This is a genomic window from Advenella incenata, assembly GCF_004217095.1.
Taxonomy (GTDB): Bacteria; Pseudomonadota; Gammaproteobacteria; order Burkholderiales; family Burkholderiaceae_B; genus Advenella; species Advenella incenata.
In genome coordinates this window covers 1-230,007 of record NZ_SHKO01000005.1, presented here as the reverse complement: position 1 = coordinate 230,007, position 230,007 = coordinate 1, and the positions used below count along the sequence as shown (strand labels likewise).

General features: G+C 55.7%; 216 protein-coding genes, 1 other RNA gene and 2 pseudogenes (1 of these 219 only partly in view). 108 read left to right on the top strand and 111 right to left on the bottom strand.

Translation table 11 applies throughout. The features are described 5' to 3' along the window. From EV681_RS21560 to EV681_RS21550, 3 genes are all read left to right on the top strand, one after another. Positions 1-925, top strand: the 3' portion of a protein-coding gene (locus tag EV681_RS21560) for an amidohydrolase (RefSeq protein ID WP_423191230.1). The gene continues 911 nt to the left of window position 1, outside the view; 925 of the gene's 1,836 nt are visible here — the last part of the coding sequence; the start codon falls outside the window, past its left edge; its stop codon occupies positions 923-925. Positions 926-986: 61 nt separating this feature from the next. Next, positions 987-2,573: an MFS transporter gene (locus EV681_RS21555; protein WP_130305199.1), complete on the top strand. Its 1,587-nt coding sequence runs from the start codon at positions 987-989 to the stop codon at positions 2,571-2,573. 152 nt (positions 2,574-2,725) lie between these two features. Further along, complete coding sequence (locus tag EV681_RS21550) at positions 2,726-3,625, top strand: pirin family protein (protein WP_128396555.1); 900 nt, start codon at positions 2,726-2,728, stop codon at positions 3,623-3,625. On the opposite strand, the gene EV681_RS21545 is transcribed toward EV681_RS21550, so the two are convergent. Then, positions 3,619-4,677: an asparaginase gene (locus tag EV681_RS21545; RefSeq protein ID WP_128396554.1), complete on the bottom strand. Its 1,059-nt coding sequence runs from the start codon at positions 4,675-4,677 to the stop codon at positions 3,619-3,621. The two genes, EV681_RS21550 and EV681_RS21545, sit on opposite strands and share 7 nt — an antisense overlap. 332 nt (positions 4,678-5,009) lie before the next feature. Here EV681_RS21545 and EV681_RS21540 point away from each other — a divergent pair, with 332 nt between their 5' ends. Continuing rightward, positions 5,010-6,200, top strand: coding sequence for a glycosyltransferase family 9 protein (locus tag EV681_RS21540; RefSeq protein ID WP_128396553.1), 1,191 nt, complete (start codon positions 5,010-5,012; stop codon positions 6,198-6,200). Between the two features lie 123 nt (positions 6,201-6,323). On the opposite strand, the gene EV681_RS21535 is transcribed toward EV681_RS21540, so the two are convergent. After that, positions 6,324-7,292: a tripartite tricarboxylate transporter substrate binding protein gene (locus tag EV681_RS21535; RefSeq protein WP_130305198.1), complete on the bottom strand. Its 969-nt coding sequence runs from the start codon at positions 7,290-7,292 to the stop codon at positions 6,324-6,326. Positions 7,293-7,415: 123 nt separating this feature from the next. Beyond that, positions 7,416-8,873 (bottom strand): short-chain fatty acyl-CoA regulator family protein, encoded by a 1,458-nt coding sequence (locus EV681_RS21530; protein ID WP_128396551.1) that lies wholly within the window; start codon positions 8,871-8,873, stop codon positions 7,416-7,418. 173 nt (positions 8,874-9,046) lie between these two features. Here EV681_RS21530 and prpC point away from each other — a divergent pair, with 173 nt between their 5' ends. Genes prpC through EV681_RS21510 form a run of 4 tightly spaced genes read left to right on the top strand, consistent with a single transcriptional unit; the run spans position 9,047 to position 14,935 of the window. After that, a complete protein-coding gene (gene prpC, locus EV681_RS21525; RefSeq protein ID WP_128396550.1) occupies positions 9,047-10,201 on the top strand; it encodes a bifunctional 2-methylcitrate synthase/citrate synthase in 1,155 nt (384 codons plus the stop codon). Positions 10,202-10,206: 5 nt separating this feature from the next. Continuing rightward, positions 10,207-12,810 carry a Fe/S-dependent 2-methylisocitrate dehydratase AcnD gene (gene acnD, locus EV681_RS21520; protein WP_128396549.1) on the top strand — a complete coding sequence of 868 codons (2,604 nt, stop codon included), beginning with the start codon at positions 10,207-10,209 and terminating at the stop codon, positions 12,808-12,810. A 17-nt stretch (positions 12,811-12,827) separates the two neighbouring features. Next, complete coding sequence (gene prpF, locus EV681_RS21515) at positions 12,828-14,018, top strand: 2-methylaconitate cis-trans isomerase PrpF (RefSeq protein WP_130305197.1); 1,191 nt, start codon at positions 12,828-12,830, stop codon at positions 14,016-14,018. A 56-nt stretch (positions 14,019-14,074) separates the two neighbouring features. Then, positions 14,075-14,935 (top strand): isocitrate lyase/PEP mutase family protein, encoded by an 861-nt coding sequence (locus EV681_RS21510; RefSeq protein ID WP_128396547.1) that lies wholly within the window; start codon positions 14,075-14,077, stop codon positions 14,933-14,935. Positions 14,936-15,165: 230 nt separating this feature from the next. Here EV681_RS21510 and EV681_RS21505 read toward each other — a convergent pair whose 3' ends face one another. Further along, positions 15,166-15,966 (bottom strand): helix-turn-helix transcriptional regulator, encoded by an 801-nt coding sequence (locus tag EV681_RS21505; RefSeq protein ID WP_130305196.1) that lies wholly within the window; start codon positions 15,964-15,966, stop codon positions 15,166-15,168. A gap of 103 nt (positions 15,967-16,069) precedes the next feature. Here EV681_RS21505 and EV681_RS21500 point away from each other — a divergent pair, with 103 nt between their 5' ends. From EV681_RS21500 to EV681_RS21490, 3 genes are all read left to right on the top strand, one after another. After that, positions 16,070-17,599 (top strand): MFS transporter, encoded by a 1,530-nt coding sequence (locus EV681_RS21500; RefSeq protein ID WP_242612355.1) that lies wholly within the window; start codon positions 16,070-16,072, stop codon positions 17,597-17,599. A 245-nt stretch (positions 17,600-17,844) separates the two neighbouring features. Then, the gene (locus EV681_RS21495) at positions 17,845-18,285 is read left to right on the top strand and encodes a DUF2231 domain-containing protein (RefSeq protein ID WP_128396544.1); all 441 of its coding nucleotides are present in this window, start codon (positions 17,845-17,847) and stop codon (positions 18,283-18,285) included. Next, positions 18,278-19,594, top strand: coding sequence for a PQQ-dependent sugar dehydrogenase (locus EV681_RS21490; RefSeq protein WP_130305194.1), 1,317 nt, complete (start codon positions 18,278-18,280; stop codon positions 19,592-19,594). Before EV681_RS21495 ends, EV681_RS21490 begins: the two co-directional genes overlap by 8 nt. Positions 19,595-19,668: 74 nt before the next feature. Here EV681_RS21490 and EV681_RS21485 read toward each other — a convergent pair whose 3' ends face one another. Further along, positions 19,669-20,073, bottom strand: coding sequence for a hypothetical protein (locus EV681_RS21485; protein WP_128396542.1), 405 nt, complete (start codon positions 20,071-20,073; stop codon positions 19,669-19,671). A 746-nt stretch (positions 20,074-20,819) separates the two neighbouring features. On the opposite strand from EV681_RS21485, the gene EV681_RS21475 reads away from it, so the two are divergent. The 7 genes from EV681_RS21475 to EV681_RS21445 are packed head-to-tail and all read left to right on the top strand — an operon-like array spanning position 20,820 to position 25,243. After that, on the top strand, positions 20,820-21,131 hold the full coding sequence (locus EV681_RS21475) for a BufA1 family periplasmic bufferin-type metallophore (protein ID WP_128396541.1): 312 nt from the start codon (positions 20,820-20,822) through the stop codon (positions 21,129-21,131). A gap of 24 nt (positions 21,132-21,155) precedes the next feature. After that, the gene (bufB, locus tag EV681_RS21470) at positions 21,156-22,097 is read left to right on the top strand and encodes an MNIO family bufferin maturase (RefSeq protein ID WP_130305193.1); all 942 of its coding nucleotides are present in this window, start codon (positions 21,156-21,158) and stop codon (positions 22,095-22,097) included. Then, positions 22,072-22,851, top strand: a complete 780-nt coding sequence (locus tag EV681_RS21465; protein ID WP_130305250.1) for an HvfC/BufC N-terminal domain-containing protein — start codon at positions 22,072-22,074, stop codon at positions 22,849-22,851. The genes bufB and EV681_RS21465 overlap by 26 nt, the downstream gene beginning before the upstream one ends. Before the next feature lie 41 nt (positions 22,852-22,892). After that, a complete protein-coding gene (locus EV681_RS21460) occupies positions 22,893-23,363 on the top strand; it encodes a DoxX family protein (protein ID WP_242612359.1) in 471 nt (156 codons plus the stop codon). A 13-nt stretch (positions 23,364-23,376) separates the two neighbouring features. Then, positions 23,377-24,021, top strand: a complete 645-nt coding sequence (locus EV681_RS21455; RefSeq protein ID WP_130305191.1) for a DUF1109 domain-containing protein — start codon at positions 23,377-23,379, stop codon at positions 24,019-24,021. Further along, complete coding sequence (locus tag EV681_RS21450) at positions 24,015-24,605, top strand: sigma-70 family RNA polymerase sigma factor (protein WP_128396538.1); 591 nt, start codon at positions 24,015-24,017, stop codon at positions 24,603-24,605. Before EV681_RS21455 ends, EV681_RS21450 begins: the two co-directional genes overlap by 7 nt. Then, positions 24,602-25,243, top strand: coding sequence for a DUF1109 domain-containing protein (locus tag EV681_RS21445; RefSeq protein ID WP_130305190.1), 642 nt, complete (start codon positions 24,602-24,604; stop codon positions 25,241-25,243). The genes EV681_RS21450 and EV681_RS21445 overlap by 4 nt, the downstream gene beginning before the upstream one ends. 171 nt (positions 25,244-25,414) lie before the next feature. Here EV681_RS21445 and EV681_RS21440 read toward each other — a convergent pair whose 3' ends face one another. The 3 genes from EV681_RS21440 to EV681_RS21430 form a co-directional block, all read right to left on the bottom strand. Further along, on the bottom strand, positions 25,415-26,608 hold the full coding sequence (locus EV681_RS21440) for an MFS transporter (RefSeq protein ID WP_165393169.1): 1,194 nt from the start codon (positions 26,606-26,608) through the stop codon (positions 25,415-25,417). A 290-nt stretch (positions 26,609-26,898) separates the two neighbouring features. After that, entirely contained in the window at positions 26,899-27,234 is a 336-nt protein-coding gene (locus EV681_RS21435; RefSeq protein ID WP_128396535.1) for a DMT family transporter, read from the bottom strand. A 112-nt stretch (positions 27,235-27,346) separates the two neighbouring features. Continuing rightward, on the bottom strand, positions 27,347-28,243 hold the full coding sequence (locus EV681_RS21430) for a LysR family transcriptional regulator (RefSeq protein WP_130305188.1): 897 nt from the start codon (positions 28,241-28,243) through the stop codon (positions 27,347-27,349). Positions 28,244-28,332: 89 nt separating this feature from the next. On the opposite strand from EV681_RS21430, the gene EV681_RS21425 reads away from it, so the two are divergent. From EV681_RS21425 to EV681_RS21400, 6 genes are all read left to right on the top strand, one after another. Next, entirely contained in the window at positions 28,333-29,196 is an 864-nt protein-coding gene (locus EV681_RS21425) for an NAD(P)H-dependent oxidoreductase (RefSeq protein WP_128396533.1), read from the top strand. Between the two features lie 229 nt (positions 29,197-29,425). After that, positions 29,426-29,656: a hypothetical protein gene (locus EV681_RS21420; protein WP_014751851.1), complete on the top strand. Its 231-nt coding sequence runs from the start codon at positions 29,426-29,428 to the stop codon at positions 29,654-29,656. A 585-nt stretch (positions 29,657-30,241) separates the two neighbouring features. Further along, positions 30,242-31,927 (top strand): dihydroxy-acid dehydratase, encoded by a 1,686-nt coding sequence (ilvD, locus tag EV681_RS21415; RefSeq protein WP_130305187.1) that lies wholly within the window; start codon positions 30,242-30,244, stop codon positions 31,925-31,927. 275 nt (positions 31,928-32,202) lie between these two features. Then, entirely contained in the window at positions 32,203-33,093 is an 891-nt protein-coding gene (locus EV681_RS21410; protein WP_128396531.1) for an AraC family transcriptional regulator, read from the top strand. A 500-nt stretch (positions 33,094-33,593) separates the two neighbouring features. Continuing rightward, positions 33,594-34,067, top strand: a complete 474-nt coding sequence (locus tag EV681_RS21405) for a (2Fe-2S)-binding protein (protein ID WP_128396530.1) — start codon at positions 33,594-33,596, stop codon at positions 34,065-34,067. Between the two features lie 12 nt (positions 34,068-34,079). Further along, positions 34,080-36,326 carry a xanthine dehydrogenase family protein molybdopterin-binding subunit gene (locus tag EV681_RS21400; RefSeq protein WP_130305186.1) on the top strand — a complete coding sequence of 749 codons (2,247 nt, stop codon included), beginning with the start codon at positions 34,080-34,082 and terminating at the stop codon, positions 36,324-36,326. Between the two features lie 355 nt (positions 36,327-36,681). On the opposite strand, the gene EV681_RS21395 is transcribed toward EV681_RS21400, so the two are convergent. The 3 genes from EV681_RS21395 to EV681_RS21385 all read right to left on the bottom strand — a co-directional run bounded on the left by EV681_RS21395 (position 36,682) and on the right by EV681_RS21385 (position 39,481). Next, positions 36,682-37,731, bottom strand: a complete 1,050-nt coding sequence (locus EV681_RS21395) for an NAD(P)-dependent alcohol dehydrogenase (RefSeq protein ID WP_130305185.1) — start codon at positions 37,729-37,731, stop codon at positions 36,682-36,684. A 27-nt stretch (positions 37,732-37,758) separates the two neighbouring features. Further along, a complete protein-coding gene (locus EV681_RS21390; protein WP_423191229.1) occupies positions 37,759-38,982 on the bottom strand; it encodes an MFS transporter in 1,224 nt (407 codons plus the stop codon). 145 nt (positions 38,983-39,127) lie between these two features. Continuing rightward, positions 39,128-39,481: a cyclophilin-like fold protein gene (locus EV681_RS21385; protein ID WP_165393168.1), complete on the bottom strand. Its 354-nt coding sequence runs from the start codon at positions 39,479-39,481 to the stop codon at positions 39,128-39,130. 256 nt (positions 39,482-39,737) lie between these two features. Here EV681_RS21385 and EV681_RS21380 point away from each other — a divergent pair, with 256 nt between their 5' ends. Continuing rightward, entirely contained in the window at positions 39,738-40,640 is a 903-nt protein-coding gene (locus EV681_RS21380; RefSeq protein WP_128396526.1) for a LysR family transcriptional regulator, read from the top strand. A 126-nt stretch (positions 40,641-40,766) separates the two neighbouring features. Here the strand turns inward: EV681_RS21380 and EV681_RS21375 are convergent, their stop codons facing one another. Then, entirely contained in the window at positions 40,767-42,083 is a 1,317-nt protein-coding gene (locus tag EV681_RS21375) for an MFS transporter (RefSeq protein WP_242612352.1), read from the bottom strand. Positions 42,084-42,174: 91 nt separating this feature from the next. After that, positions 42,175-43,332 carry an FAD-dependent monooxygenase gene (locus EV681_RS21370; protein WP_128396524.1) on the bottom strand — a complete coding sequence of 386 codons (1,158 nt, stop codon included), beginning with the start codon at positions 43,330-43,332 and terminating at the stop codon, positions 42,175-42,177. 211 nt (positions 43,333-43,543) lie between these two features. On the opposite strand from EV681_RS21370, the gene EV681_RS22610 reads away from it, so the two are divergent. Both EV681_RS22610 and EV681_RS21365 read left to right on the top strand, forming a co-directional pair. After that, a complete protein-coding gene (locus EV681_RS22610; RefSeq protein ID WP_165393167.1) occupies positions 43,544-43,702 on the top strand; it encodes a hypothetical protein in 159 nt (52 codons plus the stop codon). Between the two features lie 220 nt (positions 43,703-43,922). Beyond that, positions 43,923-44,405 (top strand): MarR family winged helix-turn-helix transcriptional regulator, encoded by a 483-nt coding sequence (locus tag EV681_RS21365; RefSeq protein WP_128396523.1) that lies wholly within the window; start codon positions 43,923-43,925, stop codon positions 44,403-44,405. Between the two features lie 186 nt (positions 44,406-44,591). On the opposite strand, the gene EV681_RS21360 is transcribed toward EV681_RS21365, so the two are convergent. Both EV681_RS21360 and EV681_RS21355 read right to left on the bottom strand, forming a co-directional pair. Beyond that, a complete protein-coding gene (locus EV681_RS21360) occupies positions 44,592-47,465 on the bottom strand; it encodes a cytochrome c (RefSeq protein ID WP_165393166.1) in 2,874 nt (957 codons plus the stop codon). Beyond that, positions 47,462-47,941 carry a (2Fe-2S)-binding protein gene (locus EV681_RS21355; protein WP_128396522.1) on the bottom strand — a complete coding sequence of 160 codons (480 nt, stop codon included), beginning with the start codon at positions 47,939-47,941 and terminating at the stop codon, positions 47,462-47,464. The genes EV681_RS21360 and EV681_RS21355 overlap by 4 nt, the downstream gene beginning before the upstream one ends. Positions 47,942-48,216: 275 nt before the next feature. On the opposite strand from EV681_RS21355, the gene EV681_RS21350 reads away from it, so the two are divergent. From EV681_RS21350 to EV681_RS21335, 4 genes are read left to right on the top strand one after another with little or no spacing between them, the layout of a single operon-like run. Beyond that, positions 48,217-50,499 (top strand): xanthine dehydrogenase family protein molybdopterin-binding subunit, encoded by a 2,283-nt coding sequence (locus EV681_RS21350; protein ID WP_128396521.1) that lies wholly within the window; start codon positions 48,217-48,219, stop codon positions 50,497-50,499. A gap of 21 nt (positions 50,500-50,520) precedes the next feature. Next, a complete protein-coding gene (locus EV681_RS21345) occupies positions 50,521-51,345 on the top strand; it encodes an alpha/beta fold hydrolase (protein WP_128396520.1) in 825 nt (274 codons plus the stop codon). Between the two features lie 60 nt (positions 51,346-51,405). Then, complete coding sequence (locus EV681_RS21340; protein ID WP_130305184.1) at positions 51,406-52,452, top strand: 2,5-dihydroxypyridine 5,6-dioxygenase NicX family protein; 1,047 nt, start codon at positions 51,406-51,408, stop codon at positions 52,450-52,452. Next, positions 52,445-53,068, top strand: coding sequence for an isochorismatase family protein (locus tag EV681_RS21335; protein ID WP_130305183.1), 624 nt, complete (start codon positions 52,445-52,447; stop codon positions 53,066-53,068). Before EV681_RS21340 ends, EV681_RS21335 begins: the two co-directional genes overlap by 8 nt. 131 nt (positions 53,069-53,199) lie before the next feature. Here EV681_RS21335 and EV681_RS21330 read toward each other — a convergent pair whose 3' ends face one another. Genes EV681_RS21330 through EV681_RS21300 form a run of 7 tightly spaced genes read right to left on the bottom strand, consistent with a single transcriptional unit; the run spans position 53,200 to position 59,825 of the window. After that, positions 53,200-54,066 (bottom strand): alpha/beta fold hydrolase, encoded by an 867-nt coding sequence (locus EV681_RS21330; RefSeq protein WP_128396517.1) that lies wholly within the window; start codon positions 54,064-54,066, stop codon positions 53,200-53,202. Positions 54,067-54,068: 2 nt separating this feature from the next. After that, positions 54,069-54,449: a hypothetical protein gene (locus EV681_RS21325; RefSeq protein ID WP_128396516.1), complete on the bottom strand. Its 381-nt coding sequence runs from the start codon at positions 54,447-54,449 to the stop codon at positions 54,069-54,071. A 9-nt stretch (positions 54,450-54,458) separates the two neighbouring features. Continuing rightward, positions 54,459-55,244, bottom strand: a complete 786-nt coding sequence (locus tag EV681_RS21320) for an N-acyl homoserine lactonase family protein (protein ID WP_242612351.1) — start codon at positions 55,242-55,244, stop codon at positions 54,459-54,461. Between the two features lie 2 nt (positions 55,245-55,246). After that, positions 55,247-56,461, bottom strand: coding sequence for an ABC transporter substrate-binding protein (locus tag EV681_RS21315; protein WP_128396515.1), 1,215 nt, complete (start codon positions 56,459-56,461; stop codon positions 55,247-55,249). 26 nt (positions 56,462-56,487) lie between these two features. Beyond that, a complete protein-coding gene (locus EV681_RS21310) occupies positions 56,488-57,918 on the bottom strand; it encodes an NAD-dependent succinate-semialdehyde dehydrogenase (protein ID WP_130305182.1) in 1,431 nt (476 codons plus the stop codon). Positions 57,919-57,922: 4 nt separating this feature from the next. Continuing rightward, positions 57,923-58,900 carry a Bug family tripartite tricarboxylate transporter substrate binding protein gene (locus tag EV681_RS21305; RefSeq protein WP_130305181.1) on the bottom strand — a complete coding sequence of 326 codons (978 nt, stop codon included), beginning with the start codon at positions 58,898-58,900 and terminating at the stop codon, positions 57,923-57,925. Positions 58,901-58,928: 28 nt separating this feature from the next. Next, complete coding sequence (locus tag EV681_RS21300; protein ID WP_128396512.1) at positions 58,929-59,825, bottom strand: NAD(P)-dependent oxidoreductase; 897 nt, start codon at positions 59,823-59,825, stop codon at positions 58,929-58,931. Between the two features lie 195 nt (positions 59,826-60,020). Here EV681_RS21300 and puuE point away from each other — a divergent pair, with 195 nt between their 5' ends. Continuing rightward, positions 60,021-60,962 (top strand): allantoinase PuuE, encoded by a 942-nt coding sequence (gene puuE, locus EV681_RS21295; RefSeq protein ID WP_128396511.1) that lies wholly within the window; start codon positions 60,021-60,023, stop codon positions 60,960-60,962. Positions 60,963-61,063: 101 nt separating this feature from the next. Here puuE and maiA read toward each other — a convergent pair whose 3' ends face one another. The 5 genes from maiA to EV681_RS21270 all read right to left on the bottom strand — a co-directional run bounded on the left by maiA (position 61,064) and on the right by EV681_RS21270 (position 65,926). Next, positions 61,064-61,702, bottom strand: coding sequence for a maleylacetoacetate isomerase (gene maiA / locus EV681_RS21290; protein WP_128396510.1), 639 nt, complete (start codon positions 61,700-61,702; stop codon positions 61,064-61,066). Positions 61,703-61,739: 37 nt separating this feature from the next. Beyond that, positions 61,740-62,447 carry a fumarylacetoacetate hydrolase family protein gene (locus EV681_RS21285; protein WP_128396509.1) on the bottom strand — a complete coding sequence of 236 codons (708 nt, stop codon included), beginning with the start codon at positions 62,445-62,447 and terminating at the stop codon, positions 61,740-61,742. A 92-nt stretch (positions 62,448-62,539) separates the two neighbouring features. Then, a complete protein-coding gene (locus EV681_RS21280) occupies positions 62,540-63,673 on the bottom strand; it encodes a cupin domain-containing protein (protein ID WP_128396508.1) in 1,134 nt (377 codons plus the stop codon). A gap of 19 nt (positions 63,674-63,692) precedes the next feature. After that, entirely contained in the window at positions 63,693-64,679 is a 987-nt protein-coding gene (locus EV681_RS21275) for a Bug family tripartite tricarboxylate transporter substrate binding protein (RefSeq protein WP_128396507.1), read from the bottom strand. Between the two features lie 41 nt (positions 64,680-64,720). Beyond that, entirely contained in the window at positions 64,721-65,926 is a 1,206-nt protein-coding gene (locus tag EV681_RS21270) for a 3-hydroxybenzoate 6-monooxygenase (protein WP_128396506.1), read from the bottom strand. A gap of 138 nt (positions 65,927-66,064) precedes the next feature. Between EV681_RS21270 and EV681_RS21265 the strand changes: the two genes are divergently transcribed. Beyond that, the gene (locus EV681_RS21265; RefSeq protein WP_128396505.1) at positions 66,065-66,997 is read left to right on the top strand and encodes a LysR substrate-binding domain-containing protein; all 933 of its coding nucleotides are present in this window, start codon (positions 66,065-66,067) and stop codon (positions 66,995-66,997) included. Positions 66,998-67,108: 111 nt separating this feature from the next. Here the strand turns inward: EV681_RS21265 and EV681_RS21260 are convergent, their stop codons facing one another. Together EV681_RS21260 and EV681_RS21255 are read right to left on the bottom strand one after the other, a co-directional pair. Continuing rightward, positions 67,109-68,464 (bottom strand): FAD-dependent oxidoreductase, encoded by a 1,356-nt coding sequence (locus EV681_RS21260; RefSeq protein ID WP_130305180.1) that lies wholly within the window; start codon positions 68,462-68,464, stop codon positions 67,109-67,111. Between the two features lie 22 nt (positions 68,465-68,486). Then, the gene (locus EV681_RS21255) at positions 68,487-69,455 is read right to left on the bottom strand and encodes a Bug family tripartite tricarboxylate transporter substrate binding protein (protein ID WP_130305179.1); all 969 of its coding nucleotides are present in this window, start codon (positions 69,453-69,455) and stop codon (positions 68,487-68,489) included. A gap of 121 nt (positions 69,456-69,576) precedes the next feature. Here EV681_RS21255 and EV681_RS21250 point away from each other — a divergent pair, with 121 nt between their 5' ends. Both EV681_RS21250 and EV681_RS22605 read left to right on the top strand, forming a co-directional pair. Further along, a complete protein-coding gene (locus tag EV681_RS21250) occupies positions 69,577-70,464 on the top strand; it encodes a LysR family transcriptional regulator (protein ID WP_128396502.1) in 888 nt (295 codons plus the stop codon). Positions 70,465-70,726: 262 nt separating this feature from the next. Then, the gene (locus EV681_RS22605) at positions 70,727-70,915 is read left to right on the top strand and encodes a hypothetical protein (protein WP_128396501.1); all 189 of its coding nucleotides are present in this window, start codon (positions 70,727-70,729) and stop codon (positions 70,913-70,915) included. A gap of 96 nt (positions 70,916-71,011) precedes the next feature. Here the strand turns inward: EV681_RS22605 and EV681_RS21245 are convergent, their stop codons facing one another. From EV681_RS21245 to EV681_RS21235, 3 genes are read right to left on the bottom strand one after another with little or no spacing between them, the layout of a single operon-like run. After that, positions 71,012-72,397: a saccharopine dehydrogenase family protein gene (locus tag EV681_RS21245; RefSeq protein ID WP_130305178.1), complete on the bottom strand. Its 1,386-nt coding sequence runs from the start codon at positions 72,395-72,397 to the stop codon at positions 71,012-71,014. 41 nt (positions 72,398-72,438) lie between these two features. Continuing rightward, positions 72,439-73,542 carry a carboxynorspermidine decarboxylase gene (locus EV681_RS21240; protein ID WP_130305177.1) on the bottom strand — a complete coding sequence of 368 codons (1,104 nt, stop codon included), beginning with the start codon at positions 73,540-73,542 and terminating at the stop codon, positions 72,439-72,441. Positions 73,543-73,548: 6 nt separating this feature from the next. After that, on the bottom strand, positions 73,549-73,935 hold the full coding sequence (locus tag EV681_RS21235; protein WP_130305176.1) for a helix-turn-helix domain-containing protein: 387 nt from the start codon (positions 73,933-73,935) through the stop codon (positions 73,549-73,551). Between the two features lie 379 nt (positions 73,936-74,314). On the opposite strand from EV681_RS21235, the gene EV681_RS21230 reads away from it, so the two are divergent. Next, positions 74,315-74,746: a carboxymuconolactone decarboxylase family protein gene (locus tag EV681_RS21230; RefSeq protein WP_130305175.1), complete on the top strand. Its 432-nt coding sequence runs from the start codon at positions 74,315-74,317 to the stop codon at positions 74,744-74,746. A 226-nt stretch (positions 74,747-74,972) separates the two neighbouring features. On the opposite strand, the gene EV681_RS21225 is transcribed toward EV681_RS21230, so the two are convergent. Together EV681_RS21225 and EV681_RS21220 are read right to left on the bottom strand one after the other, a co-directional pair. Next, positions 74,973-75,686 carry a TerC family protein gene (locus tag EV681_RS21225; protein ID WP_128396496.1) on the bottom strand — a complete coding sequence of 238 codons (714 nt, stop codon included), beginning with the start codon at positions 75,684-75,686 and terminating at the stop codon, positions 74,973-74,975. Continuing rightward, positions 75,679-76,038, bottom strand: a complete 360-nt coding sequence (locus EV681_RS21220) for a hypothetical protein (RefSeq protein WP_128396495.1) — start codon at positions 76,036-76,038, stop codon at positions 75,679-75,681. The genes EV681_RS21225 and EV681_RS21220 overlap by 8 nt, the downstream gene beginning before the upstream one ends. Positions 76,039-76,163: 125 nt before the next feature. Between EV681_RS21220 and EV681_RS21215 the strand changes: the two genes are divergently transcribed. Beyond that, positions 76,164-76,799, top strand: coding sequence for a carbonic anhydrase (locus EV681_RS21215; protein WP_128396494.1), 636 nt, complete (start codon positions 76,164-76,166; stop codon positions 76,797-76,799). Positions 76,800-76,837: 38 nt separating this feature from the next. Here the strand turns inward: EV681_RS21215 and EV681_RS21210 are convergent, their stop codons facing one another. Further along, the gene (locus tag EV681_RS21210) at positions 76,838-77,968 is read right to left on the bottom strand and encodes a transporter substrate-binding domain-containing protein (RefSeq protein WP_242612350.1); all 1,131 of its coding nucleotides are present in this window, start codon (positions 77,966-77,968) and stop codon (positions 76,838-76,840) included. A gap of 578 nt (positions 77,969-78,546) precedes the next feature. On the opposite strand from EV681_RS21210, the gene EV681_RS21205 reads away from it, so the two are divergent. From EV681_RS21205 to EV681_RS21180, 6 genes are all read left to right on the top strand, one after another. After that, complete coding sequence (locus tag EV681_RS21205; protein WP_242612349.1) at positions 78,547-78,642, top strand: potassium-transporting ATPase subunit F; 96 nt, start codon at positions 78,547-78,549, stop codon at positions 78,640-78,642. Between the two features lies 1 nt (position 78,643). Then, positions 78,644-80,377 carry a potassium-transporting ATPase subunit KdpA gene (gene kdpA, locus EV681_RS21200; RefSeq protein ID WP_130305174.1) on the top strand — a complete coding sequence of 578 codons (1,734 nt, stop codon included), beginning with the start codon at positions 78,644-78,646 and terminating at the stop codon, positions 80,375-80,377. Positions 80,378-80,380: 3 nt separating this feature from the next. After that, entirely contained in the window at positions 80,381-82,441 is a 2,061-nt protein-coding gene (gene kdpB, locus EV681_RS21195) for a potassium-transporting ATPase subunit KdpB (protein WP_130305173.1), read from the top strand. A 14-nt stretch (positions 82,442-82,455) separates the two neighbouring features. Continuing rightward, positions 82,456-83,025 (top strand): potassium-transporting ATPase subunit KdpC, encoded by a 570-nt coding sequence (gene kdpC / locus EV681_RS21190; protein ID WP_321196704.1) that lies wholly within the window; start codon positions 82,456-82,458, stop codon positions 83,023-83,025. 148 nt (positions 83,026-83,173) lie between these two features. Then, entirely contained in the window at positions 83,174-85,873 is a 2,700-nt protein-coding gene (locus EV681_RS21185; protein WP_130305172.1) for a sensor histidine kinase, read from the top strand. 2 nt (positions 85,874-85,875) lie between these two features. Further along, positions 85,876-86,565, top strand: a complete 690-nt coding sequence (locus EV681_RS21180) for a response regulator (protein ID WP_128396490.1) — start codon at positions 85,876-85,878, stop codon at positions 86,563-86,565. A gap of 133 nt (positions 86,566-86,698) precedes the next feature. Here EV681_RS21180 and EV681_RS21175 read toward each other — a convergent pair whose 3' ends face one another. Further along, entirely contained in the window at positions 86,699-87,580 is an 882-nt protein-coding gene (locus tag EV681_RS21175; RefSeq protein ID WP_128396489.1) for a LysR family transcriptional regulator, read from the bottom strand. A gap of 153 nt (positions 87,581-87,733) precedes the next feature. On the opposite strand from EV681_RS21175, the gene EV681_RS21170 reads away from it, so the two are divergent. Together EV681_RS21170 and catC are read left to right on the top strand one after the other, a co-directional pair. Next, positions 87,734-88,732: a Bug family tripartite tricarboxylate transporter substrate binding protein gene (locus EV681_RS21170; protein WP_165393165.1), complete on the top strand. Its 999-nt coding sequence runs from the start codon at positions 87,734-87,736 to the stop codon at positions 88,730-88,732. 95 nt (positions 88,733-88,827) lie between these two features. Next, the gene (gene catC / locus EV681_RS21165; protein ID WP_130305171.1) at positions 88,828-89,103 is read left to right on the top strand and encodes a muconolactone Delta-isomerase; all 276 of its coding nucleotides are present in this window, start codon (positions 88,828-88,830) and stop codon (positions 89,101-89,103) included. Positions 89,104-89,214: 111 nt separating this feature from the next. Here the strand turns inward: catC and EV681_RS21160 are convergent, their stop codons facing one another. Continuing rightward, positions 89,215-90,333 (bottom strand): muconate/chloromuconate family cycloisomerase, encoded by a 1,119-nt coding sequence (locus EV681_RS21160; protein ID WP_130305170.1) that lies wholly within the window; start codon positions 90,331-90,333, stop codon positions 89,215-89,217. 369 nt (positions 90,334-90,702) lie between these two features. Between EV681_RS21160 and EV681_RS21155 the strand changes: the two genes are divergently transcribed. The 8 genes from EV681_RS21155 (at position 90,703) to EV681_RS21120 (ending at position 98,303) form a co-directional block, all read left to right on the top strand. Next, entirely contained in the window at positions 90,703-91,836 is a 1,134-nt protein-coding gene (locus EV681_RS21155; RefSeq protein WP_130305169.1) for an ABC transporter substrate-binding protein, read from the top strand. A gap of 15 nt (positions 91,837-91,851) precedes the next feature. Continuing rightward, positions 91,852-92,724, top strand: a complete 873-nt coding sequence (locus EV681_RS21150) for a branched-chain amino acid ABC transporter permease (protein WP_130305168.1) — start codon at positions 91,852-91,854, stop codon at positions 92,722-92,724. Positions 92,725-92,737: 13 nt separating this feature from the next. After that, entirely contained in the window at positions 92,738-93,622 is an 885-nt protein-coding gene (locus EV681_RS21145; protein WP_128396484.1) for a branched-chain amino acid ABC transporter permease, read from the top strand. Beyond that, entirely contained in the window at positions 93,619-94,374 is a 756-nt protein-coding gene (locus EV681_RS21140) for an ABC transporter ATP-binding protein (RefSeq protein ID WP_130305167.1), read from the top strand. The genes EV681_RS21145 and EV681_RS21140 overlap by 4 nt, the downstream gene beginning before the upstream one ends. Further along, a complete protein-coding gene (locus EV681_RS21135; RefSeq protein ID WP_242612348.1) occupies positions 94,371-95,084 on the top strand; it encodes an ABC transporter ATP-binding protein in 714 nt (237 codons plus the stop codon). Before EV681_RS21140 ends, EV681_RS21135 begins: the two co-directional genes overlap by 4 nt. 1 nt (position 95,085) lies before the next feature. Continuing rightward, positions 95,086-96,672, top strand: coding sequence for an AMP-binding protein (locus tag EV681_RS21130; protein WP_130305166.1), 1,587 nt, complete (start codon positions 95,086-95,088; stop codon positions 96,670-96,672). A 4-nt stretch (positions 96,673-96,676) separates the two neighbouring features. Then, positions 96,677-97,150: a MaoC/PaaZ C-terminal domain-containing protein gene (locus EV681_RS21125; protein ID WP_130305165.1), complete on the top strand. Its 474-nt coding sequence runs from the start codon at positions 96,677-96,679 to the stop codon at positions 97,148-97,150. 187 nt (positions 97,151-97,337) lie between these two features. Continuing rightward, a complete protein-coding gene (locus EV681_RS21120; RefSeq protein ID WP_128396480.1) occupies positions 97,338-98,303 on the top strand; it encodes a Bug family tripartite tricarboxylate transporter substrate binding protein in 966 nt (321 codons plus the stop codon). A gap of 26 nt (positions 98,304-98,329) precedes the next feature. On the opposite strand, the gene EV681_RS21115 is transcribed toward EV681_RS21120, so the two are convergent. The 9 genes from EV681_RS21115 to EV681_RS21075 form a co-directional block, all read right to left on the bottom strand. Then, positions 98,330-98,596, bottom strand: coding sequence for a metal-binding protein (locus tag EV681_RS21115; protein ID WP_128396479.1), 267 nt, complete (start codon positions 98,594-98,596; stop codon positions 98,330-98,332). After that, positions 98,559-99,344 carry a 2OG-Fe(II) oxygenase gene (locus EV681_RS21110; RefSeq protein WP_130305164.1) on the bottom strand — a complete coding sequence of 262 codons (786 nt, stop codon included), beginning with the start codon at positions 99,342-99,344 and terminating at the stop codon, positions 98,559-98,561. The genes EV681_RS21115 and EV681_RS21110 overlap by 38 nt, the downstream gene beginning before the upstream one ends. A gap of 21 nt (positions 99,345-99,365) precedes the next feature. Continuing rightward, positions 99,366-100,103 carry a 2OG-Fe(II) oxygenase gene (locus tag EV681_RS21105; RefSeq protein ID WP_128396578.1) on the bottom strand — a complete coding sequence of 246 codons (738 nt, stop codon included), beginning with the start codon at positions 100,101-100,103 and terminating at the stop codon, positions 99,366-99,368. Positions 100,104-100,432: 329 nt separating this feature from the next. Continuing rightward, positions 100,433-101,221 (bottom strand): IucA/IucC family C-terminal-domain containing protein, encoded by a 789-nt coding sequence (locus EV681_RS21100; protein WP_207227123.1) that lies wholly within the window; start codon positions 101,219-101,221, stop codon positions 100,433-100,435. Then, positions 101,199-102,008: an ABC transporter ATP-binding protein gene (locus tag EV681_RS21095; RefSeq protein WP_128396477.1), complete on the bottom strand. Its 810-nt coding sequence runs from the start codon at positions 102,006-102,008 to the stop codon at positions 101,199-101,201. The genes EV681_RS21100 and EV681_RS21095 overlap by 23 nt, the downstream gene beginning before the upstream one ends. 37 nt (positions 102,009-102,045) lie before the next feature. Next, positions 102,046-103,077 carry a FecCD family ABC transporter permease gene (locus tag EV681_RS21090; RefSeq protein WP_130305163.1) on the bottom strand — a complete coding sequence of 344 codons (1,032 nt, stop codon included), beginning with the start codon at positions 103,075-103,077 and terminating at the stop codon, positions 102,046-102,048. After that, positions 103,070-104,074: a FecCD family ABC transporter permease gene (locus EV681_RS21085; protein ID WP_130305162.1), complete on the bottom strand. Its 1,005-nt coding sequence runs from the start codon at positions 104,072-104,074 to the stop codon at positions 103,070-103,072. Before EV681_RS21085 ends, EV681_RS21090 begins: the two co-directional genes overlap by 8 nt. Continuing rightward, positions 104,071-105,105 carry an ABC transporter substrate-binding protein gene (locus EV681_RS21080; RefSeq protein ID WP_242612347.1) on the bottom strand — a complete coding sequence of 345 codons (1,035 nt, stop codon included), beginning with the start codon at positions 105,103-105,105 and terminating at the stop codon, positions 104,071-104,073. The genes EV681_RS21085 and EV681_RS21080 overlap by 4 nt, the downstream gene beginning before the upstream one ends. After that, positions 105,105-107,207 (bottom strand): TonB-dependent receptor, encoded by a 2,103-nt coding sequence (locus EV681_RS21075; protein ID WP_130305161.1) that lies wholly within the window; start codon positions 107,205-107,207, stop codon positions 105,105-105,107. Before EV681_RS21075 ends, EV681_RS21080 begins: the two co-directional genes overlap by 1 nt. 222 nt (positions 107,208-107,429) lie before the next feature. Here EV681_RS21075 and EV681_RS21070 point away from each other — a divergent pair, with 222 nt between their 5' ends. Together EV681_RS21070 and EV681_RS21065 are read left to right on the top strand one after the other, a co-directional pair. Next, complete coding sequence (locus tag EV681_RS21070) at positions 107,430-108,440, top strand: Bug family tripartite tricarboxylate transporter substrate binding protein (RefSeq protein WP_130305160.1); 1,011 nt, start codon at positions 107,430-107,432, stop codon at positions 108,438-108,440. Between the two features lie 29 nt (positions 108,441-108,469). Continuing rightward, complete coding sequence (locus tag EV681_RS21065) at positions 108,470-108,862, top strand: EthD family reductase (protein WP_128396472.1); 393 nt, start codon at positions 108,470-108,472, stop codon at positions 108,860-108,862. A gap of 7 nt (positions 108,863-108,869) precedes the next feature. On the opposite strand, the gene EV681_RS21060 is transcribed toward EV681_RS21065, so the two are convergent. Further along, positions 108,870-109,805, bottom strand: coding sequence for a LysR family transcriptional regulator (locus EV681_RS21060; RefSeq protein ID WP_128396471.1), 936 nt, complete (start codon positions 109,803-109,805; stop codon positions 108,870-108,872). Positions 109,806-109,913: 108 nt separating this feature from the next. On the opposite strand from EV681_RS21060, the gene EV681_RS21055 reads away from it, so the two are divergent. The 4 genes from EV681_RS21055 (at position 109,914) to EV681_RS21040 (ending at position 113,777) form a co-directional block, all read left to right on the top strand. After that, on the top strand, positions 109,914-110,450 hold the full coding sequence (locus EV681_RS21055) for a phosphonopyruvate decarboxylase (RefSeq protein WP_128396470.1): 537 nt from the start codon (positions 109,914-109,916) through the stop codon (positions 110,448-110,450). Continuing rightward, positions 110,450-111,049 (top strand): thiamine pyrophosphate-dependent enzyme, encoded by a 600-nt coding sequence (locus EV681_RS21050; protein WP_130305245.1) that lies wholly within the window; start codon positions 110,450-110,452, stop codon positions 111,047-111,049. The genes EV681_RS21055 and EV681_RS21050 overlap by 1 nt, the downstream gene beginning before the upstream one ends. Positions 111,050-111,070: 21 nt before the next feature. Further along, on the top strand, positions 111,071-112,549 hold the full coding sequence (locus EV681_RS21045) for an aldehyde dehydrogenase (RefSeq protein ID WP_130305159.1): 1,479 nt from the start codon (positions 111,071-111,073) through the stop codon (positions 112,547-112,549). Positions 112,550-112,787: 238 nt separating this feature from the next. Beyond that, a complete protein-coding gene (locus EV681_RS21040) occupies positions 112,788-113,777 on the top strand; it encodes a Bug family tripartite tricarboxylate transporter substrate binding protein (RefSeq protein ID WP_130305158.1) in 990 nt (329 codons plus the stop codon). 185 nt (positions 113,778-113,962) lie between these two features. Here the strand turns inward: EV681_RS21040 and EV681_RS21035 are convergent, their stop codons facing one another. The 4 genes from EV681_RS21035 to EV681_RS21020 form a co-directional block, all read right to left on the bottom strand. Continuing rightward, entirely contained in the window at positions 113,963-115,024 is a 1,062-nt protein-coding gene (locus EV681_RS21035) for an endonuclease/exonuclease/phosphatase family protein (protein ID WP_130305157.1), read from the bottom strand. Between the two features lie 190 nt (positions 115,025-115,214). Next, positions 115,215-115,994 carry an SDR family oxidoreductase gene (locus EV681_RS21030; protein WP_128396465.1) on the bottom strand — a complete coding sequence of 260 codons (780 nt, stop codon included), beginning with the start codon at positions 115,992-115,994 and terminating at the stop codon, positions 115,215-115,217. Positions 115,995-115,999: 5 nt separating this feature from the next. Beyond that, a complete protein-coding gene (locus EV681_RS21025) occupies positions 116,000-116,743 on the bottom strand; it encodes a class II aldolase/adducin family protein (protein ID WP_128396464.1) in 744 nt (247 codons plus the stop codon). Continuing rightward, positions 116,740-117,723 carry a Bug family tripartite tricarboxylate transporter substrate binding protein gene (locus EV681_RS21020; RefSeq protein ID WP_242612346.1) on the bottom strand — a complete coding sequence of 328 codons (984 nt, stop codon included), beginning with the start codon at positions 117,721-117,723 and terminating at the stop codon, positions 116,740-116,742. The genes EV681_RS21025 and EV681_RS21020 overlap by 4 nt, the downstream gene beginning before the upstream one ends. Positions 117,724-117,947: 224 nt before the next feature. Between EV681_RS21020 and EV681_RS21015 the strand changes: the two genes are divergently transcribed. Then, complete coding sequence (locus tag EV681_RS21015) at positions 117,948-118,526, top strand: flavin reductase family protein (protein ID WP_128396463.1); 579 nt, start codon at positions 117,948-117,950, stop codon at positions 118,524-118,526. A 99-nt stretch (positions 118,527-118,625) separates the two neighbouring features. Next, a pseudogene (locus tag EV681_RS21010) lies at positions 118,626-118,745 on the top strand (SDR family oxidoreductase); the annotation flags it as partial. A 148-nt stretch (positions 118,746-118,893) separates the two neighbouring features. Here EV681_RS21010 and EV681_RS21005 read toward each other — a convergent pair. The 3 genes from EV681_RS21005 to EV681_RS20995 form a co-directional block, all read right to left on the bottom strand. Next, on the bottom strand, positions 118,894-120,072 hold the full coding sequence (locus EV681_RS21005) for an NAD(P)/FAD-dependent oxidoreductase (RefSeq protein ID WP_128396462.1): 1,179 nt from the start codon (positions 120,070-120,072) through the stop codon (positions 118,894-118,896). Positions 120,073-120,148: 76 nt separating this feature from the next. Further along, positions 120,149-120,775 (bottom strand): GntR family transcriptional regulator, encoded by a 627-nt coding sequence (locus EV681_RS21000; RefSeq protein ID WP_278044100.1) that lies wholly within the window; start codon positions 120,773-120,775, stop codon positions 120,149-120,151. Between the two features lie 266 nt (positions 120,776-121,041). Continuing rightward, complete coding sequence (locus EV681_RS20995) at positions 121,042-121,263, bottom strand: hypothetical protein (RefSeq protein ID WP_130305155.1); 222 nt, start codon at positions 121,261-121,263, stop codon at positions 121,042-121,044. Positions 121,264-121,403: 140 nt separating this feature from the next. On the opposite strand from EV681_RS20995, the gene EV681_RS20990 reads away from it, so the two are divergent. Further along, positions 121,404-122,558 carry a TRAP transporter substrate-binding protein gene (locus tag EV681_RS20990; RefSeq protein WP_128396459.1) on the top strand — a complete coding sequence of 385 codons (1,155 nt, stop codon included), beginning with the start codon at positions 121,404-121,406 and terminating at the stop codon, positions 122,556-122,558. Here the strand turns inward: EV681_RS20990 and EV681_RS22600 are convergent. Then, positions 122,555-122,719, bottom strand: coding sequence for a hypothetical protein (locus EV681_RS22600; RefSeq protein ID WP_165393164.1), 165 nt, complete (start codon positions 122,717-122,719; stop codon positions 122,555-122,557). The two genes, EV681_RS20990 and EV681_RS22600, sit on opposite strands and share 4 nt — an antisense overlap. A 44-nt stretch (positions 122,720-122,763) precedes the next feature. On the opposite strand from EV681_RS22600, the gene EV681_RS20985 reads away from it, so the two are divergent. Together EV681_RS20985 and EV681_RS20980 are read left to right on the top strand one after the other, a co-directional pair. Next, a complete protein-coding gene (locus EV681_RS20985) occupies positions 122,764-123,387 on the top strand; it encodes a TRAP transporter small permease subunit (RefSeq protein WP_128396458.1) in 624 nt (207 codons plus the stop codon). Beyond that, positions 123,384-125,330: a TRAP transporter large permease gene (locus EV681_RS20980; RefSeq protein ID WP_130305154.1), complete on the top strand. Its 1,947-nt coding sequence runs from the start codon at positions 123,384-123,386 to the stop codon at positions 125,328-125,330. The genes EV681_RS20985 and EV681_RS20980 overlap by 4 nt, the downstream gene beginning before the upstream one ends. A gap of 59 nt (positions 125,331-125,389) precedes the next feature. Here the strand turns inward: EV681_RS20980 and EV681_RS20975 are convergent, their stop codons facing one another. Genes EV681_RS20975 through EV681_RS20965 form a run of 3 tightly spaced genes read right to left on the bottom strand, consistent with a single transcriptional unit; the run spans position 125,390 to position 128,507 of the window. Beyond that, positions 125,390-125,797 (bottom strand): TfoX/Sxy family protein, encoded by a 408-nt coding sequence (locus tag EV681_RS20975; protein ID WP_130305153.1) that lies wholly within the window; start codon positions 125,795-125,797, stop codon positions 125,390-125,392. Continuing rightward, on the bottom strand, positions 125,794-126,678 hold the full coding sequence (locus tag EV681_RS20970; protein WP_242612344.1) for an ATP-binding cassette domain-containing protein: 885 nt from the start codon (positions 126,676-126,678) through the stop codon (positions 125,794-125,796). Before EV681_RS20970 ends, EV681_RS20975 begins: the two co-directional genes overlap by 4 nt. Beyond that, positions 126,675-128,507 (bottom strand): glycine betaine ABC transporter substrate-binding protein, encoded by a 1,833-nt coding sequence (locus EV681_RS20965; RefSeq protein ID WP_130305152.1) that lies wholly within the window; start codon positions 128,505-128,507, stop codon positions 126,675-126,677. The genes EV681_RS20970 and EV681_RS20965 overlap by 4 nt, the downstream gene beginning before the upstream one ends. Positions 128,508-128,913: 406 nt before the next feature. On the opposite strand from EV681_RS20965, the gene EV681_RS20960 reads away from it, so the two are divergent. The 9 genes from EV681_RS20960 to EV681_RS20920 all read left to right on the top strand — a co-directional run bounded on the left by EV681_RS20960 (position 128,914) and on the right by EV681_RS20920 (position 140,179). Further along, on the top strand, positions 128,914-129,843 hold the full coding sequence (locus EV681_RS20960) for a DUF6963 family protein (RefSeq protein WP_130305151.1): 930 nt from the start codon (positions 128,914-128,916) through the stop codon (positions 129,841-129,843). After that, on the top strand, positions 129,830-130,492 hold the full coding sequence (locus tag EV681_RS20955; protein ID WP_128396453.1) for a TetR/AcrR family transcriptional regulator: 663 nt from the start codon (positions 129,830-129,832) through the stop codon (positions 130,490-130,492). Before EV681_RS20960 ends, EV681_RS20955 begins: the two co-directional genes overlap by 14 nt. Beyond that, on the top strand, positions 130,489-132,165 hold the full coding sequence (locus EV681_RS20950; RefSeq protein ID WP_130305150.1) for a thiamine pyrophosphate-dependent enzyme: 1,677 nt from the start codon (positions 130,489-130,491) through the stop codon (positions 132,163-132,165). Before EV681_RS20955 ends, EV681_RS20950 begins: the two co-directional genes overlap by 4 nt. Positions 132,166-132,178: 13 nt before the next feature. Next, positions 132,179-133,426, top strand: a complete 1,248-nt coding sequence (locus tag EV681_RS20945) for a D-amino acid dehydrogenase (RefSeq protein ID WP_130305149.1) — start codon at positions 132,179-132,181, stop codon at positions 133,424-133,426. An 86-nt stretch (positions 133,427-133,512) separates the two neighbouring features. Further along, positions 133,513-135,108 carry an ABC transporter substrate-binding protein gene (locus tag EV681_RS20940; RefSeq protein ID WP_128396450.1) on the top strand — a complete coding sequence of 532 codons (1,596 nt, stop codon included), beginning with the start codon at positions 133,513-133,515 and terminating at the stop codon, positions 135,106-135,108. Positions 135,109-135,115: 7 nt separating this feature from the next. Next, entirely contained in the window at positions 135,116-136,057 is a 942-nt protein-coding gene (locus tag EV681_RS20935; RefSeq protein ID WP_130305148.1) for an ABC transporter permease, read from the top strand. Positions 136,058-136,066: 9 nt separating this feature from the next. After that, positions 136,067-136,975, top strand: coding sequence for an ABC transporter permease (locus EV681_RS20930; RefSeq protein WP_128396448.1), 909 nt, complete (start codon positions 136,067-136,069; stop codon positions 136,973-136,975). Then, positions 136,972-138,660 carry an ABC transporter ATP-binding protein gene (locus EV681_RS20925; protein ID WP_130305147.1) on the top strand — a complete coding sequence of 563 codons (1,689 nt, stop codon included), beginning with the start codon at positions 136,972-136,974 and terminating at the stop codon, positions 138,658-138,660. Before EV681_RS20930 ends, EV681_RS20925 begins: the two co-directional genes overlap by 4 nt. 46 nt (positions 138,661-138,706) lie before the next feature. Next, positions 138,707-140,179 (top strand): N-acyl-D-amino-acid deacylase family protein, encoded by a 1,473-nt coding sequence (locus EV681_RS20920; protein WP_130305146.1) that lies wholly within the window; start codon positions 138,707-138,709, stop codon positions 140,177-140,179. 182 nt (positions 140,180-140,361) lie between these two features. On the opposite strand, the gene EV681_RS20915 is transcribed toward EV681_RS20920, so the two are convergent. From EV681_RS20915 to EV681_RS20900, 4 genes are all read right to left on the bottom strand, one after another. Continuing rightward, positions 140,362-141,180, bottom strand: coding sequence for a sterol desaturase family protein (locus EV681_RS20915; protein WP_128396445.1), 819 nt, complete (start codon positions 141,178-141,180; stop codon positions 140,362-140,364). Positions 141,181-141,229: 49 nt separating this feature from the next. Further along, positions 141,230-142,603: an MFS transporter gene (locus EV681_RS20910; RefSeq protein WP_130305145.1), complete on the bottom strand. Its 1,374-nt coding sequence runs from the start codon at positions 142,601-142,603 to the stop codon at positions 141,230-141,232. 426 nt (positions 142,604-143,029) lie between these two features. Continuing rightward, the gene (locus EV681_RS20905; protein WP_130305144.1) at positions 143,030-144,319 is read right to left on the bottom strand and encodes an iron-containing alcohol dehydrogenase; all 1,290 of its coding nucleotides are present in this window, start codon (positions 144,317-144,319) and stop codon (positions 143,030-143,032) included. Between the two features lie 3 nt (positions 144,320-144,322). Beyond that, the gene (locus EV681_RS20900) at positions 144,323-145,024 is read right to left on the bottom strand and encodes an alpha/beta fold hydrolase (protein ID WP_130305143.1); all 702 of its coding nucleotides are present in this window, start codon (positions 145,022-145,024) and stop codon (positions 144,323-144,325) included. Between the two features lie 149 nt (positions 145,025-145,173). Between EV681_RS20900 and EV681_RS20895 the strand changes: the two genes are divergently transcribed. Further along, positions 145,174-145,887, top strand: coding sequence for a GntR family transcriptional regulator (locus EV681_RS20895; RefSeq protein WP_130305142.1), 714 nt, complete (start codon positions 145,174-145,176; stop codon positions 145,885-145,887). 202 nt (positions 145,888-146,089) lie between these two features. Here the strand turns inward: EV681_RS20895 and EV681_RS20890 are convergent, their stop codons facing one another. Beyond that, entirely contained in the window at positions 146,090-147,097 is a 1,008-nt protein-coding gene (locus tag EV681_RS20890) for a tripartite tricarboxylate transporter substrate binding protein (protein ID WP_242612343.1), read from the bottom strand. 147 nt (positions 147,098-147,244) lie between these two features. After that, positions 147,245-148,114, bottom strand: a complete 870-nt coding sequence (locus EV681_RS20885) for a fumarylacetoacetate hydrolase family protein (protein ID WP_130305141.1) — start codon at positions 148,112-148,114, stop codon at positions 147,245-147,247. 125 nt (positions 148,115-148,239) lie between these two features. Between EV681_RS20885 and EV681_RS20880 the strand changes: the two genes are divergently transcribed. Next, a complete protein-coding gene (locus tag EV681_RS20880) occupies positions 148,240-148,956 on the top strand; it encodes a FadR/GntR family transcriptional regulator (protein WP_130305140.1) in 717 nt (238 codons plus the stop codon). A 145-nt stretch (positions 148,957-149,101) separates the two neighbouring features. Here the strand turns inward: EV681_RS20880 and EV681_RS20875 are convergent, their stop codons facing one another. From EV681_RS20875 to EV681_RS20845, 7 genes are all read right to left on the bottom strand, one after another. Continuing rightward, positions 149,102-149,710 carry a sarcosine oxidase subunit gamma gene (locus EV681_RS20875; RefSeq protein WP_130305139.1) on the bottom strand — a complete coding sequence of 203 codons (609 nt, stop codon included), beginning with the start codon at positions 149,708-149,710 and terminating at the stop codon, positions 149,102-149,104. Then, entirely contained in the window at positions 149,700-152,702 is a 3,003-nt protein-coding gene (locus EV681_RS20870) for a sarcosine oxidase subunit alpha family protein (RefSeq protein ID WP_130305138.1), read from the bottom strand. The genes EV681_RS20875 and EV681_RS20870 overlap by 11 nt, the downstream gene beginning before the upstream one ends. Next, complete coding sequence (locus EV681_RS20865) at positions 152,699-152,977, bottom strand: sarcosine oxidase subunit delta (protein ID WP_130305137.1); 279 nt, start codon at positions 152,975-152,977, stop codon at positions 152,699-152,701. Before EV681_RS20865 ends, EV681_RS20870 begins: the two co-directional genes overlap by 4 nt. A 10-nt stretch (positions 152,978-152,987) precedes the next feature. Beyond that, positions 152,988-154,235: a sarcosine oxidase subunit beta family protein gene (locus EV681_RS20860; RefSeq protein WP_130305136.1), complete on the bottom strand. Its 1,248-nt coding sequence runs from the start codon at positions 154,233-154,235 to the stop codon at positions 152,988-152,990. Positions 154,236-154,386: 151 nt separating this feature from the next. Next, complete coding sequence (locus EV681_RS20855) at positions 154,387-155,460, bottom strand: GlxA family transcriptional regulator (RefSeq protein ID WP_423191232.1); 1,074 nt, start codon at positions 155,458-155,460, stop codon at positions 154,387-154,389. A gap of 166 nt (positions 155,461-155,626) precedes the next feature. Further along, on the bottom strand, positions 155,627-156,238 hold the full coding sequence (locus tag EV681_RS20850; RefSeq protein ID WP_130305134.1) for a LysE family translocator: 612 nt from the start codon (positions 156,236-156,238) through the stop codon (positions 155,627-155,629). An 85-nt stretch (positions 156,239-156,323) separates the two neighbouring features. Then, complete coding sequence (locus EV681_RS20845; RefSeq protein WP_128396426.1) at positions 156,324-157,262, bottom strand: DMT family transporter; 939 nt, start codon at positions 157,260-157,262, stop codon at positions 156,324-156,326. A gap of 293 nt (positions 157,263-157,555) precedes the next feature. Between EV681_RS20845 and EV681_RS20840 the strand changes: the two genes are divergently transcribed. The 5 genes from EV681_RS20840 to ligD all read left to right on the top strand — a co-directional run bounded on the left by EV681_RS20840 (position 157,556) and on the right by ligD (position 164,341). Next, positions 157,556-158,431, top strand: a complete 876-nt coding sequence (locus EV681_RS20840) for an AraC family transcriptional regulator (protein WP_130305133.1) — start codon at positions 157,556-157,558, stop codon at positions 158,429-158,431. Between the two features lie 145 nt (positions 158,432-158,576). After that, entirely contained in the window at positions 158,577-159,854 is a 1,278-nt protein-coding gene (locus EV681_RS20835) for a bifunctional O-acetylhomoserine aminocarboxypropyltransferase/cysteine synthase (protein ID WP_130305132.1), read from the top strand. Positions 159,855-160,067: 213 nt separating this feature from the next. After that, on the top strand, positions 160,068-160,496 hold the full coding sequence (gene arsC / locus EV681_RS20830) for an arsenate reductase (glutaredoxin) (RefSeq protein WP_130305131.1): 429 nt from the start codon (positions 160,068-160,070) through the stop codon (positions 160,494-160,496). A 122-nt stretch (positions 160,497-160,618) separates the two neighbouring features. Then, complete coding sequence (ku, locus tag EV681_RS20825; RefSeq protein ID WP_130305130.1) at positions 160,619-161,716, top strand: non-homologous end joining protein Ku; 1,098 nt, start codon at positions 160,619-160,621, stop codon at positions 161,714-161,716. 36 nt (positions 161,717-161,752) lie between these two features. Next, positions 161,753-164,341 carry a DNA ligase D gene (ligD, locus tag EV681_RS20820; RefSeq protein ID WP_130305129.1) on the top strand — a complete coding sequence of 863 codons (2,589 nt, stop codon included), beginning with the start codon at positions 161,753-161,755 and terminating at the stop codon, positions 164,339-164,341. Between the two features lie 135 nt (positions 164,342-164,476). On the opposite strand, the gene EV681_RS20815 is transcribed toward ligD, so the two are convergent. The 5 genes from EV681_RS20815 to EV681_RS20795 form a co-directional block, all read right to left on the bottom strand. Then, the gene (locus EV681_RS20815; RefSeq protein WP_130305244.1) at positions 164,477-165,898 is read right to left on the bottom strand and encodes an efflux transporter outer membrane subunit; all 1,422 of its coding nucleotides are present in this window, start codon (positions 165,896-165,898) and stop codon (positions 164,477-164,479) included. 136 nt (positions 165,899-166,034) lie between these two features. Then, positions 166,035-166,928, bottom strand: a complete 894-nt coding sequence (locus EV681_RS20810) for an efflux RND transporter periplasmic adaptor subunit (protein ID WP_128396420.1) — start codon at positions 166,926-166,928, stop codon at positions 166,035-166,037. 3 nt (positions 166,929-166,931) lie between these two features. After that, positions 166,932-167,153 carry a DUF1656 domain-containing protein gene (locus tag EV681_RS20805; RefSeq protein WP_128396419.1) on the bottom strand — a complete coding sequence of 74 codons (222 nt, stop codon included), beginning with the start codon at positions 167,151-167,153 and terminating at the stop codon, positions 166,932-166,934. Next, the gene (locus EV681_RS20800) at positions 167,150-169,183 is read right to left on the bottom strand and encodes an FUSC family protein (protein ID WP_128396418.1); all 2,034 of its coding nucleotides are present in this window, start codon (positions 169,181-169,183) and stop codon (positions 167,150-167,152) included. The genes EV681_RS20805 and EV681_RS20800 overlap by 4 nt, the downstream gene beginning before the upstream one ends. After that, entirely contained in the window at positions 169,180-169,671 is a 492-nt protein-coding gene (locus EV681_RS20795; protein ID WP_321196699.1) for a MarR family winged helix-turn-helix transcriptional regulator, read from the bottom strand. The genes EV681_RS20800 and EV681_RS20795 overlap by 4 nt, the downstream gene beginning before the upstream one ends. A gap of 360 nt (positions 169,672-170,031) precedes the next feature. On the opposite strand from EV681_RS20795, the gene EV681_RS20790 reads away from it, so the two are divergent. Together EV681_RS20790 and EV681_RS20785 are read left to right on the top strand one after the other, a co-directional pair. Continuing rightward, positions 170,032-170,646 carry a nitroreductase family protein gene (locus EV681_RS20790; RefSeq protein WP_130305128.1) on the top strand — a complete coding sequence of 205 codons (615 nt, stop codon included), beginning with the start codon at positions 170,032-170,034 and terminating at the stop codon, positions 170,644-170,646. A gap of 31 nt (positions 170,647-170,677) precedes the next feature. Next, complete coding sequence (locus EV681_RS20785; RefSeq protein WP_130305127.1) at positions 170,678-171,328, top strand: NADPH-dependent FMN reductase; 651 nt, start codon at positions 170,678-170,680, stop codon at positions 171,326-171,328. On the opposite strand, the gene EV681_RS20780 is transcribed toward EV681_RS20785, so the two are convergent. The 3 genes from EV681_RS20780 to EV681_RS20770 form a co-directional block, all read right to left on the bottom strand. Then, positions 171,318-171,893: a phosphonate degradation HD-domain oxygenase gene (locus EV681_RS20780; protein WP_130305126.1), complete on the bottom strand. Its 576-nt coding sequence runs from the start codon at positions 171,891-171,893 to the stop codon at positions 171,318-171,320. The genes EV681_RS20785 and EV681_RS20780 overlap by 11 nt on opposite strands. A 141-nt stretch (positions 171,894-172,034) precedes the next feature. Next, complete coding sequence (locus tag EV681_RS20775; protein ID WP_207227130.1) at positions 172,035-172,367, bottom strand: SMR family transporter; 333 nt, start codon at positions 172,365-172,367, stop codon at positions 172,035-172,037. A gap of 5 nt (positions 172,368-172,372) precedes the next feature. Beyond that, complete coding sequence (locus EV681_RS20770) at positions 172,373-173,035, bottom strand: DsbA family protein (protein ID WP_130305125.1); 663 nt, start codon at positions 173,033-173,035, stop codon at positions 172,373-172,375. A gap of 190 nt (positions 173,036-173,225) precedes the next feature. On the opposite strand from EV681_RS20770, the gene EV681_RS20765 reads away from it, so the two are divergent. Then, positions 173,226-173,963, top strand: a complete 738-nt coding sequence (locus tag EV681_RS20765; RefSeq protein WP_128396413.1) for an aldolase — start codon at positions 173,226-173,228, stop codon at positions 173,961-173,963. A gap of 110 nt (positions 173,964-174,073) precedes the next feature. Here EV681_RS20765 and EV681_RS20760 read toward each other — a convergent pair whose 3' ends face one another. Beyond that, on the bottom strand, positions 174,074-175,039 hold the full coding sequence (locus tag EV681_RS20760) for an alpha/beta hydrolase (RefSeq protein ID WP_130305124.1): 966 nt from the start codon (positions 175,037-175,039) through the stop codon (positions 174,074-174,076). A 52-nt stretch (positions 175,040-175,091) separates the two neighbouring features. After that, entirely contained in the window at positions 175,092-176,078 is a 987-nt protein-coding gene (locus tag EV681_RS20755; RefSeq protein ID WP_130305123.1) for a Bug family tripartite tricarboxylate transporter substrate binding protein, read from the bottom strand. Positions 176,079-176,274: 196 nt separating this feature from the next. Between EV681_RS20755 and EV681_RS20750 the strand changes: the two genes are divergently transcribed. Next, positions 176,275-177,228: a LysR substrate-binding domain-containing protein gene (locus tag EV681_RS20750; protein WP_130305122.1), complete on the top strand. Its 954-nt coding sequence runs from the start codon at positions 176,275-176,277 to the stop codon at positions 177,226-177,228. An 84-nt stretch (positions 177,229-177,312) separates the two neighbouring features. Here the strand turns inward: EV681_RS20750 and EV681_RS20745 are convergent, their stop codons facing one another. Both EV681_RS20745 and EV681_RS20740 read right to left on the bottom strand, forming a co-directional pair. After that, positions 177,313-178,491 carry an MFS transporter gene (locus EV681_RS20745; RefSeq protein ID WP_128396409.1) on the bottom strand — a complete coding sequence of 393 codons (1,179 nt, stop codon included), beginning with the start codon at positions 178,489-178,491 and terminating at the stop codon, positions 177,313-177,315. A 147-nt stretch (positions 178,492-178,638) separates the two neighbouring features. After that, positions 178,639-179,547 carry a LysR family transcriptional regulator gene (locus EV681_RS20740; RefSeq protein ID WP_165393163.1) on the bottom strand — a complete coding sequence of 303 codons (909 nt, stop codon included), beginning with the start codon at positions 179,545-179,547 and terminating at the stop codon, positions 178,639-178,641. Between the two features lie 155 nt (positions 179,548-179,702). Between EV681_RS20740 and EV681_RS20735 the strand changes: the two genes are divergently transcribed. The 5 genes from EV681_RS20735 (at position 179,703) to EV681_RS20715 (ending at position 184,929) form a co-directional block, all read left to right on the top strand. After that, positions 179,703-180,941 carry a GDSL-type esterase/lipase family protein gene (locus tag EV681_RS20735; protein ID WP_242612342.1) on the top strand — a complete coding sequence of 413 codons (1,239 nt, stop codon included), beginning with the start codon at positions 179,703-179,705 and terminating at the stop codon, positions 180,939-180,941. Between the two features lie 215 nt (positions 180,942-181,156). Continuing rightward, positions 181,157-182,602 carry a cytochrome ubiquinol oxidase subunit I gene (locus EV681_RS20730; RefSeq protein WP_128396407.1) on the top strand — a complete coding sequence of 482 codons (1,446 nt, stop codon included), beginning with the start codon at positions 181,157-181,159 and terminating at the stop codon, positions 182,600-182,602. Then, positions 182,592-183,599 carry a cytochrome d ubiquinol oxidase subunit II gene (gene cydB, locus EV681_RS20725; protein WP_128396406.1) on the top strand — a complete coding sequence of 336 codons (1,008 nt, stop codon included), beginning with the start codon at positions 182,592-182,594 and terminating at the stop codon, positions 183,597-183,599. The genes EV681_RS20730 and cydB overlap by 11 nt, the downstream gene beginning before the upstream one ends. 93 nt (positions 183,600-183,692) lie before the next feature. After that, the gene (locus EV681_RS20720; RefSeq protein WP_128396405.1) at positions 183,693-183,851 is read left to right on the top strand and encodes a DUF2474 family protein; all 159 of its coding nucleotides are present in this window, start codon (positions 183,693-183,695) and stop codon (positions 183,849-183,851) included. Positions 183,852-183,945: 94 nt separating this feature from the next. Then, positions 183,946-184,929, top strand: coding sequence for an adenosine deaminase (locus tag EV681_RS20715; RefSeq protein WP_130305120.1), 984 nt, complete (start codon positions 183,946-183,948; stop codon positions 184,927-184,929). Positions 184,930-185,123: 194 nt separating this feature from the next. Here EV681_RS20715 and EV681_RS20710 read toward each other — a convergent pair whose 3' ends face one another. The 7 genes from EV681_RS20710 to EV681_RS20680 form a co-directional block, all read right to left on the bottom strand. Further along, positions 185,124-186,218, bottom strand: a complete 1,095-nt coding sequence (locus EV681_RS20710) for an extracellular catalytic domain type 1 short-chain-length polyhydroxyalkanoate depolymerase (protein WP_165393162.1) — start codon at positions 186,216-186,218, stop codon at positions 185,124-185,126. Positions 186,219-186,451: 233 nt separating this feature from the next. Further along, a complete protein-coding gene (locus EV681_RS20705; RefSeq protein WP_130305117.1) occupies positions 186,452-188,359 on the bottom strand; it encodes a chorismate-binding protein in 1,908 nt (635 codons plus the stop codon). Then, positions 188,329-190,302, bottom strand: a complete 1,974-nt coding sequence (locus tag EV681_RS20700; protein ID WP_130305115.1) for an iron ABC transporter permease — start codon at positions 190,300-190,302, stop codon at positions 188,329-188,331. Before EV681_RS20700 ends, EV681_RS20705 begins: the two co-directional genes overlap by 31 nt. Then, a complete protein-coding gene (locus tag EV681_RS20695; protein WP_165393161.1) occupies positions 190,299-191,288 on the bottom strand; it encodes an iron-siderophore ABC transporter substrate-binding protein in 990 nt (329 codons plus the stop codon). Before EV681_RS20695 ends, EV681_RS20700 begins: the two co-directional genes overlap by 4 nt. A gap of 14 nt (positions 191,289-191,302) precedes the next feature. Continuing rightward, on the bottom strand, positions 191,303-192,070 hold the full coding sequence (locus EV681_RS20690; protein ID WP_130305111.1) for an ABC transporter ATP-binding protein: 768 nt from the start codon (positions 192,068-192,070) through the stop codon (positions 191,303-191,305). A gap of 237 nt (positions 192,071-192,307) precedes the next feature. Continuing rightward, positions 192,308-193,330 carry an amino acid ABC transporter substrate-binding protein gene (locus EV681_RS20685; protein ID WP_128396398.1) on the bottom strand — a complete coding sequence of 341 codons (1,023 nt, stop codon included), beginning with the start codon at positions 193,328-193,330 and terminating at the stop codon, positions 192,308-192,310. Positions 193,331-193,526: 196 nt separating this feature from the next. Further along, the gene (locus EV681_RS20680) at positions 193,527-194,177 is read right to left on the bottom strand and encodes a VTT domain-containing protein (RefSeq protein WP_128396397.1); all 651 of its coding nucleotides are present in this window, start codon (positions 194,175-194,177) and stop codon (positions 193,527-193,529) included. Positions 194,178-194,350: 173 nt separating this feature from the next. Between EV681_RS20680 and EV681_RS20675 the strand changes: the two genes are divergently transcribed. The 3 genes from EV681_RS20675 (at position 194,351) to EV681_RS20665 (ending at position 196,437) form a co-directional block, all read left to right on the top strand. After that, a complete protein-coding gene (locus tag EV681_RS20675; protein WP_128396396.1) occupies positions 194,351-194,929 on the top strand; it encodes a DJ-1/PfpI family protein in 579 nt (192 codons plus the stop codon). Positions 194,930-195,055: 126 nt separating this feature from the next. Continuing rightward, complete coding sequence (locus EV681_RS20670) at positions 195,056-195,745, top strand: glutathione S-transferase family protein (protein ID WP_130305109.1); 690 nt, start codon at positions 195,056-195,058, stop codon at positions 195,743-195,745. 140 nt (positions 195,746-195,885) lie between these two features. Beyond that, positions 195,886-196,437 (top strand): copper chaperone PCu(A)C, encoded by a 552-nt coding sequence (locus tag EV681_RS20665; protein WP_165393160.1) that lies wholly within the window; start codon positions 195,886-195,888, stop codon positions 196,435-196,437. Here the strand turns inward: EV681_RS20665 and EV681_RS20660 are convergent. The 10 genes from EV681_RS20660 to EV681_RS20615 form a co-directional block, all read right to left on the bottom strand. Then, positions 196,431-197,819, bottom strand: a complete 1,389-nt coding sequence (locus EV681_RS20660; protein WP_242612341.1) for a chloride channel protein — start codon at positions 197,817-197,819, stop codon at positions 196,431-196,433. The genes EV681_RS20665 and EV681_RS20660 overlap by 7 nt on opposite strands. A gap of 4 nt (positions 197,820-197,823) precedes the next feature. Then, entirely contained in the window at positions 197,824-198,663 is an 840-nt protein-coding gene (locus tag EV681_RS20655; RefSeq protein WP_130305105.1) for an alpha/beta fold hydrolase, read from the bottom strand. 66 nt (positions 198,664-198,729) lie between these two features. Then, the gene (gene ybgF, locus EV681_RS20650; protein ID WP_128396391.1) at positions 198,730-199,410 is read right to left on the bottom strand and encodes a tol-pal system protein YbgF; all 681 of its coding nucleotides are present in this window, start codon (positions 199,408-199,410) and stop codon (positions 198,730-198,732) included. 76 nt (positions 199,411-199,486) lie between these two features. Further along, positions 199,487-199,969 (bottom strand): peptidoglycan-associated lipoprotein Pal, encoded by a 483-nt coding sequence (gene pal, locus EV681_RS20645; RefSeq protein ID WP_128396390.1) that lies wholly within the window; start codon positions 199,967-199,969, stop codon positions 199,487-199,489. 32 nt (positions 199,970-200,001) lie between these two features. After that, on the bottom strand, positions 200,002-201,282 hold the full coding sequence (tolB, locus tag EV681_RS20640) for a Tol-Pal system beta propeller repeat protein TolB (RefSeq protein ID WP_128396389.1): 1,281 nt from the start codon (positions 201,280-201,282) through the stop codon (positions 200,002-200,004). A gap of 121 nt (positions 201,283-201,403) precedes the next feature. Continuing rightward, entirely contained in the window at positions 201,404-202,609 is a 1,206-nt protein-coding gene (tolA, locus tag EV681_RS20635) for a cell envelope integrity protein TolA (protein ID WP_128396388.1), read from the bottom strand. A 35-nt stretch (positions 202,610-202,644) separates the two neighbouring features. Next, positions 202,645-203,085, bottom strand: coding sequence for an ExbD/TolR family protein (locus EV681_RS20630; protein WP_128396387.1), 441 nt, complete (start codon positions 203,083-203,085; stop codon positions 202,645-202,647). Then, positions 203,085-203,768 carry a protein TolQ gene (gene tolQ / locus EV681_RS20625; protein WP_128396386.1) on the bottom strand — a complete coding sequence of 228 codons (684 nt, stop codon included), beginning with the start codon at positions 203,766-203,768 and terminating at the stop codon, positions 203,085-203,087. The genes EV681_RS20630 and tolQ overlap by 1 nt, the downstream gene beginning before the upstream one ends. Positions 203,769-203,773: 5 nt before the next feature. Beyond that, positions 203,774-204,184 (bottom strand): tol-pal system-associated acyl-CoA thioesterase, encoded by a 411-nt coding sequence (gene ybgC, locus EV681_RS20620; RefSeq protein ID WP_014751718.1) that lies wholly within the window; start codon positions 204,182-204,184, stop codon positions 203,774-203,776. A gap of 56 nt (positions 204,185-204,240) precedes the next feature. Beyond that, positions 204,241-205,983 carry a proline--tRNA ligase gene (locus EV681_RS20615; protein ID WP_130305103.1) on the bottom strand — a complete coding sequence of 581 codons (1,743 nt, stop codon included), beginning with the start codon at positions 205,981-205,983 and terminating at the stop codon, positions 204,241-204,243. Positions 205,984-206,046: 63 nt separating this feature from the next. Between EV681_RS20615 and EV681_RS20610 the strand changes: the two are divergent. Further along, positions 206,047-206,551: pseudogene (locus EV681_RS20610) on the top strand (RNA pyrophosphohydrolase); the annotation flags it as partial. A gap of 604 nt (positions 206,552-207,155) precedes the next feature. On the opposite strand, the gene EV681_RS20605 reads toward EV681_RS20610, so the two are convergent. Next, the gene (locus EV681_RS20605; protein WP_130305101.1) at positions 207,156-208,067 is read right to left on the bottom strand and encodes an NAD(P)-dependent oxidoreductase; all 912 of its coding nucleotides are present in this window, start codon (positions 208,065-208,067) and stop codon (positions 207,156-207,158) included. Positions 208,068-208,238: 171 nt separating this feature from the next. On the opposite strand from EV681_RS20605, the gene EV681_RS20600 reads away from it, so the two are divergent. The 4 genes from EV681_RS20600 (at position 208,239) to EV681_RS20585 (ending at position 210,060) form a co-directional block, all read left to right on the top strand. After that, entirely contained in the window at positions 208,239-208,652 is a 414-nt protein-coding gene (locus EV681_RS20600) for a hypothetical protein (RefSeq protein WP_128396383.1), read from the top strand. Then, positions 208,652-208,966, top strand: a complete 315-nt coding sequence (locus EV681_RS20595) for a cell division protein ZapA (protein WP_014751713.1) — start codon at positions 208,652-208,654, stop codon at positions 208,964-208,966. Before EV681_RS20600 ends, EV681_RS20595 begins: the two co-directional genes overlap by 1 nt. Positions 208,967-209,019: 53 nt before the next feature. Further along, positions 209,020-209,201: non-coding RNA, 6S RNA (gene ssrS, locus EV681_RS20590), on the top strand. 49 nt (positions 209,202-209,250) lie between these two features. Next, positions 209,251-210,060 (top strand): SIMPL domain-containing protein, encoded by an 810-nt coding sequence (locus EV681_RS20585; RefSeq protein ID WP_128396382.1) that lies wholly within the window; start codon positions 209,251-209,253, stop codon positions 210,058-210,060. Here EV681_RS20585 and lgt read toward each other — a convergent pair. Continuing rightward, entirely contained in the window at positions 210,017-210,811 is a 795-nt protein-coding gene (lgt, locus tag EV681_RS20580) for a prolipoprotein diacylglyceryl transferase (RefSeq protein ID WP_128396381.1), read from the bottom strand. The genes EV681_RS20585 and lgt overlap by 44 nt on opposite strands. A 140-nt stretch (positions 210,812-210,951) precedes the next feature. Here lgt and EV681_RS20575 point away from each other — a divergent pair, with 140 nt between their 5' ends. Together EV681_RS20575 and msrA are read left to right on the top strand one after the other, a co-directional pair. Beyond that, positions 210,952-211,266, top strand: a complete 315-nt coding sequence (locus tag EV681_RS20575; RefSeq protein WP_423191231.1) for a c-type cytochrome — start codon at positions 210,952-210,954, stop codon at positions 211,264-211,266. A 204-nt stretch (positions 211,267-211,470) separates the two neighbouring features. Next, positions 211,471-212,007 (top strand): peptide-methionine (S)-S-oxide reductase MsrA, encoded by a 537-nt coding sequence (gene msrA, locus EV681_RS20570; RefSeq protein ID WP_242612340.1) that lies wholly within the window; start codon positions 211,471-211,473, stop codon positions 212,005-212,007. Positions 212,008-212,346: 339 nt separating this feature from the next. Here the strand turns inward: msrA and hppD are convergent, their stop codons facing one another. Beyond that, the gene (hppD, locus tag EV681_RS20565; protein ID WP_128396378.1) at positions 212,347-213,462 is read right to left on the bottom strand and encodes a 4-hydroxyphenylpyruvate dioxygenase; all 1,116 of its coding nucleotides are present in this window, start codon (positions 213,460-213,462) and stop codon (positions 212,347-212,349) included. Positions 213,463-213,600: 138 nt separating this feature from the next. On the opposite strand from hppD, the gene EV681_RS20560 reads away from it, so the two are divergent. Both EV681_RS20560 and azu read left to right on the top strand, forming a co-directional pair. Beyond that, positions 213,601-214,077, top strand: coding sequence for an Lrp/AsnC family transcriptional regulator (locus EV681_RS20560; RefSeq protein WP_128396377.1), 477 nt, complete (start codon positions 213,601-213,603; stop codon positions 214,075-214,077). Between the two features lie 346 nt (positions 214,078-214,423). Beyond that, positions 214,424-214,873: an azurin gene (azu, locus tag EV681_RS20555; RefSeq protein WP_128396376.1), complete on the top strand. Its 450-nt coding sequence runs from the start codon at positions 214,424-214,426 to the stop codon at positions 214,871-214,873. Positions 214,874-215,000: 127 nt separating this feature from the next. Here azu and napH read toward each other — a convergent pair whose 3' ends face one another. The 3 genes from napH to EV681_RS20540 are packed head-to-tail and all read right to left on the bottom strand — an operon-like array spanning position 215,001 to position 217,603. Continuing rightward, positions 215,001-215,861, bottom strand: a complete 861-nt coding sequence (napH, locus tag EV681_RS20550; RefSeq protein WP_242612339.1) for a quinol dehydrogenase ferredoxin subunit NapH — start codon at positions 215,859-215,861, stop codon at positions 215,001-215,003. 29 nt (positions 215,862-215,890) lie between these two features. Beyond that, positions 215,891-216,571 carry a ferredoxin-type protein NapG gene (gene napG, locus EV681_RS20545; protein ID WP_130305098.1) on the bottom strand — a complete coding sequence of 227 codons (681 nt, stop codon included), beginning with the start codon at positions 216,569-216,571 and terminating at the stop codon, positions 215,891-215,893. A 24-nt stretch (positions 216,572-216,595) separates the two neighbouring features. Continuing rightward, the gene (locus EV681_RS20540; protein ID WP_207227122.1) at positions 216,596-217,603 is read right to left on the bottom strand and encodes a helix-turn-helix domain-containing protein; all 1,008 of its coding nucleotides are present in this window, start codon (positions 217,601-217,603) and stop codon (positions 216,596-216,598) included. 278 nt (positions 217,604-217,881) lie between these two features. Between EV681_RS20540 and EV681_RS20535 the strand changes: the two genes are divergently transcribed. From EV681_RS20535 to EV681_RS20505, 7 genes are read left to right on the top strand one after another with little or no spacing between them, the layout of a single operon-like run. Beyond that, positions 217,882-218,739 carry a methylamine utilization protein MauF gene (locus EV681_RS20535; protein WP_130305096.1) on the top strand — a complete coding sequence of 286 codons (858 nt, stop codon included), beginning with the start codon at positions 217,882-217,884 and terminating at the stop codon, positions 218,737-218,739. Positions 218,740-218,792: 53 nt separating this feature from the next. Beyond that, on the top strand, positions 218,793-220,022 hold the full coding sequence (mauB, locus tag EV681_RS20530; protein ID WP_128396372.1) for a methylamine dehydrogenase (amicyanin) large subunit: 1,230 nt from the start codon (positions 218,793-218,795) through the stop codon (positions 220,020-220,022). Positions 220,023-220,029: 7 nt separating this feature from the next. After that, complete coding sequence (locus EV681_RS20525) at positions 220,030-220,575, top strand: MauE/DoxX family redox-associated membrane protein (RefSeq protein WP_165393159.1); 546 nt, start codon at positions 220,030-220,032, stop codon at positions 220,573-220,575. A gap of 17 nt (positions 220,576-220,592) precedes the next feature. After that, on the top strand, positions 220,593-221,219 hold the full coding sequence (gene mauD, locus EV681_RS20520) for a methylamine dehydrogenase accessory protein MauD (RefSeq protein ID WP_128396370.1): 627 nt from the start codon (positions 220,593-220,595) through the stop codon (positions 221,217-221,219). Positions 221,220-221,268: 49 nt separating this feature from the next. Continuing rightward, positions 221,269-221,829 (top strand): methylamine dehydrogenase (amicyanin) small subunit, encoded by a 561-nt coding sequence (mauA, locus tag EV681_RS20515; RefSeq protein ID WP_128396369.1) that lies wholly within the window; start codon positions 221,269-221,271, stop codon positions 221,827-221,829. 25 nt (positions 221,830-221,854) lie between these two features. After that, positions 221,855-222,922 (top strand): cytochrome c peroxidase, encoded by a 1,068-nt coding sequence (locus tag EV681_RS20510; protein WP_130305094.1) that lies wholly within the window; start codon positions 221,855-221,857, stop codon positions 222,920-222,922. A gap of 3 nt (positions 222,923-222,925) precedes the next feature. Next, positions 222,926-223,297, top strand: coding sequence for a cupredoxin domain-containing protein (locus tag EV681_RS20505; protein ID WP_207227121.1), 372 nt, complete (start codon positions 222,926-222,928; stop codon positions 223,295-223,297). A 199-nt stretch (positions 223,298-223,496) separates the two neighbouring features. Here the strand turns inward: EV681_RS20505 and EV681_RS20500 are convergent, their stop codons facing one another. From EV681_RS20500 to EV681_RS20480, 5 genes are all read right to left on the bottom strand, one after another. Continuing rightward, positions 223,497-224,060 carry a putative glycolipid-binding domain-containing protein gene (locus EV681_RS20500; RefSeq protein ID WP_130305092.1) on the bottom strand — a complete coding sequence of 188 codons (564 nt, stop codon included), beginning with the start codon at positions 224,058-224,060 and terminating at the stop codon, positions 223,497-223,499. A gap of 88 nt (positions 224,061-224,148) precedes the next feature. Continuing rightward, on the bottom strand, positions 224,149-225,504 hold the full coding sequence (locus EV681_RS20495) for an amidase (protein ID WP_130305090.1): 1,356 nt from the start codon (positions 225,502-225,504) through the stop codon (positions 224,149-224,151). A 57-nt stretch (positions 225,505-225,561) separates the two neighbouring features. Further along, a complete protein-coding gene (locus EV681_RS20490) occupies positions 225,562-226,245 on the bottom strand; it encodes a DUF2848 domain-containing protein (RefSeq protein WP_130305088.1) in 684 nt (227 codons plus the stop codon). Positions 226,246-226,327: 82 nt separating this feature from the next. Further along, positions 226,328-227,638: an MFS transporter gene (locus EV681_RS20485; protein ID WP_128396364.1), complete on the bottom strand. Its 1,311-nt coding sequence runs from the start codon at positions 227,636-227,638 to the stop codon at positions 226,328-226,330. 455 nt (positions 227,639-228,093) lie between these two features. After that, entirely contained in the window at positions 228,094-229,020 is a 927-nt protein-coding gene (locus EV681_RS20480) for a LysR family transcriptional regulator (protein WP_128396363.1), read from the bottom strand. Positions 229,021-230,007 lie beyond the last annotated feature (987 nt).

The following is a 230,007-nucleotide window of genomic DNA, read 5'->3' as shown; positions in this document are numbered from 1 at the left end:
TCGCGTTGACCGCCCCGAGATGCCGCCGAACATGGAGGCTGATCTGGAGCCAGTGATCCGCCTGTTGGCCGAGAACCGCTGGCCGTGGCGAATGCATGCCACCTATGACGAGACGATCTCCCGTGCGCTCGACGTCTTCGAGAAGGTGAACCGGGACGTACCCTTGCAGGGCATCAACTGGTTCTTTGATCATGCCGAGACGATCAGCGATCGTTCGATCGACCGGATCGCCGCGCTAGGCGGCGGCATCGCGGTGCAGCACCGGATGATGTATCAGGGCGAGTATTTCATTGAGCGCTACGGCGCGAAGGCTGCCGAGTCCACCCCGCCAATCAGGAAGATGCTGGAGGCGGGGCTGCCTGTTGGGGCCGGCACCGATGCGACCCGGGTGGCCAGCTATAATCCTTGGGTGTCGCTGTCCTGGCTGGTGACCTCGCAGACGTTGGGCGGTACACGGCTTTACCCTGCCGCCAACCGGCTTGATCGTGAAACCGCGCTCAGGCTCTGGACCGAGGCAAATACCTGGTTTTCCAACGAACAGGGCAAGAAGGGCCAGATCAAGGCCGGGCAATTGGCCGATTTTGCCCTGCTGTCGGACGATTATTTCTCTGTGCCCGAGGCCGAGATTGTGCATCTGCGCTCGGTCCTGACGGTATTGGGCGGCAAGGTCGTGCATGGCGAGGGCGATTATGGTCCGCTTGCCCCCGCGCTACCCATGCCAATGCCCGATTGGTCGCCCGTCGCCACCTTCGGTGGCTATTACAAAACGCCTGAAGCGCAAGCCAAACTGGCGCTGCATTGCGGCTGCAGCAGTGCTTGCGCCGTGCATGGGCACGATCATGTCGCTGCGCTTGGGGCGCATGTTCCCGCCACCAACGCCGGGACATTCTGGGGTGCTTTCGGCTGCGGATGCTGGGCGGTATAGCGCATCTATCCATGTTTTCAACATACCGACCAAGTCTGTTTCTCGCTCTAAAGGAGCCACTATGACCGCCACTGACACGTCCACCCCGGCGAGAAATCCACTGAGCTTCCCGATCTTTCGGGCGCTGTGGATCGCCACGATTATTTCCAATATCGGCACCTGGATGCATGATGTCGGTGCGGGATGGCTGATGACTTCGCTTTCGCCCAGCCCACTGCTGGTGGCGCTGGTGCAGGCCGCCACGACCCTGCCAATGTTCTTGCTGGCGCTGCCGGCCGGGGCGCTGGCCGACATCGTCGATCGCCGCAAGATGCTATTGGCCGCACAGGTCTTGGGGCTAGCTTCCGCAGCCATTCTGGCCTTCCTGACGATTCAAGGGTTGACCACCCCGTGGGTGCTGCTGGCCGCCACCTGTGTTCTGGGCGTGGCGGCGGCGTTCAGCGCGCCGGTGTTTCAGGCCATCGTCCCAGAACTGGTCGACAAGGCCGCCTTACCCGATGCGGTAGCGCTCAACAGTCTCGGCGTTAACATCTCACGTGCGATAGGGCCGGCGCTTGGCGGGGTGATTGTTGCGATGGCCGGCGTACCAGCGGTCTTCGCGCTCAATGCCGTGTCGGTTTTGGCGGTACTGATCGTGCTTGTCACATGGAAACGTGCCACAACCGTACAGAGCTTGCCATCCGAACATTTCTTCGGCGCGCTTCGGGCCGGCTATCGTTATGCGCGGCGGTCCCCCGCGATGCGGCTGGTGCTGATCCGCACCTTGGGCTTCTTCCTGTTCAGCAGTGCTCTTTGGGCGATGCTGCCGCTTGTGGGCCGTCGCGAACTGGGACTTGATGCGGCGGGATATGGTGGCCTTCTTGCCTGCATGGGTGCCGGTGCTGTTGTCGGTGCATTGTTGCTCAAGCGACTGCGCAAGAAGGTAGCGTCAAACCTAATCTCGATTTGGGCGACACTGCTGTTCGCGGCAGCGACCCTCGCACTGGCGCTGGCGCCCAATGCCTGGGTGGCCGGGGCAGTGATGGTGGTTGCGGGCCTTGCCTGGATCGGCATGCTCACCTCGCTCAACGTCGCGGCGCAAATGGCCTCGCCCGGCTGGGTCAAGGCACGGGCGCTCGCGGTTTATCTGCTGGTGTTTCAAGGGGCCATGACTGGCGGCAGTATCCTGTGGGGTACGCTTGCCAGCAGCGTGGGCGTTACCGGCGCCCTGACCATCGCTGCCGTCGGCCAGACGCTGGCGATCCTGCTGGCCCTGCGCTGGCGGCTGCCAAAGGATTCCACCACCGATCTGGCGCCCTCGAATCATTGGGCTGAACCTGTCGTGGCCATCCCGCTTGCTGCTGACCGCGGCCCCGTCCTGATCGAGATCGAATACCGCGTCGCTGCTGAACAACAGGCTGCGTTCATCGCCGCCCTGCGTGATTTTCGCGTGACGCGCTATCGCGATGGCGCAATCCGCTGGGATGTCTGGGAGGATGTCGCAGAGCCAGGCCGGGTGGTCGAGGCATTCATCGTCGAAAGCTGGGTTGAGCATCAGCGCCAGCATGCGAGGGTGACCCATAGCGATGCACTGGATCAGGAACTGTTGAATGCGTTTCACATCGGCAATCAACCGCCTGTCGTGCGCCATCTGTTGAGACCACTCTGATACTATTTGAATGAAAGAGAGAAATTTGAACGGGAACCCCACACAGAACCCAGATTGCCCGGAAGCGGTCGAGCCTGAAGGCCTCGGGGCATTGATTTTGAACACGGAGGTCGCACGGATGGTCCGGGCGACGAGCAAGCAGGAGACACAACATGATTGAAATGGTCATTGAACAGCGACGTCGCAACCTTGGCGGCGGATTGGAAGTTGGCCGCGTATTGCCGTTTGCAAAGCAGCGCATGGTGGGGCCCTTTATCTTCTTCGACCACATGGGGCCGCTCGATCTGGCGCCAGGCATAGATCGCAGCCTTGACGTGCGTCCCCATCCGCATATCGGTCTTGCGACGGTCACTTACCTGTTTGCCGGCGAAGTGATGCATCGTGACAGCCTGGGCTATGAGCAGGTGGTCCGGCCGCAAGAAGTAAACTGGATGACCGCGGGCCGTGGCATCACGCATAGCGAGCGGTTCGAGCGTGCACGGGCGCAGGGCGATCACCTGCATGGCATCCAGGCCTGGGTTGCGCTGCCGACCGAGTTGGAAGAGATCGCCCCGACCTTTTCCCATCATTCCGGCAGCGATTTGCCGCAATGGAACGATGCGGGCGTGGTCGGACAGCTCATTGCCGGCAGTGCTTATGGCCTGACTGCCAGCGCCGAGACGCATTCGCCGCTGTTCTACGCTCATCTGGACATGGTGCCGGGCGCGACCGCCGAGATACCAGGCGGACACAAGGAACGGGCGATCTACATTGCGACCGGAGCGGTGGAGATGGATGGTACTCGCTACGAGGCCGGCAGAATGCTGGTGCTAGGGGCGGCAGCCTCCAGCGTGCGAGCCGTGGAGCAGTCTGCAGTGATGGTGCTGGGCGGGGAGCCGCTAGGCGAGCGGTTCCTTTACTGGAATTTCGTGTCCTCCTCAAAGGAGCGGCTGGCGCAGGCGGCATCGGACTGGAAGGCTGGAAGGATGAAGCTGCCGGACGCAGACGATAAAGAATTCACGCCGCTACCGGAGGACCCGGCGCCGCCGGGGGTAGGGCCGGCTTCTTACTGATCAAAGAGCGTGCGTAATTGCTCCGTTGATGTTTTGCCGTCCTGGATAGCAAGCATCAACAAAATTCGCGCTTTTTGAGGGCTGCGGCCACCGGCCATGACCGCGCCCGCATCATAGGTCGTTTTGCCTCCCCCATCAAAGCCGTAGACGGGCAACGTTCGACCGTTGGGAACGCGCGTGGAAATGACAACGGGGACCTGCTTTGCCAGCGCATACTTGACGCCTTCGAACATGGAAACGTTCATATTTCCCATGCCTACTGCCTGGATCACGATCCCTTTTGCCCCGGTGTCCACGGCATATTTAATGTATTTTCCATCGGCTTCGGCGTACATCTGGAAAATATCGACCTTGGGGAAGTCTTCTGCCTTGGCGCTGATATCAATATGTTGGCGGCGTAATGGTGCATTCGAAAAAATAACACGATCATCCCAGACTTCGCCAAGAAAACCGAAATCACCCGATTTGAACGTTTCCACATTGGCAGTGTGCGTTTTTGTGACATGTCGGGCCGCGTTGATCTGATTGTTCATCGCAACCATGACTCCTTTGTCTTTGGCTTGCTCATCAACGGCAATGCGCACCGCGTTCAGCAAATTGCGGGGTCCATCAAAGTCAGACGAAGATGCGTTGCGCTGAGCACCGATCATCACTACCGGCTTATTCGATTTGACCGTCAAATCAAGCCAGTAGGCGGTTTCGTCCATGGTATCAGTACCCTGTGCTATCACGACACCGGCCACGTCAGGGCGAGCCAGTGCATTGTCAACAGCCTGGGTTAAACGAATCCACCAATCCACCGTAATGTAGTTGGCAGACATCTTGGAAAAATTATTGACTTCAATTCGAGCGTATTTGGACACGTCCGGAACGGTCTGCAGCAAATCATCGCCGGTAATGACGGGCACTACCCCTTTGGTAACCGGATCCACTTTCATGGCGATGGTGCCGCCAGTCGCTATAAATTGAACAATAGGTTTGTCCTGGGCGTTGGCCGCACTCATTGGTGCAACGCAGCACATTCCCAATAACAATGATGGAAATAATTTCATGTCTACTCCTTGCTTATTTTAGTTGTGTCTGTTTGGATTATTCTGGTTCTGAACAATAAAAGCAACAGTGAGCGATCATGTCGTGTCCAATCTGTACCCATCCTCTTGCGGCAATCTTGCCCAATGTGGTTCGGAATGCAACATACATTTGTTGGCCTGTCAGCAAAGACCTGGTAGCCGTCTATCTTAAAAGTGCAATAAACCAAGCGTATATTGTCCCCAATTCAAGACACAAATGAAGTTTCGGGGGGCAACGCCGATGCCATCACTGCGATCCATGTACCAGCAAGGGCGTGACACGCCCGGTTCGCCTATGAAGTGAGGGATGTGCTATGGTCGACAAGCAGCAGGAAGCCATCGAAATGGCCCGAGGGTGGTTCGATGTGAAAGCCCTGGTTGCGGCACCGAAAATCGCACTGAAGCGGATTGCTAAAAAAACAGAGAAAATCGTCAGGAAATCCATTTTTTCGGTGCTGGATAGCTCTTCGGGGGTCAGGCAAGAAACACCGGTTACAGCGTTGCGCGCTGTTTCCAGGATTATTGTTGTTCGCCCTAACTATCGTATTGGCAATGCGATCCTGAGCACTGCCGTTATCGCACCGCTAAAAGAGCGGTTTCCGGACGCGGAAATAGACTTTCTCGTTACAAACAAGACAGCGGCGCTGTTTGCGAATCTGCCGGTCGATCATGTCATTGCACTGACCAGGTCTGCGATCCTGCAGCCTTGGCGTGCCATGGCCATTTTGCGCTACCTGCGGACGAGACGCTACGATCTGGCGGTGCAACTGGCGCCCAGCTCTTTGAGTGGCGTGCTGGTCTCGACGCTACTGGGCGCCCGCTACGTGATGGGAAAGCCAAAGAGCGATGCCGCTTGGTATGACATCAAGGTCAAGGATCCCATTATCCAAGCTTACGACGCAGGCACTGCATTCTCGCGCGCGTTGGGAGCGGTTGGCCCGGTCAGTACCCAGCTCATTGTATCGGACCAGGAACAGGCAGTGGCGCTCAGCCAATTGCAGGCCCTGGGCTTGGTGGTAAGCGGTGAAAGTCAGGTAGCATCGTTCGTTGCTGTTTTTGTGGGTGGTCATGCAGACAAGGTCTGCCCCCTGTTATTCTGGCTGGCGTTGATAAGAGAACTGGATCAAGCAGGCAAGCGGTTCGTGGTTTTTGTTGGTCCCGAAGAAAAGGCGATGATTCCCCACTTGCAGCAGGCGCTCCAGGCATTGCCGCTAGGCACGCTTTGCCCACCCAAGTCGCTGAGGATATTTGCCGCGATGTTGGCTCAGGCGCGTGTCATGGTGACGCCCGATTCCGGACCGATGCATATGGCTGCGGCTCTGGGCATACCGGTGGTGGCGATGGTGCAGACCCAGAAATCATTGGCGTTCATTCCACCTGTTGCAAGCTCGCAGGTAGTTTTGGATCTTAATGTATCCGAGGCGCTCGTTGCAGTGGATCGGTACTATTATGGGAATCACAGTTGTGCATTCCCCGATGCAGACCAGTATGCGCAGGCAGCCTGAACCAATAGGGGGCGAGCAGCTTATCTGGTTCAATACCCCGCCCATTCTCATGACGGGCAGGGCGACACAACGCTACCGATTGAAGTCGGCGTCAGCGCCGATAGTCAATCAGGTTCATGGCGTTCACTTATTGTCCTCGTTCATTTTGCCCACAATATCTTTTTCCTCGGCGAACGTTTTGACAGCAAACTCGGCGTACTGCGTGTGATTCATGTAATAAGTCTGAATCCCGTAGGCGCCGATGGCTTTCAAAAATACCGGATCCTTGACTGCTGCAGCAACCGCTGCATCCAGTTTTTCCACGATCTCGGCAGGCAAGCCTTTTGGCCCGGCCAGCCCCAGAGGGGAGGGGATGACGACAGGATAGCCGGCTTCAGTGAATGTGGGGACGCCGTCGAATGCTTTGAGCCGCTCCTTGGAAGCGACCCCCAGAACACGGACGGTTCCCGCTTCCATATAGGGCAGGATGCTATTGGTGGTGATGGCCGCTTTGATATGGCCGCCCAGCAGTGCGGTGATCGCCTCGGCATCGCCCTTGTATGGGACGTGCGTTAATTTGGCGCCGGTGGCATTGCCCAGCTCTACCATGACCATCTGGTTGCCGGTAAAGCGCCCGGGTGTGCCAACGCTGATCTCGTCGGGATGCTGCTTGGCATAGTCGACAAATTCCTTGACGGTTTTCAAGGGTGATTTGGCATCCACCACAAGAGCAAAGTCATAGGTTGAAAACGATGCAATATAGGTCAGGTCCTTGATTGGATCATAGCGGGTCTTTTGCAGATAGGGTTGCCTGAAAATACCATGGGGCGCCAGTGTCAATTTGTAGCCATCGGGTCGGGTCCGCACCATTTCCTGCGCGCCCATGGAGCCTGCCGCACCCGGTTTGTTTTCGATAACGATTGTTTGTTTCAGATATCGCCCCATGCTTTCGCCCAGCGCGCGCCCGATCAGGTCTGTAGAGCCGCCTGCTGCATAAGGGACCACAATGCTAATGGGTTTGTCTGGATAATTACTGGCTGCATGAGCAAGGCATGGTGCGACTGCCAGGAGTGCGATGCTTATAAATTTTATCGGTTTGAACGTGTTCTTCATTCGTTGCCCTTAGTCATTAACGCCGGCAGATACTGCCCGCGGGTGCTGGTCGATTGGCAATTATAAACGTAATAATTTCAAACACATAACGGGCTTTAACGCGTTCTGCGTACCGGAATTTTTTTAGCTGTTCATGGGGTAGGGAGACATGCTGCTGACGTTCTCATTGACGTCCAGTTCCCTGCCAATATAGGGAAATGCTCGTTGCGCGCATTGGGGCCGCTCGCACACCCGGCATCCCATGCCGATGGGTGTCGGAATATCTGGATTGCTGAAATCCAGCCCTTTTGCGTAAACTAGTCGATGTGCATGTTTTACATCGCACCCCAGCGCTACAGCGAAGTCCTTTGTTGGTTGCCCGAATCCGCCGGTCTGGTGACATACCGTACGCGCAATCCACAGGTAAACGCGTCCGTCCGGCATGCGGGCCAGTTGCCTGAGAATTCTGCCGGGACTTGAGAAGGCCTCATATACGTTCCATAAAGGACAGGCCCCGCCGACCCGGGAGAAATGAAAGTGAGCCGCAGACTGGCGTTTTGATATGTTGCCCGCGCGGTCGACCCGGATGAAGAAAAACGGCACGCCTGTTGCATCGGGCCGCTGCATGGTACTCAAGCGATGGCAGACTGTCTCGAAGCTGACGCCAAAGCGTTGCCCTAACAGGTCAATGTCGTATTGCAATTGTTCGGCAGACGCCAGGAACTGTCTGTAGGGCAGAATAAGCGCTGCCGCAAAATAGTTAGCCAGACCCAGGCGTACTAATTTGCGTACAGCCTGACTGGAAAATCGGGGCGCGTCCACCATGCGTTCAAGCATGTTGTTCAGTTCCAGAAATGCCAGTTGTGTTCCCATTTGAAAGGCCCGCTGCCCAGGCGTGATATGTGACGGCAGGCTAAGCCGCCGCAATGCCGGGTTGTAAGCGCGCTGCAAGCCCTTTTCTGCCGGTAGCGTGTCCACAATAACGTTGTGGTGTTCGCGCAAACGCTGTTCCAGTCGGTCTGCCAGGCCTGGCGGGGCCATATCGGAAAGCCCCCAGGAGGTATGGCACTGCTCGGCGTGGGCGTCGAGCTCCGAGAAATGGTTGTGATGGGTAAAGAAAAAATCGCGCGCTTCCTCGTAAGGTTGTGTCTGTATCATCAGCGTGTCTGCAGGATCTTCGGGATCCATGTAGGTCATCTTTTCCGCCATGGCTTCCAGCCGGTCCACCGCTTCGCGGTGACGCCGATGCAGATCGATCAACACCCGGCCCACGGCGGGCATGTTCGTTGCGATCTCCTGCATTTCAGCATGTGATATTCGCGCCGCTTCGTGTCCGCCAAGCGCAGACGCCGGCAGGGTAGCGGCAACCTCACGCAGCGCCGCTACCATGCGCGTCTGCTCGTCGTCTGAAAAAGTGTTTACGTCCATATTGAACACTTCGCTCAAACGTAACAGGACCGACATGGTCAGCGGTCTTTGATTTTGTTCGATCTGATTCAGGTAGCTGGCTGACAGCCCCAGCATGCGAGCCAACCCGATCTGGGTTAGTTTTCGCTCTTCGCGCAAGCGGCGTAACCGTACTCCCATGAATATTTTTCGCATTGTGGCTCATCCTGGAACAGTCGGATTCGAAAGGAATTCGCAAAATTCGCAAATATACACTCTGGAGTTTACCAAGATTCGCCTTCTTGTTGATGCAATTGCCGGTGGTTTTGCGTAAACTGCAAATCTTGATTGTTACACGATATTTGTATTGCATAGAAGAGGGGGATACCATGACACAAGCATCCGAAGTAAAGGGCTTCAAGCCAAAGAAATCAGTCGCGCTGTCCGGCGTGGTCGCCGGCAATACTGCGCTATGTACCGTTGGCCGCAGCGGTAACGATCTGCACTACCGCGGTTACGATATTCTGGATATTGCGCAGGCCTGTGAATTTGAGGAAGTAGCCCACCTGCTCATCCACGGGAAACTTCCCAACAAGGCAGAACTGGCATCCTATAAATTGAAGCTGCGTCGCTTGCGTGGCCTGCCGGCTCAATTGCAGCATGCGCTCGAAGCCTTGCCGGCGTCCAGTCATCCAATGGATGTCATGCGCACGGCGGTATCGGTATTGGGATGCGTGCTGCCTGAAAAGGACGATCACAACCTGCCGGATGCACGCGACATTGCAGATCGCCTGATGGCCAGCCTGGGCTCGGCCCTGCTGTACTGGTACCACTACAGTCATAACGGCCGGTGCATCGACGTAGAGACCAGCGATGACAGTATTGGCGGGCATTTCCTGCACTTGCTGCATGGCGAGAAACCCTCCGATGAGTGGGTGCATGCCATGCACACCTCGCTAAATTTATATGCTGAACACGAGTTCAATGCGTCCACGTTTACCTGCCGCGTGATTGCCGGTACGGGATCGGATATATATTCGGCGATTACCGGCGGGATTGGCGCGCTGCGCGGCCCCAAGCACGGTGGTGCCAATGAAGTCGCTTTTGAAGTGCAAAAACGCTATGAAACACCGGATGATGCCGAAGCCGATATTCGCCGCCGGGTGGAAAACAAAGAGGTGATCATCGGTTTTGGACACCCCGTGTATACTATTTCCGACCCGCGCAACAAGGTGATCAAGGACGTTGCGCGCAAACTGTCAGCAACGCAGCAGAACATGAAGATGTTCGACATTGCCGAACGCCTGGAAAGCGTCATGTGGGACATCAAGAAAATGTTCCCTAACCTGGATTGGTTCTCCGCTGTGTCGTATCACATGATGGGTGTGCCTACCGCCATGTTCACGCCGCTGTTTGTGATTGCACGCACTGCAGGCTGGGCTGCTCACATTATCGAACAACGTATCGACAACAAGATTATTCGTCCGACGGCCAACTATAATGGTCCGGAAGATCAGACATTTATCCCGCTGGACAAACGCTAATACCTATGAACACTGAAAACCGCAAGCCTCTGCCCGGCACCGGCCTGGATTACTTCGACGCGCGTTCTGCGGTCGATGCGATCAAGCCCAATGCCTACGATACCTTACCGTATACCTCCCGTGTCTTTGCCGAAAACCTGGTGCGTCGTTGCGATCCTGCGACGCTGACCGATTCACTGCGGCAACTGATTGAACGAAAGCGTGACCTGGATTTTCCGTGGTTTCCTGCGCGCGTGGTGTGCCACGATATCCTGGGCCAGACCGCGCTCGTGGACCTGGCAGGGTTGCGCGAGGCCATTGCCAAACAAGGGGGCGATCCGGCCCAGATCAACCCGGTGGTCCCCACCCAGTTGATCGTGGACCATTCATTGGCTGTCGAATATGCCGGTTTTGAGAAGGACGCATTTGAAAAAAATCGGGCCGTCGAAGATCGCCGCAATGATGACCGCTTTCATTTTATTAATTGGACCAAGAAAGCATTCAAGAATGTCGACGTTATTCCGCCGGGCAACGGTATCATGCACCAGATCAATCTGGAGCGGATGTCGCCGGTCGTTCACAATCGTGATGGGATTGCTTTCCCTGATACCCTGGTCGGTACTGACAGCCATACGCCGCACGTAGATGCGCTGGGCGTGATCGCCATTGGCGTGGGTGGCCTGGAGGCCGAAAGCGTGATGCTGGGGCGCGCGTCCTGGATGCGTTTGCCGGACATTATCGGCGTTGAACTTACCGGGCAACTGCAGCCCGGCATCACCGCTACTGACCTGGTCCTGGCGTTGACCGAGTTTCTGCGCAGCCAGAAAGTGGTATCGTCGTACCTGGAATTTTATGGCGAAGGTGCGGCCCGCCTGACGCTGGGTGATCGCGCTACGATTTCGAATATGACGCCGGAGTATGGCGCCACCGCGGCGTTGTTTTACATCGACCAGCAAACGATTGATTACCTGAAGCTGACCGGTCGGGAGGATGCGCAGGTCAAGCTGGTGGAAACTTACGCCAAACAGGCTGGCCTGTGGGCCGATAGTTTGAAAACAGCGCAGTATGAGCGCGTACTGACATTCGATTTGTCATCCGTGGTGCGCAATATTGCCGGTCCATCCAATCCACACCGCCGCGTGTCTACCTCTGATCTGGCCAGCGCTGGTATTTCAGGTGTGGTTGAAAATGAGCCCGGCCTCATGCCCGATGGGGCGGTCATTATTGCGGCGATCACCAGTTGCACCAACACTAGCAACCCACGGAACGTGATCGCGGCCGGGCTGTTGGCGCGTAACGCCAACGCGCGAGGCCTGGTGCGCAAACCATGGGTCAAGTCATCGCTGGCGCCGGGTTCCAAGGCGGTCCAACTCTATCTGGAAGAAGCGAATCTGCTGACCGAACTGGAGAGGCTGGGCTTTGGCATTGTGGGCTTTGCCTGTACCACCTGTAATGGCATGAGTGGTGCCCTGGATCCTGTCATACAGCAGGAAATTATCGATCGCGATCTGTATGCGACTGCTGTTTTATCTGGCAACCGCAATTTCGACGGCCGTATCCATCCATACGCCAAGCAGGCTTTCCTGGCATCGCCCCCGCTGGTGGTGGCGTACGCCATTGCCGGTACCATCCGCTTTGACATTGAGAAAGACGTGCTGGGCACCGACCAGAACGGTCAGCCCGTTACGCTGAAGGATATCTGGCCCAGCGACGAGGAAATCGACGCTATTGTCGCCAGCAGTGTTAAACCCGAGCAATTTCGCAGCGTATACGAACCGATGTTTGCGCTTAGCGTGCGTGATGGCGAAGCGGTCAGTCCTTTGTATGACTGGCGCCCGCAGAGCACCTACATTCGCAGCCCGCCATACTGGGAAGGCGCGCTGGCAGGCGAGCGTGCACTCAAGGGCATGCGTCCGCTGGCGGTGCTGGGTGATAACATCACCACAGACCACCTGTCGCCGTCCAACGCCATCCTGCTCAACAGCGCTGCAGGCGAATACCTGGATAAGATGGGCCTGCCGCAAGAGGACTTCAACTCTTACGCAACGCATCGGGGCGATCATCTGACGGCGCAACGGGCCACCTTTGCCAATCCCAAGCTGCTCAATGAAATGGTGCAGGAAAACGGCGCTATCAAACAAGGCTCCCTGGCTCGCATTGAACCGGAAGGCAAGGTTGTGCGCATGTGGGAGGCCATCGAAACGTATATGGAACGCAAGCAGCCACTGATTATCGTGGCGGGGGCAGATTATGGCCAGGGTTCTTCGCGAGACTGGGCAGCCAAGGGTGTACGTCTTGCTGGTGTAGAGGCCATTGTTGCAGAAGGCTTTGAGCGCATCCACCGTACCAATCTTGTCGGTATGGGCGTATTGCCGCTGGAATTTAAACCCGGCGTTAATCGCCAGACGCTTAACATTGATGGTACGGAAACCTACGATGTGGTTGGAACGCCCGAACCAAGATCAACGCTCACACTTGTGATACTTCGCAAAAATGGTGAACGCCTGGAAGTGCCGGTTACCTGCCGTCTGGACACGGCCGAAGAAGTGTCCATCTATGAGGCCGGAGGCGTCTTGCAACGCTTTGCGCAGGACTTTATTGAATCGCCAGCGGCCAGCCAGGCACTATGACAGACATGGAACAAGCAATGACTCACGCACCACAGATGAAAATTGCCGCGACCTATATGCGCGGCGGCACCAGCAAAGGGGTTTTCTTTCGTTTGAATGATCTGCCCGAAGTTGCTCAGGCGCCCGGCGCCGCGCGCGACGCGATCTTGTTGCGCGTGATTGGCAGCCCGGATCCTTACGGCAAGCATACCGACGGTATGGGCGGGGCCACATCCAGCACCAGCAAGGTGGTCATCCTGTCCAAAAGCGAGCGCGCAGATCACGATGTAGACTACCTGTTCGGTCAGGTCTCCATTGACAAGCCGTTCATCGACTGGAGCGGCAACTGCGGTAACCTGTCGGCCGCCGTGGGACCGTATGCCATCAGCAATGGATTGATCGATGCCGACCGTATCCCGCAAAATGGCGTTGCCACTGTGCGCATATGGCAGGCCAATATCGGCAAGACCATCGTGTCGCATGTGCCTATCACCAATGCCCAGGTGCAGGAGACGGGCGATTTTGAGCTGGACGGGGTTACCTTTCCCGCAGCCGAAGTGCAGCTTGAGTTCCTGGATCCTGCTGCCGAAGAAGACGGTGCAGCAGGCGCCATGTTTCCAACCGGCAATCTGGTCGATGAACTGGACGTGCCCGGTGTCGGTAAGTTGCAGGCCACCATGATCAACGCAGGTATTCCTACTGTGTTTGTGAATGCCCTGGATATCGGCTTTACCGGCACAGAGCTGCAGGACGCGATTAATAGCGATGCCAAGGTGCTGGCCATGTTTGAGGCGATACGTGCTCATGGCGCACTGCGCATGGGGCTCATCGCAAATATCGAGGAAGCTGAACGCCGGCAGCACACGCCCAAGGTGGCTTTTGTGGGTCAGCCTGTCGACTACATCGCATCCAGCGGCAAGCAGGTTTCAGCCGGCAATATCGATCTTGTCGTACGCGCGCTTTCCATGGGGAAATTGCACCATGCGATGATGGGCACCGCCGCCGTGGCTATTGGTACGGCAGCGGCCATTCCCGGCACCCTGGTCAATCTGGCTGCCGGCGGGAGCGAGCGCCAGTCCGTGACTTTCGGCCATCTATCGGGCACGCTGCGGGTCGGTGCGCAAGCGATTGAAGAAGCCGGGCAGTGGACTGTGAAAAAAGTGATCATGAGCCGCAGCGCCCGCGTATTGATGGAAGGCTATGTCCGGATTCCTGTAGATACACTTTGAAAAGTGTACGAGAAAATTTAACTTTTAATACCCTCAAATAAAAAAGGATTTACTGCATGTCGACAAGAAAGCAACTCAGGTCACTCGTCGAAGCTCGCCGTGGCATTATCGTTCCAGGCGCATTCAATGCCTTGTCTGCCAAAGTCATTGCCGATCTTGGCTTTGAAGCCATCTACGTGACTGGCGCAGGCGTGACAAATATGTGGTTTGGCATGCCGGACCAGGGGTTCATGGGTTTGCACGAGATTGCCGAACACACGGCAAGGATTCGCGATGCGGTAGACGTGCCCTTGATTGTCGACGCCGATACGGGCTTTGGCAATGCGTTGAACGTTCGCCATACCGTGCGGGTTCTGGAGCGTGCGGGCGCCGATTGTATCCAGTTGGAAGATCAAGTTGCGCCCAAGCGCTGCGGTCATTTTTCAGGCAAAGAGGTGATATCTACCGAAGAAGCGGTCAGCAAGATCAAGGCTGCGGTCGATGCACGCCGCGATCCGGATTTTTTGATCATGGCACGCACCGATGCGGCAGCCACGCTCGGGTTTGAGGCGGCAATCGAGCGCGCCCAGAAGTTCGCCGAGGCCGGCGCCGACATTCTGTTTGTGGAAGCGGTAACAGAAGCCGAACAAGTACGTGCGCTCCCTCAGCGCCTTGCCAAACCCCAGCTTATGAACATGGTCATTGGCGGGCGCACGCCCATTTTCAATGCCGATCAACTTGCGGAACTTGGCTATGGCATCGTGCTGTATGCGAATGCTGCCCTGCAGGGTGCAGTAGCGGGCATGCAGAAAACACTGACGGTGCTGCGCGATGAGAAGGAAGTGCAAGAGTCCAGCGGGCTGGTGGCCTCTTTTGCAGAACGTCAACGGCTGGTTGGTAAACCGGAATGGGACGAGCTGGAAAGTCGCTACAGCTGAACTAGTCAGTTGGTATTGATTTGCGCAACGTTGTTTCAAGGCTCACGTGCGCTATCGGGTTGACGCCCCTGGCCGATATGGGGGCGCAACACCAACATAGTCCTTGAGTCATTGGCCCGGGTTGCGCTAAGCATATCCGGGCGTTTGCCATAACTCGGTATGTCGCCGCTTGCTATTGTCACAAGGCGACCAGCGCCATTATTTCAGCATCTGCGTGGATTTGCTTTTCTTCATCGTTGCGCTTGATCGGCAAAATACACCACCATTTTGAGATGCCGGTGTTCATCCACCACAAGCGTTTCATGACGGAAATACAGCCGTGTGTTATTGGTCGCCACGATAGATCGCATGGCACTGGCCGGCTTATCGTCCGGCTTTTGCCACCAGCGCCGAAAATCCGGCGACAACGCCTTTAATGCCTCGACCAAAGCGAGCATGGAGGGATCGTCTGGCGCCATGGCAAAATCGTAGCGAAATTGCGCCAGCAACTTTGGCGCGTCTTCACGCCAGGCGTAAAAGCGCCATCGCATGTCGGGATTGGCGAACACGATACGCAATATATTTCTCCGCTCATGTTCCTGCGAGCTGAAACCAAACAACTTATCGGCCGCGGCGTTCCAGGCAATGACATCCCAGCGCAGATTGATCACATAGGCGGGCCTTGTGACCAGATCATCCATTAATTGCTGGATGAGGGGGGAGACTGTGAGCAGATGATGCGCCTCGGGTGGGGGCGGTCGCTTGTGAGCCAAGAGAAACAGATGGCTGCATTCGGTGTCGTCAAGCTTGAGGGTATAGGCAACATTCAGCAGGAATTTTTCCGATACCTGGATGTCCCGTCCCTGTTCAAACCAGGTGTACCAAGTGAGTCCGACGCCGGCCAGTGCAGCGACTTCTTCTCGTCGCAGACCTGGCGTGCGGCGTCGTCCGTTATCGGGCAGACCAACGTCGGCCGGCGTCAGCTTATTGCGGTGTCGGATCAGGAACTCGGATAACTCGGTTTTGGTGCGATGCAGGCTTCGCTCGATCATGGCTATTGTCACCAGTAATAGGATAATTACTTAAATTGTAATGGGATTATTTTGCGCTGAAAATGTAGTTTCTGCAACAAACGCGGTAAACCTGGAGCTACTTGTGATTGCATTTGAAGATTCATCCCCCTTTTCTGAAAGACGTGCTGGTGTTCGAGAGTGGGTCGGACTCGCGTTGCTGGCCCTGCCGACCGTCTTGCTCGGCCTTGACCTGACGCTATTGCATTTGGTGTTGCCGGCACTGGCGATAGACCTGCGTCCGACAAGTACACAGGCACTTTGGATTATCGATGCCTATGGTTTCATGATTGCCGGTCTTCTTGTTTCAATGGGCACGCTGGGCGATCGCATCGGACGGCGTAAGCTTCTTATGGTGGGCGCAGCCGCCTTCGGCGCGGCTTCAGTCATGGCTGCCTGCTCAACGAGCGCTTCCATGTTGATTGTCGCGCGCGCATTGCTTGGCGTTGCAGGTGCGACCCTGATGCCCTCAACACTGGCGCTCATCAGCAATATGTTTACTCATCCACAGCAGCGCGCGCTGGCCATAGGCGTGTGGGCTACCATGTTTGCACTGGGCATGGCGGCCGGACCTGTGGTCGGTGGCGTGTTGCTGGAGCACTATGGGTGGGGAGCCGCCTTTCTGGTTGCACTGCCGTTTGTTGGGCTGTTGTTCATTGCTGCTCCGTTTCTCCTTCCTGAGTACAGTTCTCCGCAACAAGGGCGTCTGGACATACTCAGCGTGATTTTGTCCTTGCTCGCCTTGTTGCCCATTGTTTACGGCATCAAGCACATGTCCAAGGACGGGATCGATAGCATTGCCACGTTAGCGATGGCCAGTGGGCTATTGTTCGCGGCGCTTTTTGTCCGTCGCCAGCGCCGACTGGCCAGCCCCTTAGTTGACCTTGGTTTGTTCTCCAGCCAGGCATTCAATGTCGCCTTGGTCGTGCTTCTTGTCGGTCTGACCGGTGTCGGCGGGACCATGTTACTGGTTACCCAGTACTTGCAATTAGTGGTGGGGTTATCACCGTTGTCGGCAGGGCTATGGATGGGGCCGCCAGCGCTTGCCATGCTGGCGGCAGGCATTGCCGCACCCTTGTTTGCAAGGCGGATTCGCCCGGGGTATGTGATTACGGGGGCGTTGGGTTTGTCGGTCATTGGTTATCTGATGCTGACGCAACTGGATCATTCGCCGCACGGCGTTGCTGTGGTCACCGCGGCATTTTCGCTGGTCTATCTGGGTTTAGGCACCATCGCCGCGCTGGGAACAGAAATGGTAGTGGGTGCTGCGCCGGTTGAAAAGGCAGGTTCGGCCTCGGCCATGTCCGAAACGGTACAGGAACTTGGCCTGGCTGTGGGTATCGCCATACTAGGCAGCATGACGACTACCGTCTATCGCACCCGGATGGCCGATCAAGTGCCTGAAATGCTGTCCAGCGGTATTCGGGACGCGGTGTCAGATAGTCTTGCCGGAAGTATCGCTGTCTCGCGCCAATTGCCCGCTGGCTTGTTGGAACAGGCGCAGACGGCGTTCATGGCGGGGTTCAATGTGTCCGCTACAGTAAGCGCTGTCAGCATTGCCTGCCTGGCTGTGCTGGCGGCGATTAAGCTACGGCATATAACTGCAAGTTGTTGATGCAGATGTCTGAATCAAGGCTGAATGCGCGACTGAACCTCAATCGAAAGACCTATGTCAGTGGATGCTGCTATGGCGACACGGGTTGGGTTTGGTAACCAGATATATTCAACACCGCTTTTGTTGATTAACTCGGGCAAATGTGTTCGAATGACAACTGTGATTACGAAGTGTGGTCGCGTCAGTTCCTGTTTCTGTTTGCCGCCGGAGCATTGGCGGCACGTACCTGCAAAGAGGAGGTGTTTATGACTGCCCCTACACAGCGGCGACAGTCGTCATTGGCTAATGGCATTTATCAGTTATTCAATCCCATTCCATTCGGATTTTTCGTTGCGGCATTGATCTTTGACGTCGTGTATTTCCAGACTGCCGAAATGATGTGGAGTAAAAGCGCAGCATGGCTCATTACTATCGGCCTGTTCTTTGCCATCATTCCGCGCCTGATCAACCTGGTGCATGTGTGGATCCCGCGAGGCAGGGTTGTTCTTCCCGCTGAAAAGCTTGATTTTGGCCTCAATTTCATCGGCATCGTGGCTGCCATCATCAACGCTTTTATCCATAGCAGGGACGCGTATGCCGTCATGCCTTCAGGACTGATCCTGTCTGTCGTAACGGTCGCCTGCTTTGCCGTGGCTGCGATCGTTGCGTCCACCTTTTACGCAATCGGGAGGACGCACAATGTCTAAGGTCAAATGGGGCCTGCCCCTTGTTTTCGCGACCGGCTTCTTTCTGGCCGGGTGTAATGATAACGCGACAATGAAGCCCGATGAACAGCTCGGCGCCAACCCTACACTGCCCGAGCCGCGACATTTTTTCTCGCCGCCCATTCAAGTGCCTGACGGTGTAGGCTGGTCAGCAGATAAGCAGCCCGTTGTTGCCAGCGGTTTGGAAATTGAAAAAATCGCCAGTGATCTGCTGCATCCCCGACAACTTTATACGCTGCCCAACGGCGATGTCCTGGTTGTCGAAGCCAATTCGCCTGGTACAGCGCCTGTTACAACCCCAAAACAGTTTTTTAGCGGTATCGTCAAGGGACAATCCGGTAAGGGGGGCAAAGGCGGAAACCGAATCACCTTGCTGCGACAGACTGCTGGAACCGGTGAATGGGAAAAACATGTTTTTCTGGAGAATCTGGATTCCCCCTTTGGCGTTCAGCTAATCGGTAATGACTTGTATGTTGCCAATACCGGAAATATCATGAAATACCGCTATGAACCGGGGCAGACGCGCCTCACGGATCCCGGCACGGAGTTTACCGATTTGCCGGATACCGTCAACCACCATTGGACAAAGGCGCTGCTTGCCAGCGCCGATGGATCAAAACTTTACGTGGGTGTGGGCTCCAACAGCAATATCGGTGAGAATGGGCTGGCCATTGAGTATCGCCGCGCAACAGTGCTAGAGGTGGATGTCAATAGCGGCGCCTGCAGGATTTTTGCTTCCGGTCTGCGCAATCCCACGGGACTGGCCTTGGAGCCACAATCCGGAACACTCTGGGCAATCGTGAATGAACGGGACGAGATCGGGCCGGACCTGGTTCCGGACTATCTCACTTCAGTCAAGGAAGGCGGTTTTTACGGCTGGCCCTATAGCTACTTCGGCCAGCATCTTGATCCTAGAGTCAAGGCTCAGCGTCCCGACCTGGTCAGTAAGGCGATCGTGCCCGACTATTCCCTGGGCTCGCATGTCGCACCGCTGGGCGTGCATTTTTACACTGGTCAGGGTCTTCCGGAGAAATATCAGGGCGGTGCCTTTATCAGTGAACATGGAAGCTGGAACCGCTCGCCATTAAGCGGCTATCGGATCAGCTATGTGCCGTTCAGTGATGGCAAGCCGGCAGGCAAGGCAGAGGCGGTGGTCTCGGGCTTTTTGTCTGAAGACCAGAAGAACCTTTTTGGTTCACCGGTGGGCCTGACCCAGGCGAAGGACGGGGCGCTGCTCTTTGCCGATGACGTGGGCAATACTGTCTGGCGCGTTACGGCAGCCGGCCAGTAGGGTTTGTTCTTTGGGATTCGTGAGGGTCAATGGGCCCGGGTTACGCCTTGCGTACCCGGGCCTTTGCTCTCTATCTATCTTTTACAGTGGCCGGGTGCCAAGGTAATTTCAGTAATCGGTGTGGCATCGGCGCTGACGTACCGGTAAGTGATCTTGTTGCCAAGCCCCAGCAGGAATAAATAGGCCGTTTGGCTGCATAAGGTCTTGTCGATTTGCTGGCGTAGATAGCTTTCGTAATACACTTTTTCACCTGGCTGCCCTTGATAGCCGGCGAGCGTGATGTCATAGAGGATGTTGTGATCCGCGTAACTGATGTCGTCTATCCGAGTGGCCGGGTCCAGCATGATGGGTAGTTGCTGTTTTTGTGTGGCAATGACACTTGTGAGGACTTGCTCACTGTCTTGGGCATAAAGCGGACTTGTAAAAAAAGCTGCCAAATAGCAGCTAATCAAAAGCGTGCGCAGTGGGGATGTTTTCAATATAGCTCTCCTTTCTTTGCTGGGGCGACATCGCTTGTTTTCATTTGCGATGACGCCTGCGCAAGCCTAAGCTTGCTCTCTTTGGAACTGAAACTATTTCCAGCTGCGCCCATCAGGTGCGCCACATCCATAGGGTGGCAACTGGCCGGCAAATCTCGATTGCATTTTGCGACAGCCCCAGCTGCGCAACGGTGCTGGCATATAGCCATTTAACGCGATGCCGACCTCGTCATATGGGCTGTCGCTATGGGCGACGTACATGTACCAGCGTCCGCCAAACATAACGACGGCCCCGACAAGGACAACAATAAGAAGTTGAAGTATTTTTGTAATTTTGAGCATCCTAAGTAATGATGAGAGGGCGCTTGGCGCCTGATCCGTTTTTAAATTTCTGATGTCAGCAGGTTAAGCAACGATGCGAAGACAATCAGCATTGAGAACTAACGAAACAGTTGTAAAACCAGAGTTTTTCTGGGAGCCGAATTCTACCTTGTTCTACGCCGTGTTATGAGGTGTTTACTCAAATTGACCGAATTTGTTCAATCGCACTGGCTGTTGCATTTTATTCAATTGTGATCTTTCGCCAGTCAGTAATCTTGGGCTTGGTTGTCGGGCACTCATGATGAGAGGGCATCCGAGTCATAGAAAAAAATATTTTTCCTGCGGTGTAACCGAATCATCAACGCGGCCGAACTAACTAATGTGTCCGCTCAGGATGCACCTTATTTCAACCACAGGAGAAATTCATGTCCGCCAAATTTACGGTTACTTCGACCTTGCTTGCCAGCGCCGTTGCCGGCATCCTTGCTTCCACCGCCCATGCTGCGCCGCTGAGCAAGGCTGAAGCCGATGCAGCGGTCTCTGCAAAAAAGGAAAAATGCTACGGTGTTGCCCTGAAGGGCCAGAACGACTGCGCCGCCGGTCCTGGCACCACCTGCCAGGGCACCTCTACCAAGGATTTTCAGGGTAACGCCTGGAAGTTTGTTCAGGCAGGTACCTGCAGTAGCATCCAAATCCCAGGCGGTGGCCACGGTTCGACGATGCCCGGCAAGGCCTGATTTTAGCGGGCAGAGAGGGTGAACGTGTACCACTCCCCTATAGTCACGCCGGACGGCGCGCACCGCCATTCCCTTTTTGCTGGCGCGGCGCGCTTGCTGGCAGGTGTCAGTTTCAAGCATGAACATCTTGGCGCGATACAGGACGATGGCCTGGTCGATGCGTTCTTCGAAGTTCATGCGGAAAACTATATGGGAGCGGGCGGACCACCGCAGCGGGCATTAGCGGCCATAGGCCGGGATTATCCACTGTCCATTCATGGCGTTTGCATGTCGATTGGTGGCCCGCAAGCACTTGACCCTGTGCATCTGCGCCGGTTTGCCGACCTCGTTCGGCGCTGTGAGCCGGCATTGGTGTCAGAGCATCTGGCCTGGTCCTCTTATGGCAATACGTTCTACAACGATCTGCTGCCTTTGCCTTACACAACGCAAACGTTGCAAACGGTATGCGCGCACGTCGATCAGGTCCAGAGTGCGATTAACCGTCAGCTATTGATCGAGAACCCGGCGACGTACATTCGGTTCGCCTGCTCAGACATGAGCGAGACCCGTTTTTTGCACGAGGTTGCACGCCGCACCGGTTGTGGTCTTCTGCTGGATATCAACAACGTCTATGTTTCTGCGACCAACCACGGCTTTAGTGCACAGGCGTATCTTGCTGATTTTCCGCTAGATCGGGTGGGGCAAATCCATTTGGCCGGCCATAGCGTGCAGGAGGATGATGAAGGGCAGCCACTGCTTATTGATAGCCATGACGGTGAAGTGAGCCCTGCGGTATGGGACCTGTATGCGAATGTGATTGCCAGGACAGGACCCATTCCCACGCTGATCGAGTGGGACAGCAAGTTGCCGGCCTGGCCTGTGCTGAAAGCGCAAGGGCTGCGGGTCCGGGATTTCCTGATGGAATGCGCTACGCCGACGGCGCTCGAATCGCGTGAGCGGCATGACGGGGCCGGCCATGGTGTATGAATATGCACAAGCGTTCAGCCCCGGCTTGTTAAGGCCCGACTATCCCGTCCCTGAAACGATCACGGCAGGGGCAGGCAAGGGCGTGCAGAAGCGCTACAACGTTTATCGCAACAATGTGACGGTGAGTTTGATTGACTCACTGGCGGCCATCTACCCTGCAGTGCAGCGCATTACCGGTGCTGAGTTTTTCCGGGCGATGGCGCGCTTTTATGTGCGGGCTACGCCGCCAGGGTCACCGTTGTTATTCGAGTACGGACGCGATTTTCCTGCCTTTATCGAAGCCTATGAGTATGCCCAGGACATGCCCTGGCTGGCCGATACGGCACGCATCGAACGCGCCTGGCTTGATGCTTATCACGCGGCCGACAGGCCGGTGCTGACCGCGCAGGAACTGGCCGCGGTGCCCCCCAATGCACTGGCGCAGTTACGCTTTTGCGCGCATCCGGCCACCCGGGTTGTGCGTTCGATGTACCCGGCGGTAGCGATTTTTGTGATGAACAAGCGCGATGGACCGGTGTCTCCATTGAGATCGGGCGCGGCCGAAGATGCGCTGATCACGCGCCCCGAACAGGAGGTCATGGTCTCGCGCCTGCCCGCCGGCGGGGCTGTATTTCTCCTGGCATTGCTCGAAGGCATGCCGCTGGGCATGGCCGCAGACACCGCATTCGAACACGCTCGTGACTTTGATCTGCAGGCCAGCCTGGCCCAAATGATCACCACCGGCGTGTTCACCACCATTGAAATGGAGATTTGATCGCAATGTCAGAGCATCAACATGAGCCTGTTACTTTGCCGATGCGGCGTGCAGGTTTGTTCGCCAGGGCCGTCAGGCCGGTGCAATGGCTCGCGCAACCATGGCTGGTTCAGCTGCTGCTGCGCCTGGCCATTGCCGTGCCGTTTCTGAAGTCTGGGCTGCTTAAGTGGCAAGGGTTCTTGCAACTGAACGAGACGGCCGTTTATCTTTTCACCGATGAGTTCCGATTGCATCTGCCCGGCGGGCCGTATCCGTTTCCTGCGCCGGCATCAATTGCATTTCTGGCCGCGTGTGGCGAAGTTCTGTTGCCAGCATTGCTGATCCTGGGCCTTGGCACCCGATTGGCCGCGCTGGGTATTGTATTGATGACAATCGTAATTCAGTTAACTGTGCCGGAAGGCTGGCCCGTTCATCTGACCTGGGTGGCAATCGCCCTGGCCATTGCGGCCTGGGGGCCTGGGCGGGTTGCCATCGATTATTGGCTGGGTGACCGCAATCCCCGGTCTCGATGAGCATGCTGCGAACATGAGAACCCACGATCTGATCGCTGTGCTGGTGCAGAACCTTTCGCCGGTACAGGCAAATGCGGTAGGCAAGCGCTTGAGCCGGGCGCAACTGCAGGGGCTGACCGCAGGCTCCGTCGTGCTGGTCGGGGTGTTCGGCGTCAGCAGTGATATGCCGGAACAGATGCTGACGTCTGGGTTCTGGCTGCGGCTGGCGTTTCCCCTGGCCGTCATCGCCGCCGCTGTCAAACTGGTCGAGCGCCTGGTGCGGCCAGGAATGGCAGTGGCCTGGGCGTGGCTGATGACGATGTTGCCCATCGTCACAATGATGCTGGGGACGATTCTGTTCATTCTGACGGCACCGCCGGAATTCCGGTTGAAGCTGGTTTCCAGCACAAGCTTGTGGAGCACCACAATAGGCAATACTATGTTACTTTCCTTACCCTCCTTTATTGCCATGATCCATGCCATGAAAGGGCTTGCGCCGACCCGCCTTGCACTGTCCGGCGCTGCCGCGGGCTTGCTGGCCGGTGCGCAGGGCGTACTCATCTATGCATTGTATTGCCCGGACATGCCTGTGCCATACTGGAGCGCTTTGCAGATCGCGGCCATGTTTATGACAACTACTATCGGCGCTGCACTCGGCCCGATCTGCATAAGATGGTGAGGCCCGGCGTGCAAAGTGCAGCCCAAAGCACGAAAGCGCAGGAAACCGAACGCCAGCTCAAGGCGTTGTTTCTGGCCGGGCTCGACGGGGATACGCAGTGCTATCACGCTTTTCTGCAAGCCCTGGGAGGGAATCTGCGCGCTTTTCTGCGCAGGCGATTGAGCGATATCCCTGACGAAATTGAAGATATCGTGCAGGAAATTTTGATCGCGGTGCACAATGCTCGCCATACTTATTTGCCCGATCAGCCACTGACTGCCTGGACGTATGCCATCGCCCGCTACAAAATGGCCGACTATCTGCGCGGGCGCTATCGCTACGAGGCATGGAATGAGCCGCTGGACAGCCAACAGCAGGAACTCTTTGCAGAGTCCGATCAGGAGGCGGCGCAAGCGCGACGCGACGTGGACAAGCTGCTGTCCCAATTGCCGGATCGCTATCGCCTGCCTATTGTGCATGTCAAGCTAAAGGGCCTGACCGTGGCAGAGACTGCGCAATTGACCGGCCTGTCCGAATCGGCCGTTAAAGTCGGAATTCACAGGGGCCTGAAAGCACTGGCCGCCATAATACGAGGTACAACATGAAAACAGACGATCTGGTCGCACTGTTAACCAATAACGCGCAACCCGCGGACCAAACCATGGTGGCTCGCCGCTACAGCTGGGCGCTGGTGATTAGCGCTGTCGGCGCCGTTGTGCTGCTGTTGACCGGGTTTGGCGTCAGGCCGGACCTGCCGGTCATGCTGGGTACACCGCTGTTCTGGGCCAAGCTGGCATTTCCGGCTGTGATGGCCGTGGGCGCATTCCTGGTGATGGCGCGTCTTGCACGGCCGGGCGCACTCGTTGGCCGACGCTGGACGGCCATGGCGATACCCGTTGTTGCCGTGGTGGTCGCCGCTGTGCTGACGCTGGGGTTTGCACCGGCCTCGGAACGTCTGACGATGGTGCTGGGCGTCTCCTGGCGCAGTTGCCCATTTAACATTGCCTACCTGGCCGTCCCTGGCTTTATTGCCACCTTCTGGGCCATGAAAGGCATGGCGCCCACCCGCTTGCGTACTGCAGGCGCTGCCGCCGGGCTGCTATCGGGTGCCGTGGCAACGCTGATCTATTGTCTGCATTGCCCGGAAATGGAAGTGGCTTTCTGGGCTGTCTGGTACATCGCCGGCATGCTGATTCCGACTGTTATTGGCGCGCTGCTTGCTCCCAGGCTGCTGCGCTGGTAAATGGCACGGTATTTTGCCAAAGCGCCGTGGTGGTTAGGGTACAGGGGGATCTCACCATGGTTGATCGTCTCACAAACGACAGTGGGCTTACACTGCGTTCAGTCAGCTGTGTTCAGGTGTCGCCCTGGCCTCGGTCTCACGGCGGTGGTTCTTTGCGCGATGCTACTGTAATTACGCCTTCAATGACTGAAGGCTTGTCAGGATAAGGATTGCACTGAGCACCGCTGCGATGCTCAGAAAGCCAAATGCAGCCGCAAATCCTGTCGTTGCTGCAATAATGCCGGTTAACATTGCGCCGAGCCCAGTTCCCAAATCGAAGGTGACGTTCCACAAAACAGAGACCTGGGCCAAGCGGCTGTTGCCGGCGAGCCGGTAGGCGCATACCAGGGTTGCGCTTTGCATGCCTCCGTAGGAAACGCCCAGCAGGGTACTGCCAAGATAAAGCAAGGCCAGGTCCCAGGCCGCGCTTGATTCCAGTACCGACGCGCCAAGCACAGCCATGCCCAGGCAGCACGCCAAAGCCAGTCCGAAGATCAGGTACCGGGCAGGGTAGCGATCACTTAACGAGCCAAAGGCCCAGCGGGTAGGAGTTGCAAAGCCGGTCAGGCAGAGCAGCGCAATCGTGGCCGAGGCTGCATCAGCGGTAATCTGGCTGGCGAACGTCAGGATGGCGCCGCCGCTACTGGTCACAATCACGAGCGATAACAAGACAGGGGAGATGACCCGGAGGGTGGATTTGCCGTGCGTGATCGCGTGTGCGGCGGACGAATTTTGCGGGCTGGTGTGTTCATTAAGCAGACGGCCAAGGGAATGCGTCCAGTACAGGCCCAGTACGGGCAGGGTAGCGAACAGCGTAACTACGAGTTTGCCCAAATGCTGTTCAAGTATAGGCGCCGATGAGACAAGTACAAGTTGTGGCCCCGCCACCGCCAGGCCATAGATGCCAACGGCTGCGCCACGACGTGCCGCAGGCACAAGCAGTGCGATAGCGGTTGCGCCTCCTACGGTCAATATGCCAAAGCCGATGCCGCGCACCGCGCTTGAAAGCAGAATGACAGGCAGCTCAGAAGATGTCGCTTGCAATATGGCGGGGGCGCCCAGTGATAGTAACCCAGTGGCCAACACCGGGCCCCAGCCGAATCGCTTGAGCGCGCGGTTGACGGACAGTTGGGTCAGGATGGTGAAGGCCATCAGGATGGCCGTCACGCTGCCTGCAGCGGCTTCGCTGGCGCCGCCCCTGATTGCCCAGTCTGGGGACAGTGGCAGCAGGAGGCTGAAACTGCCGATCCCAAGTCCCACGACCAGCAGCAGCGAGGCAACCCCTGGGATTTGGAGTAGCTTTACGTTTTTATCGGTTTCTATCAAGTCGTTGCTCCATGCATGACCCGGTATTATAGCGAAGGGGTAGACATAACCGTGATTGCAAATGAATCAGTATTGGCCTGGCATCCATCGGCGTTCTGCATGCCATCACAAACGACATAGGATTCCAGGCAATGCAGACAGGGCGATATTGGGCGGTCAGAATGCGTAAACAGCTTGGCTCCGCTCACGCCGGCTTCCAAAACCAAAACCTATGCCTGGACTACCTTAAGTCAGGCACGGCACATGGCCGCTTGCCACACGAGCGTTCGAACCAGCCTGTCCACCAAATATTAATGTGTGACAGACTTGGAAAAAAGCTGAATGATCACAATGCCAAGTGCAATAAACAGCATGCCCACAATTGCCGGCAGATCAAGCCGCTGCTTGTAAAACAGGAACGACATAATCGAAACAAGAAAGATGCCCATGCCGCCCCAGATTGCATAGGCTATGCCGATGTTCATGGTTTTTACGACCTGCGACAGGCCATAGAAGGAAATAGCGTAGCCGATAACGACAACTATGCTCGGGCCTAATTGGGTGAATCCGTGAGATGCTTTCATCATCGTGGTGGCAAGGGTCTCGGCACAGATCGAGATGGCAAGAATAAGATAGATATTGAACATAAATCCTCAGGGAAAAGTGGGTCTGCAAATTATATAGTTTCACAATGACAGCAAATAGCATTGCTGCGATCTGTGCCAGGCCCGGGCCAATCCCTACCTGGCTGTGCGCGGGTTACAAAAAACGGACGATATGTTCGCGCAACCATTGATGAGAAGGGTCGCGATGGACGCGGTCGTGCCAGAGCATGAGCATTTCAAAGCCCGGTATCTCCAACGGAGGCGCAACAACCTGCAGCGCCGTGTTGTGCTTGATCAGCCGCGATGGGACCATTGCCACCAGATCGGTGTTGGCCAGGACTGCCTCAAGAAACAAAAAATGCGGCACCGACAGCGCAACGCGTCGTGTCAGGCCTTTCGCTGCCAGGGCCGTATCGGTCACGCCATGAAAGCCGCCATTGTCAGGTGACACAATCACATGGTCCAGCTTACAGAACTGCGTTACGGTGAGTGTGCGTTGTAGTGCTGGATGGCCAGTGCGCGCTGCCAGTACATAGCTTTCATTAAACAATGAACGGCGTCGCAGTTGCAACGGTGCTTCCGAGCTGATGTGAAACGCCAGATCAATGTGCGCCTGTTCTGCCTGGCTGGCCAGCGCCTGAGGATTGAGTGCCAGAATCGCCATGCGCGCATTGGGCGCCGCTGATCGCAACCCTGCCAGCGCCGGAAGCAAAATACTGGTTTCGCCATAGTCTGACGCTGCAACACGCCAGGTTTGGTGGCTCTGGGCCGGGTCAAACGGGCCGGACGGCGTCACCGCCTGCGTCAAGGCTTCGAGCGCCTGTCTTAGCGGCTGTCGCAGTTCGTCGGCGCGGGCGGTGGGTCGCATACCCCGTGGCCCGGGTAGTAATAACGGGTCGCCAAAGGCTTCCCGCAATCGGGCCAGCTGCAGGCTGACGGTGGGCTGGGCCAGGTGCAGGCGCTCGGCTGCCCGCGTGACATTATGTTCGGCCAGCAGGGCGTCCAGCGTAACCAGTAGATTAAGATCCAGACGCCGCAAGCAATTGTCCATGGAAATACCTGAAATTTTAAAAATTCATTTCTAATATACTGCATAAAAACGTATCGTAAGCGTATTCATTTACCAGAAAGGACTGCATCATGAATGTGCTTGTCGTTTATGCGCACCCCGAGCCCCGTTCGCTGAACGGGTCAATAAAAAATTTCATTGTCCAGCGGCTGGAGCATGCTGGTCATACGGTTAAGGTTTCGGATCTGTATGCAATGCAGTGGAAGAGCGCATTGGATCCCCAGGATAATCGCTCACCGACACCGGGCGCGCGCTTTGATCCTTCTTTAGATTCCCAGCAGGCGTTCGTGAACGGTACGCAGAGCCTCGACATCGAACAGGAGCAAAACAAGTTGCTGTGGGCCGATACGGTTATTCTGCAATTTCCGCTTTGGTGGTATTCCATGCCGGCGATTCTCAAGGGCTGGGTCGACCGCGTCTATGCCTACGGTTTTGCCTACGGAGTGGGGGAGCACTCGGACACGCATTGGGGGGACCGCTTCGGAGAAGGGCTGCTGGCCGGCAAACGCGCCATGCTGGTGGTAACGGCGGGTGGTTGGGCATCGCACTACGAGCCGCGCGGCATTAACGGGCCGATCAATGACATCCTGTTTCCCATCCAGCACGGTATCCTGTTTTATCCAGGCTTTGACGTGCTGCCGCCGCATGTGATCTACCGCACGGGCAAGATCGATACCGGGGCGTTTGCCAAGGTGTGCAATGAACTCGGACAGCGGCTGGATACGCTTTGGACAACAGCGCCCATTGCGTTTCGCAAGCAGAACGCCGGAGACTATCATATCCCGCAATTGACGCTGCGCCCAGAGCTGGCCCAGGGACAAGCCGGTTTCGCTGTTCACGTTTCACCTCCGGATGAAAAGGCCTTGCCGCAACAACGGGCAGTGATTGATCAACATGATCTTTTGCCCGCCGAGCAAAACGCGCTAGACGCTTAATGTTACGCATATTCGCTCTTAAATCGTTAAAGAGTAAGACACCCGGATTCAGGTGTCTTGCTGGTTTTTTTTGTTGCGAATCATCCATGTAGAAAATAAAAGTGGCCAAAACCGGGGCGTTCTACGATTACAAAATCACGTATTTAATGATGCTCTGTAATGACCTTCCCTTTGAAAGCGCGAAGAATGAAGGCGCTAGACTTGTAAACCCATCTTCAAAGGAAGGTATATGACGAAAAGATTGACTCGCTCGCTGTTTCTGGTTGCCACTTTTTCCGGCGTCGCCGCACTGGCTGGCTGCGCAGGCAGCGGCTATGATTCCGGAGCTTCAACCGCAGCGGACACCAGTGCGCAAGCGCCCATGACATCCGGTTCGCCAACAACTGATTCTATGCAAACTGCGCCAGCGCCAACGACTCAGTCCACGCCAACCGCACCCGCGCCCACGGCACAACCCTGAAATGTCTCGCGCAAGACCAATCGCAGCGTCTGACGATAGTAATATCCGTTAGTGCTCAACGCGTTATTGCGCATGATATTTGATCGAGATATGGCGCCCTGTGCCATATCTCGTGACCTCCGAATGCCCGGCTCACGTGAGCTCTCGAGACATCCCTGTGCTCAGTTCAGTCTCTCGGTTCGGTCTGTTAGTGCAATCGACCAATACTCATCGTTCAAAGCAAAATAATCATCAGCCAACACCGGGCAATCGGCTCCGGCAAAAGGGCGTTGCACTCGTTGTTCCTTACTTTTAGCTATTTGCGTGCGATTGTGCCAGATGCCATTGCTGCCGGCCTGTTGCAGACCGCATCGCTGTTTGGCGTGTTTTCTGGTTTGTCATTTCCCCTTTTTGACTATTCCCATGGTTTTTACAGCATCTCTTTGACGAGAATTCAAAAATTTCAATCGTAATTGCTGCCTGACGCTCGGCGGACTGATGCGCTGGGGCCACGCGAAGCCGGTAAGGATGTAAACTTGACCCCACGCTACTGATTTGCACCGGTTATGCCGGTCCCTGTCCACTTCGTCCGATTCAAGGAAGGCTATGAACTCGCCCAAACGTCTGCGCTCAGCAAACATCACACAAGGCCCGGCGCGTGCGCCAAACCGCTCCATGTATTACGCTCTGGGATACAAGGAAGAAGACTTCGTCAAGCCCATGGTTGGCGTAGCCAATGGTTATAGCACCATCACACCCTGTAACAGCGGCTTGCAGAAACTGGCCGATGCGGCGATTGAGGCCATCGAGTCCTCGGGGGGCAATGCTCAGGTATTTGGCACGCCCACCATTTCCGATGGCATGGCCATGGGGACCGAAGGAATGAAATATTCGCTGGTTTCGCGCGAAGTCATTGCCGACTGCGTGGAAACTTGCGTGCAAGGCCAGTGGATGGACGGTGTAGTGGTTATTGGTGGCTGCGACAAGAACATGCCCGGCGGCATGATGGGCATGCTGCGGGCCAACGTGCCTTCCATTTATGTGTACGGCGGCACGATTTTGCCAGGGCGCCTGAACAATAAAGATTTGAATATTGTCAGCGTTTTCGAGGCCGTAGGCGAGAACGCAGCGGGCCGCATGAGCGACGAGCAACTGCGGCAGATTGAGTTGCATGCCATTCCGGGCCCGGGATCTTGCGGCGGCATGTATACCGCCAATACCATGAGCTCCGCGTTCGAAGCCATGGGCATGAGTCTGCCATATTCGTCGACCATGGCCAATGTGCACGATGAAAAAACCAATTCCGCCAGCGAATCGGCCCGGGTGCTGCTCAAGGCGATTGAGCAGGATCTGAAGCCGCGCGATATCGTCACCCGCCAGTCGATCGAAAATGCGGTCAGCGTCATCATGGCGACCGGCGGGTCTACCAATGCCGTACTGCATATGCTGGCCATTGCCCATGCCGCCGATGTTGACTGGACCATTGACGACTTCGAGCGCGTGCGTCAGCGGGTCCCCGTCATTTGCGATCTGAAGCCCAGCGGGCACTTCCTGGCAGTGGATTTTCACAAGGCGGGTGGGGTGCAGCAAGTCATGAAGATTCTGCTCAATGCAGGGCTGATCAACGGCGACTGCATCACGATTACCGGTCAGACGATTGCTCAGACGCTTGAAAACGTGCCGGATACGCCCGCAGCAGACCAACAGGTGATCAAGACCATCGAGCAGGCTTTGTACAAGCAGGGACATCTGGCCATCCTCAAAGGTAATCTGTCGCCTGATGGTGCAGTGGCCAAAATAACCGGCCTGAAGAACCCGGTCATTACTGGCCCGGCGCGCGTGTTCGATGATGAACAATCTGCACTGCAAGCCATTCTGGATGGCAAGATCAAGGCAGGCGACGTGATGGTGCTGCGTTACCTTGGCCCCAAGGGCGGCCCGGGTATGCCGGAAATGCTGGCTCCCACGGGGGCATTGATTGGTGCGGGCCTGGGCGATTCGGTCGGCCTGATCACCGACGGCCGATTCTCGGGCGGGACCTGGGGAATGGTGGTGGGCCACGTGACGCCGGAAGCTGCCGTTGGCGGGACTATTGCCCTGGTTCAGGAAGGCGACGCCATCACGATCGATGCGCACCAACTGTTATTACAGTTGAATGTACCCGAGACAGATATTGATGCTCGGCGGGCAAAGTGGACAGCGCCCAAACCCCGTTACCTGCGCGGCGTTCAGGCCAAGTTTGCGTTCAATGCGTCGCCTGCAAGCACGGGCGCGGTGCTGGACAAGTTCTGAGCAGGCACTGAGTGTAGCCAGGGCTTGCGACCCTGGCTGGTTTGGCGTGGCGATGTGGTGCTGTTGGGACGGGCGCGGCCAATGTGGTCGGGCAGCGGCAAAGCTTCTTTAGCAAAGCATTTGTCGCCAACCCACCTGTAGCCAAGGCTCGGTCTTGTGCCAGGATCCATGCATGCCCCATGCTTGAGCAGTGGACGGGTGTATATTGAGCATTCGTGAGGACACATTTTCCTCGTGTACACTTCCAAAACATCAACAATTTCAGAGGTCACACCATGAGTGCCCTGGCACATGCGATCAATGCCTTTGCCCCCACGGATGGGGATCACATCACGCCTATTCCATCGCTCACGTTCCATCGCCGCCATTCGCCTACTGAGCCGCTGCATTGCATCTATGGCTTTGGCCTGGGTGTGGTCGCGCAAGGCGCCAAGCAGGTCACGCTTGTAGACAGGGTGGTTGAGTATGGGCCCAGCCAGTGCCTGCTGGCGACCATCGATCTGCCGGTGCTGTCACGCGTAACTCAGGCCAGCTCGCGAGAGCCCTATCTTGGTTTGATGCTGGCGCTGGATGCGCATTCAATTGTGCAAATTGCAGCTGAAATGCAATTGCTTCGGCCGGCCAAGGACACTGCGTGCCAACCCGTGACGGTACAAAAGCTGGATAATGCGCTGGCCGATGCCCTGATCCGCATGGTCAACCTGCTGAACGAGCCTGCGCTGGCGCCGCGCCTGGCGCCTTTAATTCAACAGGAAATCACGATCCGGCTGCTGACCGGCCCGCATGGCCCGCAGTTGCTGCATTTGGTGGCGGCCGGCTCGCCCAGCCAGAAAATCGCCAAGGCCGTGGCCTGGCTCAAACAGAATTACACGCAACCGATGAATGCCGATGAGCTGGCGGCCCGTGCGGGAATGAGTTCGTCGACATTCCGACACCATTTTCGCGCCATTACCGGCATGAGCCCGTTGCAATTTCAAAAGCAATTGCGCCTGCAGCAAGCCCGGCAATTGATGCTCAACCAGAATCTGGATGCCGGCCATGTCGGTGGACTGGTCGGGTATGAAAGCGCATCGCAATTTAATCGCGAATACAGTCGCCTTTTTGGCGCGCCGCCCCAGCGCGACGTCAGGCGTATGAGAGTAAGCACAAGCCAGTCTTCACAGTAAGGCGGCTGCATCCGGCTCGGGTGAATTCTATGGCAATTGTCATTGCAGACGAGGCCCGGGTTGTATGTCATATGCGATTGTCAAATGTCTGCATTCAATTTCGGGCAATAAAGGCAATAAGGGCATTATCGACGACACCCCGCCATGCCTTTGCAGGGCAACCCAAGGGGCTGCGAACTCAACGATGCCTGGCCGGTTCAGCGAATTAGGCAAACATTACGGAGAATTGGGCAATTTGCCGGGTTCTTCCGAACTTATAATGGCCTGACATCATAGGCAGTTTGCCTGTTCTGGCACTGGATCCAGGTGCGAGCCAACGCCTGACGCATCGCTTGTTACGCCGATCCTGGAGCAAAGGCGGCCGGGCACCGATGGTCTGTTCGGCACGTGAGGATCAGCGATGTGCCCAATCCTGTTGTATTCCCTTCTCAATTCTTCCTCCTTCGATGCAAGTCGTTGCGAATTCCTGATGCAGTTTAATTACGGAGAGCTATCTCATCATGAGTATCCTCAATATCAATGGCAGTGACCATACAGTTGATGTCGATCCTGGTACGCCGGTTCTTTGGGCGTTGCGCGATGCGCTGGATATGACCGGAACGAAATTCGGCTGCGGCGCGGCGCTGTGCGGCGCCTGTACCGTGCATCTGGACGGCCAGGCCATCCGTTCCTGTGTCACGCCCATCTCGGCCGTCCAGGGGAAAAAAATCACAACCATCGAAGCGATCACTGACGGCAGCGACCCGGTTGGCGCCGCTGTACATGCAGCGTGGGTCAAGCATGATGTGGCGCAATGCGGCTATTGCCAAAGTGGCCAGATTATGAGCGCGACCGCTTTTCTCAAAAGCAGACCAAAGGGCAGCCAGCCTACTGTCGATGAAATTGACGCAGCTATGGCCGGCAATATCTGCCGCTGCGGCACCTATACACGCATTCGCGCTGCCATTGCCGATGCTGCCCAAACCCTTGCCTGAACGGAGTCCTGCATGTCGAACAATACTTTTTATAGTGAATTGCCCCGCGCACTGCAACACATTCTTGAGCAAGGGCAGGCAGCCAGCCGTCCTCCTCTCGCCCGTCGCAGTTTTCTGAAGATGGTGGGTGCAGGCGGCCTGGCAATAGGCGCATTTCCTCACGTACTCATGGCGCAAGACGCCAAAGGGGCTGCGGCTGCAGCGCCAGCGCTCAAGCCTGGCCAGCAGCCATCCGCATTCGTGCACATCGCCCCCAGTGGCGAGGTGACGGTGACGATCAATCGCCTGGAATTTGGCCAGGGTGTGCAAACGGGCCTGCCGATGATTCTGGCAGAGGAGCTGGATGCTGATTGGAGCCTTGTGCGCAGCCGCAACGGCAGCAACGATATTGCATACCAGGATCCGCTGTTTGGCATGCACTTGACCGGTGGATCAACGTCAATCAAGCACAGCTATACCCAGTACCGCGAACTTGGCGCCCGTGCGCGGGCCATGCTGATGTCCGCCGCGGCCCAGCGCTGGAAAGTGGATGTCGCCAGTGTGCACACGCAAGCGGGCACCGTACTGGGCCCCGAGGGCCAAAAGGCAACTTATGGTGAGTTGGCTGAGGCCGCCATGGCGCTTCCGGTGCCCGAGAAGGTGCAGCTCAAGGACCCGAAAGCGTTTCGCATCATTGGCCAGGCTACGACACGCATCGATGCCAAAGCCAAAAGCAGCGGGCAGCAGGATTTCGGTATCGATATGAATCTGCCGGGACAACTCACTGCGGTGGTGGCGCATCCGCCGGTATTCGGCGGCAAGCTCGCGTCCATGGATGACGCTGCCGCGCGTGCCGTCAAAGGCGTCAAGGCCGTGTTGCGGGTCCCTGTCGATGGCGGTGGACAGGGCGTAACGGTGATTGCGGATGGCTACTGGCAAGCCAAGCAGGGGCGCGATGCGCTCAAGCTGCAGTGGGATACGGCCAGCGTAGAGAAAGTAGACAGTGAAAAGCAACTGGCTCAGTACCGGGAGCTGGCAGACAAGCCCGGTCCTCGTCTGTATGAAGCAGATATGTCGCCGCTGGCCTCGGCGCCCCACAAGTTGGATGCGGAATTTTTCTTCCCGTATCTGGCTCACGCTCCCATGGAGCCATTGAACTGTACCGTCCAGGTGACAGAGAATGGCGCACAATTGTGGGTTGGCACGCAAATGCCCGGCTTCGATGGAGCGGCGGCGGCCCGTGTGCTGGGCCTCAAGCCCGAGCAGATTCAGGTGAACGTGCAAACTGCCGGCGGCGGATTTGGCCGACGTGGCGTAGGCACCAGCGACTTTGTCGTGCTCGCTTGCGAGGTGACCAAGGCCGCAAAAACGGCTGGCCTGAACGCCCCGATCCGCACGCTATGGAGCCGTGAGGACGACATCAAGGGTGGCTACTACCGACCCGTGCATCTGCACCGCGCGCGTATTGGCTTTGATGAAAAGGGCAAGGTGCTGGCCTGGGAGCACGTGCTGGTGGGGCAATCCATCGTCGCAGGCACCCCAATGGAGTCGATGATCAAAAACGGCATTGATGCTACCGCCACCGAAGGGATGCGCGACCCGTACCCAGTGCCGATGCAACTGACGGTGCATCACCCGAAAGTAAATGTTCCCGTATTATGGTGGCGCAGTGTCGGCTCCACGCACACGGCCTTTGTTATGGAAACGCTGATCGACGAGATTGCGCGAGCGACCAAGCAGGACCCGGTGGCTTACCGCATGGGGCTATTTGGCGACAAAAGCCCGCGCCACAAGGCTGCCCTGCAATTGGCGGTAGAGCGTAGCGGCTATGGCAAGACTACCTTGCCCGAGGGGCATGCCTGGGGCGTAGCGGTACATGAATCCTTCAGCTCAGTGGTCGCGTACGTGGTCGAAGCCTCGGTTCAGGATGGAAAACCCGTGCTGCACCGAGCGACCGTTGGCGTGCATTGCAATCTTGCCGTCAACCCGCTTAGCGTGGAAGCGCAGGTGCAGGGCGCGGCCATCATGGGCCTGTCGATGTGTCTGCCGGGTGGTGCGATCACATTGAAGGATGGCCAGGTGCAGCAGAACAATTTTGGCGACTTCAGCGTACCGCGCATTACCGACGCGCCTGAAATCGCCGTGCATATTGTGCCTAGTGCCGAACCGCCTACCGGTATGGGAGAGCCGGGCCTGCCGCCTTTGGCACCTGCTTTTGCGAATGCCATTGCCAGCATTACCGGAAAACCATTGCGCAATCTTCCTTTCAAGCTGGGATAAGCGCAGGCAACTAGATCAGTTCCTTGCGGTTGGCGAAAACGCCATTGGCTACATTAAATGAGTAAGCCAATGGCCGCCAGGCCAACGCTTGTCATTCAAAAAAATGATGGATACGTCCTGATGTCGGTTTTTTTTGCGCAGAAGGCTCATGTGCAGAACACGTAAAACGGCGAGATCGGCAGGGATGCGTTTGGTACACATAACAGCCCCGGACGGCAGATCGCCATCCGGGGCTATTCGTTTCGCTCGAAGAGGAGAGGCAAGAGCGTTGGCTGCGACTACCGCAAGTTTATTGCGATGATGCAGGTTACTTGTCGTGTGAATCTCTCTTTTATCGATACCCAATGAGGCAGGATTACCCGGCCAGCGTGGCGTTGTCGATCACGAAGCGATACTTGACATCGCTCTTGAGCATACGCTCGTACGCGTCGTTGATCTGATCCGCTCCTATAAGTTCAATGTCTGCGACGATTCCATGTTCGGCGCAAAAATCCAGCATCTCCTGCGTCTCGGGAATACCTCCGATCATGGAACCGGCCAACGAGCGGCGCTTGGAGATCAGATTGAACACCTCGGGCGAGGGATGTGGCGAAGCCGGCGCCCCGACCAGTGTTAACACCCCATCCCGTTTCAACAAGGTGAGAAAATCATCAAGATTATGCGGAGCCGCTACGGTGTTGAGGATCAGATCAAAGCTGTTGATATGAGCTTGCATTTGATTGGCATCGCGCGATACCACGACTTGGTCCGCACCCAGGGCCTTGGCGTCTTGGCGTTTGGACTCAGACGTAGTAAAGGCCACCACGTGCGCGCCCATCGCATGCGCAAGTTTGATACCCATATGGCCCAGCCCACCGATACCGACCACGCCCACTTTCTTGCCTGGACCTGCATTCCAGTGGCGCAGCGGTGAATAAGTGGTGATGCCGGCACACAGCAGCGGCGCGACAGCGGCCAGTTGCGTTTCGGGATGGCGGACACGCAGCACGTAGCGCTCATGCACCACGATCTGTTGTGAATAGCCGCCCAAGGTGTGGCCGGGAGCATCGGCAGTCGGGAAGTTGTAGGTGCCGACCATATTGTCGCAGTAATTCTCCAGCCCATCGGCACAATCGTCGCAGTGCTGGCAACTGTCTACGATGCAGCCGACGCCAACCAGGTCTCCGACCTTGAACTTGGAGACATGAGCGCCTGCTGCGGACACGCGACCGACAATCTCGTGTCCTGGCACGCAAGGATAAAGCGTACCGGCCCATTCAGAGCGCACCTGGTGAATATCCGAGTGGCACACGCCACAATAGGCGATGTCGATCTGCACGTCATGTGCACCCGGCACTCGGCGGGCAATGTCCATGGATTCGAGAGGCTGGTCACCCGCATGGGCGCCATAAGCTTTGACTGTCATAGTATTCGTCCTTCAAGTAGATGAGGTTTAGACGTTTTGCATGGTGTCCGAGCGTGACGTCTGGAAAATCAGCAAGGCCGCGATCAACAGAAGGGCAGCGCTTGCGATAAAGGTGCTTTGGTAGCCGCTGTGGTCCAATAGCAAGCCACCTACGGTGGAGCCTAGTGCGATGGACAACTGAATCATTGCCACCATCAATCCGCCTCCCGCCTCGGCGTTCTGCGGTAGTGTCCGGGATACCCAGGACCACCAGCCCACAGGCGCTGCGGTCGAAATGAAACCCCAGAATCCGAGCAAGGCAAATGTGGCAACGACCCCGCTACCGAAGGCAATCAAGGCAAGGGCGGTGGCGGCCATCAGTACGGGAATGACAATGAGGGTCAGATAAACTCCCCGTTTTAGCACCACACCGATCAGCATGGTGCCGACAAATCCTGCCACTCCCATCACCAGTAGCACGAGCGTGATTACCGGTGCTTGAACCTGTGTGATACTCTCCAGAAATGGTCGTACATAGGTGAACAGCGCAAACTGCCCCATAAAAAAGAAACCGACCCCCAACATGCCAAGCTTGACAACCCGGTTGCGAAACAACGTGATGATACTTCGGGAACCCGTGCTGCGCAGTTTTGCCGGCATGGAAGGCAGGCTGACCCATTGCCAGGCAAATGCAATCAGGGCCACGGGCACCAGGCAAAAGAAAGCGCCGCGCCAGCCGATGGTTGCACCCAGATAGCTCCCCAGTGGGGCGGCCACCACCGTGGCTAGCGCATTGCCGCTATTGAAGATGGCCAATGCGCGCGGCACTTGGGAAGCCGGAACCAGTCGCATGGCAGTTGCCGCTGACATAGACCAGAAACCGCCGACGACGATACCAATGAGCGCTCGCCCTGCCATATAAATGGCGTAGTTTGGTGCCATCGCGACGATGGCGCCGGATACGGCCATCAGCCCCGTTAATACGAGCAACAGTGTTTTTCTGTTCATGGCGCCGGCCAGCGACGAGATCAGAAGGCTTGTGATGACGGCGAAGGCGCCTGATATGGCAATGCCTTGTCCGGCCATCCCCTCGGAAACATGCAGATCGGCAGCGATGGGCGACAAAAGGCTGACGGGCATGAATTCAGAAGCGATCAGCGCGAAGACGCACAGGGTCATGGCGAAAACGCCGCCCCAGTGGGTGGCAGGTGTGTCTGCCGCGCGTGCACTGTCCGTGTCGGCGCGGGGAAGGTTGCATATTTCAGTTGTCATTGTGTCTTCGGTGATGATTATTCAATTGAACAGGTTCAGGATGCCGCATTGCGCCCCTGCCTAAGGGTGTTTGTCTGCACAGTTGCGGCACACCCGCCAGCCTTGCGGGCGGCTTATAGATACGGATTGAAGAACGTTTCTGGTATTAGTTCTCAATACGCTCGATGCGTATTTTGTATGGCGCCGGTCGCGCTAAAACAGACAAGCCTTCGGTTATCTTGCCTAGTGGCAACAGATTTTTTGAATAGGGCCCGTTGCCCACAAAAATGGCCAGATTGCCCCAGGGCGCATAATGCGCAATGTCACCGGCCTGGGGTGTCATGCTGTCGGGTGCATCTTGCGTGGACAATGTGCGAGGCAGGTCAGCAACGCGTTCGATCCCTGCGAAATCTTCCAGCGTCAGCGATAGTGGCAGTAAAGTAGCAAAGTCTCTGGCAGTGGCGTTGTCATAGAGCGTCGCCGTTACGATCTGATCATCAACGTGGATGCGAATTTTCATGGGCGACGCCTGTGAGGTTAAGGGTGTTATATCAGCGCCCGGCGCAACTGCCGCGTGAACCGAACTGAAAACAAGCAAGCCTGCAATTGAGGCGCCAAGTAGCGCAAAAGTGGGGTGCCGCAAGCGCCTCATGGAGGCACAGATCAACTTTTTCATAGCACATATTGTGGCAAAAACAGGCTGCCTTGACTAGCTAATGAATGCTTAAAGGGCTTATAAGATATACTAATAAATAAACTCTGCGGGGATCTTGCTCATGGTCAGGCGTAATCTGAACGACCTTGTTTCTTTTGTGACGGTGGCGCGCGAAGGTAGCTTTACGCGTGCAGCGGCGCTGCTCGGCGTAACGCAATCGGCGCTAAGCCAGGCGATCAGCGGTCTGGAGGCCCGGCTGCAGATTCGCCTGCTTACCCGTACGACACGCAGTGTGTCGGCCACCCCCGCCGGCGAGCGTCTGTTGCTGGCCATTGGCCACCGTTTCGATGAAATCGAGGCCGAACTGGATGAATTGACGGCGTTGCGTGACAAGCCGGCCGGCACCGTGCGAATTACTTGTGGTGATCATGTATTGCATGCCATCCTGCTGCCCAGACTTGAGCCGGTCTTGCGTGAGTATCCGGACATCAAGCTGGAGTTTGATGTGAATTATGGCTTTCGTGATATTGTGGCAGACCGCTACGATGCCGGTGTGCGATTGGGCAACACGATAGACAAGGATATGATTGCGGTGCCTATCGGCCCGTCGCTACGTCTGGCCGTGGTGGCGTCGCCCGCATATTTTGCTTCCCATCCGGTGCCACGCAAGCCGCAGGATCTCATGGGGCATCGCTGCATCAACCAGCGTATGCAATCGTCCGGTGGGCTGTATGTATGGAACTTCGAGCGTCGTGGTAAACAGGTTAATGTGCGAGTGGACGGCCCGCTCATATTCAACACCACACAGCCGCAGGTGGATGCTGCGCTGGCCGGGCTGGGTGTCGCCTTGCTACCCGAGGACGAACTGATGCCGCATATTGAATCGGGGCGCCTGGTTTCGGTGCTGCAGGACTGGTGCCCAAAATTTACCGGATACCATCTCTATTATCCCAGTCGCCGCCAGCCTTCTACTGCATTTTCCCTGGTGCTCAACGCCCTGCGTTATGGCGGCGCGGGCAGTTAAGGCGTTTGCGAAACTGACATGCATACAGTATCTGCATCAATGCACTGTGCCCTTATGTAAAAAGCCTCTGCGATCACGTCCGGATCGCAGAGGCTGTCATGACGGCGCCACAGGTTTATCGTTGGATCAGCGATTGACCAGTTTGGCCGGAAAGGCTGCCATGACGAGCACGGCATTGAGCAACAAGCACACGGCAAAGAACCATAAGGCGGCATGTGCGGTGCCGGTCAAATCGGTTGCCCAGCCAATAAGCGAGTTGCTGACCAGACCGGCAATATTGGCAATCGAGCAGGCCAGGGCAAAACCGGTTGCTGCTGCAGTCCCTTTAAGGAAGGTCGCAGGCAGGCTGAAGAAGACCGGTACTGCACCCAGCAATGCGCAGGAGGCAATGGTAAAGGTCACAACAGTCAGGATCAGGTTGCTTGAAACAAAAGTGCTGCAGGTCAGGGCGATCGCGCCCACGGTAAGCGGGATTGATAAATGCCAGCGGCGCTCACGATGGTGATCGGAGCTGGCGCCGATGGCCAGCATGCCAACCACACCCGCAATACTGGGAATGGCTGTGAGTAAACCGATGTCAAAGGTATCTGCGACCCCGGCATTACGGATGAACGTCGGCATCCAGAAGCCGATGGCATAGGCGCCCAGCAGAATCGAAAAATCAATACTGCCCAGCATCCACACTTTGATATTGAAAAAACCGTCTTTGAATGAATGCTTGCTGTGTTTTCCTTCGGCGTTGTCGTGATCCAGATCGCGCTGCAGCAGCGCCCGCTCTTCATTATTCAGCCATTTGGCTTTGTGATGATTATCCGGTAAGGCCCAGAACGTCAGTATGCCCAGCAGCACACTTGGAATGGATTCGAGCAAAAACAGCCACTGCCAGCCGCGCAGGCCATGCAACTGATCAAAGTGGTTCATGATCCAGCCTGAAATAGGGCCGCCAATCACGCTCGATAGCGGTAGGCCAATCATGAACAGGGCAATGATTTTTCCGCGGCGATAGGTGGGATACCAGGTTGTCAGGTAATACAGGACGCCAGGTAAAAAGCCCGCCTCGGCGGCGCCAAGAAAAAAGCGCAGGGTGTAGAACTGCGTGGGCGTGGTAACGAACATGGTCAGGCCTGACAGAATGCCCCAGGTGATCATGATCCTCGCGATCCACATGCGTGCCCCGACTTTTTCCAGGATCAGATTGCTGGGCACTTCGAAAATAATGTAGCCGACAAAAAACAGACCTGCGCCAAGGCCGTAGGCGGTGACGCTAAATTGCAGATCTTCCACCATTTGCAATTTGGCAAAACCGACATTGATCCTGTCCAGGTATGCGGCAAGATAACAGAAACACAGAAAGGGAATAAGACGCCAGGTAATTTTTGTATAGAGATCCCGGTTTGTTTCGCCGGTTTGGAGCAATGGTGGGTTTGAAGTGGTCGAGTTCACGTCAAATGTCTCCTGGAGGTAGGGGTCCGCACGAGGGACAATAGAGCCGGATGAGCTGGTCAACGCCATTCATCCGGTTCCGGGTAGTGTGTTATGGATTGGTACTGGCGCTTTGTTTAGTCAGGTCCTGCTCATAGAGGTCGTAACCGTAAACCCAACCGGGGTCTTCCTGCTTGAGCAGGAAGGTGTTTGCATTCGAGACCGACTGGACCTTGGAAGCGCGCTCTTTGCGATTGGCTTCATAGAGCTCGAAGGCTGTCCGATAATCGCCAAGCCCGGTCTCTTCAAGGCAGCGGGTCAGCATGGCGGCATCTTCAATAGCCATGCACGCGCCCTGAGCCATGTGTGGCTTCATGGGGTGGCAGGCGTCGCCCAGCATGACCAGGCGGCCCTGGCTCCAGATGGGCAGGGGGTTGCGATTAAGCAGGGGCCATTTGGTAATGTTTTCTGTAGAGCGAATCAGGTTTTGTACGGTCGAGTTATAGCCATCGAATGCAGCGAGCATTTCTTCCTGTGAGCTGTCCACAAATGAGCCCTGGAAGTCCCACGCTTCGTGCGGGACGCCGGTCACGAAGTAGTATTCGTCACGCTTGCCGGTCGTGTAATAAACCATCATGTGCCGATCTTCGGTCCACCACTTGACGCAGTCTTCGAATTCATCGGCAAACTTGACAAGATTCTCGCCGCGAATCAGTGCACGATGTGCGACCCAGCCGCTATACGTAGGCGCTTCAACGCCCAGCAGGGTTTCACGAATTTTTGAATAAATGCCGTCGGCGCCAATCACAATGTCGGCGGTGACGCGCGTGCCGTCAGCAAAGCCCAGCTGAACTTTATCGCCATCGTCTTCAAGCGTTTCCAGTTTCTTGCCAAAGTGAACGGTACCCGGTTTGATGCTGGACATCTGCAGGGCATGCATATCGCCGCGATGGATGGTGATATAGGATGCGCCGTATTCTTTTTTGGCCCACGCACCCAAGGGGATACGGGACAAATACTCGCCTGAATTGCCATCCCGGCTGAACCAGAAGTCCGGATGCGAGCCCATTTGTTCCAGCTCTTTTTCCAGCCCCATGCGGCGGAAAACCTTCATGGCATTAGGGCCGACATGAATGCCCGCGCCCAGTCGTGAAAACTCTGGCGCCTGTTCATATACTTCGACTTCAAAGCCCGCTTTCTGCAGCAGGGTCGCCGCTGCAGCACCACCCAGGCCGGCGCCGACGATTGCGATTTTGACTGTCTCTTTCATAACTTATCTCCTGACTATCCAATTCAAGTTCATTTCAATTAAATAAGAGTGTACACACTTATTTTGTGAATTAAAATAAAAACGAATTGGGGTTTACGAGCAGGTGGGCTGTTTTGATGTAAGAAAAATAAACAGATAATGTCGATTGTGATTCGCGCAGACTGGCTACTTTATACGGCACTGCCCCATGTTGGTTCACAAATGAAATTTCGTGATGATTATCAACGGTATTGGCGCATTGGTCAGCGCCATCAATAGTGGTTTTTCGAACGAGCATGCTGTGTCTGGACCGTCTGCACCAGAAGGGTGTGAATTGGCAAGGGCGCACCAAATAATGTCATTATTAACGTTGTTTATGTCCGATGAATGATGATTGTTATATACTATTAAATAGTGTGTAGGCTATAAATGTGCGTTGGCTGCATGCCACAAACGGGGAGGTTTTCAGCGCCATTGCTTCATACGCCAGTACAAGTGCTGCAAGGATTGCGCATTGCCAGCGGGTATACTTATAGCCAAAATATCGGGTAAAAGTTATAGATGCGTCATCATTACAGCTTAATCACGTCAAAAGAACGAGCAGCCTAACTATGTCCAGAAAACACGAGCAACCTGAAACAGAAGCAGGGCCTTGCCGCGCGCCGTATGATGTCACCCAGCAGGTTGGACACTTATTGCGCAAGGCGGTACAGCGTCATACGGCCATTTTTCAGCAGAATGTGGGCGATGACCAGTTGACGGCCATTCAGTTTGTTACCTTGTGCGCCTTGCGTGATCGTGGGCGCAGTTCCCAGGCCGAGTTGGTAGAGGCCACGGCGATCGATCAGGCAACCATTCGCGGGATTATCAATCGTTTGAAGGCGCGCGGCCTGATTGCGCTCTCGCCAGGAAAGCTGGACAAGCGCAAGGTGATTGCCAGCCTGACCACCGAAGGGCAGGCGCTGCTGTCTCGCACGATTCCTCGCGCACAGGAAATCAGCCGGCTCACCATGGGGCAGCTAAACCCGGCCGAACAGGTCGCTATTTTGTATCTATTGCAAAAAATGAACGCCAGCGGCCTTGAGGGCGAATAGGCGCTTTTGCCAGCGCAGCCTGCTTGCCCAAGCGTTCCGGCACGTAACAAACGCAACATCAGATCTGCTGCCAGAGCGGCTGCACCGCAAACCGCCGCGCAACTGCGTCATGTCTTGTTTTTCAATGGGCCATCTCTCGCTACGTTGCTGACTGTAGCGACGAATTTGGGTGCATTTTTCCCGCGATTATGGATGCCCCTGTTGCTGCCTGATCTCGGCGATTTTTTTACGCAGATTGTTCCAGGCGGGCTTGTCCGGTGCAAAGCGCGTGCGCATGTACTGCAATAGTGATTCCATTTGCGCGTCATTCATGCTGTTTTTGAAGCCAGGCATCGTGCTCAGGTTTGCCTGGGCCGGGCGGGTTATGCCGTGCATCAAAACCTGAATGACGTTATCAGGATGGTCGCTATGTAGATTGCTATTGAGTGCCAGCGAGGGGCGTGCGCCGAACAGAACCGGGCCGCTGCCCGAATCGTGGCACACCGCACAGGCGCCATTAAATAAGGTCTCGCCGGGCAGCAGTCGTGCCTCCTGGTTCGCCTGGCTGTCTGCCTCCAGTCTGGCTGCCAACACGGCCGGGTTGTGCGTCGATTCGGCTGCTGCTGGATTCAGGCTGGCCAGGTAATGAGCCATGGCCTGGACATCGGATTCTGGCAGTTGCGCCAGCCCTGCAACAACGGGCCCCATCGGGCCGGCGGCAACGCCATGCAAGGGGGAGTAGCCCGTGCGCAAATACTGGAATAGCTCCTGCTCGGTCCAGGCAATGGGCGAGGACGACAGTTTGTTGAGCGCCGGGGCTTCCCAGTTGTCGGCGAAACCCCCAGCCAGAAAGTTGTTTTCTCCGGATTTTTCAGCGCCCAGTGCATTGCGAGGTGAATGACAGGCAGCGCAGTGTCCGCTACTATTTACCAGGTAGGCGCCACGGTTCCAAAGCGGGCTCTTTTCCGGATTTGGCGCGTAGGCTTGCCGGTCCCGATGAAACAGGGCATTCCATCCCGCTACCAGGGGGCGCAGGTTCATTGGAAAGGGCAGGCGGGTTTCCTGATTGGGCGCCGAGACAGCAGGGCGGGTCATCAGGTAGGCATAAAGCGATTGCAAATCCTCGTCGGACATTTTTGCGTAGGCGGTGTAGGGAAATGCCGGGTATAAATGCTTGCCGTCGCGATGGATGCCTTCGCGCATGGCGCGCTCGAACGCTTTATATGACCAGGCGCCAATGCCGGTTTCCCGGTCGGGTGTAATATTGGTGGTGAAGATGGTGCCAAAAGGCGTATCCAGCCCCAGGCCGCCGGCATTGGTCTGGCCGCCCGGCGCCGTGTGGCAGACCATGCAATCTCCGGTAAGCGCGACAAGCCGGCCACGCTCAATCGCCTGCGCGGAAAAAATAGAAGTATCGACCCGGGCAACGGGTGGAATGCTGGTGCGCCAGGGGGCGGCAACCACCAGGGCGCCGGTCGCGGCAGCCATCAGCCCGCCCAGCCAGCTGTTGCGCCAGCGTCGGCTGCGTTTTGCTGTCGGCGGCGGCTCCAGCGACAGGGTGGGCAATGCAAATGGCGTTTCGCGAATACGCAGTCCGGTTGCGCTGTATATCGCATTGGCAATGGCAGCCGCTGCTGGCAGCTCAACGCCCGGACCCCAGGCCAGCGGTTGATCCAGCGAGCGGGCGCTATTGATGACCTGTACCTCGGGCAGCGCCAACGGGCGCTGTTTGTCTTGTTCAGAATGGCTATTGGCGCCTTGTTGGGTCTGTTGCCCCAACAGGGATTGCGTCCACTTGCCCAGGCGGTCTTTCAGCAGGCGCTGGGTTTCCGGGGTGCTGGGCGGTGCGCTCTCGTTATGGCTTGCATCATGTCCCACTGTCAGCTTGCTAACGGCCAGGCTGCCGCTGCGCGCATCCACGGCCAGCTCTACCGACCAGACCGACCATACTTCCTGCGGAGGATTCCTGTCGTTATCAATAATATGACTATAGGCAATGCCACGGCCAAGCCCGGCAGCCTTGGCCGCCGGGCCGGATGCTGCCTGATCCCAGCCGCTTTGTTGGGCAACGCTTTTTAACAGTTGGTGCCCGCGCTCGCTGTTGATTTGTGCCAGACGGGTCTGTACCGGATCCAGTTGACGGTTTTCGCAATATTCATCGAAATGCGATTCCTGTGCAAACACCGTGGCGGCTGTATAGCTGTAGGGGTCCGTGGCCACCAGGCTGCTGCCGCTTTTTTGAACGGGGGCGCTGGCATATTCCGTAAGCAGTGCCATCCCTGTGGCCGAGGTCGAGTCCAGTCCGCATAAGCGGCCGGCGATGGACGCACGGCGTGGGTCAAGCGCGTTGATGCTCCATTGCTCCCGGTCTGTAAGGTGTTGGCTTGCCGCCTGGGCGTTCTGCTCGACTTTGACCGCTAATGCGGCAGGTGCGTAGGCTGCTTGTACGCGTACCGGTTGGTGTAAATCCCAGGCCAACAGCGCGGCTTCGACGGCGGTCTCCAGCCCGTCCTGTGTGTGCTGGCCATGTTGCACAATCTGGACCGCTTCGGGTACCAGCCCCAGTAGTGCGCTCAGTTCCTGCCTGAGGGCCGGCTGACGATTGGTATTGACCCACACTGTGAGTTGATCGTCCCGGTGCCATGCGATAGCCCAATCCGGTGCGTCGGCGGCCAGGTGGTTATTCCATTCATACCCGGTTGCCGAATGGATCGTGCCTGGCGTGGCTGTCTGGTGTGTTAAGGGTTGCACATCGGCGCCTGCAGCAACAGGCGTCACCCAGGTGGCGTGCAGCAAGGCACAAGCCTGCTGCGCCTGCGTGCGCTGTACGGCGACAACGCCGACAAAGCTGCCGCGTGCGATGCAATTGACTACGCCTGGCACGTTGGCTGCCCGATCGCTGTCGAGCGACTGCAACTGCGCAATCCGGTTTGTTTGTATGCCCAGTTCCCAATGGGGCGGACGCAATACAACGCCATGCAGCAATTGGCTGTCGGTTGGTATGGACAGGTCAACGCCGGCGCTGTCCTCTGGCGTGTGACTTATGTCGGTAGCGGTGGGAGCGGTCAGGTCCATGGTCATGGTCGCCCCCGGGCCGCTGCGATTGCGGCCGCCATGATTTCTACATGGGTGCCGCAACGGCACAAGTTGTGACGCAGTTCGTTACGAATTTGTGCTTCCGAGGGATTGGGATTGCGGTTCAATAGTGCCTGTACTGTCATGATCATGCCGTTGAGGCAATAGCCGCATTGCGCAGCCTGGTTATCAATAAAGGCCTGCTGGACCTTATTGGGCTGGCCATTTTCGGTGAGCCCTTCAAGGGTCGTGACCTTGCGATTTTCTATAACGCTGACTGGTATGACGCAGGCGCGCGCCGCTACGCCATCCACCAATACCGTACAGGCGCCGCATTCGCCGAGCCCGCAACCGAACTTCGGGCCATTTAAGGCCAGGTCATTGCGCAATACGTAAAGCAGCGGGGTATCGGACTCAACGGTCACGTTGTGTTGTTCGTTATTGACCGATAGGGCGAATGGGCGGGGGGCAATAGGATTCATGTTCAGGGCGTACAGTGTGTCAACTAATAATAAGTTTACACACTTTAATTTTTTCAGCAAACAAAGAATTTCATGAAAATGAACAAGAGTGTATCAACTCGTCATTCTGCGGGTTTTTACTAGTATTTTCTTAGCATAACCAGAGTTTACACTGCAAACTGCAGATCTATTTTCATTTTTTAGAAGATGTGCTTTTGGTGTTTGATCATTTTAATATAGCGTGTACACTTTAGTTAATCTTCTTGTCCAACACACGCCTGAACCGGATACCGTTAATGACGTATATGGCACCTCGTACCGAGCAACAATCGCTCCTGGAGTCTACTGGCACCCTGCTGGTGCTGCGTGCGCCGGTTGTGCCGCCTGCGCCTGCCCCGGGGCAGCCCGGGGTGGTGTCTGTGTATCTGCAGGATTATGACGATGTGTTCGTTGCTGTATCCGAGCAGGGTTGGGTCCGGGCCTTTTGCGGCCACGTTGACCTGGGTACCGGCATTCAGACCGCGCTGGCGCAAATTGTGGCCGATGAGCTGGATGTGCCGATGTCTGCCGTGCAGATGGTGCTGGGCCACACAGATGCTTCGCCCAATCAGGGTCCCACCATTGCCAGTGCATCCATCCAGATCACAGCCCGGCCCTTGCGCCAGGCCGCTGCCCAGGCCCGTCATATTCTAGTGGATTTGGCTGCCGGCATGTGGAATGTTGATGCGGCGCATTTGTTTGTTCAGGACGGCCGGATATCTTCTGCGCAAGGTCACGCCATTGATTATTGGACGTTGCTGGCGGGAAAGCAATATCGCCAATACCTGCAGGACGACGTTCAGACCAAGGCAGCCAAAGACCTGAAAATTGTGGGTCACTCCCAGCCCCGCGTGGATATCCCCGCCAAGGCACTGGGCCAGTTTGTCTATGTCCATGATATGCGGGTTCCAGGCATGTGGCATGGCCGGGTCGTACGGCCTCCCTATGTCGGACGAGATACGGGCGCCTTTATCGGCCACAGCCTGGTTTGTGTGGATACCGCTAGCGTAGATCATATCTGTCCTGACATCAAAGTGATCGTGCAGGGCGATTTTGTCGGTGTGGCGGCGCGCCGCGAAGAGCATGCGATCCGCGCGGCACGTGAGCTCAAGGTGACCTGGAAGCCTGTTGCACCGCTGGAAGACCTTCAGGATCTGGAAGCGGCCATTCGACGTCAGGCCATGAGCGAACGTATTCTGCAGGATAACCGTAGCGACCACTCCGATCTGCCTGACGCCAGGGTCGATATCAAACGAACCTATGTCTGGCCTTACCAGATGCATGCCTCCATCGGGCCTTCATGCGCGGTCGCAGATTACCAGCCTGGACATGTCAGAGTCTGGTCCGGTTCGCAAAACCCCCATATGTTGAGAGTGCATCTTAGCCAGCTCAGTGGCCTTGATGAAGAACACATAGAAATAATTCGTCTGCAGGCGGCCGGCTGCTATGGCCGCAATTGTGCCGATGACGTTTGTGCCGACGCGCTCCTTCTTTCACAGCATGCCGGTGTGCCGGTTCGTGTGCAATTGAGCCGCGAGCAGGAACATGGCTGGGAACCCAAGGGCGCTGCGCAGTTGATGGATGTGCAGGGCTCGATTGATGCACAAGGCAATTTGCGGCATTACGACTTCACCACGCATTACCCGTCAAACGATGGGCCGCTCCTGGCGTTGTTGCTTACCGGCAAAGAGCCGGCGTTGCCGCGCAGCCTGCAAATGGGTGATCGCACTGCGGTGCCGCCTTATGGCTATCCAAGCCAGAAAATCGTCTGCAACGATATGGCGACCATTGTGCGCGCCTCCTGGCTTCGCGGGGTCTCGGCGCTACCCAATTCATTTGCCCATGACTGCTTTATAGATGAGCTGGCGTTCGAAGCACAAGTCGATCCGCTGGCGTTTCGGGTAAAAAACCTGGCGGCCGACGAGCGCGCCCAGCAATTGCTGCTGGCTGTGGGCGAGCGGGCGCACTGGCAACCCGGCAAGCCCGGTAGCCGCGGGGCGCCCGATGCGCAAGGGTGGCTGCACGGGCGGGGCGTCTCTTACGCCCGCTATATACATTCCAAATTTCCCGGCTTTGGCGCGGCCTGGTCGGCATGGATTGCAGATATCAGCGTCAATGCACGTACGGGCGAGATCCGGTTGAACCATATCGTGGTTGGCCAGGACACCGGACAAATGGTCAATCCTGCGGGGGTACGCCACCAATTGCATGGCAATGTGATCCAGGCGCTCAGCCGCGCCCTGTATGAACAGGTCAGTTTCGATGCCAACGGCACCGTACAGGCAGAGTGGGGCGCATACAAGATTATTGACTTTACGGCCATTCCACCTATTGATGTCGTATTGATGGACAGGCAGGATGAACCGCCCATGGGCGCAGGCGAGTCGGCCTCGGTGCCCTGTGCATCGGCCGTGGCCAATGCCTTGTTTGATGCCTGCGGCTTGCGCTTTTACCAGGCGCCGTTTACACCACAGGCAGTGCGCGAGGCGCTGCAACTGGCCAGCATTAATGGCGCAACGCCTGTGCTGGCCGGGATGTAATTTTTATTTAAGGGAGTTTGAATGAGTCACTATCTATATGGCGCCAATATATCGGCCAACGGCATCCGGCAGCATTATTTGCGCTATGGCGGTAACGAAGGTGAACGGGCGAATCGTCCTGCGGTCATCATTATTCCGGGCATTACCAGCCCGGCGGTGACCTGGGGGTTTGTTGGCGAGCGCTTTGCACGCCAGTTTGATACATACATCCTGGATGTCCGGGGCCGGGGTCTGAGCGAGGCGTCCGATACGCTGGACTATGGTCTGGATGCGCAGGCTGCCGATGTGGTTGCGTTTGCCAAAGCCCTGGGCCTGAGTCGTTATATCCTGGTTGGTCACTCCATGGGCGGGCGTATCGGCGCACGTGCGGCGAGCACCGCCCCTGCAGGCCTTGAAGCGCTGGTCATGGTAGACCCGCCGGTCTCGGGTCCGGGCCGTCGCGCCTATCCCGCCAAACTGCCCTGGTATGTTGATTCCATGGCCATGGCACGCAAGGGGTGCGATGCCGAAGCAATGCGCGCCTTTTGCCCGACCTGGACGCAGGAACAACTGCAGCTTCGTGCGCAGTGGCTGCACACATGCGATGAACGCGCCATTATCCAGAGCTTTAATGATTTTCAGAATGACGACGTCCATGCCAATTTTCCGCAAATCAAGGTGCCGGTCATGTTGATGACGGCCGAGCGCGGCGATGTGGTTCTTGATCAAGACGTTCAGGAAATCACGACACTGATTCCCGGTCTGACCGTGACCAGAGTCAGCGATGCGGGACACATGATTCCCTGGGACAACGAAGCGGGATTTTATGTCGCCTTTGGCGACTTTCTTGGCGCCCGGCTCGATTAAGACTGTCGTACCGGCGCTGCGGGTGGCTGCCCGCAGCAGAGCACTTTCATGAGGACTATTATGGCTGTAAGCGATTATCAACTTATCGAGGCATGGCAGAAGGTATTGACGCTGTCCAATCTTGAGGCCGGGCAGACTGTTACGATCCTGACCAGTATGTCAACGCATCCGCAAACGCTGTTATGCGCAACCATTGCAGCGCAATCCAAAGGCGCCATTGTCAACCGGCTGGATCTGCCGCCGGTCAATGCTGAAAAGGCATTAAGCAGGGATGCGCTGGCGTATCTGGGCACCACTCCACTGACCGGGAACAAGGCGGCCATTGCCGCGCTCAAGGCCAGTGATCTTGTGCTGGATCTGATGACATTGCTGTTTTCACCGGAACAACATGAAATTCTTGAAAGCGGCACCAAAATCCTGCTGGCCGTGGAACCGCCGGAAATTCTGGTTCGTACAGTGCCTATCGAAGCGGACCGAAAGCGGGTCAAAGCGGCCTCTGCGCTGATTGCCAAATCAAAACAAATGCATATCACTTCTGAGGCCGGCACCGATTTGCGCTGCCCCCTGGGTGAATTTCCGGCCATCAGCGAGTATGGTTATGTGGACGAGCCCGGGCGCTGGGACCACTGGCCCAGCGGCTTTACCCTGACCTGGCCCAACGAAGGCGGGGCGACAGGACGTATCGTGATTGATAAAGGCGATATCTTATTGCCGCAGAAAAAATATGTTGCCGAACCCATTACCCTGACAGTCGAAAATGGTTATGCCACCCGTATAGATGGCGGCATTGATGCTCAGTTGCTGGACGAGTACATGAAGTCATTCAACGACCCGGAAGGCTATGCCATTTCCCATATCGGCTGGGGGCTGCAACCACGTGCCTATTGGTCCACGCTGGGTCTGTACGACAGGGAAAACACAATAGGCATGGATGCACGCGCGTTCGAAGGCAATTTCCTGTTTTCTCTGGGGCCCAATAATGAAGCAGGCGGCAGCCGAACCACGGCATGTCATATTGATATTCCCTTGCGTCACTGCACGGTCAAACTGGATGGCGTGGATGTCGTGCGTGATGGCAAGGTTCTGGACGGGGGCGCACATGAGTAAGGCAGACGCAGTCTATGAGCAGCAGGGCTTTGGCGCCGAGCTGGAGCCGGTGGCGCCCTATGGCCTGTTGATTATCGACCTGGTCAACGGCTTTGCCGATCCCAAGGTCTTTGGCGGCGGCAATATTGCCCAGGCGATAGACAATACGGAAAAACTGCTGCAAACGGCACGCGAACAGGGCTGGCCCGTGGCGCACACACGCATTGTGTACGCGGACGATGGTGCTGACAATAATATTTTCAGTATCAAGGTTCCCGGCATGCTGGGCTTACTGGAAAACGAACCCAATAGCCAGATTGTGCCGCAACTGACGCCGGTTCAGGGAGAGCTGATCGTACGCAAGAATGTGCCATCGGCCTTTTTCGGTACGTCGCTGGCAGCCTGGCTGACGCAGCGCGGTGTCAAAACCCTGCTGGTCGCCGGCGCAGTCACCAGCGGTTGCGTACGCGCCTCGGTGGTCGATGCCATGCAACTGGGCTTTCGCCCGTTGGTCGTTGCCGATTGTGTCGGCGACAGGGCACTGGCGCCGCACGAGGCAAACCTGTTCGATATGAAACAGAAGTACGCGACAGTGGCCGATCGCGAGCAGGCCATGCGTCTGCTTGGCCTGGGCTAGGGCGCATGCGCGTGCGGCATTAAGGACAGATCCTGTCTTGCCGTGTCGTAAGGAGAAAGGCTGAACTTCAGCCTTTTTCTTTTTGTGCGGTGCATTTGGTCTGACAGTGGGCCAGCAGCGTGACTAGTCGTTCAACTGTTTGTGTTCTGATGGCCTGCATAAATTTCGTCAAGGACGGGATATAAATAGCTTGCGAACGTCGCTGGGTCCTCGCTCATTGGGAAATGGCCCAGTCCATCCATGATGCGCCATTTAACGCCGGCAATGGTGTTGCCCAGCAAGGCTGTATCAGCGGGCGTGCAGGAATAATCATAAGAGCCCGACAAGAGCCAGAGCGGGCATTGGCGCGTGTTGATCTGGCTGACCTGGCCGCGAATATCGCCGTCCATCGTATAAAAATGCAAATCGCCCTTGAATACGCCAGGGCCGCTTTGCATATAGTGCCACAAGGTTTCCCAGCGCTCGCGATCCGGGCTGCAGGGGCCCACCAGTCCGGAGACAATGCCGGCGCACACCTCGCCGCCATGCGCATCGGAACGGTGCAGCCAGTCCAGGTCGTAATAAGGATCGACATGGGCGCCGGACTGCAGACCGATCAGGCCGGAAAACTTTTCCGGATGATGCAGGGCAAGATGCAGGACGATTCGTCCACCGATAGAGCAGCCCATGACATAAGGTTGCTCAAGCGCCAGTGCGTCCATCACGGTCAGAATCGTATCGATATACTGAGACGAGGTCAGCTGGTAGCGTTCGTCCTGCCAGCCTGGTGGTGGAGACGATTTGCCGTGCCATGGCAAATCGAAGGCAATAACCTGAAAGCGATCGGTCACTTGCTTATCATTTTGCAAAGCCCGGTATTGTCGCGTGTCGGCGCCTGCCGTGTGCAGACACAGCAGCGGAATGCCCTGGCCTGCGGTTTCAATGTAGATGCGATGCGGCTTGCCATGGAGCTGGACATTGAGATATCTGCCAGTTACTGCGTCAAAGGTTGCCGTCATCGTCATTTCTCCGTGGAACGCAACAGCGCAAATAGTGCCTTGAAAAACAGCAAATGCGACATGAACGCATAAAGATTGCCTTCTATGATCAGCCGACGAAATTTCATCATCGCCAGCAGATCGTGATACTCCGGCCGGGGTATAGGTTGGAAAAATTCATTCCACACATTTTCGTCGGCGCGCAGTGCAAAGTCCCATTGGGGCATTGTCATTGCCGAGGCGTTGCGCACACGCATCCGGCCTTCCTGAATGGCGATCAGATAGCGGCGCTCGCCCAGGGCAAACAGGAATGATGTGTTCAGGTGGCGGCCTTTCCAGGCCAGATGTTCCCTGTCTGCCAGTTGGGCAGGCCAGGTCGCGATAATATCTTCATCGGATAACATGAGTCTTCCTTAACCTGGCGTGACATCCAGGCGAAATATGGATGAGTGCATTTGCACACACGGGTAACGTGCAGCCACCAGCGGGTCGTGACCGGGAATCAGGTGATCGTCGGACGACACAAGGCTGCGTAGCGTACGGTAGCCCTGCAACATCTCTGTGACGTCGACAATAGCAGGGAAGGGATTGTCCTTCGTAAAGTTGCGATAGTAATGCATGGCATCCGAGGCCAGCACGATCGGTCCCCTGGCGGTATTGACCCTCACTGCCTGCAGACCGGGCGTGTGGCCACCAATACGGATGAGCTGGATGCCGCCAGGCAGCGTGGCATTGCCATCGTGAAACTGTACTTTATCGGCATATACCTTACGAATTACTTGTGTAATATCATCTGCGGAAAAGAAATGGCGGAAGTTTTCAAAGCACATCCATTTGCCGGTGGCAAAGTGCATTTCAGCTTCCTGCAGATGAATGGTCGCGTTGGGAAACTGCGCCACGTTGCCGGCATGATCGTAGTGCAGGTGCGTCAGGACAATATGGTCGATATGCTCCGGCTCGATGCCAAGCGATGCCAGCAATGCAACGGGCTCGTGCAGGAACTGCCGGTTACGCTCAAGCGCAGAACAACGGCTAAATCCCGTGTCCACCAGAACGATCTGTTGCTCATCTCGAATGACCCAAAAATAAAAATCAAGCGGCATCGGGCCATCGTGCGCATCTTTGTGCAAAAAGTTGTCTGCGGCATTGCGCAAGACGGTCGCATATTTCAGGGCATATACCTGATACTGCCTGTCCACGGTTATTTACTCCCCTTGACCAGCGGACATTCGCTTTCGGACAGCGGATTGAAAGCGTCGGCGCCCGCAACCGTTTTTTCTATGTTGTAGTAATCCCAAGGTTCTTTTGACTCTTCTGGTTTCTTCACGGACACCAGATACACGTCGTGTATCAGCTTGCCATCTTCGCGCAAAGAGGCGTTTCTGGCAAAAGCATCGTGTATTTTCATGTTTTTCAGGGCTTTGATAACGTCAGCCACATCATCGCTTTTTGCCTGTTCGACGGCACGCAGGTAGTTCAGCACCGCAGAATATTGGCCAGCCTGCAATGCAGTTGGCATTTTTTTCATTTCCTTATAGAACCTGCTGGAAAATTTTCTGGTCTCATCGTCCATATTCCAGTAGAAGGTCTCGGCAAAGTTCATGCCTTGTGCCGCCTGCAGGCCTACGCCGTGCACATCAGTAATGCTCATGAGCATGGCAACGATTTTCTGGCTGGCAGTTAGCCCAAATTCATTGGCCTGTTTGATTTCATTTTGCAAATCGGCACCGGCGCTGGCAAAGGCCACTGCATCTGCCTGGCTTTGCTGTGCTGTCAGCAGAAACGAAGAAAAATCATTGCCGGGGAAAGGATACCGGGTGCTGCCAATGACCTGGCCGCCGCTCTCCTTGATAAAGCGCTGACCATCGCTTTCCAGCGCATGGCCAAATGAGTAGTCCGCGGTCAGGAAATACCATTTTTTTGCGCCATCCTGCACCAGTGGCACGGTGCCGACCTTGGCCAGCGCGTAAGTATCGTAGACCCACATCAGGTTAGTCGGTGAACAGTCTTTGCCCGTGATGCGTGATGCACCGGCGCCTGTCACAATGGTCATTTTGTTTTTGATTTTTGCCAGATTCATGACCGAGAGTGCGACTGCGCTGTTGCCCAGCTCAGTAATCACGTCGACATTCTCGCGGTCCAGCCACTCCCTCGCTTTGGCCGAGCCCACATCTGCCTTGTTCAGATGATCGGCGGTAATCACTTCGACAGGTTTGCCCAGAACCTTGCCGCCAAATTCTTCGACAGCGATTTTGGTGGCAAGAATGGATCCTGGGCCAACGTTACCGGAATAGGTGCCGGATACGTCGGTCAATACGCCTATTTTTACAACGTCATCGGATATGGCGCCGCTAGCAACGCTTGCATAGCCACCGCAGAGCGCGGCCATGCTGATTGCCAATTTTCTCATTTTCATAATTGTCTCCTGGCTGATATTGTTATTTATAGCTGGCTGATGTACTTGGTATTGATAAATTGCTCCAGACCTTCGATGCCGCCTTCCTTACCAAGGCCGCTGTCTTTGAGCCCGCCGAACGGCGTTTCCGGCAAGGAGGCCTGACAATGATTAATACATACCACACCGCTTTGGATCCTGTCGGAGGCCCGTTTGGCTGTCCGGCTGTTGAGGGTGAACACATAAGAGGCCAGCCCAAAGGGCAGGCGATTTGCTTCACTGATTGCTTGGTCAAACGTTGAAAACGACCGGATCAGCGCCAGGGGGCCGAAAGGTTCTGTATTGGCGGCGATACACTGGTTGTTGAAATCCCGGATTACCGTGGGCTGCACAAACCAGCCTTTGCCTTTGATGACCTGGCCGCCGGCAACAATTTTGGCTCCGTTGGCTACCGCATCTTCAATGAGTTGTGACATGGCGGCATGTCGCCGCGGGTTTGCCATGGGGCCCATTTTTACGTCGTTGTCAAAGCCATTGCCGATCGTGATTTTGCTGACGGCGTCGGCCATTTTTTCGATGAAGGCTTCATAAATCGAATCCTGCACATAGATGCGTGTGGGCGATGTGCAGATCTGGCCGGAATTTCTGAATTTGGCAGCGGTGATATTTTTGACTGCTTCGTCAATATCACAATCGTCAAAAACCAGGACAGGGGCGTGTCCGCCCAGCTCCAGCGTGAGTCTCTTGAGGGTAGGCGCCGCCAGGGCCGCCAAATGTTTACCGATCGCAGTGGATCCGGTAAAGGTCACCATTTTTATTTCCGGTGCCGCCATCAATTGTTCCGAAATACTGCCCGGTTCGCCGAATACGACATTGAGCACACCGGCCGGCAACCCGGCATCCACCACGGCGCGGGCGATCTGAAGCGCGACGCCGGCCGTCTCTTCGGATGGTTTGATCACTATCGTGCATCCGGCAGCCAGCGCGCCCGCAATCTTGCGCGAGGGTGTGATGGCCGGCGCGTTCCAGCCCGCGAATGCCGCGACCGGCCCTACCGGCTCCTGGATGACCATCTGGCGAATGTCACGGTTGCGGCTGGGAATAATTCGACCATAAAGACGGCGGGCTTCTTCTGCTGCCCACTCAAACATTTCCGCAGCGACAATCACTTCGCCCATGGCTTCGGCCAGGGGTTTGCCCAGCTCATAGGTGATGGTTCGGGCAACCTGCTCCTGCCGTTGTCGCAGCAGGGCGCCGGTCTGCCGCAGGATGTCCGAGCGGGCGAGGGCAGAGGTGTCTCGCCATTGGGCAAATGCCTTATCGGCGGCCGCAATGGCGCTGGCCACGTCATGCTGCGTTGCCATCGGCAGTTTTCCCAACACCTGTTCTGTTGCCGGGTCTATCACCTCAATTGTTTCCCTGCCGGTTGCGTCGATCCACTGCCCGTCAATCAACAGGGCCAGTTGCGTGTATTGCATAGGTCTACTCCACTTGTTCTATGTTGGCTTTCTTTATTACACCGGACCAGCGCGTCATCTCGGACCGGATATGAGCAGCGAATTCATCGGCAGTGCCGACAAAGGGAGACTGCCCCAGCGTTGCCAGTTTTTCTTTGGCCTGATCGGTTGACATGACCTCGGTGATGGCAGCATTGAGCTTGGCGACAATTTCCGGGGGCATATCTGCCGGTCCGAGTACGCCATTCCAGGGCTCTGCACTAAAGCCGTTGATGCCGCTTTCGCTGGCAACGGTTGGCATGCCCGGCTTCAGTTGGGACGCGCCGGTACTGGCAATGCCCAGGGCCTTCATTTTTCCTGCGGCAATTTGGGGGTCTGCTGCGATAATGCTCAGAAAGGCCATATCAACGCGCCCCGCCACCAGATCGGATACCGCGGCAGAATCACCCTTATAAGGTATATGGGTAATATCGATACCCGACTGGCTTTTGAACCATTCTCCGGCCAAGTGGTTGACTGCGCCATTACCTGCAGAGGCAAATGTCAGGGTGCCCGGTTGTTTCTTTGCACCCTGCACCAGGCTATTGATGGACGTGTAAGGCGAGGAGGCGGGCACGACCAGCAGATACGGATAACTGGCAACCGGGGCAATCGGGGTCAACTCCTTGAATACGTCGAATTTCACATTTTTCTTGAATACCGGTTCGATCGACAAGGTGCTGCTGCTTCCCAGCATGAGGGTATAACCATCCGGCTTTTCCTTTTTTACCGATTGCAGGGCCAGAACGCCCGTAGCGCCCGGCCGGTTCTCCACGACGATGGTTTGCCCGAGTTTTTCGGACAGGCCCTGCGCAAGATACCGTCCCACGATATCGGTAGGCCCGCCAGCTGAGAATCCGATGACCAGCTTCACCGGCTTTTCGGGATAGGCTGCAGCGGCCGATAGCGGCAGGGCCAGCACACACGCAGCCAGTAGCCCGGCTCCGACTGTTTTTCTATACATGATATTTCCTTTGAGGGACCGCCGTTGGCTATGCGTAACCTTTTTCGATCAGTTTGACCATGACCGGGTAGTACTCCTTGACGAACCCTGCATCGCGAGTCTGCTCAAGCAGCGAATGGGTCAGTTTGGCGGCTTTGGCATCGACCTTCCCATCTTCAGCCAGCGTCAGCGCCAGCCTGATATCCTTGATGGCATATTCGGTAGGGAAGGTTTTTTCAGGGAAAGTATCTTTCGATAATGCCTTCAGGCCGGGATTGCGCAATACAAAGCTATCGGCAGAGCCTTTGGTCAGGGCATCGAACATCAGGGCCGGGTCTACGCCGGCACGCTTGCCGATAACCAGTGACTCGGCAAGCGCCTGTACCGTCATGAAGACAATCATGTTATTCATTATCTTGACGACCTGACCGCATCCTGTCTGTCCGCAAAGGACAATATCGCTGCCCATGGTTTCCAGATAGGGCTTGATCATCTCGAAGATATTCGGCTCGGCGCCAACGGTAATCAGCAACGTGCCGTTTTTTGCGGCCTCCCGCATGCGGGCAACCGGCGCATCAATCAGTGTGACGCCCTGTTTTTGCAATGCCAGAGCCAGTTCACGCGTGCGGGCGACGTCGCTGGTGCTCATATCCACGACAAATTTAATGCGGCTGTTGCCCTCCGAGAATAGCCCGTCATCGCCCAGGCAGACCTCTTCGACCTGACTGATGCTTGGCAGGGAGAGAAACACGATGTCGCTGTCCTGTGCTAGTTGTTTCAGCGATCCTGATGCTATAGCGCCCATTGCTTCAAGGCGCCCGACTGGCTCGGGCTGGACATCATAAACGTGGACCTTGCCCTTGCCACTGCGAATCAGATTGGCACACATGAACTCGCCCATTACGCCAACCCCGATAAAACCCAATACGTTGCTGCTATCTTTCATTTACTGTCTCCTGATCGAATCTATTTTTATGTATCTTAGGAGACTGGATCATGGCCGTTATGAAAAGAAATCAATGGAGCGTTCTGCTTTTGTGTAAGCTTAAGGCCTGTTCAAGAGGCTGGCCGGGTGGCATTCGTCTGGCGGCACGTGCAGATCGCCTTATCCCGATGTATTTCGTTCTATGGAGTTATACCTGTGACCTTATCTACCGCATATCCCCGTGATTTGATTGGCTATGGCCGCAAGCCGCCCCAGGCAAACTGGCCGGGAAAAGCGCAGATTGCCTTGCAGTTTGTCCTGAATTATGAAGAAGGGGGCGAAAACTGCGTGCTTCATGGAGATGCGGGATCCGAACAGTTTTTGTCGGAAATCATTGGCGCTGCATCGTATGCCGACCGTCATCTTTCCATGGAGTCCATATACGAGTATGGTTCCCGCGCGGGCGTCTGGCGCATTCTGCGCGAGTTTGAGCGGCGTGGCCTGCCGCTTACCGTCTTTGCGGTAGGCATGGCGCTGGAGCGCAACCCTGAGGTTGCGCGGGCTTTCGTGGAGCTGGGGCACGAGGTGGCATGTCATGGTTATCGCTGGATTCATTATCAGAATACGCCTGAGCATATTGAGCGTGAACATATGCGACAGTGCGTCGAGGTAGTGTCAGCCTTGTTGGGCCATCATCCCGAGGGTTGGTACACCGGCCGTGACAGCCCCAATACCCGTCGATTAGTCGTGCAAGAGGGTGGTTTCCTTTACGACTCGGACTACTACGGTGATGACTTGCCCTTTTGGACAGAAGTTCAATTGGACAACAATCAAAAAAAGCCGCAGTTGATTGTTCCTTATACCCTTGATACGAACGACATGCGCTTTGCATCGCCACAGGGTTTCAACAGCGGCGAGCAGTTTTTCAATTATCTAAAAGACGCATTTGATGTGTTGTATGCAGAAGGGCAGGATACGCCCAAAATGATGTCGGTCGGGCTGCATTGCCGTATCATCGGCCGACCAGGTCGTTTTGCCGCCCTGCAGCGGTTTCTTGACTATGTGCAGCAGCGTGATCTTGTGTGGATAACGACCCGTGCTGCGATTGCGCGGCATTGGATGAAGGCGCATCCGTGGTCTCAAGCACAAGGTAGATAACATTTCATTTATAGTTACGCCAGCCAGACAGTAAGATAAGTCATTACCAATGCAGCCGGATAGCTCGCACAACGCATCGTGCAGACTATCCGAATCTGTTTTCAGGCATCAGGCTGCGCCATGGGTTCTGCCTTTGCAAAAGCGGGCAGTGCACTGCAGGCTTTTTCAACAGCACAGATCAATGGCCATTGAGTCATATCGACATTAAAACGACGGGCGCTTTCTATCTGAGGAATCAAATAAACATCGGCAATGGAGGGTGCGTTGCCGAAGCAAAATCCCTGGCGATTCCGATCCTTTGCCAATAACGTCTCTATGGCATCAAAGCCAGCGCTTATCCAATGGCCGCACCAGGCGTCTATGGCCGTGTCGTCGCCGCTGAAATTTTTGCGCAGATACTGCAGGATACGGCGGTTATTGATAGGGTGTACGTCGCAGCCGACAATGGCAGCCAGCGCACGCACATGGGCGCGTGCCTCAGGGTCTTTTGGCAACAGCGCCGGCTCGGGGTAACGCTCCTCCAGCCATTCGATAATGGCGGTAGACTGAATCAGCGTTCTGCCGTCATCCATGGTAAGGGCGGGGACCAGTCCCTGCGGGTTGATGGCCTTGTACGGGCCTTCGGATTGTTCGTCCACGCGGAGATCCACCGGTATATAGTCCGGCGCGAGTCCCTTGAGGTTGAGCGCAATGCGCAAGCGATGAGATGTTCCGCTGCGGAAAAAGCTGTAAAGTTTCATGTTTATTCCTGCTTTTCTTTACCGATCCTGCAACGCGTTATGCGGGCTGGCCTACGTTCAATTCAATATCACCCACGCCTTGCACGCGGCCGGTTATCTTGTCGCCGGGCACGACGGCACCGACGCCTTCCGGGGTGCCTGTGTAAATCAGGTCGCCCGGCTGCAAGTGGTAGAACAGGGACAGATCTGCAATGATTTCACGGATATTCCAGATCAGCTTGTCGATATTGGAACGTTGCTTGACTGCGCCGTTTACCGATAGCTCAATGGCGCCTTGCTCTATTACCTTGCCCGGCATTGGCAGAATTGGTGATGCAATGGCTGAATTTTCCACGTCTTTACCCAGGTCCCAAGGTCGTCCCTTATCGCGCGCGACCAGTTGCAGGTCCCGGCGGGTCATGTCCAGGCCGCAGGCATAGCCATAGATGCTCTCATGTGCCTGGTCCGCAGAAATACGGAACCCTGCTTTGCCAATGGCGACGACCAGTTCCATTTCAAAATGGTAGTTGCTGGTTTCCGGTGGATATGGGACGGTAGCGCCTGACAGTGTCAGGGTTTGCGCACTTTTGGTAAAGTAGAAAGGGCGCTCTGTGCTCTTGTCTACGGGTTTGCCCATCTCAGCGGCATGGGCGTGATAGTTTCGCCCCACAAAAAACAGACGGTTGATCGGCAAGTGCTGTTCAGTGCCCACTATGGGCAGGGTTTGTGCGGGACGGGGTGTCCAAAGATAATTGACTGTAGTCATGGTGTTTCCGATTTGAAATAAGCATACAGCCCAGAAGTCTGGGATGGTGAAAGCGAAAGTGAGCAGGACATGAGGGCTTCGAGCCCGGCACGTCAGGGCGTATCGAACTGTTCACGATAGGCATGGACGGCTTCAACAATAGGGGTATCGCTGAAGCGGAAAAGGTCCAGCGATGCATGGTCTGCAGCACAGATGGCGGTGAAAGGCTGCCACGAGGGTATAACAAACATGTCGCCACGCTTTACCTCCCATTGGTGCTCGCCGACGGTGACACTTCCCTGCCCATCAAATACCTGGATCACAGATGAGCCGACTTCGCGTTTGGTTCGAGTATGTGCGCCGCTGCGTATGCGATGCATCTCACAGCGAATGGTGGGAAGCACGTCACGGCCATTCATTGGATTGGTGTAGCGCACGGCTGCATGGCCTGGGCTTAGCGTGGCGCTGTAGCCCTCATCTTCCAGTGCGAGCTGTTCGCTCAGTGCGCGGTCCGTGTCCTCCCAGCGGTAGGCCAGCAATGGGGTGGCGGCCTGATCTGCCTGTTGCGATACAGGGCGCAAGCCCGGATGGGCCCAAAGGCGTTCGGAGCGCGACCTGGCTGGCTTGATATACTCCTGAGGATCGAGCTTGTCGCGCCCGACTTCGAAGAACTGCGATTCCGTGTAGGAGGAAAAAGGGATGTCCAAACCGTCAATCCAGGCCATTGGCTCGATCGACGCGTTATGGTGGGCGTGCCAGTTCCAGCCGCCTTGCGGCAGAAAGTCGCCACGCGACATACGCACAGAATCGCCATTGACCACGGTCCAGACGCCTTCGCCTTCTACGATGAACCGAAAGGCGTGCTGGGTATGGCGATGTTCGGGCGCATCTTCGCCAGGCATCAGGTACTGGATGGCCGCCCAAAGCGTGGGTGTGGCAAAGGGGCGCCCGCCAAGCGCGGGGTTGGCCAGCGCAATGGCACGGCGTTCTCCGCCTCGGCCTACCGGTACGATACGGCCTGCTTCGTTGGCCAGTTGCACCAGCCGATCCCAACGCCAAACGTGGGCGCTGGCCTTGCTTTTCGGATGCATCGGCATCAGGTCACCAATTTCTGTCCACAATGGCACCAGCATCTCGCGCTCAAAACCGCGGTATAGCTGTTCCAGTTCTGGGGTTGGCTCCGGTTGGCCGGGGGAGGCGATGGCAGTTAACCGGACAGGCGAGGGAATGGCATTAATCACGCTCATGGCAATGGTTCCTATATGTTTAATCCAAACTGATGTTGGCACTGTCTATCAGGTCTTTGTACGTGGCCGATTTTTGGTCAAGGCGTTCGCGCAATTGGGTCAGCGTCCAGCTCAACGGCTCGAAGGCAAAGGAATCAAAGCGCTTGCGCACCTCGGGGTCACGCAGGATCTCTGAAATATCGGCGTGGATCTTGTCACGTATTTCTACCGGCAGACCCTTGGGTGCGACAAGCGATACGATCGAATTGACGTCCAGTTGTGCAGGTCCACCGGCCTGCGCGACGGTGGGCACATTGGGATACAGGCTGTGGCGTTGGGGGGCGGCAATGGCGAGGTAGCGAAGTTTGCCGCTGTCGTATACCGGTCGGGTGGACGGGATGGTGCCAAACGCCCAGTCCACTTCTGCGTTGGCTACCGCTGTGTACAATTGGCTTACTTCCTTGTAGGGAATGTGCAGCATCTTGCTGTTTGTCAGCGAGCTCAGCCATTCCCCACCCAAATGACCAGGACTGCCGACAAACCAGGACCCATAAGTGACGCTGTCGGGGCGCTTTTTAGCCGCGTCGATCAGCTCGGTCAGGTTTTTCCAGGGGGATTTTTCACTGACGGCTATCATGAATGGTGTGTAAAACAAGGGTGCGACCAGATCAAATTTCTCCAGCGGGAAATAGTGGCGGGCCTTGTATAAATGCGGGAGCGCCGAAATATGTTCGCTATCGAGCTGTAGCAGGGAATAGCCATCAGGCTTACGTTTGCTGACTGCCTCCAATGCAATGAAGCCACCGCCGCCAGGGCGGTTTTCAACTACCACTGGCTGTTTCCACTTCTTGCCAAGCTCTTGGCTCAGGATACGTAGCACCACGTCAGGACCGCTGCCGATGGAAAATGCGGTGTACAGCGTGACGGTTTTTTGAGGGTAATCGGAGGCCTGCGCCCATGCAGTGCTGGTCAGGCAACTGATGGCAAGCGCGCCTGCCATCAGGGTACGGCGTTTGCGAAAAAACATGGTTTGTCTCCTGGAGTATTTTTATTTTTTGACGGTAGCCGTCAAAGCCGATAGCCCTGCATGCAGTTTTGTGCATTCCATCCGTATAACCACTGCAGGTTGTCATAGAAACGAGATTGCGGCGTGTCTTTCCAAAGCGAGTTTCGAACGGCCCGCTCTACACCTGCTGCATGATAGATTCGCCCCATCTCGCGCGTGGACCAGACGACACGGGCACTGCGTGGTATGCGCAACGACTCGTATAGCCTGAAGGCTGCAGGCAGGTCCCCGTGGCATTGCTCAATGGACAAGCCAAGTGTGACGGCGTCTTCAAGTGCCATGCACGCGCCCTGAGCCATGTACTGCGACATGGGGTGTGCCGCGTCGCCCAAAAGGGTTGCCCGCCCAACGCTCCAGTGCTGGACCGGCTCGCGGTCCGCAGTAGCCCAGCGACGCCAGGAGTTTGGCAGATCGAGTAATTGCCTGGGGCGTTCATGTATGCCTTCGAAATAGGAAAGCACTTCTTCCTGGCTGCCATCACGCGCGCCCCATTCTTCCTGTTGTCGACTGTGAAAGGTGACCACCAGATTGTATTGCTCGCCGCCACGCAACGGGTAGTGCACGAGGTGGCAGCGGGGTCCTGCCCAGAGTACCGGCGCATTGATACGCAGGTCGTCAGGCATGTTCTCTTTGTCTACTACAGCACGGTAAACCACATGTCCGGTCACACGCGTGGTGTCACCGATAAGGTGATCACGCAGCACGGATTTAACGCCGTCACAGCCTATAACGACATCAGCCTGGAAAACGTGGCCCGCTGCGTCCGTCACCTGGGCGTATTCGTCTGTCTGGGTGAAGGTCTTGATTTGCGTGGATGTTTGAAACGAGATCAGCGGGTCGTTCCGGACCCCGTTTAGAATGGCGCCGTGGATGTCGGCCCGGTGAATCACCGCATAAGGGCCGTTGAAACGCTCGCGGAACGCCTGACCCGTCTGGACACGCAAAATCTCGGTGTTGTCGACTGCGTCCATCATAATGATGTGATCGGTAAATACGGCGCATTGCCTGGCTGTTTCGCCCACACCCAGTGCATCAAGTGCGGAAAAGGCATTGGGCCCCAATTGGATGCCGGCGCCGATTTCACCAATCTGTGAAGCCTGCTCCAGCAATTGCACTTGAATGCCTTGACGGGTCAGAGCCAAAGCGGCCGCAAGGCCACCGATGCCACCACCTACAATAATGGCGCTCTGCGGTTGTTTTGTCGTCATGGTTGTCTCCTTCTATTGCCACATTTTCATTCATTATGGATCCATAGACATATAATTTAAAATGAAATATTATTATCATCCATATGAAAAACAATATACCTAGTCCTTATAATCTGAACCTTATCATCTGAGCCCACCATGGATTGGACCCACCGGCTGCGACTGCGCCACGTAAAAATGCTGCTTAGCCTGGCGCAAACGCACAACATAAGTCATTCCGCAGCAAAACTGCATACGACTCAGCCAGGACTGTCCAAATGGTTGAAAGACCTTGAGGACGATATTGGCTTGCCCTTATTCGAGCGTCATGCACGTGGTCTGATTCCGACACCCTATGGAGAAATGCTGATTGCTCACGCCAGGCAAATCGACATTCAGCTGGATCGCGCCAGCAGTGATATGGAAATGCTCCGTGAAGGCGGCAGCGGGCGGGTCATGATCGGCGCCAGCGGTGTTGCCGCCTCTGACACTGTACCGCTGGCCATCATGCGGCTGCTGACGCATATGCCAAAGGCTCGGGTGAATCTTGTTGAAGGAACCACTGACCGGTTGATTTCTCAGCTCGAGCAGGGGGCGCTGGACATCGTGTTGGGTCGTGCCGATACGGATCTGGGCAGCCCCAGTCTGGAGACCGAGAACCTGTTCTTTGATGGTATTCACTTTGTCGTGCGTCCTGGTCACCCGCTTTTGCAAGTCAACCCCCTGCGCTGGTCGGATTTGCATGCTTATCGCTGGTTAGTCTGGCCAAAAGGCACACCGGTGCGCAACGCACTGGATGTTGCACTGGCAGCGGCTGGGCAGAACCTGGCGCAGGATACGATAGAGACCAATTCGGTCACAGCCAATCTCATGTTCCTGAACAATAGTGACATGATCGGCGTGGCCTCGGTTCGAGCCTCCCTGCGTCTGGCGCAACTGAATGTACTGAGTATCCTGCCAATGCGCTTGTCCGGATCAGGGGCCGTCGCTATGTACTGGAGCAAGGAAGCGTTCATGTCGCATGCCTTGCGCCTGGCAATGAACTGCTTGCGCGAAGTCGCGCATGAGTATGATACTGAATCTGAGATATAGTCTCCGGTTTTCAATACCCGATCTTGTTGCCTGTGCGCAAGCGCATTGCCCGAATCTGCCGCGTATTGGTCGAGGTCCGGGCATGGACCTCGGGGCAGGTCCATCTTGGCTTCATGGCTCCAGCAGGCATCCGTCCGCGCGCAAGGTTTGCTGCAAATGTACGGGATCGAACGTTTGCAACGGAGCTGTGCCAGCCATTGCGGCGGCGGTGCCGGCCGCCTGACCCATAACGAAACAGGCGCCGCTGGCCCTGGCTGCAGACTGCCCCTCGTGAGTCATTGAGGCACAGCGCCCGGCAACCAGCAGATTTTGCACCTGCGCCGGCACCAGCATCCGCCACGGCAGATCGTTGTACGCCCGGTCTGGATCGGAAGGGAATCCCCATGAAATACCGCCGGATTGATGCAATTCCATCGGCCAGGCGTTAAGGCCGATCCTGTCTTCAAAGCGGGCAGAGCCGATGATGTCGTCACCCGTCAGCGCATAACATCCCTGAATGCGACGTGTTTCACGAATGCCGATCTGTGGCGCAATTTCAACGATGCGCGCTTCAGAGAAACCCGGAATCTGTTCGCGAAGAAACTGAAAGTATTCAAGTACCTGGCGTCTGCCTTCTATCTCTCCGGCGCTCAGCTCATTGGCATCCACTGCGTTCAAGGCGCGACCATCGGCGTTGGCAATTTGCGTGACATTGGCTCGCCATTCGGAAGAATGGATTTGCGGTCTGAGGATGGCGCCCTCTCGCGGGAAGCGATATCGTCCCGGGTATTCCCGCTGCACACGCTCCATAAAGTCGTTGATGGCTTTGAATTCACCCACTGCAGGCAATGCTTGCGAGGCGTCCACATGGCCGACACGAAACATCGTCGTCGGAAAGAGTCCGCTGCCGTGCCCGTCACCGATTTCATGGGGTACCCCTGCAAATACTGCCACGTCTGCATCGCCTGAGCAGTCAACGAAAACGTTGGCCCGGATCGCCTGCCTGCCTGATTTGGTCTCGACCACCAGGGCATTGATGCGGGTACCGTCCATAAGCACAGCGCAGGCATTGGCATGAAATAATAAGTTCACCCCTGATGCCAGCATCCATTGGTCGGCTGCGCATTTATATATGGACGTATCGTACGAGCGAACCCTGATGCGACCTTGCATTCCATCCTGAGGCCGGTTCAGTCCGCCCAGCGCTTCAATGCGCGACAGCAGATCATCTACTGCACCGCGCACCAGTTGCTGCATTTGACCGTTGTGGCGACCGTAAAGGCCAGCGAAATTGGTTACGCCGCCTGCGGTACCCATGCCCCCAAGAAAACCATAGGATTCCACCAGCAGCGTCTGAGCGCCATGGCGCGCGGCACTGGCTGCAGCGGCAAGTCCAGCGGGACCACCGCCGATGACAACAACGTCATACTCGCCAAAAATCGTAAGATTTCGCGATGGCTCCAATAAGGTAGATGGTAAAGTTGTCATGAATGTTGCCCTTGTCAGAATGTTAATCAAGTTTGATATTGTTTTGTTCGACCACCTGTTTCCAGCGTGCTAAATCGTCCTGCAGCAGCTTGCTGAAATCTGCTTGCGAGTTGCCCACCGGGTCCATGTACTGGGTTCGAAGTCTGCTCTGGACCGCCGGTTCAGCCAGGATCTGCACCAGATTTTCATGCAAGGTATTGACAATGGAGGCGGGGGTCTTGGCCGGCGCAATGAAGCCGATCCAGGCGTCTCCCTTTATGTTGGGCAGACCGCTTTCAGCCAACGTGGGTATGTCGGGAAGTGAAGGCGATCTGGCAGGCGAGGCGACAGCCAATGCCCGTAGCTTGCCTGCTTTAACATGAGGCATTACGGCGGCTGCGGGCAGTAGCGCCATGTCGACATCACCCGATAAAACTGCAGTGACCGCCGCACCCGATCCACGGTAGGGCACATGGACGGCATCTCCGCCTGTCTGGGCCACCAGGGCCGCCATTGCCAGATGCGAAATAGATCCAGCGCCGATAGACGCAAAACTGAGTTTTGAGTTGGCTTTCATCAAAGCGGCCAACTGCTTGGTATCGGCAGTGGCCAGTTTGGATCCGACCACCAGTACAGACGGTTGCGAGACCGCCACGGTGATCAATTCGATGTCCCGGGCGACGTCGTACGGCATGTTTCTGAACAATAGGGCATTGACGCCCAGCGCACCAGCAATGCTGACCCCGATCGTTTGCCCATCGGCATGTGCTTTGGCAACGACGTTGGTCCCGATATTGCCTGCTGCCCCGCTCTTGTTCTCTACGACAAAGGGTTGATGTAGTCTTGCCGCCAGGCGTTCACCAATCAGGCGAGCGGTAAAGTCCGGGGTAGAGCCGGCATCAAAAGGGACGATAATACTCACAGGCCCGGCAGGCCAATTGTTTGCAAGTGCACCTGTGCCAGAGATCGTGAGCGTGGCAAGAAAAAAAAGTCGAAGGGCGATCGATTTCATATGATGTCTCCTGGAAATGGCGGGTTGTGCCAGATATATCTGGTTCTTGTGTGCATTTTAGGGACCGGGTATCATTGCGTCGATCGAGGAGAGCTAATACACGCTAGCAGGAAATTAAATAATGGATATGAAGCTACTCGCTGTTTTTGATGAAATATATAAGACCCGCAGCGTCAGCCGGGCCGGCGAAAATCTCGGCATTCCGCAAACGTCGGTCAGCCTGGCGCTTGCGCGGTTACGGCGTCGCTTCAATGATCCGTTGTTCGTACGTACCGGTAATGGCATGATGCCAACCCCGCGGGCTGCTACGCTCGTACCGCAATTGCGTCAGGCTTTGCAATTGCTGCAGTCGGCCACTGAGCAGCAGGCTGAATTTGATCCGGCATCGTCGTTCAGGACGTTCAGAATATCCATGACGGACATCAGTCATCTTGAATTTATGCCGGCAATGATGAATAAATTGGCCAGGGTCGCGCCCAATGTCCAGATTGAAGTTCTGCGTATCCAGGCGGACACGGGAAAACTGCTGGAATCGGGGGATGCGGACCTGGCCATCGGTTATATGCCCGAGCTTGAGGCTGGTTTCTACCAACAGAAGCTGTTCAAGGACGGATTTGCTTGCGTGGTGCGACGCGACCATCCGCGTATTGACGCCAAACTGACCCTAAGCCGGTTCAAAAGTGAAAGACATGTTGTCCTGATTGCGGCAGGTACCGGAAACGAGATTGTTGAACGGGAGCTGAAACGTCAGGGAACACAGCGTAAAGTGGCCCTGTCGTTGCCTACCCTTCCGGGTGTCGGCAATTTGCTGGCGAACACCGATCTGATGGCCACGCTCCCCGGGCGGGTCGCCAAGATATTGGTCAAAATTGCGCATGTCAAGGCGCTCGCTCCGCCGTACAGATTTCCGGATTTTTCCATCAAGCAACACTGGCACGAGCGCTATCACCAGGATCCGGGGAACCGCTGGCTTCGCTCTACGGTAGCCGAGTTGTTTCTGGAGATTTGATCGGGTTCCTGAAAGCAAAACGCATCAACGATCGAATATCAAAATGGAAATACCAGATTCAATAACGTGATTTTCCCGGGATGCCCATCGTTGCCGAGTATGGTTATTTTTGAAGATCTATACTTTTTGTCGGCAAGAGGGCAGTGGTGTATGACGACAGGTTGTCTACAGGTGTACAAAGCGCTGGCCTTGTAATAAATATGACTTGTCTATGCAATAGACTCTGTGCTCGGTATCAATATATATCGCGGAGAGTAAACAGGTGAACGCTGAAATGGCATTCGATCCAGATGTGCTGAGAAATCAGATTGACATCTACAAAAGGCTAAAGCAGAACGGGTATTTGGAATCGGCTCAAAAGGAATTGGAGTCTATCGAGCATCAATTGGCGCTCGTGCAGCAATCAGATACTGCCCAATACGAAGAACTGAAGGCCGAGCTCGCGCTTTAAGCCAATCGGCAATGTGCTGTGGCATGGCGGCGTCAACCCCGGCAAGCGCGGTAGGGGTTGACGCTTTCACTATTTACGGCGAATGCCGGGTAACAATCAGCCGGTCAGGCGTTGCCGCGCTGCCATCATGTCGCGTTGATGGGATGGCGGGCTCTTTGCAAGCACGGCCTGATCATGGGCGAAATAGTCGAATGCCACTGTGCTGTCCGGTTCCTCGGTAGAGGTCAGGACCAGCAGTTCATTTTGCGGCTTCAGTACCCGATCGCCTTTGCTGTCACGCACGCGCGTAACCAGTCCCATCCGGTTCATGAGTTCGATAAACGGCGCGGGATCGAGTTCTTCTACATTGACCATATGCCCGACATCCCATGTGCCATCTGCAATCAGCATGGCGGCTGCGACAACGGGTACACCGGCAGTGTATGAAATGGCCTGGCTGCCCACTTCTTCGTAGCTCTCTTCATGATCACAAATGTTATAGATAAGCACTTCCTGCGGCACGCCATTCTTCATGCCCTTTACCAGATCGCCAATGCAGGTTTTGCCGGTGTATCCCGGGGCAAGTGACGCGGGATCGGGCAGCACAGCCTTGACAACCTTGAGCGGCACGATTTCATCACCTTCTGCCGTACGCACAGGTTTTTCAGAGAGCAGGCCCAGGCTGTTCAGGACGTTGAATACATTGATGTAATGGTCGCCAAAACCCATCCAGAACCGGATGTTGGGAACGCCCAGGTTTTTCGACATGGAATGCAGCTCATCATGGCCGGTCAGGTAGGTCGTGTGATTGCCAACCACGGGCATTTCCCATTGCTGGCGATGCTCGAACATCTTGCTGGCTTTCCAGCGGTTATGTTCCCAGGACCATACGGTAGAGGTGAACTCACGGAAGTTGATTTCAGGGTCGAAGTTGGTGGCAAAGTAGCGGCCATGGCTGCCGGCGTTGATGTCGATGATGTCAATGGAGTCGACCTGGTCAAAATAGGCATCCAGGGCAAAACGGCCATAGGCATTGACCACGCCAGGATCGAAACCGACGCCCAGCAGGGCTGTTACGCCGGCTTTTTTGCAGTCATCGCGTCGTTTCCATTCATGATTACCGTACCACGGTGGCTGCTCACATACCTTGTCCGGATCTTCGTGAATGGCGGTATCCAGATAGGCTGCACCGGTTTCTATGCAGGCAGTCATGACTGACATATTCAAAAAAGGCGAGCCAACATTGATGACAATCTGGCTGTCAGTTTCACGAATCAGCGTTTTTGTGGCCTCAATATCGAGCGCGTCCAGCTCGTGCGCCTGCAGGCGGCCAGGGCCGTGTTTATTGCCCTTGTCCTTGATAGAGGCAATAATGGCTTTGCATTTGGCCACAGTGCGTGATGCAATATGTATGTCGCCAAGCAAAATATTGTTCTGTGCGCATTTGTGTGCTGCCACGTGTGCGACGCCGCCGGCGCCGATGATCAGAACGTTGCGTTTCATTGGATAATCCCCCAAATTATTAAATACAAGCAGCCTTGGTCCTAGGACAGGCTGTTGACGTAGTCGTCAAAGGAAAAGTCGCGCACGACGCGCACGGAGCCATCCTCGTTTTTGATGGCGATGGAAGGCATATGAATGCCGTTGAACCAGTTTTTCTTCACCATGGTGTAGCCGCCGGCATCGCCAATGGCAATCTGGTCACCGATTTGCAGCGGCCGGGTAAAGCGGCCTTCGCCGAAAATATCGCCCGCAAGACAGGTTTTGCCGCAAACCATGTAGGCGTGCTCGCCGGTGTCGTCGCCAACCGGCGCGGTTTCACGGTAAATCAACAGGTCCAGCATATGAGCTTCGGTGGAGCTGTCTACAATCGCCAACTGCTTCTCGTTGACGACAATGTCCAGGACGCTGACCTGCAGCGTTGTGCTGTGGCGTACAGCAGCCTCTCCCGGCTCCAGATACACCTGCACGTTGTATTGCTTTGCGAATTGCCGCAGGCGCTCGCAAAAAGCATCCAGCGGATAGTCTTGTGCGGTAAAACTGATGCCGCCGCCAAGGCTGACCCACTTAAGGTGAGGCAGGATCGCGGCGTAGTCTTTTTCAACCTGGGTAAGCAACTGATCAAAACGTGCAAAGTCGCCATTCTCACAATTGTTATGAATCATGACGCCATCGAGCTTGTCCAGTACGGACAGAATGCGTGCCGGATCGCTTTCGCCCAGTCTGCTGTACTGGCGGGCAGGGTCGGCCAGATCAAAGCCGGCGCAACTGATGCCCGGGTTGACACGCAGGCCGACCGGTTTGTCGCCTGCTGCCGGGGCAAAGCGCGTGAGCTGACCGATGGAATTGAAGATGATCTTGTCGCAGTTGGCAATCACTTCGTCGATTTCATGGTCGGCAAAGGCCACGCTGTATGCATGCGTTTCACCGCCGAATTTCTGGAATCCGAGCTTGACTTCATACAGGGATGAAGAGGTTGTGCCATCCATATGTTGGCGCATCAGATCAAAAACCGACCAGGTCGCAAAGCACTTGAGCGCCAATAATACTTTGGCGCCAGACTGCTGGCGGATGTAGTCGATGACGTGCAGGTTGCGCAACAGCGCAGATTTATCGATCAGGTAGTAAGGGGTAGAAGGCGTTTGCATGGTGTATCAGGTGTCAACAGATGTCATAGCTTGTGGAGAACTCATGGAAGTATTTTTTTGATGAGGCGGTATTTTCTTGCCCAGGCGCTCCACCACAATGGATGGACGATCGCTAAATGCGGCAACGATTTGCAACTTGCCGCCCAGGCTTTCAATGTAATGCTGCAACGTAGACACCAGCATGTCGCTGCGCTTTTCTATGCGCGAGATGGTGCCCTGGCCAATATCCAGCGCAATGGCCAGATCTTCCTGGGTGTGGCCGGTGGCTTTGCGCAGCTCTTTGAGCGTTGCCACTTTCAATACCTGGCTGGCAGCGGAGCGTGCGCGCTTGCCGCCTTTGTCGGCATCACGATCAGTACCGGGCGTCGTCTCTTTGCTGGGTTTTTTGGGCATGATTCTGGCCTCTGCGTGAATGAAATGCGTAAATTGGATGCGAATTTTGGATGCGAATTCGCTAGCAGGTCTGTCATGTTGACAGCCGTACACCGGTGATGGCGTCAAAAGATGAATGTGATCTGCATTTTATGGGCTCAATAATATATGCTTTCAAGTGAATATGCAATCAAAGGCATAACTTCAGAAAAATTACATACCCATGATGGTTTTATGGACCATATCATTAGCCGTTTCTTGTACCTGTGCACTGGGCCATTATTACTCTACTATTGCGTACATGATTTGCCGGCCAGAACAAGAACAGATGCACTCTTTACCCTGGCGTTCAATGTGATGGTCGTCCGATCCAACCCGTCTTTTACCGGAGATTTTTTATATGAGTACCATTCGCTTACCTTACTGGACCTTGTCGCCCGAGGCCTATCAGGGCTTGGGCGCAACCAAGAAGGCGCTGGAAAAGAGCAGTCTTGGCAAGCAATTGATCGGACTGGTATGGTTGCGCATGTCGCAGATTAACGGCTGCGCTTTCTGCCTGGAAATGCATAGCAGGGAACTGCGTGCCGGCGATATTGCCACTGCCAAGCTGGACGCGCTGGCCGGATGGCGTGCCAGTGAACGATTTGACGAGCGCGAACGCGCCGCACTTGCCTGGACCGAAGCACTTACCCATGTGGACAAGACCAGTGCACCGGATGAAGACTTTGAGCCGCTCAAGCTGCATTTTAGCGATGCGCAAGTGTCCGACCTGACCTTTGCCATTGCCTTGATGAGCGCATTCAATCGCCTGGCAATTGGCATGCGCCAATAATTTTGGCAGTTGTTCAATAATCGCTGGCCGCGAGGGGCCGCTGTTTGCAAAGGCTTCAGGCAAAAAAAATTACACATGCATTAGTGCATATGTAATTTTCAGGTAGTGGCCGCGATTGGCCGGGTTCTCGCCTGTTGGCACTCCGGTGTTCAATCGCGGCAGATATACGCCGTTCTGTTGCGTCGTGCGCCAGCATCAGTCAGACCGGTGCGCGCACGACGTTCCATTATGCGTTGCGCAGGGCAGCTGCGGCTTTTTTGCGCTGCGCGATCGTGCGTCCTACCACGACGATCAGCAGGGCGCCGACAATCTCAGCGGTCAGCTTGATCATGGTAGAAGGCTCGCCAAATCGTTCCACAATGAAGATGTCCGTGATCAGCATGCCGCCGGCGATCCAGCCCAGCAGTGCAGCGCCAAACAACACTACGCTCGGGAAGCGGTCAATCAGCTTGAGTACAAGCGTACTGCCCCAGATAATAATCGGAACGCTGACGACAAGGCCGAAGATCACAAGACCAAGCTGGTGCTCCGGATTTGCGCCCTGGGCCGCTCCGGCGATGGCAATCACGTTATCCAGGCTCATGACAAAGTCAGCAATGAGGATGGTTTTGAACGCCGAGAAAACTGTTGTCCCGCCCTGTATGTTGCCATGAGCATCATCTTCGGGAATCAGCAATTTGATGCCGATCCAAAGTAGCAGCAGTGCGCCCACGATCTTCAGGAAAGGCACTGTCAGCAGAGTCAGCGCGAAAGCGATCAATGCAACCCGCAGGATAATGGCACCGGCGGTGCCCCATAGAATGCCCTGCATCCGTTGCTTTTTCGGCAGGTTGCGGCAGGCCAGCGCAATGACAACTGCATTGTCGCCGCCCAGCAGAATATCAATCAGGATAATTTGAAATACCGCTGCCCAGCTTAGTGTCTGTAAAAGTTCAAGCATAATTCACCATGAATCCGTCTAATTGAATGTTGGAATGAAACGGATCGGGACGCTTGTCTGGTTCGTGAACCCCGAAAGGGCGCACGAAGAGTCTGAGAGGAGCATCAGACAAAACAAAACGGCCTGATCCGCAAGGACACAGGCCATCATTTATTTGAGGATGAACCTTGCCCTTGGTGGCAAGGTCTTGCTGCAACATGGATGTGTTGCCCGGGCACCGGGCGTCTGCAGATAACTGCATGACAGCCGTAATGACGATGCGGCGGAAGAAAGCTACTCCCCTTGATGGTTGAAGTATAGCGGCGATTGGCGCGCTGTCAAGATATTTTTGGCGATATTTGCGATTTTTCATGTAATTTTCGCCGCTAATGACGGTGTTTTATGCGCAGGATCGCTTATGGACAGTCCTGGGCCTGGGTCGAAAAAAAATAAGAGTAAAATAACCGGCTTAAATTTTGAATAATTCAGGACCCGAATATGTTCCCCCAACGGTTGACCGATGGCTACGCTTCTTTTCTTCATGGCCGGCTCGAGCGCGAGCGCGCACGCTACGAACAACTTGGCCAAAGTGGCCAGCACCCGGAAATCATGGTCATTGGCTGCGGGGATTCCCGCGTGGCGCCCGAGGCCATCTTTGATGCGGGCCCGGGCGAAATGTTTGTGGTGCGCAATATCGCAAACCTGGTGCCGCCCTGTGAGCCGGACGTCGATTCATCGTATCACGGCACCAGTGCCGCCATCGAGTTCGGTGTCAATGCACTGCAGGTCAAGCACATAGTGGTATTGGGCCATGCCAGTTGCGGGGGCGTAGCGGCGTTTGCCAATAAGGCGGCGCCGTTATCCAAGCGCGATTTCATTGGTAAATGGATGTCGCAGATCGCGCCGGTTGTCGAGCGTCTTGGGCCGCCAACACAAGATCGCCAGGGCTGGATCCGGCAACTGGAGTGGGCCGTTGTCGAGTATAGCCTGGCCAATCTGATGACCTTTCCTACCGTGCGCGAACGTGTGGAAGCGGGTCTGCTCAAACTGCATGGCGCTTATTTTGGTGTGGCCACCGGCGTGCTGTTTGTGCGCGACGAGCAATCGGGTGAATTCAAGGCGTATTCGGAATAAGCACAAGATAGCGCAAACGTGCGCGCGGGGGCATCTGCCTACTGGCGCGTGTTGCCGAAATACTTCATGCGCAGTTTGTGTATGTCGCCGCGCTCATGCAAACCTAGCAATTCCAGGGTGACGGGCCGCAACAGCTCGCTTTGCAGGGGAAAACCAAACCCGTACTTGTCCGGATGAAACACGGCGCCAACCAGGCGAACGGGTTGCCCGGGCTGGGAATGGGCAAAGTATTCCAGAACGGGCGCATCTCCTACAAGTGCATCAACCTCGCCAGCTATCAGTCCCTGGATCGATGCATCCAGGCTGTCATAATTCCTTGTTTGAATTCCCAGGTTCTGAACATAATCCTCTCCCACGCTGCCTCCCAGTACACCAACGGTCTTGCCCGACAGATCCGACAGCGAATGGATCTGGCTGGTCAGCGATGTGGTCGTCATGACGCTTGTGATCGATGAGGTGACATAGGCAATGATGGCTACGCCCAGCACCATCCATAATGCCGACCATATGCGGCCAATCCAGCCAAACAGGTTTTTGTGCGTCGTCTTGCCTGTGGTCAGGATTGACATGGTATGGAAAAAATTATCAGCAAGGCCTTCGCGCCATCTGCGCGGGAATTCGCTGTCCAGCCTGCGATCCAGCAATGTAATGATGACTGTCGCAAACAGGGCGAGAATCAGCAGCCAGGCAAAGGTGGTCAAATGCCCGCTGTCAGACAGCCCGTCGATAATATTCTGAAATGAGCCCGACCCCTTGCTTGGTGTCATGATTCTCAGGCCCGAGTCATACCATGGCTGCGTAAACGCAATCGATTGCGCCCGTTGCCTGGTTATGGTGAGGTTCGTTACTGCCGCGTCTATCTCGCCGTTGCCAACCGCTTCTATCAGTTTATGGTAGGAGGGATAGCTCCGGTATGTTGAAGTGAGCCCCAGCTTGTCCTCCAGGGACTCCCAAAGCTCGATTGCCATGCCGGCATATTGCCCGTTTTCCGGTATGACAAAAGGCGGGCTTTCATAGACGCCGACTGTCACCTGCCTGGATGCTGCACCTTGATCTTGTGCCCGGCCTGCTTCAGGAAACAGGCCGATGAGCAGCGCTACGCCGACAATCCCAAATGTTCTTATTACCCATCGCAGGCAGCCAGATTCAAATACACCGTAATTTTTCATGTCTCATCAATATTCGTTCATAACACTATGAGCGTCGGCATGAGCACAGATCATGCCTGGCGCAAAGCGGCCCTGGCTTTGCAACGCTCATAACAAGATACTGCAATGGCAGCGCATATGCGCAACAGACGGCATCTGCAGCGCCCACATGCTCCTTTATAAACCATATTCGGTCGCCAGGCCTGCTATCGGCGGCCCGCAGCGGTGACTGACCCATTCGCAAGGGCTAATCTGGCGGCGCTGCAGCAGGTTGATGCGCGCCAAAATGGGCACAAACCCTATGAGCCCGATGCCGGTTGCGGATTGCACTGGCTCATTCAATTGCGTCTGTCATATAAGAATTGTCATAAAAGGTTTGTTATAGAAGGTTTGTCATATTGGCTCTGTCAAGAATAAGCAGGCCGCGGTTTGCCGCAAGCGCCAGGCCAATACAGTTGCAATTGACAGGAAAAGAACAGCCTGTCGCTGCACAGTTCCGATCCAATATCTTGATTCTGCAGATAAAAATAATCTTTACCTTATTTTTACACCAATGTTCGTACGATCTGCCGTATCCCTTACTTTCGGATTGATCGTTCATGATGGAAACAATGCTTCTCTTTCTGTGCTCATTTGTTGCCCTGCTGGTGCTTGTCTATCTGGTCTACGCACTGTTGAATGCGGAGAAATTCTGATATGAGTACTCAGGCCTGGCTTAACCTCGTCCTTTTTATGGCTGTCCTGACAGCGCTGGCACCCCCGATTGGCCGGCTGCTGGCCCGGATAGCACGTCCTGCAGCCACGTTGCGCCCGCAGCTGTTTAATCGGCTGGAGCGCGGTATTTATCAACTCTCCGGTGTGGATCCCACGGCGCAAATGGGATGGAAGCGCTATCTGCTGTCGCTGATGCTGTTTAATATTGCTGGCGTGCTCGCCGTCTTTCTGTTGCAAACGGTTCAACAGTGGTTGCCGCTGAACCCGCAGCATATGGGCGCTGTATCGGCAGATTCAGCTTTCAATACGGCGGTCAGTTTTGTGACCAATACCAACTGGCAGGGCTATGGCGGGGAAACCACCATGAGTTACCTGGTCCAGATGGCCGGATTGGCCGTACAAAATTTCCTGTCAGCGGCCACCGGGATTGCCGTGGTTTTTGCATTGATCCGCGGATTCGCAAGCAAAAGCCAGAAACACATCGGCAATTTCTGGGTGGATATAACCAGAGTAACGTTATATGCGCTGATACCGCTGTCGATCATTCTGGCGCTGGTGTTTGTCAGCCAGGGCGTGATCCAGAATTTTTCGCCATCGCTGGCCATCGATACGCTCGACGGCGGGCAGCAGACCCTGGCCATGGGACCAGTGGCCTCGCAGGAAGCCATCAAGTTGCTGGGAACCAATGGTGGCGGCTTTTTTAACGTCAATTCTGCCCACCCCTTTGAGAATCCGGGCGCATTCAGCAATTTCGCACAAATGATCGCGATCCTGCTGATTCCTGCCGGCCTGTGTTTCTGTTTTGGGCGCATGGTGGGAGATCGCCGGCAGGGCTGGACAATCTACGCGGCCATGTCGGTTATTTTCGTGGTGCTTACCGTATGCGTGCTGCTGGCAGAGCAGCAGGCCAATCCTGCATTGTCTGGCCTTTCTGTTGACCAGGCAGCGCATGCCTTGTTGCAGTCGGGCGGCAATATGGAAGGCAAGGAAGTGCGCTTCGGAATTGTGGGTTCGGCGCTGTTTGCCGCAGTTACAACGGCAGCCTCCTGCGGTGCAGTGGTGGCGATGCACGATTCGTTCATGCCGTTGGGCGGCATGGTGCCATTGCTGCTGATGCAACTGGGCGAAGTTGTATTCGGTGGCGTCGGTTCTGGCTTGTATGGCATGTTGATATTCGTCATCCTGGCTGTGTTCATTGCCGGATTGATGACTGGACGAACACCGGAATACCTGGGCAAGAAGATTGAAATGCAGGAAATGAAAATGATTGCGCTGGCATTGCTGGTGCCGCCGTTTCTGATCCTGGGTGGCACTGGTCTGTCTGTTGTGCTTGAGGTCGGCGTCGCCTCGTTGGGCAACCCAGGCGCACACGGCCTGTCGGAGGTGCTGTATGCCTTTACCTCGGCTGCCAATAACAATGGCAGCGCGTTCGCCGGCCTGTCTGCCAACAACCTTTATTACAACCTGATGCTGGCGCTGGCGATGTTTGCGGGGCGGTTCGCGGTCATCGGCGCCGTGCTTGCCGTCGCCGGCTATCTGGCAGCCAAACAGCGGGTGCCTGTTAATGTGGGCACCATGCCCACCCACGGCGCCCTGTTTGGCGTTCTGCTTATTGGTGTTGTGCTGATCATGGGGGCGCTGACCTATATTCCGTCGCTGGCCCTGGGTCCCATTGCCGAGCATGTGCAGTTGTTTTCAGTTCAGTCAGCGGAGTAACGCATGAGTAAAGTCTTATCAATGACAGACGGCATCAAACCGGCGCAGGTATTGCGCGACACGTTTCTGAAGCTGGACCCACGAGTCCAGATGCGTAACCCTGTCATGTTTGTCGTTTATGTCGGCAGTCTGCTGACGGCGCTGTACAGTATCGCCGGGTTCTGGTTCAGCGACCGGAGCAACCACGGGTTTACGATTGCCATTACATTATGGTTGTGGTTTACGGTCATTTTCGCCAACTTTGCCGAAGCACTGGCAGAAGGGCGCAGCAGGGCGCAGGCGCAAAGCCTCAAGGGGCTGAAAAAAAGCATGATGGCGCGCAAATATGTCGATCCGGTACGGCGCGATGCCATCATTGAAGTGCCTTCTGAGACGCTGCGCAAGGGTGATGTCATTCGCACTGATGCGGGCCAGTTGATTGCTGCCGACGGCGAAGTGATCGAAGGCGTGGCCACCGTGGACGAATCGGCCATTACCGGTGAGTCCGCGCCGGTCCTGCGTGAGTCGGGCGGCGATCTGTGCTCGGTGACCGGCAGTACGAAAGTGCTGTCCGACTATCTGATCATCCGGGTAGTGAGTGATCCGGGGGAGTCTTTTCTGGATCAGATGATCCGCATGGTAGAGGGCGCCAAGCGCCAGAAGACGCCCAATGAAATTGCCCTGACGATTCTGCTGGTGTCGCTGACCCTGATTTTCCTGCTGTGCGTGACGACCCTGTACCCGATGTCGGTCTATAGCGTTGTCGCGTCGGGCGTCGGTCAGCCGATCAGCGTCATCGTGCTCATCGCGCTCCTGGTGTGCCTGATCCCGACCACGATCAGCGGCTTGTTGTCGGCCATCGGTGTCGCCGGCATGAGCCGCATGATGAAGGAAAATGTGATTGCACGCTCTGGCAAGGCGGTGGAGGCCGCGGGTGATATCGACGTATTGCTGCTGGACAAGACCGGCACGATTACTTACGGCAATCGGCAGGCCAGCGCCTTTATTCCAAGCCAGGGCGTGCCGCTGCAACATCTGGCATGGCTGGCGCATGAAGCGTCGACAGCAGATGAAACACCCGAAGGCAGAAGTATTGTGGCGCTGGCTCGCGATATGCAGGTATCGCTTGCCGATCCTGCCGGCGAGCGGCAGGTGATCCCTTTTACTGCGCAGACACGCATGAGCGGCGTGGACATCGCGAACAATGGCGCCGTGCTGCACATCCGCAAGGGGGCCGTGCAGGCGATCGAACAGTATTGCCTGGCCCAGGGCAACGCCATTCCTCAGGATATTGCCGAACAGGTCAGGCAGATTGCGCAACGCGGTTCGACCCCGCTGGCCATTGCGGAAAACGCCAAGATTGTGGGGTGCATCGAATTGAAGGATGTGGTCAAGCCGGACATCCGCGAGCGGTTTGCCCAGCTACGCACTATGGGAATCAAGACGGTGATGATCACCGGCGACAACCCTCTGACCGCGGCGGCGATTGCAGCCGAAGCCGGGGTGGATGATTATGTCGCACAGGCTACGCCGCAAACCAAGCTGGATATCATTCGGGACTATCAGCAAAAAGGCCATCTGGTTGCCATGACCGGCGACGGAACCAATGATGCACCGGCCCTGGCCCAGGCCGACGTGGCCGTGGCCATGAATTGCGGCACGCAGGCGGCGCGCGAAGCCAGCAATATGGTAGACCTGGATTCGGATCCCACCAAATTGCTGGAGGTCGTCAAAACCGGCAAGCAGATGTTGATGACCCGCGGCGCGCTGACCACGTTTTCCATCGCCAACGATGTGGCCAAGTACTTTGCCATTATCCCTGCCGCGTTTGTTTCCGTTTATCCCCAACTGGGCGTGCTTAACGTCATGCAATTGCACTCGCCCGAGTCGGCCGTGTTGTCAGCGGTGATCTTCAATGCTCTGATCATTATCGGGCTGATTCCGCTGGCCTTGCGCGGTGTAACCTTTCGCGCGCAAAGCGCCGCAGCGCTGCTGCGCAGAAATCTGCTGATCTATGCCGCCGGCGGGCTGCTGGTGCCTTTTGCGGGCATCAAGCTTATCGATTTGATGCTATCGGTGCTTTGACACCAGGAAATTTCATGATGAAAATATTACGTTCAACGCTTGTTCTGTTTTTACTATTGACTGTTATCACTGGCTTTGTCTATCCCCTGGTCGTTACCGGTTTGTCTTACGCCTTTTTCCCCTGGCAGGCGCGCGGCAGCCTGATCGAAAAAGAGGGAAAACAGATTGGCTCTACCCTGATCGGCCAGACCTTCACGAGCCAGCGCTACTTCTGGGGACGGCCATCGGCCACGGCTGACCAGCCCTATAACGGCGCTTCGTCCGGCGCCAGTAATCTGGCGGTGTCGGGACAGGCCTACCAGCAACAACTGGCTACCCGCGTCCAGCAATGGCGTGCCTCTCATGGCGATGCGCCGGTTCCGATTGATCTTGTCACCAGTTCCGGTAGTGGGCTGGATCCGGAAATCAGTATTGCTGCGGCAAACTATCAGGCGGCCAGAGTGGCCGGCGCACGGTCCCTGACGCTGCAACAGGTCCAGGAGGTGATCGGGAAAGTTCAGCACAAGCCGGTCATGCTGTTCTTCGGTGAGCCGCGTATTAATGTGCTGGCATTGAACCTGGCGCTCGATCGCCAGTATCCATGAGTGGCCGATGGCAGATCAACCTCAGGCGCTGGTCTGGCGCCATGAGCAACGATCATGCCGTCGGCGGGCAAACGGCACCGCTCGCTACCGGTAATTGCATACAATACAGATGTCATAGCCGATTCATTCCATTGCATAACCATGAACTATGGTGACCCCATACCGCAAAGACCCTGACCAATTGCTTGAGGAGCTTGCCCGCGAAGAATCCCGGCAGGCCCGGGGAAAATTGCGTATTTATTTCGGGGCCAGTGCCGGGGTGGGCAAAACTTTTTCCATGCTGACGGCAGCCCATCAGGAATTGGCAGCAGGCCACGATGTCGTTATCGGCGTTATTGAGACGCACGACAGGGAAGATACCCGGCAATTGGTCCTGTCGGTGCCGGCCATTCCCCTTGCAACCATCCATTATCGCGAGCGTGATATCCGCGAGCTTGATCTGGACGCCATGCTGGCCCGGGCGCCGCAGATTGCGCTTATCGATGAGCTTGCCCATACCAATGCGCCGGGGCTGCGCCACAGCAAACGCTGGCAGGATATCGATGAATTGCTGGGCGCCGGGATCGATGTATGGACGACGCTGAACGTGCAGCATCTGGAAAGCCTGAACGATATCATCAGCGGCATTACAGGTATTCGGGTGACCGAGACCGTGCCGGACCAGGTCTTTGATGACGCAGACGAAGTTATTCTGGTGGACATCACGACCGAAGCGCTGCTGGCGCGGTTGCAGGCTGGCAAAGTTTACATGTCCGAACAGGTGCCGTTGGCACGACAGCATTTTTTCCGCAAGGGCAACCTGATTGCGTTGCGCGAAATCGCCTTGCGCCGGACTGCTGAGCGTATCCACAAGGATGTCAGGCAGTATCGCCATGAAACCTATGTAGAGGCAATCTGGCGCACCGCCGAGGGCATTCTTGTGGTGGTGGACACGACCCTCACGCCAAACGCAGCCCAGGCCCTGATTCGTCATGGCAGCCGCCTGTCGGGCCAGATGTCCTGCCCGATGCACGTGATGTTTCTGCGAGAGGCAGCAAACAGCAGGGCGCCGGCCCGCTCCAATGGCGACTGGCAACTGCTGTTGCAGCAGGCCGAGCAACTGCAGGCCACAACCACCGAGCATTATTGCAATGGTGATGTCATGCCCGATATCGCCGCCTATTGCCGCAGTCAGAATCTATCCCGCCTGTTGCTGGATCGATCGGTTCTGCGCCGATATTGGTGGCGTCCTTCGCCGCTGCTGCGGGACAGGCAACTGGGACCGGATATCGATATTATTATTTACGGAGGTGTTTCCAACCGGCAGCGGCAGGCAGCGGCGCGCGCTCAGGATCGTGCCTTTGCCGGGCGCGAACCGGTCGACTGGGGCAAGGTGGGGCTCGCGCTGATGTTTGCCTGCGCGACCACCGCTTTATTGTGGCCGTTTTCCTCGAGGCTGGCGATTACCAATATCGCGATGTTGTACCTGGCGCTGACCATGGTGGTTGCCCTGCGCCTGGGACGCTGGCCAGGGCTGGTCTGTGCAGTGAGCAGCGTTGCACTGTTTGACTTCTCTTTCATACCACCGCTGTGGTCCTTTTCCGTTGCCGATATTCAATATTTGATTACCCTGCTGGTCATGCTTGCCGTCACTACGTTGGTCAGCCAATTGGCCGCGCAGCAACGGTTCCAGGGCAGGCTGGCATTGCAGCAGACGCAGCGGGTTCACAGCCTGTTCGAACTGGCCAAGCGGCTGTCGGGATCCCTGCAGAAGGAACAGATCGTGCAGGAAAGCCAGAAGCTGTTGCTCAGCGATTTGGGCGAAGATGTCTTTGTCATTCTGCCCGACGCGCACGAGTCGCTGTTGTTGCCGGAAGCGGGCGCCGGCCATGAGGTGGCCGGGCTGGATATGGTGGCGGCGCAGTGGGCATTCGACAATGAAGAAAAAGCCGGTTTTGGCGCCGATACGCTGGCTGCGAACGCCTTTCGATATTTTCCCCTGCATGCGCCGGTGCGGATTCGTGGCGTGCTGGCCGTTCGCATGCAAGGTGCTCCCCATTTGCTGTCTCCTGAATGGCAACAGCAACTGGAGATTTACGCGCATGTGATAGCTATTGCGCTGGAGCGAGTCCATTTCGTGGAGGTGGCCAATGAATTTCTGCGCCAGGTCGAATCGGAGAAACTGCGCGTGACCATGCTAAATGTCATTTCGCATGACCTGCGCACACCCTTGACGGTGCTTATCGGCGAGGCCGAGGTGCTGGCCGGCGAATCGGACGACAATCATGTCAGGCAAAAAGCCGCGATTATTCTGGATCGTGCCCGCTGTATGCACGACATGATGAGCAAATTGCTGGATATGGCAAAGATAGACTCAGGCCAGCAACACATCAGCAAAAGCTGGCAGTCTATTGAAGAACTGGTGGGAGGTGCCATCCGGCATCTGGATGTGTCCGCCCGGGGCCATGTGCTGGATATTCGCATTGCGCCGACGCTGCCGCTGGTCGAGTGCGACCCGGTGCTGATCGAACGGGTCATAGCCAATTTGGTTGAAAATGCGCTGCGATATAGTCAGCCGGGTACCCAAATAGATATATCGGCCCGTCACCAGGACGATTCGATTCAGTTGATTGTCGCTGACAGAGGTGTCGGGCTGCCCGACGCAGAAGCGCAGCGTGAGCGTCTGTTTGAAAAATTTGTGCGTGCCCATCCCGAGTCCGACGCCACGGGTGCCGGGCTGGGCCTGGCCATTGCCCGGCAGCTGGTGCAGTTACATGGCGGAACGCTTACGGCGGCCAATCGTGCTGGCGGCGGCAGTGTATTTACGGTGCAACTGCCTGCGCTGCCCATGCCGCCCGTGCTGGAGTAAACATGCAACTGAAAAGAAAACTGCTGCTGCTCGAAGACGATGCGCATATCAGGAAAATGATTCGCCAGTGCCTGCCGGACCAGGAATGGGAAATCGCCGAGGTGGTCACCGTGGCCGAGGCGATTGCGGTGGCAGCGGCGTTCGAACCGGATCTGGTTATCATGGACCTGGGCCTGCCCGATGGTGATGGCAAGAAATTTCTGCGCAGCTTTCGAACCGGCTCCAACGCAACGGTCATGGTGCTGACCGCGCGCGGCCAGGAGCAGGAAAAAGTGTTTGCCCTGGATGCCGGCGCCGACGATTATCTGACCAAACCGTTTAGCGTAGTCGAATTGCAGGCACGTATACGTGCTCATCTGAGACGCAGCACGGCCGCGTTGCAGCAGACGCCCAGCCATTATCAGTTTGGCGATATTGATGTGGATCTGCAAGCTCGCCGGGTCAGCCGAGCCGGCCAGTTGCTGCACCTGACGCCCAAAGAGTTCGACCTGCTCAGCCTGTTGCTGGTCAATGCAGGCAAGGTGGTGACACAACGCCGAATGATGGTTGAAATATGGGGGCCGGCTTTTCTGGACCAGACACACTATCTGCGCATTTACATGGGCCATCTGCGTCACAAGCTGGAGCAGGATCCGGCCCGGCCCCGCTATATTCTGACCGAAACAGGCGTCGGATATCGGCTTGAACTATGAACGCGGCCTGAACGAACTATGGACGGACACAGCTATTGGCCGACAGCCGGTTCCAGGGCGGTCGCTACTGCACTTGCCGGCGTACCTGAAATTGCGATCGTGATTGCTTGCAGTTGAGTCGCAAGCGTCATGTTCATATGGCGGTGCGCTTGAACAGGTCTATCGTTTGCTCAAGGAATGCCGAGTGATCGTTTTTGCGCCAACTGAGCATGATGGGTGAGGTGAACTCCGGTTCGTCCAGGTTCACATACACCACATCATCGCGATGCAGTCGACGCACCGATTCGGGCACAATCGCAATGCCGATTGTCGCCGTCACCAGGCCAATGGCCGTTTGCAACTCATTGACTTCCTGAATGATCTGCGGTGAATATCCTTTCTGCCTGAACAGATCCAGCACGTGGTCTGCATAGCTTGGCCGCGGCTTGGCTGGGTACAGAATGAGCGGTTCTTCCATAATGTCGGTAAGCCGGACCGATACTCTACCGGCCAGGCGGTGCGTGATGGGAAGCGCCACAACCAGCGGTTCATCGGTCAACACCAGGCGCTCGATCTCCTCGTCTTTGATCAGGATGCGTCCGACACCGATATCGATCCGGCCCGATTTGAGCGCTTCAAATTGCTGCAGGGTGGTCATTTCCACCAGCCCGATCTCCACTAGGGTGTTCAGCTGACGCAATTGGCGGATCAGGGCCGGCATGTGTCCATATAGCGTAGACGGAACAAAGCCGACACCAAACCAGATGCGGTCGTTTTTGCCGATCCGGCGGGTGGCATTGATGGTTTCCTCTAGCCGTTGCGTCATTTTTTCGGTCTGATCCAGGAAATAGCGACCGGCATCGGTCAGCGCGATACCGCGACCCAGGCGCTCGAATACCGCCACACCCAGTTCTTCTTCAAGCATTTTAATTTGCCGACTCAGGGGCGGCTGGGCAATATGCAGAATCCGCGCTGCCTTTGTAAAGCTCAGTTCCCGGGCTACGCACTGAAAGTAGCGGATTTGTCTTAACTCCATATTCATACCTTAAAAGTATCGATTACGCCAAATATAGTCTTAGACACGGACAAAAACAATACGGATAATAAAGAAAACGATATAACGGCCAGCTGCGCCGGGCGCGTCAAAGCGGTCTTGCGGCAGTAGCACAGCCACTCAACGCGTATGGAGATGCAATTGAAACACAATACTCGTCGATCACTCGGCATCAAAGCGGCGTGCGCAGCGACCGCCATTGCAGGTCTGTTTGCCGCGGGAGCCGCGGCTGCTGCCTATCCGGAACGTCCCATTACCTGGATCGTGCCGTTCCCGCCAGGGGGCGCAATGGATGTGATTGCGCGCACGCTGGGTGAGTCGCTTGCCAAAGACCTGGGCCAGCCAATTGTCGTGGAAAACAAGCCGGGCGCCGGCGGCAATATTGGCGCGGCCCAGGTGGCCAATGCCAAGCCGGACGGATACACAATCATGATCGTTGCCAATGGCATGGCCGTCAACCCATCGCTTTACAAGAAACTGAGCTACGATCCGATTGCAGACTTCGAACCGATCTCGCTGCTGGCAGATGTGCCCAATATTCTGGTGACGCAGGCCACGCGCAAGGATGTCAACTCGGTTAAAGACGTGATCGAGCAGGCCAAAGCCAATCCGGGCAAATACACGTATGCGTCCGCCGGCGTGGGCACCTCTATTCACCTGGCCGGGGCGCTGTTTACCTATCTGGGAAAACTGGATATGCTGCATGTGCCCTATAAAGGCAGTGGCCCGGCAGTGTCGGACCTGCTGGGCGGGCAGGTGGACTATATGTTTGACAGCATCACTTCCTCCAAACCGCATATTGACGCAGGCAAGCTCAAGGCGTTGGCGATTACCACGACCAAACGCTCGGCCTCATTGCCCGATGTCCCGACCATTGCCGAAAGCGGCCTGCCCGGGTATGAGCTGCGACCCTGGTTTGCGACTTTTGCTCCTGCCGGCACACCTGCCGAGGTTATTCAGACGCTGCAAAAAGCCATGCTCAAGGCGATGGAAACGGATAAGGTGAAAACCACGTTCAAGACTATCGGCGCCGAAAAAATCGGCAGCACGCCAGAGGAACTCAAGGCATATCTGCAGTCCGAAACAGGAAAATGGAAGAAAATTCTGTCCGAGACGGGCATTTCGGCGCAGTGAGTGTGACGGTCCAGGCGAGCGTGGCAGCATGAACTGTTGCGCTTAATGGTTGTATTAAGCCGTTGCATTTATCCCAATAATATCAAGGATCAAATATGTTATTCATGGTAGAAATGGCAGTAAATATCCCTCATGACATGCCAGCAGAAGTGGCTGCGGACATCAAGGCCAGGGAAAAGCAATACTCGCAGGATTTGCAGCGCGCCGGCAAATGGCCGCATATCTGGCGCGTTGTGGGCCAGTATCGCAATGTCAGTATTTTCGATGTGCAGGACAATGAAGAATTGCACAATCTGCTGTCCGGCTTGCCGCTGTTTCCTTATATGGATATTCAGGTAACGGCATTGTGCCGGCACCCGTCGGCAATCTGACGCTGCTGTTATCTGGCACCTGGCACGACTGTCTCCTATCGTGCCGGGAACGCCAGCAGTATTTTTTCTACTTGAGCCGGCCGTGTTCTTTCTATTTGAACCGGCCGTCGTCTATTTGCGGGTATAGAACGCAATCTTGTCTTCATCCAGCACGATGCCCAGGCCAGGCCCGTCAGGGATCTGCAAGGTGTAGTCGCTGTAGTCCAGCGGCGTAGCCAGAATTTCATCTTTGAGCAACAACGGGCCGAACATTTCGGTGCCCCACTCAAGCCGGTTCAGCGTAGAAAATAGATGCGCGGCGGCAATGGTGGCAATGGATCCCTCCAGCATGGTACCGCCGTACAAGGCGATATCGGCTGCCTGCGCAATGCCGATCAGGTCACGCGCGTTTTGCAGGCCGCCTGCCTGTTCTATCTTGATCGCAAATACATTGGCGCAATGCGCACTTGCCAGTGCAAACCCGTCCTGCACGCCTTTGAGGGATTCATCGGCCATAATCGGCACAATGCCCAGCGCCGTCAGGCGTTGCATGCCGGCCAGGTTTTTTTCATGGATGGGTTGCTCCACCAGTTCGACCCCGGCATCCGCCAGCGCACGCAGATGCTGTGTTGCCTCGGTTTCCGACCATCCCTGGTTCACGTCGATGCGAATGCTGGCCGACTCGCTCAGCGCGCCCCGGATGGCACGAATGTGTTTCAGATCTTCTTTGGGTGCTCGCATGCCCACCTTGAGCTTGAAAATTCGGTGACGGCGTGTATCGAGCATCTGCTGCGCTTCGTCGATATCTTTCTGGGTGTCGCCACTGGCCAGGGTCCAGGCAACACTGATCCGGTCATGAACGGCACCACCGAAAAGCGCATTCAGTGGCACTCCCAGGCGTTTTGCATAGGCATCGTAGAGCGCGGTCTCGATTGCACATTTGGCAAAACGATTATCCTTGATGGCCTTGTCGATGCGCTGGCGCAGGGCGGCCAGCCCTGATGCCGGCTGCCCGATGAGCAATGGCGCAAAATAGCGATCGATGTTGGTCTTCATGCTTTCGGGGCTTTCGCCACCGTAATTGAGTCCGCCAATGGTGGTCGCCTCGCCGATGCCTTCGATGCCGTCGGAGGTTTTGATACGGACCAGCACCAGGCATTGATTATGCATGGTGGCCACGGACATTTTGTGCGGGCGAATGGTAGGGATATCAAGAATTTGCGTACTTACTTCTACTATGGTTGCATCCATATCCATTTCCTGTGATAGCGGATTTATATTCGTCTTCCGAGTATATAAGTGAGGCGGCGTCCGGTCTAATATGGAATTTGTTCATAGGTATACCAAAAAGGTATCGAAGCCAGGCACGCCGGGCGGAACCGACGCCTTTGCCGGGCTGACCACACAAAAGAATAAGACCGGGTTTGGGTCTGGCGTCCATCAATGTTGAAACCAGAAAACGGGGCGCTAGGGTAAACGCTCGTTAACCGAGATCAAAGGGTATCTTCCAAAAAGACTAATTGTCCCTTGAATCTATACCGTGCGAATATCAGCAATAGACTCCCGGTGCAGCCGTCAGGATGCAACTGAGAAGAGTATAAAAACGATCAGGAGACAACAATGGCATGGATCTTAAAATTGGTTCCGCGGCTGGTGCTCGGTGCGGCCGGTATTTCGTTTGCAACGGCGGTTCTGGCGGCAGATATCACAATTGGGGCAGCGTTTCCCCTAAGCGGCCCTAACGCCAGCTATGGCGACATTTTCGGGTCCGGAGCCAACCTGGCCCGGGATCATATCAACGAGGATAATCTGCTGGGTGACAAGCTGCGGATTCAGTACGAAGATACGCAGGCATTGCCCCAGCAGGGCGTGATCAGCATGAACAAGCTGGTCAATGTGGCACGGGTACCCTATGTACTGTCGGCATTTACCGGTGTTTCCAAAGCGATTTCCACAACAGCGGCACGAACCAAAACGGTTGCCGTCAATGGGGGCGGCGTCGGGCCGGATCTGGCCAGTCTTGGCGCCTATTTCTGGAATGTGATCCCGTTGGCCACAGACGAAGTCAAGGCCATTCTGCCTTATCTGATCAAAGAGAAAAATCTGAAAAAATTTGTTCTGGTCTATGTCGATGATCCATTGGGAGAAGGCATCAGAAAAGAACTGGAAACCAGTCTTGCACAGGCTGGTGGCGAACTGGCAGAATCGCTGTCTGTCCCGGCAACAATGCAGCAGTTTGCAGGTATTGCTGCCCGGGTACGCGCCGCCAATCCTGATGTTATCTATATAGCTTCTTACGGATCCCAGCAGTCTCAGATGATCAAGCAATTTAGAGACAATGGCGTCAAGCAGCAGATTGCCAGCTACAGCGCCTTTTCCATTCCCGAGACCAATGCGTTGCCGCAAGCCAAGGGGGCGGTATATACCACGCAGAATATCGACTGGAAGTCTGCAGATCCAGTAACGAAACGTTTTGTAGATGATTATCAGTCCAAGTACAAAAAACTGCCATCTGCGTATATAGCCAACTATTACAACGCTGTCCGACTGTTTGGTCTGCTGGCCAGTGAACTGAAGAAAAAAGGCGAACCCATTACCGGCGAAAATCTTTTGCGTCAGCGTAACGAAACCAAGACCTTCGATCTTGTGGGTGGCAAGGTTACCTTTGCCGAGAACGGCACAGTGCTCAGCCCCATGCAGGTCAATGAAATAGACGGGGCTGGCGGAAAAGTTGTATCGGTATTCGGAAAATAGACGGGAAGTATGCCCATGCTGGTCGTTCAACTTTTGATCAATGGAATACAAAGCGGAGCTTTATACGCGCTTATCGCGGTAGGGTTTTCGCTGATTTTCGGGTGCACCAGAATATTCCATTTTGCCCATGGTGCAACCTTTACGATTGCTGCCTACATCTTCTATTACCTATATTCAATGGCCCAATTTCACTGGGCATTGGCGGTGTTGGCATCAACAATCGGGGCGATCATCTTTGGGGTTGTGCTCGATAAGTGGATCTATGCGCCCATACAGAGACACGAAGGTTCATTTTTTACTGTATTTGTAGCCTCCCTTGGCATTGGTATTATCGTCCAGAATCTGATCGGCATGATCTTTGGCAGGGGGTTTGTGTCCGTTGCAACACCGCTTTCCGAAAGTATTGAGCTCATGCCAGGATTGTTCATCGCGCCGCTTTCGGGGCTTGCCGTCATTTGCATGCTGGTATTTTTCTTTGCCCTGCAGGTATTTCTTAACAGAACGCATATTGGTATTGCCATGCGGGCGCTGTCAGAGAATCCGGCTCTGGTCCGCATCTACGGACTTAATCCCCGGCATCTTTCTACCATGGTGTTTGCTATCGGCTCTGTCCTGGTTGTCCCTGCGGCCATCCTGACTGGAGCAAGTTCGGGCCTGAACCCGGCCATCGCGCATCATGTCATGCTTATCAGTCTGGCGGCAACCATTGTGGGCGGCGTCGGGAGTATGAAGGGCGCCGCGCTTGCCGGAATGCTGCTGGGCATAACAGAAAATTTTGCCCTCATCTATCTTGGGCCCCAGTGGAGTGAAGCAGTAACGTTTGTGATGTTGTTCCTGTTCATCCTGTTGCGGCCATCGGGCTTTTTCGGCCGTGAGATAGCCACCTAGCTGCGATTCAATTATGCTTGCCTACATTCTGAACCTTGCCACGCTCATTTGCATTAATGCCGTGCTCGCGCTCACCCTGAACTTCATCATGGGCTATGCGGGAATTTTCTCCATGGCACATGCGATTTTCTTCGGATTGGGCGCTTATACTGCGGCATACGTTGCCATGCACCTGAGCGTGTCCATTTTCCTCACTATTCCAATCGCAATGTGCGTCTGCGCACTGGTGTCGCTCGTCCTGGCCTTGCCTGCTTTGCGCGTACGTGGTGAATATTTTGTAGCTGCCTCGCTTGGCCTGCAGGTCATCGGCGTCACTGTGTTCTCGGAATGGAAGTCTTTTACAGGCGGAATTGGCGGTGTAATTGGCATTCCGCCCGCCAGCGTTTTTGGTTTTGATGTGATTGACCCGGCACAATTTCTACTACTGGCGTTTGTTTCGCTAATTGTTGTTGCCACCATTATCACTATTCTGTCGCGTTCCAGCTTTGGTCGCAATCTTCAGGCAATTCGCGATAGCGAATCTGCTGCCTATGCGATGGGCAAGAATGTTGCCGTCATAAAAACACTATCAGTGGTGATCTCTTCTGCATTATCTGCCATTGCCGGGGCGCTTTACGCGTTTTACAACGGTTTCATCAATGTCGAGAGTTTTACTCTTGATACGTCGGTGCTGCTGATGGCAATGGTGATTATCGGCGGGACCGGAACCCTGATGGGACCTTTGGCGGGGGCCGTTATCCTGATGGCGCTTCCCAGCGTATTCAGCTATATGTGGTTCCTGCCACAGACAGAAATCGGCGCGATTCAGCAAATTGCATATGGCATAGCCATGGTGCTGTTGATGATTTTTCGCCCAGGCGGCCTTATCGGATCGTCGGGCAAACAGGCTAAATCATGACTGAAAATCCAGTGCTCTTGCGTATTTCAAACCTTCAGAAAAATTTCGGTGGTTTGAAAGTCACGCAGAATGTGTCGCTTGATCTGCGGGCAGGTATTGTGACTACCCTGGTGGGGCCCAACGGCGCCGGCAAAACGACGTTATTCAATCTGATCACGGGACATCTTGCCCCGACTGGCGGCGATATTCTTTGGCAGGGAGAGTCCCTTGTGGGGCTTCCGCACTGGAAAATAGCCCGCAAAGGTATTGCAAGAACGTTTCAGGACCTGCGTCTGTTTGACCGGATGACGGTTGAGGAAAACGTGTTATCGGTAATGGAACCCATCGCCTGGTTATGGCAACCAGGAGGACGATCGGGGCTTGTGCAACGAAAACAGAAAGTAAAGGATATTCTGGAAAAAACACGTCTTTCCCACAAATCTGGTGTTCGGGCGCTGGATCTGTCCTACGCTGAAAGAAAATTTTTGAGTATGGCCAGAATCATGGCGGCAAATGCAAAAATATGGCTGCTCGATGAACCCGCTTCGGGACTGGATCGGGGCTCATACTCTCATTTCCTTGATCTGCTGCGCAGTGAAGTCAAAGGCGGCGTCACCGTTTGCATTATCGAGCACAATCTGGATATTGTTTACGGTATTTCTGATCGCATTGCTTTTCTGGATCAGGGCAAACTGATGGCAGATGGAGAACCTGAGGCCGTTCTGAAAGACCCCCATCTGACAGCAATTTACTTCGGAGACAGAGCAGAGTGACCGAGACGATGATAAAGACGATTGACTTGACCGTAGGGTACGGCGGTCGACCGGTTCTTGAACATTTTAACTTTGAACTGCGCAAGAACGAGGTTCTTTGCCTGATTGGGCATAATGGCGCCGGAAAATCCACATTGATCAAATCGCTGTATGGACTGATACCACGACAACATGGAGAGATTTTCATCGGTGAAGAAAAATCCGATCGTATCGAACCCAGGTTGTTGACGGACAAAGGTATTTCTCTGGTACCGGAAGGTCGTGGGATCTTTCCTGGTCTCACGGTCCAGGAGATCATGAAAATGGGCATGTGGGCTGCCGGTATCGCCAAGGGTCAACGCGCCGACCGTCTTGAATGGGTCATGTCGATTTTGCCAGCGCTAAAAAACTTTTATCATCAAAGGGCAGGCACCTTGTCTGGCGGGCAACAGCAGATCGTATCCATTGGCAGGGCGATGCTTTCCCGACCCCATTGCCTGCTGATGGATGAGCCCTCAATCGGGCTTGCTCCCAAGCTGTTTCAGGATTTATTGCAACCGATCCGTGAACTGCAGCTTTCAACCGGCATGTCCATTTTGCTCGTTGAGCAAAATGTCAGGGAAGCGCTGAAAATATCCGATCGGGTACTGGTAATGAAGGCTGGCGCCATCATCCAGGAGTCATTGCCGCAAGATCTATCTGATAACGCAAAACTGATGGAGCTCTATTGAGATGCAAGCGCGTACGATTGTTGATCTGTTGGAGCATCACCGGCGCGAGTATCCGGATCGGATCGCCTTTATCGACGGTAACCAAAGATATACCTATGCGCAATTTGCCGATCTGTGCGATCGCGCCACCTATTGGTTGCAAAAGCAGGGTATCGGACAGAGTGATCGGGTAGCTGTGTGGCTGGTCAATCGCATGGAATGGCTGGTGCTGCTGTTCGGATTGAGCGCGCTGGGTGCGACGCTGGTAACGGTCAATACACGGTACCGCTCGCATGAGGTGTCTCACATCTTGGAAAAATCCGAAGCCAGCATGCTGATTCTGGAGCCGGACTTCAGAAAGATCGACTTTATGTCTATCCTCATGCAAGTGAATGAAGAGAGCCTGAAACACTTGAAGTCGATTGTATTTGTGAATCCTGCAGACCAGGTGACCGATTGTTTGTTAAACAAGCCGGTGTCTGCCTTGACGCTGGAGGCGTTACCTGATCATTTTTCAGTCCCGCGCAATGATGCAGCGCACGCATTGTGCATTCTGTTTACGACATCGGGGACCACCAGTGCGCCCAAGCTTGTCATGCATACCCAACGCACCATATCGGCCCATAGCCAACATGTGGCTCGGGCCTACCGGTTAGAGCAAGCGGACGTGATATTGCTGGCCGCGCTGCCGTTTTGTGGTGTATTTGGTTTTAATGCCGTGTTCGGCTGCTTCGCAGCGGGACAGCCCGTTGTGCTGATGGACACGTTTGATGCGGCACAGGCGAACATATTGATTAATGAGCATCAGGTTACTCATTTATTCGGCAGCGATGAAATGTTCAGCCGGATGCTGGAACACACCCATAGCGCCATACCGTTTCCGTCGGCGCGTGTGTTCGGCTTTGCTGCGTTTCATGCGGGGTTCGATCGCTTCGGTAAAAAGGCGTGGGATAGAAAAATACCGATGTATGGCCTTTATGGATCCAGCGAGGTTCAGGCGTTGTTTTCACTGCAGTCGCCCGACATGCCGTTGAATGAAAGACTTCAGCCCGGTGGCATTCCGGCTAATCCGCAGGCGCGTCTGCGGATCCGTGATCCACAGACCGGTCAATTGCTGGGTACAGGTAAAAGCGGGGTCATTGAAATTTATGCCGATACCAATTTTGTGGGTTATCTGAACAATCAGGCTGCAACGGATCAGGTAATTGATGCCGAAGGCTATTTCTGCACCGGGGATCTGGGCTACTTACGGGAAGACGGAAGTCTTGTCTATCAAACCCGTCAGGGGGATGCAATTCGTCTGGCCGGTTTTCTGGTCAATCCGGCCGAAATCGAAGATGTGCTCAAGTTACAGTCTGGTGTCGATGATGCCCAGGTTGTGGGCGTGGAAGTGGACGGGCAGAATCGATGTGTTGCTTTTGTTATTACCAGAAAAGGGTGCGCATTCGACGAAAATGCGTTGCGCTCCAGCCTAGGGCAGTCGATCGCTGCCTTCAAGTTGCCGGTTCGCATTTGGGAAATAGACGCTTTTCCTACAACCATGAGTTCAAACGGTGTCAAGATTCAGCGCCGCAAATTAAGAGAAATGGCACAGGACACATTAGGATAAATCGATGAGCGGATATTACTTTGAAGATTTCAACGAAGGCCAGACCTTTGTGAGCGGTGGCAGAACGATTACCGAGACGGATCTGACCATGTTTTCCATGATCTCCGGCGACTGGAATCCAATTCATGCAGATATGGAGTTTGCCAAATCGACCCGATTCGGCCAGCGCGTTGTACATGGCGTGTTGGGGATGGCCGTCAGCACCGGCATGATGCATGAAATGGGGATATTTCATGATTCGGTGATTGCCATGCTTGGCTATCGCGATTGGAATTTTATTGGACCGTTGCTGGTAAATGACACCATTCATCTGAAACTAACCATTCTGTCTACCGAACTGGGTAAGAGCGGCAACAGCGGGAAAATCGCCCGTCGTTTCCAATTGATCAATCAACGCGACGAAGTAGTACAGGACGGCCAAAGCGATGTGCTGGTCCTGACCCGACAGGGCGGTCAAAGCGCGCAGAAGAAAAAGTAAGCAACTCGCGTGCTCGGGTGATACGTATGATTGTAGTGAACTGTCGATACAGAACCGCCTTTCGGCATCTACGGGTAAATCGGTATTAAACAAGGGTGAAGCATGCCTTCATGAATCACAGATGGCGAATCTCCCCTTTCGCGGCTACTCTGATCGTAAAAATCGAACCAACAATCGGGAGACACGAATGAACTTTTTACAATCTATTCCAGGCGGAGTACTGGTTACCTTGCTACTGGCAGGTACCGCCAGCGCTGCCTGGCCGGAAAAGCCCATCACGATTATTGTGCCCGCGGCTCCCGGCGGAACAACAGATATTTCGGCCAGGCTGGTGGGCGAAAAAATGAGCAAAACACTGGGCCAGACGGTGGTGGTCGAAAACAAGGCCGGCGCGGCGGGAATTATCGGTTCGCAGGCCCTGGCGCGCAGCAAGCCTGATGGCTACACGCTGGGCATGGGCAATGTGGGCCCTAATGCAATCAACTATAGCCTGTACAAAACGTTGCCTTATGAAAAGGCAGATTTCAAGGCCATTACGCTTGTCATTTCGGTGCCGAACGTGCTGGTTGTCAACAGCGAGACTCCGGTCAAATCAGTATCTGAACTGGTTGCTTATCTTGCAGCCGATGAAGCGCGAAGAACATTCGGCTCTTCGGGCAAGGGGCAGTCTCCGCATCTTTCTGCAGAAATGTTCCTGCAACGGATAAAACAGACGGCACAGCACATTCCCTATAAAGGTGCAGGGCCGGCGGTATCAGGTCTGCTGGGCAATCAATATACGTTTATGATTGATAACCTGCCCAGCTCCATGCCGTCTATCAAATCAGGTAAATTCCGGGCTCTGGCCGTGACGGGCGAGAAGCGCTCGGAACAGTTGCCGGACGTCCCCACCATGAAGGAAGCGGGCATCGATAATATGGTCGTCAATGCCTGGTTTGGATTAATTGCACCAGCCGGCACGCCGGATGATATCGTCAGTAAAATCCAACAGGCCGCCAAACATGCGCTGCGCAGCGACGATATCGTTTCACGATTCAAATCGCTCGGTGGTACCCCTGGCGGGAACACGCCGGCGGAGTTTGCTACTTTTATCAATGATCAGCAGCAGTTGTGGGCCGATACGGTTCGTGCTGCGAATCTGCAAATGCAATAGGATACGCGACTATTTCAGTTGGCTTATTACTCCTGCGCTGCCTTCCACCTGGCGTACTGTACCGGAAGGCAAACCGCGCAGGGCCGGTACCCGGCAGCGATGGCTGTTGCTTCATCGGCAAAAAACACCCGATACTTCACATAACCACCACGCGCGATGGCCTGCAGGGCGGTGCGGCAATCCAGGCAACCATAGATTTTGCTGCGCCTGTGCCCGCCCAGTTTACCAGGACGCGTGCTGTGCCAAGGTTTGCCGTCAGTTCCGGTCAGTGTCCAGTAGCGAACCCTGTTCATATGTATCCCTTTGATCGTCTCCAGTCGCATGGTGGAAAAAGAGTTCCAGCCCGCAGCGCTGGCCGCTGTGTACGCGGCTAATGGCATGTTTCATATTGACCCGGTAAAAGCCGTGGCTTCCCTTGAAGGGGCGCTGGCCTGTGCTTATGATGGCGACATCAACTTGTCGCATCGACAGGACAATGGGGCGCGACTGCATGCGCGGGCGCTGTTCTGTCATGACCAGTTCGCCGCCGCGAAAATTCTGCCCCGGCTCGCTCAGCAGCAGCACTGCCTGTAACGGAAACACCAGCTGGCCGTCATTGCGTTGATGCAGGGCGATATACTCCGACTCCTGTAATCTATGCAGATGCGACAGTTCTCGGTTCTGCCCGGCATCGCGATTAGCCTGTAGAAAACGATCCAGTGTGTCGGGATAGCGGTAGCCAAGCTGCAGTATGCTGTTCCAGCGATTGGCGATAGGCGCCAGATGGTGATAGAGCTGCTTGCGTAAAACAGCAAGCACCTCGGGCAGTTTATTTTCAAAAAAGAACAATTGGCCGTGGCCTGGTTCACGCCGGGCCAACGACATGCTGCGCAGGGGCAGTTCGCTTACCTGGCTGCTCAGTTGGTCGCTTAACTGGCTGGTAAGCGCATCAATCTGCGCAGCAGACAACAAGCCGGGGAGCAGGGCGCAGCCTTCGCTGTCCAGGTCAGTGGCGATGCTTGTCCAGTTCAGGCGATCTATTTGGTTTTTGAGCGTGGTCATAGTACGTCCCTGGACACGCGCTTAACGGGCATCATGAAAAATGACCCCCAGGGTGTGACGCCTGCCGCTATGCACAAGGCTTACGCCGTGGCGCATGGCGACTTTGCGTGTGCCGCCGCGTTTGCCAGGTGCGGGTCGGTGGTTGACGGTGAAGATAAGCGCATCGCCTTGCTGCAGCGGAATGACTTCGGCGCGCTGGCTGGCTGCGGCGGTTTCCGTCATGACGAACTGGCCGCCTGTAAAATCGCGATCTGGTGCGGACAGCAGAATCGCCACCTGCAAAGGGAACACATGCTCGCCATACAGGTCCTGATGCAGGCAGTTATAGTCGCCCGGGCCATACTGCAGGATCAGTGGGGTGGGGCGCATCTGGCCGGCAGCATGGCATTGGTCCAGGAACGTATCCAGGGCTGGCGGAAAGTGTACATTCATATTCAGTTGGCGACTCCAGCGATTGGCGATCGGCGCCAGATGCGGATAAAGCAGATGACGTAGCTGATCCAGCAATGCCGGTAGAGGATAGGCGAAGTACTTATATTCTCCGCGGCCAAATCCATGACGGGCCATGACGATGCGGCTGCGATAGTCTTGCTCGCGGTCATAGCCTGCAGCCAGCGCTTCACATTGCGCTGGACTCAACAGGCCGGGCACGATTGCATTGCCGTAGTCATTGAGCGAGCACTCAAGTGCCTGCCAGTCTGCGTTATTGATTGTGGCGGCATAGGTGGCCTCAGGTGCAGCCGATTTGCCGTTATTCATTTTGTACTGATCGCTTTCATATTGATCCGGTTTGCCCTTATCCATTTGCTGCCCCAAAGCGCGGATGCAGCGGATTCTCCCTTTGCGTGCAGGCCTGGGCGCTGCCACAGGAGGTCCGGGCCCACGATAGGGGTGCTGGCGCCAGCGCGCGTAAATCGTTTGCATGGGGGCCGAGCAAAGCCCAGAGGTTCAATGACATATGAGTTATCTTATTGGCAGTGATGACAATAAATACAGTGTAGGCAGCACTTTGCGATCTGACAATCCGCTACTTGCGATTGAAATAGGGATAAGGTGATTATCTGCTATGACGAGCCTGGCGGCGCAATTCAGATTTTCGCTTTTCTGTTGTACGTCAATGGGCATACCGAGCAGTACTCTGGGGGCGTGGTTGCCCGAAGATAAAAGCAGCAGGTTTTGCGGATCCTGATCAGCTTGCCGTCACACTGCGTGTGCGCAAAATGATATTGGGCTAGCGGGTTGTCCTTAACGCCAAAAATAGAGGCGGGCGCATGCAGTAAATAGTCAAAATCTTCCTGGATACGCGCCTGTTTGTCTTGTCCGGCGGTGGCGATCATATGGCGTTCGTATTGTGAATAAATACGCACGGCCAGGTTTTCCCATAGAATTTTGGGTGAGACGCCAGAGGCAGCGCTCAGTGCTGCCCACAGCGGCGCCAGGTTATCAGCAAACAGCTGTTGCACAATGCGCTCGCGCCATTGTGGGCGTTTACCCGCTTGCGGGGGGGTGACGGTCAGATCAATCAATGGCATGCGCGATTGCCACTTGCCGTCGTGCTGGTATTCCAGAACCGTGTTGTCCAGGGACAGGTCCAGCCCCTTGTCGAACACGGTCATGGCATAGAGGGCTGCGGCAGAGCTCAGGAACGCGATTCTTTTGCCAAGCAAAGACGCGGTTACCTTGAGTGTGGGCGACCCAATGATCGGACCGATTTCACGCAACAACTTGGCGCAGCGCACAGGGTCCAGCAGATCTGCAGATGGCACGGAATACACGGGGTGGCGTTCGCTGGCATCAATCAACATGAACCTTGTGGTCAATACCTGCCACTGGTCCGCATCAAAGCCGGCAGCCTTAGGAAGCGTCAATGCCTGCACTCTGGATTCCTTTGCCAATGGGGATGCACATAGGGGTGCCGTAAAGCGGATCTTTTACAATTTTGCTTTGCAGATGAAATACATCCTGGACCATGGTTGCATTGAGCACCTTTGCCGGATCGCCTTGCGCGTAGACCTGCCTGTTGGCAATGGCAATCATATTGTGTGCATACCGGCAGGCCAGATTCAGATCATGCAGGACCATGACAATGGTTTTTTGTCTGGTCGCATTCAGCTCGAACAACAGGTCCAGCACTTCAATCTGGTGCGCCAGGTCCAGATAAGTGGTGGGTTCGTCCAGCAGCAACGTGTCGGTATTTTGGGCCAGCGTCATTGCAATCCAGGCACGCTGGCGCTGCCCGCCGGACAGTGCATCGACCGGCCTGTCCTGAAATTGGGTCAGTTCAGTTTGCGCCAGCGCCTGTGTCACGATCGTTTCATCTTCCTTTGACCACTGCTGCAGCCACGTCTGGTGCGGATATCTTCCCAGGCGCACCAATTGATAAACGGACAGACCCTCAGGCGCTGTGGGGCTTTGCGGCAAAATGGCCAGTTCGCGTGCCACAGCAGCCGTGGACCGGCGGTGGATATCCTTGCCGTTGAGCAGGACCGTGCCCTGTGACGGCCGGATCAGCCGTGCAAACGATTTGAGCAGGGTGCTTTTGCCACAGCCATTGCTGCCTACCAACACCGTAATCTGTGCCTTGGGAATGCTCAGATTCAGCCCGTCAATAACGATCTGGGTATCGTACTTCAGCGTAAGGTCTTGGCTTTCTATAGGATCCATTCGGATTGATCTTTCATAAAAAATAATGGCATTCGTGCTAAGAACGTGCACGCAACAGCAAATAGATAAAGAACGGGGCCCCAATGGCCGACACGAAAATACCTGCTGGCAGATCCAGCGGCAAAAACTGCGTGCGGCCAATCAGGTCGGCAATCATGACCATATTGGCGCCGACCAGCATGGTCACGACAATCAGACTTGTGCCGGATTTGCCGCCGATCCGCCGGGCAATATGTGGTGCAACCAGGCCGACAAATCCCAGGGCGCCGGTATAGGCAATGGCTGCGCCCGCCAAATAGACGCTTAACGCCAGCAGGACCAGCCGTGCCCGTTCCATGGAAATGCCCAGGCCGATAATCAGTGCATCGTCCAGTTCATTGACTGCCAGCGTCCTGGCCAGCACGACCAGCAGTGTGGCGGCCGGCAACAGCCACAGGCACAGGGTTGTGACGTCATGCCAGCGCGCGCCATAGACACTGCCCGTCAGCCAGACATAGGCGCTCAGGGTAGAGGAGAGCGGGCTGAAAACCAGCAACATGGTGGTACAGGCAACCATCACCGCCGAGATCCCCACGCCCACCAGGATCAGACGGGTGGGGGAAACGCCGCTTTTCCAGGCCAGCAGATAGACCAGCGCGGCACCGGCAAAGCCGCCGGCCATCGCCGCCAGGGGAAGCCATTGCACACTGAGCCAGGACGTCATGAACGACAGGAAAAATACCGCTGTCGCCGAAGCGCCGCTGGTGACGCCGATAATATCAGGCGAAGCCAGCGGATTGCGAATAATGGTTTGCAGCAACAGGCCGGATACTGCCAGTGCGCCACCGGCCAGCAGCGCCATCAGCATTCTGGGGGCGCGCAATATGGAGACGATAAAGGCATTATCGGCGATTGTCTGGCTGCGCAACGCGTCAATGACCTCCGGCAACGATAGCATGTACTTGCCTGAAGACAGAGACAGCAGGGCAACCGCCAGCGTGATCAGCAGCAATATTGCAATTGTTGTGCACGTGCTGGTGTTGATTTGGCGGGAATACCAGTTATTGCGCACGGTCAGCCATTTATCCATTGCGCATCCCCTTTCTGGCCATATGGATAAAAAAGGGCGCGCCAAGCAGTGCGGTGACCACACCGATCGGCACTTCCTGGGGAATTAACACGACTCGGGCCACAATATCTGCAAGCAGCAACAACAATGCCCCGAAAACAGCATAGCCGGCAAGCAGCCAGCGAAAGTCACCCGGCAGAATACGGCGCACGATATGCGGCACGATCAGCCCGATAAAGCCAATATTTCCGGCCAGCGACACCGCGCCGCCAGCCAGCAGGATAATAATGATGCTTAGCAGCGAGCGAATGACAAATGTGTTTTGCCCAAGGCCGCGTGCTATGTCGTCACCGGTAACCAGAATATTGATATGTCTGGCCAGCACGAAACTGGCGGCAAAGCCGATCAGCAGATAAGGATAGATGGTGAGCACGGCATCCATTTCACGTCCGGCAACCGAGCCGGCCATCCAGAACAGAATGCTGTCCAGACCTTCCTGGCTGATCACCAGCAGCGCCTGGGTGAACGAGGCAAACAGTGCGGTAACGGCGGCTCCCGCCAGCACAATGCGAAAGGGGCTGCGGCTGCCGAGCATACCGATGCAATAGACCAGCGTGCCGGCAACGGCAGCACCGGCAAAGGCCAGCACCATGAACTGGGTCAGCGTGGTCGACCCGAATAACGGCGCCAGCAGGACAATAGAGAAGACAGCGCCGGCATTGATGCCAAACAGGCCGGGAGAGGCCAGCGGGTTTCGGGTCACGGCCTGCATCAGGCCGCCGGCCACCGCAAGGCAGGCGCCAACGGCAATGGCAACGGTCATGCGGGAAAGCCTGGTGGTGTTCACCAGAATATGGTCGATATCAAGGGGGTCGGGTTTAAACAGTGCTCCCAGTACGTCGCCCGGTGCAATATAGGTTTTGCCGATAGACAGGCTAAGGACCGCCAGCAGCACCAGTAAGGCGAATCCGATTGTCAGGGTGATCAAAGCGCCCGAGCGTGTATGCAGCGTCGTCATTTTTGCAGACCTGCGGGGGAGCCTAGGAGCTGCTCCAGTTCATCGAGCATCAAATTGGCGCTCAGAATGCCGCCAGCCAGGCTCCAGTAGACGTTGTCGACCAGATAAACCTGCTTGTTCTTTACCGCCGTCAGTTGTTGCCACAGCAAATGGCGGGACCAGTCTTCATAGCGGTTTTGTACGACCCGGCTGTCCGAGCGCATCTGCACGAAGAACACATCGGCATCCATAACCGGAATGCTTTCCTTGCTGGTCAGTTTCATCAGCGGCCAGCCGGATTTTCTGAACGGTTCGCTCCAGACGAAGCCCAGATCGGCCAGAACCGAGCCGGCAAAGCTGTTTGCCAGATAGATCCTGACATGGTCGCTGCGAAAATCCAGGATCGAAACGGACAATGGCCAGGCCGCGCCGAATTTGTCCTGAAGACGCCTTTTGGTCTGCGCCAGACGCGCATCCCATTTGTCCAGCAACACCTGAGCTTGGGATTGTCGATTCAGTGCCTGGCCGATCAGCCGGGTGTTGTCCCTGAATTGGTACACTTCGTCCACCGCCACGGTGGGGGCGATATAGGACAGCAGGTCGTAGATTTTTTCATTTCTGAATTTGGAAGCGATGATCAAATCAGGCTTGAGCCTGGCAATATCTTCCAGGCTGGGCTGGGTCTCCAGTCCCACCATAGGCACGCCTTCCAGGTCTTTACGTAGATAGCGATAAACCGGTTTCTCGGCCCACGACTCCACTGTAGCCAGCGGTTTTACGCCAAGCGCAACGGCGATATCCGTGGCCCCTTGAAACAGCGTAATGACCCGCTGCGGGGTATCGGGAATCGTGGTTACACCCAGCGCATGCTGCACGGTGAACGGTGCAGCCATGGCATTTGTGCAGGCCAGGACAGTCAACAGGAACCAGATACGCATGCCAAGCGATCGCCGGCCGGCTGAGCCGGCGTGCGCAGCCGCAAGCACGATTGTGCGCACACGGCCCGGATTCGATGCCGTTTGCCTGGTCCACAGTTGTGATGTCGCGTTCATCAGAAGTTGACCGAATATCCTACAGTGACAGTGCGACCACGACCCGCAAAATACCGCAGCGGATCAACCAGGCCACTTTGCGAATAATAGGTCAGGTATTTCTTGTTCAACAGGTTGGCTGCCGATACGCTGATCGTGCCTTTTGGCAGCTTATAGTCCAAAGACAAGTCAACCAGGGCATAGCCAGTGAAGTCCGAGTCTTTTTCGTCGAATTTCTGGCTGAACGCATAATTGACTTGCAGGAAGGAACTCAGTTTGTCGGTCCATTTGGCAGACCAGCTGGCCACGATGCGGTTGGGGGCGACATTCAATGCGCCGAGCTTGGCATCCAGGCTGCCGTTATCATCGCTGTCATACTTGCCGTGCATATAGGAGTAGCCGATTTTTGCATAGTGCCGGTCGTTCAGGTGAACACCCAGGCCGGTCTCGATGCCCTGGATGCGGGTCTTTTCGCGTGCCAGCTGGAACTGACCATCAACCGGGACGACCCGTGCGCCGTATTTCGAATTCGATTGGTAATAGCTTAGGTCAAAATCAAAGCGGTCATTTTTATAACGCATACCCACCTCGTAGTTATCCGTCAGTATGGGTTTGAGCGCCTGGAAGTTGTCAATAGACTGTCCGGGGGTGTTGATCGAACGCAGGGCACGTCCCACATCCGGCATATCGAACCCTTGTGAGAAACTACCAAACAAGGTTAGATTATCCGTCGGCTTATAGACGATGCCTGTGCTGAACAGCCCTTCATTGAATTTGAGCTTTCCTCCTTGCACGGATACGTTTTTATAGGCAGCCAGGGTGCGATACGACTCCACATCAAGCTGGCCCATTTCATAGCGATAACCGGCAGAGACAGTCAGGTTGTCCAGCAATTTGTACTCGGCCAGCACGAACGGTGCGTAGCTGGTGTACTTGGACTCTGGTACATACGTGCGCCCGGTCAGATACAGCCCCTGGTCGCCTTTGTCGATCAGCGTGTCAAAGCCGCCGGTCAATTTCAACTTGCCGTCCAGCAAATCATCTTTGGTCAAAGACAGTTTGGTTCCCCATTTATTGGCTTTGGAGCGGGACTGATCATACAGCGTGCCTACGGGCGCAATGCGTGCATCCTGGAATGTGCCGGAATTGGCTGCGCCAAAAAGCCCCTCGAAGCGCTGGTTGAACACCATGGCATTCAATTTGATCCCGGCATTGCCCAGGTTAAGGTTTTCGTAGCTCAGGGCTGTAGTCCACACCGTATTGCTCGGCGCTACTCCCTCTGGTGTCCCACGCTCCGAGGTGGACGGGATGCCGGCCTCGCGGTCGCCCTCGATACCGATATAATCCATGCGCCCCTTGATCCGGTAATGGTTCATGCTCAGTTGCAGCTTCTGGTCGTCGTCGATCCAATAGCCGAGTTTGGCCAGAACATTATAGGAGCGCGAGCTCATGAGGTCGCCCTGGGTATTGTCGGCGCCGATCATATTGTTCCAGCCGTCCAGCGCCAGTCCCTGGCTTTCATAGCTGCCCGAGAGCAGATACTCAAAATTCCCACTACGGCCATTAATGCCATACGTGGTCTTGTATCCCAAGGTCTCAGATTTCAGTTGTGATGTGGGGGTGGTGGCTTGAATACCAAAATGCTGGTTGACTGTACCCGGCTCCGGGCTCTTGGTTATGATATTGATCACCCCGCCGGTGCCGCCAATGCCGTTGGATGCTGTGGCGCCGTTGATCACTTCAATGTGATCGACCATGGAGTAATCAATCGTATGCACTTCACGCCCGGTAGGGCGCAAGGGGTTCGATTGCGGCACGCCATCAATCATGATCAGTGGTGTTCTGCCACGCAGGGTCTCGCCACTGCCGTTCATTTTGTCGCGGCTCGGCGTATAGGCCGGCAGCAAATTGCTCAGGACGGTCGATGAATTGGTTGAAATGGCCAATTGCTGCTGGATTTGCTCCGAATCAATTATGACGATCTTTTGTGGCGCATTGTCAGGGTCAATATCAGACCGGGAGGCGGTAGCCACAATGGGGGCCAGCACTTGCGGTGTTTCCTGAGCTTTTACCGATGTGACGGAACATACTGCAGTGACAGCAAATAGAATTTTTTTATGCATCAGGAAAATCCGATCAGAGGAATACGAAAAATTGAAATGAGAATTATTACATAGGTTTTAAATTCCCCGGCTAACTTGCGTCAAGACAATTGAAATACAAGCAAGGACTCGGAGCCGGCAAACAACGAAATTAAAATAATAAGGTCATAAATACGAACTATTGACATAAAAGAACAGTTACGCTAATCTCTTCTGAATAATATAAATACCAGAGGAGACATCGTGGCTTTAGCACCATTGAGGATTCAGCAGCCATTCATCCGGCGCCTTGCTGCCGTAGTTGTGGCCGGTTCGTTGCTCGTTAATGGCACTGTATGGGCCGAGGATGCATCGAAAACTTTGTGGCCAGATCACGCAGTCAGATTTATCGTTTCGTTTCCGCCCGGTGGTGCAACCGATATCATCAGCCGGGAGGTTGCTGCCAAGCTTCAGGAGAATATGAAGCAGCCAGTAGTGGTTGAGAATATTGGAGGTGCGAGCGGTTCAATTGGTGTTGGCCGCCTTGCAAAAGCAAAAAATGACGGTTACACGATTGGACTGGGAAACTCAGGCACTTTCACGATGACGCCCTATCTTCAGACAGTGCCCTATGACCCACGCAAGGATTTCACGCCAATATCCATGCTGACCGAATATTCCAATGTGCTTGTGGTCGGCAAGAAAATGAAAGCGAACTCGTTAGGCGAATTCATCAAAGAAGCGCAGTCGAGTCCGCAATCGTTGACTTATGGCTCCGCAGGCAACGGATCCAGCAACCATATGACGGGGGTACTGTTCGGGAATGCGACCAAACTCAAGTTCCTGCATGTTCCTTACAAGGGCAATAACCCGGCACTTCTGGCAGTCATGGGTGGAGAACTGGATTGGATGTTTGCAACCATTTCTGAAATCAAGCCATTTCTTGAATCCGGAAAGTTGCGTGCGCTAGGCGTCTCGAGTAAGGAGCCCGATCCGCTTCTGCCCTCTGTTCCCCCAATCGACCATACAGTACCTGGATTCAACGTCATTGGCTTCATGGGTCTGTTTGGCCCCGCGAATATACCGGTACATATAACGAGCAAACTGAGCAATGAAGTGAACCAAATACTTGCCAACAGTCAGGTAATAGAAAAATTTTCCCGACTAGGTATGCGCGCCAATCCCAGCTCTCCTGAAGAACTGGCCAGGCGTGTCGACTCTGATGGCGCAATTTGGAAAAAAGCCATCGCTGATGGACAGGTCACGACAAATTAAATTTATTCCACGATAGCAAGGAAAGCCAAATGAGTAACAAAACCGAACCGACAGTGCGCAAAAAAATGGTCAAGCGAATTTCGCTACTCACTCGAAAAGAAGGTATGTCCAAAGACGAATTCTTATCGCATTGGAACGATCACTTACCGATATCACATGATGTGCCAGGTCTGCGACGATATGTACTTTCACATATTATCAGCGAGCCGCAACGCGCCGATGTTCCTGTTCACTGGGATTTGGGGGAAGTGGACGGTATTGCCGAAACCTGGTTTGACAGTCAGGAGGCGACGGACAAGGCGTTTCAGTCGCCAGAAGGAAAGCGGTGGCTCGCTCATGGGGCTTCCTTTATCGGGCGTCAAAAAACATTCGTTGTACAAGAAGAGGTGGTCATTTCCGGCACGGATGCGCAGTTGCTGTAGGAAATAATCACTCTTTCGCGATCCACTTTGCATGGGCCCAGCCGCCCTGTTCAATGCTTGCGCTGATACATCCGGAAAGCGTCTGCATGACGCATTTGACCGACATCGTCATGTTTCTGTCGCGCGAGCGGGCCATCACAATGGTCCGGGTCAATCCTGCATTGGTCAGGGGTGCCGCCTCCAGGCAGCCCTGCGCCAGTTCTTGTGCAATGGCAATTGAAGGCAAAATCGTGTAGCCGTGCCCGTCGAGCACCAGGCGTTTTTGCACGCTCATGGAGTTGGTCTCTGCGACCACGTTCAATTGCAGGTTGTTTTCCTGGCTGACCTGATCGACCAGAATGCGCAGGCCATGAGGTCGACTGGGCAGGATAATGGGCCTGTCGGCCATGCTGTCCAGCGTGACTGGCTTGCCCGAACGCAAGCCATTTCCGGGCAGGCCAACAAACCACAGCTTTTCTTCCACCAGCGGCTGAACATTCAGCGACGCGCTCAATTTGGCCGAATACAGCAGCGCAACATCAATTTCGCCCACTTCAAGCCATTCCTGCAAATGGCCGGCATATCCGGCTGTGATGGTTATCCTGATTTGCGGGTATTGTTGCTGCAGCTGGCGCAGCAACATGCTTGAGAGCAGATCGCTGGTGCTGGGCAGCAGTCCCACGTTGACGATACCGCTCACTGCCCCGGACGATGGACGTATCTCCGCCTTTGCCTTTTCCACTTCGTGCAAAATGCGTCTGGCATACTCAAGAAAGGTTTTTCCTTCCTCGTTCAGGATCATGCCCTGGCGGCCACGTTCAAACAGTATGGCGCCCAATTCGTCTTCCAGCATTCTGATCTGCCGCGAGAGCGCCGGTTGCACGATATTGAGCACATCCGCTGCGCGCGTCATATTTGCGGTTTCGGCGATCGTGACCAGTGCTTTTAATTGTTTAAGGTCCATCGGCGCTTTCCATCAAAAATTACGATTGAATAATCGCAAAATTCTATTGTAAATGAATATTGATCGAATGTTAGTATTAAAACTTAATACATTCTCGAGGGAACGATCATGGATGGGGCAGAGGTAAACGTGCAACAACAATGGCAGGCGGCCATTTTTGATGAACTCAAGCGGGCGCAGGTCCGGCAGATATCGTATGTGCCGGATGCGGGACACGCGCTGGTGATCAAAAAGGCGCAGGCGGACCCGGACATTCTGGACGTGGCGCTGACCACAGAAGAAGAGGGGGTTGCCCTCAACTGCGGCGCCTGGCTGGGTGGAGACAAAGCCGTGCTGTTGATGCAAAGCAGTGGCGTGGGCAACTGCGTCAATATGTTTTCATTGCTCAGCAGTTGCCGGTTTCCCTTTCTCACGCTGGTGACCATGCGCGGCGAATATGCGGAATTCAATCCCTGGCAGGGGCCCATGGGCAAGGTTACGCAACAGGCGCTGGAGCTGATGGGTATCACCGTCATGCGTGCGGATGACCCCGACAAGGTGGGCGAGCTGGTTAACGCGGGCCTGGCGTCTGCCTTCGAGGCAGGCGAGCAGGTGGCCATTCTATTGTCACAAAGTCTGATCGGACGCAAATCATGGGTGAAATAATGAAAGAGACATTGCCAGCAGGCCAGCGCGTTGAACGCAGGGCATTTGTGAATCAATTAATGCAGCAGATCCCCGATGCGCTGGTGATCACCGGACTGGGCTCGCCCAGTTATGATGTGTTTGCCGCCGGAGATCGGGCCGGCAATTTCTATCTATGGGGAGCCATGGGCGGCTCAACCGCCATGGGCCTTGGCCTGGCATTGGCCCAGCCCGACAGGTCGGTGGTTGTCGTCACCGGCGATGGCGAGCAATTGATGGGTGTTGGCAGCCTGGCTACCATTGGAGCCAGACAGCCGGCAAATCTGACGATTGTGATTCTGGATAATGGTCATTATGGCGAAACCGGTATGCAGCGCAGTCATGCCAGCCTGGGAACGGATTTGGTGGCGGTGGCCAAAGGCTTTGGCATCAAGAACGCTATTACGGTCGATTCCCTGGAAGGGGCGGCAAAAGTGGCTACTCAGATCAAGGCTCGGGATGGTGTGGCGCTGGTCCGGGTCCTGATCGACACAGGTGAGCCGCCGCGGGCCTTGCCTGCGAGGGACGGTGTATATATCAAAAACCGCTTCCGTTCGGAACTGGGCCTGATGCCTTTCTGAACAGAACCCAGGAGCAATGGCATGAAACGTTATGAGCTGCATATCAATGGCCAGTCGGTCAAACCGTCTACGGACACCTGGTTTGAAACGCAAAACCCGTTTACCGGGCAAGCCTGGGCGCACATCCCCCGTGGCAGCGCCCAGGACGTTGACAGCGCGGTGCAGGCCGCGCATCAGGCCTTCACGCAAGGCGCATGGTCGCAGTTGACGGCCAGTCAGCGCGGGTTGCTCATGTATCGGCTGGGCGACGTGATCGCCCGGCGAGCCGAGCAACTGGCCCAGACCGAGGTCAGGGACAATGGCAAACTGTATAGTGAAATGCTGGGGCAACTGAACTATGTGCCCCAGTGGTACTACTATTACGGCGGATTGGCCGATAAAGTACAGGGTGCCACGCTGCCGCTGGACAAGAAGGATTATTTTGCCTACACGCGACACGAGCCCATGGGGGTGGTGGCTGCGATTACGCCATGGAACAGCCCCTTGCTACTGCTTGCATGGAAAATCGCACCGGCGCTGGCTGCAGGGTGTACGGTGGTGGTCAAGCCATCGGAGTTCACCTCGGCCTCTACCCTGGAGTTTGCGGCGCTGTTTGAAGAGGCCGGATTTCCGCCGGGCGTCTTCAATGTGGTTACCGGTTTTGGTCATGAGGTCGGATCAGCGCTGGTTGAGCACCCGCTGGTGAGCAAGGTGACATTCACCGGATCCGATGCCACCGGACGCGTGATCAACCAGCAGGCCGGTGCGCAGCTAAAACATACGTCTCTAGAGCTGGGTGGCAAATCGCCCAATATCATATTTGACGATGCCGATATGGAGCAGGCCGTCAATGGCGCCGTATCCGGCATTTTTGCGGCCACCGGCCAAACCTGCATTGCCGGGTCACGGCTGCTGGTGCAAAGCACGGTGTACGACGAGGTTGTCGCCAGGCTGCTGGCCTTGGCAAAAACGGCAAAAATGGGCGACCCCATGGACGCACAGACGCAGGTCGGGCCGATCACGACACCCGCCCAATATCAAAAAGTCAAAGACTATATTGAAGTGGCAAAGGGCGAGGGCGCGCAGTTGCTGCTGGGTGGCAAGCCTGCAGACGACGCCGCTTGCGGTAATGGCTGGTTTATCGAACCAACCATCTTTGGGGAAGTGCGCAACAGTATGCGGATTGCCCAGGAAGAAGTGTTCGGCCCCGTGCTCTCCATTATCCGGTTTGATAATGAACAAGAGGCGCTGGCAATTGCAAATGACATCCGCTTCGGGTTGGCGGCGGGCGTTTGGACCAGCGATATGGCGCGCGCCATTCGCATGTCCGAAAATCTCAAGGCAGGCACGGTCTGGGTCAATACCTATCGCGCTGTCAGCTTCATGGCGCCGTTTGGTGGCTACAAGGATTCCGGCCTGGGGCGGGAAAACGGGATCGGTGCTATAGGTGAATATCTGCAAACCAAAAGTGTCTGGATCAACAGCGGCGCGGTAACCGGCAACCCGTTTGTCATGCGTTAAGTCCTGGCCCGCCTGGCTGCGTATTGTTTTCGGCAATATCCTGTTTGCGGGGGTACGCACGAGCTGCACGCCATATCCGGGATTGCAAAAGAGGCGGTATCCAACGACAAATGCAAGCCGCCGCTTATATCGGCACACAGAGGCACGTGATTGCCGCAAGGTTGATGTTGTCTGATGTTCCGGCTTGGCCGAAATAAAAACCATACATACAAAAGCAATTATCTGGAGACAAAATAAAATGACGACAGTTTCAAGACGTACGCTGCTCAAAGCGGGCATTGCCGCATCCATCGGGTTACCACTGACCGCGGCTTGGGGCAAAGATGCATTGCCTGCCGGGCCGATCACACTTGTGGTGCCGTTCGCAGCGGGTGGCTCAACCGATGTGGTTTCCCGGTTCATCGCGCAAAAGCTGTCCGAGCGTATCGGACGCACGGTTGTGGTGGAGAACGCGGCTGGCGGTGGCGGCGCCATTGGCGCAGCCCGAGTGGCGCGAGCCGCAGGCAACGGTAGCACCTTGCTGATGGGGACGGTTGCCACGCACGCAATCAATCCCTTATCAACAAAAAATCCGCCTTACGATCCGCAGAAAGACTTTACGCCGGTATCGCTTATCGCGACTGTACCCAATGTATTGCTGGTTGGCGCGTCGGTCAAAGCGCAGAACCTGAAAGAATTGATTGCGCTGATAAAAGCGCAGCCGGGCAAGTTCAACTACGGTTCATCGGGTGTGGGAACGCCGCCGCATTTGTCCGGTGAATTGTTCAAATCCATGACGGGTGTGAAGATGGAGCATATTCCTTACAAGGGCGGCGGGCCGGCCATGATTGATCTGATTGCCGGACAGATTCCCATTCTGTTTGACGTTCTGTCTGGCGCGGCCTCGCATATCCGTGCCGGTTCTGTGCGTTCGCTTGCCGTGACGACAAGCGAACGCTCGGCATCGTTTCCGGATGTCCCCACCATGGCAGAGGCGGGGGTTGTCGGTTTTGAGACCTATACCTGGAATGCTGTTTTTGGGCCAGCGGGTGTTCCGCCTGAGGTGGTCGATCTGCTTAGCCGGCAATTGCAGGCCGTCGTGGCCCAGCAGGAGGTTCAGGCCAAACTGAAAGAGCTGAGTGCGACGCCTGCGGGAACAACACCAGAAGTGTTGGCGCAACTGGTTCAGTCTGAACTTGATAAATGGCGCCCGATTATTGCCTCTATTGGTGGTCTGAAACGCGGCTAATTGCTGTGAAGGCCGGCAAGGCTGATTGGCGCGCCGACCGCATGGTCAAAGGTATGCACATCAGGGGTTATGCGTGGCTCGTATGACAGAGTAGCGCTCATCCGTTTGCAACGACATCAATCATCTGTCATATGTGCCGGTTTATTGGCGCCAAGAGGCTGTGGGCTGTGGTTCAATCACAGCCGTTATTGAGCCTCTTGACGTCCTTCGGCAATTTTTTCGTCTGCCTGCGCCATCTCTTCGGTATCGGCCGTTTCTACTTCATGCAAATCTTCCTGCGCAGGGCAGTACTGAAATTTTGCGTAAATGGGAAAATGATCGGACCCGATATCGGGTAACTTGGCCATGTGTTTAATCTGGAACTCGGCACTCTGGAAAATATGATCCAGCGGCCAGCGCAAAAAGCGATAGTGTGCATGGAAGGTATTGAACATGCCACGCCCGATACGCGCGTCAAGTAATTCGCTTACTTTCTTGAACAGGCGGGTGGAGTGTGACCAGGCCACGTCATTCAGATCGCCAAAGACCAATGCGGTCTCGTCCAGTTCCCGTATCTGTTTGCCCACCAGTAGCAGTTCCGCATCCCTGGGTTTTGATGTTTCGCTTTCGGTTGGGCTGGGCGGTGTCGGATGCAGGCAGTAAATCCGGATTTTTTCACCGGAGCGCAATACTACCTGGCTGCGAATGGAGGGAATATCTTCCTCAACCCGATATAAAACCTCGGTATCTTCGAGTGGCAGACGCGAATACAGATGCATGCCGTACAGGTTGTCCAGGGGGATGGCCACGCGGTACGGGTAGTCGTGTTCCAGGCTGGCCAGGGCATGCTGCCACCACGTGTCAGATTCGAGCGTCAGCAGCAGATCAGGTTTGTATTGCCTGACCAGTGTAATCAGCGCATCGCTACGGCGGTTGGGAGTCAGGACATTGGAGGAAAGCAGCGATACGGTCCGTTCATCATCGGGCACCTGGCTGCTCAGGACCTCTGTTTTTGCCAGGCGCGTATACGGGAATATTTTATAGAGTTGGTAGATGAGGGCGATCAGGTTTGCCGTCACGAGGAACAGCACCGTCCAGACCTGCGTGGGTGGATTCAAGGCAGTGACTATCAGGCTTGCCAGACACAGGACAGCGATCTGGACCCTGGGAAAATCCAGGCTGCGAATGCTCCAGTGGCTGCTGGGTAAAAAGGCGAGCGCCGTTGCAAGCGCCGGCAAGACCAGAATCAGAACGTAAAGAAATGACACTCGCTATGCTCCGTAGGATGTATTCTGCCATTATAGAGAGTATTTATGTCACCCATCAGAACTGGCGCGCCATTGAAGGCGCTCAATATTCAATAATTGTGAATTCGACTGCGCTGCGGCGTTCATCCGGCGCACATATATAGCGCATCAAGTCGGGGCAGGCCAGCGCCCGGTATGCGTTTACCAGGCGCTAGAACGAAATGGAGAATCCGCCGTCTACCGCCAATACCTGACCGTTTACATACGAGGCTGCGGCCGAGGCAAGGAAAAGTACCGGGCCCACAATTTCTACGGGGTTACCCCAGCGTTGCAGGGGATTACGTTCCTGCATTTTGGCAATATTGTCGGGGTTTTCGATCAACGCCTGATTAAATTGAGTGGCGAAAGTCCCCGGTGCGATGGCATTGCTCAATATACCGTCCCGCCCAAATTCGACCGCTAACGAGCGGGTCACGGTATTGAGCGCCTGTTTGGTTACCGGATAGATAAAATCGCCAAAACGAACGATTTGTCCTGCGATTGAACTGATCGTAATGATTCGTCCGTAATGATTTAACTTCATCAGGGAGACGGCCGCACGTGAAATTTCAATGGTAGACAGAATATTGGTGCGCGTGATGGCTTCGAGCTCCATGGCGTCAATATCCTGCAATCGCCGACGCATTCTGATGCTCGCATTGTTTACCAGGATATCAAGACGCTGATGGCTATCTCTTATTTGTTCAAAGGCGCGCTGGCAGGCCTCCCGATCGTCCAGGTCAAATGCCACCCAGGCTGTCGCCAGCCCCTGGGCTTGCAGTTTGCGGGACGCGGCTTGTGCGCTGCTTTCATCGCGACCGTGAACAATGACCGTTGCACCGGCTTGTCCTAAACCCCGGGCTATTTCATAGCCCAGGCCGCGGGTCGAACCGGTGACAAACGCCACCTGATTGCGTAAATCGAACAGTGTGTTCTGACAGGTTTCGGTCATACGTTTCAGTCTTTGTAGCTCGCATCGCGGCGATCCAGATAGCGACGCATGGCCGGCCACTCCATGATGCCGAATGGACGTCTTACGCTGGGTTGGTACAGGTGATGTGTTTTTTCTACTACTTCTGCTGAAGGGATAATCAACTTGGTGTTGCCGGCCAATGCATCAACCTGGGCCCGGCACGCCATCTCCAGCCAGTACATGGCGTTGAATGCTTCAGCAATGGATGGCGAGGCCACCAGCAATCCATGGTTGCGCAGAATCATTGCGTCCTGGTGGCCAAGATCGGCTACAAGGCGCTGCTGCTCATCCATGTCGATGGCGACACTCTCGTAGTCGTGATAGGCAATGTCCTTAAAGCGCATTGACGTCTGCGTAATTGGCAGCAAACCGCATTCCATTGCAGATACGGCCATTCCCGCCCGAGAATGGGTATGAATAACACAACCGACGTCATGGCGCGACGCGTGCACGGCACTGTGAATTACGTATCCGGCCTGATTGATGCTAGTGCCATCTGCGTGCGGGTTATCGAGCACCTCGCCTTTTATATTGATTTTGATCAGGCTGGAAGCTGTGATTTCTTCATACATATAGCCATAAGGATTGATCAGTATCTCGTCATCGGTACCGGGAATGCGTGCAGTAATATGGTTGTATACCAGATCGCTCATGCCGAAGAGCGGCATGAGCCGGTAGCATGCCGCCAGGTCAACGCGGGCTTCCCATTCGGTATTGCTGTATTTCATTTTTGATCTACTCCTGCTTCTTTTACAATGTTTCCCCAGGTGTCATAGTTTTCCTGGACCATTTTCCCGAAGGCCTCGGGCGTCTCGCTCATGACGACTTCGGAACCGAGTGCCACCAGTTTGTCATTGGTTGGCTTATCACTGAGCGTTCGATTCAATTCGGTGTGCAACTGATTCACAATGTCGCGCGGCGTGCCTTTGGGGGCGAATACTCCCAGCCAGGCACCCATGTTGAAGTTGGGCAAGCCCTGTTCCTGAATGGTTGGAATGTCGGGCGCCAGCTTGGCGCGGTTTGCTACGCTGACGGCCAGGCCATTCAGTTTGCCAGATTTGACGTGGGGCATCGCTGACACGACGGTGTCAAATGTCATATCGACATTGCCGCCTATCACGTCTGTCTGGGACTGGGTGCTGCCCGAATAGGGCACGTGCACCATTTTTGTGCCGGTCTCCTTCATCAGTAATTCCATCAACAGGTGACTGGTCGTGCCTTTGCCGATAGAGGCAAAGGTCAGTTTCTCCGGGTTGCTTTTTGCATAGGCGATCAGGTCTTTAAAGGTTTTTAACCCTTTGCTGTTGTTGGTGACCAGTACATAGGGTAGCCAGGTCGTTTGCCCTATCGGTTCGAAATCTTTTGTTGCATCATAGGTCAGGGACTTGTATACGTGCGGATTGATGTTCATGGGTGCCGTGGCCGATAGCACCAGCGTATAGCCATCGGGCCTGGCCTTGGCAACCAGACCGGCCCCCAGGCTGCCACCCACGCCTGGCTTGTTTTCGACGATGATAGGCTGTCCCAGGTCTTTGCTCATTTTATTGGCAAGGATACGGGCAATGGCATCGGTCGAGGTTCCCGGCGGAAAGCCAACCACAATCGTAATTGGCTTGGCTGGATACTGTGCTGGGGCCGCGCATGCGCCTGCCGTGAGTGCCAGCATGGCAGTTGCCAGCAGGCCTTTGATCAAATAGCCGTGTGTCATGTCTCGTCCTGATTATGTTTGAATTTATAATGCTATTGGTCATATATATGTCTACATTTCATGACCAATAGTATCGATCAGCAGACGGTCAGTCTATTTGTCAATGAAAAACGCTGACTTCACCAAAAGTGAACGGGGTGTTCAATTCGGTGAAACCGGTAGGAGCAAGGCCGTCAAGGCTGGCTAAACGCGCCAGCGTTTCACTCATATTTGCAGGATGCATCATGAATCAGTATATCGAACCCGTTCCTCTGGAAAAGTCCTATCGGCTGGTCAATCACGGTCCCACAACCCTGGTGTCGGCCGTCCATGACGGGGTGCAGGATGTCATGGCGGCAGCGTGGGCCTGTGGGCTTGATTTTTCGCCTCCGAAACTGACTGTGGTGCTGGATAAAAGTACTTGCACACGCAGGCTTGTCGAGAATGCCGGTACGTTTGTCGTGCAGATGCCGACGGTTGCACAGGCACAGATGACTCACTATGTTGGAAACCATGGCCTGGATGATGAGCCCGGCAAGCTTGAAACTGCCGGCACCAAGATATTTCGCATGGACGGATTTGATCTGCCTTTTGTCGCGGGATGTGCTGCATGGCTGGCCTGCAGGCTGATCCCGGAGCCACACAATCAGACGCGCTATGACCTTTTTATTGCTGAAATTATTGGCGCCTGGGCCGACAGCCGCGTTTTCCGGAATGGGCATTGGGAGTTTGCCAGCGCAGACCCTGCCTTGCGTACGCTGCACTATATCGCCGGCGGTCAGTTTTATGCAATCGGCGATGAAATTGTCGTGAGTGAGCGCTAGTGCCGGCTGGACTGGGCCGATAATTCACGCCGGGGCATGATGTGTTTCCTTGTCAGAGCGGGGTGGAGTAACCTCACAGAAAACAACCAGGAGCAATTAATGACAGTTGAAAAAGTCGCAGTAATCACGGCAGGTGGCAGTGGCATGGGCGCGCACGCGGCGACCCGGCTGGCGCAAGACGGTTTTAAAGTGGCCTTCCTGGCCTCCGAAGGGGCTGGTTACATTACAGGGCAGAATATTCGGGTCGATGGCGGCCTCATGCGGCACGTATAGAGGGCTCCGGGTCCGAGCACGGGGGGCAGGTGCCCGTGAGCATGTCAGACCCGGCAGGGCAGATGAGGGCATGGTCCGGTCCGTTTTGCCGCGGTCACAGGATGCCCTGTTCAGGATAGGGAGCGTTTTGCTCGACTCGCTCATAGCCAAGGCGAGACAGGTCAATGGTCTGAAATCGGCCGTGAACGATCAGCTCTGCAATGCCGCGACCGGCAGCAGGCGCGTGCATCATGCCATGCCCTGAAAAACCAGCTACGGTATAAAGGTTGGGCAGGCGCGCATTCCATGCGCCGATCACCGGATTGCCGTCCAGTTCGTTTACTTCGTACAGCCCGGCCCAGCTGCGGTGGCAACGGGCGGCTTCAAAGGCTGGAAAGCGATGCGCGACCGCCGGCCAGACCACGTTTTCGAAGTTATGGTGATCAACTTCAAAATTGTAGCCGCGTGGTACGTCCCCATCGACCAGCCCTCCGGAATAGCCCTGTCCTTCGGAACGGAAGGCCAGCCTGGCCGTATCCTTGACATAGGGCAATTGACCCACGTGACTGCCCGGCGTGAAGTAATGTTCGAAGCGTCGCACCGGCGCTATCGGTAATGGCATATTGAATAATCGGGCGACGTCGCCCGACCAGGCACCAGTGGCGTTGACAAATGCAGCGGCCCGAATCACCTGCCCATTGCTCAAGGTGACTGACTTTGCCTTGGTTGCGTCATGATCGGCGGCCACAACCCGGTCGGCAATGTATTGCGCGCCAAGCGCTATGGCTTTGCGACGCAAGCCCCACAGTAGTCCATACGGGTCACACCAGCCATCATGGGGCGTATGTACGCCTGCGCCCAGATCGCCCACATACATCGCCGGGAATCGGTCTTTTAGCTCCGCTGGCGACAGCAGGTCCAGCGTGCAACCCTGGGATTGCTGGAAACGTGCGTTTCTCTCAAGGTTTTTGGTGTCTTCGGGTGGAACGACAAAAAGGTAGCCACCCTCGACCCAGTCCACAGGCGCCGGATGTTGTGCGGTGGCCATGGTGCGCTCAAAGTTCCTGATGAAGTCGATGCTGTATAGCGACATCGCAATGTTTTCCGTGCCGGTGAACTGTACGCGACAGCCGCCCGAAGAGCGCAAGGCCGAGGCCAGCTCGTAACTGGGGTCTGGTTCAATCACGCAAACCGACAGTTGTGGATTCTGTTGTACAAGATAGTAGGCGGTGGCTGAGCCGATAATTCCGCCACCGATAATGGCAACGTCAAACAGGTGCTGGTGTGCAGGCATGGGAAAGGCTCAGTGAAAAGTAAGTGGGTGGCAAAAGTACATTACGACGATTGTTTGGCAGTATTGTCACGCTCACTCAGAGCGCTTGTGGTCGGGCATTGTGCAGGGCTTGCTGGGTCTGGACGATGTGGCGTTCAAGCAGCTTTCGTGCTCGTTCGGCGTTGCCGGCCCTGCAGGCCTCAAGCAGGGCGCGATGATCTTTTTGGGGCGATTTTCTGCCAATCGCAGCCGATTGATGCGCCCGCAAATGGATGTCCACGCTTCTGACCAGGCTTTCAATCATCGACAAAAGCCGCTGCCTGCCGCAAGGTTTATATAAACACAAGTGAAATGCCAGATTCAGCTCGGACCATTCGCCAGGCATATCGCTGGCATCGTAGCGTGCAAGGATGGTCTCAGCCTTTCTGAGTATGGCAGGCGTCATATATGGAATGGCCAGGACAAGCGCGCGCGATTCCAGTCCGATTCTGATATCCAGCGTTTCCAGCAGATCATCTATGGATCGTGAGGCCACCACTGAACCCTGATGCGCAGTGTGCGCGACCAGCCCTTCGGCTTCCAGCCGCTTGAGTGCTTCCCGTATGGGAATGCGGCTGACACCGAACTTGCGCGCCAGCGCCTCTTGCTTTAACTGCACCCCGATGCCTAGTGAACCGTCAAGGATAAGCGCGCGCAGTTGGTCTGTAACGGTTTGCGCCGACAGGGTAACGGGGTTTGTTGTTGCAAGGCTGGTAATTGGAGGCTCTTGAATTTATACGCGAGAGATACTGCCGGCCCACCTGTTTTGCGGACCGCTTGCCCCGCAACAGTGAGCACTTATAAACCATAAACGGGATGGCTGATGAATGCGGGGCAACCTTCGGGACATCATTATATTGAATCCTAAATTGGATCCAATATTAGCATTTTTTTGAAATAAACACAGAAAAATTCATCCCCGCCTGCAACAATTGAGGCACCGTCCGACAATCACTTTTTGGGCAGGGCAGATGACGGTTCAGTGACGGTTTGCAGGGATCTGCTATTGACCAGCCCGGCGCGCAAATATGTCTGGCAGGCATGGGGGTTTTCCTGGGTATATTGCAGTTGCAATCGCCTTGCGGTGCCGCCAGACTTGCGCCGTAACGCCCGCCAGGAGCGGGCGGCGCGCATGGTAAGCTGGCGCCCATGGTCTACGTCGAAAGTTGGCAAATTCCAAGCGTACTTACAGATGTCTGAATATTCTTGACAACACTGGATTCTGTGCGTATAAACTTCATTGCAGTCGCAGTTTGTAACATGTATGAAAAACGATAAACAATGATTAGATTACAGGTACAAAGGAGACAATTATGACAACTCGCATTGCGAAAAAACGTCAGACAGCAACACCAAAATCATCACGTCGCAAGTTTCTGGGAGGAGCAGCAGCCGGTTCGGTCGCCGCGGTGGGGATGGGATTTCCAGCCATTGTCAGTGCACAGACGCCGATCAATTTCCGTTTTCAGAGTACCTGGCCAACCGTTGATATTTTCCACGAGTATGCCAATGACTTTGCGAAAAAAGTCAATGACATGACCGGTGGTGAGCTCAAGATTGAAGTGCTCCCCGCGGGGGCCGTGGTGCCGGCTTTTGCCTTGCTGGATGCGGTGTCCAAAGGCACGCTGGATGGCGGACATGGTGTATTAGGCTACAGTTATGGCAAGCAGAATGCGCTGGCCCTGTTTTCCTCGGGACCGGCATTTGGGATGGACGCCAATATGCTGCTGGCCTGGCACAAATACGGCGGTGGCAAGGAACTGCTGGCCAAACTGTATGAATCCATCGGTGGCAATGTCGTGTCCTTTCTGAGTGGCCCCATGCCGACGCAGGCGCTGGGCTGGTTCAAGAAACCCATCGCGAAGGCAGAAGATCTGAAGGGCATGAAATTTCGCACCAATGGCCTGGCCATCGATTTGTTTACAGCCATGGGCGCTGCGGTCAATGCGTTGCCGGGTGGCGAAATCGTACCCGCGTTGGATCGCGGCCTGCTCGATGGCGCCGAGTTCAATAACGCATCGTCTGATCGGTTGCTGGGATTCCCGGATGTGTCGAAGGTTTGCATGCTGCAAAGCTTTCACCAATCTTCCGAGACATTTGAAATTACCTTCAACAAGGACAAATACAATAGCCTGCCCGACAAAATGAAAGCCATTATTCAGAATGCGGTCGAAGCGGCATCGGCCGATATGTCGTGGAAAGCGATTGACCGTTATTCCCAGGACTATATCAAGCTCAAAACAGAGGACAACGTCAAATTCTACAAGACGCCCGACGCCATCCTGCAACAGCAATTGACCACTTGGGACGATATCATTACCAAGAAAGCGGAAAACAATGCGCTGTTCAAGGAAATTGAACAGTCACAGCGCAAATTCGCCGAGCGGGCAGTGGCCTGGGATATGGATACCAATAACAATCGTCGTATGGCCTATAACCATTACTTTGTGAAGAAGGCTGCGGGTTAGGCACCCGATAGATGGCGCCGGCGCTGCGTGCCGGTGCCGGTTCCTGTCGCGTCGGCGTGCTGGCCGCGATGACCGGATGATGGCTGGATGCGCGCTTTGGCTGCGAATTCAGCGCGATCGTCGGGTGTTGCGCCAGCAGCCTCAAGAATGACAACCCGCATTCGGCGCAAGGGATTGTTTATTGCTCTGTCCCAGGAGTTTGTTAATGAAAAGAGTTCTCCACCGTATTGATCAGGTCAATACCTGGATCGGACAGCTATTCGGCTGGTGTGCGCTGATTCTCACGCTGTTTGTCACTTACGAAGTGTTCTCCCGTTACGCGTTTAAAAATCCGCACGCCTGGGCATTTGATGTCATGAATATGCTGTATGGCGCCTTGTTCATGATGGCGGGTGCTTATACATTGGGCAAGAATGGTCATGTGCGCGGTGATGTGCTTTACGGATTCTTTCCGCCTCGCCTGCAGGCGCTGCTCGATCTCATTTTGTATATCCTGTTTTTCTTCCCTGGCGTTATTGCCCTGGTATGGGCTGGATATAACTATGCTTCCGAGTCTTTTGTCATCAATGAGCACTCGACCATTACCGCGGATGGTCCGCCTATTTATCCATTCAAGGCAATTATTCCCATTGCCGGTTTTGCGCTGATCATGCAAGGCATTGTCGAGGTTGTGCGATGCGTGCAGTGTTTGCGTTTCGGCGAGTGGCCCTCCAGGGACATTGACGTCGAAGAGGTCGATGTCGATAAACTGAAAGACATGGTCAACGTGACCGATGCCGACATTCAGGAAGCCGACCGGTACATCGCAAAACAAGGGGACAAAGCATGAGAAAAGAGGCCTGGTTCGGTATCAGTATCCTGATTGCGATTGTCGCTGCCCTGGTTATTTTCATGCCAGCCCCAGCCGATATTACCAATGGCCATCTGGGCCTGTTGATGCTGGCGTTGATTGTGGTCACCATCATGCTTGGTTTTCCCACCGCATTCACGTTGATGGGCATGGGCGTCATATTTACGCTGTTTGCCTATCGCGCAATGGGTCCCAAGCTAGCCATAGAGCAGACGCTGGACCTGATGGTGTTGCGCACTTACGCCGTCATGACAAATGACGTGCTGATTGCCGTTCCGCTGTTCATCTTCATGGGCTATTTGGTCGAACGCGCCAACCTGATTGAGAAGCTGTTCAAAAGCCTGCATCTGGTGATGGCCAAGATTCCCGGATCGCTTGCAGTGGCAACCGTGATTACCTGCGCGGTGTTTGCAACCGCCACCGGTATCGTTGGCGCCGTGGTTACGCTTATGGGCCTGCTGGCGTTGCCGGCCATGCTCAAGGCGGGCTATGACGTCAAACTGTCGGCCGGTGTGATTACTGCAGGCGGTTGCCTGGGAATTTTGATCCCGCCTTCGGTGCTGTTGATTGTGTATGGGGCGGTGGCGGGTGTATCGGTTGTTAAATTATATGCTGCAGCATTTTTTCCGGGCCTCATGCTTGCCGGTATGTACGTGGTGTATATCATTGTGGTGGCAAAAATAAAACCTGCCTGGGCACCGCCCTTGTCGGAGGAAGAGCGCCGGATTCCGTTGCCTGAATTTGCTGCCAGCATCAAAAACAGCATCAGCAACAAGGCACTCCCGGGCTTGCTGCGTGCCCTCAAGGGCGAGCGCAATATCGCCATTCCGGCCTCGGTGATACTCAAGCAATTATTCATTGTCCTGATTCCCGCCATCATGTTCGCCTGCGCGATCGGGCTTAGCTACAAACTGTCACTGCCCACCACGCAACAGGCAAGCACGCTGACGGAAATGGGCTCGCTCAATGCGCCTTCAACGGTGCAGTATGCCGGTTCGCTGCAGGAGCCGGCCGGATCAGGGCTGGCCGAGCCGCCCGGATCTCTTGCCGAGCCGCCGGGCGCCACATTGGCTGAACCGCCGGGCACTGTAGCGCAGCCGCCAGGCGCCACGCCACCGCAATCTGAACAGAATGCAGCCAGCGCGTCGACCACGCCCGAGGCCGACGCGCCAGGCGTATCGCCAACCTTCTGGATTGTGTTTGCCGCGGGGCTGGCGCTGATGATTGCGTTCTATGCTTGGTTCACCTTTGCCCGGCTGGAAATTTTCAAGATGTTGATGGCGTCTTTTTTCCCGCTGGCGATTATGATTCTGGCGGTGCTCGGCAGTATTGTCTTTGGTTTTGCCACACCGTCGGAAGCCGCGGCAATGGGGGCTTTTGGCGGTATATTGCTGGCCCTGTGTTACCGACGGCTGAATATGCCGATGCTCAAGGAGTCGGTGTATCTGGCGGCAAGAACCAGCGCCATGGTGTGCTGGCTGTTCGTTGGCTCCAGTATTTTCTCGGCAGCCTTTGCCTTGCTGGGCGGGCAGGAAATCATCAATACCTGGGTCGTGTCGATGGACCTGACGCCGCTGGAGTTCATGATTCTTGCTCAGATTGTGATTTTCCTGCTGGGATGGCCGCTGGAGTGGACAGAAATTATCGTTATTTTCATGCCGATATTTCTGCCTTTGCTGGCGCATTACAATATCGACCCGCTGTTTTTCGGCATTCTGGTCGCGATGAATCTGCAGACCGCATTTCTGTCCCCGCCCGTGGCCATGTCGGCATTTTATCTGAAAGGCGTTGCGCCGCCGCACGTGACACTGAACCAGATATTCCTGGGTATGTTGCCCTTCATGGGCATACAGATACTGGCGCTGATTCTATTGTATGTCTTTCCTAAAATCGGACTGTGGCTGCCGGAAGTGCTGTATTGATGCTGGTGCGCTGTTCAGGGCGGAGGACGCTGCTGGGCAGCGCAGGCGATGTCATGTGGTCACTTGCGGCGCCGGTACGCCTCGGCCGGCGAGCCTGCTGAACGTGTCCGCTGTTTCTTTTCTGGCATGCGAGCAGCCGCCTGAGCGCCAAGCTGCGCCCAGTCCAGCATTTGTTGACGATCATCCAGGACTGATTCGGGCGGGGCACGAAATGAAAGCGCGACTGTCTTGCTCTCCCCGTTGGGTTTTGTCGTGGTATAGGTCAGCGCAGGACAGTCTGCTTCGTCAAACTGTGCCCGGGTCTGACTATCGGACTTGACATAAAATCGGTCGTCACCGCTGACGATGGCAAACATTCGTCCGTCAAGATACAGTCCGACACTGCCGAACATTCTGCGTGTGGTTATCGGCCCCAGCGGCGCCAGCAGATCCAGCACATACTCCAGAAAGTCTCTGGATACGCTCATGACGCCTCTGTCGAGGAAGTCAAAAAACTGGCCACATATTCATCTGCCGGATTTGCCGTCATCTGCTCCAAACTACCTTGTTGAATCAGGCGGCCCTGATTGAGCAGGGCAACAGTACCGCCCAGTGTTCGAGCTTCCTCCACATCATGGGTAATAAACACAATTGTCTTGTTCAGCCGATCCTGCAAATTCAGCAGCAGTGTCTGCAACTTGCGCCTGATCAGCGGATCAAGTGCGGAAAACGGTTCGTCCATCAGCAGGATATCGGTGCCGGCTGCCAATGCACGCGCCAGGCCGACCCGCTGTCGCATGCCACCGGAGAGCTCATCGTAATAATGTGCCTCGTAGCCCGACAGCTCCATTTCGTTGAGCCAGTAGCGCGCCTGTTCTGCGCGCTCAGGCTTGGGCACACCGCGTACGCGCAGGGCAAATTCGGCATTCTGCTGCACGGTAAAATGCGGCAACAGACCAAAGTGCTGAAAGACCATGGCGATGCGCTTCTGGCGAAACTTCTGCAGATCGGGTATCGACAAAGCAGTCACGTCCACGTCCTGGATTTGAACGGTACCGGTGTCCGGATCAATCAGGCGATTGATATGGCGCAGCAGGGTGGATTTGCCCGAGCCCGACAAGCCCATGATGCAATAAATGCCATTGGAAGGAATGTCCAGATTGATATTTCTTAACGCTACATGGCAGCCGGTTTCAGCGGTAATTGCTTCATTGTCCGATCCCTGATGCAGTAACTTCATGGCTTTGCTATGGCGCTCGCCAAACACCTTGTTGATATTCTGAAGACGAATGAAATGTTCGTCTCTTGCCGGGCTGCCGGCGCCGGTTGGCACTGTGCCCAAGGTGGCGTCAATGGCCTCTGTATTCATCGTGTTCTCCTGCGGTTGCCGTAGGCCTGGGTGATGCGGTCAATAATCACTGCCAGAATGACAATCGCGCTGCCCGCCTGTACGCCCTGGCCAACGTTCAGTGTCTGCACCGCTTCCAGCACTCGCTCGCCAAGACCCGGCGCGCCGATCATGGAGGCCAGTACAACCATCGAGAGGGACATCATGACCGCCTGGTTGATGCCCGCCATGATGCTGGGCTTGGCCAGGGGCAGAATGACCCAGCGAAGCATTTGCCAGCGATTGGTGCCAAATGCCGTGCCGGTTTCATGCATTTCGCGACTGATTTGCAAAATACCCAGTGCGGTCAGTCGGATCAGCGGTGCGATGGCGTAAATCACCGTTGCGAAAAGCGCGGGCACATTACCCAGGCCAAAAAGCATCAGCACCGGAATGAGATAGACAAAGCTTGGCATAGTCTGCATGACATCCAGCACCGGTTGCAGCACACGATAGAAGCGCGGGCGGGCCGCTACGAAGATGCCTATGGGTATCCCAATGACCACTGTAATAATGACTGCGCAAATCAACAGCGCCAGCGTCTGCAGCAATGCGGCCCACAAGCCAAAGGCCCCAATTACATACAGCCCGATAGCGCACGCCACTGCAAAAATGATTGAGCGTGTACTATGCCAGGCCAACGCTGCCGTGAGCAGAATCATCAGCCATGCTGGAATTGCCGCCAGTGCCTGCACCGTCGGACTGAGCAAATAGCGGGTAAGAAATCCACTGACCTGCCGAAAGGATTCACCATAGGTACCCACGACAGATTTGAGGCCGCTATTGAGCTTGTCCTGGATGGACCAGTCAGGGAAGATGCTGCTTACCGCTGCTGTTTGCCCAGTCCATGCCTGCAGCCGGTCTGCCGCTTCGGGGCTGACCCATTGCTGCCAGACTTCGGGATGTTCCTTGATAAATTGTTCTGCCTGCCGGGTGCCGTCGCGTTTGCTCTCGGTCATCTGCAAAATAGCGCCGTTCAATTGATCGGCGGTGAACTGGATTTTTTCAAAGAACTGCATCAGATCCGGATGCTGCTCCTTGAACGGCGTGGAAACAGCAATTGACAAATTGGATACAGGAAAACCGGTGACACAGTTTTTGTCGCCGTCCTTTTCCAGCAGGCTGGCCCAGCATTCCGATTCATTTTTTGGAAATTCCAGCGCCTTGAAGGTGTACTTGGCCATCAGCCCGGTAGGCTGCCAGTAATAAAAGAGCAGGGGTTTCTTCTGTTCATAGGCCGAGGAAATTTCCGCATCCAGTGCCGCACCGGTACCGGGGTGAACATTATCGAATGTCTTGTCCAGGCCGGTCGTACGCAACAGGCGGGTATTGAATATTTCACATGTCCAGCCCGACGGGCAGTTCATGAAGCGAGGTTTGGGGCCGCTTGCCGAGTCCAGAAACAACTGTGAAAAGCGCTCGAGATCCTTGTAGGAACGCAGTTGCGGATTTTGCTCCCAGACATAATCGGGCACGTACCAGCCCTGCTGGGCCCCGCCTTTGAGCGTGTCGCCCACCATGGCGGCCTTGTTCTCCAGCAGCGCCTTGTTCATGACTTCGGAACGCCCGACCCAGACTTCGCCAATCACCTGAATGTCATTTTGCGACAGGGCATTTTCCTGGGCAGGGCCCGAGCCAGGAATCTCGGTGGTCTTGCACTGGTAGCCGCGTTCTGCGATCAGCCGCAATACAGCGCTGGTAAATTGACCACTTTCCCAGGTCAGCGCGGCGAACTTGACGGGGCTGTCGCACGCAGCAAGGGCAGGGGCAGAGAAAAAGAGCAAAAAGACAAAAACGATGCGCTGTAACATTGGCCGGACCCTTGCGGTTTGCTTGATCGGTTAATTACAACTGGCATTTGCCGATGGCGCAAGGCTTTAGCGTCATATTGACGTAAATAGACATCATTTGCTGACTATTGCGGTTGCTGTGCCACGGCTTGGCCAGCACAGCTGCACCTGTTCAAAAAAGATCAGTGCGGGACTTTCTAAGTACTGCAAACTAATTGGCACGATTAATGCTTGAGTTGATCTGCAAGGGGTTCTTTTTTGTCCGGTCCGATTGCGTCCTGCGAGTCCAATCGGTACGGGTATTCCCTAGAAAAATACGCTTGTTATTTCGAATGCCATAGTGTTAGCATTTAAATATGACCACCCGGTCACATTTGGCATGACGCATCTGTTTTGTCGCTCAACGAACTTTGCAATGGACTTTTTTATGACAATTGGAATAGCCGCCAGCGGCGCCAATGCGGGAGAATCAGTACGTGCAGCGGTGCTTGCGGCAGAATTGCTGGGAAGAGGCGCCATTGGCGGCTTTGCCGTATTTGCAGCCATGTTGCACGATGGCAAAGTATGCCACTGCGTGACCCAGAGGGGTGGGGCCGCAAAACTGGCCATTCCAGACGAATGGCTGCTGGCCACACGCGCTGCAGCCATTTCCAGCGGGCCCGACAGGCCCGAGCCGCTGCAGCAGTATTTGCCCGGCTTCGATGGCATCGGGCTGGTATCCGGTCATCGCCTGCCCAACCGTGCGGGAAGCGACGGCGAGCCCTTGAATCGTGCCGTGTTGCGGCGACTGGCTAGCGGCGAAATGCCACAACACGCTGTGGACGCCGTACTGCATGCCAATGACCAAAGCGACGCCGGGCTGATTGCCGTTGATGCCCAGGGCCGTATTGGCTGGGGCAACAGCCAGCGAGTGGCTTCAAGAGCGGATCTTGGCAGCTTTCACCGCAGTGAAGGGGGCAGGAGCCTGGCAATATTGCACAACTCGATTTATTTCATGCGTGATACAGCAGATGCCGTTGGCAGTCTGGCGTGGGGCTGCCTCGGTGGTGATACCAGCGAATATCAGTTTTTGTCGCTGCCGCAGGGTGTTGCGCTGCAAACGGCACAAAGCGATCGGATCCAGCTTGATGCTGACGGAAACATTGCGCTGATTGAAACGGCTGCTGCGCAGATATCACAGATGTCAGGTCGTTTTACTGCGGTTTATCTCGGTACACCAGTCTGGCAGGGTGCTCGCCTGATCGGGCATGTGATCAGCGAGCTGATCGGACAGGTGCAGGATGGCTGCTTTGTGCGCAGCCTGGACCCCGCCTCGGCCACAGTCGTCATGAGAAGGGCAGTGCATGTCGCGTCGTGAGAACACCGAGAGAAAGCTTTTGAACGCGCTGGAAGAACAGATCAATGAAACCGGGATGGTGGGCGTGGGCGTTAACGCAGTGGCCAAACGGGCAGGCGTGAGCAAGGAACTGATCTATCGCTACTTTGATGGTATGCCGGGATTGTTGCTTGCCTGGATGCAGGAACAGGATTTCTGGACGGCACGCGCCGGGCTGATCAAGGATGAAGAGTCCAGCCAGCAGACGCCTGCCGTCTTGATTTTGTCGATGCTGCATGCCCAGATCGAAGCGCTCGCAGGCAGCGAAAGCTTGCGGGAAATCCGGCGCTGGGAGCTGATTGAACAGAATGAGGTAACCGAGCAACTGGCGCAGCGCCGCGAGAAGGCGGCAAGGTCGTTCATTGATCGGGTAGACGGGCTGACGCAGGAACTGGACGTGCCGGCAGTGGTAAGCATCATGCTGGCGGGTGTGCTGTACATGATGTTGCGATCCAGGACCGAAAGCCATTTCCTGGGTGTGTCGTTACGCACGAATGCCGGCTGGCAACGGCTTTATGCGGCGCTTGAGCAGATCATTGACGCCGGTTTTCCTGAAAATCTGCGAACACAGGCATTGGCCGATCTTGAGCGGGTCAAGGGCGAAGAATTTTTTGACGGAAGCAGACAATGAAGCGAAGAGCAGCGGATGTATTGATTGAAGTGTTAAGTGCGCATGATGTAGAACGAGTCTTTTGCGTGCCCGGAGAGAGCTATTTGAGTGCGCTGGATGCGCTCTCGGATCACGCGGGGATTGACGTGGTGACCTGCCGTCATGAAGGGGGCGCCGGCTTCATGGCCGTGGCCGACGCGCGCCTTACCGGGCGGCCGGGTATCGCACTGGTCAGTCGTGGGCCGGGCGCCATGAACGCGGCCATTGCCGTGCACACGGCGCAGCAGGACGCAGTGCCGCTGGTGCTCTTTATCGGCCAGGTCGAACGGGCGCATCGTCATATGGCAGCCTTCCAGGAGGTGGACTACGGGCAGGTGTTCGGCAGCATGGCCAAATGGGTTGTTGAGGTCAATGATGCGCAACGGCTGGCCGAGTGCGTTGCCACGGCGTTTCATTATGCGTGCAGCGGCACACCGGGGCCGGTTGTGGTTGCGTTGCCAGAGGATATGCTCGAAGACATGGTCGACACCGAAAGGGCGTATCGTCTTCCTTTGCCGGTAGCAGGCGCATCGGACCTATCGCTCAAACGAGTTGCCAGCATGATTGAACAGGCGCGCCGGCCACTGATTATTGCCGGCGGACTGCTCAAGAACGAAGCAGGACAGACCGCGCTGCAGTGTACTGCCCAGGCCTTTGGTGTGCCGGTCGCAACAGCAGTCAGGCATGCCGATCTGCTTGCCAATGATCATCCACTGTTCGCCGGGCACCTGGCCTATGGCGCGCCGGCCGCGCTGGCGCAGGCGGTTGCCCAGGCCGATCTGGTCATCGCTGTTGGCACCCGCCTGGGGGATGTGACCACGCAAGGGTACCGTTTTCCTGCCGCGCCGCAACCGCTGCAACCGTTAATTCATGTCTGGCCGGACGCATCCGCATTGGGAGCGTTGCGGCGGACAGACGTGGGGCTGGTGGCCGATCCCGTATCGTTTCTTGTGGATCTGTGCGACTTTGCTCCGGCGACAATAGATCCCGACCATCAGGTGTGGAGTCGGCAACTGCACCAGGTGGCCCAATCGCTGACAGACTGGGACGGGCCCGCCGATGCAGAAGATGGCGTCGTGTTTTCGAGTGTGGTGCAGGCTGCCGACCGTTTGCTGGCCGATGACGCCATTATTACGATTGATGCCGGCAATTTTGGCGGGTGGGTCCAGCGCCTGATGCGTTTTGGCGGTGGCAGACAAATGGTTGCCCCCTCTTCGGGCGCCATGGGCTACGGGGTGCCGGCTGCCGTTGCGGCCAGCTTGCGCTATCCGGACCGACAGGTCATCTGCTTTGTAGGCGATGGCGGGTTTCTGATGACGGGCAACGAACTGGCCACCGCCATCCAGTATGGTGCGCATCCGATACTGGTGATCTCCGACAACGGCGCCTATGGCACGATCCGCATGCATCAGGAAAAGCATTTTCCGCAACGGGTGAGCGCAACGGATCTTCGTAATCCGGATTTTGCCGCAGTGGCGCGCAATTTCGGTGCACTGGGTATTCGCGTTGATGACAGTTCGCAGATTGATGCGGCGCTGCGCACCGCCCTCGCCGCAGGTGGCCCAGCCGTGATTTCGGTGCGCACCAGTTTGCAATATATATCTGCATCGGCAACGATTGATCAATTGCGTGAGCGCGCAATGTTAAGCCAATGATGCGGGAGCCAGCATGCATATTATTGTGATCGGCGCCGGCATTATTGGCATGACCAGCGCCTACTATCTTGCAAAAAAAGGACATCAGGTCACGGTTGTTGATGCCTGCGCAGGCCCTGGGCAGATGACCAGCAAGGCCAATGGCGCCCAATTGAGCTACAGCTTCGTGGCGCCACTGGCCGAGCCGGCGGTCCTGCCCAAGTTGCCTGCATGGCTGCTTAGTGCCCAATCACCCTTGTCATTGCGATTGCGAGCCGATCCGCAGCAATGGCGCTGGGCCATGGCCTTTCTGGCCGCCTGCCGCACTAAAAAGAGCCAGCAGACGACCGCAGAACTGCTGTCGCTGGGCTTGTACAGCAGGCAAATGATGCACCAGCTCATTGCAGATGAAATGTTGTCGTTTGACTTCAGCAGTTCCGGAAAGCTGTTGGTGTATCAGGATGCCGGCTCTTATGCCGCCGCCAGAAAACAGATGGACTATCAGGCAGCGCTGGGTTCCACGCAAGTAGCACTGGACCGCAAGCGTTGCCTGGAACTGGAGCCTGCATTGCGTGGCATTCAGGAGCGGATTGCCGGCGGCATTTTCACTCGTAGTGAAGATGCCGGCGATTGCCTGAAGCTGTGCGGCGAACTGGAACGCAAATTGCGCCAGGGGCGGCAGAAAGTTGAATTTCTCTATAACACGCCTGTCATGCGCCTGCATCAGGAGAATGACCGCGTTACGCGGTTGCAGACGCAGGCTGGCGATATGACGGCAGACGCCTATGTCATTGCCAATGGTATTGGCGCGCAGGCATTGGCCCGCCAGGCGGGCTTCAATCCCTATATTTACCCGCTCAAGGGATACAGCCTCACTTACGAATTGACCGCGCAAAGCGAGGCGCCCCGCGTCAGTGTCAGCGATGTGCACAACAAAGTCGTATACGCGCGACTGGGTAACCGCTTGCGCGTTGCCGGCATGGTGGACATAGGCGATCGCTCGAACAACATTGATCCCCGGCGTATCGCCAGTCTCAAGCAGGCGGTCGAGCACTATTTACCGGCGCTGCGCCCGGCTGATGAACCCGTGGCATGGGCGGGGTTACGCCCGGCGCGCCCGGACAGCAAACCTTTGATTGGTCAGGCGCCGCTACGCAACCTCTGGATCAATGCAGGCCAGGGCGCGCTTGGCTTTACGCTTGCCGCAGGCAGCGCCGCCTTGCTTGCGGACCGGCTTTGCAGCGTTCCTACGACGATTGCCGACAACCTTTTTGCTCCTTAATGCAGGATGCAGTAGCACGTGTACTGGCTACAGTTGACCTTGCGTCAAGTGCGCCAGCCCCTTATATCGAGTACAGGAGAAATACCATGATGCACAAGGCCAAGCAATTGACCGCTTTGAGAAATATGGCACTGGGTATGGCACTGGCTGCCGCCTTGTCGTGCGTGCCGGCCGTTCAGGCGCAAACCGTCACAGCAGTGATGCAATCAGGACTGCGTGTCATGGATCCGGTCATCAGTACCGCATTCATGACACGCGACCATGGCTACATGATTTACGACACATTGTTGGGGACTGACTCCAGCTTCAAGATCCAGCCGCAGATGGCAGACTGGAAGGAATCGGCCGATGGCAAGACCTACACCTTTACCTTGCGCGAGGGGCTCAAATGGCACGACGGCGCGCCGGTGACTTCAGAGGACTGTGTCGCCTCCATCAAGCGCTGGGCCGAAAAGGACTCTACCGGTCAGGTATTGATGACGATGGTGGCCGATATCAAGGTGATCGACAGCAAAGTATTTGAAATCAGCCTGAAGGAACCCACCACATTATTGCTATCAGGTCTGGGCAAGCTCAGTTCGCGTCCAGCGTTCATGATGCCCAAGCGCATTGCCGAAACACCGTCTTCCAAGCCGATTACCGAATACATCGGGTCCGGACCGTTCAAGTTTGTCCAGTCCGAGTTCAGGCCGGGGCTGCGGGTCGTATACGAACGCAATAATGACTATGTGCCGCGCAGTGAACCGGCCAGCTGGACGGCCGGCGGCAAGGTGGTTAATGTTGAGCGTGTGCAATGGGTTGCCATGCCGGACCAGATGACACCCATCAATGCCTTGATGAATGATGAAATTGATTTTATCCAGCAAGTGCCCTTTGATTTGCTGCCCATGGTTCAGGACCAGGAAAACATCAAGGTTGAGGTGCTGGACAAGCTGGGCGCCTGGACGTACTTCCGGTTCAATCATTTGCATGCGCCGTTTAATAACCGGCTCATTCGCCAGGCCGCGATGTACGCGGTAGGGCAGGAAAATGTCCTTAAGGCGTTGGTTGGCAACCCGGAATATTACAAGCCGTGTGCCGCTGTCTTCGGATGTGGCAACCCATATGAAAATGACTATGGCAAAGAGATGGTTGTGCCGGCCAACATAGAAAAAGCAAAGGCGCTGCTCAAGCAGGCCAATTACGATGGCACGCCGGTTGTGATTTTGCAGCCGACGGATATTGCCATGCTGTCTGCGCAACCGGTCGTGATTGGCGATGCCTTGCGCAAGGCCGGTTTCAAGGTTGATATGAAGACCATGGACTGGCAGACGGTTGCGACCCAGCAAAGCAATCAGAAATCACCGGCCGAAGGCGGATGGAGCATTTTTTCCACATATAGCATTCTGGCCACCAGCGGCGACCCGTTTGGCAATACGACGATCGCCTCAAACGGGAAAAAAGCCTGGGCCGGCTGGCCGGATGTGCCGCAAATCGAAGCGTTGCGGCTTGAATTTGCACGAGCCAAAGATGACGCCGAGCGAAAGAAGATTACCGCCCAACTGCAAAAGCTGGTGATAGACGAAGGCGTGGTTGCGCCACTGGGCCAATTTCTCATCCCTGCCGCGTACAGTACCAAGCTGTCCAATGTATTGCCTTCGCCGGTTACCGTGTTCTGGAACCTGAAAAAGTCGGATAAGTGAGTCAGCCATGATTACCTATATCGCCCGTCGGCTTCTGGCCACACTACCGGTTATCGTGATGGTTGCCATCGTCATCTTTGCCATTCTTCGGCTCACACCGGGAGATCCTGCCGCCATCATCGCAGGAGACGATGCCACTGCGGCTCAGCTTGAGCAGATCCGTCAGAGCATGGGCCTGGATCAGCCGATTTATACACAATTTGTCGTCTGGGTCGGACGGTTGCTGCAGGGCGACCTTGGCGTCTCGCTATTGTCGGGCACGCCGGTGCTGCAGATGATTGCAGGGCGCATGGGGCCGACGCTGGCGCTGGCCGTGTCAACCATCGTGCTGACGGTAGTCATTGCCATCCCGTTGGGCGTCATTGCTGCATGGCGGCAAGGCAAACTGCTGGACCGCCTGATCATGAGCCTGTCTGTGCTGGGGTTTTCGATTCCCACCTTTGTCGTTGGCTATTTACTGATCTATTTTTTCGCTATACAGCTGGACTGGCTGCCGGTACAGGGGTACAAGCCGCTGTCGGCAGGGCTGCTGCCTTTTGCGCAGCGATTGATTCTGCCCACGCTGGCGCTAAGCGCTATTTACGTGGCACTGATCGCTCGCATCACACGCAGCAGCATTATCGAAGTCATGGGCGAAGACTATATTCGCACTGCACGCGCCAAGGGCCTGAAAGAAAAAGCGGTCCTGATGCGGCACGCCTTGCGTAACGCAGCCGTACCCATTGTCACGGTCATCGGCATAGGCATTGCGTCCCTGATCAGCGGCGTCGTGGTTACCGAATCGGTTTTCAACCTGCCTGGCCTGGGGCGGCTGGTTGTCGAAGCGGTGCTCGCTCGCGACTATCCGGTTATCCAGGGACTGATCCTGCTGTTTTCCATCGTGTATATCCTGATCAATCTGATTGTCGATCTGCTGTATACGGTTTTCGATCCACGAATCCGTTATTGAAGGACTACCATGACTGTCCCACTCACTTCAGAAACGCTGCCGGCTTCGGCCCCAGGGCAGCCCATTGCGGAACATTATTCGACTTTGCCCGGCCAACTGCGCGCGGCGCTCGGCAGTATTCCGGTCTTGATTGCATTTGTAATGTTTGTGCTTATCATTATTGTGGCCGTATGCGCGCCGTTACTTGGCACTGTTGACCCGGTGGCCATCAATCCGGCTGAAAGGCTGGCCAAAGTGTCGTCCGCGCACTGGCTGGGAACCGATGCTTTCGGACGCGATACCTATTCGCGTGCATTGTATGGCGCCCGCGTCTCGCTGATCGTTGGTATCGGCGCGACTGTGATGAGCCTGATTGCTGGCTTGTTCATCGGGGTGATTGCGGGTTATTTCAGATTTGCCGATGGCATCATCATGCGGGTGATGGACGGCATCATGGCGATTCCCGGTATCCTGCTGGCCATTGCCCTGGTGTCGCTGACCGGCGGCAGCCTGGTCACGGTCCTGGTGGCTATTACGATTCCCGAAATTCCGCGGGTGGTGCGGCTGGTGCGTGGCGTGATTCTGTCGGTGCGCGCCGAACCCTATGTAGAGGCAGCTGTTTCGCTGGGTACCCGAGTGCGGACTATTTTGTGGCGTCATATGATTCCCAATACGATTGCACCGCTGATTGTGCAGGGCACCTATATTTTTGCTGCCGCCATTCTTACTGAGGCGACCTTAAGCTTCCTGGGCGCCGGGCTGCCGCCAGAGATTCCATCGTGGGGCAATATGATGTCCGAGGGGCGCATGTATTTTCGCCTGTTGCCGGGTCTGATCCTGTATCCCGGTATCCTGCTCGCACTGACGTTGCTCTGCGTCAATATCCTGGGCGATGTATTACGTGATGTGCTGGATCCAAGAATGGCGAAAAAATCATGAGTCAAGACACTATGAAAAGCACGGAAAATGCAGCCGAACCGGTGCTGCGGGTACGCGATCTGTCGGTGCGGGTTGCCGGCGCAAGTCCCGAAAGACGCGTCGTCAATAACATCAGTTTTGATGTATTTGCGGGTGAAACGCTGTGTGTGGTGGGCGAGTCGGGGTCCGGCAAATCGGTATCCTCCTATACCGTGATGGGTTTGCTGGGCGAAGACAGTCTGCAGGCGTGCAAGGGTAGCATCCTGCTCGATGGCGAAGACGTACTCAAAGCCAGTGCAAAGCGCCTGCGCGAGCTGCGAGCCACCACCATGTCGATGATTTTCCAGGAACCGATGACTGCGCTCAATCCTGTGCAGAAAGTGGGGCGCCAGATTGACGAGGTGCTGCGCATCCATAGCACTATGTCTGCAAAGCAACGCCGTCAGGCGGTATTGCTTATGCTCGAGTCGGTTCATATGCCCGATCCTGAGCGGATCTACGACGCGTATCCGCACCAGTTGTCTGGCGGTCAGCGGCAACGGGTTGTGATTTCAATGGCGCTGATTCTGCAGCCCCGGCTGCTGATTGCCGATGAACCGACCACGGCGCTGGATGTCACCACCCAGAAGCAGATTTTGCTGCTGATCCGTGAACTTCAGATAAAAAACAATATGGCCGTGCTGTTCATCACGCATGATTTTGGCGTGGTTGCAGAAATCGCCGACCGGATTGTGGTGATGAACAAGGGCGAGGTCATGGAAACAGGAACGCGTGACGCTATCTTAAGAAACCCCACACATGCGTACAGTCGCATGCTGGTGTCCTCGGTCCCCAGCCTGGTGCCCCAGCAGCGTGAGCAGAACAACGGGGAGAAGGTGCTGGACGTCTCGGGTCTGGTCAAGACCTATTCCGAGAAAAGGCTATGGGGAACCGGACGCCATATCACTGCGGCCAACAATATCAACCTGACGCTCAGTCGTGGGGAAATTGTCGGGATTGTGGGGGAGTCCGGCTCGGGCAAATCCACCGTTGCACGCTGTATCGTCAGGCTGCTGCAACCGAGTGCGGGTCAGATCCATATCAAGGACCGGGATATTGCGCAGCTTTCGGGCAGCCAGTTGCGGCCCATGCGCCAGCGTATCCAGATTGTCTTTCAGGATCCCTATCGCTCCCTGAATCCGCGCATGACCGTGGGCGATTCGATCATCGAGGGATTGCTCAATTTCGGCGCATCAAAAGGTGCCGCGATGGACAAGGCGGCTGCATTGATGCAGCTTGTGGGTCTGACTAAAGACGCATTGCAGCGATATCCTCATCAATTTTCCGGTGGGCAACGCCAGCGTATCTGCATAGCCAGGGCGCTGGCGCTGGAACCCGATATCCTGGTCGCGGACGAGGCGGTGTCTGCGCTGGATGTGTCGGTTCAGGCACAGGTGCTTGCGCTGCTGGATGAAGTGCGCGAACGCACGGGAGTCGGTGTGTTGTTTATTACACATGACTTGCGAGTCGCTGCGCAGATTTGCGATTCCATCATCGTTATGCAACAGGGAAAAATTGTCGAATCGGGCAAGGCCCATACTGTCTTGACGGCGCCAACGCAACCCTACACCCGATCGCTGATCGATGCTGCACCGGGCAGGCACTGGGATTTCCAGAATTTTCGTGCCGTGTCCGAAGCAGGGGATCAGGCCGAATTGCCGGCGTGAGCGATGCCTATTCTCCCACGATGCCCAAAAATTTTAGAGGCCAGAAATGAGTGCACATTATGATGTTTTGATTGTAAATGGCGATGTGGTCGACGGCACTGGCAGCGCGCGTTTTTCCGCTGACGTTGCCATCCTGGGCGAGCGCATCGCGCAAATCGGCGATTTGTCGCAAGCCACGGCAGATAAAGTGATTGATGCCAGCGGGCTGATTGTCTGCCCGGGGTTCATCGATGCCCATACCCACGATGACAGACTGATGCTGTCAGATGGGGATATGGCGCCCAAGGTAAGCCAGGGAATCACAACCGTGATTGGCGGCAATTGCGGCATTTCTCTGGCGCCAATGCCGCGGGACATTCCGGACCCGGTAACACCGCCCCTGAATCTGCTGGATGAACAAGGCGGCTGGTTCCGGTTTCGCAGCTTCGCGCAATACGTTAGCGAACTGAGCGCCAGCCCGGCCGCCACCAACTGCGCCATGCTGGTCGGCCATTCGACCCTGCGCGTTGCAACAATGGATGACGTCACCAGAGCGGCAACCGACAGTGAAATATCAGCGATGCAGGAACTGGTGGTCGAAGCCATGGAGGCTGGCGCCATTGGGGTGTCCACTGGCCTGGTCTATCCGCCGGCGGTGGCTGCGCCCACGCAGGAAGTGATCGACGTATGTGCCCCCCTGGCGCGCTATGGCGGTATTTATTGCACGCATATGCGCGATGAAGGCGATCGTGTCATCGAGTCACTGGAAGAATCGTTCCTGATCGGGCGGCAGGTTGGGGTGCCCGTTGTGATTTCCCATCACAAGGTGGTTGGCGTTCAGAATCACGGTCGTTCGGCCGAAACGCTGGCGTATATCGCAGATCATATGACCAGGCAGCCTATTTGTCTTGATTGCTATCCCTACGATGCGTCGTCTACCATCCTGTCACCAAAGCTGGTGGCCAATGCGACACGGGTCACGGTGACCTGGTCAAAAGGCCTGCCGCAGATGGCCGGGATGGACTTGGACCAGATCGCAAGCCAATTGAATATAAGCACCGAAGAGGCCATTGAGAAGTTGTTGCCCGCCGGTGCGATTTACTATCGGATGGATGACGCCGACGTACAGCGCATTCTGCAGTTTGATGACACGATGATCGGCTCCGATGGCCTGCCGCATGATGAAAAGCCTCATCCCCGACTATGGGGCAGCTTTCCACGGGTGCTGGGGCATTACAGCCGTGGCCTGGGGCTGTTTTCGCTGGAGAAGGCAGTGCATAAGATGAGCGGGTTGACTGCAGGCAAGTTCGGCCTGACCGACCGTGGCGTGATTCGGCAGGGGGCGTTTGCCGATATCACGCTGTTTGATGCACAGACGGTGGCTGAGGCGGCAACGTTCGCTCAGCCTGTGGCCGCTGCCATTGGCATCAGCACTGTGCTGGTCAACGGCAAAGTTGTGTGGGAGGATGGCAAGCCGAGTGGACAACGCCCGGGCAGGGTACTGCGTCGTGAAGGCCTGCCGGCTCGGGTGACGCAATAGCAAAACCCAACAGCAAAACCCAACAGCAAAACTCAATAGCAAAACTCAATAGCAACGCCCTGCAGTCCGGTAGCGGAAGCAGGGCGTTTGTGTTGGGCGTTCTAATGCACGGCGACGCTGCCGATATCAGATGCGTTGGGACAGATATCGGCAGATCGGGGGCAGGGCTGAAGCAGCGGAAATCAGCGCGCCATTGCGCGGTTCAGCACGGTCTGTTCTTCTGACGTGAGGTTGGGCCCATCCAGGCTGACGCTGGCATCATCGTTGCGATATTTTCTGATGATCGGTTTGAGCTCTTCCTTAATATGTTTTTCACTGTAGCCATTGAACAGGTGGCCAAGCAGTCCGCGATCAAGATCGCTGGTTTTCATGAACCAGTCTGCAATAGGGAAAGTCAGGTTCATGTTGTAATGCATCATCAGCCCCATATTGTGATGGGCCGTGTGATGGCGCCGGATGGTATTGATAAAGGGCACGTTCCTGACGAACCAGTTGTCATGGACGTGGCAGCAGTAATGAAAGGTCTCATAAACCAGATATTGCAGCACCATTGTCAGGAAAACGACATAGCCTGCATTGGGATTGATAATGACTGACGCCAGATAGCCCAGGACCAGACCCCCGACGCCAAGCGTGAGCAATACCCGCCATGGGAAAAAGACAATCCTGAATTCACGGCTTGAATCTATCGTAATGTCATTATCAGTGAAATACTGATGATGCTGCCGGGTATGCCTTTCGTAAATCGCGCGCAGGGCAAAGACATCGATGCGCTTGTGCATTACGTAGGTATGCATTGCCCATTCCACAAAGTTGCCCGCCAGGAAAACGGGAATAATCAATAAATACTCCCAGCTGGCCGTGGTCAGTTGCGAGATGCAATAGATGACTGCAGCTATGCCAACCGCATACATCACGCCGATGTGCACCAGGCCGTTATACAAGGGGCTGATATCGCTTTTATATTGTTCGCGAAATTTTCGTTGCCTTTCGGTCATCATAATCATTACTCCTGAAATAAAATCTCAATTGCCATTCAATGTCCGGGGTTTATCCGGATATGTCTTCAAGGGCCCGGCCACGGGTTTCTACACCAAGCAAGACGACAACCGCAGCTGCGATGACGAATGAGGCGGCGCCCAGTGTAAACACGCCAGTCTGTCCGGTGACTGGCAGAAGAAAGCCCACGGCAAAGGGACCCACGAACGAGCCTAGCCGACCGATGGATGACGCAAAGCCGGCGCCGGTGGCACGGATGCGGGTGGGATACAACTCAGGGGTGTAGGCGTACAGAATGGACCACATGCCAAAAAGACAGAATTGCATGAACATGCCGGACAACATCAGGTAGTGAAGTTCACCCTTGACGCTTGCCACGTGTCCGTAGATGTATACCGAAACGGCGCTGCCCAGCAGCAACAGAACACACGTGGGCTTGCGGCCGATTTTCTCAATGATCCAGGACGCGAAGATAAAGCCGGGAATGCCTGCCAGTGAAATAGTGACGGTGTACTGCACGGATTTGGTCACTTCGTAACCGGCCTGCTGCAGCAATGCGCCAAGCCAGCTGGTCAGGCCGTAATAGCCCATCAGTGCAAAGAACCACAGAATCCACAGCATCAGCGTGCGGCGTCCGTATTCACCCTTCCACAACTCAGAAAAGCTATTGCCTGAATTGGACTGCGCGGCAGCGGCCGGCAGCGAGACAATGGGAGGCAACTCCTTATTGTTAAGCGTTTTGCGCACATGATTTTCCATGGTGGTCATGACGCTGTCGGCTTTTTCACTTTGCCCTGAGTCAGACAGCCAGCGCGGCGATTCAGGGACGTGCCGACGGATATAGAAAACGAACACGGCAGGGACGGCGAGCACAAAGAAAATACCGCGCCAGCCGATGGGCTCCAGCAGCAGATAGCTCAGCACACCGGAACAGATGAAGCCGATAGGCCAGAAGCCTTCCAGGATGGCCAGGTATCTGCCACGACGGTTGGAGGGAACAATTTCCGATACGATCGACAGACCGACAGGAAACTCCATTCCCATGCCGAAGCCCAGCACGATGCGACTGGCAATCAGCATGTTGACGTCGGTCGATAGTCCACAGAACAGACTGCCAATGCCCCAGAACACCATACTGACCTGGAAGACGGGCTTGCGGCCAAACCGGTCGGCCAATACGCCGGCGACAGCGGCGCCAATCAGCATGCCAAGAAAACTGGCGCTGGCCACAATCCCGGTCTGGGCAATACTCAGGCCGAATTCGGCTTTGATTGAGCCCAGGATGAAAGTCATGACGCCCAGATCCATCGAATCAAAGAACCATGCGGTCGCGATAATACAGAATAGTTTGGTTTGATAGCTTGTCATCGGGAGCCGTTCCATACGGCCTGAAATATCCGATGGCGTAATAGGTATTGATGCCATTGCCTGTCTCCTTGTGGATATATTTTTATTGAATTTAACTGATATATTACTGAAATGCAATAGAAATATATCATGATCGTGATGCCACGATAGGCATTAATCATTGCCGTACGGGTCAGGACAAAGCGCTTTCCGGCGTTGGATCAGGCATTGAATGCAATCCGGTTCACGCGGGTTCGTCAGAAAAAAATAACACGGGCCAATGACAGTCGCAATGGCGGTGATCATGCGCATGTGCAAGGCGTCAGCTGTCCGCGTCGGCCGGCCCGGCTGGAGGCTGCGGCCTGATCAGGTGCGATCAGGTGCGTTGGGCATTCTCAGGCTGACCGATATGCGATGCAGCTCTGTGTGTAGGTTTTTGTAAAAGGGCAACGCGGCGCGGCGCAGCGGCACCCAGGCGGGTGCGTGCAGACATTATTCGGAGGCTTAAGCCACCTGGCTGTCCGGCACTTGCTGCAAAACAGGGGCCGGCGTGTCGGAAAAGTCGCCAGCCCATGCATTGGCAATAATGCGCAGGTACGATGCAGCGGTGTCCGGAACCGGGAACGCGTGGCGCAAGCGGGTTACGCTCAATGCATCTGCATACAGACGCGGCAGATCGACCTCTTTGATGCCAAAATCTTTCAGGTTATTTGGAATGCCCAACTCGCTGACCAGTGTCTGAAGTGTTTGCACCAGCTGTAAAACCGTGTCGTGTTCGTGCTTGTGTCCCTGTCCGGTTATGCCAAAAATGGCGGCGATTTCTTTGAGTTCCTGCATGCGTGTGTCGCGCAACTCGTACAGAACGTAGGGAAGGATAACTGCATTGGTGCGGCCATGCGTTTCATGGGTCAGTCCGGCAATACTGTACGCGATGCCATGAACCGCGTTCAATCCTGCGCTGCCATAAGACAGGCCTGCAAACACGCTGGCATAACTCATGCCTATGCGTGCCTGCGTGTCTGCGCCGTTCAGGTAGGCCTGTTTCAGGTGCCGGGCGCAAAGCACCATGGACTCGCGAGCGAACATCTTGCTCAGGTGCGTGCGTCCGCTGTAGCCTGGATCCGGATTGTTGTTGCGCTCAAACTGGTTCGAGTCCATCGTGACATAGGACTCCATGGCGTGGATCAGTGCGTCGATGCCCGCGTCGGCGGTCACGCGAGGCGGACAGGTATAGGTAAACTGTGGATCGACAAGTGCAATAAATGGTCGTAAGCGATTATCCATCAAGGCAATTTTTGTTGCGTTGTCGGGGTCTATCAGTATGGCGCCTGGGGTAACTTCCGAGGCCGTGCCCGAGGTCGTCGGCATGGCGATAAAGGGCAGCGGTTCATCGTTGCCAATGCCGTCTTTGTAGTGCGCCACCGGTTTTTTGCTGCGTAGCGTTAGTGTCAGCGCTTTGGCCAGATCCATATTACTGCCGCCGCCCAGCGCGATGACATGATCGGGCGCCTGACCCTGTGTCTGAGCCAGAATGTGCTGCGTCGCCTGATCACACAGTGTTGTGGATGGATCCGGCTCGCCGCCGCTAAAGACGTGAGTGCTGATCCCGCATTTGCTGGCGGCCTGTACATATTCGTTGACCCATGGCGTCTGTTCTGCGAAATAGCGATCGGTAACGAGTATGCCGTTGCGATAGCCCAGTTTGGCCAGCAGGGCAGGCAGCTCATGTCTGGCCCCCTCTCTGATGATAAGGCGCGAGGGCGCGCAGAAAAACAGATGGTCGTCAACATTCATGCATTACTCCAGATTGAGAAAGTTGGTAAATCCGGCTGAGACGGCAGCGGTGTGCTCAGTCAGAATGGAATGCCCCGCATTTTCTATCGTGAGAAAAGTGGGGTTCGCAAGCAGGTCGCCAAACTGGGCCACCAGGGGCAAGGGCGAATCTTCATCCCGGGTGCCGCTCATAATCAGGCAGGGGGCGGTCACCAACTTGCATTGGTCGCGCAGTGAGCGCCTGGCAATGGCTTGCCAGGTCCACATGACCGCATGGTGTCCGGCCGCATCCTGCAGTTTCAGGCGTTGTTCGCGTTCGCGGATCTCGTCAAGTAAATTTGCTTCTGTTGTTTGTGTAAACCAGGACACTTGGCTGATATCTGGCACGCCAGAGAGCAACATCAGTTTGTCTGGCCGTTTTGCCTGTGTACGGCCGACAAAGGCCAGGGCAACGCTCACGCCCATGCTCCAGCCGGCCAGGCAATAAGACTGGTCATCATTGATATACTTGTGTACCGTGTCTTCAATTACAGTTGCAAACGACTCAAGCGTCATGTCCTGTTCAGAACAGTCTTTCCGAGCGCCTCGTCCAGGCAGATTCGGCAAAATGAATGTGCAATGGTCAGCCAGTTGTCCTGCCAGCGGTAGCCAGACGCGGTTGGTCCCCTGTATGCCGTGTATGGCAATGATTTTGATGGGACCCGCGCCGTGAATCAATGTATCCATAGTATTGTGATTGATGAATGAGCAGAAAAAGCAAGTCGATTGAAATGTTGTGAGCAACAAATATATTAGTTGTATAATACTCACGTGTGTGATTTTTCACAATAGCCGGAAGAAAAACGATTTTTTTCGGTCAACCTTTTCGTGACATCATGGCCTCAAATAACGCATCGAATCTACAGAGTAATCAAGACCTTGTTTCGGAACCCGTTTCGCTTCAACCCAAAGTTAAACTGACCGATATCGCCTATCAAAAGCTTGAGCAAGCCATTACCATGCTGGTCCTGGAGCCGGGCTGTTCTGTTTCGGAACAGCAATTGTGCGAGTTGACCGAAATAGGTCGCACGCCGGTACGGGAAGCGGTGCAGCGACTGGCGCGCGAGCACTTGATTATTGTTTTGCCTCAGCGCGGCTTGTTTATACCCGAGATCAATATTCGCAAGCAGTTGAAACTGCTCGAGGCGCGCCGGGAAGTAGAGCGCCTGGTCTGCCGAATGTCTGCAAAGCGCTGCACAGACCAGGAGCAGCTTGCCTTTGTGCAATTGCATCAGCAATTTAAGGAATCTGCCCGGCTGGCCGATGTGGACCAGTTCCTGAAAGCCGACAGAATGCTCAATGAATTGACCTTGAAGGCGGCCCGGAATGAATTTGCAGAAGGGGCCATGCGCCTGATGCATGGGTTGTCCCGTCGATTCTGGTATTTTTATTTCAAAAAATCGAATGACCTGGAAACCATGGCCCTGTTGCACGCTAATGTTGCCGAAGCCATCGGTCAGCGGGATGCGGATCGCGCGGCCCAGGCATCAGACAAACTGCTGGACTATATCGAGTTTTATACCAAAGAAAGCGTATCTGATTTTATGTAGCAGGCATGCTGCTGGCAGCGACGGGCTGCATGGCGGCGCCTGCCAAATATAGACCCATTGTTTGCAGGCGCTGTGATCGCATCATGTGATCGGTAATCAGTGACCCAATTCGCAGTGAACCGGGTCGCCTTTTTTCTGGCTTTGGCAGGTTTCTCAAGAAAGTATGACGGCGTGGCGTGTGAGGCCATTGCCGTGCGATCAATTATTCAATTTTTCCCATTTTCTGTACCGTTGCAGCAATACCTTTTGCATCCTGTTTCCAGTACTGTGCAAAGGCTTGCGCAGGCAGATAGTCCAGCGGGCTGCCTGTGTTGCCGATCGTTTTGGCAAAAGCGGGATCGGCAGCGAGCTTATCCAGACTGGTTTTCAATGTTTCCGTGACTTCGGCTGGCGTGTCGGCAGGTACAAAAACCCCGGACCATTGGATAAAGGTGGCGTCGTGCCCAAGCGACTTCAGGCTGGGTACATCCGGCATGGAAGCAATTGGCTTATCTCCCCAGTGTGCCAGCGCCCGAACTTTACCTGCCTTGACCTGCTGGACTATGCTGGCCGGGCCGGTTGCCAGTGCCTGCACATGGTTGCCCAGCAACCCTGCCACAGCCGGACCGGCCCCCGTATAGGGAATGTGTGAAAGACTGATCCCGGCAGCCTGCGAGAGAATTTCCATTGGAACGTGCATGGTTCCATACAGGCCGGAACTTCCATAAGTGATGCCTTTCGGATCTTTCCTGGCCGCTTCAATAAACTCCTTGGCGCTCTTCCATGGCGCATCAGCCCTGACCACCAGCACAGTAGGATCTGCCGTAATTCTTGCTATCGGCTTGAACTGATCAAGCCGATAGGCAGGCGTTCGGCCAAGAATTTTGTCTGCTTCGGGCAGAATCGAAATGGACGACAGGCTCAAAAGAATGGTGTAGCCATCCGGCTTTGCGTGGGCCGACGCCCCGATACCAATAGCGCCGCCCGCACCGCCCTTGTTTTCGATGACCACAGATTTCCCCAGTGCTTTGGACATGGCGTCTGCCACCGGGCGGGCTACAGTATCGGCAACGCCGCCGGGCGGAAATGGCACGATCATGGTAACGGGTCTTTCCGGATACTGGGCCAGGGCCTGGGATGCGGTTGCAAGCGATAGCGCCAGCAACAGGGAAGTGAACTTACGAGTTGCCATCATACTGGGTGACAATGCGTTTTTTTGTTTCGGTGTCATGGTGGTGTCTCCTGCCGTGACCAATTGCGATTGTGAATATTGTTTTGTTATCGTGTGCTGCACTGCATGTTGTTGTCTGCTGAAACGGCCAGTTGTTCGCGTTATGTAGTCTGACTGTACCGTTTCTGTCTGGCGTCAATGAAATGCTCAGCCAAAGGGGTTGCTCAGTTCACCAATGCCGTCTATCTGTATTTTTACAACGTCTGCGCTACGCAGATACTCGGGTGGCGTCATGCCCATGCCAACACCAGCAGGCGTGCCGGTAGCGATAATATCGCCAGGGTAGAGCGTGATGCCGCGTGAGCATGTTTCGATGAGCGTGGGCAAATCGAATATCAGATCTGTGGTGAAGGCGTCCTGACGCAATTGCTCGTTCACCCAGCACCGTACACGCGTATTGTTTGCATCCAGTTCATCGGCGGTGACAATCCACGGACCCATCGGGCAGAAGGTATCGAACGATTTTCCCAGATCCCATTGCTGGTGACGCATTTGAATATCACGTGCGGTCACATCGTTCACAATGGTGTAGCCAAACACATGGGCCAGGGCGTTTTCGCGGGGAATGTTTTTGCCTTCCGTGCCGATGATGATTGCCAGTTCGGCTTCATAATCAATCTGGCTGGAGATGGTTCCTGGCAACACAACCGTTTCGCCTGGGCCGATAACGCATTCGGGAACTTTGGTAAATACAATGGGCCACGAATCCGCTTTTTTATTGCTGTCCCTGAACACGGTGTCAGACAGTTCCCTGGCGTGCGCATGATAATTGCGACCCACACAGAAAAGATTGCGGCGTGGCCGAGGTATCGGGGCAAGGACGGTAGCCTGGGCTAGATCGCGCCCAGGCACTACCGGCGCCAGGCGATCTCGCAGCGCCGCATATTGCGATACCAATTGGTTCATATCGCCGCTAAAATCAGCAATAAGATCCGATACGGGCCAAAATTGGTTTTTATCAGTATCTACAAGGCATGGGTAGCTGCTTTCTTGATATTTCAACGTGGCAAATTTCATTTTTTCCAATTAATTGGTTAGATAAAATGCTAATCTATCACAATAAAAATACCAAAATGGGCTTGGATTGGTCTAATTGTCTTGCCCTGTTTTCCACGGATAGATAACGCTAATTTACGGATTCAATGACAGACAGAATAAATATCAGTGGCCAGATTCGGCTACTCGGCGGAAAGAAACTGGCGGACTACCTCGCCGGACAAATCGTCGACGGCAAATTGAAACCCGGCATGAAACTGCCACCGGAGCGTGAACTTAGTGAGCGCTTTAATATTTCCCGTGGCGCGGTAAGGCGTGTGCTGGCGCTTTTTCGCCAGCAGGAATTGATCAGCCAAAGTATCGGCAGCGGCACCTTTGTGACCGAGCGCGCGGCGTTGCTGGCCAATCCTGATCCGCAAGATCAGGTTTCGGCGATCAGCACCAGTCCTGCGGAACTCATGGTTGCCCGCCAGTTGATCGAGCCCCTGATGCCTGGCCTGATTGTTCAGAACGCCACTGTAGTGGATTTTCAGCGCATGGCCGAATGCATTGAGCGCTCCGAGGCAGCGCTGACGATTGAAGAGTTTGAACATTGGGATGAACAGTTACATAAGGCGCTGGCTCATGCCACCCATAATTCTTTTTTTGTACAGGTTCTGAATCTGACAAACCAGGTGCGTGCCCAGGGGGAATGGGGACGGCTCAAGCGCAATTCTCTCACCCCTGAAAATCGCCACTGCTATGAGGTTCAACATCGGGAAATTGTAGCGGCGCTGACGGACCGCGATGCGGAGCTCGCCAGGAAACGGTTGCTTGAGCATTTGCAACAGATAGAGATGAATCTGTTTGGCATAAATAGTTGAGAGCGCCGGGGAAGTGCTAAGGTTGCGGGTATGGAGCGACGATGCGATTATTGAGTGACGATGCCAGCGCTGGATCTGTGTTTGCTCCAAGCAGCACGCATAGCCGTTGTTTTAGCTCGACCTGCTTTCATGGCCGACCCGCGCATCAATTGCGCCCCTCTATATACTCCCACATCCCGTCCATCAGCATCCGCAAGGCATAGTCGGCAAAACTTCGCCGCACTATCATTTCCCAGTGATCTGCCCCGTCATTCGGGCGGTGCAGCAGCACTGAGGTCTTGTAATAATGGCTTTGTGCACATTGTCCTGTGTCAAATACGCGCGGATGCAGGTCCAGCGGGCAGCCTTTGGCCAGAACGCAGCGGGCTTTCGGGCCGCTCAGTTGCAATACGCTGTAGGCGCTGCTCTGATCTGTCACGGCGCAGAAAATACCCTGCAAAGCAAGGTTCAGGCGCGTTGGCAGATCGTCAGCCTGTGGTCCTTTTGCCCTGATTATCCATTCGTCAGGCGAGAGCCACATGACGCAATAGTGGTCATTTTCTGCGGTGGTATTGGGATCAGTCGGCAAGATGATGCCGATTGTGTTCTGTATGGCGGCGGTAAAATCCGCATCCTCAGGATCGCCACGCAGATTGATCAGTTCTACAAACGGCACTTCAAGCAGGGTCACGCACTCGGGTGATCCGTGTTCAAATGCACCGGCACCGTCGGTCAATCCGGCTAGTGGCGTTTGTTGCCTGGACTCATTGAACATGCTGGCGTGCTCCTTGGGCATCATAGAATACCGGGCTGCAGATATGCGCCTGGGCAAATGTGCCGTCTGGCAACGCAACAGAGACTTGCTGTTGCATGCGAGACAGGCCGTTCCTGATCATGGCAAGTGCAATCGGCTGTTTCAGGGTGGGGCTCAGATAGCTTGATGTCACGTGCCCCTGCAACGGCACTACGCCTGGCGCAGCAGGTTCATTAAGAATGGCCGCGCCTTCAGGTAACACGGTCTGCTTGTCTTGCGAGAGCAGGCCGACAAACTGCTTGCGATTGGGGCCGGCTGTGTCGCTGCGCGAGAGCGAGCGCTTGCCCAGAAAATCTTTGGACTGGGCCAGCATACCGCTCATGCCCATATCAACGGGGGTGGCCGAACCATCGGTGTCCTGCCCGACAATAATGAAGCCTTTTTCAGCCCGCAGAACATGCATGGCCTCAGTGCCATATGGCGTAATGTCAAACGGTTCCCCGGCGCGCATCAGCATTTCCCATATATGACGACCGTAATTAGCCGGCATATAGACTTCATAGGACAGCTCACCCGAAAAGCTGACGCGCAGGATACGCACCGCCACACCATCGATACTGCCGTGCCTGAAACTCATGAAGGGGAAGGCCTGGTTGTCAAAGTCAATGTCATGGCATACTTGCTGCAGCACCTTGCGGGCGCAAGGGCCGGCAACCGTCGCGGTTGCGTACTGATCGGTCAGTGATGTGAGATAGACTTTCAGTTCAGGCCATTCGGTTTGCCGCCATCGCTCCATCCAGCTCATTACTTTGGCGGCGCCACTGGTGGTTGTCGAAATCAGGAAATGCTGGTCGGCCAGCCGCAGATTGACGCCATCGTCCAGAATCATGCCGTTTTCATCGAGCATCAGACCATAGCGGCAGCGTCCAGGCTCCAGTTTGGACCAGGAGTTGGTATAGATGCGATTCAAAAATGTCGCAGCATCGGGGCCTCGCACATCGATTTTTCCCAGTGTGCTGTAATCGAGCAGCCCGACGCTGTTGCGCACGGCCAGGCATTCTCGTGCAACCGCCGCATCCATGGTTTCGTTGTTCCGGGGATAGTAACGCGCACGCTTCCAGTTTCCCACATCTTCAAAAACGGCACCGTGCGCAACATGCCACTCATGCAGGCAGCTTTTACGAATTGGATCGAAATACTCGCCTAGTTCTCGCCCTGCAATGGCGCCGAAAGTAACGGGGGTGTAGTTGGGGCGGAACGTGGTCGTGCCTGTTTCCGGTATGGTCTGGCCCAGCGCTTCGGCCAGCACGGCCATGCCGTTAATGTTGCCCAGCTTGCCCTGGTCGGTGCCGAAACCCATGGCGGTATAACGTTTGACATGTTCGACGCTGCGATAGCCTTCGCGTACGGCCAGGTAGATGTCGGACACAGATACGTCATTTTGCAAATCAACAAATTGCTTGGGGCCGCGCGCTATATCCCGACCCGTGGCCGTTGTCCACAAGGGCAGGATGTTGCCGGCCGGCATAGGCTCTGTGTGCCACGAGATGTCGTGATCGGACTGCCGACCCAGCGCGGCAGCTGCGTGGTGGCCGGCTCGCACGCCGCTGTCCAGGGCGCCGGCCAGATCAAACTGACCGTTGCAGGCGCCGACCGATGTCTGCCTGGCCACCTGATCGTCCGGCACGAAGCAGGCGTCAAGTTCCTGCCAGCGAGGCTTGCCGCCAGATTGAGCATACAGATGCACCACCGGGTTCCATCCACCGGATACGGCAAGCAGATCGCAAGGCAGTGTGTGTGTTGATATCTCACTGCCGGCACCATTGTCCGGCTTGCGCACGACCACGCTGTCGATATGACGTTTGCCATTAGCATGACTGACAACTGCCTGCCACAGGATCTGTATGCCTTTTTCTGCAAGCAAAGGTGGCACGATTGCGTCTTCGGCTGCACGAGCATCAACCACAGTAACCTGGGCGCCGCTGCGATGCAGGTCCAGCGCAGTCTGATAGGTGCTGTCATTATTGGTAAATACCACGGCGCGGCGGCCGGGCAGCACGCCAAAGCGGCAGATATAGGTGCTGATCGCCGAGGCCAGCAAAATACCTGGCAGGTCATTGTTGCCGAACGCGATCGGGCGTTCATGGGCGCCGGTGGCCAAAATCACCTGCGCCGCGCGGATTTTCCACAGGCGTTCGCGCACGCCCTTGCGCCGCTGTAGCGGCAGATGATCGGTCAGTCGCTCGCACACCGTGACCAGGTTGTGGTCCTGATAGCCGAAGGCGGTCGCGCGCGACAATAGCTGGACCTCGGGCATACTGGCCAATTCTCCAGTAATTTGTGCGAGCCACTGTCTGGCGGGTGCGCCGTTGACAGGGGCAAACGTGTGCAGCAGGCTGCCGCCCGGTTCAGATTGATTATCAACCAGAATAACCCGTGCGCCCGTACTTGCCGCAGTGTGCGCGGCGGCAAGCCCGGCGGGCCCTGCGCCAACAATCAGTACATCACAATAGGCATAGGTTTTCTCGTAGCGATCGGGATCGTGTTCTCTGGGAACGGTGCCCAGGCCAGCAGCATTGCGGATGTGTTCTTCATATTTTCCCCACCAGCGGCGCGGCCACATAAAGGTTTTATAGTAAAAACCTGCCGGGATAAAGCGCGACAGATATTGCATGAACGCAAACCGGTCGTGTTCAATGTCGGGCCGGGCATTGACGCTGGCCGCGGTCAGTCCTTCGTACAGTTCGACTTCGGTAGCACGCGCATTGGGAACGGTATATGGGCCGCTCTCCAGCTGGACAATGGCATTGGGTTCCTCGACGCCGGCGGTCATGATGCCGCGGGGGCGATGATACTTGAAACTGCGCGCCACAAAGTGTATGCCGTTTGCAAGCAGGGCAGAGGCCAGCGTGTCGCCCTGGTAACCCACATACCATTTGCCGTTAAATTGAAATCGCAGCGGTTTGTTTCTATCTATACGGCCACCATCGGCCAGGCGGTGTGACTGGGTCATGTCCGCTCCTTGCCCGGTGCGCCGATTTTTTCAACCGATTTGAACTGATAATGACGGGTGTCGCGTTCGGCGATAAACCAGCGTCGACAGCCATGGGTGTGTACCCATTGCTCGCGGTGCAGGCCTAACGGATTCTTGCGCATGAACAAGTAGTCGCCCCATTGTTCATCGGACAGGTCTTCGGGATTGGCGGGACGTTCAATACCGGCCTGGCCGCCGAAATTGAACTCGCTTTCGGCGCGCTCACCGCACCATGGGCATCGTATGACAAGCATGATTATGATCCTAATGCGCAACGGCAGCGGCGCCGTGCTCGTCTATGAGATGACCGGTATAGAAACGGTCTATGGAGAACGGTGCGTTCAGTGAATGAGGTTCGTCGTTGGCGATGGTGTGGGCAAAAACCCAGCCCGAGCCCGGGGTTGCCTTGAAGCCGCCGGTACCCCAGCCACAATTGAAATAAAGTCCCTTGATCGGCGTTTTGGAGATGATGGGGCAGGCATCGGGGCTGATGTCGACAATGCCGGCCCATTGCCGGTTCATGCGCACACGACTTAAGCTGGGGAACATTTCTACAATGGCCTGCAAGGTCTGTTCGATACTCTGAAAACTGCCACGTTGGCCATAGCCTGTGTACTGGTCAATGCCGGCGCCAATGACCAGATCGCCTTTATCGGACTGGCTGATATACGCATGCACCGCGTTGGACATGACCACGGTATTGATAGCGGGCTTGACTGGCTCGGACACGAGGGCCTGCAATGGATGGCTCTCCAGCGGCAGGCGGATGCCTGCCATATCGGCAAGCACACTTGAATGGCCGGCCGCCACGACCGCTACTTTCCTGGCGCCAATGAATCCCTTGCCGGTTTCAACGCCCAGGACCACGCCATCCTTTTTACAGATGTTGGTCACCGGGCAGTTCTGTATGATATCCACGCCCAGTTGATCGGCCGCACGGGCAAAACCCCAGGCGACCGCGTCATGTCGCGCAACGCCGCCCCGAGGCTGGAATGAGGCGCCCAGCACCGGGTAGCGGCTGTCCAGATTGATCAGCGGCTCCAGTTGCCTGATCTGTTCGCGGTCAAGCCATTGGCCGTCAACGCCGTTATACAAGTTGGCATTGATGCGTCGCTTGGTATCACGCACCTCTTGCAAGGTATGCGCCAGATTCATCACGCCACGCTGGCTGAACATGACGTTGTAGTTCAGCTCCTGGGACAGGCCTTCCCATAGCTTCATGGCTTTTTCATAGAGCTGTGCCGATTCGTCCCATAAGTAGTTGGAGCGCACAATGGTGGTGTTGCGAGCGGTGTTGCCGCCACCCAGCCAGCCTTTTTCTACAACCGCAATATTGCGGATCCCATGGACCTTGGCCAGATAGTACGCGGTTGCCAGGCCATGACCGCCTGCGCCAACAATAACCACGTCATATTCGCGCTTGGGTTCGGGGCTGTGCCAGGCACGTCCCCATTTTTCGTTATGGCTAAGCCCGTTGCGGATCAGACTGAAAATCGAATAGCGGTTGCGCATGATGTCCTCGTAGCAATCCCGTCACGCCGTCATCAAACGGGCGCAGTGACTGCAAGTAGAGCAAATCGAACGGTTTGCAGATAGAACTTTTCCGTCTATTGATTGGAATAATTACGCCATCAATGCGCGGTTTTCGAGTTTGGCAAATCGTTTAGTGAAAGTCCTGGCGTCCGGGGAATACTTCGCTCACATAGTCCACTGGATCCGGGTTCTGCGCGGCCAGCAGGGATGCTGGCAACTGGGCGCGGCTGCGCCACTGGCCCGGAGATATTTCAAAAGTGCTTCGAAACTCCCGTCCCATATGTGATGCATCGGCAAAACCACAAGCGCTGGCAACGGCCGCGATGGTTTTGGTCGAGTGAGTCAGCATCCAGGCGGCCATGCGCAGGCGAATCCCCCTGGAATACGCCTGTGGGGTCATGCCGGAAGATTGCTTGAACAGCCGTTCCAGTTGCCGCGCCGAGATATTCAGTTTGCCTGCAAGCGTATCCAGCGTGAGCGCCTGGCCCATATGTTGCTCCATCAGCAGCATGGCGCGACGCACCACGGGATGGGTGTCCGGTGCGATGCCCGGTGGCAGCGGCTGGGGCGTCGTATGGGGATTGGCATTATCTATTTGCAGGATTCGCAAGGCCTTTTGCACGATGGCATGGTCCATATGCCGCTTCAGAATATCTGCGGCCACATCGATGGATGCGCGCCCGCCGGAACAGGTAATGCGGCGGCGATCACAGACATAAAGCCGGTCGGCAACAATCAGATTCGGGTCGGCTTGCGGGAATTGTTCGACAAAATCCCAGTAGTGGAACCAACTGACGCAGATGCGGTGATCCTGCATGACGCCGGCCTGCATCAACGCAAAAACCCCGGTGCACACGCCAACCAGATTAACGTCCTTGTCTGCAGCCCGCTGTATGAACAGTTTCTGTGCGGCGCTGAGCGGCAGGCCGGTGTGCAGCAAACCGCCCACCACGACCAGATAATCAAAGCGCGCCGGATCGCCCAGTTTTTCCGATGGCACCACCTGGATTGCGCTGGAAGAGCTCACCGGCGCCAGCGTTTCATCCACCACATGCCAGGCGCAGCGAACTGGCTGGCTGTAATCGCCTTCGTCGCCGGCCAGACGCAGGACATCCAGCAGACCCGAGAATGCGGTCAGCGTAAAGTGCGGCAGCAGCAGAAAGCCGAAGCGAATGGGCGCGGTATCCGTAGGTTTAGCGGGCATCATGTTGGCGTTCCTTAGTATTTGTATTTTAGCCAACTGTAGCGCGAAATGCCGCAGCGAAACGCGGTGAATGCGGCACGCCCATTTAATGCGGCCAACACAGAAGCCGCAGTGATGCAGGCAGGCGTGCGCTTGAAAAGCGCTCACGTTGCGAGCGTTCGAGCGGCTATCTTTCGGTTAATGCCAGTTTGGCGCCCAGCGCAACGAAGGCGGCGGCAAAGCTGCGGCGCAACCAGGTCATGACCGAAGGCCGGGAAATCACGTGGTGGCGAACTGCTGCGGCAAAGAGGCCATAGCTGGAAAAAACGACAAATGTCATTGCCATGAATACGGCAGACAGCTCCAGCATGATCGGTAGCGGGTTGCCCGCCTGGTTGCCGACAAATTGCGGCAAAAAGGCGAAGAAAAATATAGACAGTTTGGGATTGAGCACATTGACGGCAATAGCGGAGCGAATGACGTCCATATTGGAGCGGGGCGTAGCGCCCGTCTCAATTTTCAGCGCGCCATGCTCGCGCAGCGTAGTTACTGCCATGTACAGCAGATAGGCGACGCCCGCGTACCGGACTATTTCAAAAGCAAGGGCACTGGTATGCAATAATGCGGCCAGACCCGTAATGGCGGCGAACATGTGCGGCAAAATGCCTAACGTGCAGCCGAACGCGCAGATGACGGCGGCGCGGCGTCCTCGCGACAGGCCGGCGGCGACGGTGACAATGACGCCTGTGCCGGGCGAGATCACCACGATCAGGGATGTCAGTAAAAACTCCAAACTCATATAGTAGCTCCGGTATAAGGTGCTGCTGGCAGACAAAGACGCGGTTGTCTGCCTAGCTTATATCAATCTGCGCCAGGCAAACAACTTATAAATGCGATAACTTGCGACGGCGGGCAATAATTTGCTGTATCCATTCGTAGCCGCTAACCAGCAATATGCCAAGCAGAACCATCAGCGCGCCGGCCACGAAGTTGGGTTCCAGCGGCTCGTCCAGCAGCCATACGCCAAATGCAATGCCGAAAAGCGGCGTCATGAACGACAGCACGCCAAGCCGGGACGCCAGATACTGCCGCAACAGCCAAAACCACAGGAGCAGGCTGCCGAAGGACACAACCAGTATCTGAAACGCCATGGCGGCAAAGGCACGCGGCGTAGGATTGAAATAAGTCTGGTCCATGAGGATGGCGGCCACGGTCAGAACTGCGAAACCGGCAATCAGTTGGTACAGCAGGGTATGCGTGCTTGGGCAGTTGTTCAGGCGGGTGGTGCGGATGACGACGGTAGTTGCACCCCAGGCGATGGCTGCGCAGATGCCAAGAAAATCACCCAGCAGCGGATTGGTGCCGCCGGTATCAGCCAGGCCACTACGGCCCGTAAAGGTGACAACAATGCCGGCAAATGCCATGGCGATGCCCAGCCACTGGATCCTGCTCAGGCGTTCGTCTGGCACCTTCCAGTAAAGCCCGAGGGCGGCAAATACCGGGGCGGTGTAAAGGAATATGACCATATGAGACGCCGTGGTATGGTGCAGCCCCTCGGCAACCAGCAGGAACTCCAGGGCAAAGAGCAGTCCGGCGGCAATCCCGGGTTTCCAGGTGCCGTCAGACAGCACAATGCGGTCGCCGCGTGCATAGATCAGGATGTACACCATGATGGCTGAAATACCGGAGCGCAAAGCAATCTGAAAAACAGGCGCGACGTCTGGCGCTGCGCCCTTGAGTACGACCTGTTGCAGACCCCAAATTGCGCAAGTAAGCAGCATCAGGCCGGTGGCCTTGCGATCAATTGCCCGGCGGTGTTCCATTTTTGTTCCTGTTCAAGATAAGCCCATTGTGAAACAGGATTATCTCATTGACGGATAATCGCCATATACTGTAAATATGACAATCGATATCGGGATTAAGTCATTTATTGGTATGAAGTCAATTTTCCTGCGAGGGGTGACCTGTTTCCTTCAGAATCCAGTTACCGTTTTGCAGATGCAATTGCGAGCTGTACAGGGGTATGGCAGGCGTCGGGCTCGTGTCGGTATTGTCGTCAGCGCGCTATCGTTATTGGCCTTTCGGTCCGTGATATCGCTTTTATGGGATTACGCTTATGAAAAAATCCGGTTTTTCACCCAGCAACGCGACGCATTTGCGTCTCCCTCCGTTTGAGACGACATTGCCGTCGCCGATCGTCTTTCGGGCGGTGAGCGTGCAGGCAGACACCGTGTATCCGCGCCATCTTCACAACTGGGGGGAGTTTGTATACTCCTTTAGTGGCATTATGGAGATCGAACTGGCCCATCAGCATTATCTGGCGCCGCCCCAATATGGTCTTTGGCTACCGCCCCGTACCGAGCATATCGCGTTCAATCGGCATGCGGGCATCCACTGCTCCCTGTACGTGGACGCAGCGCTGTGCCAGACGTTGCCCGGCGTCACCTGTGCATTGACAGTGAGCCCATTTATGCGGGCGTTGCTCGATGAGCTGGGTAGAAAACCGCCGGCCATTGTTGCTACGTTGCAGGAGCAACGCCTGTTACGGGTGTTGGTGGATCAGCTGGAGCAGGCCGATTGTGCCGGGACCTACCTGCCCACTTCGGACGACCCTTTGCTCAAACCCGTGTTGCTGGCGCTGCAGGCTAATCCGGGTGATGCGCGCACGATCGCCGAGTTTGCGGCGATCAGTCATACAACAGAAAGGACCCTGATGCGCCGTTGCCAGCGTGATCTGGGCATGTCATTTGTCGAATGGCGACAGCGGCTCAAGGTGCTGGCTTCGCTGGCACGGCTTGACCGGGGCGACACCGTGGAAGCGATTGGGCTGGACCTGGGTTACAGCAGTGCCTCGGCATTTATCAGCATGTTTCGGCGGCTGATGGGCACGACGCCCGATGAGTATCGCAAGGGCCGGCGCACGCAGGGCGCAAGGCTGGCGACAGGCCACGGCAAGGGAGAACACGCCATGCAATCGGCCAGTGGGCAATAGCATATATATCCAACACATAAGTAAAGATCGACCGGGAGGCTGACAGAACCGGTGATGTCGGGTATAAAGCGGAATCAGATATTTATTATGTTATTCAGGGTATTTGATATTTACCCTGAAATATGATTTTCAGAAAGGAGAAGAAATGAAGCTTGAGACATTGGCCATTCATGCCGGTTACACGCCGGAACCTACCACCAAGGCAGTCGCCGTACCCATTTATCAGACGTCCTCGTTTGCCTTTGATAACACGCAGCATGGCGCCGATCTGTTCGATCTGAAAGTTGCCGGCAATATCTACTCGCGTATCATGAATCCGACCAATGCGGTGCTGGAAGAGCGTGTAGCTGCCCTGGAGGGCGGCATTGCGGCGCTGGCAGTGGCTTCGGGAATGGCGGCCATCACCTATGCCATCCAGACCATTACCCAGGCTGGGGACAATATCGTATCGGTCAGCAAACTGTATGGTGGCACCTATAACCTGTTTGCCCACGCCTTTCCACGCCAGGGAATCGAGGTGCGCATGGCTCCGCACAATGATATTGCGGCACTGGAGGCGTTGATCGATGATAAAACCAAAGCAGTGTTCTGCGAATCCATCGGCAACCCGGCAGGCAACCTGATTGATTTGCGCGCACTGGCAGACGCGGCACACCGGCACGGGGTACCGCTAATCGTGGACAACACCGTGGCCACGCCGGCGCTGTGCCGTCCCTTTGAGCACGGCGCCGATATTGTGGTGCATTCGCTGACCAAATATATGGGCGGCCATGGTACGACCATTGCCGGGGCCGTTGTCGATTCCGGCAAGTTCCCCTGGGCGGAGCATAAAGAGCGGTTTGCGGTACTCAATGAGCCAGACCCGGCCTACCATGGCGTGGTCTATACCGACGCATTTGCCGAAGCGGCCTTTATCGGGCGTTGTCGCGTTGGCCCGCTGCGCAATACTGGGGCCGCATTGGCGCCGCTGGCTGCCTTTCAAATTCTGCAGGGTATTGAAACGCTGGCATTGCGCGTCGAGCGCCATTGTGAAAATGCGCTGAAGGTGGCACAGTTTTTGCAAAAGCACGAGCAAGTCAGCTGGGTGAAATATGCGGGTCTGCCCGATCATCCGGAACACGAACTGGCCCGCAAATATATGGGTGGCAAACCTTCGGCCATCCTGTGCTTTGGCGTCAAAGGAGATGCCCAGGCCGGCGCGCGCTTTATTGATGCGCTGCAATTGATCACGCGCCTGGTCAATATTGGCGATGCCAAATCTCTGGCATGCCACCCGGCCACGACCACCCACCGCCAGCTCAACGAGCAGGAGCTGGAGAAGGCCGGGGTCAGCCAGGACATGGTCAGGCTTTCCATTGGCATTGAGCACATCGACGATATTGTCGCGGACCTGGAACAGGCATTGCAGCAAAGCAAAGGCTGATCGCCTGCGTTCCTGTTGCCCGGACGACAATCCGAAGGCGTCAACAGTTGGCGCTTTTTCTGCGCGAAATATTGCGCGTCCCGCGTCACCCTGGTGTGGTGGCCGGGGCTGGCAATTGTCATGGTCCTGTACCGACTGCGACTGCCATTGGTTACACGCTTTTGAGCTGCTAAATGCTATGATTGGACCACCAACGGTACAGGAGTCCCCCTCATGGATATCACAATTTATCACAATACCCGCTGCGGTACTTCACGCACGACGCTGGCGCTCATCCGCAACACAGGTGTCGAGCCCAATATCATAGAATACCTTCACAATCCGCCTTCCCGCCAAGAGCTCACGGCAATCATAGAGAAGGCCGGAATCAGCGTACGCGACGCAGTGCGCCAGAAAGAGATGCTGTTCAAGGAACTCGGACTGGATGATCCGGCCGTGAGCGATGATCGGCTGCTGGATGCCATGATTGAATACCCGATTCTGATTAATCGCCCCTTTGTGATCACGCCTAAAGGCGCGCGCCTGTGCCGCCCGTCAGAGCTGGTGCTGGATATTTTGCCGCTGCCGCAAAAAGGCGCCCTCAATCGCGATGACGGCACACCGCTTATCGACGCTTTGGGTCAAAAGGTCACGTCGGCCTGAACGATCAGACAACACCACCCGTTTCATTGCATTTGATATTGAGGCGGCCTAGGCGCCGCTTCACATTGTTGCAGGACTCGCGCTGCGTTTGGCGCATTGATGACCTTGAATAAGGACATGATATGGCACGCCCGATCTGGAATGGTACGCTTTCTTTTGGACTGTTGAATATACCTGTGGCGCTGATGCCCGGGGAGCGACGCATTGACCTGCATTTTCGGATGCTGGACTCGCGTGACAAGGCGCCGGTACGATACGAGCGGGTCAACGCCGACACGGGCGAAGAGGTGCCGTGGAAAGACATCGTCAAGGCGTTTGAATATAGCAAAGGCAATTATGTGGTGCTTGAACCCGACGATATTCGCGATGCCGCACCGCAAAGCAAAGAGTCGGTAGATGTAGAGGCCTTTATAGAGGCCAGCCAAATCGGACCGGCTTACTTTGAAAAACCCTATGTGCTGGTGCCGGGGAAAAAGGCGGAAAAGGGTTACGTGCTGTTGCGCGAAACGCTGCGTGATGCCGGCAAAATCGGAATAGGACGTGTGGTCATACGTACGCGCGAATATCTGTGTGCCGTCATGCCGCAAGGCGATGCACTCATGCTGATTCTGCTGCGATATCCGCAGGAACTGATCGATGTGCAAGACTACCGGATTCCGGAAGGCAAGTTGAGCGACTACCGGATTTCCAGTCAGGAAATGGACATGGCCAGTCAATTGATCGCGTCCATGGAGGCCAACTGGAAACCTGACCAATACAAGGATGAATTCCGACAGCGGCTTTCAGATGTGATTAAAAAACGGATGAAAGCCAACAAGGTGAGCCACCGTCCGGAAGACGAACTGGAAGATGCCGCGGTACCGGAGAATGCCGCTACCAACGTGGTCGACTTCATGTCGCTGCTCAAGCAAAGCCTGGCAACCAACAAGCGGACACCGCCCAAGGCGAACAAGTCTGGATCTGCAGCCAAAGGCAGCGACAGCGCGGCAGGCAAGACGAGCAAAAAGGCTGCGGTAAAATCGGCGGGTAAAGCGGCGCAGGGCAAGGGCAAAACGGCCGGTAGTAAATCGGCAGGCAAGGCGGTCAAATCTGCGGCGACTGGAAAGAAGGCCGCCAAAAAAACCACCAATGCGGCGACCAAGACAACGACAAACAAAAGCGCAGGTTCGTCTGGTTCCGGCTCACGCAAGCGTGCGACCAGCAACAAAAAGGCGGCCTAGCGCACACTTATCCAACACGACAGACCGGGGGAGCCGATGAGCCTTGCCGACTATCAGCGTAAACGCAGGTTTGACCGTACTCCGGAGCCGCAGGAAGACGCAATGGGAGGCGGGCGCCCCATCTTTGTCGTCCAATTGCATCATGCCAGCCATCGCCATTATGATTTTCGTCTGCAGGTTGGAGGGGTGCTTAAAAGCTGGGCCGTGCCCAAAGGCCCCAGCCTGGATCCGTCGGTCAAGCGCCTGGCGGTGGAGGTAGAAGATCATCCGGTCAGCTACGCCAATTTCGAGGGTGATATTCCCAAAGGGGAATATGGTGGAGGACATGTCAAAATATTTGACAGCGGCATCTGGAGCACCAATGAAGAGGTCGAAGCGCAACTGGCCAAAGGACATTTGAAATTTGAACTGTTTGGCGACATTTTGCAAGGGGGGTGGCATCTGATCCGAAGCCATCGCCGCAGTCGCCAGCAACAGTGGCTGCTGATCAAACAGGATGACGCCTTTGCCCAGGATAGGGAGGCCGATGACTTTGTCGATGAGCCGGCACCGTCTGGCACGGATGGCAAAAGAGCGATCACAGGAAAAACAAGTGCGGGTAAAAAGGGCGCGGGTAAAAAGAGCGCAACGGAAAAAACGACAGGGGGCAACGCCGTAAAAGATGTAACGGCAAAAGCGGCAACGTCAAAAGATGGGTCGAAAAAAGGCGCTACAAAAAAAGCCGCGGCCGGCGTGCAACCCCAGGGGGATCCGGCAACGGCGGCCTGGCGCGCCCAGCTTGATGCCTTCAAGGGCGCAAAGCGACAGCCGTTACAGCACAAACCATTTGCGCCACAATTATGTCTTACCGCAGACAAGGCGCCGGTTGGCGACGATTGGCTGCATGAGGTCAAATGGGACGGCTATCGTCTGCTGTGCACGATTGTCGACGGCGTCCCGGCCTTATGGTCGCGCAATGGTCTGGACTGGACGGCACGCCTGCCTGATGTCGCTCGTGATATGGCGTCGCTCGGGCTGCAGCAGGCCGCCTTTGATGGCGAGCTGGTCGTGCTCGAGGGCGTGTGCAGCAATTTTTCGGCATTGCAGGCGACGCTGTCTGGGCAAATGCAGGCGCCATTGAGTTACCTGCTGTTCGACCTGATTCATCTGGAAGGGTTTGATTTGTGCGATGTGCCGCTGCAGGATCGCAAGGCATTGTTGCAGACCGTATTACAAGACGCGCCATCACGATTGCGATATAGCTCGCATCTGGTGGGTTCCGGGCCCCAGGTGTTTGAGCGAGTGACAGCGGAAAAACTTGAAGGCATTATTTCAAAACGGGTGAATGCCCCGTATCATGCCGGTCGCAGCAGAAGCTGGCAGAAAATAAAAATGGAACTCAGTGATGAATTTGCCATTGCCGGTTTTATTGAACCGAAGGGCAGCCGCACGGGTATTGGCTCATTGCTGCTGGCTTCGCCCCAGGGCAAGACAGGCTGGCGGCTTGCTGGGCGTGTCGGCACCGGCATGAACGACGCGATGTTGCGTCAGTTATCGGCTACGTTGCGACCGGTTGCAGGAGCTGAACCGACCGTGACGGTTGCAGGCGTCGATTCCGATCTGCGGCGTGCAAAATGGGTCAGGCCACGCGACGTGGTTGAGGTGTTTTATCGTGGACACAGCAGCCAGGGATTGCTGCGTCACACGGCGTTCAAGACATTGAGAGAAGACAAGTCTGTTGCCGATCTGCGAGGCAGCCAGGCAAAAGAGGAGCCTATGAAAAAAGATATCGTTCATATCAGCAGCCCGGATCGCATGGTGTACCCCGAGATGCAGCTCAGCAAGCAGGATGTGGCCGACTATTACGAACGTGTGATGGACTGGTTGTTGCCGGGGGTAGCCGGACGGCCGCTATCGGTGCTGCGCTGCCCGGATGGCACGCAAAAAGTCTGCTTTTTCCAGAAACACCATACGGCCGGCATGGATGTCAGTACGGTCAGTCTGCAAGAAGAGCAGGGTGGCAGGCAGGACTATCTGATGGTGCGGGACAAGACAGATGTCATGCAACTGGTGCAGTTTAACTCGCTGGAGTTTCATCCATGGGGTGCGCTGGCCGACAGCCCGGATGATTGCGACCGTCTGGTATTTGATCTTGACCCTTCTGAGCAAGTGTCGTGGGCCACGGTGAAAAAGGCGGCGCGTCAGGTGCGCGATCTGCTGGAGCAACTGCAGCTGCAATCGTTTGTACGCACCACCGGAGGTAAAGGGCTGCATGTAGTGGCGCCGCTGAACCCGCCCGTGCCCTGGGAGGAAGCAAGACAGTTTGCACGCGCTTTTGCCGAATCGCTGGCCGGGGCGCATCCGGACACCTATATCGCCACGGCCTCAAAAAAGCAGCGCAAGGGATTGATCTTCGTGGACTATTTGCGCAATGGGCGTGGGGCCACCAGTGTCTGCTCGTATTCGCTGCGTGCCCGGCCTGGTGCCGCAGTGGCCACACCGCTGCGCTGGGAAGAGCTGGGGCGCGTAAAATCGTCAGATGCCTTCCATATCCGCAATCTGCCGCAACGCCTGGCCCGGCTTGCGAGCGATCCCTGGCAGGAACTGACCAGAATCAAGCAGTCGCTACCTGATCTGTCTGAGTGACTGCAGGCACCGTCGTGCCGCTATGTAGACGCAGGCCTGGCATTGCCAGAAAGGCAAACAAGCGCCCAGGCTTTTGCCTGCGTAATACAAGCGTGATGCAAACCCTATGCGCTGCCTAACAAGTACGCCTTTTGCTTATTCCCAGCCGCCGCCCAATGCCAGAAATACATCCACCTGCATATCGGCCAACTGCGCCAGTGATGTAGCCAGCGCGCTGTCGGCACTGGCCAGGGTGCGCTGCGCATCCAGCACCGGCAGGTAATCCGTTTTGCCTGCCTGGTACAAGACCGATGCCTGACTTGCCGCCTGTGCTGCTGTATTGCGTGCCGCTTTGAGCGTGGCGTGGCGTTCCAGTTGGCGGGCATAAGTGACCAGCGCACTCTCGGTTTCCTGCAAGGCATTGAGTACTGTCGCATCAAAATGGGCGTATTCGGCATCTGCCGTTGCCCTGGCCTGGGCGATCGCGGCCTGGGCTGCGCCGGTATTGGGCAGTGTCCAGGATATCAGCGGGCCGATACTCAGACTCGTGGTGCTTTTGTCACCGAGCATGCTCATGGGGCCGGCCGATGCGCTGGCCAGGCCCAGTGTGATGGTCGGATACAGCTGGCCGATGGCAACGCCGATTCTTGCGGTGGCAGCTGCCAGCTTGCGTTCGGCTGCCCGGATATCGGGTCGGCGGCGCAATAGCTGTTTGCCATTGCCAACCGGAATCGAGCCGGTAAACCGTGGCGGCGTGGCGCATTTCAATAGTGATGCCGGCATGGAGGACGGCGTCTGGCCAGTCAGGGTCGCCAACCGGAACAAGGCAACCTGTTGTTGCGCTTGCAGGGTCGGGATGCCGGCGCTCAACTGCTGAACCAGACCGCGTGCGCGGGTGACATCCAGTTGCGTTCCACGTCCTGCCTGCCACAATTGTCTTGCGATATCGCTCGATTCCTGTTGTATACGCACTGATTTTTTCGCCGAAGCCAGTTGCATGCCGGCAGCACAGATCGTGGCGTAGGCCCTGGCTGTTTCGGCAGCGACTGTCACGCGCGTGGCCTCGTAGGCTGCAGCTGCCGCTTGTGCATCCTGCTGCGAGGCTTCTATTGCACGATGAATTTGTCCGAACAGGTCTGCCTGATAGGCAATATTAAGGCCGCTGCTGTATGACCAGCGCTCGGGTGGCCGCAGGTCCGGCTGCAGTTGCTGCAGCCCGGAGCTGTGGCCATACTTGGCCGACGCACTGACGTCGATGACAGGCGATTGCTGCGCCTGGGCGCCAGCAACGGCGGCGCGCGCGCGGGTCAGATTTGCCTGGGCCGCACGCAGGTCGGCATTGGCTGTCAGGGCTTTGCCCACCAGTTGATCCAGGACCGGATCATGATTGAGTCGCCACCAGTGCGCAGGCAAGGGGGCATCAGAATAGACGCTTCCCGCACGCGCGCCAACAAATGCGCTCTGAGCAGAGGGGCGCTGTATGACGGCATTGTCCGGCGTCTTGTAGTCGGGGCCCACAACGGTACATCCGGTCACCAGCAGGGACAAAAAGGCGAGGGTTGATAAGCGGAAATTCATCATCAGATTTTCAAAAAAAAGGGTCTTGCGCGATGGGGTTGCGTTTGCGTCTGTGATTGCGTTCAAAGCAAGCGCAGGCGCATACGGTCAGCCTTGTCAGGGTTGTATTGCTTGTGATGGCGTTGCGCGAGATTGCTCATGGATGATCCCGGCTTGTTTGCTCGATATTTACGGTTGCCGTCTGCCCTGCGACCAGCAGCATGTCTGCATCCTTGTCGTCAATGGCAACGCGTACGGGTACGCGCTGCGCCAGCCGGATCCAGTTAAAGGTGGGGTTGACGTTGGGCAGCAGGTCGCTGCCGACGCTGCGTTCGCGATCGGCAATACCCAATGCAATGCTTTGCACATGTCCCTTGATGACGGTGCTGTTGCCCATCAACGTGATGGTGGCCGGATCATTGATATGAATGTTGCCTAGCTTGCCTTCCTCGAAATAGCCTTCTACATAGAACGATGCGCTGTCAATAAGAGCCAGTACCGGTTTGCCGACGTTGACGTAGTCGCCGACGCGCAAGCTCAGATTGGTGATCCGGCCATCGGTGACGGCATACACGCGGCTGCGAGACAGGTTCAGTTCAGCGCTGGCCAGTTGTACTTTTGCTTGTGCCAGCGCCGCCTGTGCCTGATGCAGATGCATGCGGCTTTGTTCAACCATTTCGGCGGCCACCAGTTTTCCCAGTGAACGGTTGCGTTTTACGTCACGCTGCGCCTGTTCCTGGGCAGCAGTATTGGCCTGGACCACTGCCTGAGCCTGATCGTAAGCCAGTCGATAGCGCGCACGGTCGATCTCGAAGAGTAAGTCTCCCGCCTTGACGTCCTGGTTGTCATGCACGGCCACATTCATGACCAGGCCCGAGACATCAGGAGCAACCTGAACAACGTTGGCCTTGACCCGGCCGTCGCGCGTCCACGGTTCCACCTCGTAGTGTAGCCAGAGCAGCCAGCCGGCCCAAACAGCCAGTGCCAGAACAAACATGGTAAGCAGGAACCGGCCGATGGCGGCCAGCGGTCGGGAAGTGGGTAATTTCATTTGTCAAACCATTAGCAATTTCAAAAGAGAAGGAAAAGTACGCTGTACTGCGAAAAGCAGCATTACGTACAGCCCCAGGTCAAACAGAGCGGGGTGCCACACCAGGCGATAAAACCCCAGGCGAGAGAGCAGTGTGCTTACTGCCTTGGCGATCACAAATGTGACAAGGGCCAGTACCAGCAGCCACGGTATATAAAGGCCCTGTACGTCAATTTCTCCGATCATGTTCTGGCCTCCTGGATATTTGCAGTGATTGGGTAAGGCGCCGTTTGTGGGAACAGGCCACGACGCAGCCCCACCATGGCAACAACGGCGCGGTGATGTGACGGGCCGATCGCCGGCGCCAGCAATACATTTGTCAGCGCATCGTCCAGTTGCTGCAGCAGTTCGTGATCCGGCGCTTGCCTTGGCTTGCGAAAAAAGGCAGCCAGGTTATCGAGCAACCGGCGTACCGATTGGCCGGCGCGCGGCAGAGATTGCAACGCGCTTTGTAGTACGGCAATATCATTGCCCACCCGCAAGGCCAGCAGTGGATCGGGTGTTTCCTGCTGTGCTGTACGATTCTCGGCAGGCAGGCGGGTTTGCAGCAGGCCAACGCGGTCGAGCATGCGCGAAGTCAGGTGTGGCGTGCTCAGCACCCGTCGTGTTGAGGCCAGAGTGGCCAGATCCTGCCGATTGGCGTTTTGAATGCGAATGACGGCGCGTTCGGCACTGATTGTGCGAAACAGGGTCGCAACCAGCGCGGCCACGGCAGTGCCAGCCAGTTGTCCGGTGATGCTGTTCAAATAGATATCCAGGGTTGCCTGGTTGACATCCATCAGTGCGAACGTTCCCAGTACGCCAAATAGCAAAGCCATTGCCTTGAGCGCGTAGGCAGGGCGTATGGCCAGCGCCGACAGTACGAAGACCACTGGAAAAATAACCATTGCCAGCATTTCAAATGTGTGCACGGATGGCAGTGCAACCAGCAGATAGAAAGCGGAAATGGGAATGGAGTAAATCGTATAGCGCAGGAACACACGCATGGGCGCAGCCGGATTATCCAGTGTCGAGAAAAAGCTGCTGAAAACGGCCGCCATCATGGCTGCGGTGCCACCCTGTGGCCATGCCGTGATAATCCAGAAGACACAGCAAATGCCAATGGCGATTGCGGCAGCCAGTGCCGATTGCAGCGCAATGCCGCGATCAATATGCAGGTCGGGTTTACGACGGTTGGCGCTGGCCTCGTCACTGGCGTTCTGAATGCCTGTGTCCAGATCATTTCGCATCTGAAGACATTTGGCGTAGGTGTTGACCAGTTCGTGCAGGCGTGTAGCCAGGCTGGCAGACAACAGCGTATGCCATTTCATATCGGGTTCAATAGCAGGCGTGATCGTGTCAATTGCGCTATGCATCGATTTGAGCTGTTCGGCGTTGGCCTGCTTGCCCGAGGCTATCCAGTCGCTGATGTGCTTCATTACCTCGTGCGTTGCAGGTGGTAATGGCCGTCCGGCCAGTTGTAATGCATTGATCCTGTCTTCCACAGAGGAAATGACCGGCGTCAGGCTGATGATTCGGTTCAGCAGCGCGCGCAACAGATGTGAAGACCAGCGGATATTACTGGTGTCGAACGGGATATGCGAAGCGGTCAGACGCAGTTGCGTAATGTCATTGGCCAGCTTGCGACGATTTTGCCGGTCTTCTTCGGGGGCGGCGCAACCCAGCGTAGATACAATCCAGGTGCGAGCATCTGCCAGGGTCTGGTCCAGTCCGCTCATTACCACGGGTGCAATACTGCGCGGTAGCACAAGCGTGTGAACCAGTGCGGCACACATGATACCCAGGCTGATCTCCTCAACGCGGGAAATGCCTTTGTCAAAGAGGCCTATCGGATCGTCGACCGCGGGGAATCCAATAAGTGCGGCAGTGTATCCGGCCAGCATGAACACATAGGAGCGGGGCGTGCGATCCAGCAGCGAAATATACAGACAGCCGCCTACCCACAATGACATGGCCAGAGTGGTGAGCAGCGGGCTTTGATTCAGGTTCGGAATAATGGCAATCGCAGCGGCCGAACCCAGTATCGTGCCAGCCAGTCTGTACAGGGCCTTGGAGCGGATGCTGCCCGCCCACGGCTGGGTCGTGACGACATAGGCGGTCATCATCGCCCAGAAAGGGTTGCGCAGGCCGATGCTGTATGAAATATAAAGCGCCAACATGGCGCTTATATAACATTTGAATGAAAACAGCGTCTCGTCGCGGGTAAACAGTTTCATTTGTGATTACCTGAGTGCTTACCGGAAGAGCGGCCAGTTGCACAGGTGCTATTCCTGATGGTATCGAGCACACGCAAAAAGGCATCGGCATCTTCTTTTGACACACCATTGAAGACCATGCGCCGAAAGCCAAGCAGGCGCTCATCAATTTCATTTGCAATACGTCTGCCCGCATCGGTCAGATACAGCGTTTTGCTGCGTCCGTCTTCTGGGTCGAGTTTGCGTACGGCCAGGCCGCTGGCCTCAAGCTGATCGAGCAGGCGAACCAGAGAGGGGGCTTCAATGCCAAGCTCTTCGGCGATATCCTTTTGCCTGACGCCTTCCCCTAGCCGTCGGATGGTCACAATCGGCCACGCTGTGGCCTGGGACATGCCAAGTTCGGCAAGCAATTGATCGGCCGCGCTGCGATAGGCGCGTGCCATATGCAGCAAGCCCTGGCTCATAGCCATGCGGGTGGCGTCTGACGGCTGATTGGATTTGGTAGTCATGGAAAATAGGAATTGAGGAAATGAGTTATGATGTTCAATTAGTTAGCTACCTAACTATTATAAGGAATCAAGCTGAAAGCAGACTGAAATCGTGCAGGCGACCTGTTTCTCGCACACGTTGTCCAGTTTTGGCAAGGCCCTTTGCAGGTCAATATCAGCGCAACGACTACATGCCCGGCCTCCGCGTTGTGCCGCTGATCCGCTCAGAAAGCGGCCATGCAGGCACTGGCCATTGTGCGCGCCCGTGACTGATCAACGTGCTTTACATACCGATACATGCTCCAGATGCGTCAGCGTTTCTGGGCCGGACTGCTTATTGCTACACTGAATCCATCTTTGGTACTTGACAGGAGTATTTGCATGGCGGTGATGACAACAGAACAGGAGCGCGACCTATTGTATTCATTGATTGCGCGTCGCCGCTCTGTCCGGCAGTTTACCGACGCGCCGATTGACGAACTCGCGCTCATGCGGATCCTGACCTGCGCACAGGGGATCAACAGCGTTGACGGCAAGCGGGGTGCGCCATCGGCTCATGCCTTGTATCCGCTAGGCTTGACGGTTCTGGTGCGCAGGGTACGGGCAGTAGAGGCGGGCAGCTATGTGTTTGACCCGCAACGCAACCGTCTTGACCGGCTGGCCCATGTGCCTGTTTCGGGCAGTTTGCTGTCGGTTTCCCTTGCCGATGATGAATGGCTCGAGACCGCGCCTGTTGTAATCGTCATTAGTGCAGACCATGACCTGGCATTGCGCCATTTTTCTGACCAGCAGCCCGATGGCTTGCGCGGTGCCCGCTATGTCGATGTAGAGACTGGCGCCGTGGCACAGAATCTTTATCTGGCAGCGCAGGCCGAAAATCTGGGCGGCGTGCTGGTGATGGGTATAGATGATGAGGCGCTAGCCAGGCAACTGACCTTGCCTGCTGCACACAAGCCGGTGGCGCTTTTTTGCCTGGGACAAGGTCAAGCGTCATAGCCAATCAAACTGACCGACAGCTGGTTTTGTTATGATAAATGTCATCGTGACATTCAGGGAATATGCAATGACGCCAATCGAGAGCGACAAACCGCTCAACGACAAGCCACGCATTCTGCTGCTCCCGGGCAGCACTCGACGACAGTCCTACAATACCCGTCTGGCCCGTCATATGGCGCGGGTGGTAGACCAGGCCGGGGGCGCTGCAACATTGATCAGTCTGGCTGACTACCCGATGGCCATCTATCATGGCGATGACGAAGCGCAGTTTGGTTTGCCTGAATCTGCGCGTCAACTGCGAGCGCTGTTCAAGTCGCATCATGGCGTGTTCTTCGCCTCTCCGGAAGAAAATTCCTCCATCTCGGCTTTGCTGAAAAATACGCTGGACTGGGTATCGCGCGCAGACGGCGACGAGCCTGGCAAATTGCCTTATATTGGCAAGGTCGCAGCCATTGGTGGCGCAACCACAGGCCCGTCCGGAACCAGGCTGGGTCTGCTGCATTTGCGCACGGTGTTGTCAGGATTGGGCATGTTGGTATTGCCGTCCGTCATGACCATCCCCTTTGCCGCCAACGCATTTGATGACGCTGGTCAATTGCAAAGCGAAGAGCAGCGGACGGCAGCAGAGGCACTAGCGCTGTCGCTGGTCAGGACGGCCAGCGCAGTGGGCGTTACGTCGTGAGGGAGATAGCATCAGGCTGGTACACCTTTTTCACGTAGCGCATGAAATGCGCAAGATCGGGCGTTGTGCGTTGCGGCACCTTGGCCAGATCGTCCCAGCGGCGCAGACGCAGCGCGTCCTGGGCGTGAGGGCGTTGCTGGAATTGTTCAACCTGGACCTGGCTGAACGGGCCGCCCTGCAAACCCAGGCTGTGCACTGAAGCGGGTGATAGCGTCCCGAAATAGTCTGGATCAATGGCGCACAGGCAGCGCTTGGCATCGACGTGCATCTTGACCGGTTCGATAACCGCGTCCGGAAATCCCGGCTGCAAAAAGGGTACGGCGGCCAATTGATGGCGATGGTCTACGCCCGGGAACGCATTATCACGTTCCTGATTGCGTGCTTCCAGAATGTGGCCCAGATCATGCAACAGGGCCGCAGCAACCAGCGAGTCCGGGGCATTCTCAGCCTCGGCAAGACAGGCCGCTTGCAGGGCATGTTCCAGTTGCGTGACCGCCTCGCCGTCGTACAAAGAGGCGCCATATTGCTCGTACAGCGATTGAATGTCTTCGGGAGTAAGTGGCATGAAGGTTCCTGTCGTCGGGTAAAGGCACCAGCATAATCCTCAAAAATGACAGTTGGTTGACCAGATGGCACAAATGATGCCGGAATGGATCATCGGTGCCGCTCAGTTCCAATAACTGTAGGAAAAACCCTCTTCACACCCTTAATGCGAGACGCTGCCGGAAAATACATTGATGACAATGACACCGGCAATGATCAGGCCGATGCCCAGCAGTGCTGCGCCATCAAGAGATTGCCCGAACCAGATCCAGCTGATCAGGGAGATGAGCACGATACCGACCCCCGACCATATTGCATACGCAATGCCGGTAGGCATCGTCCGTAAGCTGAGCGACAAAAAGTAAAACGCAGCGGCGTATCCCACAATGGTGATGATTGAAGGAACAAGCCGTGTGAAGCTCTCGGACGATTTAAGAAAGGAGGTGGCAATCACTTCCATGACGATCGCGCCGGCCAGATATAAATAGGTAGAAATCATGGTCAAGCGCGCTCACCTTGATCAAGGCCGATTTTGTCTTCGACCAGTGCAGTAAACCCGGCCGCGTCGCCATAGTAGCGCTCGTGCTGCAGTTTTTCCAGGACATCGTCTTTTTGAATTACAAAGGCCGGGAAGCCTTGTGCGCCGGCATAATGCATCAGCGTGAGCGTGCTGTCCAGATGCGCCTGGATATTGTCATTCAGTATGTCGTGATAAGTCCTGATAAATAACGCGCGGTCAATCTGCAGCGACTGCGCCAGATCTGCCAGCACATCTTCCTGGACGACGGCGCGGCCTTCACGATAGTGTGCATGTTGGATGGCCTGCAACATGGCCGGTTCACTGCCCGCAGAGATTGCGCCTGCCGCCAGGATGGCCGCGATGGGCGGCAGCGAGTCATAAACGGTATCGTCGCGGGCGAGCAATCCGTTCAGATAGGGCTGGCCAAAAATCTGGCCGGTCATGCTTCCGATACGCGCGTCGGCCTGGCCGATCTGTGCCCGTTTGCTTTGTGGCAGCGTCATGCGCTGGAACAGCCCGCCTGCATGCATTTCAAATGCAATCTGCTCGCGCAGGGGAGAAGCAAGAACGCGTTCAAGCAGGGGCTCGGCGGCATAACACCAGCCGCAAAGGGGATCATATATATAGTGCAGTGTGATTTTCATGGCGAGACCCTGTGAGTATGTGGCAAATCGCTGAGCAGATCGAAATTAACACAAATGAGCCAATTGGCACTAGACTAAGCATACGGTCCTCGCGCCTGGTTAATGTGGGCGATACTGCGTGAATGATTGTATTTCATTCGCAGGCGGGGTATTTGACGTTTGGCAAAATAACATCATCAGGGAGAGCGGGATGGACACCATCCAGAATCAATATGAAGCCGTATATCACTCGGAGGAGACAACCCGGTTGCGCCAGGACCTGGCGCTGGCCTTGCGGGCGGCTGCCTTTCATGACCTTTCGGAGGGCGTGTGCAATCACTTTAGCGCCGAGGTGCCCGCCTGTGCCGACTGGTTTCTGCTAAATCCGCGCGGCTTCCAGTGGTCCGAGATACAGGCCGAGGATATAGTCATGGTTGATGCCGATGGCAACAAATTGTGGGGCAAACATGAAATTGAACCCACTGCATTGTTTATTCACGCTGCCGTACATCGGATTGCGCGCAAAAAATGCGTGCTGCATACGCATATGCCTTATGCGACCGCACTAACATTGACCGAGAATGGCGGGCTGGATCCGCTGCTATCGCAAAATGCCATGCGGTTCTACAACCGTATCGCTGTGGATCGTACCTATAACGGTCTGGCGCTGGATCACGCAGAGGGCGAGCGCATTGCACATGCCATGAATGGCGCCGATGTTGCGTTTTTGACAAATCATGGACCGATAGTCTGTGGCGAAAGCGTCGCTTATGCGTACGATGATTTGTACTATCTGGAGCGTGCTGCGCGCGTGGAAGTGCTGGCGCATTCATCGGGCTTGCCGTTAAAGCAGGTGGAGGAACACAAGGCAGCACTGGCGGCCAGCCAGATACAGCAGGAACGGCTGCAGTCTACGCTGTTCTTTGAATCGCTGCGCCGCTTGCTCTAAACGCCTGCGGCCGAAGGCACCCGTCAGCAGGCCGACAGACAATGCCATGCATATTTGTTCGGCCTGAACACGACGCAGCAAGAGCAGACGCCGCCCGCCACCGGGCGGTTTTATTTGCTGATCCGCCGGCCCAGCCAGCCGTGGACAAGTTGTGCGATGTCCTGATTGTTGTAATCCATCATCATGACATGTGAATTGCCCCTGATCCCGATCTCGGGCAAGGACAGCACCGTTGTGCCGGGGACGGCACTGCAAAATGTCAGGATTTTTTCCTTGAGCCGCTGCCATCTGCTGTCGGTATCCATGTTGTCGCCAAGCACCATCAACGTGGGCGTGCGGTAGTCTGCGCGTGTGATATCGGGTATGCCGGCCGGCTCGATGGCCACCAATGTCCGGACCAGGTCCGGATGCCTGGCGGCAAGTTGCAAGGCAAGCGGCCCGGCCTGGGAGTGGCACACAATGCTGGCGGCCCCAAGCTGATGCAGCAGTGCTTCAAAGGCAGACAGGATGGCTTCGTTGGTATGGGTCCAGCGCGGGACCATCTGTTTTGCAAACTGGTCAAAGGCGTGCAGTGGAAAGCGTGTATTGGGGTAAGCCGTTCGTCGTGTCGGATCGCGATCATAACTGTCGGCCCGATCTCCGATACGGAACCTGCTGTAGACGTCATTGACTGTCTGGCAGACCGGCTTGTCAGGCCAAATTTGCGGCCAGGGGGCAAACCCCGAGCGGCCGCGCTCCACGGCATCGCACACATAAACATCCCAACCATGGCGAATGAAATAATTCACCCAGCCCTGGCGCCCATCCGGCGTGGTTTCCCACGCCGCACCGGTCATGCCGCCGCCATGCCAGAATACTAGCGGGCCCTTGCCGTTGGGCTTCTCAGCAAGAAAGTACTGCACGTACATTTGTTCAATCGCATACGTACCATTCAGATTGATGCGGACCGGTTCGCCGCCAGCGCTCATGACGCGTTCATATTCCGGCTGATCGTGCAGTTGCACAGCGCGCCCGCCTATATGAAACGAACCCATATCTCTGAGGCCGATTGCGGTGTTTTGCGACTCTTGGCTCATGTATCTCTCTTTGTCATGCTCATGGGCACCTTGCATTTGGATAGCGGCAGGCCTATTTGGCCGTGATATTGTTTTCTTTGATCAGCGTGGCAATCTTGCTGGTTTCAGATGTGATGAAGTCGGCAAGGGCCTGCGAAGTTCCGCCGGCAATATCGACACCCAGGTCGGTGAATTTCTTCTGGATTTCAGAATCTTTGAATGCGGCATTGAAGGCGGCATTCAACTTGCTTATGTTTTCCGGTGGCGTGCCGGCAGGCGCGAGCAGGCCAAACCAGGGCGTAATCAGCATATTTGGATAACCCGCCTGGGCAAAGGTAGGCACGTCGGGAATCGCAGCAGAGCGTTCCTTGCTGGCCACCGCAAGCGCATTCAGGCGGCCCGCCTTGATGCTTGCCAGTGAGGCAGGCAGGTTGTCGAAGTACATGTCGACCTGGCCGCCCAACAGGTCGCCGGCGACCTGACCGGCTCCCTTATAGGGGATGTGCGCGATCTGGATACCGGCCTCGCGCTTGAGCATCTCAATGCCAATATGGGCAGAGCCGCCAATGCCCGATGATGCTGCATTGATTTTTCCGGGATGCGCCTTGGCATAGCTGACGAAATCCTGCACGGTTTTTGCGGGTATGTTTTTCGGATTGGTTACCAGCACGCTGGGAACGGTGCCGACCATAACGACGGGCGCAAATTGCGTTTCGATATTATAAGGCGCCGGTTTATACAGAGAGGGTGCAACCGCACAGCCATAGGCGCACATCACAAGTGTGTATCCGTCGTTTTTTGATCGGGCCGCTGCCTGTATACCTATAGATCCGCCGGCGCCTGCCTTATTTTCCACGACAATGGTCTGTTTTAGTTGTGCTGACGCTTTCTCGCCCATGATGCGGGCAAGAATGTCGGGCGTACCTCCCGCAGGGAAGGGGACGATGATGGTAATGGTGCGCTCAGGAAATGATTCAGCCCTGGCCTGATTGACGGCAAGCGCCGAGGCAACAAGTGCAGTTGCAATTGTGATGGCATTTTTGCCTGTAATGGGTCTCATGTCTGGTTCCTTTGTGATCGTTCAAATTGGACAGCAGATGCCCCTGTTGCGGGGCTCGGAGGCGAACGGGGCCGCAAGCGGCCTAGTCAGGCTGATGCATCGGGCAGTGTTCAGGGCTTATTGCCGGAATCATTCTAACAATCCCGGTATTATTTATATAATGATTTATTATCATGATTTACATATCAAAAACGATATGGATAATTACCCATCACATCTGAAAAATCCGTTCCCGGCTTTGCGTCGCCTCAATTTGAGCCTTTTGCTCACATTCGATTCGCTGATGCAGACACTGAGCGTGACCGAGTCGGCGCTCAGACTACACAAAAGCCAGCCCGCCGTCAGTCGCGAATTGGCCCGCTTGCGCGCGCTGCTGGATGACCCGCTGTTCGTGGTGGTAAAAAAACGGCTGGTCCCGACCGAGCGCGCAATCGATCTGTATCGTGTATCACATCAGGCCCTGACCGCACTGGAAATCGCCGCAGGCAGCGGGCAGCCGTTTAGCCCGGCGTCTCTTACCGGTGTGATCAGTGTTGGCGCTGCTGCCCATATTGAGTTACTGCTGGCCGCCCCATTGACCCTGGCCCTGCAGAAGGCAGCGCCGGGCCTCACGGTCCGCTTTCAGCCCGTACACGGCGATTTTGTGCCAGACGATCTGGATTCAGACAGCATGGATCTGGCGATCGGATTGTTCCAGACGCCGGGTGCCCGGTTTCGACACAAAACGCTATTTGAGGATGAGCGGGTTTGTGTGGTCTCGTCAGCCCACCCACTGGCCCTGCGTGACCAATTGACCTTGGCCGATCTTGCGCAAGTCAAATGGCTGGCGTTCTCCCATATGTATGGCAGGCAGACAAACTTTACCCGGGCGCTCAACGATATTGACTGTGAGATGCCCTTTACTGCCTATGTATCAAATTTCGGGCTGGCCCCACATTTTTTGCTGGAAACAGACTATGCGACTACCATGCCAAAGCGCATCGCCAGCAAGTATCAGCAATATTACGATCTGACGCAAATTCGCCTGCCCGAGATCCTCAGGCAGGCGAACATGGTGATGGTATGGAGCGAGAAGAACGAGCATTCGCAATTGAATCGATGGCTGCGAGAGACAACGGAGCACATCATTGCAGGGTTGTCCGACACTTGAAAAATGCAACGGGATGCAGCTTGCCTGCGGCTGTAAGGATGATCGGTCGTCGCCGATTGGTCATCCCTCAGTAGCCGAGACTGTTCAGCTGGCGCAGGCAACCGGTATGGCCGGCGCTCTTTCCCTGCGTATGGCGACCACTGCAATCAGCAGGCTGGCGATCGGCATCAATGCCGCCACATAGGGAATCCATGGCAGGCCCCCGTCCTGGGCAATGACCATGCCGCCGGCCCATGCGCCCAGCGCATTGCCCAGGTTGAAGGCGGCAATGTTCAGGCTGGAGACCAGACTCTGGTCGGCATTGGTAATTTTTCCCAATACCCACATTTGCAATGGTGCAACGGTGCTGAAAGCCGCTACCCCAAACAGCCCGACTGCAATCACGGCAGCAATCTGATTCTGGAAGGCCCAGGGCATGAGCAGGAGCACCGTAGACAGGGCAAGCAGGCTCACGATCACGGTGGTTTTGAGATACTTGTCTGCAAATCTGCCGCCCAGCAGATTGCCTATGACCAGCCCGACGCCAAACACAACGAGAATAGGCGAGAGTGCTGTTTTATCAAAGCCGCTGATTTGCGTGAGCAATGGGGCGATATACGTAAACACGGCAAACACACCGGCAAATCCAAACACGGTTGTCATCAAGCCCGCAATCACGCCGCCATTGGCCAGGCTGCGCACGCTGGCGCGCCAGTTGTGATCGGAGCCCTGCGCCCGGGTACCGGCCGGAACAAAATGACGAATGACAAAGAATGACAGAATGCCAATGAGTGTGACGGCCCAGAACGTGGCGCGCCATCCATACATCTGACCCAGAAACGTGCCGAACGGCACACCCAGAATATTGGCGGCAGTCAACCCGGTAAACATGACAGCGATGGCCGAGGCCTGTTTGTCCTTGGCTACCAGTCGGGTTGCGACAACCGAGCCGACGCCGAAAAACGTGCCATGGGCAAAGGAAGTGAGCACCCGGGCGAACAACAGGAACCAGTAATTGGGTGCAAGGGCACAGGCCGCGTTACCCAGAATGAAAATGACCATCAGAACCAGCAATGTGGTTTTGTGGGGCAGTCGTCCCGTGGCGATGGTAAAGATGGGCGCACCCACTACAACACCAAGCGCGTAGCCTGATATCAAAGTGCCGGCAGTCTGGACAGGGATCATCAGGTCGTTGCCTACTTCAAGCAACAAGCCCATGATCACAAACTCGGTTACGCCGATTCCAAAAGCGCCGGCCATTAATGCATAAACAGCAATAGGCATGATAATTTCCGATAGGTAGATGAAAGCAGGCTTATTATTGCCTGCCCGAACCTGGGGAAACAGCCTGTCTGCGGCAAATGATTTGTGCGCAGAATTCACGAATTGCCGGTTTGGCTATGGCAGCGCGCGGCAGGGATGTTGCTGCCTCTAGCGCAGAACGGTATGTTCGCTCAGAAAGTCCAGAAAAACGGCGACCCGGCGTGGCATCAGGTCGCGCTTACCCATGAAGACCGCGTAGAACGACTCCAGCTCCTGGCTGTTGTACTGATCCAGCACCTGGACCAGGGCACCACTTTGCAACTCTTTGTCTACCATGAACCGGGTCAGCCGCGCCAACCCCGCCCCTTGCATGGCCAGATGCTTAAGTGAGATTCCGTTGTTGACCTTGATTTGCGCATCTATGCTGACCTGCAGCGCCTGGCCGTCTTTTTCCATGCGCCATCCGCGAAACGAACGCGACAGGTTTAAATCGAGCTTGTGATATCGGGTCAAGTCTTCGGGTTGCTGTGGCGTGCCATGCTGTTGCAGATAGGCGGGAGCTGCAACGATAACCCGGGGCGATTGCCCCAGTTTGCGTGCGTAAAGATCGGAGTCCTTCAACTGGCCGGCGCGAATGGCAACGTCCACGCGCGCGTCGTACATATCGACTATGTCGTCTGTCAGATCAATATTCAGCGTGATGTCTGGAAATTGCGTTTGAAATAAAGGCACCAGCGGCAACAGGATTATTTCACCGAAAGGCACGTTGGTGTTGATGCGCAGCGGACCCGAGGGCAGGGCATCCTGCGTCATGCCCGCTTCAATGTCATCCAGCTCCGAGAGCAGGCACTTGCTGCGGTAAAAAAATGATTCGCCGGCAGGCGTAAGCGATAGCTTGCGCGTGGAACGGTTCAGCAGCGTCACCCGCAGACGCGCCTCCAGCCTGGCAACCGCCTTGGATACCGCCGAAGGGCTCATGCAGAAGTGGCGGGCGGCCAGCGAGAAACTGCCCGACTCGATGGTGGCCACAAACAATTCCATTTCGACAAGCTTGTTGCCCTTGGGTGCAGATGACATATGAATTTGATTCACAAATGTTGTGATTGCTGGTGTCTGGATTGTAAAGCATCGCCGCCGCATACTGCATGCAGGCAAGAAATCACGGTTGTCAAAGCAACGTTACCTATTGCACCTTACCCATTGCACTCATCGTTTATACACAGGAGATATCTTTGAAATCAACACGCTATATACTGCTGGCGGGCTTTTTGAGCATGATTGCCTTTACCGCCCAGGCCCAGCAATGGGTAGCAAGCTGGCAGGCGAGCCCGCAACCGGTCTGGGCAAAGGATTTTGCTTTTCCCACCGGCATCCCGCAAGCGATACAGGATGCGACATTTACCCACAACGTGATGATCAGTCGTGGTGGCAAGCGCCTGCGTCTGGTGATCTCCAATCGCTACGGTACGGCACCGCTGGTCGTGGAGCAGACCACGGTCAGGCGCAAGATCGGGAGCGCCGGATTGACCGATGCCCCCAAAACGGCCACTTTCAGCGGCGGGGCCGCAGTAACCATTGCCCCGGGCCAGCAGGCTATATCTGATCCGCTGGATATGCCGGTAGCGGATCTGCAGCAGCTGCAAATCGCCCACTATGTGAAAGCGAAAACGGCATTGGAGACTTTTCACTGGGATGGTCGCCAGCAGGCTGTGTTTCGCAAGGGGAACCAGACGCAAAGCCCGCTCTCGGTTGCAGATCAGGTCCTGCACCACACGCAGGCCCGGGTTTTTCTGACCCGCATCGACACTGAAAATGCATCGCCGGCCTGTGCCGTGGCTGTGCTGGGCGACTCCATTACGGATGGCAACGGTGTGCCGATCGACTCCAACACGCGTGTGACCGACTATATGGCCGACACGTTGCGTTCTGCCGGGATCGGCGTGATCAATGCCGGCATTTCGGGCGCACGTCTGCTTGGCGACAAAATGGGAGAGCATGCAATGGCGCGTATTTCACACGACGTTTTTGATGCGCCGGGCGTGACCACACTGGTGCTCTTTATTGGCATTAATGACATCAGCTGGCCCGGGACCGCTTTTGCGCCGACCCAGCATATGCCTGCTTTAAGCTCATTGCAGGCGGGATATCGCAAGTTGGCGGCGCTCGCCAAAAGCAAGGGGTTGCGCGTTATTGGTGTGACGCTTGCCCCGTTTCGCGGTGCATTGGCCGGCACGCCGCTGGACAATTACTACAGTGACCAAAAGAACCGACTGCGCCTGGCCGTTAACGCATGGATACGTGATGTCGGTGTTTTTGATGCGGTAGTCGATGCCGACCAGTTGCTGCAGGATCGGCACGAGGCCACAAAACTGGACGCGCGCTACGACTCGGGCGACCATCTGCATCCCGGGCCTGCCGGCAATGCGGTGCTGGCGCAGGCTATTGCGGGGCAGGTTCGATCCTGTCGATAGTCAGATGCCTGCACGTTGTATTTCAGACTCGTTGCGCTATGGCATATTGTCCTATATATTGCGGGGCTTGTTCAGTTCGGCTGCAAAGCAAAGTACAATAACGCAACTGTAATATGATGCAGTACAAATGTGGGCTCGCTGGTTACTGGCGAAAGGTTCCATGACAGCAGAGGTCCATGCCGTGTGCGTATGTTTCAATCCTCCAGGAGCAGCAAATGGAGCTGGACACTCTGACTCTGGCCCGAATACAGTTCGGGTTCACGATCTCTTTTCATATTATTTTCCCTGCCATTACGATCGGGCTGGCCAGTTATATGGCGGTGCTCGAAGGCCTATGGCTCAAAACAGCCAATACCGTTTATCGCGACCTGTACCACTTCTGGTTGCGCGTGTTCGCGATCAACTTCGGCATGGGCGTGGTGTCCGGCCTGGTGATGGCTTACCAGTTCGGTACCAACTGGAGTTACTTTTCCGATTTTGCCGGAGGCGTGACCGGACCGTTACTTACCTACGAAGTATTGACTGCCTTCTTTCTTGAAGCGGGCTTTCTGGGTGTGATGATGTTTGGCTGGCACAGGGTGGGGCCAAAGCTGCATTGGTGCTCCACCATTCTTGTTGCAATCGGCACGCTCATTTCCGCCACCTGGATTCTGGCATCCAACAGCTGGATGCAGACTCCGCAGGGATACGAGATCATCGACAGCCGTGTGGTGCCTGTTGACTGGTTTGCCGTCATTTTCAATCCCTCTTTCCCCTATCGCTTGATCCACATGGTTATTGCGGCATTTCTTGCGACTGCATTGATCGTGGGGGCGGTTGCTGCCTGGCACATGCTGCGGCGGAATGTGCAGCCCGCAGTCAAGAAGATGTATTCCATGGCGATGTGGATGCTGCTTGTGGTTGCACCGATTCAAATTCTGGTTGGCGATTTGCATGGTCTGAATACGCTTGAACACCAGCCGGCTAAACTGGCGGCGATGGAAGGGCATTGGGAAAACGGGCCGGATGGCGAGGGCGTGCCATTGGTGCTGTTTGGCTGGCCCGATATGGAGCGGGAAGAGACGCGCTTCAAAGTTGAAGTGCCGCGTCTGGGCAGTCTGATCCTGACGCACAGCCTGGATGGCAAAATTCCGGCACTCAAGGAATTCGCGCCCGAAGACCGGCCCAACTCCACGATCGTGTTCTGGACATTCAGGATCATGGTGGGGCTTGGCATGCTGATGCTGCTGCTTGGCGTATGGGCAGTGTATGCGCGCTGGAAAGACAGGCTGTACGACAGCCCGATGCTGCATCGTTTTTCGGTCTGTATGGGATTGAGCGGCCTGATCGCCATACTGGCGGGCTGGTACACGACCGAAATAGGACGCCAGCCCTGGGTTGTCTATAACGTCATGCGCACGGCCGATGCTGTCACGCCGCATAGCCCGCTGGAACTGGGTATTACGCTGATCTTGTTTATCGTGGTGTACTTCGTGCTGTTCGGTGCGGGGATTGTCTATATGCTGCACATTATGGCTCAGGGACCGCAACCCACCCCGCATCTGGAAATCGAAGGCGGAGGACCGGGAGAGGGGCGTACACCGGCAAGGCCGTTGTCGGCAGCGACCGATGCCGATGAAGAGTCACGTACACCAACACCGGGAGACCGTCATGGGAATTGATATTTCGCTCTTGTGGGCCGTGATTATCCTTTTCGGAATCATGATGTATGTGATTATGGACGGCTTTGATCTGGGCATCGGGATTCTGTTTCCGCTTATGCCTCGCCGCGAAGACCGTGATGTGATGATGAACACGGTCGCCCCGGTCTGGGATGGTAACGAGACCTGGCTGGTGTTGGGTGGAGCCGGCCTGATGGCCGCCTTCCCGCTGGCTTATGCCGTGATTCTGAGTGCGTTTGCCATGCCGCTGATCCTGATGCTGCTTGCGCTGATTTTCCGCGGGGTGGCGTTTGAGTTCCGCTTTCGGGCCAGCGATGCGCGTCGCCGCTGGTGGGACGCTGCTTTCATCGGTGGGTCTGTGCTAGCCACTTTTTTCCAGGGCGTGACCCTGGGGGCCTATATCGATGGCATCACAGTTGTGAATCGCGCCTATGTCGGCGGGGCGCTGGACTGGCTCACGCCGTTTTCCGTGTTTACCGGCATTGGCCTGATTATTGCCTATGCGTTGCTGGGCTGCACGTGGCTTGTCCTCAAGACAGACGGGCCGTTGCAACAACGGATGATTGAGCTGGCCAGGCCGCTGACCCTGGTGTTGCTGGTTATCATCGGTATTCTGAGTATCTGGACGCCGATGAGCAATACGCTTATTTACGAGCGCTGGTTTACCTTGCCCAACCTGTTCTGGTTTGCACCGGTACCCATTCTGGTGGTCCTGGTCGGCTGGGGCTTGATACGCAGCCTGAATCATAATCCGCATGCAGAACCGTTTATTTTTACCCTGTGCATGGTGTTTTTGGGGTATAGCGGACTGGGTATCAGCGTGTGGCCCAATATCATTCCACCTGACATATCCATTTGGGACGCTGCCGGTCCGCCTGAAAGCCAGGGGTTCGCGCTGGTCGGCGCACTCTTCATTATTCCATTCATTCTCATGTACACGGCCTGGGCCTATTATGTGTTCCGTGGCAAAGTGACGGCAGATGCGGGATATCACTAGAGGTGTGACCAGCGGGCAGACAGGTAGTGGACTGCCCGCGTCTTTCGTCACACTGGCAGCGACAGACGCATATTACATTTGGAGTCGGGCGATATGACACAGCGGGAAATCAAACGCACTGGCACCGGCACGCCCGGCAAACGCAGCCGCTGGCTATGGTTCGTCGGTTTATGGCTGGCCGGAACCGTGGCATTGCTGCTGGCGGCTTACCTGCTGCGCGGCATTATGTCTGCCGTGGGCATGACCTCCTGAAAGAGCGGGCGCGGCTGGCTCGCGCTACAATAACGCCTTATCACAAGCGCAATCTGGCGCGCTGTTGCCATCCGAACCCAATAGACATTCCCTGATGAACGCCGAACGTTTAGAATTTATCCGCAAGCTGCCCAAGGCTGAATTACATGTGCATATTGAAGGCACACTGGAGCCCGAATTGATTTTCCGGCTTGCGCAGCGCAACGCAGTAACCTTGCCGTATCCATCCATACAGGCACTGCGCGACGCATACCAGTTCACCGACCTGCAATCGTTTCTGGACCTGTACTACGCCGGTGCTGCCGTGCTGATCACGCAAGCCGATTTCTATGACATGACCATGGCTTATCTTGCGCGAATAGCGCAGGAGGGCGTGGTTCATACAGAAATCATGTTCGATCCGCAGACTCATACCGAGCGTGGCGTGCCAATAGCAACCGTGTTTGCTGGTATTGCGAGAGCGCTGCGCGAAGGCCAGCAAACGTGGGGCATCACTTCTTGCCTTATCATGAGTTTTCTGCGGCATCTGTCCGAGCAAGCGGCCTTTGATACGCTGGAGCAGGCTTTGCCGTTGCGCGAAGAATACAGCGATGTGTGGCTGGGAATCGGCCTGGATTCGGGCGAGCAGGGCAATCCGCCGGAAAAATTCGAACGGGTGTATGCGCGTTGCCGTCAACTAGGCTTTTATCTGGTTGCTCATGCAGGCGAAGAAGGGCCGGCTGCTTATGTGAGCAACGCACTGGATCGGCTGAACGTGATTCGCATTGACCACGGCGTGCGCAGCGAAGAAGATCCGGTCTTGTTGCAAACGCTGGCAGCCAGGAAAATACCGCTTACCGTCTGCCCCTTGTCGAACCTGAAACTCAAAGTAGTCAACGATATGCGCGAGCATAATCTGAAGCGCCTGTTGGATCAGGGGCTGTGTGTGACGATCAATTCAGATGATCCCGCTTACTTTGGCGGCTATCTGCTGGATAACTATGTAGCGGTTGCAGAAGCGCTCGGGTTGAGCGACGAGGAACTGGTCACACTTGCCAACAACAGCATGCAGGCTCGCTTTCATGTGTTCCTGACGTAGCCTTCCTGATGTTTGCCGGCACGCCGGGCAGGTGGGTTGAACCCAAGGGGCTGTCTTTTTGCAAACAGGTACGGAGCGCCAGCTCGTGACCTCGCCTCATCCAGCGGCGCACATACTCAAGGGCATATTAAAAGCCACCTTCAGGGCAACATCGGCCAGGCCGCGGTGGTCGGTCCGGTCCGCCGATTTGTTCCCTAGGATGCTTTGTCGCCGCGTTGATGCATCCGGAAAAATTGCATGATCAGGCTTGAAGCATTCGGACCATCCGAGGTGTTGAAGTCCAGGCGGCTGTCGCCACCGCTCCATGCATGTCCCACTTTTCTGATCTGGCAGAAACGAACAATGCTCTTGCGGGCGCGTTTGAAATCAAACTGCGTGTATTCGCGCGAGGTCTGTTCACCCACTGGCTTTTCTATAGGCTGTGCCTCGTCATCAAAGCCGTTGAGCCAGGCAAACTGACGTGCCAGTTGCTCGCCATTGTTGGCCGATACCACCCGATCGAGCTGGCCTTGCAGAATCAATGCGGGAAGGAAGTCGTGGGTGGCAGTGAGGGTTTCGCTGGCGGCCTTGAGCGCTGTTAGCGGATCGTTCAATGTGCCGCGCCGCATGGTCTGCAAACCGCTGGATAAGCTGCTTGCATTGCCCATGACAGGCCCGGAATGCAGGGCCACCGCGGCAAACAGCTGAGGATGGCGCAAGGCAAGCAGGCTGCCCATGCCGGCGCCGGCCGACATGCCTGCCAGGTAGATCCGTGTCTTGTCCAGTTTGTGGCGCTGTATCAAATTGCGCACCAGCGCGGCAATTGCATCGGCCTCGGCATAGCCATGCTGCGGCTCGGGCAAATACCAGCGCCAGCACCGCAAGGTCTGACGCTGGCGTGATTGCTGTGGATACACAACGACCATGCCCGATTTGGCTGCATGCTGGTTCATTCGCGTACCCTGCGCGAATTCGGTAGCGGTCTGTTTGCAGCCATGGAGCATGACCAGCATGGCACTGCCTTTCATGTCATGGGATGGCGGCACGTAAAGAAAATAGCTCAGTCGCTGAAAAAATACAGAGACGGTTGCAGGCACCTTAAATAGCCGTTCTGTCCAGGAACCATGACGAAACGGCGGTGGCACGGGTTTCTTTGCCGGGCGCAACACGGCGGCAGGCGAGGGGGGAAACAGCGGGTTGTGGTTGAAGGCCGAAGCGGCCAGTTTCATATTGGACCGCGTGGCCCTGATCAGCGCGTTGCTCTGCTGGCGCGCAATTTTGCGGGCGGTTTTCAGAAAAATAGAGCTCATGCTGCGAGCCATAATGTGGTATCCCCACGGTAAAGTAGCATCTACCGGTAATCACCTGGCGAGGGTCGCACAGGGGCCGGTTCTTGCATGAAATACTAAAATGTCTGTATGAAGATATCACGTAAATTGTCGATTGTTGTATTTTCCTGCCCCGCCAGCCATTGCAGTACATGTCTGCAGCGGGGTTGCCAGCCACGTGCAGGCAGCACAGAAGGCGCCTTGTTATAGCGATCTCAGACTGCTTTAAGACGGACCGGAATGCACCCGCGCAGGGCATTGGTCAGGACGATGGCATCGGCCGCTTGCAGCATGGCCAGGCTGATGCGTTGCTCGGTGATATGCTCGGTTTGCAGATACTGCGCAGGGCTGGCCAATACCTGCGCGCGCATGACACCGGGCAAAATATCCAGGGTCAGGGCCGGTGTCAGCCATGCACCACGATAGTGAATAAATACCGAAGTGCGTGCGCCTTCGAGCAGATCGCCATCAGGATTGAAATACAGAACGTCGAAATCGCCTGAAATCGTTGCCTGTTTCAAATCATCGTCATAATGTTGGCGCCATGTGGTTTTAAAGCGACGCAAGGGGTCATATCGCGGTAATGGGCGTGGCGCGATGCTCACCGAAGGCAGGTTGGGTTCGCCCAGGGGCACAGGAGTGTCCAGTGGGAAGGCAGCAATCTCGCAGGTGCCGTCCTGGTTCAGTACGGCGCGCACGCGCAGTCGGGCGTGCGGTGGTTGTGCGGCAATGAATTGCTGCAACTGCCGTGTCAATGCAGTCTGGTCGGCGGCAAAGCCCAGGCTTTTGGCAGAGGCAAGCAGGCGCTCAATGTGCCTGCCCAGCAATGCACAATGGCCTTGCTCGACCAGCATGGTTTCAAATAGCGCGAATTCGGCAGGGAGGGCATGCAGAAAACGAGATTTCCAGTGGATTTCCTCATACTCCGATTGTGCCGTGCTGTCGTAGACAATACCGCCGCCGACACCCATCACTCCAGTACAGGCGATGGCCTGGTCGCTCGTCGGCTGCAGCGTCAGGGTGCGGATCGCAACATTGAAACAGCCTTTGGCGCCCATGGTATTGCCTGAGGGTTGCAGATAGCCGATGCTCCCGGTGTACAGGTCTCGCGGCGCAATTTCACTGTCTGCGATATAGTGCATACTCATTTTTTTCGGGGCGCCGGTAATGGAACCACAGGGAAACAAGGCGCCGATCACCGCTGCCATGGTGATGCCGGGCCGCACCTGGCATTCAATAGGCGTGGTCATTTGCAGCACCTGGCCAAAGCGTGTCACCTTGAACAGTTCCTGCACCTGCACGCCGTTGGGTTGCGCAAGAATAGATAAATCGTTGCGCAACAGGTCTACGATCATCAGGTTCTCGGCCCGGTTCTTGCTGTCATTGCGCAGCAGGTTGGCCAACGCCTCGGGGTCATCTGCCGGCTGACAGGCCAGGGTTCCCTTCATGGGCTCGGCGCCGATCATGCCATGGTCATCAATGCGGATGAACAGCTCCGGAGACAGGCATACTGTCCAGGGGGCCATGCGCTGATGCGGCAGCCAGGCCAGCACGCCGTATGGCACGGGTTGCTTTGCACGCAGTGCGCGGTACAGCGCCAGTGGCGAACCATATGTCTCGAAATATTGTCGCGCCGTGTAATTGATTTGATAGAAATCGCCACGCGCTATTGCCTGATGCAACCGATCGAACTGCTGCCGATAACCGTCAAACGCCGGCTGCAAATGCAGATTGCACAGCCCCGCAGGCTGCCGGCTGGGGTCATGCGCGTGCGCCTGCCGGGTCAGCCAGTTCTCTATCTGCTCATCCGATAGCGTTGTGGCTTGTGAAAACCAGTGGATGTGCATGGCTGCGCCTGCGCCTTGCGCTGCCTTGCCAGCGCCGGCCACGCCGAACTCATAGGGTATGAAGAGTGCAGGATGCAGCGCCTGCGCCCAGCCGCGCGCCAGCACGGCATCCAGGTTTGCCAGTTGCGCGGTAGCGATGGTGTCCGAGCGCACAAACGTCTCCAGCAGCGTGGCCTGCTGGGTGACGGCGTCATCAAATAGAACGAAAGGAGGCAATGTGTCCATGGCACGCAATGATACCGGAATTACGCCTTCTGTCTTCGGGTAAATTGCCATAGAAAATAGACGGCGCCGATGAAGGTGGCGATCAAGCCGGTGGGCACTTCATAGGGGAACATGATGTGTCTGCCGAGCAGGTCGGCGCACAGCATGATCACGATGGCAATAGTCGAGGAGGCCAGCATTTGCGTGCGCAATCCGTGAAATCCCATGGCGCGGGCCAGATGCGGCGCAATCAGCCCCACAAAGCTGGTCGGGCCGATGGTAATGGATGCCAGCGTGGTCAGCGCTGCGATCAGCAGAAACAGCAGGGTGCGGGTGAGCATGGGGCGCTGGCCACTGGCGCGGGCAATGGGGTCGCCCAGGCGCAGCAGGCTCAAGGGGCGTCGTGTCATGCAGGCCAATATGACCAGCAATGCGACAATGGCAAAGCGCATCGGCAGATCATCTTGCAGCAGGCTCATGTAGGTATCACCCGATATCCATATCAACAGTTGTTGAATTTGCTGCATGCCGCTGGCAAGGGTCAGGGTCAGCAGTGAACTGAATAGCTGCGTGAGCGCCATGCCGGTCAGCAGGATTTTGTCTGGCTGAAACTGGTTGCGCGCATTGATCAGCATGACAAAAAGCAGGCTGACAAAAGCGCCGCCAATGCCGCAGACCAGATACAGAACCGGCGAGGGGGCGGGCACCAGCATCATCAGCCCGATCAGTCCCAGTCCGGTTCCTGAGGTGACGCCCAGAAATTCGGGCGAGGCCATGCTGTTGTTGGTCATGTTCTGGATCAGTGTACCGGCGCAGGCGATCGCAATGCCAAACAAGATCGCAGTTTGCGTGCGGCTTTCGGTGAACAGTGCAATGGTCGGATCAATTTGCGTGACCAGCGTCCAGTTGCCAGCGACATCGTGTGTGATATGTGGCAGGAACACAAAACATCCAATGGCAAGTGCAATCAACAGGAGCATGCGCTTGCGCAGCAGCGCAGCAGGATGGCGCACGCCCGCATGTAGCGGAGCCACTTCCTGGCGCGTATGGCTGCGCTGTTTCATGAGCAGAAACAGCAGCACTGGTACGCCCAGCAGTGCCGTTACTGTCCCCGTCATGACGCTGTTGGGCCAGCGATAGGTTGCCAGTTGCAGGGCCGAATCGGTAATGGACAGCAGCAAGGCGCCAAACAGCATTGCATATCCCCATTGCTTGCGTATATCGGTCACGCCCAGAGACCGGGCGATTACCGGCGCGGCCAGGCCAACGAATGCAATGACGCCGACACTGCTTACCACGATTGCAATCAGAAACGAGACGAGCACAAAGCCGGTGACGCGCACCAGACGGACATTGACGCCAACGCTTTTGGCGAGCGTACCCTGCAGGGAAAAGGCGCGCAGCGATGGCAGTAGAAACCAGGACAGTGGCAGGCACAACAGGGTTTGCCAGCCGGTGCGCAGCGTCGGCCGCCAGGAGTCCTGGCTGAGGGAGCCGGCGCCCCAGATGATGAGCCCATAGAGCCTGTCCGGGTTAAGGATCAGGTACATATTGCTTAGCGTGGTCAGCAGCAGCGTGAGCATTAACCCGATCAGAATCAGGGTATTGCCTGCGCTGCCGGCGCGCCGGATAAAGAGCAGGACGATCAGACTGCTGACCATGCTGCCGGCCATGGCCAGCAGTGTGGAGTCGAATAATTGCGCCTGCGGAAAGTACATCATGCCCAGTAACAGCGCGAACTGCGCACCGCTGCTGATGGCCAGTGTATCGGGGGCGGCCAGGGTGTTCTGCGTGACTTGCTGCAGAATAAAGCCTCCCAGACCCAGGCAGATGCCGCAAAGCAGCGCCATGGTCATTCTGGGCAGGATGCCATGCCAGAACACCAGTTGTTGCATTGGCGCCTCTGACGATGCGTCGCTACCCGGTGCACTGAGCATGATGACCGCAGCCATCAGGGCAATGGCGATTGCGCAACTGACAAGTGCAAGTGTTCTTGCTGAAAGTGTATATCTCATTTGTTATACCCGGGGAAACGGAAAGCCGCGTTCGAGCCGGCATTGGCGTCCTGTGCCAGCAGACCGTCCCGGACTGTCTGCGCAAAGCGCAGCACGGTACTTAAACCGCCCAGCGTCCAGATGGGCTCGGCAAGAATGACGCGGTTTTTGCGTACTGCCGGCAATGCCTGCCAGATTACATTTTCCTGCAGCTTCCCGGGCAGGTCAGCCGGATAGGGCTTGATGACGAAGATCGTGGTGTTCTCGGGCAAAGCGGCAAGGTGGGTCAGGTCTGCACTCTGAAAACCCCACTGGTTCACTGCCGCTGTCCAGGCATTGCTGATGCCGATTTTTTCCAGCGCGGTGGAAAAAAGGCTGGGTTTGCCATACACCCGGACATTGCGTGCGTCGATAAACTGGATGATCGCCACCGGCTGGCCACGGTGTTGCACAAGCTGGTGGCCGATCGCATCAAGTTGGCCATCTACCTGCGCAATATAGCGGGCAGCCTTGTCAGGCTGGCCGGTGATCTGGCCGATCCGGGTTGCCAACTCGCTCAGGTTTTGATAGATATCCTGGCCCGGTGTGTAGACGTCCAGCAGCGTCGTGGGACCGATTCTCTCGAGCAGCCCTTTGACAAAGGCATAGTCTTGCGAGGCCAGAATCAGCTCGGGCGCCAGCCGAATCATTCTGTCGGGATTGGGCTGCGCCCGCATGCCAAGATCCAGTGTGCTTGCCGGCATGGACGGCGAATGACTCCAGACCTCATAGCTGCTTTTTTCCGCGATTGCCGCGGGAAAAATTCCCATGGCGGCCATTGTTTCTGCAATGGTCCAGTCCAGCACGGCAACGCGTTGCGGCGCCTCCTTTGGGCTTTTGGGCTGCGCAGACTCAAGCTGCGTTGCCTCCTTGGGTGGGTTAGTCTGGCCTGCTGCCGGGGCCGCCGCCGCGGCATTTGCCAGCAGGCAGGCGCAGATGAGCATGCAACGGTGAAACATAATGGGCATGATCATGCTCCGGCTCAGTTGAAGGCTAGTTGCACACCGGGATGCACGGGATGACCAATCAGTTGCAGCTCGACATCGTAGATATGCCGCAGCTTTTGTTGATCGAGCAGGGCAGCGGCCGGCTCGGCGTAGATAAGCTTGCCTGCACGCAGAGCCAGCAGTCGATCGCAGTAACGGGTGGCCAGGTTGATATCGTGGATAACCGCGATCACGCACTGGTTTTCCTGATTCGCCAGCCGTTGCAGCAATTGCATCACTTCAAGCTGATGCTTAAGGTCCAGTGCCGCCAGTGGTTCGTCCAGCAGGATATACGGCGTGTTCTGGGCAAGCAGCATGGCAATCCATACGCGTTGGCGCTCGCCGCCCGAAAGGGAATCGAGCAACGCCGGCATGAAGGCCTCGGTATCGGTCAGTTCGATGGCCCGTGCGACGGCCGATTCGTTTTCGGGGTTGCTGTTGCGCCAGATACTGTTCCATGAATAGCGTCCCAGTTCGACCAGCTCGCGGGCGCTCATATCGGGGATGACCGGGGTATATTGCGGCAAATAGGCCAGTTTGCGCGCGTACTGGCGATTGGACAGGGTATCTACACGGGCATCGTCCAGCAGGATAGCGCCTTGGGACGGTGTGTATTCGCGCGCCAGCAGCTTGAGCAGGGTAGACTTGCCCGAGCCATTGTGGCCGATCAGTCCGTAGAATTTGCCCCGTTCGAATTGGGTCGTGAGCGGATGCAGCAGGGTTTTGGAAGAGGTTTGAAAACCAGCGTTTTCAATCTGGATCATCGCGTATCCGGCAAGAGTAGATCAGAGCTGTGATTGTAAATGATTCTCAATATCTAATCGGGTGTTTTTCTGAGATGTGGCGTTATTATCCTGGGGTGGTTGGTGCTGTCGTCCTGTTTGCACCAGGTGTTGCCGGCCTGCTGCGGGTGCCGTGCGTTGCGCGCAGGCCCAGGTTGTGACAAGGCCCGCGTCTATGGCGGGCCCTTTTGGATAAATCGGCGAATGGAAAAAGCGCAATCAGCGAATAGGCAACCCGTACTGCAGGCCGCCTTCGGTCCATAAGGCGTTCAAGCCTCGCTTGATCTTCAGCGGGCTGCCCTGGCCGACATTGCGTTCAAAGCTCTCGCCGTAGTTGCCCACCTGTTTAATGATGTTGTAGGCCCATTTCTCGTCCAGCCCCAGGTTTTTGCCCGCGCCCGGCGTGGCGCCCAGCAGGCGCTGGATATTGGGGTTGGTGCTTTTGAGCTGTTCGTCGACATTGGCCGTGGTCACACCCAGTTCCTCGGCATTGACGGTAGCCTGAAAGACCCATTTGACGATATTGAGCCAGGCATCGTCGCCCTGGCGCACAAAGGGTCCCAGCGGTTCCTTGGAAATGATTTCCGGCAGCACTTCGTAATCGTCGGGGGAGGACAGTTTGGAAATGCGGATGGACGCCAGACCCGAGGCATCGGTAGAGAAGACGTCGCAACGGTTGGTTGCAAAGGCATTGACCACCTCGTTGAACTGATCGAACACGACCGGTTTGTATTCTACTTTGTTGGCGCGGGCCCAGTCTGCCAGCGTATTCTCATTTGATGTGCCGGTTTGCAGGCAAATGGTTGCGCCATTGAGATCCTTGGCGCTTTTTACACCCAGTTTCTTGGACACCAGAAAGCCCTGTCCGTCATAAAAATTGACTCCGGCAGCAATCAGGCCCAGTGCGGTATCACGCTGTTGCGTGACGGTGGTGTTGCGGGTAAGGACGTCCACTTCGCCCGATTGCAGGGCGGTAAAGCGCTGCTGGGAGTTCAGCGGTACGATTTTGAATTTGCTGGCATCGCCAAAAACGGCGGCGGCAATACTTTTGCACAGATCAACGTCCAGGCCCTGCCACTGGCCTTTGGCATCAGGCGCAGAAAAACCGGCGAAGCCGGTGGTGGCGCCACACACCACGGCACCGCGTTGTTTGACGTTATCCAGCGTTGCCGCATGGGTCAGGCCAGGGACGGTTGCTGCGAGCGCGAGCGTAGCAAGTGAGGCTTTCAATAGGGCAGACATAGCAGACTCCAGTTTAGGGTTACAGCACAAAGCAAGAAGATAGACCGGTTTTCATGCATCGGAAACCAACCATTTCTTTGAATCTTATTACGGAATGTAATAAAAGAAAAGGCACCGCCCTTAACCCGTGATTATCCAGGTTGCAGTACGATGCCTGCCGTCACGCCACGACACTTTCCGCATCGGCGCACAAAGATTATTTGCCGGCCTGTTTTTCCTGACGGCTTTCTTTCCACAGCTTGTAAATGTGCCACGCCATGGGCAATACGGAAATAATCACGATGCCAAGGGTAAACAGCGACAGGTTCTGTTGCACCCAGGTAATGCGGCCCAGGAAATAACCTGCCAGCACCAGCAGGAATATCCACAGGAACCCGCCTAATACGTTATAGAACGCGAAATGGCGCCGATCCATGCCCGAGAGCCCGGCCAGGAAGGGGGCGATGGTGCGCACGATAGGGATAAAGCGCGCCAGAGTAATGGTTGAGCCGCCATATTTTTCAAAATAGGCATGAGTTTTATCAATATGACTCTGCTTGACCCAGCCCTTGCGGATCAATGTCTGTCCCAAGGGTGACCTACCGATGGTGTAGTTGACATAGTCACCGAGTACGGCGGCGGCAAACAGCATGACCATATACCAGAATGGAGGGATGCCGCTGATGCCCATGAAGGCGCCGACCGCAAAGAGCAGGGAATCGCCGGGCAAAAACGGCATAACGACCAGGCCGGTTTCCAGGAACAGAATGAGGGCAACCAGACAGATGCCCCAGCTCCAGTGATCGTGCAACATGGCCATGAGGGCCTGATTATCGTGAAGCCAGCCAAACAGCGAGGAAAAATTCATAAATAATGTGCTAAGCAAATGAGGCCGCCGCGCAGTGCAGACAAGCCGTTGAAAAGAGTCAGCTAATAGTAATATGGAATAGGTATTTATACCGTTTGTTCACGAAAATATCATAATTTTTTACATCGAACACGCTATGATGAATGCTCGTTCACACAACCAGGAGTACTGCAATGTCCAGGAAGATTCTGATGCTAGTGGGTGATTATGCCGAAGACTACGAAACCATGGTGCCTTTCCAGTTTCTACTGGGTGTCGGTTACGAAGTGCATGCTGTCTGCCCCGATAAAAAGGCTGGCGACAAAATCGCAACGGCCATCCACGATTTCGAAGGCGACCAGACATACTCGGAAAAGCGTGGCCATAATTTTGCCATCAACCATGACTTTGCCCAGGTGGATACCGGCGATTACGTCGGGTTAGTGATCCCTGGCGGCCGGGCTCCGGAATACTTGCGTAATACGCCGCGCGTGCTGGAAATCGTACGCGAGTTCGATGCTGCGAAAAAACCGATAGCAGCCGTTTGTCACGGGGCTCAGATCCTGGCTGCGGCCGATGTGATCAGAGGTAAAAAGTGTTCTGCGTATCCGGCATGTGCCGCCGAAGTGACACTGGCCGGCGGGCACTATCAGGATATCGCGGTGGACAGTGCCGTGACCGACGGCCATTTGGTTACTGCGCCCGCATGGCCTGCGCATCCGGCGTGGATGGCTCAGTTCATCAAGGCGTTGGGCGCGACCGTTACGCTCTGATTCGGCGCGTGTAAATCATTTGTAAGCGACGCGAGTGCGATAAATGTGCTGGCGTCGCAGGCAGGTATCGTGTGTCGGCCCGTGGGTTGCGTGTCGGCATTTTTTTAGTCTGGGAGTCTGAGTTTCATGTATACCCTTCATATTGCCAATAAAAACTATTCTTCATGGTCGTTGCGGCCTTGGATTTTGCTGCGCCAGCTTGGTATCGCCTTTGATGAAGAGGTGCATCCGTTCCAGGCTGATCTGCAGGCGCAACGAGAACAGTTTCTGGCCTTTTCTCCCAGCGCAAAAGTACCGGTGCTGCAGGATGGGCAAACGGTTATCTGGGATAGCCTGGCCATTGCAGAGTATCTGGCCGAGGAGCATGCCGCTGTTTGGCCCGATGATCGTGCCGCGCGTGCCTGGGCGCGCGCGGCATCCTGCGAAATGCATTCCGGGTTTGCCCATTTACGCGAACGCTGCACCATGAACTGCGCGGTGCGCGCCAGACCGCAAACCGTGACGCCCCAGTTGCAGGCAGACATTGAGCGAATTAATACGCTGTTTAACCAAGGCTTGTCGCGTTTTGGCGGACCCTTTCTGGGCGGGGCGGCGTTTACTGCCGTCGATGCCATGTATGCGCCGGTCGTGTTCCGCATCCAGACCTATGATTTGCCAATGCAGGGGGCTGCTGCCGATTATGTATCGCACATGCTGGCCTTGCCGGGTATGCAGCAATGGTACGTGCAGGCATTGCAGGAGCGTGACATCGACCAGGCGCATGAGCAGGATGTCGAGCGCTACAGTGATATCATTAGTGATGAGCGACAGAAGTGATTGCGACAGACCGCATTGGCTTGATGTGTATGGCTTTGTTTGATTTAAATCATTCAGGTTGCAATGACCGAGACCGATCCGCGCCACCGTCTTTTTGTCTGGCGTAATATGTCCTTTTTATTTATTTGTTTGGAAAAATGATGAAAAAATTAGTTCTGGCTGGTGTCGTACTGGGCGCCACGACAGCCTCTTTGCTTGGTACACCGGCCCTGGCCGATCACCAGGGCGGTAGCCACGGCGGCGCTCATGCCAACCACGCGATGCACTCCAGCTCAGCGCGCGCGCCGAGCAGCGTCAAGGGCTCTGATCATTTGCGTGTTGATGATTGCTGGATCCGCCTGCTGCCCAAGGTTGCGCCGTCCGGCGGCTTCTTTGTGCTGAACAACGAGGACAAGTCGGAACCGGTGGTGCTCAAAGGTATACAAACCGATGCTTTCGGCATGAGCATGCTGCATGAGACGACCGAAAAAAATGGCATGTCAGCCATGGAGATGGTGCCAGACGTGACGATCGAACCCGGCCAATCCTTGCCGTTCAAACCCGGTTCCTATCATGCCATGCTGGAAAAGCCCAAGGCGGACCTGAAAGCAGGGCAACAGATTACGGTCCATTTCGAGCTGGGCACCGGCAAGAAAATACCGGTTCAGTGTACGCTGAAGTCGCCATCTGCCCGCAAGTTCAGCGATCAGTAACCTGTTTTGGCAGGCGCGGCGGCCTGCCGCGCATCTTCGCTGAGCGCCAATTGCCGGAAGCGTCCGGCAGAATAATGATAAAACGCTTGGGGGCAGATCTGCTTTGATACGACCGTAGCAACCAGGCTGGCCAGCAGCATCCAGAAAAGCATGGCCTGGCTGCCCGACATCTCCATGACGATGACAGAGGCGGTGACAGGCGATTGCGTAGACGCTGCAAGAAAAGCCGCCATGCAAATCAGGACAAATACACTTTGGGCCTCCTGCATGTTCACAGAATGGGCCAGCTCCACGCCGATGCCGGCGCCGGTTGTCAGGGCCGGTGTAAAAATGCCGCCGGGAATGCCGGCCCAGTATGAGGCTACGGTGGCCAGCAGTTTGGTAATGCTGAAATGCTCTGAATCCTGCGGTAACATCATCAGGGCATTTTTAGCGACATCGTAGCTGGTGCCGAACACGCCGCCTGCTGTCAGATAGCCCAGAAACGCCACGACCAGGCCCATCAGCGCGGCCACCCATAACGGGTGATTGTGCACGTGATGTCGCAGGGCCGACGGCACGCAGCCGGCCAGTCCCTTGCTTAGCAGGCGCGCAAAAATGCCGCCGGCGACACCGCAGACAGAGGCGCACAGCAATGCCCAGAGAAGCATTTTTTCGTGTAGCGGCGACGAATGAAAGGTGCCGAAATACGGATTGTCGCCAGTGAGCGCAACGACAATAAAACCCGCTGCCAATACCCCCAGCAATATCAGCCGCTGCCAACGCAGGTCCAGCCCTTTGCCGATCTCTTCGATGGCAAAAATCACGCCGGAAAGCGGTGCATTGAATGCGGCGGCCAGTCCGCCGGCGGCGCCCGCTGCAATCCACTCCCGTGTATTGAATCCTTTAAGGGGCAGGCCGATTTTCTGGCACCATTGCCCCCAGGCCAGCATCGCTGCCGCACCAATTTGTACGGAAGGGCCTTCGCGGCCAATGGAAGCACCTGCCAACAGGCCCAGGAATGTGAGCGGAATTTTCCAGATCGCCTGCGCCAGCGAAACCAGCCGCAGTTTGCCTGGCGAGTCGCGATGCAGTGACAGGCTGGCGATAACTTGCGGAATGCCGCTGCCGGCCGAATAAGGGGCAAAGCGCATGACACACCATCGCAACAACACAAAGGCCAGCGGCATGACCAACCAGATCAGATAGGGGTAGGCGTGGGTCCATTCACGATTTTTCTCCAGCGCGTAATCGGCCATCATTGCAAAGCCAATGGAAACCAGCGCGACCAGCGCTGCTCCGCAAAGCATCAGGAGCAGCTGTAAGGATTTTTTGGACAGGCGCAAAGCCTGTCTGGTTTTTCGCTGGACGGAACGGCGTATTCTGGGTGCGGGAGAGTGCATGCGATTACTGGGCAGGCGTTTTTGGAATGAGTTCCTGAAGAATGATCTGGTTAAAGGCATGAGGCAGGGCCAGGTTCAGGCCATGCGAAGCCGGCGTTAACGTATGGCGCGTCGCATGGCTAAACTGTTGCTGCAATGCGTCCAGAATGGCAGGGAAGGGAGGCGGGCTGTCCGAGCCGCCCATCAGTGTCACAGGAATCCCGTATTCATTGACCCGTGACGGGTTCAGCTCGTATAGCGGTTCGCGGATGATCAGCGGCAGGGTGGCGGCCTGATCCCGGGTCATCGCCTTGAACCAGGACACCATGCGTTTCCAGGTGCCGGCGCCGCTGACCCCATCGATAAAGATTTCCAGCGCCGCATCCGTGTCACCCCGTTCATGGGCAGCCAGGGCCAGGTCGCGATAGGGCAGCGCGGGCATGCTGTCTTCAGGTAGTACGGAACCCAGCCCGGGGTCAGCCAGCAGCAGATGAGTTACGCGATCAGGGCGTCGGCAAGCCATTTCAGCTGCGATGCGTCCGCCGCGAGAGTGACCCAGGACGGCAAAGTGATTAATGCCCAAATGGTCCATCAGGGCAAACAGATCCGTTGTGTGCTGGTCAATGGAAAAATGTGCGCCGGCGTCCGCGAGCATGGGTGATGTTGGCGAATAACCGGGCAGGCTGGGCGCAATGACACGCACGGCCGCAGACAGATCTGGCAGTTGCCAGCGCCAGAAACGAAAATCACACAGCGAGCCGTGGACCAGCAACAGACAGGTGGGCGATTGCCCAGCGTCCTGGTAGGCAATGGTGGCATTGGCCAGTGTGAGCGTATGTTGCGGGTATTCGTTTTGCATCGTCATCAAATAAAAAAAGCATCCTGCGACTTCCGGATGCCTTTCGGTAAAAAACGGAATCAGGGCCCCAACTTAGCGGAACAGCTCCAGGCGGTTCCGGGCTGTATCGGCAGCAGGGGTATTTGGGTATTCGTTTACTACGCGCTGCAGGGTGGATTTCGCACCTGCAATGTTATTCAATTCTACCTGACTGCCAGCAATCACAAGCAATGCATCCCCGGCTTTCTGGTCACGGGGATAGGCCGCTACCATGGCTTGCAATCCCTGTATGGAACCGTTGAAGTCCTTGTTGGCATAGCGGCTGCTACCTTCGTAGAAGCGGGCGCTTGGTGTCAGCGGACTGTTCGGATATTGCTGGGCGAAGCGGTTCAGCGCTGTGCTGGCTTCCGCGTAATTGCCTTGGCGGAACAGATCAAGGGCGCTGTCATAGCTTTGCTGCTCGTTCGGGTCACCTACTTGCGGTGACGGTGGGACATCGGGATTGGCCGCCTGCTGACTGGATTGCTGGGCCATGCGAGTCTGATGATTGGCTGTTTCAATGCTACCGCGCAGTTGCGTGATCTGCTGTTGCAGGTTGTTGATTTTATTGGTCAGATCGACGTTGTTCTGCTGGCTTTGTCTTAACTGGGAGCGCAGGTCAAGAATGGCACGCCGAGCATCTTCGTCTTCAAACGCATATGCTTGATTGGCACTCAGACTGAGTACTAGGGCAGATGAGGCAATGAGCAGGGAATGTGATTTCTTCAATTTCATATGGACTCCGTTAAAACAGCAACGCCGCAACGGCATAACCGTTTGCGGCGCAGTGAGCTTAACCTACAAAGCAGGATTAACGCTGATAGTTAATGTCTGCGCGACGGTTTTCAGCAAAGGCTTCTTCTGTAGAACCTTCTGCTTTTGGACGCTCTTTACCGAAGCTGACTGCTTCGATTTGGTTAGGGCTTACACCCTGTTGTGTCAGCTGGTTGGCAACTGCAACAGAACGACGCTGACCCAGTGCCAAGTTATACTCGGCGCTGCCGCGTGCATCGGTGTTACCTTCGATGCGAACGCGCTGGTTGGCGTTAGCCGCCAGGTACTGAGCATGCATTTGAACAACGGGCTGGTATTGCTGCTCAACAGCATAGCTGTCATAAGCAAAATAAACAGAGCGTTGCTGTGCCAGTGGGCTGTTAGGGTTGAATGGATCCATAACGGCGTTGGAAGTGCCTGTTCCAGCTCCAGCAGTGCCGTCTACAGGAGTAGAGCTACACGCTGCCAGTGTGGCAGCCAAACTAGCAATGGCAAGTGTTTTTGCAATGCGAGAACCCATGGTAATTTCCTTTATCAAAGTCAAAAATAAACTTATTTTGTAAACGGCCCCCAAGCCGCACCAGTCACATTGCCAGACGAGGGTATTGAGGCCTGGAACGAACCGTCAGCATTGACGATACCTAGACCGCCACCTGCTGCGTAGAGCACTTGCATTCCGTTAGGTGCGAAACTTGGAGAAAGATCATTGCCGCCAGAAGTCAGTACCTGATCAGATCCAGAGCCAAGACTACTTATAGCAATAACATATGACCCACCTCGTAAGCTAGAATATACCAGTTTTGACCCATCTGGTGATATTTTTGGCGAAACATTTTGTGATCCACTGAAGGTCAGACGGCTGGCTGCACCCCCTCCCAAACCGGCTCGATACACTTGTGCACTACCCCCGCGGTCACTGGTGAAAACGATGCCACTGCCGTTAGGGAAAAAGAACGGTTCGGTGTCAATTTCTGCTGAATTTGTCAGGCGTTGCTGGCTTGAGCCACCACCTGCGCTAACCAGGTAAATCTGTGAAATACCACCCTGACTTAGCGCCACGGCAAGCTGACTACCATTCGGAGACCACGCAGGGGCGCTGTTGTTGCCCTTGAAGTTGGCTGCTACTGTGCGTCCGCCGGTACTCAGGTTCTGCACGTAAACTATCGGTTTGCCCCCCTCAAAACTCACATAGGCCAGGCGCGTGCCATCAGGAGACCATGCCGGAGAAATGAGTGAAGAAGACGAACTTGCAACGACCTTGCGACCCTCTCCATCAGCGTCAGCGACTACGAGTTGACGGCCGGTGGTGTAGGCAATGCGCGTTGCAAAAATACCACGAACACCTGTTGTTTTTTCGTAAATAGCGTCGGCTACCCTATGGGCAAGACGGCGCATTTGCGCTTCTGAAATGTTCTGGGCGTCTAGTTGAGCCTGCTGGGCAGCATCAGCCAGACGATAATCGACGCTGCTGCCGCTGACCGTACCGTAGGCAACGGTTGTGCCGCCAGCCTGGGAAATTGCCGCCCAATCGGGTGTACCGTTGGCGCCCAGTGTCAGATCACCGGCGCTTTTGACTTCGAACTGGCCGGAACGAGTCAGGTCAGCACGAATGATATTAGCAATTTCCGCACCATTGGGGCCTTCAAAATTGGCCACAACGATAGGGAACTTAGTGGCAGAGCCTGAGCCGCGCAGTTCTACGTTTACCTGGGCCTGGGCAACAGAATAGAATATGACGGCAACAAATAGCGCCCAGGTCATCAAGATGCCGATATAACGCTGCACAGCACGGGCGGGAATGGCAGCATTTCCCTTTTTGATTGAGGCAGTCATGACTGCGGTCTCCTTACAGAATGTAATAACGACAGTGTATCAATAAAGCCTGCTTTGACGAGGCAGAGCAGGCAAATGTTGTTTCACGATTTTTCGATCGGCCCCGCTGTGCCGGTGGACATCAGTTCGGGTTGTAGCGATACGGGCCGGTCACGTAGGAATCGCCGCCAGGGGGTTTGGGGAACGGTTTGCAGGCCATAAGGGCTGACTGCACCGCACGGTCGAATGCCGGATTGCCCGAACGCACCAGGATCTTGGCGGCGGTTGGGGTGAAGCTGCTGTCGAAGTCGACGCGATAGGTCACCTGCAGGCGCTGATTGCCGGAAAATCGCAGGCGTGGCTCCACGCACTGTTGCACGCGTCGGGCGTAACCGGAGTTACCGCCGCCGCCACCGACCTGATTGCGATCACTCTGACCGCCGCGAATACCGGCCGTGCTGCTGACGTCGCCACGCATGGCTGCGCGCAGGGCATCGCCCTTGGATTCGGCTTTTGCCTTGGCCTGTGCCGCTTTGCGGGCGTCCGCCTTCGCTTTTGCAGCAGCTTTTGCCTTGGCTTCGGCAGCTGCTTTGGCCTTGGCCTCGGCGGCAGACTTGGCTTTTGCCTCTGCCGCTTCTTTCGCCTTGGCAGACGCTTCTTCTTGTGCTTTTTCTTTGGCCTCGGCTTCTTCACGGGCTTCGGCTTCGGCACGAGCCTTGGCATCGGCTTTCGCTTTTGCGTCAGCACGGGCTTTTGCCTGGGCGGCCGCCTTGGCTTGAGCATCTGCCTTGGCCTGTGCTTGTTCTTTCGCTTGCGCTTCGGCCTCAGCCTTGGCTTGCTGTTCAGCCTTGCGTTTGGCCTCTGCCTGGGCTTTGGCCGCTTCCTTGGCTTCTTCCTGGGCGCGAACTTTGGCGTCGGTTAATTCTTTGGCCTTTTTCCGGGCCTCGTCCTTGCGTTTCTTTTCCAGCGCGATATCCGGGTCTTCTTGTTCGCTGTCTGTCGGTTGCGATTGCTGGGCGCGCGCCTGCTCAGCAGCCGCCGCAGCAGCAGCGGCTGCCGCGGCGGCCCGGGAGGGCGGTGGCGGCGGCGAGGCTGCTTCCTCTTCTTCGTTTTGTGTGTCTTCTTCGGCAGGGTCCGGCGTGCGTGTTTGTGCCGGCGGTTGCAGCACCTGGTTTTCGCCCTCTGTCCACAACTCAAGTTGCACTGGGCCGGTCGGTGCTTCAGTGGACTGGAACAGCCCGGCGATCAGCGCGATCACTAACAAAGCATGAAGGATAATCGCGCCGATCAGGCCTTTGCGATTATCTCCTTCATCATAAAATTCGTTAGGATTATCGAAGTGCTTCATTAAATTGAGATGTGGTGACAATGAGTGTGGGCGGCTTACTTTTTGCCGTCTGTGGATTTCTGGTTGACCAGCAGGCCCAGGCGCGTCAGTCCGCTACCGCGCAGCGTGTCCATAACCTTCATGACTTCTTCGTACGGCACTTTGCCGTCGGCAGCGATCACGACCGGGCTGTCGGGCTCAACCAGCGCTTTGACTTCTTCCACAATGTTGGCTTTGTCTATTGTTTGAAAGTTCTTGCCGGCGGTGCGCTGGCGCACTTTGACTTCGCCGCTCTCGGACATTTCAATTTCCACCGGGGTGGCCGGCACGGCGGATGCCTGGCCGACCGAAGGCAGGTTGATCAGGCCTGGCGTGATCATGGGAGCGGTCACCATGAAAATGACCAGCAACACAAGCATCACGTCGATATACGGCACGACGTTCATCTCGTTTTTCATGCGGCGCCCGCGACCGCGGCGGTTTTGTATTCTGGCCATTAGCGAACCTGGCGTTGCAAAATATTCAGAAATTCGTCAATAAAGCTGTCGAAACGGCTGGCCATTTTGTCAATGTCATTCGAAAAATGGTTGTAGGCCAAGACAGCAGGAATCGCGGCGAACAGGCCGATGGCCGTCGCAATCAGGGCTTCGGCAATGCCGGGCGCTACCGCTGCCAGCGTTGCCTGGGCAGTGCCGGACAGGCCGATAAATGAATGCATGATCCCCCAGACCGTGCCCAGCAGGCCAATGTAGGGGCTGACTGAACCGGCCGAGGCCAGAAAGTTCAGATTGGAGTCCATCGCATCCAGTTCGCGCTGATAAGTCGCGCGCATCGCCCGGTTAGGGCCTTCGAGCAGGGCATTGGCTTCCTTGACGCCGTTGCGGCGTGCTTTAAGGAACTCATCCATGCCAGATTCAAAAATACGGGCCAGCGGGCCTTCCTGCTCACTGTTCTGGGCGATGGATTGGTGCAGCGTGGTCAGGTCTCCGCCTTTCCAGAATGCATCTTCAAATTCCCGTGTCTGATTGCGCGCGCGTTTGAGGGCAATTCGCTTGCTGATGATATAGGTCCAGGATAGGACCGAGATGATCACCAGAATCAGCATGATGATTTGTACGGGTAAGCTCGCGTTGATGATCAGCGAGATAATCGACATCTCTTCGGGGGTAGTAGGTTGCATAAAATCTAGTCCTGCACGAAAGGAAATAGTTGTCGGATAGGCATTGGAATGGGAGCCGGACGAAATGTGTCCGCGTTTACACAGCATACCTGAATCTGGCTTTCCACCAGTCGGATGCCATCGCGTTCTGCTACTTGTTCAAAATGGACGGACGCGGCGCCCATTTTGGTAATCCGGCTGTTGATGGCCAGCAGGTCATCCAGACGCGCCGGCGACCGATACCGCAACTGCGTATTGACAACGATGAATATCAACCTGTCGTTGCCTGCCAGCGCGGTCTGACTGACCCCGAGATGGCGAAGCCACTCGGTGCGGGCGCGTTCGAAGAACTTCAGGTAATTGGCATAAAACACCACACCACCCGCGTCGGTATCTTCGTAATAAACGCGAACGGGAAAATGAAAAGAATTTTCCAACAAATCAGACCTTGCAACACAACCGGAAAGTGTAAAAACCCAAGAAAATCACGAAATCATAACGTGTTTTTCAGCTCGTTATAAAGGGATTTGATACTTGTTAACATTTCTGCAACAGGAACCTTCTGCCCTTCTGACCAACTGCGCGATTGTAATTCCACGATACCATCTTTGAGCCCACGATCGCCAATCGTGATACGAATTGGAACACCTATCAGTTCCCATTCAGAAAACATGACGCCGGGTCGCACGTCGCGATCATCCAGAATGACGTCTATTCCTTCCTGGCGCAAGGTATCGTACAGTTGCTGAGCCTGTTGCGCCACGGCCTCGCTTTTGTTCAAGCCGATGGGGCAGATGACAGCTTCGAACGGCGCCATGGCCAGGGGCCAGATAATGCCTTTGGCATCGTGGTTCTGTTCAATGGCCGCAGCCATGATGCGGCTGATGCCGATGCCGTAGCAGCCCATTTGCAGCGGCTCTGGCTTGCCTTGTTCATTCAGGTATGTGGCCTTGAGCTTTTCCGAATACTTGTCGCCCAGAAAGAACACATGGCCAACTTCAATGCCGCGCTGGATGGCCAGTTTGCCGGGGCCGTCGGTGGCCGGATCGCCTGCGACAACATTCCGCAGGTCGGCCACTTCGGGCTCGGGCAGATCGCGTCCCCAGTTGACGCCGGCGTAGTGATAGTCTTCGCGATTGGCGCCGCAGATGAAATCGGCCATATTCGCAACGGTTCGGTCGGCCAGCAGATGGACCTGCCCGATGGGCTTGACGGGGCCGAGAAATCCGGGTTTGGAACCGAAGTGCTCCATGATCTCCTCTTCGGTCGCCATGCGGTAGCCTTCCTTGAATGCAGGCAGTTTGCCGATCTTGACTTCATTGACCTCATGATCACCGCGGACCATCAGTAACCACAACTGGCCAGCCCCTTCTTTGGGTGTGGTCATAAAGACCACTGCCTTGACGGTTTTTTCCAGGCTGACATTTAACTGTTCTGCCACGATTTCGCACTTGCTGGCGTTCGGTGTGGCCACTTCCCGTAACGCTTCGGCAGGGGCTGCGCGCGAAGCAAGCAGGCAGGGCGCGTCGGCCAGTTCGATATTCGCGGCGTACTGGGAGTCGGGATTGTAGACGATCAGGTCTTCGCCGGTGTCGGCAATCACCTGGAATTCATGACTGCGATCACCGCCAATAGAACCGGTGTCGGCGGCCACGGCGCGGAACGTCAGGCCAAGGCGCGAAAAGATTTTCACGTAGGCATCGTACATGGCGTCGTAGCTGGCCTGGGCAGACGCTTCGTCGCGGTCAAACGAATAGGCGTCTTTCATGGTGAATTCGCGTCCGCGCATCAGTCCGAAGCGGGGGCGACGTTCGTCGCGGAATTTGGTCTGAATGTGATAGAAATTCACGGGCAGTTGGCGCCAGCTGTGAATTTCATTGCGGGCGATGTCGGTGACCACTTCCTCGGAGGTGGGCTGAAGCACGAAATCGCGCTGGTGGCGATCCTTGATGCGCAGCAGTTCGGCGCCATATTGCACCCAGCGGCCGGACTCCATCCAGAGCTCTGCGGGTTGAACCACCGGCATGAGCAGCTCAATCGCGCCCGCACGGTTCATTTCTTCGCGCACAATATTCTCGACCTTGCGCAGGGTTTTGAGGGCCAGCGGCATATAAGTGTAGATACCACCGGCGTGCTTGCGGATCATGCCGGCACGTGTCATGAGTTGATGACTGATGATTTCTGCTTCTGCAGGGGCTTCTTTTAAAGTATTTAGATGAAATTTTGAGGCTAACATGGCTACCGGTTCAATTGATACGTATAATCAAAGACAATTGTATTTAAAAATGGGAGTGGCCGCATGCTTGATCGCGAAGGCTACCGTCCTAATGTTGGTATTATCCTCGTAAACCAGAAGAATGAGGTCTTTTGGGGTAAAAGAATTCGAGAACATTCCTGGCAGTTTCCGCAAGGTGGTATCAAATATGGCGAAACGCCTGTTCAGGCCATGTATCGAGAGCTTCAGGAGGAAGTGGGTCTTAAACCCGAGCATGTACGAATATTAGGTCGAACACGAGACTGGTTACGCTACAACGTACCTGATAACTTTGTCAGACGGGACTCACGCGGGCATTATAAGGGACAGAAACAGATCTGGTTCCTGTTGCGCCTGGTGGGCAAGGACACCGACGTCAGCTTGAGGGCGACGCATCATCCGGAATTTGACGCCTGGCGCTGGCATACCTACTGGGTACCGCTGGATGTGGTCATTGAATTCAAACGTGATGTGTATCACCGTGCGCTCAAAGAGTTGTCGGATATCCTGTTTCGTCGACACGGAGAGTCACGTTTTTTGCGTCAGCGTAACGGCACAGGCTCAGTGCCGCGCAAAAGCGCGCACGTAAAAGACGCCGCCAGCAACAAAAAAGGGTATGCCGTCAATCCGGCGGGAGCTGACACGTCTGCCGCCATCGCAGCCGCAGGCGAGTCGCCCAAAGGGGGCAAGCCTGTGATGGCGGGCCGCCAGAATGCCAAGCCTGGCGCCAAACGCAATTTTGAAGCCGGTCACGGCCAGCGCGCAGCGCAGGGGCAGACGCAAAAGCAGGCCCCACGGCACGCGCGCAATGGCCGTGTGCATACATCCGAGGGCAACACGCAGGCGCATCGCGCCAAGGCGCTACCGGTAACCCGTTAGTTACGTTACACGTGGATTTTGCCGGGTACATGCACGGCAATGCAACACAGATCAAGACAATGGTAGGGCAGCGCGCAGCAACGGCCTGATGCCAGGCGCAGCCCGGTGTTGTTATTTATCCCGCCACAAGATAACCCGGCTCAAGATGCAGCCTATCCCGCCTAAAGGCGCAGTCGTGCTGGTGTTCAAATGAACAGCAGCACAGGCCGGCTGCGCAGGCCCTGCGTCAGGGCATTGTTGACGGTCGGGGCAGGTGGGCGTGGCGGTATGGCGTGTTATTTACTCGGTGTCAGCCGGGTGATCAGGCTGGAAGTATCCCAGCGCTGGCCGCCATTTTGCTGCACTTCTGCATAGAACTGGTCCACCACGGCAGTGACCGGCAGCAGCGCGCCGTTGCGTTTGGCCTCGTCCAGCACCAGTCCAAGATCCTTGCGCATCCAGTCTACGGCGAAACCAAAGTCGAATTTGCCCTGCACCATAGTTTTGCCCCGGTTTTCCATTTGCCAGCTCTGGGCGGCACCCTTGCTGATGACATCCAGCACGGCATTCATATCCAAATTAGCACGCAATCCGAAGGCAATGGCTTCGGACAGCCCCTGCACCAGTCCCGCAATGCAAATCTGATTGACCATCTTTGCCAACTGGCCTGCGCCATGTTCGCCCAACAGGGTCACCGCGCGCGCAAAATGACCGGCTACGGGTTTGATTTTCTCAAAGACCTCCGGTTCGCCACCACACATGACAGTGAGTACGCCGCCGACAGCCCCGGCCTGACCGCCAGATACAGGCGCATCAATAAAGCCGAATTGACCTTGCCGGGCGGCAGCCGCCAGTTCGCGAGCTACATCGGCCGATGCGGTGGTGTGATCGACAAAAACGGCGTTCTGCTGCATGCCATGGAATGCACCATCGGCATCGGTGGTAACGCTGCGCAGGTCGTTGTCATTGCCCACGCAGCAAAAGACAATCTCGGCACCTTCTGCCGCCTTGGCCGGAGTAGGGGCGCTTTTGCCGCCGAATTCGCTGACCCAGTCTGCACTCTTGCTGGCGGTACGGTTGTACACGGTAACATCGTGGCCGGCACGAGCCAGATGCCCGGCCATAGGAAAGCCCATTACCCCCAAACCAATAAAAGCGACTTTTTTTGCCGGGACCGGATCGTACTGTTTGTCTGTAATTGAAGCCATGAGTGCACCTGAACGAATTGGAAGTGAATGGTAATAGAACGTAAATAGTACCTGTTTGTGTCTATTTTTTGGAAATATGGCTCAGAACAGGTAAAATTCAATCTCATTTAATTAAATCCGTGTGCACTGCATCGTAAGCGTGCCCGCATATTTTGAGAACGTGATACCACTATGCTTCAGGATTTAGATCAAGTTGCTGTCCGCATCGGGCAGCTGGTTCAGCTTACGAAACAGCTTGCTTCCGAACGGGAATCCCTGACGACCAGACTTAAACAGGCTGAAGGCGGACGGGCAGAACTGCAAAGTCTGCTGCAAGAGCGGGAAGGCCAATTCAAGTCTATCAGCGAACGTCTGGCCAATCACGAGACCGAAGTCAATGGTATCCGGGAACAGGCCCAGACCGAGAACGTGCAGTTGCGCCAGACACTTGAAGGCACCACAGCCGAACTGCAAAGCGTCAAGCAGCAACTGGCCGCCGCCAAGAACGAGGCCAATGCCCTGAAGGAAAGTGCCAGAACGGCGCGTGAGAAAGTGGAACGCGTATTGGCCAATCTGCCGGGCAATGCGTCAGAAGGAGTAAACTAATGGAACGCATAGATGTCTCTATTTTGGGGCGCGATTTTTCCCTGGCATGTAATCCTGAAGAAAAGCAAAAATTGCTCTCTGCAGTCAAGCTGGCCGATCAGCTCATGTTGAAAATCAAGGGTTCGGGCGGCATGACCTCTGCAAGCAATGAACGTATCGCCGTGATGGCCTGCATTCAGATGGCTTCGGATCTGCTTTCCGTTAAATCTGCAGACGAAGGCTTCGGCGGCATGCAATATGGGCAATTCAAGAGTAAAATAGAAGAACTCAATACATTGCTGGATTCCGGCCTTAACGATCTGAAAAAACTTTAAAGTATTTAGGGTTTAACTTATAGTGATTTTTATGTACAGTTAAACCTACCAGTTTGTCCCTGCTGTATTCGTGACTTGGCTATACATCTCTTACCTATGCTTATGGCAACGGTCGCCGGATTACAGAGTTGGAGTGATCGTCTCTAGTCAGATGAACCCGACGCTCTGTTGAAGGTAACCAACTTTGAACTGAAAGGTTCGAGGTGCCAGCCTAGACGATACAAGCGGGGCCATTATTCCTACAAAACGAGCTGTCATGGCTCGTTTTTTTTTCGGAGTCTTCTATGCCGCGTACGTTTACCCATGCGTTTTTATCCAAAGCCACTTTGATCGCCATGTTCACACTGGGCGCCGTGGCCGTTCCCGCGACTGCGGTGCGGGCCCAGCCGGCCACGAACCCGGCCACCTTACAGTCAACAGAGCCGACGCTGGCGCTGAGCGCCTCTGCATCCGAGACGGTGGCTCAGGACACCGTCACCCTGACGCTGACTCGTGAATTGCGGGGTGAAAATCAGGTCGATCTATCGCGCAATGTCAATGAAGCCATGAATAAGGTTCGTGATAAAGCCAAGTCAGACAAGGACCTTGAAGTTCGCACCGGTTCCTATCAGGTGTGGTTTGAACGTGACAATAATCGACCCGTTCAGCCTGCTGCGACCGGCACCCGGACAGCCGATGCCAAAGATGATGGCAAAGCGGACGATGTCGGCGGTATCTGGGTCGCGCGCGGCGAATTGCTCATTACTTCCAAAAACATGGAAAAGGCCAGCCAATTTGCGGCCGATGTTGACGAGGATATGGCATTGGACGGCATTCGGTTTTCCCTGTCGCGCGAAGCACGCGAGACCATTGAAAAGCGCCTGCTTGCCGCGACCACGAAGGCCTTCAAAACCCGTGCCCAGGATGCAGTTACCGCACTGGAATTTGGCGGCTATCGTATCAAGTCATTGCGCCTGGGTGATGTGGGGCAGCCCGAAAGCTACCAGCCACGCATGATGGCAATGAGTGCCGCCAAGGCCGGTCCCGCAATCGAGGCCGGCAAGGAAACAGTCACACTGTCGATGGAGGGAGAGATCTTTTTGTTGCCCAAATAAAGATTGCGATACCCGCTACAATCATGGGCAGTGACAGCCACTGACCCATGGACAGCCCCAGACTCAGGGTGCCCAGGAAACTGTCCGGTTCACGTGTGTACTCCACCAGGAACCGGGCCAGGCCATAACCGGTCATGAAGACGCCACTGGTTTGCCCTACCCAGCGCTTCTTTGACGAAAATATCCATACGACAGCAAACAGAATCACCCCTTCGGCCAGCATTTCATAAAGCTGGGAGGGGTGACGGGCAATCGGCCCGCCTTGGGGAAATATCATGGCCCAGGGCAGATCTGAAGGTCGTCCCCACAGTTCGCCGTTAATGAAATTGCCGATGCGGCCCATGGCCAGACCCAGCGGCACAAGCGGGGCGATGAAATCTGCGACTTCGAAAAATGTCATGCCTTTTTTGCGCGCATAAAGATACAGCACAACCAGCACGCCAATCAGTCCGCCATGAAACGACATGCCTCCATCCCAGACAGCAAAGATATGCAGCGGATTGGCAAAATAATAGGCAGGCTGGTAAAACAGAACGTAACCCAGGCGTCCGCCCAGCACCACACCCATGACTCCGTAGAAGATCAGATCTTCGAATTCGGAGACAGTAAGTCGTACCATTCCTTTTTTGATCCGATACTTGCCGAGAATCCAGAGCAGGGCGAACGCCGCCACATACATCAGGCCGTACCAATGGATTTTGAGCGGACCGATTTCAAGTGCAATCGGATTAAATTGTGGATATGCGATCATAAGAACCAAAAATGCGACAATGAAATGGAAAGTATAAAGGCGCGGCCAACGCTTTGTGCGTGGTCGGGTAAAATAAACGCAAGTTAATTGTTAAAATTTAAAAGGTTACCGTAGTGTCAGGAAAACAGATTGTCGCCTGCTTGGCAATTATTGCATTCAACATAACCTATGCCAGGGCGCAAACGTTGACTGACGGACCGCAGTTGGCTAAGGATAATATCTGCATGGGTTGTCACCAGATCGATAAAACCCGGGTCGGGCCGCCGTTTGCTGCTGTGGCTGAGCGCTATGCGGCAGGTGGGCAACCCATGATCAACTATCTGGCAAACAGTATTCGCAACGGCGGCCGCGGTCGCTGGGGGGCCGTGCCGATGCCGGCGCAGCCGCAGGTAACCGAACAAGAGGCTACCGCACTGGCCACCTGGATTCTGTCGCTGGCCAGCCCGGCAAAATAGTGATTGATATCTGCCCAGGCATGATCGTTGCATTCACCGGTTGTTCCAGGAAGCGGATATGCAGACGGGATATGGCAGTTGAAAAGGTCCTTGCGGACTGTTTAACCGTTTCTCGGGGTGAACGCCGGACATGTGTCCTGTGTTGACCGCTACCGTACCGACAGGGCACAGGCCTGACGGACGGCTCTTTAGAAGGTGAGTATTTTGACAAATAAAACTGACATAGCGGTATTGGGCAGCGGCTGCTTCTGGTGTTCAGAGGCAGTGTTCCAGCAATTGCAGGGTGTGCTTTCAGTGCAATCGGGCTATTGCGGCGGCCATGTAGAGAACCCAAGTTACGAACAGGTCTGCGGCAAGGACACCGGCCACATAGAAGTGGTGCGGATTGAATTTGATCCTGCCGTCATCGCTTACCAGGACCTGCTCGACATTTTTTTTGACACACACGATCCAACCACGCCCGACCAGCAGGGTAACGATGTGGGCCCGCAGTACGCTTCTGCTATTTTCTGGCAGTCTGACGAACAAAAACAAACAGCAACACAGGTTATCGCTGCCCGGCAGGCTGATTTTACCGATCCCATCGTGACCAAATTGTTGCCGGCTGCGCCATTCTGGCCGGCAGAAAGCTACCACGACGATTATTTCATTCAGCATCCGAACCAGTCTTATTGCGCATTTGTGATTTCACCCAAAGTGGAGAAATTCAAAAAACGTTATTCAGACAAGCTCAAAAGTTAGAGGCAGCGCATTTGATCATGGCAGGTCTTGACCGATAAGAGATCGGGCCGGGATGCGATCTATCCTGGTGTAATCTGCCATAGCGTGATCTTTAAGCAAATAAAAACCGCTGTCTTGTGCACGTTGGCAGAAAACAGCGGTAGGGTGGTTTTAGGCGGATAGGATGCGCGTTTGCTTTAAGGCAGCTTACCGGCTACTTGCCCGAATACGAGAGAAGCTTAAGCAATCTGCTCGTTCCAGGTTCAGGCTATGGGCCACGGCCAGGCGGACGGCAACGGGGCGGCAGTAAACTACACAGCAGTACCGAGCATTAGACAACGGCACTTAGCCAACGACATCTTATTCAACGGCGCGCACGACGCCGCGGCGCATCTGATCCAGTTCTATGGATTCGAACAGCGCCTTGAAGTTGCCTTCACCGAACCCTTCGTTGCCCTTGCGTTGAATAATTTCAAAGAAAATCGGGCCGATCTGGTTCTCAGTGAAGATTTGCAGCAGCAGGTCGTTGTTGGGTCCGCCATCGAGCAGAATGCGATTTTTCTTCAGGCGATCGATATCTTCGCCGTGATCGGGCAGCCGGGTGTCCAGCAGCTCGTAATAGGTATCTGGCGTATCCAGAAAACGCAGCTGGCGCGTGCGCAGGTTTTCGATGGTGTCATAAATGGTGCTGGTGCCCAGGGCGATATGCTGGATTCCTTCACCGCGATACATATCGAGATATTCTTGAATCTGTCCTTTTTCTTCCGTTCCTTCTTCGTTGATCGGGATACGGATCTTGCCACAAGGCGATGTCATGGCCTTGGACTTGACCCCGGTAACCTTGCCTTCGATGTCAAAGTAGCGCACTTCGCGAAAGTTGAACAGGCGCTCATAGAACTCGGCCCACTCGGCCATGCGGCCCTTGTGAACGTTGTGGGTCAGATGGTCAATGATTTCCAGCCCCGCACCCTTGTAGTTCATGTCTTCTTCGGCAGTCGAGGCGTCGATAGCGACAAAATCCACGTCATAAATACTAATGTCTCCGATACCACCTGTGCCATTCTTGCCTTTCCAGCGGTCTACCAGATAGATCAGTGAATCGCCAATACCCTTGATGGCCGGGATGTTCAGTTCCATCGGGCCACTGCCGGAGTCAAAGCCCCAGGCACCCAGTTCGAGCGCGCGCTGGTATGCCTTGGTGGCGTCATCAACCCGGAATGCAATGGCACAGATGGAGGGGCCATGCAGACGGGCAAAGCGCTGGGCAAAAGAGTCTTTTTCGGCATTGATCAGAAAATTGATTTCACCCTGGCGGTACAGCGTCACGTCTTTGTGGCGGTGCCGGGCGATGGCTTTAAAACCCAAAGTTTCAAATACTTTTCCGAGTGCAACGGGGTCGGGTGCTGTATATTCAACAAATTCAAAGCCATTTGTGCCCATCGGGTTTTCCCAAGGGGTAAACGTTGTTGTAGACATAGCATTGCTCCTGAAGTTTTTTGTTCTAAGAAAACGTCTATTCTAAGCAAAAAGGCGAGGCAGACGATTGCAAAAAATGCTGCAAAATTCAGTTATCTTGCATTATTATTCTATTTTTCGTTATATTTAGGAAAGATTATGTCACTAAATACACTAGATAAAACAGACCGGCAAATTCTTAACCTTCTGCAGAAAAATGGCCGGCTAAGCAACCAGGACCTGGCCGATAAAATAGCGCTCTCCCCAAGCCCCTGTCTGCGCCGCGTAAAGAGGCTGGAAGAAGAGGGATATATCAAAGGATACGCCGCGCGCGTTGACGCGGACAGAATCGGGCGCGGCCTGATCGCATTTGTCTCTATCCGGCTCAACAAACACAGTGGCTCCAGCCATGCTCCCATGCAGGATTTCAACCGTGATGTCCAGTTGTGGCCCGAAGTAGTCGAGTGCCATTCCATGTCGGGCGATATGGATTACCTGCTGCGCGTACAGGTGCAGGACCTGGCCGCATTTTCTGCATTTGCCATGAACGTACTTATGCAGCACCCGTCTGTGGTCGATATGAGATCCAGTTTTGCCTTGGGAAAAATCAAGGAAAGCGGCGCGCTCCTGGTGTAATTGCCATGGCAAGGGGGACGCAGTCAGTCAAAGGGTTAGGCAATGCGCCGCGGCTGCTTCGAATTGCTATCTCGATCGGCCGCTTCAACGGTCTGCTTCAAAAGGCCACCTTAATCAGCCGCCTATACCGGGTACTTGAATCGGGCACCTAAACCGCAGTCCTTTAACATGGGTCCTTAAACAGGGTTCTTAAAGGAGGTACCCATCGGGGCCGGCGCCTGGCCGTCCTGTTTCTGACATGGCCTGTTGCGGCAAGGGTGGCGTCTTGGGCATGTGCTGCCGTTTTTTGATATTGGGAAGCGCATCCGGGTGTGAAAATGTCTTCACTCTACTTAAGGAGACATGAATGAAATCCCAATTTGTATTTGCCGTGCTGCTGTCGGCCAGTCCGCTTCTTTGTTGGGCACAATCGTGCGAAGTCACCGTCGAATCGAGCGACACCATGCGCTACAGCATGCGCTCGATCAGTGTGCCAAAATCCTGCGAGACCTTCAAGGTCACGCTCAAACATACCGGACGCATGCCCAAAACTGCCATGGGGCACAACTGGGTGCTGGGCAAAAGCAGTGAAATTGACGCCATCATCAAGGAAGGCCAGCAAGCGGGAAGTGAGCACGATTTTCTCAAGCCCGACGATGCCCGCATTATTGCCAAGACAGTCCTGATCGGTGGTGGACAAGCGGCAGATACGACTATTGCAACCAGCAAGCTCAAGCCAGGCGAATCCTATACGTTTATATGTTCCTATCCTGGACACTGGAGCATGATGCGCGGCACACTCAAACTGGAGGCATAAGCCGGCACGCAGGCAAATAGCCAGAACACAGAGGGAGTGACACGGTTGCAAATTGTTCTTGCGGCCGGATACCGGGCGCCGGGGCCGGGTATTCGGCTGTTTTTTTATTGGCGCCGCTGGGCGCTATCTATTTATTGGTCGTACCCGCTTGCGATCGATTGGCGGTCTGCCATGTCAGGGGGCGAAAACTGATTTCGAATACATCATTAGGGCAGTGATCAATACAGGCGCCACAATTGATGCAATCGCCCGATATCACGAATGCATTATCCTCGCCGCGCAGTGCAGGACCAATGACATGCGGTTCCGGACATTTTCTCAGACAGGCGCCGCATTGCTCGCAAGCATCCCGACGGGACGCCCGCACCCGGATCCGACTGAATCGGCCCAGGGTTCCATAAAAGGCGCCTACCGGGCACAGGTAGCCGCACCAGCCATGCCGCGTAATGAATAGATCGAACAGGAACACGCCGGCAATCACCGCCCATCCCAGGCCCATGCCGAATATCAGTCCGCGTTGCAGGATAGTGACCGGATTGATGATCTCCCAGGCAACGACACTGGTGGTCACGCTGGCCAGCAGGGTAGCGCCAAGGATGACAAGGCGGGTGTTTCTGTTGAAGGCGCGGTCGCGTTTTATGCCGAGCCGGTCACGCAGCCAGAGTGCGGCGTCGGTGACGATATTGACCGGACATAACCAGCTGCAATAGCTGCGGCCGCCAACCAGAAAATAGAACAACACGATCAGAAGCGCGCCGCCAATGGCGACGGCAGAAACGGCGTGGCCCGCCAACAACGATTGCAGCAGGATATAGGGATCAGACAGATCGATGATGCCGAACCACTGGCTGGATGCGAAATTACCCTGGGCAACGTGCCATCCCAGCCAGGGTCCTGCCAAAAAAAAGAACAACAGGGCAAGCTGGGCCGTACGTCGGGCCAGCAGCCAGCGCCAGGATCGCCAGCCGGTGCGTTCCTTTTTTTTCACGGTTTGGTCCGCCATAGCAGTCGTCATTATTACAGTCGTCCTGATGGGTTTGCTCCTTCCTGCCCCAGCCCCAGCTTACGAGGCAGTACGCGGATGGCCGCTTCTTTGATTACGCAATGCTTCTCGCACGTGCCACAACCGGTGCAGGAATCGGAGTGCACAGTCGGAATGATGCGCTGTTGGCCGTTTATCTGATGGGTTTCCAGGGTGATGGCTTCGCCGCGAACGGGGCAGACCCGATAGCAAATGCTGCAGTTAAGTCCCTTGTAATTCAGGCAGGTTTCATGCCCCACCAGTACTGCCACGCCCATGTCAGCATCTTCAATCCGGGCCATCTCGCTATCGAGGGCGCCGGTCGGGCAGGCTTTTGCACAGGGGATGTCTTTACACATCCGGCACGGGTCGTCTCGTGCAACAAAGTAGGGTGTGCCGATCTGGGCCGGTCCGTCCAGTGTAGCCAACGAGAGAATATCGTAAGGGCAGGCCCGTACACAAAGGCCACACCGCACACAGGCAGATAAAAATGCAGCTTCGTCCAATGCGCCCGGTGGTCGCAATGCCTGTGGCTCGGCGCTGGAAACTGAATCGGCAGCGGTATCCAGTGCGAGCCAGGTCACGCCCAAAGCCCCGGCTGCACGCACCGACGTTTTCAGCAAATCACGTCGCTTTTCCGAAATTCCGCTGGTATTTGACGGCTTTTCCTGAGCCATTGGAGCCTCCGTAAAAGGCCGGTGTCACGCGTGACGGCTGCGTGTCTCGGACGGCAACTCGCCGAACAGGGCCTTGTAATAGCGCGAAAATAAACTCATATGCCAGAATCCCCAATGAATGGCGATGTCTGCAATGGAGTTGCCAGACTGCTTGCCCGTCTGCAGATCGGCGCGCACGCGGTTAAGCCTGATATTGCGAATGTACGACACCGGCGTAATGCCAAGTACCCGCATGAAGGCATGGTTCAGGGTCCGGCGACTGACGTTGAGCTCGCGGCATAGCTCGCCAATGCTTGGCGGGCATAGCGGCGAAGCCAGGGTGCGTTCGCGGACCCGGTTCACCAGGTAGCGATGAATCCGGATATCGGTGGCGCGGTGTGACAGGGGCTTGACCGAAGCCAACGCCCGTACGCATTCGGACATGATATCGTCTTCAAAATGACTCCAGGCGGCATGGTTCGGTGTAATCCGCGCCATGGGAGGCAGATGTAAAAAGAAATCATTGAACATTCTGCGCATGGACTCTGCCTGGGTCTCTGCTAGCTGCTCTACCGGGCGTATTTTTCCAAAGACGCATGGCAGATCGATGCCCAGCACCTGCTGGGCGTATTCGTCCAGACGTTCGGCATCAATCACGGCCACCGAGATTTCCGAGTGATGTGAAGTACGGAAAACCAGCTCGGCGTTCTTGTCCAGTGTAATGAGCGAGTTGTCCGACAGTGCAACCGACCCCCAATGAGAATCGCCGGTTACCTTGCCAGCTATGCCTATGACATATGTGTTGGCCGGGGCACTGGCCAGTTCATCTACCGAACAGGTCATGGATTCCCGAAACAACTGAATGCCGCGCGTGGCAATGCTGTCAACTTCGCCATGAAAACTGCCTGCAGACAATTGGGTATAGTCCTGTGACCAAAAAGGCAGGGCTTGTGCCTGTTGCAGGACATCGCTATTGCGCAGCCTTACCGCTGACATGGAGCTTGCGGGAAGCGCCTGTCGACCGACAGCGATTCGCTGATCCGGTGTAGCCATTGTGTACTCCTCCAGTCCCCTTTATGGTCGTTCAACATCTTTGGCGCTGATACTGACCGGTATTATTCAGCCTGAGAATAGGCCGTTTTCCACAGAAGCCGTAGTAAAAATCGGCAACCCTTTTTGTACTTTGATCTTGCCAGCCTGCGGGTTTTTTATCGACAAGGGTAAACCCGTAATCGGAAGATGCCGATATGTGCTATTGATCCGTCGTGTGTAACGGTAACCTTCATCGCAAGCAATATGCAAATAACACAAATGTGATGGAGGGGCTACAGATGATAACCACAAACCATGATGCAACCGCGTCCACCAGCTTGCGATCGGCAGAATCAACGGAGCGTGTGCTCGATTGCATTTCCTTTGCGCAATCACAGTCGTGGCAGGCCCGATTGTTGCTGATTGCGCTGGCGCTGGGCGCCGGAGCCGTGATCGGGGGCTTGCTTGAGGCGCCGGGTTCGCGGGCGCAGTCCCTGACATTGATCTTATGGCCACTGGCGTTTTGTGGCGGTCTGCTTTCCACCTGGTCTCCTTGCGGCTACTCAAGCCTGAGCCTGCTGCGTCCTCAGGCGAGCTATGGCCTGCGCAGTGTGCTGGCCTGGATCCCAACAATCTTGATGCACGCCCTGGGCTATGTTGCCGGGGCGCTCCTGCTGGGCTCATTGCTCGGCGGTGTGGGCATACTGCTATCGGCCGGCAACCTGCTAGTTCCGGGGACTGTCGTGTTGGCCATGCTGGCGTTCTGCTACGGTGCGCATCAATTGGATTTCCTGCGCATGCCCTATCCGCAGCGTCGGGCGCAAGTGCCCCACGATGCGCGCTTTCGCTTTCGCTCCTGGGTCATCGGGCTGTTATATGGCTTTGCACTAGGCACCAATTATTCTACTTATGTGCAGACGCCGATTCTCTACATTGTCACGCTGGCGGCGGCGCTCAGCGGTGATATTTCATTTGCTATTGCAACAGTGTGCGTATTCAATGCGGGTCGCTTTTTACCCATGCTGGTCAACCTGTTTCCGGTCAGTGACCGCAGTGTGCAGGGCTTTTTGGCCAAATACCAGGAAAGGGCAGTAACAGCAGACGGTTTTCTGTTGATCACGGCAGGGGCTGCGGCGCTGGTCGTGTGTTTGGTGTAAAGGGGGCAGGCGCGCGTGCGACCTGCATATAACAGATACAGCTGGAGAGACAAATGAAGACAGATGGATTGGTGGTAAAGACAAGCAGCGTTGGCTTGCACGTGCGTGCGGGATGGATGCTGATGACGGCGTGCACAGCCCTGGCGCTGGCGGGCGCAGCGGGTGCGGCAGAGCCCAAAATACCGACTCAACTGGGCAAAGAGATTACCTCGACCTTGCAGGATGAACCCAAAATTCTGTCTGCGCCGCCCAGCAATGCCAAACGGGTGTATGTGACCGACCCCGGGCATTTCAATGTGACTTCGCAAATATTTTCAATCGATGGAGAGAAAAGCAAGCTTTTGGGCATGACCGATGCCGGCAAGCTGCCGCACGTGATGGCCTCGCATGACGGCAAGTTTTTTGCTGTGGCCAATACGCTGTTTGCACGCATAGCACGAGGCCAGCGCAACGATTACATCGATCTGGTGGATGCCCAGACTCATGATCTGATTGCCGAGATTGATATTCCGGAAGGCCGGTTTCTGAGCGCTACGCTCGAGCGCATGGCCACGCTGTCCAACGACGACAAATTCCTGTTGTTCCAGCAGTTTTCCCCATCGCCTGCAGTCGGGATTGTCGATGTGGCCAATAAATCGTTCGTCAAAATGGTCGACGTGCCCGATTGCTATCACTTATTCCCGGCAGAGCAAAACACCTTCTACATGCACTGTCGCGACGGCTCGCTGTTAAAGGTGGGGTATGACGGAAAGGGCCAGATCAAACAGGAAAACACCAAGGTCTTTCATCCGGAGGACGATTATCTGCTTAACAATCCTGCGTATTCGGCAAAGGCCGGGCGATTGGTCTGGCCCAGCTATGAGGGCAACATCTATCAGGCGGATCTGAGCGCAGACGGCGCAACGTTTGCCAAAGTATTCAATGCGTTTACAGAGGATGAGCGCAAGCAAAAGTGGCGTCCCGGTGGCTGGATGACCGTGACCTATCATCGCCCCAGCGACACAATTTATCTACTGGCCGACCAGCGGGAGAAATGGACGCACAAACTGCCAAGCCGCTTTGTTTTTGCATTTGAAGCAAAAACCGGAAAACGGATCGGCAAAATCGAGCTTGGTCACGAGGTGGATTCGATCGGGATCAGTCAGGACGACAAACCGGTGCTTTATGCCGTTTCGGCCATAGACCGGGCGTTGTATATCTATGATCCGGCAACGGGCAAAGAAACCGGCAAGGTGGACGAGCTGGGTAAAGCGCCAGTCATGCTCACGGTTCCGGAATTGTGAGGACAAGATGAACTTGATTTCCAATCCGTTACTTTTCATGCTGGCAAAATTCTTCCTGGTTTTTGTGCTGATTGCCGCGGCGCTGCCCAAGCTGCGGGACAAGGACGAGTTTCATGGTGTCGTGGTGAACTATCGCATCCTGCCCGACGTGCTGGCCTATCCGTTCGCCCGCATGCTGCCTTATCTGGAGTTGTCGCTCGCGGCGCTGCTATTGATAAACGCCGTCACGGCATATGCCGGGGTGCTTGTGGCATTGCTGCTGCTGTCGTTTGCTATTGCAATTGGCATTAATCTGGCGCGCGGCAGAACCCATATCGATTGTGGCTGTCTGCGCGGCGCAGAACGTGGCAATGGTATTGGCCTGTATCAGTTTGCCAGGCCTGTGGTGCTTTCGGGATTGGCGCTGTACGTAGCGCATGCGGCCAATATCGGTGTTACCGCAACGCTTGGCGAAACAGTGCTCGCGCTGGCCGCAGCGGCGATGACAGCGATTCTTTATACCGGTGCAGATATGCTTTCATCTCTGTCACCTGCCAGTTCTAATAATTCTTAATAGGAAATGGAGACATCATGAATACAACCTTGCTTATCGCTTCCAACGTAATGCTCTGGCTCGGATTTATCGGCCTGGCAGTTTTGGTCATGGGCCTGATTCGTCAAATTGGTTTGTTGCACGAACGCTCAGCGCCGCTAGGGGCCATGATGCTGGATCACGGTCCGGATATTGGCGAACAATCTCCGGTATTTCAGGTGGATGACTTCTATGGTGTTCCGCTCGCTGTCGGGCAGGCGCTCACTCCAGGACGCCCCAGTCTGCTGATGTTCACCGGGCCGACTTGCCCGATTTGCGCAAAGCTGTTTCCAATTATCCGTTCAGTGGCGCAGCGTGAGGGGGCCGATGTTGTCCTGGTCAGCGACGGTAATGCGGCAGATCACCGCAAGTTCCTGGCCGAACACGATATGGGCGAGGTGCGGTACGTGGTGTCGGCCGAGATCGGCATGAAGTTTCAGGTCGCGAAAATTCCTTATGGCGTTTTACTGGACGAACAGGGAATGATTCTGGCCAAGGGCCTTTGCAACACCCGCGAACATGTCGAAAGCCTGTTTGAGACCGTGCGGCTGGGACACCCTTCCTTGCAGAAATATATGCGTGAAAAAATGGTTCAGCCGGCCGATATTGCGCCCCAGCTGCATTGAATCCCAACGTTAACCAGACAAGCGCTTGTTATAGAGCGAGGAGATTGTCATGAAAAAAACCAACAATTTCGATAATGGAATGGAGAAGCTGAGCCGGGTTGCTGCCAGCAAAATCGGTCGACGCAGTTTTCTGGGCCGTCTGGGTGCACAGCTGGCCGGTGCGGCGTTGCTGCCGCTGCTGCCGGTTGATCGGCGGGGGCGGCTGAACAACGCGCATGCCGAAACAACGGGCTCGCTGGGTCGTGAAGGCTGGAAGCCGCAAGACACCAACACCCAGGCATGCGATTATTGGCGTCACTGCTCGATTGACGGCAACCTGTGCGATTGTTGCGGTGGCTCTCTGACCAATTGCCCGCCAGGCTCAAAACTGTCTCCCAGTTCCTGGGTGGCCAGCTGCCATAACCCGGGCGACGGCCAGAGCTATCTGATCGCTTACCGGGATTGTTGCGGCAAACAGACTTGCGGACGCTGCAACTGTGTCAATACACAAGGTGAACTGCCAATTTATCGACCTGAGTTCAGCAATGACGTGGTGTGGTGCTTTGGCGCCGAAGACGACTCCATGACCTATCACTGCACCATCTCGCCGATTGTCGGCAAGGCAAGTTAGTCGTTGCAGTGACAGGTACACGATTGTGATCAAAGGCAAGAAACAATGCGGGCGCACATGGCCGGGTCTGATTCTGATGGCGGCATTGCTTGCCTGTGTACAGGGGCCCGACCTGCGTCGCGCTCACGGTGCCCCGCAAGCCGATGCCGGATCGATGCGGTCGCTCAAGCAGAAGTATCAGCGACCGCAATCGGTGCCCTATCCGGCAGACAATCCCCATTCGCAGGCCAAAGAAGAACTGGGCCGCAAGCTGTTTTTTGACACGCGGCTCTCGCGTGCCGGCCGATCCTGCGCTACCTGTCACGATCCAGGCAAACGCTGGAGTGACGGCCTGGCGCAGCCGATCGGTTCCGAGCAACAGGAATTTGCCCGTAAAACGCCGACCCTGCTCAACAGTGCCTGGCTGTCTGCCCTCATGTGGGACGGCCGTGCCGATACGCTGGAGCAGCAAGCGGTGATGCCCATTACGGCTGAACATGAAATGAACATGCCAGTGGCGCTACTGCTGGAGCGTATCAATGCGCTGGACGATTACCAACAACCGGTGCAGCGCGCCTATGGAGGCGTCCGGCAAATCACCGTCGTGCATATCAAGCAGGCGCTGGCTACCTTCGAGCGCACGCTGGTATCGCCGCGCACCGATCTGGATCGCTGGATAGCCGGTGATGAGCAGGCGCTGACCACCCAAGAGCAGCGTGGCTTTGCTATCTATAATGGCAAGGCCCGCTGCAGCGCATGCCACAGCAGCTGGCGTATGACCGATGATGGCTTCCATGACATCGGGCTGGCCAGCGCCGATCGTGGCCGTGGCAAGTTTACGCCACCCCAGGTTGTGGGCATGCAGTATGCCTTCAAGACCCCGACGTTGCGTGAACTGAATGACAAGGGGCCATATATGCATGATGGTTCAATCGATTCGCTGGAGGCGGTGATCAGCCATTATGAGGAGGGCGGCATTGCCAGGCCCAGTCGTTCCCCAGAAATGAAACCCTTTACGCTGACCGGACAGGAACGCGCAGACCTTTTGGCATTTTTGCGGGCGCTTGGCAGAAATCCCGTGACTCAGGCCGCAACCGGCCAATTGGAGAATTGACCCATGCAGGATATGACTCGGCGTACATTCATACAGCTTATGGCGCTTGGTGTTGGTGCGTGCTCTGTGCCGTTGGTGACTTTTTATTCACCCGTCATGGCCGCAACGGCTGATCATGTGTTGACGCTCAATCACCATGAATTGAGCGAGCCCGATTTTACGGCAAGCGTGGGCGATCGCATACGTATCGTCAACGCAGCCGATATTGCGCACAGCATTTACGTGACCTACGGAGATGGCCGGATCGTTTCCCTGGATACGCAACTGCCGGGTACAGAAAAGTCATTCGTACTCGAAGCCGCCGGCACCGTCTTGCTGCGGTGCTGGATCCACCCCGTTATCCGGCAGCAACTGCAGGTAACGCCGGCGCAATGAGGCAGGGTGTGGCTGTCATGATTGTGCGCCGGATGTTGCATATTTATGGGAAACCGAAAAACTGCGGTGGGAGCGGCTGCTGACCAGCCCTGTTGAAGATTTGTTTTATGTGGGGCAGCGCAATGGCTATCAGCCTGGCCGTCGCTTTGCACAACAGCCTTTCAGAGCACGATGGATTTATTCTGGGATCATAACGGGTTCATTCCAGCCGCTGGAACAACCCGGGATAATCCATTACAAGCCCATCCGGGTCCACCTCCAGCTCGGCAGAAAAATCCCGGTCATCGCTCTCGTACAGATAACGTCGGTCAGCAATACGCGTGTAACGTTGCCCGTCGGGGCACATCTGCAAAGATGGCAAGGGTACATAGGCCATTGTCAGTTCGGCGGTGTGACCTACGCTCATGGCAAGCCGCCGTATCGGCAGGGTATTGGTAAACGGGGTGGCCGCAATATCTACATCGATGCAGCCGTCCAGATTGGGCATTGCATCGCCCTTGTCATCGGTCCAGTGTCCCTGGCCGTCGGAAAAAACATGCAAAAAAACGCCGCTGGCCATGCGCACCCACACTTCGCGGGTGTGCCATTGCGTGTCTGTCTTGACCCGGTAATGCAGGCCGTAGGGTGTGCCGCCTCTTGCGCCGATCACGACGCCTTCGCCCTGGATCGTGTCGGCATTCATATGCAGACAGAAATGCTCCAGGCCGGTGTTGTCCCAGCTTTTCCATCGAACAGTACGCGCGGGAAGGGCAATGTGGTCCATGTTCACAGCTCCGGTGACGGATGACCTTGCTTGTTTTTGAAGGTCGGCAATGCGTAAAGTTTGCGATGCTATTGCCGACCTGTCAACCCTAGCTTTGTAGCAAGGTTTCCACTGCTTTGGCGATTGCCAGGACCGTGCGATCCTGTCCACCTGCTGCGGCTATGCTAACGCCTACCGGCGCAGTTCCCGGGGCATGGCAAGGTAACGATACTGCGCAACCATCCAGGAAATTGATGAAGGTAGGATTGCGCAGAAGCAGCAAATTGGTTTTGTGATAGACCTCTTCATCTTGCAGCTCGGCAATCGTGGGAGCGATCACCGGCACGGTAGGCATGATCATGGCGTCATAGTCCGCCAATTGCGTTTGTAATTGCTGTATCCACTGCGCGCGGCGCTGCAGCAGGTCGATATAATCGGCGGCGCTAATTTGCTTGCCGCGCAACATGCGCGAGACCACTCTCGGATCATAGGCGTCAGCCTTGTCCGCGATCAGCTGGCGATGCCATGCCCAGGCCTCGGCGGCAATGAAACCGCCCTGGGCGTTGATGCCGGGCAACTGGTCAAATGGCGGGACGGCCTGTTCCACAATAATGGCCCCGGCCGCCGACAGTTGCGACAGCACCTGTGCATAGCTTGCTGCGACTTGGGCGTCAGCGCCGTCAAGCACGACGTTGCTGGGAAACAGCAGACGCAGGCCCTTGACGGGCTTGGGCACAATCGGTGTGTAATTTTCACCGGTCATCAGGGCGTCCAATATGGCGCAGCACTCTACGCTGGCGGCCAGCGGGCCGATGGAATCCAGCGTCGTGGACAGCGGCAACACGCCTTCTTGTGGTACCCGGCGTGCTGTCGGTTTGAAACCGGTCAATCCGCACAGGGCAGAAGGGATGCGCACAGAGCCGCCGGTATCCGAACCAATGGCCGCTATTGCCATCCCGTCTGTGACTGATACCGCGGCGCCGGAAGACGAGCCGCCCGGAATGCGTCCATCGCCGATTGTGCGTTCCCACGGGTTGCGGGGCGTGCCGTAATGCGGGTTCACGCCCAGACCGGAGTAGGCAAACTCGGTCATATTGGTAGTGCCGATAATGATGGCGCCCGCGTTGATCAACCGCTGTACGACCTTGGCATTATCCGAGGCGGCGGGCGCATCGTTCAATACGACCGAGCCGGCGCGTGTAGGCTTGCCTTTGATATCAAACAGATCCTTGACCGATATGGGCAAACCATCGATCGCAGAGCGTCGCATGCCCGCCTGGCGCAGGGTATCGGCTGCTTGTGCTGCGGCCAGCGCTTGCTGGTCGAAAACCTGGGTATAGACCTTGGGGCCTTCGCCGCTGGTTGCGCGCGCCAGGGCCTGTTGCGTCAGTTGGACCGAAGAGATAGAGCCTTCATCGAGCGCGTGCGACAGCGAGGTCAGACTGGGAAATGCAGAAGAGTTCATTGAACAACCATTAATGACAAGTGAAATTAGTGGACAGCAACTTGCTAGTGAGGATGATCAGGCCACCACAGGCAGCGTTTCGACATGATATGTATGTTGCAGGCTGCGGTTCTTGACCGGATCGTGCAACTCCATCACAAATGTGTTGGACGGACGGATGCCGCCAATAGCGCCTACTGTGCCGCAAATCATGCCGTGTCCTTCGGGCAGTACGCTCTGGTTGCCGGTATAGCCTTTGATCAGTTCCTGTGGCAGACGCAGGCTGTCCAGGGTACCTTCCTGATACAGTACTTTTTTGCCATCTTCCTCGATCCAGGAGCGGATGATCAATTGGTCCCAATGTTCAACCACCTCGTCAAAGCGCCAGGCAGAGGTTGCTACCGGTTTGACGCAAGCCTGTTTGGATTCGGCCACGCCATAGGCTTCCAATTTACGATCAGTATGGTCTGAAGCCAGGCTGACATACATGGTGCCATCCACGGTGAACACGAAGACTTCGACTTCGCCGGACGACTCAGTTCCCAGCGCCTGAATGTGGCTTGCCTGGGTCAATTGGTTGTTAGCTACCCTGTAATATAGTGGGACCGCGCTGGGGCGGGGCACGCCAATAGCGGCCAGCTCTTCTATATGGTGTTCTATGGCTTTGATGTCGCGTCCGGCCCAGCCAGCAACGATCAGGGAGTCAATATTTGCAACAACGGTTGTTGAAGGGTCTTGGGCAAGTGAGAATTCAAGTTTCATGGCAATACTCTTGATAAACAGATGGGGAGAACAGGCATGCGTGATGTGTCACACATGCCTGTGAAATGATGGGGGCGCTGGATCAGCGCTTTTTGACAAAAAGGATGACCAGGATAGAGGCCAGTATTTCCAGGGCGGCCACAAAATAAAGCCCGGAAGACAATGAACCGGTGCTGGTTTTCAATGAGCCAATCATGTATGGCGCAACAAATCCGGCAAGGTTGCCTATGGAGTTGATCAGTGCAATACCGCCAGCGGCGGCGGTGCCGGCCAAAAAGGCTGCGGGAATGGACCAGAACACAGGAAAGGCCGCCAGGATGCCGACAGAGGCAATGGTAAGGGCGATGAGCGCGAACAGGGCATTGTGCAATAGCATGCCAGTGGCAACCAGCCCCAGGCATGCGATCAATGTTGCCACGGCGCAATGCATGCGACGTTCGCCGGTTTTGTCCGAGTGAGCGCCATTCCAGACCATGGCGATTGTTCCGGCAATGAAGGGCAGGGCCGAGAGCACACCAATCATCAGGTCATTGTTGATGCCGATAGCTTTGATGATGGATGGACTCCAGAATGCAATGGTGGCGTTGCCGCTGACAATACAAAAGTAAACCGCGGCACAGAGCCATATTGCAGAATTGCGATAGGCGTCTTTGAATGACAAATGCTTGTTCCCTGTCTGGCTGTTTTCCAGTTCCAGGGCCCGCGTCACTGCCTGTTGCTCGTGTGGTGTGAGCCATTTGGCGTTTACTGGTTTTTCTGGCAGGTATTTCAACACGAACATGCCGGCAATGACAGAGGGAATACCTTCAATAATGAACAACCATTGCCAGTTGGCCAGGTGTCCTACACCTTGCATGCCATTCAGAATCAGGCCGGCCAACGGTCCGCCGACCACACCAGCGAGCGCGAACGATGTCATGAACAGCCCGTTGACACGCGCCCGGTATTCCGCCGGAAACCAATAGGTGAGATAAAGCACCACGCCTGGGAAGAACCCGGCTTCAAATACGCCAAGCAGAAAGCGCATGATGTAAAACTGGGTGGGGGTGGTGACATACGCCATACCGATGGAGGCGGCGCCCCATAATATGGTGATGCGGGCCAGCGTTTTGCGGGCGCCGATTTTTTCCAGCAGCAGATTGCTGGGAACTTCGAAAAGAAAATAGCCGATAAAAAAGATTCCGGCACCAAGCCCATATACGGCTTCGCTAAATTGCAGGTCCTGCAGCATGTGCAGTTTGGCAAAACCGACGTTAACGCGGTCCAGCCAGGCCAGTATGAATAGAAAGACTAGAAAAGGGATCAATCGCCAGGCAATTTTTGCATAGGTTGCCTTCAGTTCGTTCGCGTTGGTGCCCAGGTTAGGGCTGGTCGCAGTGCTTGAGTTATTCATCGTGTTTTCCAACTACAGTTGCGTGTTGAATAGGGCCGGCCGGCGCCAGGAGCCGGTCAGCGGTGGGTGGAATGTGGCCGGGGGTGATGCCCTCTACATGGGCGTGGCCGGAAATAAGACTGCTTGTTGCGGCCAACGTGGCGCAACGTGATGTTGTGTCAGGTCTTATATGGAGGCAGTGTAGGTAGCGCGTTTTTGACTGTCCAACAAGAAAATATACAGGGTGGTGATTGCAAAATCTTATTGCTGCCCGGTATGGCGTCGCGGGTGTCGTAAAAGGGCTATAAATATCAGGTGGTTATGATCATATTCGCTTGGGTTTTAAGCGCGAGCAATAGATGATCGGGGTCAGGGGCAAAATCTGATCCTAGGGTAAATACTAGGGTCAGAACGCAGGCTGAGGGCCGATCAAGGGTAATGTCTTGGCCTGTTCTGCGAGAGTGCGATGGCGCCCTTCAGGTTTGCTGCGGTGCGCAGGCGATACTTTGGCCCCGATTGGTAGCAAATGCGATGGCGACATCCTGAGCAATCAGGCCGATGGTTTCGGCCAGCGGGTTGTCCTGGTTGTGACGGAATGCGGCTTGCAACTCAAGCGGCGGCAAGACCGTGTCGGCCCGCAGCAGTTGTAATGTCTGCGCATTCAACTCTTGTTGGATAATTGCCGGCGGCAGGGCAGCGACGCCGAAACCGTCTCGTACCAGTCTGATCATGGTGGCCACTGAAGAAATGCCGTTCAGATGCAGGGATATGTCTCCCGCCGTGGCAAACATTCTTTCGATGGCGGCGTAGGGCTCCGATTCACGCGCAAAGCTGACGATGGGAAAGGCGGCCAGATCTGCCAGGCTGAGTACATCGTTGCCGATTTCCAGCTTCGGGCTGGCTACCCAGCGCATGGGTAACTGACCCAGCGCGATGGCGTCAACCTGGGAAACATGGATGGCGTTGCCTTGTAGTACCAGATCCAGGCCCCCTTTATTGAGTTGTTCGGTCAAATGGACCGTGGTGTCGCTGGCAATTTCAATTCTCAGGCGTGGATAGCTTTCATGCAGACGAGCCAGGAACTCGGGAAACCAGCTGTGCACAATAGATTCGATTACGCCGATGCGAATGACGCCGGCATAAGTATGCTTATCCAGCATGTCTTCCTTCATGTCGCGCAACAGTTTGACCATGCGTTCGGCATGAACAAGGGCTTTGCTGCCGTCGGGCGTCAGAGACACCTCGCGGGCGTTGCGGTCGAACAGGCGCACGCCGAGTTCCTGTTCCAGAGAAGCTATACGGCTGGAGATGGCCGCCTGCGTGGTATGCAAACGTTCCGCAGTCATGCGGAAATTGCGCATTTCAGCCAGCAAAACGAAAGTTTCCAGAAATCGAATATTCATGAATGCGATTATAGCCTGCCGGGGAACAAGGCACGTGACCCGGGATGGTTACCGAAAGGCGTCTTGTGACACGTTGATGGAGATGCCGGGACTGGGATGGAAGATGCAGGCCTATGGCCCGGTTCGCGGCCAGATGCAGGGCACATCCCTAAGTCAGGCATGTGCATTATGTGTGAGCTGTCTATTACATCAGGCTGGCTTCTCTTATATATATAGGTAGTTGGAAAGGGGACTGGGCATGCCTATATATAGCGATACAGGAGAACATTCGCGGGAACATGCTGGGGTTGGGTTTGATCTGTAGGAGACGCTCTATGGCCAGTAGTTTGTTGGCAACCTCTTCTATATACCCGGTGCATATAGGCTTTCAATTAGGGACCAATTAGGGGACTACTATAAATAGGGCCGAAACCGCTGTTATATATAGGGGGCGCGATGTCACTATATTGAGGGCCTTTATATAAGCTCCCTAATATGGACGTCTATAAGAAGCAGACTATAAGAAGCAGACTATAAGAAGCAGACTATAAGCACACAACGACGACACATTACATTCGCAGGGTTGTCGCAGCCGGTTAGCTATTGGTTGCTTGTGGACACTATCTTGTGAATGAATGTTCATGTACAAGGCGGTGATATTTATTGTTATATGGACAATGTATATCTGCTCACCGGCTAAATCATAGCTAAACGGGTCATTTTCCAGAGGTGTGGGCATAACGCGCTTGCACTCAATCGTGGCGTTAGCCGGAAAATTGTCGTTTTTGGGATAAATCACACACTCGCAGCCGCCAAAATTGTCGGATAGCCTGCTGGCCTGAATACATTTGCCTTAATTTTTAGAAAAAAGCGAACAAAAACGCCTGCATCTCATGTACCGATGTGAAGCCGTTGTTGCATATTTGCTGCAAAAAACTCACCTGATGCGAGCGAGCTTAAAAATTATAAAAAATGTCGTAAAAAGGCGATTCTTAATCAAATCATGCG

Excerpts from the sequence above, each read along its gene's own strand:
- EV681_RS21370 (WP_128396524.1), bottom strand. The coding sequence starts at position 43,332 with ATGAAAGAGACAGTCAAAATCGCAATCGTCGGCGCCGGCCTGGGTGGT.
- EV681_RS20700 (WP_130305115.1), bottom strand. The coding sequence starts at position 190,302 with ATGAGATATACACTTTCAGCAAGAACACTTGCACTTGTCAGTTGCGCA.
- acnD (WP_128396549.1), top strand. The coding sequence starts at position 10,207 with ATGAACACTGAAAACCGCAAGCCTCTGCCCGGCACCGGCCTGGATTAC.
- EV681_RS20595 (WP_014751713.1), top strand. The coding sequence starts at position 208,652 with ATGGAACGCATAGATGTCTCTATTTTGGGGCGCGATTTTTCCCTGGCA.
- EV681_RS21255 (WP_130305179.1), bottom strand. The coding sequence starts at position 69,455 with ATGAAATCGATCGCCCTTCGACTTTTTTTTCTTGCCACGCTCACGATC.
- EV681_RS20790 (WP_130305128.1), top strand. The coding sequence starts at position 170,032 with ATGGCGGTGATGACAACAGAACAGGAGCGCGACCTATTGTATTCATTG.
- EV681_RS21170 (WP_165393165.1), top strand. The coding sequence starts at position 87,734 with ATGCAATTGAAACACAATACTCGTCGATCACTCGGCATCAAAGCGGCG.
- EV681_RS21175 (WP_128396489.1), bottom strand. The coding sequence starts at position 87,580 with ATGGAGTTAAGACAAATCCGCTACTTTCAGTGCGTAGCCCGGGAACTG.
- EV681_RS20750 (WP_130305122.1), top strand. The coding sequence starts at position 176,275 with ATGGATAATTACCCATCACATCTGAAAAATCCGTTCCCGGCTTTGCGT.
- EV681_RS20680 (WP_128396397.1), bottom strand. The coding sequence starts at position 194,177 with ATGAATTTTTCCTCGCTGTTTGGCTGGCTTCACGATAATCAGGCCCTC.
- arsC (WP_130305131.1), top strand. The coding sequence starts at position 160,068 with ATGGATATCACAATTTATCACAATACCCGCTGCGGTACTTCACGCACG.
- mauA (WP_128396369.1), top strand. The coding sequence starts at position 221,269 with ATGAAAAAAACCAACAATTTCGATAATGGAATGGAGAAGCTGAGCCGG.
- EV681_RS20500 (WP_130305092.1), bottom strand. The coding sequence starts at position 224,060 with ATGGACCACATTGCCCTTCCCGCGCGTACTGTTCGATGGAAAAGCTGG.
- EV681_RS20785 (WP_130305127.1), top strand. The coding sequence starts at position 170,678 with ATGATAAATGTCATCGTGACATTCAGGGAATATGCAATGACGCCAATC.
- EV681_RS20835 (WP_130305132.1), top strand. The coding sequence starts at position 158,577 with ATGAAGCTTGAGACATTGGCCATTCATGCCGGTTACACGCCGGAACCT.
- tolB (WP_128396389.1), bottom strand. The coding sequence starts at position 201,282 with ATGACTGCCTCAATCAAAAAGGGAAATGCTGCCATTCCCGCCCGTGCT.
- EV681_RS21265 (WP_128396505.1), top strand. The coding sequence starts at position 66,065 with ATGGATTGGACCCACCGGCTGCGACTGCGCCACGTAAAAATGCTGCTT.
- EV681_RS21020 (WP_242612346.1), bottom strand. The coding sequence starts at position 117,723 with ATGACACACGGCTATTTGATCAAAGGCCTGCTGGCAACTGCCATGCTG.
- EV681_RS21025 (WP_128396464.1), bottom strand. The coding sequence starts at position 116,743 with ATGAAATACAGCAATACCGAATGGGAAGCCCGCGTTGACCTGGCGGCA.
- EV681_RS20605 (WP_130305101.1), bottom strand. The coding sequence starts at position 208,067 with ATGGCTTCAATTACAGACAAACAGTACGATCCGGTCCCGGCAAAAAAA.
- EV681_RS21355 (WP_128396522.1), bottom strand. The coding sequence starts at position 47,941 with ATGAATCCTATTGCCCCCCGCCCATTCGCCCTATCGGTCAATAACGAA.
- EV681_RS21395 (WP_130305185.1), bottom strand. The coding sequence starts at position 37,731 with ATGACAGTCAAAGCTTATGGCGCCCATGCGGGTGACCAGCCTCTCGAA.
- EV681_RS20630 (WP_128396387.1), bottom strand. The coding sequence starts at position 203,085 with ATGGCCAGAATACAAAACCGCCGCGGTCGCGGGCGCCGCATGAAAAAC.
- EV681_RS20980 (WP_130305154.1), top strand. The coding sequence starts at position 123,384 with ATGAGAAAAGAGGCCTGGTTCGGTATCAGTATCCTGATTGCGATTGTC.
- EV681_RS20905 (WP_130305144.1), bottom strand. The coding sequence starts at position 144,319 with ATGAATGTTGACGACCATCTGTTTTTCTGCGCGCCCTCGCGCCTTATC.
- EV681_RS21230 (WP_130305175.1), top strand. The coding sequence starts at position 74,315 with ATGAGTACCATTCGCTTACCTTACTGGACCTTGTCGCCCGAGGCCTAT.
- EV681_RS20740 (WP_165393163.1), bottom strand. The coding sequence starts at position 179,547 with ATGTCATCTGCACCCAAGGGCAACAAGCTTGTCGAAATGGAATTGTTT.
- EV681_RS21050 (WP_130305245.1), top strand. The coding sequence starts at position 110,450 with ATGAAAGAGACATTGCCAGCAGGCCAGCGCGTTGAACGCAGGGCATTT.
- EV681_RS21460 (WP_242612359.1), top strand. The coding sequence starts at position 22,893 with ATGCGGCGTGCAGGTTTGTTCGCCAGGGCCGTCAGGCCGGTGCAATGG.
- EV681_RS21125 (WP_130305165.1), top strand. The coding sequence starts at position 96,677 with ATGAGCGGATATTACTTTGAAGATTTCAACGAAGGCCAGACCTTTGTG.
- EV681_RS21145 (WP_128396484.1), top strand. The coding sequence starts at position 92,738 with ATGCTTGCCTACATTCTGAACCTTGCCACGCTCATTTGCATTAATGCC.
- kdpB (WP_130305173.1), top strand. The coding sequence starts at position 80,381 with ATGAGTAAAGTCTTATCAATGACAGACGGCATCAAACCGGCGCAGGTA.
- EV681_RS21555 (WP_130305199.1), top strand. The coding sequence starts at position 987 with ATGACCGCCACTGACACGTCCACCCCGGCGAGAAATCCACTGAGCTTC.
- EV681_RS20695 (WP_165393161.1), bottom strand. The coding sequence starts at position 191,288 with ATGCCCATTATGTTTCACCGTTGCATGCTCATCTGCGCCTGCCTGCTG.
- EV681_RS20845 (WP_128396426.1), bottom strand. The coding sequence starts at position 157,262 with ATGGAACACCGCCGGGCAATTGATCGCAAGGCCACCGGCCTGATGCTG.
- EV681_RS21180 (WP_128396490.1), top strand. The coding sequence starts at position 85,876 with ATGCAACTGAAAAGAAAACTGCTGCTGCTCGAAGACGATGCGCATATC.
- EV681_RS21360 (WP_165393166.1), bottom strand. The coding sequence starts at position 47,465 with ATGACCATGGACCTGACCGCTCCCACCGCTACCGACATAAGTCACACG.
- EV681_RS20730 (WP_128396407.1), top strand. The coding sequence starts at position 181,157 with ATGGAGCTGGACACTCTGACTCTGGCCCGAATACAGTTCGGGTTCACG.
- EV681_RS21310 (WP_130305182.1), bottom strand. The coding sequence starts at position 57,918 with ATGCAATACACGCAACTGGCCCTGTTGATTGACGGGCAGTGGATCGAC.
- EV681_RS21420 (WP_014751851.1), top strand. The coding sequence starts at position 29,426 with ATGACGAAAAGATTGACTCGCTCGCTGTTTCTGGTTGCCACTTTTTCC.
- EV681_RS21365 (WP_128396523.1), top strand. The coding sequence starts at position 43,923 with ATGTCCAGAAAACACGAGCAACCTGAAACAGAAGCAGGGCCTTGCCGC.
- EV681_RS21380 (WP_128396526.1), top strand. The coding sequence starts at position 39,738 with ATGGTCAGGCGTAATCTGAACGACCTTGTTTCTTTTGTGACGGTGGCG.
- EV681_RS20525 (WP_165393159.1), top strand. The coding sequence starts at position 220,030 with ATGAACTTGATTTCCAATCCGTTACTTTTCATGCTGGCAAAATTCTTC.
- EV681_RS20715 (WP_130305120.1), top strand. The coding sequence starts at position 183,946 with ATGAACGCCGAACGTTTAGAATTTATCCGCAAGCTGCCCAAGGCTGAA.
- EV681_RS21040 (WP_130305158.1), top strand. The coding sequence starts at position 112,788 with ATGACGACAGTTTCAAGACGTACGCTGCTCAAAGCGGGCATTGCCGCA.
- EV681_RS21110 (WP_130305164.1), bottom strand. The coding sequence starts at position 99,344 with ATGACCACGCTCAAAAACCAAATAGATCGCCTGAACTGGACAAGCATC.
- EV681_RS20755 (WP_130305123.1), bottom strand. The coding sequence starts at position 176,078 with ATGAGACCCATTACAGGCAAAAATGCCATCACAATTGCAACTGCACTT.
- EV681_RS21090 (WP_130305163.1), bottom strand. The coding sequence starts at position 103,077 with ATGGATAAATGGCTGACCGTGCGCAATAACTGGTATTCCCGCCAAATC.
- EV681_RS20685 (WP_128396398.1), bottom strand. The coding sequence starts at position 193,330 with ATGTCTGCCCTATTGAAAGCCTCACTTGCTACGCTCGCGCTCGCAGCA.
- EV681_RS20855 (WP_423191232.1), bottom strand. The coding sequence starts at position 155,460 with ATGCCCGCTAAACCTACGGATACCGCGCCCATTCGCTTCGGCTTTCTG.
- EV681_RS21300 (WP_128396512.1), bottom strand. The coding sequence starts at position 59,825 with ATGAAAGATAGCAGCAACGTATTGGGTTTTATCGGGGTTGGCGTAATG.
- EV681_RS20870 (WP_130305138.1), bottom strand. The coding sequence starts at position 152,702 with ATGACCCAGTCACACCGCCTGGCCGATGGTGGCCGTATAGATAGAAAC.
- EV681_RS20920 (WP_130305146.1), top strand. The coding sequence starts at position 138,707 with ATGAGTGCACATTATGATGTTTTGATTGTAAATGGCGATGTGGTCGAC.
- EV681_RS21280 (WP_128396508.1), bottom strand. The coding sequence starts at position 63,673 with ATGAGCGTGATTAATGCCATTCCCTCGCCTGTCCGGTTAACTGCCATC.
- ybgF (WP_128396391.1), bottom strand. The coding sequence starts at position 199,410 with ATGAAATTGAAGAAATCACATTCCCTGCTCATTGCCTCATCTGCCCTA.
- EV681_RS21235 (WP_130305176.1), bottom strand. The coding sequence starts at position 73,935 with ATGCCCAAAAAACCCAGCAAAGAGACGACGCCCGGTACTGATCGTGAT.
- EV681_RS21080 (WP_242612347.1), bottom strand. The coding sequence starts at position 105,105 with ATGAACGCGACATCACAACTGTGGACCAGGCAAACGGCATCGAATCCG.
- EV681_RS20540 (WP_207227122.1), bottom strand. The coding sequence starts at position 217,603 with ATGGCTACACCGGATCAGCGAATCGCTGTCGGTCGACAGGCGCTTCCC.
- mauB (WP_128396372.1), top strand. The coding sequence starts at position 218,793 with ATGAAGACAGATGGATTGGTGGTAAAGACAAGCAGCGTTGGCTTGCAC.
- EV681_RS21385 (WP_165393168.1), bottom strand. The coding sequence starts at position 39,481 with ATGAAAATTCGCATCCACGTTGATGATCAGATCGTAACGGCGACGCTC.
- EV681_RS20965 (WP_130305152.1), bottom strand. The coding sequence starts at position 128,507 with ATGTTACAGCGCATCGTTTTTGTCTTTTTGCTCTTTTTCTCTGCCCCT.
- EV681_RS20985 (WP_128396458.1), top strand. The coding sequence starts at position 122,764 with ATGAAAAGAGTTCTCCACCGTATTGATCAGGTCAATACCTGGATCGGA.
- EV681_RS21445 (WP_130305190.1), top strand. The coding sequence starts at position 24,602 with ATGAAAACAGACGATCTGGTCGCACTGTTAACCAATAACGCGCAACCC.
- EV681_RS20880 (WP_130305140.1), top strand. The coding sequence starts at position 148,240 with ATGACAGACAGAATAAATATCAGTGGCCAGATTCGGCTACTCGGCGGA.
- EV681_RS21105 (WP_128396578.1), bottom strand. The coding sequence starts at position 100,103 with ATGAATAACGGCAAATCGGCTGCACCTGAGGCCACCTATGCCGCCACA.
- EV681_RS20490 (WP_130305088.1), bottom strand. The coding sequence starts at position 226,245 with ATGAAACTTGAATTCTCACTTGCCCAAGACCCTTCAACAACCGTTGTT.
- EV681_RS20690 (WP_130305111.1), bottom strand. The coding sequence starts at position 192,070 with ATGATCCAGATTGAAAACGCTGGTTTTCAAACCTCTTCCAAAACCCTG.
- EV681_RS21325 (WP_128396516.1), bottom strand. The coding sequence starts at position 54,449 with ATGTTATCCGATGAAGATATTATCGCGACCTGGCCTGCCCAACTGGCA.
- EV681_RS20720 (WP_128396405.1), top strand. The coding sequence starts at position 183,693 with ATGACACAGCGGGAAATCAAACGCACTGGCACCGGCACGCCCGGCAAA.
- EV681_RS21335 (WP_130305183.1), top strand. The coding sequence starts at position 52,445 with ATGAGTAAGGCAGACGCAGTCTATGAGCAGCAGGGCTTTGGCGCCGAG.
- EV681_RS20795 (WP_321196699.1), bottom strand. The coding sequence starts at position 169,671 with ATGACTACCAAATCCAATCAGCCGTCAGACGCCACCCGCATGGCTATG.
- EV681_RS20970 (WP_242612344.1), bottom strand. The coding sequence starts at position 126,678 with ATGAATACAGAGGCCATTGACGCCACCTTGGGCACAGTGCCAACCGGC.
- EV681_RS21015 (WP_128396463.1), top strand. The coding sequence starts at position 117,948 with ATGAATCAGTATATCGAACCCGTTCCTCTGGAAAAGTCCTATCGGCTG.
- EV681_RS20665 (WP_165393160.1), top strand. The coding sequence starts at position 195,886 with ATGAAAAAATTAGTTCTGGCTGGTGTCGTACTGGGCGCCACGACAGCC.
- EV681_RS20560 (WP_128396377.1), top strand. The coding sequence starts at position 213,601 with ATGTCACTAAATACACTAGATAAAACAGACCGGCAAATTCTTAACCTT.
- EV681_RS21330 (WP_128396517.1), bottom strand. The coding sequence starts at position 54,066 with ATGACGGCAACCTTTGACGCAGTAACTGGCAGATATCTCAATGTCCAG.
- EV681_RS21430 (WP_130305188.1), bottom strand. The coding sequence starts at position 28,243 with ATGGACAATTGCTTGCGGCGTCTGGATCTTAATCTACTGGTTACGCTG.
- EV681_RS21275 (WP_128396507.1), bottom strand. The coding sequence starts at position 64,679 with ATGTTTTTTCGCAAACGCCGTACCCTGATGGCAGGCGCGCTTGCCATC.
- EV681_RS20930 (WP_128396448.1), top strand. The coding sequence starts at position 136,067 with ATGACTGTCCCACTCACTTCAGAAACGCTGCCGGCTTCGGCCCCAGGG.
- EV681_RS20505 (WP_207227121.1), top strand. The coding sequence starts at position 222,926 with ATGCAGGATATGACTCGGCGTACATTCATACAGCTTATGGCGCTTGGT.
- EV681_RS20710 (WP_165393162.1), bottom strand. The coding sequence starts at position 186,218 with ATGAGCTCTATTTTTCTGAAAACCGCCCGCAAAATTGCGCGCCAGCAG.
- EV681_RS20485 (WP_128396364.1), bottom strand. The coding sequence starts at position 227,638 with ATGAATAACTCAAGCACTGCGACCAGCCCTAACCTGGGCACCAACGCG.
- EV681_RS21120 (WP_128396480.1), top strand. The coding sequence starts at position 97,338 with ATGAACTTTTTACAATCTATTCCAGGCGGAGTACTGGTTACCTTGCTA.
- EV681_RS21315 (WP_128396515.1), bottom strand. The coding sequence starts at position 56,461 with ATGAAAATGAGAAAATTGGCAATCAGCATGGCCGCGCTCTGCGGTGGC.
- maiA (WP_128396510.1), bottom strand. The coding sequence starts at position 61,702 with ATGAAACTTTACAGCTTTTTCCGCAGCGGAACATCTCATCGCTTGCGC.
- EV681_RS21245 (WP_130305178.1), bottom strand. The coding sequence starts at position 72,397 with ATGAAACGCAACGTTCTGATCATCGGCGCCGGCGGCGTCGCACACGTG.
- EV681_RS20535 (WP_130305096.1), top strand. The coding sequence starts at position 217,882 with ATGATAACCACAAACCATGATGCAACCGCGTCCACCAGCTTGCGATCG.
- EV681_RS21140 (WP_130305167.1), top strand. The coding sequence starts at position 93,619 with ATGACTGAAAATCCAGTGCTCTTGCGTATTTCAAACCTTCAGAAAAAT.
- mauD (WP_128396370.1), top strand. The coding sequence starts at position 220,593 with ATGAATACAACCTTGCTTATCGCTTCCAACGTAATGCTCTGGCTCGGA.
- EV681_RS21045 (WP_130305159.1), top strand. The coding sequence starts at position 111,071 with ATGAAACGTTATGAGCTGCATATCAATGGCCAGTCGGTCAAACCGTCT.
- EV681_RS21215 (WP_128396494.1), top strand. The coding sequence starts at position 76,164 with ATGTTCCCCCAACGGTTGACCGATGGCTACGCTTCTTTTCTTCATGGC.
- EV681_RS21155 (WP_130305169.1), top strand. The coding sequence starts at position 90,703 with ATGGCATGGATCTTAAAATTGGTTCCGCGGCTGGTGCTCGGTGCGGCC.
- EV681_RS20890 (WP_242612343.1), bottom strand. The coding sequence starts at position 147,097 with ATGACACCGAAACAAAAAAACGCATTGTCACCCAGTATGATGGCAACT.
- EV681_RS21210 (WP_242612350.1), bottom strand. The coding sequence starts at position 77,968 with ATGAAAAATTACGGTGTATTTGAATCTGGCTGCCTGCGATGGGTAATA.
- lgt (WP_128396381.1), bottom strand. The coding sequence starts at position 210,811 with ATGATCGCATATCCACAATTTAATCCGATTGCACTTGAAATCGGTCCG.
- EV681_RS21095 (WP_128396477.1), bottom strand. The coding sequence starts at position 102,008 with ATGGATCCTATAGAAAGCCAAGACCTTACGCTGAAGTACGATACCCAG.
- EV681_RS21550 (WP_128396555.1), top strand. The coding sequence starts at position 2,726 with ATGATTGAAATGGTCATTGAACAGCGACGTCGCAACCTTGGCGGCGGA.
- EV681_RS21260 (WP_130305180.1), bottom strand. The coding sequence starts at position 68,464 with ATGACAACTTTACCATCTACCTTATTGGAGCCATCGCGAAATCTTACG.
- EV681_RS20950 (WP_130305150.1), top strand. The coding sequence starts at position 130,489 with ATGAAGCGAAGAGCAGCGGATGTATTGATTGAAGTGTTAAGTGCGCAT.
- EV681_RS21435 (WP_128396535.1), bottom strand. The coding sequence starts at position 27,234 with ATGTTCAATATCTATCTTATTCTTGCCATCTCGATCTGTGCCGAGACC.
- EV681_RS20780 (WP_130305126.1), bottom strand. The coding sequence starts at position 171,893 with ATGCCACTTACTCCCGAAGACATTCAATCGCTGTACGAGCAATATGGC.
- EV681_RS21005 (WP_128396462.1), bottom strand. The coding sequence starts at position 120,072 with ATGCCTGCACACCAGCACCTGTTTGACGTTGCCATTATCGGTGGCGGA.
- EV681_RS21225 (WP_128396496.1), bottom strand. The coding sequence starts at position 75,686 with ATGCTTGAACTTTTACAGACACTAAGCTGGGCAGCGGTATTTCAAATT.
- EV681_RS21540 (WP_128396553.1), top strand. The coding sequence starts at position 5,010 with ATGGTCGACAAGCAGCAGGAAGCCATCGAAATGGCCCGAGGGTGGTTC.
- azu (WP_128396376.1), top strand. The coding sequence starts at position 214,424 with ATGAAATCCCAATTTGTATTTGCCGTGCTGCTGTCGGCCAGTCCGCTT.
- EV681_RS20865 (WP_130305137.1), bottom strand. The coding sequence starts at position 152,977 with ATGCTTGTCATACGATGCCCATGGTGCGGTGAGCGCGCCGAAAGCGAG.
- EV681_RS21130 (WP_130305166.1), top strand. The coding sequence starts at position 95,086 with ATGCAAGCGCGTACGATTGTTGATCTGTTGGAGCATCACCGGCGCGAG.
- EV681_RS20800 (WP_128396418.1), bottom strand. The coding sequence starts at position 169,183 with ATGAAACTGTTTACCCGCGACGAGACGCTGTTTTCATTCAAATGTTAT.
- ilvD (WP_130305187.1), top strand. The coding sequence starts at position 30,242 with ATGAACTCGCCCAAACGTCTGCGCTCAGCAAACATCACACAAGGCCCG.
- EV681_RS20765 (WP_128396413.1), top strand. The coding sequence starts at position 173,226 with ATGGACACCATCCAGAATCAATATGAAGCCGTATATCACTCGGAGGAG.
- EV681_RS21530 (WP_128396551.1), bottom strand. The coding sequence starts at position 8,873 with ATGCGAAAAATATTCATGGGAGTACGGTTACGCCGCTTGCGCGAAGAG.
- EV681_RS21065 (WP_128396472.1), top strand. The coding sequence starts at position 108,470 with ATGAGTAACAAAACCGAACCGACAGTGCGCAAAAAAATGGTCAAGCGA.
- EV681_RS21115 (WP_128396479.1), bottom strand. The coding sequence starts at position 98,596 with ATGAACAGGGTTCGCTACTGGACACTGACCGGAACTGACGGCAAACCT.
- EV681_RS22600 (WP_165393164.1), bottom strand. The coding sequence starts at position 122,719 with ATGCGGGTTGTCATTCTTGAGGCTGCTGGCGCAACACCCGACGATCGC.
- EV681_RS20960 (WP_130305151.1), top strand. The coding sequence starts at position 128,914 with ATGACAATTGGAATAGCCGCCAGCGGCGCCAATGCGGGAGAATCAGTA.
- EV681_RS21495 (WP_128396544.1), top strand. The coding sequence starts at position 17,845 with ATGACTGCCCCTACACAGCGGCGACAGTCGTCATTGGCTAATGGCATT.
- EV681_RS21305 (WP_130305181.1), bottom strand. The coding sequence starts at position 58,900 with ATGTATAGAAAAACAGTCGGAGCCGGGCTACTGGCTGCGTGTGTGCTG.
- EV681_RS20615 (WP_130305103.1), bottom strand. The coding sequence starts at position 205,983 with ATGTTAGCCTCAAAATTTCATCTAAATACTTTAAAAGAAGCCCCTGCA.
- EV681_RS21160 (WP_130305170.1), bottom strand. The coding sequence starts at position 90,333 with ATGGATGCAACCATAGTAGAAGTAAGTACGCAAATTCTTGATATCCCT.
- prpC (WP_128396550.1), top strand. The coding sequence starts at position 9,047 with ATGACACAAGCATCCGAAGTAAAGGGCTTCAAGCCAAAGAAATCAGTC.
- EV681_RS20885 (WP_130305141.1), bottom strand. The coding sequence starts at position 148,114 with ATGAAATTTGCCACGTTGAAATATCAAGAAAGCAGCTACCCATGCCTT.
- EV681_RS20895 (WP_130305142.1), top strand. The coding sequence starts at position 145,174 with ATGGCCTCAAATAACGCATCGAATCTACAGAGTAATCAAGACCTTGTT.
- EV681_RS20745 (WP_128396409.1), bottom strand. The coding sequence starts at position 178,491 with ATGCCTATTGCTGTTTATGCATTAATGGCCGGCGCTTTTGGAATCGGC.
- EV681_RS21475 (WP_128396541.1), top strand. The coding sequence starts at position 20,820 with ATGTCCGCCAAATTTACGGTTACTTCGACCTTGCTTGCCAGCGCCGTT.
- EV681_RS21505 (WP_130305196.1), bottom strand. The coding sequence starts at position 15,966 with ATGATCGAGCGAAGCCTGCATCGCACCAAAACCGAGTTATCCGAGTTC.
- ku (WP_130305130.1), top strand. The coding sequence starts at position 160,619 with ATGGCACGCCCGATCTGGAATGGTACGCTTTCTTTTGGACTGTTGAAT.
- catC (WP_130305171.1), top strand. The coding sequence starts at position 88,828 with ATGTTATTCATGGTAGAAATGGCAGTAAATATCCCTCATGACATGCCA.
- EV681_RS20850 (WP_130305134.1), bottom strand. The coding sequence starts at position 156,238 with ATGAGTTTGGAGTTTTTACTGACATCCCTGATCGTGGTGATCTCGCCC.
- EV681_RS20660 (WP_242612341.1), bottom strand. The coding sequence starts at position 197,819 with ATGCACTCTCCCGCACCCAGAATACGCCGTTCCGTCCAGCGAAAAACC.
- cydB (WP_128396406.1), top strand. The coding sequence starts at position 182,592 with ATGGGAATTGATATTTCGCTCTTGTGGGCCGTGATTATCCTTTTCGGA.
- EV681_RS20770 (WP_130305125.1), bottom strand. The coding sequence starts at position 173,035 with ATGAAAATCACACTGCACTATATATATGATCCCCTTTGCGGCTGGTGT.
- EV681_RS21510 (WP_128396547.1), top strand. The coding sequence starts at position 14,075 with ATGTCGACAAGAAAGCAACTCAGGTCACTCGTCGAAGCTCGCCGTGGC.
- EV681_RS21425 (WP_128396533.1), top strand. The coding sequence starts at position 28,333 with ATGAATGTGCTTGTCGTTTATGCGCACCCCGAGCCCCGTTCGCTGAAC.
- EV681_RS20600 (WP_128396383.1), top strand. The coding sequence starts at position 208,239 with ATGCTTCAGGATTTAGATCAAGTTGCTGTCCGCATCGGGCAGCTGGTT.
- EV681_RS20875 (WP_130305139.1), bottom strand. The coding sequence starts at position 149,710 with ATGTTCAATGAGTCCAGGCAACAAACGCCACTAGCCGGATTGACCGAC.
- napG (WP_130305098.1), bottom strand. The coding sequence starts at position 216,571 with ATGGCTCAGGAAAAGCCGTCAAATACCAGCGGAATTTCGGAAAAGCGA.
- pal (WP_128396390.1), bottom strand. The coding sequence starts at position 199,969 with ATGGGTTCTCGCATTGCAAAAACACTTGCCATTGCTAGTTTGGCTGCC.
- prpF (WP_130305197.1), top strand. The coding sequence starts at position 12,828 with ATGACTCACGCACCACAGATGAAAATTGCCGCGACCTATATGCGCGGC.
- EV681_RS21185 (WP_130305172.1), top strand. The coding sequence starts at position 83,174 with ATGGTGACCCCATACCGCAAAGACCCTGACCAATTGCTTGAGGAGCTT.
- EV681_RS20915 (WP_128396445.1), bottom strand. The coding sequence starts at position 141,180 with ATGATGACCGAAAGGCAACGAAAATTTCGCGAACAATATAAAAGCGAT.
- kdpC (WP_321196704.1), top strand. The coding sequence starts at position 82,456 with ATGATGAAAATATTACGTTCAACGCTTGTTCTGTTTTTACTATTGACT.
- EV681_RS21455 (WP_130305191.1), top strand. The coding sequence starts at position 23,377 with ATGAGAACCCACGATCTGATCGCTGTGCTGGTGCAGAACCTTTCGCCG.
- EV681_RS21030 (WP_128396465.1), bottom strand. The coding sequence starts at position 115,994 with ATGACCGAAACCTGTCAGAACACACTGTTCGATTTACGCAATCAGGTG.
- EV681_RS21075 (WP_130305161.1), bottom strand. The coding sequence starts at position 107,207 with ATGCATAAAAAAATTCTATTTGCTGTCACTGCAGTATGTTCCGTCACA.
- EV681_RS20975 (WP_130305153.1), bottom strand. The coding sequence starts at position 125,797 with ATGAGCGTATCCAGAGACTTTCTGGAGTATGTGCTGGATCTGCTGGCG.
- EV681_RS21410 (WP_128396531.1), top strand. The coding sequence starts at position 32,203 with ATGAGTGCCCTGGCACATGCGATCAATGCCTTTGCCCCCACGGATGGG.
- hppD (WP_128396378.1), bottom strand. The coding sequence starts at position 213,462 with ATGTCTACAACAACGTTTACCCCTTGGGAAAACCCGATGGGCACAAAT.
- EV681_RS20840 (WP_130305133.1), top strand. The coding sequence starts at position 157,556 with ATGAAAAAATCCGGTTTTTCACCCAGCAACGCGACGCATTTGCGTCTC.
- tolQ (WP_128396386.1), bottom strand. The coding sequence starts at position 203,768 with ATGCAACCTACTACCCCCGAAGAGATGTCGATTATCTCGCTGATCATC.
- kdpA (WP_130305174.1), top strand. The coding sequence starts at position 78,644 with ATGAGTACTCAGGCCTGGCTTAACCTCGTCCTTTTTATGGCTGTCCTG.
- EV681_RS21535 (WP_130305198.1), bottom strand. The coding sequence starts at position 7,292 with ATGAAGAACACGTTCAAACCGATAAAATTTATAAGCATCGCACTCCTG.
- EV681_RS21270 (WP_128396506.1), bottom strand. The coding sequence starts at position 65,926 with ATGACGACAAAACAACCGCAGAGCGCCATTATTGTAGGTGGTGGCATC.
- EV681_RS20810 (WP_128396420.1), bottom strand. The coding sequence starts at position 166,928 with ATGAAATTACCCACTTCCCGACCGCTGGCCGCCATCGGCCGGTTCCTG.
- EV681_RS20935 (WP_130305148.1), top strand. The coding sequence starts at position 135,116 with ATGATTACCTATATCGCCCGTCGGCTTCTGGCCACACTACCGGTTATC.
- EV681_RS21450 (WP_128396538.1), top strand. The coding sequence starts at position 24,015 with ATGGTGAGGCCCGGCGTGCAAAGTGCAGCCCAAAGCACGAAAGCGCAG.
- EV681_RS20585 (WP_128396382.1), top strand. The coding sequence starts at position 209,251 with ATGCCGCGTACGTTTACCCATGCGTTTTTATCCAAAGCCACTTTGATC.
- EV681_RS21240 (WP_130305177.1), bottom strand. The coding sequence starts at position 73,542 with ATGCAAACGCCTTCTACCCCTTACTACCTGATCGATAAATCTGCGCTG.
- EV681_RS20940 (WP_128396450.1), top strand. The coding sequence starts at position 133,513 with ATGATGCACAAGGCCAAGCAATTGACCGCTTTGAGAAATATGGCACTG.
- EV681_RS20480 (WP_128396363.1), bottom strand. The coding sequence starts at position 229,020 with ATGAATATTCGATTTCTGGAAACTTTCGTTTTGCTGGCTGAAATGCGC.
- EV681_RS20670 (WP_130305109.1), top strand. The coding sequence starts at position 195,056 with ATGTATACCCTTCATATTGCCAATAAAAACTATTCTTCATGGTCGTTG.
- EV681_RS20910 (WP_130305145.1), bottom strand. The coding sequence starts at position 142,603 with ATGGCATCAATACCTATTACGCCATCGGATATTTCAGGCCGTATGGAA.
- EV681_RS21340 (WP_130305184.1), top strand. The coding sequence starts at position 51,406 with ATGGCTGTAAGCGATTATCAACTTATCGAGGCATGGCAGAAGGTATTG.
- EV681_RS21055 (WP_128396470.1), top strand. The coding sequence starts at position 109,914 with ATGGATGGGGCAGAGGTAAACGTGCAACAACAATGGCAGGCGGCCATT.
- EV681_RS20705 (WP_130305117.1), bottom strand. The coding sequence starts at position 188,359 with ATGGCAATTTACCCGAAGACAGAAGGCGTAATTCCGGTATCATTGCGT.
- tolA (WP_128396388.1), bottom strand. The coding sequence starts at position 202,609 with ATGAAGCACTTCGATAATCCTAACGAATTTTATGATGAAGGAGATAAT.
- EV681_RS21345 (WP_128396520.1), top strand. The coding sequence starts at position 50,521 with ATGAGTCACTATCTATATGGCGCCAATATATCGGCCAACGGCATCCGG.
- EV681_RS21390 (WP_423191229.1), bottom strand. The coding sequence starts at position 38,982 with ATGACAACTGAAATATGCAACCTTCCCCGCGCCGACACGGACAGTGCA.
- EV681_RS21220 (WP_128396495.1), bottom strand. The coding sequence starts at position 76,038 with ATGAAAAATCGCAAATATCGCCAAAAATATCTTGACAGCGCGCCAATC.
- EV681_RS20760 (WP_130305124.1), bottom strand. The coding sequence starts at position 175,039 with ATGAGCCAAGAGTCGCAAAACACCGCAATCGGCCTCAGAGATATGGGT.
- EV681_RS20945 (WP_130305149.1), top strand. The coding sequence starts at position 132,179 with ATGCATATTATTGTGATCGGCGCCGGCATTATTGGCATGACCAGCGCC.
- EV681_RS20655 (WP_130305105.1), bottom strand. The coding sequence starts at position 198,663 with ATGACGATGCAAAACGAATACCCGCAACATACGCTCACACTGGCCAAT.
- EV681_RS20495 (WP_130305090.1), bottom strand. The coding sequence starts at position 225,504 with ATGAACTCTTCTGCATTTCCCAGTCTGACCTCGCTGTCGCACGCGCTC.
- EV681_RS21250 (WP_128396502.1), top strand. The coding sequence starts at position 69,577 with ATGGATATGAAGCTACTCGCTGTTTTTGATGAAATATATAAGACCCGC.
- EV681_RS21150 (WP_130305168.1), top strand. The coding sequence starts at position 91,852 with ATGCTGGTCGTTCAACTTTTGATCAATGGAATACAAAGCGGAGCTTTA.
- EV681_RS20900 (WP_130305143.1), bottom strand. The coding sequence starts at position 145,024 with ATGGATACATTGATTCACGGCGCGGGTCCCATCAAAATCATTGCCATA.
- ligD (WP_130305129.1), top strand. The coding sequence starts at position 161,753 with ATGAGCCTTGCCGACTATCAGCGTAAACGCAGGTTTGACCGTACTCCG.
- EV681_RS21490 (WP_130305194.1), top strand. The coding sequence starts at position 18,278 with ATGTCTAAGGTCAAATGGGGCCTGCCCCTTGTTTTCGCGACCGGCTTC.
- EV681_RS21060 (WP_128396471.1), bottom strand. The coding sequence starts at position 109,805 with ATGGACCTTAAACAATTAAAAGCACTGGTCACGATCGCCGAAACCGCA.
- EV681_RS21400 (WP_130305186.1), top strand. The coding sequence starts at position 34,080 with ATGTCGAACAATACTTTTTATAGTGAATTGCCCCGCGCACTGCAACAC.
- EV681_RS21465 (WP_130305250.1), top strand. The coding sequence starts at position 22,072 with ATGACGGGGCCGGCCATGGTGTATGAATATGCACAAGCGTTCAGCCCC.
- EV681_RS20675 (WP_128396396.1), top strand. The coding sequence starts at position 194,351 with ATGTCCAGGAAGATTCTGATGCTAGTGGGTGATTATGCCGAAGACTAC.
- EV681_RS21085 (WP_130305162.1), bottom strand. The coding sequence starts at position 104,074 with ATGACGACGCTGCATACACGCTCGGGCGCTTTGATCACCCTGACAATC.
- EV681_RS21545 (WP_128396554.1), bottom strand. The coding sequence starts at position 4,677 with ATGAAATTATTTCCATCATTGTTATTGGGAATGTGCTGCGTTGCACCA.
- EV681_RS21350 (WP_128396521.1), top strand. The coding sequence starts at position 48,217 with ATGACGTATATGGCACCTCGTACCGAGCAACAATCGCTCCTGGAGTCT.
- EV681_RS20815 (WP_130305244.1), bottom strand. The coding sequence starts at position 165,898 with ATGAATTTCCGCTTATCAACCCTCGCCTTTTTGTCCCTGCTGGTGACC.
- EV681_RS20955 (WP_128396453.1), top strand. The coding sequence starts at position 129,830 with ATGTCGCGTCGTGAGAACACCGAGAGAAAGCTTTTGAACGCGCTGGAA.
- EV681_RS20860 (WP_130305136.1), bottom strand. The coding sequence starts at position 154,235 with ATGCGCAACCGCTATTCGATTTTCAGTCTGATCCGCAACGGGCTTAGC.
- EV681_RS20925 (WP_130305147.1), top strand. The coding sequence starts at position 136,972 with ATGAGTCAAGACACTATGAAAAGCACGGAAAATGCAGCCGAACCGGTG.
- EV681_RS21205 (WP_242612349.1), top strand. The coding sequence starts at position 78,547 with ATGATGGAAACAATGCTTCTCTTTCTGTGCTCATTTGTTGCCCTGCTG.
- EV681_RS21285 (WP_128396509.1), bottom strand. The coding sequence starts at position 62,447 with ATGACTACAGTCAATTATCTTTGGACACCCCGTCCCGCACAAACCCTG.
- EV681_RS20990 (WP_128396459.1), top strand. The coding sequence starts at position 121,404 with ATGACAACTCGCATTGCGAAAAAACGTCAGACAGCAACACCAAAATCA.
- EV681_RS20805 (WP_128396419.1), bottom strand. The coding sequence starts at position 167,153 with ATGATCGGAGAAATTGACGTACAGGGCCTTTATATACCGTGGCTGCTG.
- EV681_RS21405 (WP_128396530.1), top strand. The coding sequence starts at position 33,594 with ATGAGTATCCTCAATATCAATGGCAGTGACCATACAGTTGATGTCGAT.